Raw genomic sequence first — 224,397 nt, forward strand, 5'->3', positions numbered from 1 at the left:
GATTCCTTCGCGGCCATCACCGCGATCTGTGAGAACTCGCAGATCTGCAGCGCCGCGCCCAGGGCCTCGTCCATCAGCTTGTCCAGCGGCACGACACGGCTGACCAGGCCCGAGCGCTCGGCCTCGCTCGCGTCCATCATGCGGCCCGTCAGCGCCATGTCCATGGCCTTGGACTTGCCGACGGCGCGTGGCAGCCGCTGCGTGCCGCCAGCGCCGGGGATCACGCCCAGCTTGATTTCTGGCTGGCCGAACTTGGCGTTGTCGGCGGCGATGATGAAGTCGCACATCATGGCCAGCTCGCAGCCACCGCCGAGCGCGAAGCCACTGACTGCCGCGATCACGGGCTTGCGCACGCTGCGGATCTGCTCCCAGTTGCGCGTGATGAAGTCGCCCTTATAGACGTCGGCGAAGCTGAACTTGGCCATGGCGCTGATGTCGGCGCCGGCCGCGAAGGCCTTCTCGCTGCCGGTCAGCACGATGCAGCCGATGCTGCTGTCCTGGTCCAGCCGCTGGAGCACGGCGCCCAGCTCGTTCATGAGCTGGTCGTTCAGCGCGTTCAACTGCTTGGGGCGGTTCAGCGTGACGATGCCGACTTTGCCAGCCTCCACGCGCAATGTGATGGTCTCGTATTCCATGGCTCTCTCCGGTGTGGTCAAGGCGAATCGCCGACGACTATAACGACCGGGAGCGCGAGGTCAGGCCTTCTCGCGCCGCAACTCGCGCCGCAGGATCTTGCCCACGTTGCTCTTGGGCAGCTCGTCGCGGAACTCGATGTACTTGGGCCGCTTGTAGCCGGTCAGGCTCTGCTGGCAATGCCGCGCGACGTCTTCCTCGCTGAGCATCGGATCGCTCCTGACCACGAAGACCTTGATGGCCTCACCCTGTTTCTCGTTCGGGATGCCGATGGCTGCGCACTCGACGACGCCGGCGCACAGCGAGATGACGTTCTCCAATTCGTTCGGGAACACGTTGAAGCCGCTGACGAGGATCATGTCCTTCTTGCGGTCGACGATGCGGAAGTAGCCCTGCCTATCCATTACGCCAATGTCACCGGTGCGCATGTAGCCGTCCGGCGTGAAGGCATTCGCGCTCTCGGCCGGCAGGTTGTAGTAGCCGCGCATGACGTTGGGGCCCTGGATGCAGATCTCGCCGGGCTCGCCCTGCACCACGGTGCGGCCTTCATCGTCCTTGATCGCGATGTCGATGCCCGGCAGCGGCAGGCCGATGCTGCCGCTGAATGCAGTCGCGGTGACGGGGTTGTTGGTGCCGATGGCGACGGTCTCGCTCATGCCCCAGCCTTCGATCATGGGGCAGCCCGTGGCCTCCAGCCAGTGGCGGGCCGTGCCTTCGGAGGCTGCCATGCCGCCGGCCTGCGTCACGCTCAGGCTCGAGAAGTCCACGCTCTTGAACTGCGGATGCTGCAGCAGTGCATTGAACAAGGTGTTCACGCCCGGCAGCATGTGGAACGGCCGGCGCTTGAGCACTTCGACGAACTTGCCGATGTCGCGCGGGTTCGGGATCAGCGTCAGATGCGAGCCCAGCTTGATCGCCAGCAGGCACAGCGTCAGCGCGAAGATGTGGTACAGCGGCAGCGCCGCAATGCTGTTGACCTTGCGCAGGTCGCCCACGCGCCCCAGCGCCGGCGAGAACCAGGCCTCGGACTGCAGCACGGCGGCGATCACGTTGGCATGGGTCAGCACCGCGCCCTTGGACAGGCCTGTCGTGCCGCCGGTGTATTGCAGGAACGCGATGCTCTCGTGGGTGGCATGGCTCGGCCGCAGGCTTCGCGCGGCGCCGCGCGCCAGGGCGGTTTTGAAGGGCGTCACGGTCCGGCCCTGCGCCAGCGCCAGGCTGAACTCAGGAACCATCTTGGCCAGGTGGCGCACGGCGAAGGTCAACCAGGGGCCGTAGAACGTGCCCAGCATGTCGCCCATGGACGCGATCGCCACGTGGCGCACCTCGGTGTTGCCGATGACTTTTTCCAGCGTGCTGGCGAAATTTTCCAGGATCACGATCGCGGTTGCGCCGGAGTCCTTGAGCTGGTGCTCGAGCTCCCGCGCCGTGTAGAGCGGGTTCACGTTGACGCAGGTGTAGCCTGCGCGCAGAACGCCGGCCATGGTGACGGCGAACTGCGGGATGTTGGGCAGCATGATCGCGACACGGGCGCCTTCCTCCAGGTCCAGGCCCTGCAGCCAGGCGCCCAGGGCGGCGGAGGCCTCGTCCAGTTCGCGGTAGCTCATCCACTGGTCCATGCAGACCGAGAAGGGCCGCGTTGCATTGGTCTTGAATGACTCCTCCATCAGGTGCGACAGCGAGCGGTAGCGGCCGATGTCGATGTCGTGCGGCACGTTCGGTGGGTAGCTGTCCAGCCAGGGCTTTGTCATGCGGGCGTCTCCTTGCGGCGGGATTGTCCATGGCGCCTGCACAGTCGCCAGCGGGCTTGCCCTAGGCCGTGCACGCACGACAATCGCCGCGCCGCAACTCCACCGTCCACCATGATTGCCCGCCTGCAGCGCACGATCTGCCTGTCCCTGCTGCTGTCGGCCCTGGCCTGGGCGCTGCTGTTCTGGGCCTGGTCGCCAGCGCTGGCGCTCGCCGGCTTGGCGCTGCCGGCGCTGGCTTACGGCGGCATCCTGGCCTGTGAATTCGTATTGCTGGCGCGCGTGCGTGGCGATCCGGTCCCACGCGCCGGGACAGCGCCGTTGCTGCGCGCCTGGGCCCGTGAGCTGGGCTGTGGTCTGCAGGTGTTCGCCTGGCGCCAACCCTTCCGCGCACATGCCGAGCCCGACCAGGTGATGCCGGCGCAAGGCCGGCGTGGCGTGGTCTTCGTGCATGGGCTGATGTGCAACCGGGGGTTCTGGGCGCCGTGGATGCGCCGCGCCAAGGCCGTGGGCATGCCCTGCATGGCCGTGAACCTGGAGCCGGTATTCGGTGCCATCGACGACTACGTGCCGGCCATCGAGACAGCCGTCGCCCGCATGCTTGCCGCGACCGGTCAGCCGCCGGTGCTGATCTGCCACAGCATGGGAGGCCTGGCGGCGCGGGCCTGGTTGCGCACCGCTGGCGCGCGCGAACGCGTGGCCCATGTCGTCACCATCGCCACTCCGCACGCCGGCACCTGGATGGCGCGCTTCGGCCAAGGCCGCAACAGCCGGCAGATGCGCGTGGGCAGCGGGTGGCTGCAGGCCCTGGCACGTGGCGAGCCCGAGGAGGGCCGTGCCTCGTTCACCTGCTGGTACTCCGATTGCGACAACATCGTGTTTCCGGTGTCGACGGCCACGCTGCAGGGCGCAGACAACCGATTCGTGCCGGGCGAGCCGCATGTCGGGCTCGCATTCCATCCCGAGGTCATGTGCGCGTCGCTGGCACTGGTGCATCCGCGTGCCTGAGTCCGGTGCGACACTTGCGCACATCATTTGCAAAGACGGTGCTGTGGACACACTCGACAAGCTGGATCGCCAGATCCTCCAGGCCTTGCAGGCCGACGGCCGTGCCACCTACGAGCAGATCGCCGAGGGCGTGGGGCTGTCTGCCAGCGCCGTGCTGCGCCGGGTCAAGCGGCTGGAAGACGCCAAGGTCATCGACCGCTATGTCGCGCTGGTCCGGCCTGAGGCCGTGGGACTGGCGTTGACAGCCTACCTGAACGTGCGGCTCGAAAAGCACACCGAGACGCACAAGCGCAATCCCATGGACCTGTTCCGAGCCAGCGTGGTCACGTGGCCCGAGGTGGTGGAGTGCGCTGCGCTGACCGGCGACATGGACTATTTGCTGTGCGTGGTCGTGCGCGACATGGGGCACTACCGCAGTTTCATCATGGGCACGCTGCTCAAGCACCCCAGCGTGCAGGACTGCAAGACGAGTTTCGTGCTGGACCGCGTGAAGACGACGACGGCGCTGCCCGTCTGACCGCGCCGCGCTCAGTGGTCGGTGCGCAGCTGCACGACGTTGCGCACCATGCCGCGCGGCACGGGCCAGTCAGCTGCATCGCGCGGGTCGCCCGCGGTGGCGAGCGCATGCCGCTGCCGGTCCAGCAGGCCAGCGAACATGAAGGTGATGTCGGTCAGTCGCCTGCGCGCCAGCATCTCGCCATGCACCTCGACCAGGGCCGCCATGAGATCCTGGCGCAGCGACCACAGGGCTTCAGGGTCGTCGGCGGCGGCGATCCTGGAGGCCAGCGTCGAGCGCAGGCACTCATCGGTCACGGCCGCCAGCTGGCCCAGCATCAGGTTGCGGATCTCGGCGAACCGGCCATCGCGCCGGAACCACAGTGATCGCCACCAGCCTCGGCGCACCTGAGGACGGGTACGCGGCGGTTCGGACGGAGGTCCGATCTTCGCGCCCCGGGGCTCGGCGACGCTGGAAGACGCAAGGGACACGTTCGATCTCCTGTTGGCGGACCCATGGATCCGAAGTCTGGCCAAAGTATGTTCTCGAGTTGTTACAAAGCCATTGCAGTGCTTTGGCGATTTGTTTCGTTTGTTGCGAGGCTGCCCATTGGCCTCAGACGTTGCGGGAATCTGCCAGATAGTTCCAGCAGCAGTCAAGGGAAAACCCTAGTATGCCCCTTATGAACGATTCCATTGCTCCTCTCTCGCCGGCCGCGGGCGCCGGACGTGCGCCTGCGGGCGCACCCCAGGGGCCGTCCGAGCGCCGCGTCTCGCCCGTCGTGGTGCCGATCCGCTCGCTCGGGCCGGAGCACCGGGAGCGCATCGCACGCCACCTGCTGGCGCTGGGGCCGCACGACCGCTACCTGCGCTTCGGCTATGCCGCCAGCGACGAGCATGTGCGCCGGTACACCGACAGCCTGCAGTTCGACCGCGACGACATCTTCGGCATCTACAACCGCAAGCTCGACCTGATCGCCATGGCGCACCTGGCGTTCTCGATCAATCCGGAACTGACCTCGTGTGCCGAGTTCGGCGTATCGGTGTCCAGCCACGCGCGCGGCCGTGGCTACGGCGCCCGCTTGTTCGAGCGTGCCGCCATGCATGCGCGCAACGAGGGCGTGCAGCTGCTGTTCATCCATGCGCTCAGCGAGAACACCGCCATGCTCAAGATCGCGCGCAACGCGGGCGCCAAAGTAGAGCGCGATGGCTCCGAGTCCGAAGCCTTCCTGCGCCTGCCGGCCGCCACGCTGGACAGCCGCATGACGGCCCTGGTGCAGGAGCAGCTGGGGCTGACCGACTACCGCCTGAAGGCGCAGGCCAAGCAGTTCTGGGACCTGCTGGCCACGGTGCAGGAAGTGCGCCAGGGCGTGCGCGACGCACGCGCCAAGTCCGGCCGCTGAGCGGCCTGCCAGCGGCGCCGGCTGGCGATCCGCTATCCTTGCAGTTCATCCACAACCGCATGTCCTGCGCCCCCGTCTGTGTCAGACCCCTATCCTGCGCGTTCTTCTTCGGGCATGCCCGAGCGTGAAGACAAGCGCAGCTTCCTGCAGAAGCTGGCCGAATTCATCCACCCTGGACCGGATTCGCGGGCGGAATTGATCGAGACACTGAACGAGGCGGAGCACAACGAGATCATCGGGCCGGACTCGCGCGTCATGCTCGAAGGTGTGATCCGCATGGCCGACATGACGGCCGGCGACGTGATGGTGGCGGCCACGCGCATGGACTGCCTGAACATCGACGCGCCTTACGAAGAGCTGCTGCATGTCGTGATCGACACCGCGCACTCGCGCTTTCCGGTGTTCGAGGGCGAGAAGGAAAACATCATCGGCATCCTGCTGGCCAAGGACCTCCTGAAGCTGCAGCGTGCCCCCGAACTGAACCTGCGCGCGCTGCTGCGCCCGGCGGTGTTCGTGCCCGAGAGCAAGGGCTTGAACGACCTGCTGCGCGAGTTCCGCGGCAACCGCAACCATCTGGCTGTGGTGATCGACGAATTCGGCCGCGTGGCCGGTCTGATCACCATCGAAGACGTGCTGGAGCAGATCGTCGGCGAGATCGAGGACGAGTTCGACATCGTCGAAGACCACGGCGACATCTTCGGCCTGGCCGACCACACCTACCGGGTCAGCGGCGACACGCCGGTCGAGCGCGTCGAGGAAGCCTTCGCGGTCAAGCTGCAGGACGCCTCGGGCGACGAGGACTTCGACACCATCGGCGGCCTGATCGCGCACGCGATGGGCCATGTGCCCAAGCGCGGCGAACACCACGTGCTGGCCGGGCTGAACTTCCTCGTGCTGCACACCAAGGGCGGCGCCGTACGCTGGTTCAAGGTCTCGCCCGCGACCGAAGCCGACGACAACACCGGATGACGCGCGGACGGATGGGCGTCTGGCTGGCGGCGCTGTGCGCGCTCGTGGCCGGCGGCGGCCATGCCATGTCCATCGCGGCGCCGTGGGACGGCCAGCCGCAGTGGTGGCTGCAGTTGCTCGCGATGGCAGTGCTGGTCCGCCTGGTCGATGGCGCATCCAGCGTGCGCATGGCCGCGCTACGCGCCTTCGCCTTCGCGCTTGCATGGCTCGCGGGCATCTTCTGGTGGCTGTTCATCTCGCTGCATGTGTATGGCGGCCTGCCCGCCGTGCTGGCCGTGCTGGCGGTCGGCAGCCTGGCGGCGGCGCTGGCGCTGTACTACGCGGGTGCGGCTGCGCTGGCGCGCCATTGCCGCGTGCAGAACGCCGTGCTGCGCGCGGGCCTGTGGGCTGCGCTGTGGACGTTGGCCGAGCTGTGCCGCGGCCTGCTGTTCACCGGCTTTCCGTGGGGTGCCGCGGGCTACGCCCATGTCGACGGCCCACTGGCCGCGCTCGCGCCCTGGATCGGCGTCTACGGCATCACCGCAGTCGCTGCGTTCGTGGCGGCGCTGCTGGCCCGGCTCGCCGCCAGGGCGCCGGGTGCGGGCCGCGTGGGGGCCGGCGTCGCCTTGCTGGCCCTGGCCGGCGTGGCGGCCCTGCTGCACTGGCGCGCGCCCGTGGATGCGGCGCCTGCGATGTCGCCGCCGCTGACGGTGAGCCTGCTGCAGGGCAACATCCCGCAGGACGAGAAGTTCCAGCCCGGCACGGGCATCGAGCAGTCGCTGCTCTGGTACGGCCAGCAACTGCAGCAGTCGCGCAGCCCGCTGGTCGTCGCGCCCGAGACTGCGCTGCCGCTGCTGCCCGAGCAACTGCCGCTGGGCTATTGGCAGGCCTTGCAGGAGCGCTTTGCCACCGGCTCGCAGACCGCGCTGGTCGGTCTGCCCATGGGCAGCATGACGGACGGCTACATCAACGCCGCGGTCGGCTTCCAGCCCGGCAGGCCCGCACCGTACGAATACGCCAAGCACCACCTCGTGCCCTTCGGCGAGTTCATCCCGCCGCTGTTCCGCTGGTTCACAGAGCTCATGAACATTCCCCTGGGCGACTTCCGGCGCGGCGACGTGGGCCAGGCCTCGCTGGTGCTGGGGCCGCACCGGCTGGCGCCCAACATCTGCTATGAGGACTTGTTCGGCGAGGAGCTGGGCGCGCGCTTCATCGACCCCGCGAAGGCGCCGACCATCTTCGTGAACATGAGCAACATCGGCTGGTTCGGCGACAGCATCGCGATCGACCAGCATCTGGCGATCTCGCGCATGCGCAGCCTGGAATTCCGCCGGCCCATGCTGCGCGCGACCAACACTGGCGCGACGGCCATCATCGATGCGCAGGGCCGCGTCACGCACAGCCTGCCGCGCCTCACGCGCGGCGTGCTCACCGGCGAAGTGCGCGGCCGCAGCGACATCACGCCGTTCGCGTGGTGGGTGTCGCGCGCCGGATTGGCGCCGCTGTGGGGCAGCGCGCTGGCCGTGCTGGCATTGGCGCTGTGGGCGCGCCGACGCGCCCCGTAAAATCCGCTGTTTTTCGCGCACTCCGGCGCCCACGTCTTCTGCCGGCCGCAAGGCCTGGCCCACGCACCGATGCTGTCATTCCAACAAATCATCCTCAAGCTGCAGGCGTACTGGGCCGACCAGGGCTGCGCCCTGCTGCAGCCCTATGACATGGAGGTCGGCGCCGGCACGTCGCACACCGCCACCTTCCTGCGTGCGCTCGGCCCCGAGCCGTGGAAGGCGGCCTACGTGCAACCCAGCCGCCGCCCCAAGGACGGCCGCTACGGCGAGAACCCGAACCGCCTGCAGCACTACTACCAGTACCAGGTGGTGCTCAAGCCCGCGCCGTCCAACATCCTGGAGCTGTACCTGGGCTCACTGCAGGCGCTGGGCTTCGATCTGAAAAAGAACGACATCCGCTTCGTCGAGGACGACTGGGAAAATCCCACGCTGGGCGCCTGGGGCCTGGGCTGGGAGGTCTGGCTCAACGGCATGGAGGTCACGCAGTTCACCTACTTCCAGCAGGTCGGCGGCATCGACTGCAAGCCCATCACGGGCGAGATCACCTACGGCCTGGAGCGCCTGGCCATGTATCTGCAGGGCGTGGACAACGTCTACAACCTCAAGTGGACGGAAGGTCTCAGCTATGGCGATGTCTACAAGCAGAACGAGGTGGAGCAGTCCACCTACAACTTCGAGCACAGCGACGCCGACTTCCTGTTCACGGCCTTCACCGCGCACGAGAAGCAAGCCAAGCACCTGATGGCGCAGCAGCTCGCCTTGCCGGCCTACGAGCAGGTGCTCAAGGCCGCGCACAGCTTCAATTTGCTGGACGCGCGCGGCGCGATCAGCGTGACCGAACGCGCGGCCTACATCGGCCGCATCCGCAACCTCGCGCGCGCCGTGGCGCAGAGCTACTACGACAGCCGCGAGCGCCTGGGCTTCCCGATGGCGCCGCGCGAGTGGGTCGCGCAGATTCCGAAGAAAGACAAGGCGGCGGCCTGAACATGACTGCACAGAACCTTCTCGTTGAGCTCTTCGTCGAAGAACTGCCACCCAAGGCCCTGCGCAAGCTGGGCGATGCGTTCGGCGGCCAGTTGCTCGAGCAGCTCAAGGCCCAGGGCCTGGCCGGTGCCGATGCGATGCTGACCACCTTCGCCTCGCCGCGTCGCCTGGCCGCCCATGTCACGGCCGTGCTCGCGCGCGCCGCCGACAAGCCGCAATCGCAAAAGCTCATGCCGGTCGCCGTCGGCCTGGACGCCGCGGGTCAGCCCACGCCAGCGCTGCTTAAGCGCCTGGCTGCGCTGGGTGCCGACGCCTCCGCCGTGCCGCTGCTGCAGCGCCGCCCGGACGGCAAGGCCGAAGCCCTGTTCCACGACAGCATCGCACCTGGCGTGTCGCTGGTCGACGGGCTGCAAAAAGCCTTGCTCGACGCGATCGCCAAGCTGCCGATTCCCAAGGTCATGGGCTACCAGCTCGAATCGGGCTGCGAACTGCCGGGCTGGACGACGGTCAGCTTCGTGCGGCCGGCCCATGGCCTCGTCGCCCTGCACGGCAGCGAGGTCGTGCCGGTGCAGGCCCTGGGCCTGAACGCCGGCAACACCACGCAGGGCCACCGCTTCGAGGCCTCCCAATCGCCGGTCGTGCTGCCGGACGCCGACAGCTACGCCGACGTGCTGGCGCGCGACGGCGCCGTGATCGCCGGCTTCGATGCCCGCAAGGGCGCCATCGTGCAGCAGCTCGCCGCAGCCGCGGCCCAGGTCGGCGGCGGCGCGCGCGCCATCGAGGACGACGCACTGCTGGACGAGGTCACGGCCCTGGTCGAGCGGCCCAACGTGTTGGTCTGCAGCTTCGAGCCCGAGTTCCTCGAAGTGCCGCAGGAATGCCTGATCCTCACGATGAAGGCCAACCAGAAGTACTTCCCGCTGCTCGACGCGGCCGGCAAGCTCACGAACAAGTTCCTGGTCGTCAGCAACATCAGCCCGGCGGACGCGAGCGCCGTCATCGGCGGCAATGAGCGCGTGGTGCGCCCGCGGCTGGCCGACGCCAAGTTCTTCTTTGACCAGGACCGCAAGCGCACGCTGGCCTCGCGCGTGGACAGCCTTGGCAAGGTGGTCTACCACAACAAGCTCGGCACGCAGGGCGAGCGCGTGGAGCGTGTGCGCAGCATCGCGCGGGCCATCGCCCAGCAGCTCGGCGGCGATGCATTGGCGCAGGCGGCCGACACTGCGGCCACCTTGGCCAAAACCGATCTCGTGACCGACATGGTGGGCGAGTTCCCCGAGCTGCAGGGCACGATGGGCCGCTACTACGCGCTGCACGACGGCCTGCCGGCGGACGTGGCCGACGCCATCGAAGACCACTACAAGCCGCGCTTCGCCGGCGACAGCCTGCCGCGCAACCCGGTCGGCATCGCGGTCGCGCTGGCCGACAAGCTGGAGACGCTGGCCGGCATGTTCGGCATTGGCAACCTGCCCACCGGCGACAAGGACCCGTTTGCGCTGCGCCGCCATGCGCTGGGCGTGGCGCGCATGCTGGTCGAGAGCCGGCTTGCGCTGTCCGCCTCCGCGCTGACACGCATGGCCTTCGACGCCTTCCCCCCCGGCCTGGTGCAGGACGCCGCCGCAGCGCTGGACGACTTCATGGTCGAGCGCCTGAAGGGGTCGCTGCGCGACGGCGGTTACTCCGCCGCCGAGGTCGATGCCGCGATCCACGCCCAGCAGCTCGGCGACTGGTCCACCATCCCGAGCCGCCTGGCCGCCGTGCGCGCCTTTGCGGCCCTGCCCGAGGCGCCCGCGCTGGCCGCGGCCAACAAGCGCATCGCCAACATCCTGAAGAAGGCCGGCGAGGTCGATGCCCATGTCAGCGAAGTGCTGCTCCGCGAGCCGGCCGAGCAGGCGCTGTTTGCCGCCATGAACGCCGTCGTGCCACAGGCCGATGCGCAGTTCCAGGCCGGCGACTACACGGCCTCGCTGCAAACCCTGGCCGCGTTGCGCGCGCCGGTCGACGCGTTCTTCGACGGCGTGATGGTCAACGCGGACGAGCCCGACCTGCGGCTGAACCGCCAGGGCCTGCTCAAGTCGCTGCATGCGGCGATGAACCGCGTGGCCGACCTGTCCCGTCTGGCCAGCTAGGCACACCATGAAACTCGTGATCCTCGACCGCGACGGCACCATCAACGAGGACAGCGACGAATTCGTCAAGACCGCCGACGAGTGGATCCCGCTGCCCGGCGCGCTGGAGGCCATCGCCAAGCTGAACCATGCCGGCTGGCACGTGGTGATCGCGACCAACCAGTCCGGCCTGGGGCGTGGCTTGTTCGACGTGGTCTCGCTCAATGCCATGCACACCAAGATGCACAAGCAGCTGGCCGCGCTGGGCGGGCGTGTGGACGCGGTGTTCTATTGCCCGCACGCGCCCGACGAGGGCTGCGCCTGCCGCAAGCCCAAGCCCGGATTGTTCGAGCAGATCGGCGAGCGCCTGGGTGTGGACTTGAAGGGCGTGCCGACCACGGGCGACAGCGTGCGCGACCTGCAGGCTGGCGCCGCAGCCGGCTGCGAGCCGCACCTGGTGCTGACCGGCAAGGCCGAGCGCTTCCGTGGCGCAGACCTGCCGCCCGAGTTCCCGCCCGGCACCATCGTGCACCTGGACCTGATGGCGTTCGCCGAGTTCATCACGGCGCGCGAGATGCTGCAAAAGAAGGCGCCCAGCCCATGATTGCGTGGATCCGCTCCGTGCTGCACCTGCTCTGGATGGTGGTCACCATCATCCCCTGGGCCACCTTCGCCATCATCGCGTCGCTGTTCGTGAACAGCACGCGCATGTACTGGATCTGCGCCGGCTGGCTCAAGGTCGCCGTAAATGGCGGCCAGTGGATCCTGGGCATCCGCAACCGCATCACAGGCTACGAGAACTTGCCCATCGGCACCACGGCGCCGGCGGTGCTGCTGGTCAAGCACCAGTCGACCTGGGAGACACTGGTAATGCCGGCCATCATGCCGCACCCCCTGGCCTACGTCTTCAAGCGCGAATTGCTCTACATCCCGTTCTTCGGCTGGTCCATGGCGCGCATGGACATGATCCACATCGACCGCAAGCAGGGTCCGCGAGCGTTCGCCAAGGTCGTGCAGCAGGGCCGCCGGCTGCTCAAGCAGGGCAACTGGGTCATCATGTTCCCCGAGGGCACACGCATCCCGCGCGGCGAAGCCGGGCAGTACAAGTCCGGCGGCACGCGGCTGGCGATCGCCTGCGGCGCACCCGTGATCCCGATCGCCGTGACCTCGGCCAAGTGCTGGCCGCGCAAGGCTTTCGTCAAGCGGCCCGGCATCGTCGACATCTCCATCGGCAAGCCCATCCCCACGACCGGCCGCCACGCCGACGAGCTGATGCGCGAGGTGCAGGCCTGGATCGAGGCCGAGATGCGCCGGCTGGACCCGGACGCCTACCGGTGAGCCTGGCGTCCATGCAGCGGCTCGTGCAGCTGACGCTCGACCTGTTCGATGCGCCCACGACCGCGCCGGCGCCCCGGCCGCCGCCGGTCTCGCTGGTCCCCGCCGTGCCGGCCGTGCCGATCGCGCAGGAACTGGCGCCCGTGCAGTTCCAGCACCCACGCGCCACGCGCCAGGCCCAGTTGCCTGGCGCCGTGGTCGGCTATGAATTCAAGCGCGCCAAGCGCCGCACCATCGGCTTCGTCGTCGGTCCCGATGGCCTGGTCGTCAGCGCGCCGCGCTGGGTGCCGCTGGCCGAGGTCGACGCCGCCGTGCGCGAGAAGGGCGGCTGGATCGTCAAGAAGCTCGGCCAGGCGCGCGAACGCCAGCAGCGCATGGCGACCGCCCGCATCGAGTGGAAGGACGGCGCCGAGCTGCCCTACCTGGGCGGCACGCTGCGTCTGGCGCTGGAGCCCGCACAGCGCGGCGGCGCAGCCGTGCTCCAGGCTGAAGCAGGGCTGCTGCAGCTGGCGCTGCCGCACAGCGCCTCGCCCGACCAGATCCGCGACGCCGTGCAGGCCTGGCTCATGCGCCAGGCTAGGAGCCTGTTCATCGAGCGGCTGCAGCACTACGCGCCACAGGTCGGCGTGCAATGGACGCGGCTGCGCCTGTCCAGCGCCGGCACGCGCTGGGGCAGCGCGAGTGCCGACGGTTCGATCCGCCTGAACTGGCGGTTGATCCACTTCCGGCTGCCCGTGATCGACTACGTGGTCGTGCACGAGCTCAGCCACCTGCGTGTGATGGACCACAGCCCGCGCTTCTGGGACACGGTCGCCACCGTGGTGCCCGACTACGCCCAGCTGCGCGGGCAACTCAAGGACGAACTGATTCCGCAATGGCAATGACACGACTGCACCGGGCCGCCGCATGACCGAGCTCCTCTTTCTGCTGGCCCTGCTGGCCGTCGCTGCGTCCGTGCTGCGCTCGCGTGAGCAGCAGGCCCGCATCGCGCTGCTGGGCAGCTACCTGGGCAAGTACCAGATCGAGCGCCAGATGGAGGCGCTGACCGACGGCTACCTGCGCTGGCTGGGCGAGGAGGGCGCCGAACGCCGCGCGCAGATCCGCGGCGTGCTGGCCGGCACCGAGCAGACGCTGGCCGCGCAGTTCGAAAGCTTCGCCAAGGACGTGGCTGGCATGCCGGCGCCGCAAGCGCAGGTCAGCAAGCTGGCGTTCTGGATTCCCTACGCGCAGCAACTTCTGCCGCGCTATCGGATGTTCGACGTGCGCGAGGCCTTCGCGATCCACGCACGCGGCATTGCCGAAGTCGCCGCCAATGTGCGCGGCCTGGACGAGAAGGCCCAGGCGCACCAGATGACGGCCGAGCTGCTGCTCATGCAGCACACCTGCCACTGGTTCTGCCGCTCCAGGGCGCTAGCCGATGCACGGCTCGTCATGCGGCACCAGACGGCCCACGCCCAGGTGCTGGCCGCGGTATCGCCGCAGACGGCGCGGGCCTACGCAGCCTTGATGGCGGGCTGACCGCCCCTCAGGCCAGCCCGAAGCGGTAGACGCCGTCGCCGCTGCGCTCGCGGCGCAGCTGGCCGTCGAACCACAGCTTGTGCAGATGGGCGATGGCCTCGCCCATGGCAAACGTGGTCTGGTGCAGGTCCAGCTTGCGCGTGAAAAGCACGGGCAGGATGTCGGCCGCCGTGCGCGGCCCTTCGCTCGCGCAGGCCTGCAGCACGCGCGCCAGGTGCTCGCGATGGTGCGTGTGCAATTGCCCGATGCGCGTGTGCAGGCCACGGAAGGGCTTGCCGTGGGCCGGCAGCGTCAGCGTGTCATCGGCCAGCGGCGCGAACTTGTCGATCGAGTCTAGGAACAGCTGCAGCGAGTTCGCCTCGGGCTCGTTGTCGTAGACGCTCACATTGGTGGAGATGCGCGGCAGCATCATGTCGCCGCCGATCAGCAGCTTGTCGGCGTCGCAGGAGAGTGCGATGTGCTCGGGCGCATGGCCGTAGCCGCTGATGCAGCGCCAGGCGCGGCCTCCGATGGTCACCGTGCCGCCGTCGAGCAGCCGGACGTAGCTGCGCGGCACGTCCGGCACCATGTCGGCGTAGTAGTTCGAGCGGCCACGCACCTTGTGCAGCGCCTCCTCGTCGGCCAGGCCGTGCTGGCGGAAGAACTGCGCCGCCGCCTCGCCGCCATTGCCGCTGGTGCCCAGCGTGTTGAGCCGGGCCACGGTGTAGTCGGTCGCGCTGATCCACAGCGGCGCGTTCCAGCGCGCGCACAGCCAGTGCGCCAGGCCGATGTGGTCGGGGTGCATGTGCGTCACGATCACGCGCAGGATGGGCAGGCCTTCCAGCTCGTTCGCGAAGACCGCTTCCCACTGCGCCTTGGCTTCGTCGCGCGCAATGCAGCAGTCCACCACCGTCCAGCCGTCGCGGCCGTCGACCGCGTCCCGCAGCAGCCACAGGTTGATGTGGTCCAGCGCGAACGGCAGCGCCATGCGGATCCAGCGCACGCCCGGCGCGACTTCCATCGTCGTGCCCGGCGCGGGCAACTGGTCGCCAAAGGGGTAGTGCAGCTGGCTTTCGAGTGCGTTCATGGCGGAGGGCTACCGGGTTGGTGTTGACGTTTACGTAAACGTCATCTGTAATCGCAGCCATTGTAGAAATCCGCATCCAATTCGCCTGTCACCTCCGCAATGCCCGCCAAACCCGCTCCCCCGCCCGCCGCCGCCCCAGCGGCCAGCGCCTACAGCATCAGCGACCTGGCGCAGGAGTTCGACCTGACCACGCGCGCGATCCGCTTCTACGAGGACATGGGCCTGCTGCAACCGGAGCGCGCCGGGCCCGGCGGCCGCATCCGTGTCTACAGCGCGCGCGACCGCACCCGCCTCAAACTCACGCTGCGCGCCAAGCGGCTGGGCCTGTCGCTGAGCGAGGCGCGCGAGATCATCGACATGTACGACAGCCCGCGCGACACGGGCCCGCAACTTCAGAAGTTCCTGGCCGTGCTGGCCGCGCACCGGCAGGCGCTGGAGGAGCAGCTGGCCGAGCTGCTGGCCAATCTGGATGAGGTGAAGGCGCATGAGAGAGAGGCGCGCGGCCTGCTCGCCAAGTCGCGCGCCGCGACTTGAGGGTTCGCGCCCCTTCCCGCGGGCCACGCGCTTCGCTATGATTGACGTTTACGTAAACGTCAATCAATTTCCATGGCCCACGACTCCGATGCGATCGCGCCGTCTGCGCTGTTCCAGCGCGTGCAGACCAGCCTGGAGCGCCAGGGCATGATGCGCCACCTGGGCGCGCGGCTGCTGCGCGTGGAGCCAGGGCTGTGCGAGATCGCGCTGCCGTTCTCCGACCGCGTGACCCAGCAGCAGGGCAGCTTCCACGGTGGCGCCATGGGCGCACTGGCCGACATCGCGGGCGGCTATGCCGCGCTGACGGTGGTGCCCGCAGGCATGGAAGTCGTGACCGTGGAGTACAAGATCAACTTTCTCGCGGCCCGTCAGGGCGGCGAGCTGCGCGCCACGGGCCGCGTCGTGCGTGCCGGCCAGCGCGTCATCGTCACCACGGCCGAGGTGCTGCACCTGGCCGAAGACGGCCGCGAGACCGCCTGCGCCGTGTCGCAGCAGACCCTGGCGCCGGTGCCGATGCAGTACTGACCGTCGCTTTTGCAACACCTTCGAGGAGACAACATGAACCTGCCCGGACTCAACTTCCAACTCGGCGAAGACGTGGACGCGCTGCGCGAGGCCGTGCATGCCTTCGCGCAGGCCGAGATCGCCCCGCGCGCGGCCGAGATCGACCGCAGCGACCAGTTCCCCATGGACCTGTGGCGCAAGATGGGCGACCTGGGCGTGCTGGGCATCACGGCGCCCGAGGCCTATGGCGGCGCCAACATGGGCTACCTGGCCCACATGATCGCGATGGAGGAAATCAGCCGCGCCAGCGCTTCGGTCGGCCTGTCGTACGGCGCGCACAGCAACCTGTGCGTGAACCAGCTCAAGCGCAACGGCAACGATGCCCAGCGCCAGAAGTACCTGCCCAAGCTGATCAGCGGCGAGCATGTGGGCGCGCTGGCCATGAGCGAGCCCGGTGCCGGCAGCGACGTGATCTCCATGAAACTCAAGGCCGAGGACAAGGGCGGCTACTACCTGCTCAACGGCAGCAAGATGTGGATCACCAACGGCCCGGACGCCGACACGCTGGTCGTCTACGCCAAGACCGAGCCCGAGATGGGCGCGCGCGGCGTCACCGCCTTCATCGTCGAGAAGGGCATGCCAGGCTTTTCCATCGCGCAAAAGCTCGACAAGCTGGGCATGCGCGGCAGCCACACCGGCGAGCTCGTGTTCCAGGACGTCGAGGTGCCGGCCGAGAACGTGCTGGGTGCGTTGAACGGCGGCGCCAAGGTGCTCATGAGCGGGCTGGACTACGAGCGCGCCGTGCTGACCGGCGGGCCGCTGGGCATCATGCAGAGCGTGATGGACAACGTCGTCCCCTACATCCATGACCGCAAGCAGTTCGGCCAGAGCATCGGCGAGTTCCAGCTGATCCAGGGCAAGGTGGCCGACATGTACACCGTGCTGCAGGCCGGCCGCAGCTTCGCCTACACCGTGGCCAAGAACCTGGACCTGCTGGGCAGCGAGCACGTGCGCCAAGTGCGAAAAGACTGCGCCAGCGTGATCCTGTGGACCGCCGAGAAGGCCACCTGGATGGCCGGCGAGGGCGTGCAAATCTTCGGCGGCAACGGCTACATCAACGAATACCCGCTGGGCCGGCTCTGGCGCGATGCCAAGCTCTACGAGATCGGCGCCGGCACCTCGGAGATCCGCCGCATGCTGATCGGCCGCGAGCTCTTCGCAGAGACCATGTAGGCCGCCGGGGCCACGCCGAGCAGCGTGGCCCCGTGCGTGTGAAAATTGTTGCGCCGCAGCAGGCTTCCCCCTCCTCACCGCTGCGCCACGGAAAGAGAACGCCGATGACTTCCTCACTGCAAAACCTGCTCGACAACAACCGCGCCTGGGCTGCCCAGATGGAGAAGGACCGCCCCGGCTTCTTCACCAGCCTGCTCAAGCAGCAGACGCCGCGCTACATGTGGATCGGCTGCGCCGACAGCCGCGTGCCGGCCAACGAGATCACCGGGCTGGACCCGGGCGAGGTCTTCGTGCACCGCAACGTGGCCAACGTGGTCGTGCATTCGGACCTCAACGCGCTCTCCACCATCCAGTTCGCCGTCGAGCACCTGCGCGTGGAGCACATCATGGTCACGGGCCACTACGGCTGTGCCGGCGTGCGCGCCGCGCTGCTGGGCCAGCGCGTGGGCCTGGCCGACAACTGGCTGGCCCACATCGCCGACCTGCGCATGCGGCACCGCAAGCGCATCGACCACCTGCCGACCGAGCAGGCGCGGCACGACGTGCTGTGCGAGATCAACGTGATCGAGCAGGTCGGGAACGTGGCCCAGTCCACCGTCGTGCGCGATGCCTGGGCGCGCGGCCAGCAGCTCACCATCCACGGCTGGTGCTACGGCCTGAAGGACGGCCTGGTCAACGACCTCCAGGTCAGCATCGACCGGTCCGAGATGCTGCTCGACACCTTCCGCGCCGCCATCAAGCGCTACCCGCGCGCGGATGGCGGCCAGCCGCCGCAGCCCGAAGAAGACGACGAATAAGCCCGTTCCGACCCACCCACCTTTGAAGGAGACGACATGAGCACCGCAACCCAAGACCCCATCGTGATCCTCGGCGCCGCGCGCACGCCCATGGGCGGCTTCCAAGGCGACTTCGTCTCGCTGGCCGCGCACGACCTGGGCGGCGTGGCGATCCAGGCCGCCGTCGAGCGCGCCGGCATCTCGCCCGACGCCGTGGGGGAGGTGCTGTTCGGCAACTGCCTGATGGCCGGCCAGGGCCAGGCCCCGGCGCGCCAGGCTGCCTTCAAGGGCGGGCTGCCCAAGGGCGCGGGTGCGGTCACCTTGTCCAAGATGTGCGGCTCGGGCATGAAGGCCGCCATGCTGGCGCACGACATGCTGCTGGCCGGCACGCACGAGGTGATGGTGGCCGGCGGCATGGAGAGCATGACCAACGCGCCGCACCTGCTGATGAAGGGCCGCAGCGGCATCCGCATTGGCCACGACCGCGTGATGGACCACATGATGCTGGACGGCCTGGAGGACGCTTACGAGCCCGGCCGCTCCATGGGCACCTTCGGCGAGGATTGCGCTGCCAAGTACGGCTTCACGCGCGAGGAGCAGGACAAGTTCGCCATCGCCAGCGTGCAGCGCGCCCAGGCCGCCACGCAGTCCGGCGCGTTCGCCAAGGAGATCGCGCCAGTCACCGTCAAGGGTCGCAACGGCGAGACCATCGTCAGCGTGGACGAGGGCCCGGGCAAGATCAAGCTCGACAAGATCCCCGCGCTCAAGCCCGCGTTCAAGAAGGACGGCACCATCACCGCCGCGTCCAGCTCTTCCATCAACGACGGCGCGGCCGCGCTGGTGATGGCGCGTGAGTCCACGGCCAAGCGCCTGGGGAGCCAGCCCATCGCGCGCATCGTGGGCCACACCACGCACGCGCAGGAACCCAACTGGTTCGCCACCGCCCCGGTCGGCGCCGTGCAGAAGCTGTTGGCCAAGACCGGCTGGAGCGTGGCCGACGTCGACCTGTGGGAGGTCAACGAAGCCTTCGCCGTCGTGCCCATGGCGCTGATGACCGAGCTCGGCCTGTCGCACGACATCGTCAACGTCAACGGCGGCGCCTGCGCGCTGGGCCACCCGATCGGCGCCAGCGGCGCGCGCATCATGGTCACGCTGATCCATGCACTGCAGGCGCGCGGCAAGAAGCGCGGCATCGCCACGCTGTGCATCGGCGGGGGCGAGGCGACGGCGCTGGCACTGGAACTGGTCTGAGGCCTGCCATGGCCAGGCCGCAGCCTCAGCCGCGGTTCACCGCGGAGGAATACCTGGACTGGGAGCAGGCCCAGCCCGAGCGCCACGAGTACATCGACGGCGAGGTCTTCGGCATGGCAGGTGGCGAAGACCGCAATGCCACCGTGGCGGGCAACCTGTACATCGCCTTGCGCCAGCATCTGCGTGGCGGCCCGTGCCACGCCTACATGAGCGACGTGCGCCTGCATGTCGCCACCGCCAACGCCTACTTCTATCCCGACCTGATGGTCACCTGGGACCCGGCCGACGAAGCCAACCGCTTGTCCAAATCTGCGCCACTGCTGCTCGTCGAAGTGCTGTCCCCCAGCACCGCAGCCTACGACCGCGGCGACAAGTTCGCCCACTACCGCCGCATCGCCAGCCTGGAGGAATTCGTGCTGGTCGACATCGACCGCCGCGCCACCGACGTCTACCGCAAGGGCGCGGACGGCCTGTGGGTGCTGCACCCGTTCAGCGGCGACCAAGCCGTGGCCCTGGCGAGCGTGGCGCTGACGCTGCCCGCCGCCGACCTGTTCGCAGACCTGGAGGGCGACACGCCCAACCACAAGGAGACCCTCTGATGTCCACCATCCTCATCATCGGCGCCTCGCGCGGCATCGGCCTTGAATTCGTGCGCCAGTACCGCGAGGCCGGCGAGCGCGTGATCGCCACGGCGCGCGACGACGAGGGCCTGGCGCGTCTGAAGACGCTAGGCGCCATCCCGCTGCGCATCGACGTGGCCGACCCGGGCAGCCTGAGCGGCCTGGCCTGGCAGCTGGACGGCGAGAAGATCGACCTGGCGCTGTACGTGGCCGGCGTCTATGCCACGGCCGACGCGCGCACGCCACCCACGCAGGAAGACTTCGACCGCGTCATGCACACCAACGTGCTGGGCGCGATGCAGGTCATCCCGCAGGTCGCGCCGCTGGTCGAGCCGCAGCCGCGCGGCCGCTTCGCGTTCATCACCAGCGCCATGGGCCGCATCGATGGCGTGGAGTCCAGCTACGCCTGGGCCTACCGCGTGAGCAAGGCCGCGCTGAACATGGTGGTGGCCACGGCGCAGCACGACTACCCGCAGGCCGTCATGGTCGCCATCTCGCCGGGTTGGGTGCAAACCGACATGGGCGGGGCCGACGCCACGTTGACCCCCGAGACCAGCGTCACCGCCATGCGCGCCGCGCTGGAGGCGCTGACGCCGCAGCAGCGCGGCGCGTTCCTCGACTACGACGGCACGCCCTTCAAGACCTGGTGAGCGCCGCATGATCGAAACCCTGGCGCAGCTGCGCGGCCTGTACGCCGCCCCCGGCGAGCGGGCGCTGCGCAAGCAACTGACGCGGCTCGACCCGCATGCGCGCCGCTTCATCGCCCTGTCGCCCTTCTGCGTCGTCGCCACCGGCGGTGTGCACGGCGGCCTGCTCGACGCCTCGCCGCGCGGCGGCGCGCCCGGCTTCGTGAAGGTGGCCGACGAGCGCATGCTGCTGCTGCCCGACGCGGGTGGCAACAACCGGCTCGACACGCTGGAGAACCTGCTGGCCGACCCGCGCCTGGCGCTGATCTTCCTGATCCCGAATGTGGAAGAGACCCTGCGCGTGAACGGCCGCGCGCGCCTGCGCGACGAGCCCGCGTTCACGGAGCGCTTCGACCAGGAACGCCAGCGCCCCAAGCTCGTCATCGAGGTCGCCGTGCAGGAGGTCTACCTGCACTGCGCCAAAGCCTTCATGCGCTCGCAGCTCTGGCAGCCGTCCACCTGGCCCGCACGCGAGGTGCTGCCCAGCATGAACCAGATGATCCACGACCAGACCGATGCCGGCCCGGTGACCGAGTCCGCCCAGGCCATGCGCGCGCGCTATGAGTCGCAGTTGGCAGCCGAGCGGCTGCCTTCCGCCTGAACTACTTCCCAAAGCCACCACCACAACAACAGGAGACACCACCATGCACCGCCTCGCCCCTCTGCGCGCCGCCTTCGGGCGCGCGCTGCTCGCCGGCCTGCTGCTCGCCGCCGGCAGCCCGCACGCGCTAGCCCAGCCGCGCGACGAGGCGCTGTTCCAGGCGGCCACGGACGAGCGGCCCGCGCTCGTCAAGACGCTGGAGCAACTCGTCAACATCGAGACCGGCACCGGCGACGCCGAAGGCATGGCGGAGGCCGGGCGGTTCCTGGAGCAACAACTGCAGGCCCACGGCCTCACCGTCACGCGCCACAAGGCGGCAGGCCTGGCCATTGGCGACAACCTGGTCGCCAGCATGAAGGGCCGCGGCGGCAAGAACCTGTTGCTGATGGCGCACATGGACACCGTCTACCCGCGCGGCATGCTGGCCAAGGCGCCGTTCCGCGTCGAGGGCGACAAGGCCTTCGGCCCCGGCATCGCCGACGACAAGGGCGGCGTGGCCGTCATCCTGCACACGCTCAAGCTGCTGAAGGCGCGCAACTTCCAGGACTTCGGCACGCTCACCGTGCTGTTCAACACCGACGAAGAGAAGGGCTCGCTGGGCTCACGCGACCTGATCCAGGCCGAGGCGGCCAAGGCCGACGTCGTGCTGTCGTACGAGCCCACGGCGGCCGGCAAGGAGAGCTTTGCGCTGGGCACCTCCGGCATCGCCTACGTGATCGCCAACATCAAGGGCAAGGCCTCGCACGCCGGTGCTGCGCCCGAGCTGGGCGTGAACGCGCTGGTCGAGGCCGCCGACCTGGTGCGCCGCACGCTGGACCTGGACGACAAGGCGCGCGGCCTGCGCTTCAACTGGACCATCGCCAAGGCCGGCGCCGTCAACAACGTGATCCCCGACAGCGCCACGCTGAACGCCGACATGCGCTATGTGCGCAATGCCGACTTCGATGCCACCGTCGCCACGCTGAAGGAGCGCGCACAGCAGAAGAAGCTGCCGGCTGCCGAGGTGGACATCGTCGTCAACAGAGGCCGTCCGGCGTTCGACGCGGGCCCGGCCGGCAAGCTGCTGGTCGACAAGGCCGTGGCCATCTACAAGGAGGCCGGGGCCGACATCGGCGTGACCGAGCGCACCGGCGGCGGCACGGACGCGGCCTATGCCGCGCTGTCCGGCAAGCCCGTGATCGAGAGCATGGGCCTGCCCGGCTTCGGCTACCACAGCAACGACGCCGAGTACGTGGACATCGGCGCCGTGCCGCGCCGGCTCTACCTGTCTGTGCGCATGGTCATGGACCTGGCGCGGGGCCGCTGACGCGGTTGGGGCGGCGCTGCAGCGCGCGCCGACATCACCGGCGGTCTGACGAACGCGCCTGGCCGAACGATGGCGCATGTCTGGCAGGCCTGCAGCAACCCGCAGATACCATCAATGCACAGGCGCCACGCATGGCGCCACCCCACCGGAGACGATCCCCCATGCTGCTCACCCCCGACCACCAGGCCATCCGCGAAGCCGTGCGCGACTTTGCGCAGGCCGAGCTGTGGCCCCACGCCGCGCGCTGGGACCGCGAACACCATTTTCCCAAGGACGCCCACCAGGGCCTGGCCGCACTCGGCGCCTATGGCATCTGCGTGCCCGAGGAATATGGCGGCGCCGCCATGGACTACCTGAGCCTGGCGCTGGTGCTCGAGGAGATCGCGGCCGGCGACGGCGGCACCAGCACCGTCATCAGCGTGACCAACTGCCCCGTCAACGCCATCCTCATGCGCTACGGCAATGAGGCGCAGAAGAAGCGCTGGCTCACGCCGCTGGCGCAAGGGAAGATGCTGGGTGCGTTCTGCCTCACGGAGCCCCACGTGGGCAGCGATGCATCGGCCCTGCGCACCACGGCGCGCAGGGATGGCGATGGTTATGTGATCGACGGCGTCAAGCAGTTCATCACCAGCGGCAAGAACGGCCACGTGGCCATCGTGATCGCCGTCACCGACAAGGGGGCGGGCAAGAAGGGCATGAGCGCCTTCCTCGTGCCCACCGACACACCGGGCTACATCGTGGCGCGTCTGGAAGACAAGCTGGGCCAGCACAGCAGCGACACGGCGCAGATCAACTTCGAGAACTGCCGCATCCCGGCCGACCACCTGATCGGCGCCGAGGGCGAGGGCTACAAGATCGCGCTGGGCGCGCTGGAAGGCGGGCGCATCGGCATCGCCGCGCAAAGCGTGGGCATGGCGCGCAGCGCGTTCGATGCGGCGCTGGCCTACGCCAAAGAGCGCGAAAGCTTCGGCCAGCCGATCTTCCAGCACCAGGCCGTGGGCTTTCGGCTGGCCGACTGCGCCACGCAGATCGAGGCCGCGCGCCAGCTGGTCTGGCATGCGGCCAGCCTGCGCGACGCCGGCCTGCCGTGTTTGAAAGAGGCCGCCATGGCCAAGCTGTTCGCCAGCGAGATGGCCGAGCGCGTGTGCAGCGCGGCCATCCAGACGCTGGGCGGCTACGGCATCGTGAGCGACTTCCCGGTCGAGCGCATCTACCGCGACGTGCGCGTCTGCCAGATCTACGAGGGCACGAGCGACGTGCAGAAGATCCTGATCCAGCGCGCATTGGCATGAAGGAGGCCCCCACGCTCATCGCTTCGCGTATCGCTGCCCCCCGAGGGGGCGCGCCAGCGCCTTCGGGCGGCCGGGCGGCGCTGGCGGTTTGCGATTGCGGTCGCCTCGATGCGCGCCAGCGCCCACTGGCCTACGCGCAATGCTGCGGCCGCTACCTCGACGACTGGGCCGGCCTGCCCGCGCCCGACGCCGAGTCGCTCATGCGCTCGCGCTACACGGCCTTCGTGCGCGCGCGCGCCGACTACCTGCTGGCCACCTGGCACGTCAGCCGCCGGCCGGCCACGCTGGACTTCGACGCCGGCGTGCGCTGGCTGGGCCTGGAAGTGAAAGACCGCAAGGCGGTCGATGCCGACCATGCCGAGGTGGCCTTCGTCGCGCGCCAGCGCGACGCGGGCGGACGGGCGCACCGGCTCAGTGAACGCAGCCGCTTCGTGCGCGAAGACGGCCGCTGGTACTACCTCGACGCGATCGAGATCAACAAAGGATGAACGGATGAATTTCGAAGCGGTGCTGTTCGACTGCGACGGCGTGCTGGTCGACAGCGAGCCCCTCACCAACGGCGTGCTGCGCGACATGCTCGGCGAGCTGGGCTGGGTCATGACGGTGGAGCAGTGCATGGCCCAGTTCGTCGGCAAGGCCGTGATGGACGAAGTGGGCACCATCGAGGCCCGCACCGGCTTCAAGATGACCGAGGCATGGATGGCCACCTTCCGCCAGCGCCGCAACGACGCGCTGGTCGCGCAGCTGCAGGCCATCCCCAACATCCACGCCGCCGTCAAGGCCGTGCACGCACACTTCAGCGGCCGCATCGCCTGCGCCTCGGGTGCCGACCGGCACAAGGTCGAGCTGCAGCTGGAAAAGGTCGGCCTGATGCCGTTTTTCGAGGGCCGTGTCTTCAGCGGCCATGAGATGCCGCGCTCCAAGCCCGCACCCGATGTGTACCTGGCCGCGGCCGCCGCACTGGGTGTGGACCCGCGGCGCTGCGCCGTGGTCGAAGACACGGTCACCGGCGTCACCGCCGGCGTGGCCGCGGGCGCCACGGTGTTCGGCTACAGCCCCGGCGGGCCCGGCCACAGCACGGTGGAATCGCTGATGGCCGTGGGCGCCGCGCAGGTGTTCACCGACATGGCGCAGCTGCCCGCGCTGCTGGGCGCGCCGGCCTAGCCGCGCGCACCGGCATCCCCAGCCAGCCAAGCGGCCATGAGCACCCGCAAAAAGACGCCGGCCCCGCGTGCCGACGCCGCCGCCGCGGCCTTCAGCCGCAGCCACGGGCCGCTGTACAAACAGGTGGTCGCTGTGCTGCGCGACGAGATCGTGAAGGGCGTGCATGCCGTTGGCCAGCACCTGCCGACCGAGGTCGAGCTGTCCGAGCGCTTCCGCTTGAGCCGCCACACCGTGCGCGAGGCGCTGCGCGAGCTGCGCGCCAGCGGCCTGGTGGCCTCGCGCCAGGGCTCGGGCACTATCGTCGTCGCGCCCGAGCGCTCCACGTCCTATATCCACGAGACCGGCACGATTGCCGACCTGTCGCAGTACTCGGCCCCGCGCTGGGACATCGTCAGCAGCGAGATGGTCGCGGTCGACGCCGAACTCGCCCCGCGCCTTCACAGCAAGGTCGGCCAGCGCTGGCTGCGCATCGAGGCCTACCGCTACGGCGAGCTGGGCACGGCGCCCGTGTTCTGGACGCTCGTCTACCTGCACGAAGACGTGGCCGGCATTGGTCGCCTGGTGGGCCGGCGCGAGCGCCCGCTCTACGAAATGATCGAGGACATGTACGGCGAGCGCGTGGCCGAGGTGGAGCAGCGCGTGAATGCGCGCCAGGTGCCCGAGGGGTTGGCGGGTCGGCTGGAGCTGGCGCAGGGCAGCACGGTGATCGAGGTGGTGCGGACCTACCAGCTCACGACGGGCAAGATCGTGGAGGTGTCCTGCAATCTGTATCCGACGGCGCATTTCAGTCTGGTGCTGAAGTTGCGCCGGGCCTGAGCCCATCCGGCCTTCGGCCCCTGCATCGCACCGTCTCTCGGGCGCCGCGCGCAAGCTTGCGAGTCCATGTGTCGCAACGCGCGCCCTCGGGCTTGCAAGCCGGCTCAGTCGCCCCACGGATCCCGACCCGGTGGGGGTCTTTCGCCAGATGCTTCGAGCACTTGCGCTGTTTGACGGAACGGGTGCCCTGCGCTCGTTTCCAGCCAGGCCACGGCGCGGGCCCACAGCTTGAAGCGATGCGGCCCCAAATCAAAAACGGCGACCTGCTTGTCGTGCAAGGTCCGGCTCACGCGGACCGTCCAGCGTTTCGTGTCCATGTGTCGCTCTCCAGTCATGCACCGTCAGCAAGCGGGCGCTCGGCGCAGCGGCTCGGCAAGTGCCCATGGCGCACCGCGCACAGTCTTGCGGGTGCCGCGGCCGATGGGCACGTCAGCCTGTGGGGTCTGCGGCATGTTTGACATGCCGCAGCGCGACGGGAGCGAACATCCTCAGTTCGATGTTGTGCTGCCTGCAGTACCCGGACTGCAGCCATAGGCGCAAGGGCTTTCGGCCTTTGCTCGCCTTGCAGCCGATGCAGCACAGCACGACGTCGTCGACCGTCGGTTTTTTTCCTGCGTTGAGGCTGTCCCAGGTGGGGAAGGTGCTCCGCAGCCCGCTCGCTTCGCAAAACAGCTTGGCGCAGTAGACACAGCGCGCGTCGCGCGCCAGCACCTCCAGGGCCACGGCCCAGGGCACTTTGCAGCGAATCGCCGAACGGTGCAGTGCACGCAGCATGAGATCGTTCAGAGGCTTTGACATGGCTTTCCAAAGGATCGATTGGCGCAGACGAGGCGTCCGCGATGTCCACGTTGTCGGCTGTGTCCGAAGACGCCGCGTCGACGCCCAAGGCGTCGACGCGGGGTGCTTGCGCTTCGCTCGGACGTCCCTCACGGGCGTTGCAGCGAAGGTCAACCCGCTCGATCGGGTCGCTGGCCAGCAGCATCCAGACGGGCCTGCCCTGCGCCTTGGGGGCCAGCGTGCCTACGCTGGGCACCGGCGCAGTGCGCCCGGCTGTGCAGCGCGTCTCGCACCAGCGGCCTGCACGAGCCGGAACGCGTGGTCAGCTGACCTTGCGCCTGCGTGCCAACCCTGCCAGGCCCACCAAGCCCAAGCCCAGCAAGGCGAGGGAAGATGGCTCCGGGATCTCGATGCGGTCGCTGGTGATCGCCATCAGGAAGTTCACCTGGTTGGCCTGGCCTTCGACCGTGGTGAACCCGATGCACGGCGACGCGGATCCCGTTGCGGCACAGGCTGCCGGGCTGAGCGTTGTCAGACTGGGCGCGGCAAAGAAGCTGAAGAAGTATTGGTCCGCACCAACGGTGAACGAATTGTTCAGCGACCCGTTCAGCACCCAGATGTCGTTGCATGGCGTCGGGCTCGCCACCACGCAGGGGGCCGAATTGGCCGTCTCGGCGAAACGGATCGTGTACGTGGCCACGTACTCCGTGAACGCCGCAGCGCTACCGGTGGGCCGCAGTCCCAGGGTGGCACGAATGGTGGCGCGGGTCAGCGTCGCATAGTCGACATCCAGCACGTTGTTGGAGTGCGTGTACGTGTTGGCCGCCTTGGCGGCGCCGTTCGTTGCGATCGTGCCCGTTTGCGGACTTGCCGTGATGCCGATGCCGCTTCGCCCTGGGCCTGGACCCGCGGCCGGGCAATCGCCCCACGTGATCGATGACGAACTGACGAGCTCGCAGCCATTGGCATTTCCGGGGCCCGCTCCGTTGAACGTCGTTGCGCCCGCAGTGGTCAAGAAAACGCTGGACACGGTGTAGTCCCAGTTGACGATCGGCGCCGCGTGGCTCGCCGAAGCGGCCATGGTCCCCAGGGCCAACACGCCGGTAGCAATGATGATCTTGTTGATTTGCTTCACTTTGTCGCCTCCAAATTGCGATCCAGGCAGTTGCCCGAATCGATCGGTCGTGGACCGATGGGCGCGTCATGCACTTTGTGTGCCTGTATGCGATTAAATAATCGCGACAATAGGTTACGAATTTGGATCAAATCCAAGCGGATGCGTATGTAAGAAAACTCGTCAGTTTCACGTAAGACATGTGTATGAAGTTAACTGACAGATATGCACTCTTGGTAATACAAATCGGAAGGTCGTGGCTTATCGCACAGGGCATTGCGGCGGATTTGTTGCGTTATTTCGCGCGACAGTGCTGGTAGGGAGACGCAAAAATGCAAGCTGACGCATCCACGGATGGTTTTCGTCTGCTAAATGCGCTAATTTGCGGGGCTTTCTCTTCCGTGGATCTGCCAGCGCGTCGTGATGGTTGGTAACCGTCTTCACGATCGGTTGCACGCACGCCGTCTTGACCGATGGCGACCATGCACGCGTATACGCGTGCCCAGCGCGCGCCGCGTCGCGCTCAGCCGTCACCCCAGCATTGCCGCCTGCTGCAAGTGGAAATCCGTCCCCCGCTGCAACTCGACCCCTGCCTGCAGCAACATCGGTTCCTGCCATTGCGCAGCCTCAAGCTGGACTCCGATCGGCATCCCCAGCCCCGTGAACCCGCATGGCACCGACAGCCCGGGAATGCCGGCCAGAGCTCCCGCATAGGTATTCCGCGTCACGGCCCTGGTGGCCTCCAGCAGGTTGTTCCCGTCTTCGATCAGCGGCGCGCCGGCCGGCGTGGTGGGCGACAGCAGCATGTCCACCTGGGCGAACACGCCGCGCAATTGCAGGCGCCAGCGGTTGCGAAAGGCCATGGCTTCGGCGTACTGCACGGCCGTGAAGTCCAGGCCGTTGCGCATGCGCTCGTAGGTGGCGGCGTTGATGGCTTGCGGGTTGTGGGTCAGCTGCTGGTGGAACACGTGGCACACGTCGGCGAAGACCGCGTGCGTCTGGTGGATGTGCGCCTCGCCGGCCAGCGGCAGGTCGACATCGACCAGCACGGCGCCCGCGCGCTCCAGGTGGTGGGCGGCGGCCATCACGGCCTCGCCCACGCCGGCCTCCAGCTGCTCGAAGTAGTGCTGGCGCGGGATGCCGATGCGCCGGCCGGCGATGCCGTCGTTCAGCGTGGTCAGCACGTGCGGCACCGGCAGGTCGACGGTGGTCGGGTCGGCAGCGTCGTAGCCGGCCAACACGGCGAACAGCCGCGCCACGTCGGTCACGCGGCGCGCCAGCGGGCCGACGGAGTCGTTGTGCTCGCTGACCGGCACCACGCCGCGGATCGGGATGCGGCCGTGCGTGGGGCGCAGGCCGGCGACGCCGTTCAGGCTGGCCGGCAGCCGCACCGACCCACCCGTGTCGGTGCCCAGCGAGCCGGTGCACATGCCGGCCGCCACGCTGACGGCCGAGCCGCCGCTGCTGCCGCCGGGGATGCGTTCCGGGTTCCAGGGGTTGCGGCACTGGCCACCCACGGTGCTGAGCGAGCGCGAACCGAAGGCCAGTTCGGCCATGTTGGCGCGGCCCACGATCGTGGCGCCGGCCTTGCGCAGGCGCTCCACCACGGGTGCGTCGGCGGTGGCGATGTTGTCGGCCAGGAAGGACGCGCCGGCCGACGAGGCCTGGCCGGCGATGTCGATGTTGTCTTTCACGGATACGGTCATGCCGTGCAGCAGGCCCAGCCACTCGCCGCGCTCCTGCGCGGCGTCGGCCTGCTGGGCCGCGCCCATGGCACCGGCCTCGTCCAGGCTGATCATGGCCCGCAGCTGCGGGTTGTGGCGGCGGGCCTGCTCCAGTTGCCGGGCCGTGCGTTCGGAATACGTGGTCATGGAGCCTTCTTTCGTTGGGTGAAGCGTTGAGGGGTGGGAACAGGTGGCATCAGCGCCGTACCAGCTGCCGCGTGTGCAGCGACAGCGCGATGCCCGCCATGCACAGCAGCCACAGCACCCACAGCGCGGTGCGGCAGCCACCGATGAAGGCGGCGATGTCGGCGGGCGACGATCGCGAAAGGTGGCCGGCGTAGGCGGCCTGCTGGCTCAAGGGCGACAGCGGGGCGATGGCGATGCTCATGGCCATGGCAGCGCCCACGACCAGGCCGGTGTGCTGCAGCGTGGAGCGCACGGCGTTGGCGATGCCGCGCCGCTGCGGCTGCACGCTGGCCATGATCCCGCTGTTGTTCGACGTGAGGAACAGCCCGCTGCCCAGGCCGATCAGCAGCAGCCCGCCGCCGAGCTGCCAGCGTGCGATGCCGCCCGACAGCAGCACGGCCAGAAGCGCCAGGCCAGCGGCGGTCAGCACCAGCCCTGCGGCCGAGAGCCGCAGCGCCGAGTGGCGGCCCAGCAGGCGCCCGGCCACGGGCGCGGCCACCATCATGCCCAGCGGCACGGGCGCCACGCCCAGGCCGGCCTGGAACGCGTCCAGGCCCTGCACGCCCTGCAGGAACAGCGACATCAGCAGCAGACTGGAGGTCTGCGCCATGCAGATCAGCAGCACGCACACGTAGGCCGTGCCGCGCTCGCGATCGGCGAACAGGTCCGGGTCCACCAGCGGGTGCCGGCGCCGGTGCTGGCTCCACCAGAACGCCAGCAACGCGAGCACCGACACCAGGGCGCCGGCGATCACGTCGCGGCTGCGCCAGCCCTGCGGCCCGCCCATCGACAGCGCGTAGACCATGCTGCCCAGGCCCAGCATGGACAGCAGCGCGCCGAGCCCGTCGAAGCGCTCGACCGGCGCCGGCACGCCGGGGCGCAGCGTGCGGCGCGCCCAGTGCAGCGCCAGCAGGCCCAGCGGCAGGTTCAGCAGGAAGATGGAGCGCCAGCCCGCCGTGCTGACGATCACGCCGCCCAGCACCGGCCCCAGCCCCTGCGCGGCCGCCGAGATCGTGGCGTTCAGCCCCAGGCCGATGCCCAGCAGGCGCGTGGGAAAGGCCTCGGTCAGCAGCGCCGTGGTGTTGGTGATGACCGCGGCGGCGCCCACCGCCTGCAGGCAGCGGAACACCACCAGCATCTGCGGTGTGGTCGCCAGGCCGCACCCCACGCTGGCCAGGGTCAGCACGGCCAGCCCCGCCAGATACAGCCGGCGCTGGCCAAACAGGTCCGACAGCCGGCCGAACACGAGGATCAGCACAGTCAGCACCAGCATGTACGACAGCAGGAACCAGCTCGCCTGCGCCGGGCTGGCGCCCAGGTCGCGCGCCACTTGCGGCAGCGCGACGTTGAGCGTGCTGGCGTTGATGAAACACAGCATGACCCCCAGGGCCGTGACCGACAGCACACGCCAGCCGTAGCGGGCGCGGGCGTCGTCGTCTTCGTCGGGGTGCCAGGCAGGCGCGCCCAGACGCGCTCCCGTGCGCACGCCCGCACTCACGCGGCCAGGCGCGCCAGGGCTGCCGTCAGCATCGCGGGGCGGCGCAGGTGGTGGTCCGTCGCGGCCTGGTAGTGCGCGCCCAGCGCCAGCACGCGCGCGTCTTCCCAGCGCGGCGCCACCAGCTGCATGCCGGCCGGCAGGCCGTTCGCGGCAAAGCCCACGGGCACCGACAGCGCGGGCGTGCCGGCCAATGCCCAGGCATAGGTGAAGCGCGACAGGCCGCGCGTGGTTTCCACCATGCGCGCGGTGTCGATGGCCAGCGGCGCCGTGATGGGGCAGCTCGGTGTGACGATCACGTCGACCCGCGAGAACGCGTCGTCCACCACGCGCAGCCAGCGCTGCTTGAAGCGCAGGGCCTCGGCATAGGCGCGGCTGTCCACGGCCACGCCCTGCTGCAGGCGGCCCAGCACGTCGGCGCCGAAACTGCCGGGCGCGCTCGCCAGGCGCTCGGCGTGCACGGCCGCGGCCTCGGCATGCACCATGGGCATCAGGTGGCTCTGCGCCAGCGCGGCGCCCGGCAGCTCGATGCCGCGCACCACGGCGCCCAGTGCGCGCAGCTGGGCGATGGCGGCGCGCATGAGGCGTTCCACCTCGGGATCCAGGTCCTGCATGCACCAGGCCTCGGGCACGCCGATCCGCAGGCCTTCGATGCCCTGGGCAAAGCGGTGCGCCCAGCTGGCCACGGGCCGGTCCTCGGTCCAGTCGTCGCCCGCGTCGGGCCCGGCGATGACCTCGTAGGCCTGCGCCACCTCGGCGACCGTGCGCGCCAGCGGGCCGATGGTGTCGTAGGCGCCGCTGACCGGGAAGCAGCCGGTGTTCGGCACGCGCCCATGCGTGGGCCGCAGGCCGACCACGCCGTTCAGAGCCGCGGGGATGCGCACCGAGCCGCCCGTGTCGGTGCCCAGCGAGATGTCGCACAGCCCGGCCGCCACGCTCGATCCCGAGCCGCCGCTGGAGCCGCCCGGGATCGCGTCGGCGTTCCACGGGTTGCGGCCCAGGCCGTGGTGCGGGTTTTGCGTGGTGCCGCCGAACGCGAACTCGTGCAGGTTGGCCTTGCCGACCAGGACCGCGCCGGCGCGGCGCAGCCGCTGCACCACGGGCGCGTCGGTGGCGGGCACGTGGTCGCGGAAGAACGCGGAGCCCATCGTCGTGCGCCAGCCGGCGGTGTCGATGTTGTCCTTGATGCTGACCGTCTTGCCGGAAAGCGGGGGCAGGGCGCCCCCGGCGGCGCGGGCGGCAGCGGCGCGCGCCTCGTCCTGCGCCTGGGGGTTGAACGAGATCATGGCGCGCAGGGCCGGGTTCAGGGCCTCGCCCAGGGCGAGCTGTGTGCGCGTGCGGTCGGCGATGGAATCGGTCATGGTGCGATCAGCCGACGCTGATGGGGGTCAGGTCCTGGAACCACGACTGGGCCTGCACGAAACCCTTCACCTTGGGGCTCAGCGCGCGCGGGTTCATGTCGTGCGCGGCGAACAGGAACAGCGCGCGGTCGACCACCTGGCCGTGCACCTGGGACAGAAGCGCATCCTGCTTGGCCGCGCTGGTCTCGGTCTGGATCTGGGCGAAGATCTTGTCCAGCTCGGGGTCGCTGAACTTGCTCCAGTTCACGCCGGCGGGCGACGCCATGTTGGTCTGCAGGATGCGCGCGAACGCGCGGAACGGGTCGAACGGACCCTGCGAGATGTTCAGCGCCATGCAGCCTCGGCAATTGGGCGCGCCCGCGCCGGCCTTCCACGCCTCGATCAGCGCCTGCCACTCGAACACCTCGAACTCCACGTCGATGCCGATCTCGCCCAGGCTCTGCTGGATGAACTCGTTCATGGCCAGCGGCTGCATCTGGCCCGAGCCGCTGGAGGAGATGGCGACCTTGGTCTTGAGCCGGTTCCTGGGGCCGAAGCCGGCCTCGGCCATGAGCTTGCGCGCCGCGTCCGGGTCGTGCGTGAGCTGGAAGGTGGGCTTGCCGTACCAGGGGTGGCCCGCGGGCACGATGCCCTGGCCTTCGACCATCATGCCGCCCAGCAGGGTCTTGAGCGACGCGCGGTCGATGCCCAGGTTGGCTGCCTTGCGCACGCGCACGTCGTTCCACGGCGAGCCGGGCACCTGGGCCAGGAACCAGGTCCAGTTGTGCGGGTAGACATTCGAGATGACCTGGAAGCCCGCCGCGCGCAGCGACGGCACCGTGTCGGGGGCGGGTGCCTCGATGAAGTCGACCTGGCCCGAGCGCAGCGCCGCCACGCGCGCGTTCGCGTCGGGAATGGGCATCAGCACCAACTTGGCCGCCTTGGGGATGCGCGCCTTGTTCCAGTAGGCGTCGTTGCGCACCAGCACCGCGCGCTCGCGCTGGCTGTAGCTCTCCAGCTTCCACGGGCCCGTGCCCACGGCCTTGTTGTTGTAGGCCGACCAGTCCTTGCCGGCCGCTTCCCACGCGCCCCTGTGCACCACGCCCATCCAGGTCAGCGCATAGGGCAGCGTGCCGTCGACCGTGGCCGTCTCGACCCAGAAGCCCAGCGGCCCCTCGGCGCCCCACGCCACCACGCCCGGGATCTGCGGCAGCGCCTGGCTGTAGGCGCGCTGGTCGAACCAGGGCGCGTCGCGCTTGAACGCACGGTCGAAGCTGAACACCAGGTCGTCGGACGTCAGCACGTGGCCGTCGTGGAACTTCACGCCCTCGCGCAGCTTGAAATGCCAGCGCTTGGGGTTGGCCGCGTCGGCATTCCAGGATGTGGCCAGGCAGGGCATCAGGCTGGCGGGCTTGTCGGCGCGCGCCAGGTCCCACGCCACGAGCTGGTCGTACAGCGTGACGTTCATGAAGCGGGCGCCTTCGCCGCCCTGGTCGGGAATGCCATTGCTGGCGGGCACGGCCGCCACGGTCATGCCCACGCGCAGCACGCCGCTGGGCGTCTGCGCGTTGGCAAGGTCCAGGCCCAGCAGCGCGGGGGCCAGGGAGGCTGCGCTGCCCAGCAGCAGGTGGCGACGGCTGATCTCGTTCGACATGCGGGTTCTTTCGGTGAGAGGCGGTTCACAGGAATGCCCGGGGGGCACTGCGCACGACGGTTCGCATCCGCCTCGAAAGTTGTCCATGCAAATTGCAGGCCAGGGAAAACCCTGACGATGCAGTGGACCTAGGTGGCATGGCGGAGGAAACGAGGGATCTATTCGCTCTGATTCAGTGCGTGTGCACCTGAATTGGATGGTGGCGCAACGGGGAGCGCCGACGCTGGGATCCCCAAGTCATCCGTACAAGCGATGCGAGTGCTTCGATTGCCGCTCGGGGTGGTTGATCGCCTGGAACCCGCCATGCGTTGCAATGCAGAGCCAGTCCGGGCGATGGCCTGGCGCGATGGGGGCGTTCAGTCGGAGCGTGTGTCGCCCGTGTCCCAGGCCGGCAGCTGCCACCCGGTCGCCAGGGCCACCCCGCGCAGCAGCAAGGTGGTGCCGGCGCCGGCCAGGAGGCCGAGCCAGTCGTCCATCTGCAGCTGATGCGCCAGCACCACCACCCAGCCGCCCGCGAACGCGCAGACGGCATAGGGCTGGTGGTCGCTGAACGCGCTGGGGATCTCGTTGCACACGATGTCGCGCAGCACGCCGCCGAAGACGGCCGTCATCATGCCCATCAGCACCGCGACCACGGCCGGCATGCCGGCGGCCAGCGCGATCTGCGTGCCGCTGGCGGCGAACAGGCCCAGGCCCAGCGCGTCGGGCCACAGCATGGCGCGCTCGGTGGCCGCGAAATGGCGGCCGCGCATGAACAGCATGGCCAGAACGCCCAGGCCCAGCAGCACCCACAGCCAGCCCGCGTGCTGCACCCAGAAGAAGGGCCGGCGGTCCAGCAGCACGTCGCGCAGCGTGCCGCCGCCGAACGCGGCCAGGCCGGCCACCATGCACACGCCCACGGCGTCGAGCCGCTTGCGCGCCGCTGCCAGCAGGCCCGAGGCCGCGAACGCCACGGTGGCCGCGGCCTCGATGGCGATCTGCGCGTTGGACAGCGTCAGCACGTGGGCGAGGGGCAGGGTGGTCATGGGAGTGGGCAGACGACGAGCGGCCATGGTAAGGCGCCACACGGGGCATTGGCCTACAGAAATCGAACGGTGCCTTGCCACTATGAGGACATGACACACCCCACCATGAAACTCGTGATCGAGGAGCCGCATCCCGGCGCCTATGTCTGGGCTCTGATGGAGACCGACGACCGTGGCAAAACCGTGCGCGTGGCGCAGCGGGCCGAAGAGGCGAGCGACAGCTACGAAGCTGCGCTGGCGACCGGCACGCGCCGTCTGCACGCGGCCTTGCACGCGCAAACGCCCAGTACGGCTTGAGGCTGCTACGGCCCGTGTGTCGACGGGCCGGCAGCGTCGCGGAACTGGCCGGGTGATTGGCCGGTCCAGTTCTTGAACGCGCGCGCAAAACTCTTCTTGTTGCGAAAGCCGACGCGCGCGGCCACCTGCTTGATGGGCTGGCGGGTGCGCAACAGCAGCTCCTGCGCATGCTCGCGCCGGTGCTCGTCCTTGAGGCCCTGCAATGTGGCGCCCTCGTCGCGCAATTGCCGGTGCAGCGTGCGTGCGCTGGTCGCCAGCAGCTGCGCCAGCTCGGACGCGTTGCGCGCGTCCTCCGGCCGCTCGCGCAGCACCTGGCGCACCTGCTGCACCAGCAGCCGGTCGCGCCGCCAGGGCAGCACGATCAGCGGCAGCGCGCGCTGCAGCATCTGGCGCATGGCGCGCTCGTCGCGCCGGATCGGCAACTGCAGGTAGCGCGCGTCGAAGCGCAGCTCGGCCGCGGTGGCGCCGAAGCGCACGCCGCCCGCGGGCTGCTGGAACACCAGGTCCACCGCGGCGCGGTGCGCGGGCGCGGGGTAGGGGAAGGCCACTCCCGCCAGCGGGATGCGCGACTCCACGTACCAGCAGGCCAGCCCGTGCAGGTTGCGCAGCACGTGCAGCAGGCAGAACGCGCGGGCCTGTGCGCTGCTGTGTGCCGCGAGGTCGACCGCTTCCTCGATGCGCACGGTTGCGCTGCCTTGGGCCGTTGCGAGCTGCAGCCGGATGTCGTCTGTCAGCAGGCCATGGTGCCGGCACCAGCGGCGCAGCGCGATGCCCAGCGTGGGGGCGGTCAGCGAGGCCCGTGCCAGCATGCCGTAGCTGCCCCAGGGCAAGCGGCGGCGGAATGCGCCGAGGCCCTCGTCGTCCAGCTCCTGCATGGCGGCGGCCGACAGCGTCTCGAACTGCCGCGCGGTGATGCTGGCCGTTTCGATCTGCAAATCCTGTGGCTGGATTTGTGCGGCGACCAGCGCCGCCGCGCTCGACATGCCACGGCGTGCATAGGCCTCGGCCACGACACGCGCAAAGGCCATGGGCGTGGCGGCCATGCCGTGGGTCGGCGCGATGGTGGGCGTGCTGCGGTGCCGGCTGGCCATGGCCCGCAGTGTGGCATCGTTGGCACCATTTGCAACCGATGCCGGGTGGCGCCAGGCAGCCCTTGGGCTTATGCTGGCGCTCCCCAACAGGAGACAAGCGCGATGCAGACTGCCCCCGCCGCCCTGCGCGACAGCCAGGCCGCCGGCCCCACCGACACGCCCTTGCTGGAGCAGACCCTCGGCGACTTCTTCGACGCCATGGCTGCGCGCCAGCCCGACCACGAGGCCCTGGTCAGCGCGCACCAGCGCCGGCGCTACAGCTATGCGGCCCTGCGCGACGGCGCAAACCAGCTCGCCAGCGCGCTGCTGGGCCTGGGCCTGGCCCCGGGCGATCGCGTGGGCATCTGGTCGCACAACAACGCCGAATGGGTGCTGATGCAATTGGCCACGGCCAAGGTCGGCCTGGTGCTGGTCAACATCAACCCGGCCTACCGCGTGTCGGAGCTCGAGTACGCGCTGAACAAGGTGGGCTGCCAGGCGCTGGTCACCATGGCACGCTTCAAGACCAGCGACTACCTGGGCATGCTGCGCGAGCTGGCGCCCGAGCTGCCCAGCGCAACAGGCCCGCTGCAGGCCGCGCGGCTGCCCGCGTTGCGCCACGTGGTGTGGATCGACGCGCCCGAGGACCGGGGCGAGCAGGCCGGCATGCAGCGCTTCAGCACGCTGCTGGCCAGCGGCGACGCGGCCGACCCGCGCATCGCGGCCATCGCGGCCACGCTGCAAGCCACCGACCCGATCAACATCCAGTTCACGAGCGGCACCACGGGCTTCCCCAAGGGCGCGACGCTGACGCACCGCAACATCCTGAACAACGGCTTCTTCATCGGCGAGTGCATGCGGCTCACGCCGGCTGACCGGCTGTGCATTCCCGTGCCGCTGTACCACTGCTTCGGCATGGTGCTGGGCAACCTGGCCTGCCTCACACATGGCGCGACCATCGTCTACCCCAACGACGGCTTCGACCCGCTCACCGTGCTACAGACCGTGCAGGACGAGCGCTGCACCGGCCTGCACGGCGTGCCCACCATGTTCATCGCCGAGCTGGACCACCCGCGCTTTGCCGAGTTCGACCTGTCCAGCCTGCGCACCGGCATCATGGCCGGCTCGCCATGCCCGGTGGAGGTCATGAAGCGCGTGGTCGAGCAGATGCACCTGCGTGAGATCACGATCGCCTACGGCATGACCGAGACCAGCCCCGTGAGCTGCCAGAGCAGCACCGACACGCCGCTGCAAAAGCGCGTGTCCACGGTCGGCCAGGTGCAGCCGCACCTGGAAGTGAAGATCGTCGCGCCCGAGGGCAGTGCCGTCGTGCCCATCGGCCAGCGTGGCGAGCTGTGCACGCGCGGCTACTCGGTCATGCACGGCTACTGGGGCGACCCGGCCAAGACGGCCGAGGCCATCGATGCCGAGGGCTGGATGCACACAGGCGACCTGGCGACCATGGACACCGAGGGCTACGTGAACATCGTCGGCCGCATCAAGGACATGGTGATCCGCGGCGGCGAGAACCTGTACCCGCGTGAGATCGAGGAATTCCTGTACCGCCACCCCGGCGTGCAGGACGTGCAGGTGGTCGGCGTGCCCGATGCGAAGTACGGCGAAGAGTTGTGCGCATGGGTCATCGCCAAGCCCGGCGTGGCAGTGGACGAGCAGGCGCTGCGCGACTTCTGCAAGGGCCAGATCGCGCACTACAAGGTGCCGCGCTACATGCGCTTCGTGCAGGCGTTCCCGATGACGGTGACGGGCAAGGTGCAGAAGTTCCGCATGCGCGAACAGATGGTGTCTGAACTGGGACTGAAGGAAGAAGGTACGGCATGAGTGTTCTGCAAACCAAGCTCAACGCCCGCGCGGCGGATTTCGCTGCCAACGCCGCCGCGCTGCGTGCGGCCGTGGACGACCTGCGCGAGAAGATCGCCCAGGCCGCGGCCGGCGGTGGCGAGGCCGCGCGCGCCAAGCACACCGGCCGCGGCAAGCTGCTGCCGCGTGACCGCGTGCAGATGCTGCTGGACCCGGGCACGCCCTTCCTCGAACTGTCGCCGCTGGCGGCGCTGGCCATGTACCCAGACCGCGACGGCAGCGACAGCGCGCCCTGCGCCGGCATCATCACCGGCATCGGCCGCGTGAGCGGCGTGGACTGCCTGATCGTGTGCAACGACGCCACGGTGAAGGGCGGTACCTACTACCCGATCACCGTGAAGAAGCACGTGCGCGCGCAGGAGATCGCGGCGCAGAACAACCTGCCCTGCATCTACCTCGTGGACAGCGGCGGCGCCAACCTGCCGAACCAGGACGAGGTCTTCCCCGACCGCGACCACTTCGGCCGCATCTTCTACAACCAGGCCAACCTCAGCGCACAGGGCATCGCGCAGATCGCGGTGGTGATGGGCTCGTGCACGGCCGGCGGCGCCTACGTGCCGGCCATGAGCGACGAGTCCATCATCGTGAAGGAGCAGGGCACCATCTTCCTGGCCGGCCCGCCGCTGGTGAAGGCCGCCACTGGCGAGGTCGTCAGCGCCGAAGACCTGGGCGGCGGCGACGTGCACACGCGCCTGTCGGGCGTGGCCGACCACCTGGCGCAGAACGACGCGCATGCGCTGGCCCTGGCGCGCCAGGCCGTGGCCGGCCTGAACCGCCGCAAGGCGCCCGAGATGGCGCTGCGCGAGAGCCGCCCGCCGCGCTACGCGGCCGAAGAGCTGTACGGCGTGATCCCCGCCGACACGCGCAAGCCCTACGACGTGCGCGAGGTCATCGCGCGGATCGTGGACGACAGCGAATTCGCCGAGTTCAAGGCCCGCTTCGGCACCACGCTGGTCTGCGGCTTTGCCCACATCGAAGGCATGCCGGTGGGCATCGTCGCCAACCAGGGCGTGCTGTTCTCCGAGGCCGCGCAGAAGGGCGCGCACTTCATCGAGCTGTGCGGGCAGCGCAAGATTCCGCTGGTGTTCCTGCAGAACATCACCGGCTTCATGGTCGGCAAGCGCTACGAGAACGAAGGCATCGCGCGCCACGGCGCCAAGATGGTCACGGCCGTGGCCACGGTCAACGTGCCCAAGTTCACGGTGGTCATCGGCGGCAGCTTCGGTGCGGGCAACTACGGCATGTGCGGCCGGGCCTACTCGCCGCGCTTCCTGTGGATGTGGCCCAACGCACGCATCAGCGTGATGGGCGGCGAGCAGGCCGCCAGCGTGCTGGCCACCGTGCGGCGCGACGGCATCGAGGCCAGGGGCGGCCAGTGGAGCGCCGAGGAAGAGGAGGCCTTCCGCGCCCCCATCCGCGCGCAGTACGAGCACCAGGGCCACCCCTACTACGCCACGGCCCGGCTATGGGACGACGGCGTGATCGACCCGGCCGACACGCGCCGCGTGCTGGCGCTGGGCCTGTCGGCCTCGCTGAACGCGCCGATCCCCGAGCCGAAGTTCGGCGTGTTCCGGATGTAAGGAGATCGCCATGCTCACCACCACCATCGAGCGCCATGTCGCCACCCTCACGCTGGCACGCCCCGACGTGCGCAACGCCTTCAACGACGAGCTGATCGCGGCGCTGACCGCCGCCATCGGCGACGTGGGCGCGCGCGAGGACGTGCGCTGCGTCGTCATCGCCGGCGAGGGCAAGGCCTTCTGCGCCGGCGCCGACCTGAACTGGATGCGGCGCATGGCCGACTACACGCGCGAGGAGAACCTGGCTGACGCCGGCAAGCTGGCCGAGATGTTGCGCGCGCTCTATGCCTGCCCCAAGCCCACCATCGCGCGCGTGCAGGGCGATGCCTATGCGGGCGGCACCGGCCTGGTGGCGGCCTGCGACATCGCGGTGTCCAGCGACACGGCGGGCTATTGCCTGAGCGAGGTGAAGCTGGGCCTGATCCCGGCCACCATCAGCCCCTATGTGGTCCGCGCCATGGGCGCGCGCGCGGCGCACCGCTACTTCCTGACGGCCGAGCGCTTCGACGCGGCCGAGGCCTTGCGCATCGGCTTCGTGCACGCGGTGGTGCCCGCCGACGCGCTGGACGGCAAGGTGGCCGAGCTGGCCAACGCACTCGTCAATGCGGGCCCCGAGGCCGTGAAGGCCTGCAAGCGGCTGGTGCAGGACGTGGCCGGGCGCGCCATCGACGCGGCACTGATCCGCGCGACGGTGGAAGGCATCGCCGACATCCGCGCCAGCGCCGAGGGCAAGGAGGGCGTGCAGTCCTTCCTGAACAAGCGCGCACCGGCCTGGCTGCCGGAACGCTGAACGCGCCATGGACATCCTGACGCAGTGGTGGAACGCGCTGGCCGCCTGGCTGGGCGTGGCTGCCGGCCATGCAGGCAGCGTGGTCCAAGGCAGCAGCCTGGACCTGCCGCAGCTGCTGGCCCTGGCCGCCGTGCTGGGCTGGGCCAGCGGCATTCGGCTCTACGCCGTGCTGTTCATCACCGGCATGGCCGGCTGGCTGGGCTGGTTGCCCCTGCCGCAGGGCCTGCACCTGCTGCAGAACCCGGCCATGCTGGGGGCCAGTGGCTTCATGCTGTTCGTGGAATTCTTCGCCGACAAGATCCCGGGGCTGGATTCGCTGTGGGACCTGCTGCATTCGGTCATCCGCATCCCGGCCGGCGCGGCGCTGGCGGCCGGCGTGTTCGGCGCCGACAACGGCACCATGGCCGCCGTGGCCGCGCTGCTGGGTGGCTCGCTGGCCGCCACCTCGTTCGCGACCAAGGCCACGACGCGCGCCGCGGCCAACACCTCGCCCGAGCCGTTCTCCAACATCGGGCTGAGCCTGCTGGAGGATGGCCTCGTGGTCGGTGCGATCTGGCTGGCCACGAACCACCCGGTCGCCTTCGGCATCTGCCTCGTGATCACGCTGGTGCTCAGCGTGCTGCTGATGGTGGTGCTGTTCAAGTTCCTGCGTTTGCTGGGCCGCAAGTTGGCCGGGCTGTTTTCGGGGCAAGCTGCCTCACAAGGTACCTGACATGTTCAAGAAGATCCTGATTGCGAACAGAGGCGAGATTGCGTGCCGCGTTGCGGCCACCGCGCGCCGCATGGCCGTGCAGACCGTCGCTGTCTATTCCGACGCCGACGCCGACGCCCAGCACGTGCAGGCCTGCGACGAGGCCGTGCACATCGGTGGCAGCGCGCCCAAGGACAGCTACCTGCGCTGGGAGCGCATCCTGGACGCCGCCAAGGCCACGGGCGCCCAGGCTATCCACCCCGGCTACGGCTTCCTGAGCGAGAACGAGGAGTTCGCCAACGCCTGCGCCGCAGCCGGGCTGGTGTTCATCGGCCCGCCCGCGTCCGCCATCCTGGCCATGGGCCTGAAGGCCGAGTCCAAGCAGCTCATGGAAAAGGCCGGCGTGCCGCTGGTGCCGGGCTACCACGGCAGCGACCAGGACCCGGCGCTGCTGCAGCGCGAGGCCGACCGCATCGGCTACCCGGTGCTGATCAAGGCCAGCGCGGGCGGCGGCGGCAAGGGCATGCGCGCGGTGGACAAGGCCGAGGACTTCGCCGCGGCCCTGGCCTCGTGCCAGCGCGAGGCCATCAACAGCTTCGGCGACGACGCGGTGCTGATCGAAAAATACGTGCAGCGCCCGCGCCACATCGAGATCCAGGTGTTCGGCGATACGCAGGGCAACTACGTCTACCTGTTCGAGCGCGACTGCTCGGTGCAGCGCCGCCACCAGAAGGTGCTGGAGGAGGCGCCCGCGCCGGGCATGACGCAAGAGCTGCGCCGCGAGATGGGCGAGGCCGCCGTGGCTGCCGCGCGCGCCGTGCACTACGTGGGCGCCGGCACGGTCGAGTTCATCGTCGAGCAGCGGCCCGATGGTTCCATGAAGTTCTTCTTCATGGAGATGAACACGCGGCTGCAGGTGGAGCACCCGGTCACCGAGGCCATCACCGGGCAGGACCTCGTGGAATGGCAGCTGCGCGTGGCCTTCGGCGAAGAGTTGCCGCTCAAGCAGGAGCAACTGCGCATCACCGGCCACGCCATCGAGGCCCGCATCTGCGCCGAGAACCCCGACAACAACTTCCTGCCCGCGACCGGCACGCTGCATGTCTACGGCCTGCCCGACTGCGTGCGCTTCGAGCGTGGCCCTGTGCGCGTGGACTCGGGCGTGCGCCAGGGCGATGCGATCTCGCCGTTCTACGACTCCATGATCGCCAAGCTCATCGTGCATGGCGGCACGCGCGACGAGGCGCTGGCCCGGCTCGACCGTGCACTCGCCGCGTTGCGCGTGGTGGGCGTGCAGAGCAACGTGCAGTTCCTGCGCCGCGTGCTGGCCACGCCCTCGTTCGCCAACGCCAATCTGGACACGGCGCTGATCCCGCGCGAGCAGGCCGTGCTGTTCGACCAGGAGCCCATCGGCCTGGCGTTGGCCGTGGCCGGCGCCGTCGCCCAGACCGTGCTGGCCGAGCATGCGCAGGCCGCGCCGCAGCCCGGCACCTGGGCCGACCCCTGGGGCCAGCGCGACGACTGGCGCGCCTACACGCCGATGCAGCGGCGCTTCGACTACATCTTCCGCGGCGAAGCGGGCTCGGCGGCGCTGCGCATCCTGCACGACGGCGCGCTGCAGCTCACCGTCGCGGGGCAGACCGGCCTGCTGCGGTTCGCGGGCGCACCGGACGACGTGACGCTGCATTTCGGCGATGCCAGCCTGCGCGCCAGCCTGCTGCGCCAGGGCGAGACGGTGCACATCTTCGCGGGTCGTGGCGCCACGCAGATCGAGCTGGTCGACCTGCTGGCCCATGCCGGCGACAGCCACGGCGAGGGCGGCCGTCTCACCGCGCCCATGCCGGGCAAGGTCGTGTCGTTCGCGGTGAAGGCCGGCGACAAGGTGAGCAAGGGCCAGGCCCTGGCCGTGATGGAAGCCATGAAGATGGAGCACACCATCGCCGCGCCGGCCGACGGCACGGTGGCCGAGCTGCTGTACGCGCCGGGCGACCAGGTGGCAGAGGGCGCGGAGCTTTTGAAGCTGGCGGCCTGACTCCCTCGCCCCCCTGGGGAGAGGGTTGGGGTGAGGGGCCAGCGGCGCGGGCAGGCTGACGCGGCTTTAGCATCGGTCCCTTTGCACCTACAAGGACCCACCCCGATGCGCATCACCGTCTGCCTGACCGACAGCAAGCCCGAACCCTGGGTGCAAGGCCTGCAGGCCGCATTGCCCGAGGCCGAGGTCTCGGCCTGGGCGCCCGGCCAACAGCCTGCCGACCACGCCGTGGTCTGGGCCCCGCCGCAGGCCTTCATCGACGCGCAGCCGGGCCTGAAGACCCTGTTCAACATCGGTGCCGGCGTGGACGCACTGATGCAGCTGAGCCTGCCCCCCGGCCTGGCCGTCGTGCGCCTGGACGACGCCGGCATGTCGGTGCAAATGGCCGAGTACGCCTGCCATGCCGTGATCCGCCACTTTCGCGAGCTCGACGTGTACGAAGCCGAGGCCCGCGCCGGCCGTTGGACCTACCGCAAGCCGCGTGAGCGGGCGGATTTCCCCGTGGGCATCCTGGGCCTGGGCGTGCTGGGCGAGCGCGTGGCCAGGGCCGTGGCGCACTTCGAGTTCCCGGTCATGGGCTGGAGCCGCACGCGCAAGGAGATCGAGGGCGTGCGCACCTTCGCGGGCGAGGCACGGCTGGGCGACTTCCTCGTCAACACGCGCGTGCTGGTCAACCTGCTGCCGCTGACCGACGCCACGCGCGGCATCCTGAACAAGGCCACGCTGTCGGCGCTCAAGCCCGGCGGCTACCTGATCAACATCGCGCGCGGCGGGCACCTGGTCGAGGACGACCTGATCCCGCTGCTCGACAAGGGCCAACTGGCCGGCGCCACGCTGGACGTGTTCGAGACCGAGCCGCTGCCGGCTGCGCACCCGTTCTGGCATCACCCCAAGATCAGCATCACGCCGCATGGCTCGGCGCGCACGCTGCGCAGCGAGTCGATCGCGCAGATCGCCGGCAAGATCCGAGCGATGGCGCGTGGCGAGGCGGTGGCGGGCGTGGTGGATTTCGAGCGCGGCTACTGAGACTGTTCCGTCGCTCCGGCGCCAGGCCGCAGCCAGCGTGAACGCCTCGTGCACGGCCGACCGCACCGCGCCACCGGGCCACAAGGACGGCGCCGCCGCTGGCCACGTAGACGCGGTCACCGAGGGTGACAGCCGCCCTGGCACGATCCGATACCCGACTGGCCGATGCGGACCCCGGCGATGCGCTACGCTTGCGGCCCCGCCGCTCCCCCCGCCAGAAGAGACATCGCCATGCCCCTGCCCACCCACGCCAGACTCATCGACGTCGGCCCGCGCGACGGCCTGCAGAACGAGAAGCAGCCGGTGCCGGCCGCCACCAAGATCGGCCTGGTGCAACGCCTGCAGGACGCGGGCCTGCGCGAGATCGAGGTCACCAGCTACGTCAGCCCCAAGTGGGTGCCGCAGATGGCCGACAACGCCGAGGTCATGCATGGCATCGAACGCCGCAGCGGCGTGCGCTACTCGGTGCTGACGCCCAACCTCAAGGGCTTGGAGGCCGCCATCGCCGCGCCGCGCGACGAGTGGCCCGACGAGATCGTGGTGTTCGGCGCGGCCAGCGAGGCCTTCAGCCAGAAGAACATCAACTGCTCGATCGCCGAAAGCATCGAGCGCTTCGCCCCCGTGGTCGAGGCCGCGCGGGCCCAGGGCATCGCCGTGCGCGGCGCGATGTCGTGCACGGTGGGCTGCCCCTACGAGGGCGAGATCGCACCCGAGAAGGTGGGCTACCTGGCCGGCCTCATGAAAGGCATCGGCGTGCAGCGCGTGGACGTGGCCGACACCATCGGCGTGGGCACGCCGCGCCAGGTGCAGGCGGCGCTGGCGGCGACGCTGGCGCACTTCGATGTCGATGCGGTCTCGGGCCATTTCCACGACACCTACGGCCAGGCGCTGTCCAACACGCTGGCGGCGCTGGAGGTCGGCGTGTGGAACTTCCAGTCGTCCGTGGCCGGGCTGGGCGGCTGCCCCTATGCCAAGGGCGCGACCGGCAACGTGGCCACCGAAGACGTGGTCTACATGCTGCACGGCATGGGCATCGAGACCGGCATCGACCTGGACGCGTTGATCGATGCCGGCGTCTACATCAGCCAGGCCCTGGGCCGCGAGCCGCAGTCGCGCGTGTCCAAGGCCATCCGCACCAAGAGGGCCGGCTGACATGGAACTCAACGTCTGGCTGGCCTATTGCGTGGCGGCCTGGGTGATTGCGCTGTCGCCCGGCTCGGGCGCGGTGCTGAGCATGAGCCACGGGCTGTCGTACGGCGTGCGCAGCACCACGGCCACCATCGTCGGGCTGCAGATCGGGCTGGCTGTCACGCTGCTCGTGGCCGGTGCCGGCATCGGCGCGCTGCTGATGGCATCCAGCGTGGCTTTCACGGTGGTCAAGGTGCTGGGCGCGCTCTACCTGCTGTGGCTGGGCTGGTGCCAGTGGCGCGCGCCGGTGCAGGAGCAGGCAGCAGGCGCTGTGGTGGCCGAGGCCACGCTCTCGGTGCGCCAGCGCATGCTGCGCGGCGCGTTGACCAACATGACCAACCCCAAGGGCATCGTGTTCATGGTGGCCGTGCTGCCGCAGTTCATCGATCCGGCACGGCCGCTGTGGTTGCAGCTGCTGATCCTGCTGGCCACCACCGTGGTGGCCGACGTGGTGGTCATGCACGGCTACGCCTGGCTGGCCTCGCGCCTGCAGGGGCTGCTGCGCAGCGCGCGGGCAAGGCGCTCGCAGAACCGCGTGTTCGGCGGCGTGCTGATGGCCATGGGCGCCAGCCTGTTCCTCGTCAAGCGGGCGAGCCAGTGATGTGCGGCGCTGAATTGACGGGCCTGCCCGAGGGCGTGCAGCGCGTGGCGCGGGCCTTGCAGGAAATGAATCACGCGCATGCGCCTCAGATGCTGGACGACGCCGCGCGCACCGCGCAGCAGGCGGCCGACGCGCTGGGCATCGCGGTCGGCCAGATCGCCAAGAGCATCATCTTCAGGCGCAAGAGCGACGAGGCGGCCGTGCTGGTCATCACCTCGGGCGACCGGCGCGTGGACGAGAAAAAGGTCGATGCGCTGGTCGGCAAGACGGGCCGGGCCGATGCCGATTTCGTGAAGGCGAAGACAGGCTTTTCCATCGGTGGCGTGTCGCCGCTGGCGCATGCGACGCCGCCCGTGGTGCTGATCGACCGCGAGCTGTTCCGCTTCGGCGAGATCTGGGCCGCGGCCGGGCATCCGCATGCGGTGTTCAAGCTGCGGCCCCAGGACCTGGAACGCCTGACGGGCGCGCCGGTCGCCGACGTGGTGATCGTGTGACCACACCCGCGCGTGCCTTGCTGCGCAGCGCTCCGCGCGCGCTGGCATCCCAGGGCGACGTCGGCTCGCCCTGCGTCTCCATCTGCCGCATGGACGCCGGCGGTCTGTGCGAAGGCTGCTTGCGCAGCCTGCCCGAGATCGCGGGCTGGAGCCGCATGGACGACGCGGCGCGGCGCGTGGTCTGGGGCGCGATCCTGCAACGCGCGCAGGCGCGCGAGGTGGCTGCATGAAGCAGATCGACTTCCACCTCGACTTCCTCTCGCCCTACGCCTACCTGGCGTTCGAGAAGCTGCCCGAGACGCTGATGGGCATCAGCCACCGGGTCGTCTACCGGCCCGTGCTGCTCGGTGCCTTGTTGCGCAATCACGGCCAGCGCGGCCCGGCCGAGATCCCCGGCAAGCGCGAGTGGACCTACCGGCAGGCCATGTGGCTGGCCCAGCGCCACGGCGTGCCGCTGCAGATGCCGGCGCAGCACCCGTTCGCGCCGCTGCCGCTGCTGCGCCTGGCGCTGGCCTGCGGGCCCGCGCCGCAGCCGAACCGCCATGTGTGCGAGACGATCTTTCGCCATGTCTGGCAGGGCGGTGGCGCCGACGCCAACGACCCGGCGCGCCTGGCGGCGTTGACGGCCGCGCTGGCACCGCGCCGCGACCCGGCCGGCGATGATGTGAAGGCCGCGCTGCGCAGCCAGACCGAGGCAGCGATCGCGGCCGGCGTGTTCGGCGTGCCCACGCTGGTCGTCGACGGCCGCTTGTTCTGGGGCCTGGACGCGCTGCCCATGCTGCGCGACCACCTGGACGGCCACAGCTGGTTCGCCGGTGGCGACTGGGACGCTGCGGCGCGCCAGCAACAGGCCGGCCCGCCCGGTTGAGGCCACTGCACCGGGCACGCACAATCGCGCCCGATGCTCCACACCCCCCAGCCCACGCAGCACCCCGACCGGGCGCTGCTGCACAACGAGATCCACGCGCGCCCACCCGAGGCCTTGACGGCGCCGTTGGCGATCACCCATGTCGTGATGCTGGCCGACGCCGAGGGCCGGGCGGCCAGCCGCGCGCACCTGGCGACGCTGCTGCGCGACCACCACCTGGCGCCACCCGACGCGCAGACCACGCACCTGCGCATTGCGCTGGGCCCGTTGCGCGTGCGCTGGGAGCTGCACACCGAGTTCGTGACCTGGACCTTCATGCTGCCGATGGCCGAGCCCGACCTGGCCACCCGCACGCCGGCCGCGGCGGCCGAGTCCGTGCCGCACGGCTGGCTGGCGGCGTTGCCGGGCCAATGCCTGTGCAGCCTGAACCTGTGGGCGCTGGCCGGCCACGACGACGAGACGCACGCGCTGGCGCGCCAGCTGCTGCACGAGGACCAGCTGATCGGCTCCAGCGTGGCCGGCGGCCTGGCCGAGGTCACGACCGACTTCGCCATCCATGCCGATGGCTCCTCGCGCATGCTGCTGCACGTGGGCGGCATGTCCGCGCGACGCCTGGGCCGGCTGGTGCAGCGGCTACTGGAGATCGAGACCTACCGCATGGCCGCCATGCTGGGCCTTCCCGCCGCGCAGCAGGCCGGTGCCGTGCTGGCCAGCGCCGAGGGCGAACTGGCCGCGCTGGCCGAGGCCATCCGCAGTGCCGACCGCGACGCCGAGCCCGCGCTGCTGGACCGGCTCACGCGCCTGGCCGGCCAGGTCGAGAGCCAGCACGCGGCCACGCACTCGCGCTTCTCGGCCAGCACGGCGTATTTCGAACTCGTGGACCGGCGCATCCAGGACATCGGCGAGACACGCCTGGCGGGCCTGCAGACCATCGCCGAGTTCATGGACCGGCGCCTGACGCCGGCGCGCAAGACCTGCGAATGGGCGACGCGCCGGCAGGACGCGCTCTCACAGCGCGTCTCGCGCATCAGCAACCTGCTGCGCACGCGCGTGGAGATCGAGCAGCAGCAGAGCAGCCAGGCCCTGCTGGCCACCATGAACCGCCGAGGCGATCTGCAGCTCAAGCTGCAGTCCACGGTCGAGGGCCTGTCGGTCGCGGCCATCACCTACTACATCGTCGGCCTGGTCAGCTACCTGGCCAAGGGCGCGCAGAAACTGGGCTGGCCCTGGTCGCCGGAAAGCACTGCGGCGCTGGCGATACCGCTGGTGGCGGGCACCGTCTGGTGGTCGCTGCGGCGGCTGCACCGGCGCGTGTTCAGCCATTGACAGGCCTCACACCACATCGCAAAACGAAACGCGCGGGTTACTACTGAAGTTGTAAGTCACAGTTGGTTTCACGTCAGAGCGGGGTCAGTGCGCGCGCCAAGAATCCGCGCAGGCACCCCACCGGGGTGCCGTACAACAGGAGACAGACAATGGCAGCAACAATGCCCGCAGGGGCAGCGGAGGCGAATCGCCCCATGAGCAAGGAGGAGCGCAAGGTCATCTTTGCCTCGTCGCTCGGCACGGTGTTCGAGTGGTACGACTTCTATCTCTACGGCACGCTCGCCGTCATCATCGGCAACCAGTTCTTCTCGGCGCTCGACCCGGCCTCGCGCACCATCTTCTCGCTGCTGGCCTTCGCCGCAGGCTTCATCGTGCGGCCCTTCGGCGCGCTGGTGTTCGGCCGGCTCGGCGACATGATCGGGCGCAAGTACACCTTCCTCGTCACCATCCTGCTCATGGGCCTGTCGACCTTCATCGTCGGCATCCTGCCCAACTACGCCAGCATCGGCGTGGCCGCGCCCATCATCCTGATCGTGCTGCGCATGCTGCAGGGCCTGGCGCTCGGCGGCGAATACGGCGGCGCGGCGACCTATGTGGCCGAGCACGCGCCGCGTGGCAAGCGCGGCTTCTACACCTCCTGGATCCAGACCACGGCGACGCTGGGCCTGTTCCTGTCGCTGCTGGTGATCCTGGGCGTGCGCACCTCCATGGGCGAGGCCGCCTTTGCCGAATGGGGCTGGCGCATCCCGTTCCTGGTCTCCATCCTGCTGTTGGGCGTGTCGGTCTACATCCGGCTGTCCATGAACGAGTCGCCGGCCTTCATCAAGATGAAGGCCGAGGGCAAGGTCTCCAAGGCGCCGCTGTCCGAGTCCTTCGGCCAGTGGAAAAACCTCAAGATCGTGATCCTGGCACTCGTCGGCCTGACCGCCGGCCAGGCCGTGGTCTGGTACACGGGCCAGTTCTATTCGCTGTTCTTCCTGACCGGCGCGCTCAAGGTGGACGGCGCCACGGCCAACGTGCTGGTGGCCTGCTCGCTCATCATCGCCACGCCGTTCTTCGTGATCTTCGGTGCGCTGTCCGACAAGATCGGCCGCAAGCCCATCATCATGGCCGGCTGCCTGCTGGCCGTGCTGACCTACTTCCCGGTGTTCAACGCGCTGACCAAGGCCGCCAACCCCGACCTGGCCGCGGCCCAGGCCAAGAACAAGGTCGTCGTGACCGCCGACCCGAAGGAATGCTCGTTCCAGTTCAACCCCACGGGCACGGCCAAGTTCACCAGTTCGTGCGACGTCGCCAAGCAGGTGCTGTCGGCCAACTCGGTGAGCTACGAGAACGTCGCCGGCCCCGCCGGCGCGCCGGCCACCATCAAGATCGGCGAGCAGGTCATCACCAGCTACAACGCCACGGGCCTGGCGGCCGATGAGCTCAAGGCCAAGGACTCGGCCTTCAAGAAGCTGGTGGCCGACGACCTGAAGGCCGCGGGCTACCCGGCCAAAGCCGACCCGGCGAAGATCGACAAGGTCATGATCGTGGCCATCCTCACGTACCTGGTGCTGCTCGTGACCATGGTCTACGGCCCCATCGCTGCCATGCTGGTGGAGATGTTCCCGACCCGCATCCGGTACACCTCGATGAGCCTGCCGTACCACATCGGCAACGGCTGGTTCGGCGGCCTGCTGCCGGCCACCGCGCTGGCCATCGTGGCGCAGACCGGCAACATGTACAACGGCCTGTGGTATCCCATCGTGATCGCGGGCGCGACGCTGGTGATCGGCACGCTGTTCGTGAAGGAAACCAAGGACGTGGACATCTACGCAGACGACTGACGCCTCGGTCCCGAACCCACCAAGCCCGGCTCTGCCGGGCTTTCTTTTTGGGCGCACGCACTGCGCGCCAATCCCGTCCGTTTCGCCTGGACTACTGACCAAACATCCAGCATGCCGGCCCGTTCTCCCTAGAATTGCCCGCTTGCCAGACTTCAGGCCTTTCTCCATGCCCCAGGGAACCATCGCCATCCGTGGCGCGCGCCAGCACAACCTCAAGAACCTGGATCTCGACATCCACACCGGCGAGCTGACGGTGGTCACGGGCCCCAGCGGCTCTGGCAAGTCCAGCCTGGTGTTCGACACCTTGTATGCGGAAGGCCAGCGCCGCTACGTCGAGACCTTCTCGGCCTACGCGCGCCAGTTCCTGGACCGCATGGACAAGCCGGCCGTCGACAAGGTGCAGGGCGTGCCGCCTGCCATCGCCATCGACCAGACCAACCCGGTGCGCTCCTCGCGCTCCACGGTCGGCACGATGACCGAGCTGAACGACCACCTGAAGCTGCTGTTCGCACGCGCCGGCCAGTTGTTCGACCAGGCGACCGCGCTGCCGGTGCGCCACGATTCGCCCGAGACCATCTACGCCGAGCTGCAGCGCCGGGCCGCCGCGGCCGGCGACCCGCGCCTGGCCGTGACCTTCCCGGTCGAGCTGCCCGCCGGCACGACGGCCGAGCAGGTGGCCGAATGGCTGTCCGCCAGCGGCTTCACGCGCGTGCAGGCCGAGCGCGAGGTGGCCACGCCCACCGGCCCGCGCAAGCTGCTCGACGTGGTGGCCGACCGCTTCCGCCTGGCGAACGCCGAGAAGTCGCGCGCCGTCGAGGCCATCGAGACCGCCCTCAAGCGCGGCGCCGGGCGCATGAACGTTTATGCGGGCGGGGAGGCCGAGGGCGCGGCACCCGAGATCTGGCGCTTCTCCACCGGCCTGCACTGCCCCGAGAGCGACCTGCGCTACAGCGACCCGATCCCGTCGATGTTCTCGTTCAACTCGCCCGTGGGCGCCTGCGAGACCTGCCGTGGCTTCGGCCGCGTGATCGGCGTGGACTACGACCTCGTGATCCCGAACGACAAGATGACGCTGCGCGCCGGCGCCGTGAAACCCATGCAGACGCCTGCCTGGCAGGAGGCGCAGGACGACCTCATGCGCCACGCCGAGGCCGCCGGCATCCCGCGCGACACGCCCTACAAGCAGCTCACGGCAGAGCAGAAGCACTGGGTCATCCACGGCTCGCCGAACTGGAACGGCAAGTGGAACCAGCACTGGTTCGGCGTGAAGCGCTTCTTCGAATACCTGGAGAGCAAGGCCTACAAGATGCACATCCGCGTCTTGCTGTCCAAGTACCGCAGCTACACGCCCTGCGAGACCTGCGGCGGCGCGCGGCTCAAGACGCAAAGCCTGCTGTGGCGCCTGGGTTCCAAGGCTGATGCCGACGCCGTGCTGGCCCCCGAGAAGCGCTTCATGCCCGTGGGCGTGCAGTGGTCGCGCCCGCAGCTCGAAGCCCTGCCGGGCCTCACGCTGCACGACCTCATGCTGCTGCCCATCGACCGGCTGCGCCGCTTCTTCGACCGCATCGCCCAGGCCCAGCCGGCCGACGCCGCATCGGCCACCGACCATGGCGAGACGCAGGCCCTCAAGCTGCTGTTCGAGGAGATCACCACACGCCTGCGCTACCTGTGCGATGTGGGCATCGGCTACCTCACGCTGGACCGCCAGAGCCGCACGCTGTCGGGCGGCGAGGTGCAGCGCATCAACCTCACGACCGCGCTCGGCACCTCGCTGGTCAACACCTTGTTCGTGCTGGACGAGCCCAGCATCGGCCTGCACCCGCGCGACATGCACCGCATCATCGAGGCCATGCACCGGCTGCGCGATGCGGGCAACACGCTGGTGGTGGTGGAGCACGACCCGGCCGTCATGTTCGCGGCCGACCGCATGATCGACATGGGCCCCGGCCCCGGCGAGCGCGGCGGCAACATCGTGTTCGACGGCACCACGGCCGAACTGCGCCAGGCCCACACGCTGACCGGCGACTACCTGGGCGGGCGCAAGCAGATCGGCCTGGGCCAGCGCCGCGCGGTGGGTGACAACACGCCGCGCCTGATCCTCGAAGGCGCGCGCGAACACAACCTGCAGAACGTCTCGGTGGAGATCCCGCTGCAGCGCCTGGTCTGCGTGACCGGCGTCAGCGGCTCGGGCAAGTCCACCTTGATCCAGGACGTGCTGGCCCCGGCCCTGGTGCGCCACTTCGGCCGCGCCACCGAGTCGCCCGGCAAGCACGACCGGCTGCTGGGCGCCGACCACCTGGGCGACGTGGTCTACGTGGACCAGTCCCCCATCGGCAAGACCGCGCGCTCCAACCCGGCCAGCTACGTGGGCGCGTGGGACGCGATCCGCGCGCTGTTTGCTGACGCGCCGCTGGCGCGCCAGCGCAGCTACACCGCGTCCAAGTTCAGCTTCAACAGCGGCGACGGCCGCTGCCCCACCTGCGGCGGCTCTGGCTTCGAGCATGTGGAGATGCAGTTCCTGTCCGACGTCTACCTGCGCTGCCCCGACTGCGACGGCAAGCGCTACCGCGCCGAGATCCTGGAAGTGACCATCGAGCGGCGCGACGCCGCCAACGCGCGGCTGCGCCAGATGAACGTGGCCGACGTGCTGGAGCTCACCGTGAGCGAGGCCATCCACGTCTTCGAGCGCGACCGCGAGGTGCTGCGCGTGCTGCAGCCCATCGTGGACGTGGGCCTGGAATATGTGAAGCTGGGCCAGCCCGTGCCCACCTTGTCGGGCGGCGAATCGCAGCGCCTGAAGCTGGCCGGCTTCCTGGCCGAGGCCGCCAAGAACGCCACGGCCTCGCGCCAGAGCCTGGCGCGCAAGGGCACGCTGTTCCTGTTCGACGAGCCCACCACGGGCCTGCACTTCGACGACATCGCCAAGCTCATGCGCGCGCTGCGCAAGCTGCTGGACGCGGGCCACTCGCTGGTCATCATCGAGCACAACCTGGACGTGATCCGCGCCAGCGACTGGCTCATCGACATGGGCCCCGAGGGCGGCGACGCGGGCGGGCAACTGGTGGCCACCGGCACGCCGGAGGACCTGCGCGCGCATGCCACCTCGCACACGGGTGCCGCGCTGCGCGATTACGAGATCGCCATGGCGCAGGGCACGCACGAGGTGCGCGAGGCCCAGCCCCGTTATGCCGCCGCACCGGCCCGGCCCGACGCCATCGAGATCGTCAACGCCAAGGAGCACAACCTCAAGTCGCTCTCGGTCAACATCCCGCGCGGCAAGTTCAACGTGGTGACCGGCGTCAGCGGCTCGGGCAAGTCCACACTGGCCTTCGACATCCTGTTCAACGAAGGCCAGCGCCGCTACCTCGAATCGCTGAACGCCTACGCGCGCAGCATCGTGCAGCCCGCGGGCCGGCCCGAGGTCGATGCGGTCTACGGCATTCCGGCCACGGTGGCCATCGAGCAGCGCCTGTCGCGCGGCGGCCGCAAGTCCACCGTGGGCACGACCACCGAGGTCTGGCATTTCCTGCGCCTCCTGTACGTGAAGCTCGGCACGCAGCACTGCACCAAGGACGACGCGCCCGTGCAGCCACAGACGCCCGACAGCATCGCGGCGCAGCTGCTGCGCCAGTTTCGCGGCCAGCACGTGGGCTTGCTGGCGCCGCTGGTCATGAACCGCAAAGGCGTCTACACCGAGCTGGCCGACTGGGCGCGCCCGCGCGGCTACACGCACCTGCGCGTGGACGGCAACTTCCTGCCGACCACGGGCTTCCCGCGCATCGACCGCTTCAAGGAACACACGATCGAGCTGCCCGTGGCCAGCCTGGACGTGACGCCCGAGAACGAGGCCCGCCTGCGCGAGGCGCTGGCCACGGCGCTGGAGCATGGCAAGGGCGTGGTCCACATCCTGAGCCAGCTCGACGGCCTGCGCGCCGCCATGCAGGACGGCACGCCCACGGCCCATATCGGCGAGCTGCTGGCCTTCTCGAGCAAGCGCGCCTGCCCGGTCTGCGCCACGTCGTATGCCGAGCTGGACCCGCGCCTGTTCTCCTACAACAGCAAGCACGGCTGGTGCCCCGAGTGCGTGGGCACGGGCGTCAAGCTGACCAAGGACCAGCGCCAGGTCTACGACGACTCGGTGCAGGCGGACGACAACAAGGGCCGCGAACAGACCTTCGCCGAGCCCGAGGCCGAAGACGTGGAAGAGACCGTCTGCCCGCACTGCGCAGGCACGCGGCTGAACGCCACGGCCCGCGCCGTGCGCTTCGACGGCGTGGCCATCACCGACATCGCGCGCATGTCGGTGAGCCAGGTGCGCCAGTGGGTCGGCAACCTACAGGGCGCCAACCGCATGTCCACGCGCGAGGCCGACATCGCGCGCGACCTGCTGCCCGAGATCGGCAGCCGGCTCGAATTCCTCGAAGAGGTGGGCCTGAACTACCTCACGCTGGACCGCGGCGCGCCCACGCTGTCGGGCGGCGAAGCCCAGCGCATCCGCCTGGCCGCGCAGCTGGGCAGCAACCTGCAGGGCGTCTGCTACATCCTGGACGAGCCCACCATCGGCCTGCACGCGCGCGACAACCACATCCTGCTCAACGCGCTGCACAAGCTCGGCGACAAGGGCAACACGCTGGTCGTCGTGGAGCACGACGAAGACACCATCCGCCGCGCCGACCACATCATCGACATCGGCCCCAGCGCCGGCAAACGTGGCGGGCGGCTGGTGGCCGAGGGCAGCGTCACAGATCTGTCGAACGCCGAGGACTCGGTCACCGGCCGCTACCTGCTACACGCCATGCGCCACCCGGTGAAGCCGCGCCGCTTCGTATTGCCCCCTCTCCCGCGTGCGGGAGAGGGCAGGGGTGAGGGTCTGCCGCCTGCAGGCGATGGCGTGGAGGCATGGCTCTCCGTCCGCGGCGCCCGCCTGCACAACCTGCACGAAGTGAACGCCGCGCTGCCGCTCAAGCGCCTGGTCGTCGTGACCGGCGTCAGCGGCTCGGGCAAGTCCACGCTCGCGCGCGACGTGCTGCTCAGCAACGTGCAGGAGGTCGTCGCGCAGCGCATGACCAAGGCCGGCCGCGACCACCTCGCCAAGTTTGGCCCGGCCTGGACCGGCTGCGACAAGGTCGAAGGCCACGAGAGCATCGACCGCGTGCTCGAGGTCGACCAGACCCCCATCGGCAAGACCCCGCGAAGCTGCCCGGCCACCTACATCGGCTTCTGGGACACCATCCGCAAGCTCTTCGCCGAGACGCTGGAAGCCAAGGCCCGCGGCTACGCGCCCGGCCGCTTCTCGTTCAACACCGGCGAAGGCCGCTGCCCCACCTGCGAAGGCCAGGGCATCCGCACCATCGCGATGAGCTTCCTGCCCGACGTGAAGGTGCCTTGCGAAAGCTGCCATGGCGCGCGCTTCAACCCCGAGACGCTGGCCGTGAGCTGGCGCGGCAAGAGCATCGGCGACGTGCTGCAGATGGAGGTGGACGAAGCCGTCGACTTCTTCGCCAGCATGCCCAACATCGCGCACCCGCTGCAGCTGCTCAAAGACGTGGGCCTGGGCTACCTCACGCTGGGACAACCTTCACCGACGCTGTCGGGCGGCGAGGCCCAGCGCATCAAGCTCGTGACCGAACTCAGCAAGGTGCGCGACGACGTCACGCGCCGTGGCCAGAAGCCGCCGCACACGTTGTATGTGCTGGACGAGCCCACGGTGGGCCTGCACATGGCCGACGTGGAGAAGCTCATCCGCGTGCTGCACCGGCTGGTCGATGGGGGCCACAGCGTGGTCGTGATCGAGCACGACCTGGACCTGATCGCTGAGGCCGACTGGGTGCTGGACCTGGGCCCCGAAGGCGGCGACGGCGGCGGGCGCATCGTGGGGGCAGCGGCGCCGGAGGACCTGGTGGCGCTGGACACGGCGACCGGGCGGGCGTTGGGGCCTGTGCTGGCGCGCTGATCGGCTGGGCCATCGGAGGGACTGCGTGAAAGCGCGCCGCCCCGGTGGGGCTGGCCCGTCGTGTCACGCACCCGGCGCACAGGCTGGCTCGTCCGAAGAGCTTGTGCGCCGCCTTCGCAAAGGCAGCGCACACCTTCATCGGTTCGGGCGGGACCGAAGGCCCTGACTCGACGCAACTTCGATCCCACGGCGCGTGCCTAGGGAAAGCCCGCATGATTGACGCAAATTAATTTGCTTCCAATCGTTCAGATGTTGTGTATATTTGCGTCCAGTATTTGCGCGACGCCATGAAAGCAGTTCCTCCCCACTCCGTCGAAGACTTGCGCCGCCTGGTGGAGCAGGAGCGCAGCGCGCGTGGCCGCGACCGCATGGGGGAGCGCACGCTGGCAGTGTTGGTCGACATGCTGGCGCGGCCCGGCTCGGCGGCCGTTCAAAGCATTTCCGAACTGGCGGCCCACAACGGTGTGGACGCTTCCACGCTGACGCGGCTCGGCAAGCGGCTGGGCTTCGACGGCTTCACGCCGCTGCAGGACGTGTTTCGCCGGCATGTCTCCGATACCCAGCCGTTCTACAGCGCACACGTCAACGAATTGGTGACGCGGCAGGACAAGGGCGCCGCCGACACCCTGCAGCACCTGGCCCAGTCCGAATGCCAGAAGGTCCTGGCCGTCGCCGGCACGCTGAACCAGGAGACGCTGGACCGGGCTGTCAGCATGCTGGTCGAGGCCAGGCATGTCCATGTGCTGGCACTGCGCGGCACCTATGCGCTGAGCCATTTCTTCGGCACGTTCCTGAGCACCATGCGCGCCTCGGTCACCATCCTGGGCGGACCCGCCTTCCAGCTCGCCGAAGACCTGGCACGCATCCAGCCCGGCGACCTGCTCGTCGCCATGACGTACCGGCCCTACACCCGCGAAGTGGTGAAGGCCGTGAACCTGGCCAAGGCCGAGGGCATCCCGGTGCTGTCCTTGACCGACGCCGGCTCGGCCATCGAAGTCTCAGGCGCCGCGGGCACCACCATCGTGGTCGACCAACCTTACTACTTCGACTCGATGCTGCCGCACTACTTTGCGGCCGAGGCGCTGCTGATGGCCGTGCTGCGCAAGCTCGGGCCCAAGGCATTGCAGACCACCCGGCGTCGCGAAGCCTTTGTCAAGGCGATGGAAGTCGAGATCAAGTAAGCCCCACACGAACATGAGCACGATCGAACTCATCGGCCTTGGCAAGCGCTATGGCGACTTCACCGCGGTAGCGCCGACCGACCTGCGCATCGAGCAGGGCGAGCTCGTGACGCTGCTCGGCCCCAGTGGCTCAGGCAAGAGCACCATCCTGTCGATGATCGCGGGGCTCACGGCGCCCAGCGAGGGCGTGGTCAGGATCGGCGGGCGCGACGTGACCCACGTACCGCCCGCGCAGCGCAACCTGGGCATGGTCTTTCAAAGCTATGCGCTGTTCCCGCACATGTCGGTGTTCGACAACATCGCATTCGCGCTGAGCATCCGCGGCGTACCGAAGCGCGAGATCACCACCCGCGTCGACAAGGCACTGGCGCAAGTGCGTCTGGGAGGGCTGGCGCAGCGCCCGCCCTCCGAGCTGTCCGGAGGCCAGCAGCAGCGCGTGGCACTGGCGCGCGCGCTGGTCTTCGAGCCGGAGATCCTGTTGCTGGACGAGCCCATGGGCGCGCTGGACAAGAACCTGCGGGAGCAGGTGCAGCTCGAGCTCCGGCAGCTCCAGCGCGACCTGGGCGTGACCACCGTGCTGGTCACGCATGACCAGGAGGAGGCGCTGTCGCTTTCGACGCGCCTGGTGGTGCTGGACAAGGGCCAGGTGCAGCAGGTCGACGCGCCGATGCAGGCCTACATGCGGCCACGCAACCGCTTCGTCGCCCAGTTCATCGGGACGGCCAATCTGTTCAGCGGCGAACTGTCGCAGCGCGATGGCGTGCCCGCTCTGAGGCTTGCGGATGGCACGGAGCTGGCCTGCAGCGCTGCGGGCTGCGCCGCCGGCCCTGTCCATGTCGTCGTGCGGCCCGAGCACATCGAGTTGCTGCCCCACGAGAGCGGCCACGGTCTGCAGGCCGAGGTCGTCGAGAGCGTCTACCTCGGCCAGTCGACCAAGCTGCATTTGCGCACCGGCGATGGCGTGCAGGTCATCGCTCTGGTGCAGCAGCGCCAGGCCGAAGCGTTGCCGGGCAATCAGCTGCGCATCCACTGGCGCGCAGAGCATGCCTGGCCGATGCCCCAATAGCTGGCGCGCACGCCGTTCATCGCGATCTGCCCTCCATTCCTTTCCACCACTCCCAGGAGATTCCATGCGCAAATCACTTCGGTACCAGGCCTTGTTCGGTGCGCTGGCCGCATCGATGACGCTGTGCGTCACCGTCGGCCACGCCCAGCCGGCCTCCACGGTCAAGGAGTTCCGCATCATGGAGGCGGGCGGCCCCAGCGGTGACTCGGTGGAGCAGGCGTACATCAAGCCGTTCACTGCGCGCACCGGCATCAAGGTCACGCGCGAAAGCCCGGCCAGCGCCGGCAAGCTGCAGGCGATGGTGCAGTCGAAAAACATCACCGCCACCCTGGTGGAACTCGGCGCGACCGACACCGCTGCCATGCGCGCGCTCGGCATGCTGGAGCCGCTGGACTGGGCGGCCATCAACCCCGACCCGATCTATCCCGAGGCGCGCCAGCCCGACGCTTTCGGCTGGCAGTATTCCTCCACGCTCATGGCATGGGCCAAGGGCACCAAGCCGCCCAAGACCTGGGCCGACTTCTGGAACGTGAAGGACTTCCCTGGCAAGCGTGCACTGCCCGACTACCCCGCAGCGACCCTGGCGATCGCGTTGCTGGCCGATGGCGTGGCGCCCGACAAGTTGTTCCCGCTCGACATCGACCGTGCCTTCGCCAGCCTGCAGAAGATCAAAGGCAGCGTCGCCGTCTGGTGGAAAGCCGGAGCGCAGCCGCCCCAGTTGCTGGAAGACAAGGAAGTGAGCTATTGCGTCGCGTGGTCCGGGCGGGTGATCGGCAACCCCAAGCTCGAATACACCTACAACCAGGGCCTGCTGTCGTTGACGACCTTCGTGGTGCCCAAGGGTGCCGACCCGGCGTCCAAGGCAGCCGCCATGGGCCTGTTGCATGAAGCGTCGAAGCTGCAGAACCAGCTGGTCGCGGCCAACATCATTCCCTACACCGGCGCCAGCCCCGGCATCGAGAAGCTCGTGCCGCAGGAGCGGATCAACGACTTTCCGACCAGCGACGTGAACAAGAAGGTCCAAGTCCCCACGGATGCGACCTGGACCGCCGCAAACGCCGCACTGCTGCAAAAGCGCTGGCAAGAGTTCAAGCTCGGCCTTTGAGCCTGCGCTTGCCTGAGCCCTTCTGCCCGAGCCTGATGGAGGAGTCACCCGCATGAACAGGATGTCGCGCTCGGCGGGCGCGCCGGGCTTTGCGCTGGTGGTGCCGCTGTTGGTGGTGATGGCGGTGGGCTTCAACCTGCCGTTGCTGCTCATGCTCGGCAAGAGCGTGGTCGGCGAGTCGGGCCTCACCCTGGACCACTTCGCCGAACTCTTCCGGGTGCCGGCCTACCTGCAGGTTTTGGGCAGCACCTTCCGCACTGCGTTGATCACAGCCGTGTTCTGTGTGCTGCTGGGCTATCCACTGGCGTACTGGCTGCGCGGACTGCCCCCACGCTGGCAGATGGTGGCGCTGGCGGCGGTCGTCGTGCCGTTCTGGGTGAGCATCCTGGTGCGCACCTATGCGTGGATCGTGGTGCTGGGCAACGCAGGCATCGTCAACCGCACCTTGCAGGCGCTGGGCTGGGCCGACGAGCCGGTCGCCTTTCTCTACAACCAGTTGGGTGTCGTCATCGGCACGGTCAATGTGCTGCTGCCCTTCCTGGTGCTGCCGTTGTTCGCGGCCATGCTCAAGATCGACCCGCAGCTCATCCGTGCGGCCGAAACCCTGGGCGCCAGCCACTGGACGGCCTTTCGGCGCGTGTTCTTCCCGCTGAGCCTGCCGGCGCTGGCAGCGGGCGCGATCCTGGTCTTCATCCTCACGCTGGGCTTCTACATCACGCCCGCGATCCTGGGAGGCGGGCGCGTGCCGATGATCGCCAACATGCTCGACCTGCTGGTCAACCAGCAGCCCAACTGGGAGCTGGCCTCCACCATCTCCACCGTGCTGCTGGGGGTGACGCTGGTGCTCTTCGTGATGTACCTGCGGCTCACGGCGCAGCGGGAGTCGGCATGACGGCGGCGCTGCCAACCCGCGGACTGCCTGCGCCGGCGCGCACCAGTGCTGCCATGGCGAAGCTGCAGGACCTCATGATCTCGGGCGTGGCCATCGCCGTGCTGGTCTTCATGTGCCTGCCGGTGCTGATCGTCATCCCGATGTCGTTCTCCAGTTCGAGCTCCCTGCGCTTTCCGCCCGAGGGTTTCTCCATGCGCTGGTACCTGCAGGTGTTCGAGGACGAACGCTGGCTGCAGGCGCTGCACACCTCGCTGGGGCTGGCGGCGCTGTCCAGCACGCTGGCCCTGGTGCTGGGGGGCTTTGCCGCCTATGGCATCACGCGGGGCCGGTTCGCCGGCAAGGACGTGCTGCAGAGCAACTTCATCTCGCCGCTGATCATTCCGTCGGTCGTGGTCGCGGTCGCGCTCTATTTCGCGCTGGCCAAGATCGGCATGCTGGGCTCGTTCGCCGGCCTGCTGCTGGGCCACACGCTGCTGGGCGTGCCGTACGTGGTGCTGATCATGTCGGTCGCGATCCGCGGCTTCGACATCCGCATCGAGCAGGTCGCCTTCACGCTGGGCGCGTCGTGGTTCACCATGTTCCGCCGCGTGCTGGTGCCCAACCTGCTGCCCAGCGCCGTCGCGGCCTGGATCTTCGCGTTCGTGACCAGCTTCGACGAGGTGGTCATCACCACCTTCATCGCCGGGACCCACGAGACGGTGCCCAAGCGCATGTTCAACGAGCTGGTGCTGCAGGTGAACCCGTCCATCACCGCCATCGCCACCATGCTGATCGTCGGCAGCGTGAGCCTGATGGCGCTGGCGGCCTGGCTGGGACGCCGCAGCCGCCGCGCCCAGGCGCACATCGCCAGCCAATAGATCACAAGACAGGATGAGCCCCAGCATGTCGACATCCATTCCTGACCATCGCCGGCACGGCGGCCCGGTCCAGCTGTTCTACCAAAAGCCGGGCACAGCGCGGCGCCCCGTGGTGGACCGGGGCGAAGACATCTACCTGTGGGACACATCCGGCAAGCGCTACATCGATGCCTCGTCCGGCCCCATCGCCGCCAACATCGGGCACGGCAATGCACGCGTGATCGAGGCGGCCCGCCAGCAGATGCGCAGGGTGTCGTACGCCAGCCGGGCGTTCTTCGAGAACGAGGCCAACACGCTGCTGGCCGAGGCCGTGACCGAACTCGCCGGCCCCGGGCTGGAACGCGCGTTTTTCGTCTCGGGCGGCTCCGAGGCGACCGAGAGCGCGATCAAGCTGGCGCGCCAGTTCGCCGTGAGCCAGGGGCACAGCGCGCGCTGCAAGGTGCTTTCGCGCAACCCCAGCTACCACGGCAGTACGCTCGGCGCCATGGCGATCAGTGGCGATCCCGTGCCGGAGGCCATGTTCGGTGCGATGACACGGATCGCACCCAAGGTGCCTGCACCTTTTACCTACCGCTTGCCCGATGGCCATTCGGCCGAGTCGTACGCCCTGTGGTGTGCGGACGCTCTGGAAGAAGCAATCCTCCAGGAGGGGCCGCAGACCGTACTGGCGTTCTTCCTGGAACCGGTGGGCGGGCTGGCCACCGGGGCGCTGGTGGCGCCCGGCAGTTACTACCGCCGCGTGCGCGAGATCTGCAGCCGCCACGGCGTCCTGCTGGTGTTCGATGAAGTCATGAGTGGCGCCGGCCGCTGCGGCAGCTTTCTGGCAGCCCACCAGTGGCCTGAGGCCAGGCCCGACATCGTGACCCTCGCCAAGGGGCTCGGGGCTGGCTATACGCCGCTGGGAGCGGTGCTCGCCTCGCGCCAGGTCGTGGAGGCGGTGGCGCAGATGGGCGGTTTCATGCACGGCTACACCTATGCGTCGAACCCCCTGTCCTGTGCGATCGGCCATGCGGTGGTGCAGGAGACGGTGGAGGGCCGGCTGATGGCCAATGCCGCCGCCATGGGCGCCAGGCTGCGCGAACGCCTGCAGGAGATCCAGCGCGGCAGCCGTGTGCTGGGCGACATCCGCGGGATGGGCCTGCTGATGGCCATCGAGATCGTCTCCGATCGTGATCGCAAATCCATCTTTCCGGCGCAAGTGCGCGCCATCGAGCGCATCGTGGCGCTGGCCATGGAACGTGGCCTGTTGCTCTATTCCAGGCGCACCGCGAACGGCGTGTTCGGCGAATGGCTCATGGTGGCGCCGCCGCTGATCGCGGACGCCGATCAGATCGACACGATCGCGGGCCTGATCGGCGAGGCACTGGCCGCCTTCGAAAGAGAAGTGCCCGCACATGGTGCATGAGCTCGACCCGCGCACCCGGCTGGTTTTGTACTGACACACAAGGGTTTTTATGAACAATCCATCACCCCACCCGAACCGGGTTGGCCCCAGCTTGCCGGCCAAGGGACGGCCCTGGAGCGAGATCGCAGCGCAGTTGCAGGAGCTCAAGGCCGGCGATCCGGACTGGAAGCGCGGTCGCCTGCCGGCACTGACCTACTTTCTCGACGACGCCACGTACGAGGTGCAGGGGAAGGCCTACCAGCAGTTCATCAGCGAACCGGTGGGATTTCCCAGCAGCAGCAGCATGCTGAAGGACATCTTCTCCATGGCGCTGCCATTGTTCGACGCGCCCGAGGGAGCCGGCGCGAGCTTTACGACCGGCGGGACGGAAAGCGTGTTCCAGGCCATCAAGACCGCCCGAGCCCAGGCGCGCGACCTGAGGAAGGAACGCTACGGCCGATTCAACATCGTGGCGCCCGAGACCGCCCACCCTTGCCTCGACAAGGCGGCCGAACTCATGGACATCGAGGTGCGCCGGGTCGGCGTCGACGGCGAACGCCGTGGCCATGCCGCAGCCATCCAGGTGGCCATGGACGAGCGGACCATGATGGTCTACGCATCGGCGCCGTGCTACCCATTCGGCGTGTTCGATCGCATCGAGGAGCTGGGCGCCGTGGCGCAGTCGGCGGGGGTCTGGCTGCACATCGACGCGTGCTGGGGCGGCTTCCTGTCCCCTTTCGCCAAGAAGCTGGGGCGTTCGATCCCGTCATGGGATTTTTCGGTGCCGGGCGTCTCCAGCATTTCGGCGGACCTGCACAAGTTCGGTTACGCGCCCAAGGGCGCGAGCCTGGTGATGTACCGCGATGCGGCGGTACAGCGCTATGAGCGTTTCGAGTTCAGCAACTGGCCGCGGGGCTCGTATGTGTCTCCGTCCTTCCTGGGCACCAAACCTGCCGGCGCGGTTGCCAGTGCGTGGTCGGTGATGCAGTTCCTGGGGGAAGAGGGCTTCATGAACGCCACCGCTAAGGTGCTGGAGGCCACGGCGCGCCTGGTGGCAGGTGTCAATGCGATCGCCGGGCTGCGATGCGTCGAACCAGCAGGTGAATGTGGCATCGTGGTGTTCGAGTCCACGGACGCAGCGGTCGACATCACGGCCGTCGCCGATCGCCTGCTCGGCCGGGGCTGGGTGCGCGGCCAGATGCGGGAGCCCCGTGGGATTCACCAGGGTGTCAACCCAGCCCATCTCGAATCGATGGCGGACTATCTGGGGGAACTGGCCGCCGCGACCGAGTACGTGCGCGCCCATGCGCTCACCGGCAAGTTCAACGAACACACCTACTGAAGTTCGTCCGTGCGGCGCTTGCGGTGCCGGCTGCTGGCCGACGCCCCCTCCAGCGTGGGAATCTCATCGCGACGCTCGCCCGACCTTCAGCTTCAACGTCTCGAGATCCCGCCGCACATGCGCCACATCGGCCTCGAAGCTCTGCTGGCTCACCCCTTCCAGCCGCAGCACCACGAACGTCAGCAAGCAGCCGTCCCCGCAAGGCGTCACCCGAAAGGCGTTGTGCACCGTGGTGCCATCGGGCAGCGTGACATCGTGGTCCATCACCCCGAACGCATTGGCCGGCGCCATGGCCACCTGTACTTGGCCCATCGGCGAACTGGCAAACCAGTGACCATGGCGTTGTTCGATTCCCGCTGCGAGCCCTGAGGCCCACAGCGGCAGGTTCTCCATGCGGCTCGCGAACGCGTAGACCGCGTCCGCCGAGGCATCGATCGTCTGGCTCACCACTACCGCTTCATGCACGGTCATCACGTCCTGCCTTTCGTCATAAGGGGAGGACGCTGATTCTGGCGCCGACGGCCGACACACAAGGGCCTTTCACGCCACTGTCAAATTCCCCCGCGAACATCCATGACCGCCGCATGACCGATCCGTGTCAGCGTCGTTCTTCGTTCGACCCCTTTGCGCCCCGGGCGCCCCCCGACATGCCTTTGCTTTCGCCTGCCCGCCCGGGCCGCTGGACCGTTCTCGCCGCCGCCTGCGCCGCCACACTGATGATCGCTGCCTGCGGCGGCAGCGGCGACGATGACGAGGCCACGCCGACCACCATCGCGCTGAGCCTGCTGGGCCGCCATGAGACCGGTATCTTCGAGCAGAGCGCCGCCGAGATCCCGGCCTTTGACGCGGCCAGCCGGCGCGCTTTCGTCGTCAACGCGCACAAAGGTGCGCTCGACGTGATCGACCTCAGCGACCCGGCCAAGCCGCGCCACATCGGCGAGATCCAGACGCGCAGCCTGCGCGCCGGCGTGCAGGCCAACAGCGTGGCCGTGAAGAACGGCATCGTGGCCGTGGCCGTGCAGGCCGCGGTGAAGACCGACCCGGGCTTCATCGCGCTGTACCGTGCGTCCGACCTCGCGCTGCTGGGCCAGGCCAACGTGGGCGCGCTGCCCGACATGCTCACCTTCACGCCCGACGGCCAGACCCTGCTCGTGGCCAACGAAGGCGAGCCCAGCGACGACTACCAGGTGGACCCCGAAGGCTCGGTCAGCCTCGTCGACGTGCGCAACCCGGCCGCGCCCGTGGTGCGCACGGCCGACTTCAAGGCCTTGATCGGCCAGGAGGCCGCGCTGCGCACCCAGGGCGTGCGCATCTTCGGCCCGCGCGCGAACGCGGCGCAGGACTTCGAGCCCGAATACATCACCGTGTCGGAAGACGGCCGCACGGCCTGGGTGGCGCTGCAGGAAAACAATGCGCTGGCGAAGATCGACATCGCGAGCGCCACGGTGACGGCCATCACTGCGCTGGGCTTGAAGGACCACGGCCTGGCCGCCAATGGCCTGGACGTGACCGACACCGACGGCAAGGCCGACATCCGCCCCTGGGCCGGCCTGCGCGGGCTCTACCTGCCCGACGCCATCGCCTCGTACAGCAGCGGCGGCAAGACCTACATCGTCACCGCCAACGAAGGCGATGCACGCGCCTGGGGCGAGGGCAACGCGGCCTACTGGGCCGGCGATGCGCGCCAGGGCTTTGTCGAGGAATTCCGCGTCAAGCACCTGGTGCACAACAGCGGCTTCGACCGGCGCGCGGGCGAAGACCTGCCGCCGCAACTGCGCGCGCTGGCCGCCGGTGCGGTGCTGAACCCGGATGTGTTCGGCTACTGCGGCGCGACCTGGAACCTGGCGGCCGGCACGGCCTCGTCGGGCGCCTGCCGCGACGACAACCAGCTCGGCCGGCTCAACATCACCTGGACGCTGGGCTACCAGACCAACCCCGACGGCAGCCCGCTGCTCAAGCGCCTGAACGGCAAGGATGTGCTGGTCTACGACGCGCTGTATGCCTACGGCGGCCGCTCGTTCTCGATCCGCGACGAGAACGGCGTGCTGGTCTGGGATTCGGGCGACCAGTTCGAGAAAAAGCTGGCCGAGCTGCTGCCCGCCCACTTCAACTCCGACCACGCCGAGACCGCGTTCGACAGCCGCAGCGACAACAAGGGCCCGGAGCCCGAGGGCCTGGCCATCGGCCGCATGGGCGAGAAAACGTATGCCTTCATCGGCCTGGAGCGCATCGGCGGCGCGATGGTTTACGACGTGAGCAACCCGCAGGCGCCGGTCTATGTGAGCTACATCAACAGCCGCGATTTCTCGGTGGCCAAGCCGGGCGACACCGCCGCCAGCCTGAAGCAGGCCGGCGACCTGGGGCCGGAGGGCTTGGCCTTCGTGGCGGCCAAGGATTCGCCGAATGGCAAGCCGCTGTTGATCGTGGGCCATGAGGTGAGCGGCACGACCGCGATCTACCAACTCAACGCGACGTACTGAGAGCATCCGCCAGTTCCGCGGCGGTCGTTGGGGGCCCGCTCCGCGGCCTTCGGTTCCGAAGCAGACGCGCAGGGCGGCTGGGCGTTACGGCGTGCCGGCTCCCGGCACGTCGACCACGGTGGTCCAGATCGCCGCCTCGCGCGCTGCCTTGCGCGCGGCCTCGTGGAAGTCGGGCGCCACGCACAGGCACAGCGTGCGCCGGTCCGGCCCGGCCAGCGTGAGCGCGAAGCAGCCCATGTTGCCGGTGGAGATGCTTTGCAGGATCTCGCCGCCCGGCGCCATGCGCACGGCGCGGTGGCCCACGGCGTCGGCGAACCACACGGCGCCCTCGGCGTCGAGCACGGCCCCGTCGGGCGCGGCCTTCAGGCTGCCCAGCACGGCCGGCACGTCGCGCATCGTCGGCAGATCGCCGAACCGGGCCCAGTCGCGTCGTGGGCCCAGCGTGCCGTCCACGCGCACGTCGAAGGCCGAGATGCGGTTGCCCATGGTCTCCACCACGATCAATGTCTTGCCGTCCGGCGTGAGCATGGAGCCGTTCGGAAAGTACAGGTCCTCGGCCGCGATGAAGGCCGTGCCGTCGGGCTCCACGCGTGCGAGCCGGGCCAGCGCGGGCGCGCCGCCGCCCATGAGGTCGAAGCCGAAGTTGCCCACATAGGCACGGCCCTCGCGGTCCACCACCATGTCGTTGACATGGCCGCCGGCAATGCCCGAGAGATCGGCGTGCTGCACGAGGCGGCCGTCGGCCTCGCGCCGCATGATCTTGCGCTCGCGCATGGAGACGACGAGCAGCCGCCCGTCCGGCAGCCAGCCCAGGCCCGAGGGCTGGCCCGGCACCTCGGCGATCTGCTCGACACGGCCATCCAGACCGACGGCGATCACCTGGTGCGTGTAGAAGTCCGACAGCCAGAGCCTGCCCTCGTGCCAGCGCGGCCCCTCGAAGAAGGTGTAGCCGGCGATGAGTTCTGAGAAGCGCGGTTCGGTCATGTCGTCTCCTTGTTTACTTGGCGTAGGCTTCGAGTGGCTTGTCGTTGGGCTCGCGGAAGAGTTGCTGCAGCGTGTCGCTCATGGGCAGGTTCAGGTTGGCGTTCTTGGGCGGGATCGGCGACATGAACCACTTGGTGTAGAGCTTGGCGGCCTCGCCCGACTGCATGAACTTGCGCAGCGCATCGTCCACGGCCTTCTTGAAGGCCGGGTCGTCCTTGCGGAACAGCAGCGCGATGGGCTCGGAGGCCAGGGCTTCGCCGACGATGTGGTAACCCGTGGGGTTGCGGCCGTTGGCGATCAGGCCGGCCAACAGGTTGTCGTCCAGCACGAAGGCGTCGGCGCGGCCCGACTCCAGGATCAGCATGCTGTCGAAGTGGTCCTTGCCCAGCACCGTGGGGATGTCGATGTTCTTGTTCTTCGCATAGGTGCGCAGCAGCTGCACGGCCGTGGTGCCGGTGGAGGCGGCCACGGTGCGGCCGGCCAGCTGGTCGAACGAGGTGATGCCCGAGTCCTTCTTCACGGCCATGCGGACCTGGCTCACGTAGCTGGTCAGCGCGAAGGCCACCTGTTGCTGGCGCGTGAGGTTGTTGGTGGTGGGGCCGCAGCCGATGTCCACCGTGCCATTGCCCACCAGCGACATGGTGTTCTGCGCGGTCAGCGCCATGTACTCGCGCTTGGCAGTCGGGGCGATCTCCTTGAGCACGTGTTCGCACAGCTCGACGTGGTAGCCCACGTACTGCGCATTGGCGCCCAACGCATAGGCCATGGGCGCAGAGGCTTCGCGCACGCCCAGCACCACGGTGCCGGTGGACTTGATCTTGTCGAAGGTGCTGGTGGCGGGGTTGCCCTGGGCCGAGGCGGCGCAGGCCAGCGAGGCGAGGGCGATGGAAAGGAAGAGGCGGTTCATGTTGTCTTTCTGGGGCTCATGTCGGCTGTAGCGCAGCCGCGTGGCTGCAGCGGCCACCTTAGCAGCCGGCCCGGTGCCACTTGCCGTTGCCCGCCTGGGGCTTTCACGGATTGCTGCATGATCCGGCAACCCGCCCAATGCGCGGTTCATTGAAGTTCAGGAGTCATTGCATGTCGTTTCCCTCTGTCTCGCGGCGCTCGGCGCTAATGCTCGCGCTGGCGGCTGCCGCGCCCTTGCCAGCGCTGGCCCAGAGCAGCTTTCCCAACAAGCCCATCAAGCTGGTGATCGCCTTCCCCGCCGGCGGGCCGACCGACATCACCATGCGCCAGCTGGCCGCCAATGCCTCCAAGGTGCTGGGCCAGACCGTCATCATCGAGAACAAGCCGGGCGCGGGCGGCACGCTGCCGGCGCAGGCGCTGCAGATCTCGCCGGCCGACGGCTACACCATCGCGCAGATTCCGCTCGGCGTGTTCCGCCTGGCCTACACCACCAAGGTGGGTTGGGACCCGATCAAGGACATCAACTACGTCATCAACGTCACGGGCTACGCCTTCGGCATCGTGGTGCCGGCCGACAGCCCGTTCAAGACCTGGCAGGACTTCGTGGCCTATGCGAAGGCCAACCCCGGCAAGCTGACCTACGGCTCCACCGGCACGCTGACCAGCCCGCACCTGACGACCGAGCGCATCGCGCAGGCCGCCGGCATCGAGTTGCAGCACGTGCCTTACAAGGGCAGCGCCGACCTGATGCTGGCCGTGGTCAGCGGCCAGCTCATGGCGGCAGCCGACTCCACCGGATTCGCACCGCAGGTCGAGGCCGGCAAGCTGCGCGTGCTCAACACCTGGGGCGCCAAGCGCCTGGCCAAATTCCCCGATGCGCCCACACTGAAGGAGCTGGGCATCGACATCGTGCAGAACTCGCCCTTCGGCATCGGCGCACCCAAGGGCACGCCGCCCGAGGTCGTGAAGAAGCTGCATGACGCGTTCAAGCAGGCCATGGAAGACCCCAGCTACGTGGCCGCACTCGACAAGTACGACATGCTGCCCGACTACAAGAGCTCGGCCGAGTACACCAAGTTCGCGCAGGACACGCTGGCGCGCGAGAAGGCCATCATCGAAAAGCTGGGCCTGGCCAAGCCGCAGTGAGCATGGCGGGCCAACGCGGCATGATCGCGTGATGGCCCCACCCCCGACAGACGAATGGCAGGTCGTGCACGTGCAGCCGCGCGCGCCGGCCAAGCCGGCCGTGGGCGCGCCCTGCAACGGCTGCGGGCTGTGCTGCCTGGCCGAGCCCTGCCCGCTGGGCGTGCTGCTGTCGCGCAGGCGGCATGGCGCCTGCAGCGCGCTGCGCTGGGATGATGGGCAGCAGCGCTACCTGTGCGGCGCGCTGGACAGGCCCTGGCTCGCGCCCCTGGCCAGGCGCTGGATCGCCGCCGGCATCGGCTGCGACGCGGACATCACTCCGCTTCGATCCCTGCCGCCTTGATGATCCGGCCCCAGCGGTCCAGCTCGGCCAGCTGGAACTTGGCGAGTGCGTCCGGCCCCAAGAAGGCCGCTTCCTGACCGGTCTTCTCGATCACCTGCTGCACGTTCGGCGCGGCCAGCGCCAGGCGCACCAGATCGGACAGCCTGGCCACCACCGGCGCGGGCGTGCCGGCTGGCGCATACAGCGCGTTCCAGTAGCCGAACTCGTAGCCCGGCAGCGACTCGTTGATGGCCGGCACCTCGGGCGCCAGCGGCGAGCGCTTGGGGCTGCTCATGCCCAGTGCGCGCAGCTTGCCGGCCTTGACCTGCGGCAGGCTGGTCGTGAGGTCCACGATCATGAGGTCGATCTGGCCGCCGACCAGGTCCAGCACGGCCGGCGGGTTCGCCTTGTACGGCACGTAGTTGAACTTCGTGCCCGTGGCCTGCTGGAACAGCTCGGTGGCGATCTGCGCCGACGAGCTGCCCGAGCCGTAGTTCAGCTTGCCCGGCGAGGCCTTGGCCAGCGCCACCAGCTCGGACACGTTGTTCGCCTTGAGCTGCGGGTGCACCACCAGCGCCAGGTAGCCGCGCGCCAGCAGTGCCACCGGTGCGAAGTCCTTGATCGGGTCGTAGGCGATCTTCTTGAGCAGGTGCGGGTTCGCCGACTGCGTGGTGTTGGTCGTCATGAACAGCGTGTAGCCGTCCGGCGGGGCCTTGGCCACGTACTGCGCGGCAATGCTGCCGAAGGCGCCGGCCCGGCTCTCCACGATGACGGTCTGGCCAGAGAGCCGCGTGATCTCGGCGCCCATGGCGCGCGTCAGGCCGTCGGTGGCGCTGCCGGGCGTGGAGCCGATGACGATGGTGATGGGCCTGGCCGGCCAGGCCGGGGCCTGGGCAAAGCTGGCGGTGCAGATCGTGCAGGCGAGCGCGATCAGCGCGCGACGTGTGCGCATGGTGTGTCTCCTCGGGTGAAAGAAAAGGGGAAAGGGCGTGCGGGTCAGCGCAGAAGATTCCAGCCGTCCAGCAGCGCGCGCAGCTGTTGCTGCTGCGCGTCTGCCAGGGGCCAGGCCGACGGCGCGCGCGTGGCGCCGCAGTCGTTGCCCATGAGCTGCAGCGCGGTCTTGACCACGGTGACGTTGGTGCCGTTGTTCTCCTGCGCGCGCAGGTCCTCGAACGGCAGCATCTCGGCGATCAGGCGCTGGGCCAGCGGGTAGTCGGCGGCTTCCAGCGCGTCGTGGATGGCGACGGAGCGCTGCGGCAGCACGTTGATCAGGCCGGACGTGAAGCCGCGCGCGCCCACGGCGTACAGCGGCGGCGCCCAGACCTCGGCCAGCCCGCCGACCCAGGCCAGGTCGCGGTCGGCCGTGCGGCGCATCGCCGCAGCCAGCACCAGCGGCGTGGGCGACGCCCACTTGATGCCCACGACCTCGGGGATGCGGCACAGCGCCTCGATCGCGGCCAGGCCGATGTTCTCGTTGCGCAGGTACAGCACCACCGGCAGGCCGCCGCCCGCGTCGGCAATGGCCTGCACATAGGCCACCACGCCACGCGGCGAGACGAAGGGGTCGGGCGGCTGGTGCACCATCAGCGCGTCGGCACCGGCCGCGCGCGACACGCGGGCCAGCGCGCAGGCCTCGTGCACGCTGCGGCCCACGCCGGCCAACAGTGGCACGCGGCCGGCCACGCAGTCGGCCGCGATGTGGATGGCCTGCTCGGCCTCGGCCGCCTGCAGGCCGTAGAACTCGCTGGTGTTGCCGTTGGCCACCAGCACGTGCACGCCGGCCTGCACGGCGCGCTCGACCACCGGGCGCAGCGGCGCGGCGGCCACGCGGTCGTCCTTGTCGAACGGCGTCACCAGGATGCCGGAAATGCCGTTCAGCGCCTGGCGCAGCGCGGGGCCTTGGAAGGTGGCCATGGTTGTTCTCCTCGGGTGTGTTGATGCGGGTGCTACTCTAGAAAGCGCCGCCTGTCCCGTCCAATCCAAATCGGCGATCCCGCCATCCAAGTTCTGAATCGTGTTCCAGCTCTCCCAACTGCGCTGCTTCGTTGCCGTGGCCACCGAGCTGCATTTCGGCCGTGCCGCCACGCTGCTGCACATGACGCAGCCACCGCTCACGCGCCAGATCCAGCTGCTGGAGCACGAGGTCGGCGTGCGCCTGCTGGAGCGTGCCGGTGGCACCGTGCGGCTGACGCCGGCCGGCGCCACCTTCCTGCGCGAGGCCGAGGACATCCTGCGCCGCAGCCAGGCCGCCATGCAGGCCGCGCGCCGCGCCATGCGCAGCGATGCCGGCACGGTCACGCTGGGCTTCATCGCGGCGGCCAGCTTCGCCGTGCTGCCGCAGGTGCTGGCCGCGATCCGCGACGCGCTGCCCGACGTGCAGGTGGTGCCGCGCGAGATGCAGACCGTGGACCAGCTCGACGCGCTGGCCGCAGGCCGCATCGACCTGGGCCTGGTGCGGCCGTTCGCGCCGCGCAGCTTTGCCGACAGCGCCACGCTGCTGCGCGAGCCGCTCGTGCTGGTGGCACCGCGCGGCCACGCGCTGGCCGAGGGCGGCCCGCTGCCGCTGGCCGCGCTGGAAGGCCAGGCCTTCATCGAATACTGCCCGTCGGAGACGCGCTACATCTACGAGCTGATCGCCGGCCGCTTGCGTGCCGAGGGCGTGGCGCCCGACACCGTGCAGACGCTGAGTCACACGCACTCGATCCTGGCGCTGGTCGATGCCGGCTGGGGCGTGGCGCTGGTGCCGCATTCGGCCATGCGGCTGGGCCTGGCGAACCTGGCGTTCCGCCCGTTGCGCGACCCGGCCGGCCTGCATGCCGAGCTGCACCTGGTCTGGCGGCGCGAGAGCCGGCACGCGGTGGCCAACACCGTGCGCAGCGTGCTGCAGCAGGCGTTCGCCTGAGGAGCAGGACGGTCAGCGCGCGGCGCGCTGCGCCAGCACCAGCCGCGCGAACTCGGCGAAGCCCGCGCCACGTTCGCCGTCCGTCACATAACGCGGCAGCTGCGCGAGCTGCGGCACGAAGCGCGCGATGTTGGCCACGCCCACGCTGTGGGCGAAGGCGCCGAACATGCGCTGGTCGTTCGTCGAATCGCCCACGTAGGCCCAGCGGTCGATCTCGGCGTCCAGATCGCGCTGCCACAGCTCGCGCACGATCCAGCGCGCGCCCTGCAGCTTGTCGTGCTCACCGTACCAGCCGTTCACGTGGATGGAACTGACGGTGGCGTGCATGCCCGCGTCGCGCATAGCCTGCAGCACGGCGTCGATCTGCGCCGCGCCGAGTTGCTCGAACTCGCTGTGGTCGATGGCGATGTCGGTCTCGCGCCCCGGCGAATCCGTGGCGCGGCGCGCACCCGGAATGCTGCGCTCGATGTGGTGCAGCACCTGCTGCATGCGCGCGAAGTTCGCACTGCGCGTGGCGGCGTCCTGCTGGTGGCGCTTCTCCACGCTGCCATCGGCCCGGCGCAGCAAGGCCACCGCGCCGTTCTCGGCCACGATGGCGTCCACCGGCCAGGTCGGTGCGAACGGCAGGCTCCAGCCCACCGAGCGGCCCGTGATCGGCACGACTGCCAGGCCCGCGGCCTTCAGATCGGCCAAGGCCTGCAGCGCATCGGGCGTGATCGCGCCTTCGGTGGTCAGTGTGTCGTCGATGTCGGTAAGGACGCCGACGAGGCCGGCGCAGGCGGCGGCCGGGAAGGCAGAGAGTGCTTGCATGGTGGAGGTTGTCAGGGCGCACGCCGTGCGGACACACGGTAGAGCTGCACGGCGCCATCGGTGTGCAGGCGCTCGAACCAGTCGTCGAACGCAGGGTGGGAGACGACACCGGGCGCCCGCGCCGTGTCGATCACGAAGGCATCGAAACCTTGCGAGGCGAGCTTGCGGTGCAGGGCCTGCGGCGCGAGATGCTGGACATCCCGGTAGCGCCATGGCCCGAAGACTTCGCCCCAGACGGGCTGAGGTGCGTAGTAGAGCGAGTCTTCCAGCCCGAGCTGGTAGAGGCGGCCCACCGGGTGGGCGCGCACGTGCTCCCACATGGCGTAGCCGTTGACCTCCCTGCGCAGCAGCGACGCCCGGGCTTCGGGCGTTGCCGCGATGCGCTGGCCTTGCTTGTAGATTGCCGAGCTCGCGGCGATGCCCAGCGCGGCCAGCAGCAGCCCGGCCGTGCCACGCGCCAGCGGCAAAGGCCAGCGCGCGACCAGGCGGCGCGCCAGCGGCTGGCAGCTCGCGACCGACAGCAGGGCAAGCAGGGGATAAGCCGACATCAGGTAGCGCGGGTAGCGCGAACTCAGCAGCCAGACCAGCAGCATCCAGCCGCACAGCAGCATGGCGCCGCGCGCCGAGGCCGAGCGGCGCAGCGCGGGGACGCAGGGCGACAGCAGCGCCGGCCACAGCAGCCAGTGCGGAAGGCCCGCGTTGCGCCGCAGGTCGTCGAACTGCGCCTTGTGGTCGCCGGCGTCCCAGTCCGTGAAGCCGAACACCGGGCCGCCGATCGGATTGAACGGGTCGCCCGTCACGATGGCGTTGCGCGCATACCAGTACAGCGACGGCAGGGCGAGGCTGGCCAGCACCATGGGCCAGGTCGAGGCGCGCCGCTCGTGCCACAGCAGGGCCAGCGCGAAGAACGGCAGCAGGGCCAGCACCTGGTACTTGGAGCCCAGCGCGGTGCCGAGCAGCAAGCCGCTCACCACCCACCAGGGCCGCGCGCGGCGCGTGCGCGCCTGGTCGAGCGCGATGGCGCTGGCCAGCACGAACAGCGTGACACCCATGTCGATGTAGGCGCTGTCGAACTCGCCCTTGGTCAGCGTGAGCCAGACGATGGCGGCCGCGCACCCGGCGATGCGGCCCAGATGCAGGGCGCCGAGCCCGTAGACCAGCCAGGCCGTCAGCCAGCCGGCTGCGGCATGCAGCAGATGGGGCAGGACGTCGTTGCCGAACAGCAGCGCGGCCGCGTAGAGCAGGTCGAAGTTGTACGGGAACCAGGGGTAGCGCAGCCAGGGATTGACCTGCAGCCGGCCGCTGTCGGCCCACTGCTGCGCGTGGGGCAGGTGGTACATCAGCTCGTCCCAGGCCGTGGGCGGAGCCAGGGGCTTGAGCAGCAGCGAGGCGATGGCCAGCGCCAGGCATGCCAGCGCGATGCGATCGCCGAACGCCAGGGGCACCGCGGGGGCGGCCGGTGCGGCCCGCGCAGTGTGCCGCATCTGCCAGGCCTGGTGGCCCGCGGCCAGCAGCCCCAGCAGCACGAGGGCCGCGACCCAGTGCGGCCGCAGCAGGCCGGCGATGGCGAGCGCCTGCAGCACGCAGATGGCCATGCCCAGGCCCACGGTCGTGGCGACCGGGGTCGTGAGGCCGGGTGGCAGAGCGGCGGCCCGCAGCCGCGCCAGGGCCACGCTTCCCATGCCCCAGCAGCCCAGCAGCACCGCCACCAGGAGGGCGTACTGCGAAACGGCGAACACGGCTGCGTGCATGCGGGGCTACCGCTGGCTCGGGCAATCCTCAGTCGCTGGGCGGTGCAGCCTCATCCTGCGTTCTGCAGCGCCAGGCCCGCATGCTCGCGCAGCGGATGGAAATGGATCTTCGGAAACCGCTCCTGCGCCAGCCGCACGTCGTAGGGCGAGGTGCACAGATAGGCCAGCGTGTCGGCCGCATCACGCGCCATGCGCGCGGGATAGGCGTCGACGAACTGGCGCAGCTCGGCTGGCGTGTCGGCCGTGATCCACCGCGCGCCGGTGTACTGGCAGCCCTCCAGCCGGATGTCGGCGTCGTACTCGGCCTTCAGCCGGTGCTGCACCACTTCGAACTGCAGCTGGCCCACGGCGCCCAGCAGCATGGCGCCGCCGGCCTCGGGCTTGAAGACCTGGATCGCGCCTTCCTCGCCGAGCTGGGCCAGGCCCTGCTGCAGCTGCTTGGTGCGCAGCGGGTTGCGCAGGATCACGGTCATGAACATCTCGGGCGCGAAGAACGGCAGGCCCGTGAACTGCAGGCTGGCGCCGTCGGTGATGGTGTCGCCCAGCTGCACGCCGCCGTGCGTGGTGAAGCCGATGATGTCGCCCGCGTAGGCCTCGTCCACGGCCTCGCGGCGCTGGCTCATGAAGGTCACGACGGACGTGGGCCGCAGCTCCTTGGACGTGCGCTGCACCTTGAGCTTCATGCCCGGCGTGTACTTGCCGGACGCCATGCGCACGAAGGCGATGCGGTCGCGGTGGTTGGCGTCCATGTTGGCCTGCACCTTGAACACCACGCCGGCGAAATCCTTGTCCTCGGGCTTGATCTCCTTGACGACGGGCTGGCGGTTCACCAGCGTGCTGCTGATGCGCGGCTGCGGCGAGGGCGCCAGGTCCACCAGCGCGTCCAGCACCTCCATCACGCCGAAATTGTTCACGCCCGAGCCGAAGAACACCGGCGTCTGCTTGCCGGCTAGGAAGGCTGCGTGGTCCCAGGCCGGGGAGGCACCGGTGGCCAGCTCCATGCTGTCCATGGCGGTCTCGAACTCGTGGCCGAAGCGGGCCTTGAGCGCGGCCTGGTCGGACAGCGGCATCGCCTCGAAGTCCTGCGGCCGGCGTTCGCTGCCGGACTCGAACACCGTCATGGCCTGGGTGCGCAGGTTGACGATGCCACCAAAGCTCTTGCCCTGGCCCACGGGCCAGGTCATGGGAACGCAGGGCATGCCCAGCTCGCGCTCGATCTCGTCCAGGATGTCCAGCGGCTCGCGCACCTCGCGGTCCATCTTGTTGACGAAGGTGATGATGGGCGTGTCGCGCTGGCGGCAGACCTCGATCAGCCGGCGCGTCTGCGCCTCCACACCGTTGGCCGCGTCGATCACCATCAGCGCCGAGTCCACGGCCGTCAGCACGCGGTAGGTGTCTTCGGAGAAGTCCTTGTGGCCGGGTGTGTCCAGCAGGTTGATCACGTGGTCGCGGTAGGCCATCTGCATGACCGAGCTGGCCACCGAAATGCCGCGCTGCTTTTCGATCTCCATCCAGTCGCTGGTGGCGTGGCGGCTGGCCTTGCGCGCCTTGACGGAGCCTGCGATCTGGATCGCGCCCGAGAACAGCAGCAGCTTCTCGGTCAGCGTCGTTTTACCCGCGTCGGGGTGGGAAATGATGGCGAAGGTGCGGCGGCGCCGGGTTTCAGAGGCGAAGGACAAAGCGCAGTTCCAGGTGAGAGGGCGGCGCAAGAGGTGCGGCGCCAGGGCGAAAGGGCGCTATTTTCGGCCAAATGGCCGATCGGCTGTGCGCCGCCTACTTCTTGCAGCGCCCGTCGACGGGCGTGGAGCCGTCGCGGCACTCGGTCAGCACCGACGGGCGCGGTGCGGCGCCGGCCGCGCCTTCCTGCTGCACGTAGGCGATCTTCTTCTTGCCCATCGCGCAAGTGCCGACGATGCGGCCGGCCGTCGACTGGTCGGCCTCCAGCACGGTCACCGAGAACTGCGCCAGGCCGGCTTCGCGGATGCGCCCCTCGATCTGGGTGCGCAGCGCTTCGCAGTTGTCCTGGGCGAAGGCCGTGCCGGCCAGCAGCCCTGCGAGGGGGATGAACCAGAGTTTCATGGCTGCGAGTTTCTCACCGCGCCGGCTGCGGCACCAGGGCCCGGCGCGCGCGCAGCAGCAGGGCCGCTGCGATGGACATGTTGAGCAGGTTCCAGGCGATGCCGTTCAGAAAGGCAGCGCGGTAGCTGCCCGTGAGGTCGAACACCTTGCCCGACATCCAGCCGCCCAGCGCCATGCCCATCAGCGTGCACATCAGCACCGTGCCCACGCGCGCGCCGGCCTCGGCCGGCGGGAAATGCTCGCGCACGATGATGGCGTACGACGGCACGAGCCCGCCCTGGAACAGGCCGAACAGCGCGGACACCACGAACAGCGGCACCAGGTCGTCGAACGGCAGGAACAGCAGCAGCGCCACGCACTGCAGGGCCGAGCCCAGCAGCAGCGTGCGCAGCCCGCCGATGCGGTCGCAGATGGCGCCCGAGATCAGCCGGCTGGCGATGCCGAAGCCCAGCATCACCGACAGCATCTGCGCGCCGCGTGCCGCGCCGAAGCCCAGGTCGGTGCAATAGGCCACGATGTGCACCTGCGGCATGGCCATGGCCACGCAGCAGGCCGTGCCGGCCACGCACAGCAGGCCCTGCGCCATGCCCAGCGACAGGCCGAAGGGCCGCAGCGAGGCCATGACGGCAGGCGTTGGGTTGCCGGGCGCGGCGGCCTGCAGCGCTGGTGGCCGCGCGCGCAGCAACAGCGCCAGGGCGGCCATCGTCACACTGCAGAAAAGGGCCATGCCCCGATAGGTTTGGCGCCATCCGACGGATGCGACGAAGTGTTGCACTACCGGGGGCCAGACCGTGCCGGCCAGGTAGTTGCCGCTGGCGCAGATGGCCACGGCCAGGCCGCGGCGCTTCTCGAACCACAGCGAGGTGTCGGCCACCAGCGGCGCGAACGCGGCGCCACTGCCCAGCAGCCCGACCAGCAGGCCCTGCACGATGGCGAACACCAGGATGCTGCCGGACAGCGCCGATGCCAGGTAGCCCAGGCCCAGGCTGGCCGCGCCCAGCAGCAGCGGCCACATCACGCCGACGCGGTCGGCCATGCGGCCCATCACCACGCCGCCGACGCCGAAGCCGATCATCAGCAGCGTGTAGGGCAGCGATGCGTCGGAGCGGCTGATGCCGAACTCGGCCTGCACCGCCGGCAGCATGACCGAGACCACGTACATGCCGCTGCTGCCCACCGTCATCAGCAGCAGCGTGACGGCCAGGGCTAGCCAGGCGTGGCGCGAATCGACGGCGTGCGCGCGCGTCGTGTTGTGCATGGGGTGGTCTCCTCGCGCCGCGGCGCGCTGCAAGAATAGCCGCAGGAGGGTTCCCCATGCGGCGTGCATCGATGTTCCTGCCGGCGCTGGCCGGCCTGGCGCTGCTGGCCGGCTGCACTGCGGGCGAGCCGCCCGCGCCCGCCACGCCCTACGCCTGCGAGGCCGGCGTGCAGCTGCAGGTGCGCTTTCAGCGCCGCGAGGCGCTGGTGACGCTGCCGGACGGTGGGGTGCTGGCGCTGGCGCAGCAGGTCAGCGGCTCCGGCTTCTGGTATGGCGATGGGCGCTACACGCTGCGCGGCAAGGGGCGCGAGGCGCAGTGGACGGTGGGCGCCGCCGCACCCATCGCCTGCCTGGCCGTGGGCACCTGATCAGATCAGGTTGCGCATGGCCTGCGCCGTCTCGCGCAGCACCGGCAGCACGCGGGCCACGGCGTCTTCGCTGCTCTCGTGGCCCATGGGCATGGTGATGTTGAGCGCGCCGGCCAGCGCGCCATGGCGGTCGCGCAGCGGCACGGCGATGCCGCGCGAGTTCAGGTCCAGCTGCTGCTCCGACAGCGACCAGCCCTGGGCGCGGATGCGCGCGAACTCCAGCTTCATGCGTTCCTTGCTGACGATGGTGTGCGGCGTGAAGGCCGTCAGCGCATGCGTCTGCAGCCACTGCGCGACCTCGTCGTCGCTGCGCAATGCCAGCATCAGCGTGCCGGCGGCCGTGAGCTGGGCCGGCGCGCGCGCGCCCAGCACGTAGCCCGTGTTCATGCTGCGGTTGGGGCCGTTGCGCGCGATGTAGACCACGTCGTCGCCGTCCAGCACCGACAGGTAGGCCGTCTCGTGCGTGCCGGCAGCCACGCGCTGCAAAAAGGGCTGGACCACGCGCGGCAGCCGGGCCGATTCCAGGTAGGACTGCCCCAGCCGCAGCACGCGCGGCGTGAGCCAGAACAGCTTGCCGTCGCCCGCCACGTAGCCGACGTGCTGCAGCGTGAGCAGGTAGCGCCGCGCGGCCGTGCGCGTCATGCCGGTGCGCTGGCCCAGCTCGCTGGCCGTCATGCGCGGATGCGCGTCGTCGAAGGCTTCGATGATGCCCAGGCCGCGCTCCAGCCCGGCGATCCAGTCGCGCCGGTCCAGCCCGGCAGCAGGTGCCGCATCGCCGGCATCTTCGGTGAAATTCGGTTGCATGCCGTCAGTTTGTGGGCATTTGCGCGTTGGCGGCGTGCACGAAACCCTGGTGAAAACCCTAGGACTGTTCGATGATCGATCTCAAATGTTCGATGATCGATCAGTTGAGCCATCGCAAGCCTATTGTCTAGCGTCTTAATTCCGTAGATTCAACCCATCGGACGCATGGAGCGTGCGATTGTCGATCAAACATTGGAGACACTGATGAGCACCACCACCGTCCATGAGCCCACGGGCCGGCATCAGTCGAAGAAGGCCGCCGCCAGCGGCTGGATCGGCTCGGCCCTGGAGTACTACGACTTCTTCATCTACGCCACGGCCGCGGCGTTGATCTTTCCGCAGATTTTCTTTCCCAAGGGCGACCCCGGCATCGCCATCATCGCCTCGCTGGCCACCTACGGCGTGGGCTACGTGGCCCGCCCCATCGGCGCCTTCGTGCTGGGCCACATCGGCGACACGCACGGCCGCAAGCAGGTGCTGGTATGGTGCATGTTCCTGATGGGCTTTTCGACCATCGCCGTGGGCCTGTTGCCCACCTACGATCAGATCGGCCTGTGGGCCCCGTTCCTGCTGGTGGTCTGCCGCCTGATCCAGGGCTTCGCCGTCGCCGGCGAGATCTCCGGTGCCAGCTCCATGATCCTGGAGCATGCACCCTTCGGCCGCCGTGGCTTTTTCGCCAGCTTCACGCTGCAGGGCGTGCAGGCCGGCCAGATCCTGGCGGCTGCCGTGTTCCTGCCGCTGGCGCACTACATGCCCGAAGAATCCTTCAACACCTGGGGCTGGCGCGTTCCGTTCCTGCTCTCCTTTATCGTGATCGTGGCCGGCTACATCATCCGCCGCGAAGTGGACGAGACCCCCGCCTTCACCGACAAGAGCGTGCAGACGCAGCGCGCCCGCTCGCCGATCCTGGACGCCTTCAAGTACTCCTGGAAGGACATGCTGCGCGTCGTGCTGATGGCGCTCATGAACGTGATCCCGGTCGTGGCCACCATCTTCGGTGCCGCCTACGCCGTGCAGCCGGCCTATGGCATCGGCTTCGCCAAGGACGTGTACCTGTGGATCCCGGTGATGGGCAACATCCTGGCCGTGCTGGTGATCCCCTTCGTGGGCAACCTGTCGGACAAGGTCGGCCGCAAGCCGCCCCTGATCATCGGCGCGCTGGCCTCGGGCCTGCTGGCCTTCGGTTACCTGTACGCCATCAGCATCCACAGCGTGACGCTGGCCATCGTGATGTCGCTCCTGATGTGGGGCGTGGTCTACCAGGGCTACAACGCCGTGTTCCCCAGCTTCTACCCGGAACTGTTCCCCACCCGCACCCGCGTCTCGGCCATGGCCATCTCGCAGAACGTGGGCACGGCCGTCACCGCCATGCTGCCGGCGCTGTTCACCGTCGTCGCCCCGCCCGGTGCGCAGAACATCTGGCTGACCGTGGGCGCCATCGCCTTCGGCATCACGGTGATCGCCGCGCTGGCCGCGGCCAGCGCCCGGGAGACCTACCGCATCGCCATGAACGACCTGGGCCAGCCCGATGCCCAGCCGGTGGACCTGGCGACTTACCATCGCCTGCGTGAACAGGCCGTGGCCGAAGGCCGCGCCGCCCACTGATCCGCCCTCCACCCAACGCAGCGAGCACGCCATGATTTCCGGCAAGACCACTCTGATCGCGCACCTGGGCTTTCCCACCGAGAGCTTCAAGGCGCCGATGATCTACAACCCCTGGTTCGACCAGCAGGGCATCGACGCGGTGGTCGTGCCCATGGGCGTGCGGCCCGAGGACTACGCCGCCGCGCTGCCGCAGATCATGCGGTTTTCCAACCTGCGCGGCGCGCTGGTCACCATGCCGCACAAGGTGACGACGATGGCACTGGTCGACGAGACCACGCCCACGGCCCGCGTGGCCGGCGCCTGCAACGCCATCCTCAAGCGCCCCGACGGCACGCTGTTGGGCGACATGTTCGACGGCGCCGGCTTCGTGCGCGGCGTGCAGCGCAAGGGCCGCAGCTTCGAGGGCGCGCGCGTGCTGGTCTCCGGCGCGGGCGGCGTGGGCTCGGCGATTGCCGCGTCCATCGCGGCGGCCGGTGCGGCCGAGCTGGCGCTGTTCGATGCCTACGTGGCCTCGGCCGAGGCACTGGCCGGCCGGTTGCGCGCGCACTATCCGCAACTCGTGGTGCGCACGGGCAGGAACGACCCGGCCGGCTACGACGTCATCGTCAACGCCACGCCGTTGGGCATGAAGGAAGGCGACCCGCTGCCTTTCGATGTGGCCCGCATCGCGCCCACGACCTTCGTCGGCGAGGTCGTCATGAAGACCGAGATCACGCCGCTGCTGCGCGCGGCCATCGACAAGGGCTGCCAGGTGCAGGTGGGCACCGACATGCTGTTTGAGCAGATCCCGGCCTACCTGGAGTTCTTCGGCTTCGGCACCACGACGGCCGAGGCGCTGCGGGCCGTGGCCACGCTGCAGTATTGACCGCGGCGCCGTGAGCATCTTCGACGGCTTCCTCTCGACGCCGCAGGCGCTCACCACCTTCGGCGGCCACAACTTCGTGGCCGCCATGCTGCGTTTCGAGGCCGCCCTGGCGCGCGCGCAGGCGGCCGAGGGGCTGATCCCGGCGTCGGCGGCGCAGTCCATCGTCGGCACCTGCCAGGTCGAGCTGTTCGATGTCGACAAGATCGTGCGCGACAGCGGCCATGCCGGCAGCGTGGCGATCCCGTTGGTGCGCGCGCTCAAGGAGAACGTCGGCCTGTTCAACCCCGAGGCCGTGGCGTTCACGCATTTCGGCACCACCAGCCAGGACATGATCGACAGCGCGCTGGTGCTGGTCACGCGCGAGGCCATCGCGCTGGTCGAGGCAGACCTGCTGGTCGCCATCGAGGCGCTGCTGGCGCATGCCGAACGCCATGCCGCCACGCCCATGCTGGCGCGCACGCTGATGCAGCCCGCCTCGGTCATCAGCTTCGGCTTCAAGTGCGTGGGCTGGGCCGCGCCGCTGGTGCGCGCGCGGAACCGGCTGCGCCGCGCCGCGCACGATGCGCTGCAACTGCAGCTCGGCGGCGTGGTCGGCTCGCTGGCCCAGATGCGGGCCGCACGAGGCGATGCGACGGACGTCGCCCTGGCGCGTGCCGCTGCCGTGCGCGCGCGCATGGCAGCCGACCTGGGCCTGCGTGATGGCGGCGCGGACTGGCATAGCCAGCGCGACGAATGGGTGGCGCTGGGCTGCGAGCTGGGCCTCTTGACCGGCAGCCTGGGCAAGATCGCCACCGACATCGCGCTCTTGAACCAGCACGAGGTCGGCGAGGTCATGGAGCCCGTGGAGCAGGGCCGGGGCAGTTCCTCGGTGATGGTGCACAAGAGCAACCCGGTCGCGTCCATGGTGGCGCTGGCCGCTGCGCAGCGCGTGCCGCAGCGCGTGGCCGCCCTGCTGGCCGCCATGGCGCAGCAGCACGAGCGCGCGCTCGGCGCCTGGCAGGCCGAGCTGGCCGAGTGGCCGCAGCTGGTGATGGCCGCGCATGGCAGCCTGCGCGCCCTGGCCCGGGCCTTGCCCGGCCTGCGCGTGGACCCGGCCCGCATGCGCGCCAACATCGACAGTGTGCGTGCCGGCTTGCCGCCTGCCGCCGCCGAGGAGTGGTTCGGCCTGGGCCTGGCCGACGGCGCCGGCCTGCTGGCCCGCGAGCGCACCGCGCTGCTGCGCGCGCAGCTGGCGGCCTGACGCCGCCCTCAGGCGGTGCGCCGCTCTTCCATCCAGGCCTCGAAACGCTCGGCCGGCATGGGCGGGGCGAACAGGAAGCCCTGGGCGTAGTCGCAGCCGGCCTCGAGCAACAGGTCGCGCTGCGCAGGCGTCTCCACGCCTTCGGCGATCACCGAGATGCCCAGCTGGTGCGCCATCACGATCATGGCCTTGCACAGCACCAGGTCGTTGGAAAAGGGCGCCAGGCCGCTGACGAAGGACTTGTCGATCTTGATGTAGTCGATGTCGTACTGCTGCAGGTACGACAGCGAGGAATAGCCAGTGCCGAAGTCGTCCAGCGACACCCCGATGCCGGCCGCGCGCAGCGCCACCAGGTGGTTGGCCACGTCGGCGCTGGTGTCCAGCAGCAGGCCTTCGGTGATCTCCACGGTCAGCGCGCGGCGCGGCAGGCGCAGCATGGTCAGCGCGCGCACCCAGGTCTGGCGCTCGGCCTTGGCGCGGTGGAACTGCACGGGCGACTTGTTGACACTGATCTGGAAGCCCGGGTCGATGCGCTCGCGCCACTGCAGCACCTGGCGCGCGGACTCGCGGAACACCCACTCGCCGATGCTGATGATCAGCCCGTTGGCCTCTGCGATGGGTACGAACTCCACGGGCGGCACCAGGCCGCGCTGCGGGTGGTGCCAGCGCAGCAGGGCCTCGGCCTTGTGCACGCGCCCGGTGGCCAGCGCCACGATGGGCTGGTATTCCACCCGGAACTGCTGCGCCGCCAGCGCGCCGTGCAGGTCGTTGGCCACGCGCGCGCGCTGCTGCGCGCCCTCCTGCAGTGCCGGCGTGAAGTAGCCGAAGCGGTTGCGGCCGGCGCCCTTGGCCACGTACAAGGCCTGGTCGGCCTGGCGCAGCAGGTCGTCCACACTGCTCGTGTCGCCAGCGTAGAAGGTGATGCCGATGCTGGCCGTCACGAAGGTGCGGTCGTTGCCGAAGCGGAACTCGCTGGCCAGCTCGCGCAGGATGTCCTGCACCGTGCGCTCGACCTCGTGCGTGCCGTGCAGCTCGGGCAGCACCACCGTGAACTCGTCGCCGCCCATGCGGGCCACGGTGTCCGAGGCCCGTACGCACCGCGTCAGGCGCCGCGCGGCCTCGATCAGCAGCTGGTCGCCGCCCTCATGGCCCAGCGTGTCGTTGACCTGCTTGAAATGGTCCAGGTCGATGAACAGCAAGGCCAGCTGAAGGCGCTCGCGGTCGCAGCGCAGCATGTGCTGCGTGAGCCGGTCGCGCAGCATGCGGCGGTTCGGCAGGCCCGTCAGCGCGTCGAAGTTGGCCTGGTGCCAGATCAGCGCCTCGGCTTCCTTGCGCTGCGTGATGTCGGTGTGCGTGCCCACCATGCGCAGGGCCGCGCCATTGGCGTCGCGGCTGATCACCATGCCGCGCGTGAGCACCCATTTCCAGCTGCCGTCCTTGCACAGGATGCGGTGTTCGTTGACGTAGGTGGGGGCCAGCCCGTCCAGGTGCGCCTGGCGGTCGCGGCGCAGCAGCGCCAGGTCGTCAGGGTGGGTGCGCTTGTCCAGGTATTGCGGATCGCCCTGCATCTCCTCCAGGGTCAGGCCGTACATTTCCAGGCAGCGGCGCGACAGCACGGCCACGCCCTGGGCCAGGTTCCAGTCCCACACGCCGTCGCCGGTGCTCTCCAGGGCCAGCTTCCAGATCTCGTCGCGCTGGCGCAGCGCCGCTTCATTGCTCATGCGTTCCGTGATGTCTTCCACCGTTCCCTCGTAGAACAGGATGTTGCCTCCAGCGTCGCGCACCACGTGGGCGTTCTCGCTGACCCAGATGCGCTCGCGCGTCCTGTGCCGGTGCACCTCCGACACGAAGCCGCGCACGTAACCATCACGCTCCAGCTGTGCCTTGAACACGGCGCGGCGCTGCGGGTCGACGTACCACTCCGCGGCGATGTCGCGCACGGCCGCGACCAGTTCGGCTTCGGTGTCGTAGCCATTGAGCCGAACCTGTGCCGGATTCGCGCGCAGCTGCCGGCCGTCCGGCGACGAGCGGTACGCGCCAATCGGCAGGAAGTCGAACAGGGTGGAGAAATCCGACGACGCAAGGGCGTCGGATCCGGGGCCCAACGGTGTATCGGTTGCGTCCATGCTGGGCATATTGTGACGACGATTCGTCCGATTGCCCACGCGTATGCGTCAACTTTTGCGCGGTATACGCAGATCGATGCGCTGATTGTGTTTATGGAGTTTGCAAGTGGTGGCTCGACGCCAGCGAGGCCGCGTCCTTATAATCCACGCCTTTCCGAGGAGCGTTGCAGCGGCCCGCCGTGTTCACGGTGCAGTCGCGAGGCTCGGATTTAATTGCAACGACGCTCGCCCACGCTCTGTGCGGTGAGTTTTCTCCTTCAGAACGTGGCGTCTTCCACCTGCCCTCATGGAGCACATGATGAACGCCCCTTCCTCTTCCAAAGAACTGAACGCCGACTTCGCGATCGCCGACCTGGGCCTGGCCGCCTGGGGCCGCAAGGAAATCAGGATCGCCGAGACCGAGATGCCCGGCCTGATGGCCATCCGCGAAGAATTCGCCAAGACGCAGCCCTTGAAGGGTGCGCGCATCACCGGCAGCATCCACATGACGATCCAGACCGCCGTGTTGGTGGAGACGCTGCAGGCGCTCGGTGCCAGCGTGCGCTGGGCCTCGTGCAACATCTTCTCCACGCAGGACCACGCGGCCGCGGCGCTGGTGGCCAACGGCGCCCATGGCGGCGTCGGCACGCCCGTCTTCGCGCACAAGGGCGAGACCCTGGCCGAGTACTGGGATTTCACGCACCGCATCTTCGAGTTCGGCTCCAAGGACAGCGAGGGCGAAGGCCCCAACATGATCCTGGACGACGGAGGCGATGCCACGCTGCTGATGATCCTGGGCCAGCGCGCCGAGAAGGACATCTCGGTCGTGGCCAACCCCACGAGCGAGGAAGAGACCTGCCTGTACGCCGCGATCAAGGCCAAGCTGGCCGTGGACCCGACCTGGTACACGCGCAAGGCCGCGCAGATCATCGGCGTGACCGAAGAGACCACCACCGGCGTGCATCGCCTGAACGAGATGAGCGCCAAGGGCACGCTGCCGTTCCGCGCCATCAACGTGAACGACTCGGTGACCAAGAGCAAGTTCGACAACCTGTACGGCTGCCGTGAGTCGCTGGTCGACGGCATCAAGCGCGCCACCGACGTGATGATCGCCGGCAAGGTGGCGGTCGTGGCCGGCTACGGCGACGTCGGCAAGGGCTCGGCCCAGGCGCTGCGCGCGCTGTCGGCTCAGGTGTGGGTCACCGAGATCGACCCCATCAACGCGCTGCAGGCCGCGATGGAAGGCTACAAGGTCGTGACCATGGAGTACGCCGCCGACAAGGCCGACATCTTCGTGACCACCACCGGCAACAAGGGCATCATCCGCCACGAGCACATGCTGGCCATGAAAGACCAGGCCATCGTCTGCAACATCGGCCACTTCGACAACGAGATCGACATCGCCTCGCTCGAGAAGTACGAGTGGGACGAGATCAAGCCGCAGGTCGACCACATTACCTTCCCGGACGGCAAGAAGATCATCATGCTGGCCAAGGGCCGCCTCGTGAACCTAGGCTGCGGCACGGGCCACCCGAGCTTCGTGATGTCGTCCAGCTTCGCGAACCAGACCATCGCGCAGATCGAGCTGTTCACCAAGTCCGACAAGTACGAGCCCGGCAAAGTCTACGTGCTGCCCAAGCACCTGGACGAAAAAGTGGCTCGCCTGCACCTGAAGAAGGTCGGCGCCATGCTGACCGAGCTGACCGAAGAGCAGGCCGCCTACATCGGCGTGCCGGTGCAGGGCCCGTACAAGCCCGACACCTACAGGTACTGAGCCAACCCGGCTCGCGCGGCCCTGGGGTCGGTTCGCCAACCCCCTTGAAGAGGGCGCGCCTGCGGCCCGGCAGAGCCGGTGCCGCGGCATCTCCGGCCTTTGGCCGTGCTTATTGGAACGCCATGCGTGCTGATCAACTTCTCGTCGACCGCGGCCTGGCCGCGTCACGCTCACAGGCCCAGCGGCTGATTGCCGCGGGCCTGTCATGGCGCGTGGGCGATGCACCCTGGAAGGCCGTGGGCAAGAACAAGGACGAGCTGCCGGCCGAGGCCGAGCTGCGGCTCGAGGACGATGCCGAGGCGCGTTATGTGTCGCGCGGCGGGCTCAAGCTGGAAGGTGCGCTCAAGGCCAGCGGCCTGGACCCGACGGGGCTGACCTGTCTGGACGTGGGCCAGTCCACCGGAGGCTTCACCGATTGCCTGTTGCAGCACGGCGCGGCGCGCGTGGTCGGCGTGGACGTGGGCAGCAACCAGGTCCACCCGCACATCCAGCAGGACGCGCGCGTGCACTGCATCGAGGGTGTCAATGCGCGCGCGCTCGAAGCCGACGATCTGGGCGAGGAGCTGCCTGCGCAGGGCTTCGGCCTCATCGTGGGCGACCTGTCCTTCATCTCGCAGACGCTGGTGCTGCCGGCCATCGTGCCGCTGCTGGCCGATGACGGCCATTTGCTGATGCTGGTCAAGCCGCAGTTCGAACTGCAGCCGGGCCAGGTGGGCAAGGGCGGCATCGTGCGCGACGAGGCCATGTACCCCATCGTGCGCGCGCGCATCGCGGCCTGCTGCGCCGACCTGGGTCTGGAGATGGCGGGCTGGTGGGACAGTGTGATCAGCGGGGGCGATGGCAACCGCGAATTCTGGATGTTGGGAAAGAAGAAGACATGAGCACAAGCACCAGAGCGGACTTCCCGGTCAGCTACGAGTTCTTTCCACCGAAGACGCCCGAAGGCGTGGCCAAGCTGCGCGGCGTGCGCCAGGCGCTGTACGCGCGCCAGCCGCTGTTCTGCTCGGTGACGTATGGCGCCGGCGGCTCCACGCAGCAGGGCACCTTCGGCGCCGTGGCCGAGATCCTGGCCGAGGGCGTGGACGCGGCCTCGCACTTCTCGTGCATCGGTGCCACGCGCGAGACCGTGCGCACGCAACTGGCCGAGCTGCGCGCCATGGGCGTGAAACGCCTGGTGGCGCTGCGCGGCGACCTGCCCAGCGGCTACGGCGCAGGCGGCGAGTTCCACTACGCCAGCGACCTGGTGGCCTTCATCCGCGCCGAGACGGGCGACGCCTTCCACATCGAAGTGGCGGCCTACCCCGAGATCCACCCGCAGGCGCGTTCGCCCGAGGCCGATCTGCAGGCCTATGCGGCCAAGGTGCGGGCCGGCGCCAATGCCGCGATCACGCAGTACTTCTACAACGCCGATGCGTACTTCCGCTTCTGCGACGACACGCGGCGCATGGGGCTGGACGTGCCCGTGGTGCCGGGCGTGATGCCCATCATCAGCTCGACGCAGCTGATGCGTTTCTCGGATGCGTCGGGTGCCGAGATCCCGCGCTGGATCCGGCTGCGGCTGCAGGCCTTCGGCGACGACACGGCGTCCATCAAGGCCTTCGGGCTGGACGTTGTCGCCACGCTGTGCGAGCAGCTGCGCGCGGGCGGCGCGCCGGGGCTGCACTTCTACACGATGAACCAGTCGGTGGCCACGCTGGAGCTGTGCCGCCGGCTGGCGCTCTGAGTCCGGGCGCGCAGCGCGTTCGACGGGGCGCCCGGCAGCGCCACCCGGCGCGTCAGGCGATGCGCAGAGTGCGCGCGGCCTGCCGTGCCTGGCGCGCCAGCCGTGCGGACTCGGGCTGCAGCCGGGCCTGCTGCTGCAGCAGGTTCTGCGCCTCGACGGCCTGGCCGCCTTGGAGCAGCGCGTCGATGTAGATCTGCTGGAACAGGTCGCGCTGCGCGTGGCTGCCGCCGATCTCGCGCAAGCGGGGCAGGGCGGTGGCCAGTGCGTCGGCCGCGCGCCGGTGTTCGCCGCGTGCATGGGCCAGCAGCCCGGTGGCGGCCGGCACGGCCACGGCCTGCCAGCCCGGGGCCTGCCGCGCATGCGCAACCAGGCCGGCGTACAGCGCATCGGCCTCGGGCCGGCCCGCGCGGGCCAGGCCGTACAGGTATTGCAGGTCGAGGAAGGCCAGCACATGGTCGGCCACGCGCGGCGCCAGGTGGTCGGCCAGATCCTGCCAACGCGTGCCCACATCGACGCCGGCCAGCTCCAGCCGCGCCAGCAGCGATACAGCGTTGATCTGGTCCTGCGAATAGTCCTTGGCCACGCCCCAGACCTGCTGGTCGTACAGGCGCAGCACGGCTTCGGGCTGCTCCAGGTCCAGCGCGAACAGGGCCACGTGCCACCAGTTGTGCGTGACCATGAAGGAGTTCAGCCCGGTCCAGCTGTCGGCCACGCCGTGCAGGAAGTCCAGCCCCTCGCGCAGCCGGCCCTCGGTCAGCATCACATGGGCCAGTGCATGGTGGGCCCAGGGCTCCTTGCGGCACAGGGCGACGGCATGGCGCGCGGCGGCCTCGGCCTCGCGCAGGTAGTGGCACTGCTCCCAGCCGAAGGCCAGCATGCCGTGCAGGTAGGGCACGTCGGCCGCCGCAGGCTGCACGCCGCGCGCCAGCCGCAGCATGCCGGGCGCGTCGCCGCGGTTGAACAGGTGGTACTGGCCCAGCTTCACGGACACAAGGTCGCGCGGGAACTGCGTCGCCTGCTCCTCGTGCAGCCGGATCGCGGCGTCGATGTCGCCTGCCACCCAGGCTGCGATGGCCGCGATGAAACGCTGCTCGCGCGGCGTGGCATCCGGTGCGGCCTGCGCGCGCGCCAGGAAGGGCCGGGCGTTGGCGGGTGCCGTTGGCGTCTCGGCGAACATGTGCAGCGCGGCCGCATAGGCCTGCACGCTGGCGCCATGGTCGTGCCCGGCGACCTCCAGGATGCGCACCGCCCGCGCCTCGCAGGCGATGAAGCCTTCGACGAAATCGTCCACGCGCGCCAGGCTGCCGGCCTGCTCCAGCGTGACCGGGTTGCCCAGGCTGTCGGTCGGCATGCTGCGCGTCACGCCCAGTACAGAGCGCCCAGGTCGTTGGCGAAGATGGGCAGCGCGGTCCACAGCCCGCGCACGTTGCGCTTGGCGATGGTGGGGAACTCCGGCTGGTACAGGAAGCCGTTGGCCGCATCGGTCGCCAGCAGGCGCTGCGCCTCGCCGAGCAGCTTGTTGCGCTCGGCCGCGTTGCCCGTGGCCATGACCTTGTCGTACAGCGCGCTGAAGGCCTTGGAGTTGTAGCCCCAGTAGTACTCGGGCTTGGCGTAGTTGCCCAGGTCGAACGGCTCCACATGCGAGACGATGGACAGGTCGTAGTTGAAGCCACCGCCGTAGGTGCCGCTCAGCCACTGCGCCCATTCCACGTTCTGCGTCTTCACGGCGATGCCGATCTTGGCCAGCTGCGCCGTGATGACCTCGCCGCCCTGGCGCGCATAGGGTGGCGGCGGCAGCGTCATGGTCAGCTCCAGCGGCGTCTTGATGCCGGCCTCGGCCATGAGCTGCTTGGCCTTGTCCAGGTTGAACGGGTTGACGCCGGTGGTGTCCACGAACCCGGGCGCGCCGGGCACGTAGTGGCTGCCGATCGGCGTGCCGAAGCCGTCGGCCGCGCCGTCGACCACTGTCTTGCGGTCGATCGCCGAGAGGATGGCGCGGCGCACGCGCACGTCGTCCAGCGGTTTGCGGCGGTGGTTGATGGCCAGGATGGTCTTGGCGCGCGAGCCGGCCAGGATCACCTGGAACTGCGGGTTGGCCTTGAACTGCGCGACCACGCGCGTGGCGATGCGCGGGAACGCGTCCACGTCGCCAGCCAGCAGCGAGGCGGCCTGCGCGGCCGGGTCGGAGATGAAGCGAAAGCTGATGCGCGAGAGCTTGGCCGCGGCCGGGTTGCGGTAGGCCGGCCACTTCTTGAGCGAGAGCGATGCGCCCTTGTTGTAGGCGTCCAGCTGGTAGGGGCCGGTGCCCACGGGGCGCGCGGCGTTGGTGTCGGCGCTCTTGGGCTCCACGATGATGGCCGTGGCCTGGCCCAGCAGGAAGGGCAGGTCGGGGTCGATCTCCTTGTTCAGCAGCACGACGGTGTAGTCGTCCACGACCTGCACGCCGATGTTGGCGAAGGTGCGCTTGTCCTTGTTGGTGCTCTTCTCACCGCCCGCGCGCTCGAAGCTGAATTTGACGGCTTGCGCGTTGAACGGCTCGCCGTTGTGGAACTTGGCGTCGCGGCGCAGCTGGAAGGTGTAGGTCTTGAGGTCGGGCGAGACATCCCACTTCTCGGCCAGCAGCGGCACGACGCGGCCGTCGGGCTGGATCTTGGTCAGCGTCTCGTAGATGCTGTAGAGCGTGACCTCGGCGATCGAGGCGGCCGCGCTGGCCGTCGGGTCCAGGCCCGTGGGCTCCAGCGTCATGCCCAGCACCATGGCGTCCTTGCGGGACTGGGCGGTGGCCGGCAGCGTGGCCGCGAGGGCCGTGGCAGCGCTGGTGGCAAGGACGGTGCGGCGGTTCAACATGGTCATCGAGCTCCTCGGAACAACAAAAAAGCTGACATCAGCACAGGCGCAGACGGGCCGGACCTTACCTCATGTCCGGCGGCTCTGCGCGCGGCACGGCGGCCAGCAGCGCCTGGGTGTAGGGGTGCTGCGCATGGGCGAACAGCTGGGCCGGGTCGCCACGCTCGACGACCAGGCCGCGGTGCAGCACGCAGACCTCGTCGCACAGGTGGTGCACCACGGCCAGGTCGTGGCTGATCAGCAGGTAGCTCACGCCATGGCGCTCGCGCAGGTCCTGCATCAAGTTCAGCACCTGGGCCTGCACCGACACGTCCAGCGCGCTGACCGGCTCGTCCGCGACGATGAGCCTGGGCCGCGTGATGAGGGCGCGCGCGATGGCGATGCGCTGGCGCTGGCCGCCCGAGAACTCGTGCGGGTACTTGTCCAGGTCGCTGCTGCGCAGGCCCACCTCGGCCAAGGTTTCGGCGGCGCGCTCGCGGCGTTCCCTGGCGCTGCTGCCGGCCAGCGCGGCCAGCGGCTCGGCCACGATGGTGGCCACGGTCTGGCGCGGGTCCAGCGAGCCGTACGGGTCCTGGAACACCATCTGGAAGTCGCGCCGCGCGGTCTTGAGCGCGGCGGCGTCGGCCTGGTGCAGGTCCAGGCCCTGCAGGCGCACGCTGCCCGAGGTCGGCTTGTCCAGCGCCATCACCAGCCGTGCGATGGTGGACTTGCCCGAGCCCGATTCGCCGACGATGCCCAGGCTGCGCCCGGCCTGCAGCGTGAAGCTGACGCCGTTCAATGCCTGCACGACGGGCGCCGGGCCGAATAGCTTCTCGCGCGGCAGCGCGTAGTGGCGCACCAGGTCGCTGACTTCGAGCAGGGCTGTCATGCCGTCGCCCCGGTGATCTCGTGCAGCCGGATGCAGCGCACGGCATGCGCGTGCGGCAGCCACTCGGCGGGCGGCACTGTTGTGTGGCAGGCCGCGATGGTGTGCGTGCAGCGGCCCGCGAACGGGCAGCCGGGCGGCAGGTCGACCAGCTCGGGCACGCTGCCCGCGATGGTGGCCAGGCGCTGGCCCTTGGCCGCGCCCAGAGCCGGCCTGGCCGCGAACAGGCCTTGCGTGTAGGGGTGGGCGCGCTGCGCGAACACGGCCGCGGTGGGCCCGCTCTCGACCACGCTGCCGCCGTACATCACCAGCATGCGCGCGGCGCTGCGCGCGATCACGCCCAGGTCGTGCGAGATCAGGATCAGCGCCATGCCGCGCTCGGCGACCAGCTCGGCCAGCAGGTCGAGGATCTGCTTCTGGATCGTCACGTCCAGGGCCGTCGTGGGCTCGTCGGCGATCAAGAGGTCGGGGCCGCAGGCCAGCGCCATGGCGATGCCGATGCGCTGGCGCTGGCCGCCCGAGAACTGGTGCGGGTAGGCGTCCAGCCGCGATGCCGCATCGCGGATGCCCACGCGCTCCAGCAGCGCCAGCGCCTCGGCGCGTGCCGCGGCCTTGGACATTCCACGGTGCAGCCGCAGCGGCTCGGCCACCTGGCGTCCGATCGTGTGCACCGGATTCAGCGCCGTCATGGGCTCCTGGAAGATCATGCCGATGCGGTTGCCGCGGATCGCGCACAGCGCGCGCTCGGGCAGGCCCACGAGTTCCTGGCCGTCGAAACGGATGCTCCCGCCCACTGTGGCGTTGGCTGGCAGCAGGCCCATCAGCGACATGACGGTGATGGACTTGCCGCAGCCCGATTCGCCGACGATGCCCAGCGTCTCGCCGCGCGCCAGGCTGAACGAGATGCCGCGCACAGCCTCGGCCGGGCCGCGCTGCGTTTGCAGGCCGACGCGCAGGTCCGTCACTTCCAGCAAGGGACTGGTCATCGCGCCCTCGCCAGGCGTGGGTCGAGCAGGTCGCGCAGCCCGTCGCCCAGCAGGTTCAGGCCCAGCACCGCCAGCGCGATGGCCATGCCCGGGAACACGGCGAGCAGCGGCTGCTGGAACATCAGCGTTTGCGCCTCACTGAGCATGCGGCCCCAGGACGGCTGCGGCGGCTGCGTGCCCAGGCCCAGGTAGGACAGCGCGGCCTCGGCGAGGATGGCGACCGCGAAGCGGATCGTGATCTGCACGATCAGCGCGGCCGAGATGTTGGGCAGCACATGCTGCAAGGTGATCGCCAAGCGGCCCTTGCCGCAGGCGCGCGCGGCCGCCACGTATTCGCGCGCCCAGACCGCGTTGGCCGAGCCCCGTGCGATGCGCGCGAACATCGGGATGTTGTAGATGCCGATCGCAACGATGGCGTTCACGATGCCGGGGCCGAACACGGCGGTCAGCATGATGGCTGACAGGATGGCCGGGAAGGCCAGCGAGAAGTCGGCCACGCGCATGATGGCCTCCTCGACCCAGCCACGCCGCGCCGCCGCAAGCAGGCCCAGCGCGGTGCCGGCGACCAGGCCGATGCCCACGGCGATCACGCCGACCAGGATGGACGCGCGCGCACCGACCAGCAGCAGCGAGGCCACGTCGCGGCCGAACGCGTCGGTGCCCAGCCAGTGCGCAGCGCTGGGGCCTTGCAGCTTGTTGGCCATGTCCATCTCCAGCGGCGGCCAGGGCGTCCACAGGTAGGACATGCCGGCGGCCAGCAACAGCAGCGCCGTCAGCACGCCGCCGAGCACGAAGCTGCGGTGGCGCAGGGCGCGGTGCCAGAAGCCGGGCGCGGTGCTGCGGGGCAGGACGGCACTCATACGTCGCTGGCCTTGAGCCGCGGGTCGATCACGGCGTACAGCAGGTCCACGATGAAGTTCACGACCACCACCATGGCCGCCAGCAGCATCACGCAGTTGCGCACCACGACGAGGTCGCGGTTGGCGATGGACTGGAAGATCAGCCGGCCCAGGCCCGGCAGGTAGAACACGTTCTCGACCACGATGGTGCCGGCCATCAGCTCGGCGAACTGCATGCCCATGACCGTGATGACGGGGATCAGCGCGTTGCGCAGCACATGGCCCCACAGCACGGCGGGCTGCGCCAGGCCCTTGGCGCGGGCGGTGCGCACGAAGTCCTCGCGCATGACCTCGAGCACGGCCGAGCGCGTGATGCGCGCCAGGATCGCGGCCTGCACCACGGCCAGCGCGATGGCCGGCAGGAGCAAGGCCTTGAGGCCGGGCAGCAGGCCGTCGCCCCACCCATCGAAGCCCCCCGCCGAGAACCACTGCAGCTTCACGGAGAACAGCAGGATCAACAGGATGGCGAACCAGAAGTTCGGGATCGCAATCCCCACCTGGGCCAGGCCCATGAGGCCCACGTCGCCGAGCTTGTTGTGGCGTGCCGCGGCTGTGATGCCGACGAGCAGGGCCAGCACCGTGGTCAGCGCCATGGCCATGAAGGCCAGCGGCGCGGTCAGCGCCAGGCGTTCGAGGATCAGATCCAGCACCGGCGAGCCGTAGGCGTAGCTGTCGCCCAGGTCGCCGGTGAGCATGCCGCCGACCCAGTGCCAGTAGCGCGCCCAGGCGGGCTGGTCCAGGCCCAGCTTGGTGGCCAGCGCGGCCACGGCCTCGGGCGAGGCGTCGGCGCCCATCAGGATCTGCGCGGCGTTGCCGGGCAGGATGTCCAGCACCAGGAACACGATCACCGAGGCGCCGACCAGGGTCGCGACCAACGTGGCGAAGCGCTTGGCCAGGAACAGGCTCATGCAGCGGCGCGGGCGGGAGAGGGCGGCCTTGGGCCTGGTGCGGGGCGGGTCATCGTGCGCCGCCATTATGTGGGCGCGGGCGCGGCGGGATAATCGCGCCCATGGCCCTCACGATCACCGACGAATGCATCAACTGCGACGTGTGCGAGCCCGAGTGCCCGAACGATGCGATCTCCATGGGCGAGAGCATCTACGAGATCGAGCCCTCGCGCTGCACCGAGTGCGTGGGCCACTTCGACGAGCCGCAGTGCGTGCAGATCTGCCCCGTGGCCTGCATCCCCATTCACCCCGATTTCGTCGAGGACAACGCGTCACTGTGGGCCAAGTACCGCCGGCTGCAGGCCGAAGCCGGCAAGCCCGTCTCGGACGCCGCGCCTCAGGCCTGAGGTGCGGGCAGCTCCGGCCGCGGAGGCTTGGGCCGGGGCGGCTTGCTGGTGTGGATCTGCATCATGGCCTGCGTGAAGTCGCCCGCCACCAGCAGCGGCAGGGCGCGCACGGACCGCTCGATCGCCTCGTCGATCGCGTCCTGGTGCTCGCGTGAGGGCTTCTTGAGTACCCAGCCCAGCACCTGGTCCTTGGCGCCCGGGTGGCCGATGCCCAGGCGCAGCCGCCAGTAGTCCGCTGAACCCAGTTGCGCATGGATGTCGCGCAGGCCGTTGTGGCCGGCGTGGCTGCCGCCCTGCTTGAGCTTGGCCTGGCCGGGCACGATGTCCAGCTCGTCGTGCGCGACCAGTACCTCCGAGGGCGCGATCTTGAAGAAGCGCGCCAGTGACGCGACCGACTTGCCCGACAGGTTCATGAAGGTCTGCGGCTCCAGCAGCCAGACGGTCTGGCCCTGCACTTGCGTGCGCGCGGCCAGGCCCCAGTAGCTTTTCTCGGGCACCAGCGTCACCTTGAGCTCGCGCGCGAGCGCATCGATCCACCAGAAGCCGGCGTTGTGCCGCGTCTGTTCATAGTCCGGGCCCGGGTTGCCCAGGCCGACGAAGAGCTTGATCATGTCCGCGATTATTCCGCCTTGATCTGCGCAGCCCGGATGATGCGGCCGTTGCTTTCGTACTCGGCGGCGATGGTCTTCGCGAAGTCGGCCGCGCTGCCGCCGGTGGGCACGTTGTCGGTGGCCAGCAACTTGGCGCGCAGGTCGGGTGCGGCCAGGGCCTTGTTGATGTCGGCGTTGTATTGCGCGACCAATGCCGCCGGCGTGCCGGCCGGTGCAAACACGCCGAATTGCGACGACAGGTTGGCCGCCGCGAAGCCTAGTTCGGCCAGCGTGGGCACCTGGGGCAGGCTCTCCAGGCGCGCCGGGGCGCCCACGGCGAGCGGGCGCAGCTTGCCGGTGCGGATGTGGTTGGTCAGCGTTGGGCTGGCGTTGGTCGACAGGATCTCGAACTGCCCGCCCAGCGCGTCGTTGATCTGCTGGCCGCCGCCCTTGTAGGGGATGTGCGTGATGTCCACGCCCGAGGCAGCACGCAACTGCGCCAGCATGATGTGGCCCAGCGAGGCCTGGCCGGAAGTCGCCCAGCGCACGGCGCCGGGGCTGGCCTTGGCCTGCTCGAGCAGGGTCTTGAAATCGGCACTGCTGCTGGCCGGTGTCGCCGCCAGCAACACGGGCGAATACATCACGCTGGCGACCGGCACTACGTCCTTCAGCGGGTCGAAAGGCGACTTGCCCAGATGCGGGCTCAGCACCAGCGGGCTGATGGCCGCGAAGCCCAGCGTTACGCCATCGGGTGCGGCCTTGGCCACGGCATCCACGCCGATGCTGCCGCTGGCACCGGCCTTGTTCTCGATGATGACGCTGTTGCCCCATTGCGCCGCAAGCTTGTCGGCCAGGGCACGCGCGACCACGTCGCTGACGCCGCCTGCCGGGTAGGCCACGACGATGCGGACCGTCTTGGGGATGGCCGTGCTCTGGGCGACGGCGGCGCTAGCTGCGGTCGCCAGCAGCAGCGTAGACAGGATGCGGGAGGTGCGTGATGCCATGGGTGAATCTCGGTGACGCGAAGGAGCAAAAAAAGGCCCGCCGAGGCGGGCCGTGCTGTCGCAGGCGAAGCTTACTTCTTGCCCTTGGCAGGCTTGGCAGCGGCGGCTGCAGCAGCCGCGGCTGCCGCTGCGGCGACTTCGGCCGGATCTTCTTCGACCACTGGCGGCGTGGCGGAGGCCAGCACCAGATTGTTCTTGCCGTGGCTGACCCACTTCACGCCGCGGGGCAGCTTGATGTCCTTCAGCGTGACGGTGCCGTTGTTCTTCAGGCCGGACAGGTCGACCTCGATGAACTCGGGCAGGTCGGTCGGCAGGCAATTCAGTTCGAGCTCGGTGGTCACGTGGTTGACCAGGTTCTGATCGATCTTGACGGCGTCGGACTCTTCTTCGCCCTTGAAGTGCAGCGGCACCTTCAGGTTCATGCGAGTCTTGGCGTCCACGCGCTGGAAGTCGATGTGCAGGACCAGCTGGCGGAACGGGTGCATCTGCACGTCGCGCAGCAGAACCTTGTTGGTCTGGCCGGCCAGTTCCATCTCGAGGATGGTCGAGTGGAAGGCTTCCTTCTTCAGCGCATGCCACAGCGCGTTGTGGTCCAGCTCGATCAGCTGGGGTTCGCCTGCACCGCCATAGACGATGCCGGGGGTCTTGCCCGTGATGCGGAGACGGCGGCTCGCACCCGTGCCCTGCTTGGCGCGCTCGTAAGCGACGAATTTCATAGTGACTCCTGTGAGAGTGGGTCGCGACCAACACCACTCCGGTTGAAAAAACGCCGGCCACGGCCTCGAGGGCGTGGGGCGGCGTCTGCTGGATGCTCCCGGGCTAGAACAGGTTTTCCTGGTCCGAGAACAAACTCATCACCGACTCACCCTTGGCGATGCGCTGGATCGTTTCGGCGATTAGCGGTGCCACGGTGAGTTGGCGGATTTTCTTGCATCCCGAAGCGGCTTCGCTCAGCGGGATCGTGTTCGTGACCACGACTTCGTCCAGGGCCGAGCCCTGCGAGATGCGGTCGATGGCCGGGCCCGAGAAGATCGGGTGCGTGCAGTAGGCATACACCTTCTTGGCGCCGCGCTCCTTGAGCACCTCGGCCGCTTTGACCAGCGTGCCGGCCGTGTCGATCATGTCGTCCATGATCACGCAATTGCGGCCGTCGATCTCGCCGATCACGTGCATGACCTCGCTGACGTTGGCCTTGGGGCGGCGCTTGTCGATGATGGCCATGTCGCAGTTCAATTGCTTGGCCAGCGCGCGTGCGCGCACCACGCCGCCCACGTCGGGCGAGACGACGATCAGGTCTTCGTAGTTCTTCTGGCGCAGGTCGCCCAGCAGCACGGGCGAGGCGTAGATGTTGTCGACCGGGATGTCGAAGAAGCCCTGGATCTGGTCGGCATGCAGGTCCATGGTCAGGACCCGGTCCACGCCCACGGCCTGCAGCATGTTGGCCACCACTTTGGCGGTGATCGGCACGCGGGCCGAACGGGGCCGGCGGTCCTGCCTCGCGTAGCCGAAATAGGGGATCACGGCGCTGATCCGTTCGGCCGAGGCGCGCTTGAGCGCGTCGACCATGATCAGCAGTTCCATGATGTTTTCGTTGGTCGGAGCGCAGGTGCTCTGCACCACGAACACATCGCGTGCCCGCACGTTCTGGTTCACCTCGACCGTGACTTCACCATCGGAGAAACGACCGACGCTGGCGGCGCCGAGCGTGATGCCCAGGTGGTGGGCAATCTCTGCTGCAAGGCCAGGATTGGCATTGCCGGTGAAGATCATGAAATCGGTGTTCTGAGGCTGCATGCGCGTCCCGGCGGAGAAAGCAGCGGGCCTCAGGCCCGATGTGTTGTTTGGCAGGGGAAGAAGGATTCGAACCTTCGCATGCTGGAATCAAAATCCAGTGCCTTAACCAACTTGGCGACTCCCCTACACAGGTGAACGGCGCAAAAAGCGCCGCCTACCTCAATTCTGACTGACTGCCCACCCGGCCAAAGGATGAACATCCAGATTGCTGCAAAGCCGAACCTGCCAGCCCTCTGGCGCTGCGGGGTGTTCCGCTTGGTGCCAGGGTGCAAATACCGCACTTCCAGAGCCCGTCATTCTGCCCTTTGCTCCGGCCGCCGCAAGCCATTCGAGGGCTTTACCGACATCCGCACACAGGGTTTGTGCGACGGGCTGCAGATCATTGTGGCCAAAGCCGTATGGGTCTGCAGCAAAGCCTAAGAGTATAGCAGTATCTGTGTCGCGCTTGAGTTGCGGCGATGCAAAAATCTTTGCGGTCTCGAGCCCGGCGGGTGTTTTCACAACGAGGAAGCGCGCAGCAGGCAGCTCGATCGGCTGCATGCTCTCGCCGATGCCTTCGACCCAGGCATTGCGCCCGCCCAGGAAAAACGGCACGTCGGCGCCCAGCGACAGGCCGATGGCCGAGAGCTGGCGCAGGTCGAAGTCCAGCTTCCACAGGCGGTTCAGCGCCAGCAGGCAGCTGGCGGCATCGGACGAACCACCGCCCATGCCGGCCTCGCTGGGGATGCGTTTGAGTACGCCGATATGCGCACCCAATGCCGTGCCAGAGGCCCGCTGAAGCGCCCGCGCTGCGCGCAGCGTGAGGTCGTCAGCGGGCAGCACGGGGCCGAGGTCTTCGCGGCTCAGTTGGCCATCGTGGCGCAGCTCGACATGCAGGCTGTCGTGCCAGTCGATCAGCATGAACGCGGACTGCAGCAGGTGGTAGCCGTCGCTGCGCCGGCCGGTGATGTGCAGGAACAGGTTCAGCTTGGCCGGCGCGGCGATGTCGTAGATGGCCTTCATGGTGCGAAGACGATGCGGAGTTCCGCCGTAGGCAGGGGCATGCTGCGCCGGGCGCTGATGCGTCCGTCCGCGACACGCGACAGGTCGGCCTGCCATCCCGGCACATCGGCTGCGCGGCCGGCCAGCCAATCGAACAGTGCGGCCAGCGGCAGCGGTGTGCCCGTGGCATCGGCGGACAGGTCCTCGATCGAGGCATAGCGGCGCTCGCGGCCGTCGGCACGCAGCCAGGCGGTGCCAGGCTCCCAGCGCAATTGCGCCGCCGTCGCGCCCAGTGGGGTGAACAGGGACAGCTCACCGCGTTCAGGCGAGCCGCGCAATTCGAAGCTTGCCGAGAAGGACTGCGCCTGCTCGCCCTCGACCTGCAGCGCCAGACGGCCGCTCCACATGCCTTGATCGGCATCCTGGACGGTGCGTGGTGGCAGGGCGCATGCACTGAGGGCCAGGACGCCCGCGAGCAGCACGGCTCGCCGTGCGTGATGCAGCGGGGCCGACATGCCGACTACAGCGGCGCCCGCAGTCGCTTGAGCGTGGACTGCAGCGTCTCGTTGTCGGCGCTCATCGCCAGCCCTTCCTTCCAGATGCTCTGGGCGCGGTCGCGCTGGCCGGCGGCCCACAGCACCTCGCCCAGGTGCGCGGCGATCTCGGGGTCGGGTCGGGTCTTGTAAGCGTTGGACAGGATGCGCACGGCTTCGTCCAGGTTGCCCATGCGGAACTCGACCCAGCCCAGGCTGTCGGCGATGTAGGGGTCGTTGGGCACGAGCTCCAGCGCCTTCAGAATCAGCTGCTTGGCCTCGGGCAGACGCACGTTGCGATCCGCCAGCGAGTAGCCGAGCGCGTTGTAGGCATGGTGGTACTCGGGCTTGGCCTCAATCAGGGTGCGCAGCAAACGCTCCATCTCGTCCGGCCGGCCCAGCTTCTCGGCCATCATGGCCTGCTCGTACAGCAGGTCGGCGTCCTTGGGATCGCGTTCCAGCGCTTTTTGCAGAAGGTCGTAGGCGTCCTGGTGCTGCCTGGCATCACGCAGCAGCTGCACTTCGGCGTTGAGCTTCATGCGCGCCTCGGCCGCATTGCGCTCTGGGAGGGCGCGGATCATGGCCCGCGCCTCGGGCATCCTGCCTTGCTTGGCCAGCAGGGAGGCCCTGCGGTTTTGCGCGCTCAGCAGGTCGTCGGCGTTCTCGATCTGGTTGAGCCACTTCTCGGCGGCCGCGAAATCCTTGCGCTTCTCGGCCGTCTGCGCCAGTGCGAGATAGGCCTGCGCCAGGCCGCGCGAGCGCTGTTCGCTCTGGGGCTGCTGCTGTGCCAGCGAGATGAAGCGCTGGATTGAGGCATCGGCTTCGGCGAGGCGGTTGTCCTGGGCCTGCATGGTGCCCAGCACCAGCCAGGCTTCGGCGAAGTCCGGCTGCTCCGTCGTCAGTTGCTGCAGTTGTGCCGACGCCTCGGCATAGCGCTGCTCATCGAGTTGCGCGCGCACATAGGCCAGGCGCAGCTGCGGCGACGGCTTGCCTTGCAGATGGCGCTTGAGGATCTCTTCGGCCCGCGGCTGCCGGCGGTCCATCATTTCCAGCGCCAGCACGGCCGGGCCCTCGGCGCCGGGCTCGATGGCCTGGCCGCGGGCCGCAGCATCCAGTGCCCCCGCGGTATCGCTGTTGGCCAGGCGCAGGCGGCCGATGGTGGTCCAGGCCGATGCGCCCGTGGTCTTGTCGTCGACGAATGCGGCCAGCGCCTGTTCGACCACCTGCAGCGTCAGTTGTCGGTCCGTCGCGCGCGCGTAGGCCCGGGGAATCGCAAGGATGGCCGCGTTGCGTTCCATCGGTGGCGTGCCGGCGATTTCGGTTCGCAGCGGCTCCATGGTGTCCGCGATGCGGTTGGTGGCGATCAGGATCTGCAGCAGCGCGCGGTTGGCCTCGCGCGAGTCGGGCACGGCGTCTCGCCAAGCGCGGGCCGCGCGCTGGGCCGCGTCCAGCGATCGCGATTGCAGCGCGATCTCGACCGCGCGCTGGAACAGCAGCGGGTCCTTGGCCTTCACGGCGGAATCGAGGACCAGCGAATAGCCGACGCCCGGCTCGCCGCTCGCAACATTCATCTCGCCGATCAGCAGCTCGTAGAACAGCTCGCTGGTCAGCCCCGACTGTGCGGGCGAGGATGTGGTACTGGCTTCGTTCGAAGGGGTGGCAGCCGGGCCTTGCGCGTGCCCCGGCAGCAGGCCCAGAAGGAGAGTCAGCGAGGCAAGACCGCGGGCGGCCGGTCGTAGGAGTCGCAGCATCGGGCCATCATAATCCAGCGCTCCTAACCCCAGAGTCCATGCCAGAACTGCCCGAAGTCGAAGTCACGCGCCTGAGTTTTGCCGACCGGATCGCCGGTGCCACGGTGACGGCGGTGCGCATGGGCAAACCGCTGCGCTGGGCTCTGGGGGCTGCACCGGAAGAATTGGTAGGCCGCCAGATCCTGGGCGTGCGCCGCCGCGGCAAGTATTTGCTGCTGGACCTGGACCGCGGCCTCTTGCTGCTGCACCTGGGCATGTCGGGCAGCCTGCGTTTCGACACGCAATACCCGCCCGCCGGCCCACACGATCATTTCGATCTGGCCACCACCCTAGGCCTGCTGCGCCTGCACGACCCGCGCCGTTTCGGTGCGGTGGTCCACGTGACAAGCGCAGACGCGCCCGAGGCACTCAAGCTGCTGGGCCGGCTGGGCATGGAGCCTCTGGGCGAAGATTTCGATGCCATCGCTTTCCACGCGGGACTGCAGCGCCGCGCATCGCCGATCAAGCAGGTGCTGCTGGCAGGCGATGTCGTGGTCGGCGTCGGCAACATCTACGCCTCCGAGGCGCTGTTCAGGGCCGGCATCCGGCCGACGACGCAAGCGCGCCGCCTGAGCCTGCCGCGTGCCCGCAAGCTGCACGCCGCCGTGCGCGATGTGCTGGGGCGCGCCGTCCAGAGCGGTGGCAGCACTCTGCGCGATTTCTCCAATGCCCAGGGCGAACACGGTCTGTTCCAGCAGCAGGCCATGGTCTACGCCCGGGAGGGGCAGCCCTGCCGGGTTTGCGCGACGCCGATCCGCGCCCTGCGCCAGGGCCAACGCTCCACCTTCTTCTGCCCCCAATGCCAGAAGCCCTGAATCCGTGCGCACCGGGCTGGGCGGCGCAGCAGGTCGTGCACTGGCAGGCCGGCCATGGCCGGCACGATCTTCCTTGGCAGGGCACGCGCGACCCGTACCGGGTGTGGCTGTCCGAGATCATGCTGCAGCAGACCCAGGTGGCGGCGGTGAAGCAGTACTTCGCGCGCTTCGTCGAGCGCTTTCCCGATGTGCAAGCCCTGGCCTCGGCAAGCCAGGACGAGGTGTTCGCGTTGTGGGCGGGCCTTGGCTATTACAGCCGGGCGCGCAACCTGCATGCCTGCGCGCAGCAGGTCGTCGCCCTGCACGGTGGGCGGTTCCCGGCGTCCGCGGCGCTGCTGCAGACCCTGCCGGGCATCGGACGGTCGACGGCGTCGGCCATCGCTGCCTTCTGCTTCGCAGAGCGCGTGGCCATCCTGGACGGCAACGTCAAGCGTGTACTGACACGGCTGCTGGGCTTCGCAGGCGATCTGGCCGAGCCCCGCAATGAACGGGCGCTGTGGGCGCAGGCCACTGAGTTGCTGCCGCAGGACCATCTGGCGGACCGCATGCCGCGCTACACCCAGGGCGTCATGGACCTGGGGGCCACGGTCTGCACAGCCCGCAACCCGTCCTGCCTCATCTGCCCTTTGCGCGAACGCTGCGTAGCCCGGAGTGCGGGCCAGCCGGAGCGTTACCCGGTCAAGACGCGCAAGCTCAAGCGCAGCAGCGCCTCATGGTGGTTGCTGTGGGCCGAGGACGCGCAGGGTCGCATCTGGCTCACGCGCCGGCCGCAGACCGGTGTCTGGGCCGGCCTGCACTGCCTTCCAGTGTTCGAGAGTTCGGAGACCTTGCTGCAGGCTCTGCCAGCACCCCAACGCTCGTCGGCCACGCTTCTGACCGCGTTTACGCATGTGCTGACGCACAAGGACCTGTTGCTGCACCCGGTCCATGTGCTGCTGGGCGCGGGGCAGGCGGTGGATGCCGAGGGTTTCTGGGCAGGGGCCGCGGACCTGGACCGCCTGGGCCTGCCGGCGCCGGTCAGAAAATTGTTGAGCCCGACTTCTGGCCTGGCGACGGCCCCATGAACACGCCGCCGCGCGCGTCCAGCTCGCGGTGGCGCTTGAGCGTGACCCAGCGCTTGCTAAAGGCGTTTGCCAACTGCTCCACCAGGTAGACCGAGCGGTGCTGCCCGCCGGTGCAGCCGATCCCCACCGTGACATAGCTGCGGTGGTCCCGTGCCAGCGACTGCAGCCAATGCGTCAGGAATTTGTTGATGTGCGCGAACATCAGCCGTACCTCGGGGCTGTGCTGCAAAAAGCGCATGACCGGCTCGTCCAAGCCCGTCAGCGCGCGCAAGTCGGGGTCGTAATGTGGATTGGGCAGCATGCGGACGTCGAACACGTAGTCAGCGTCCAGCGGAATGCCGCGCTTGAACGCGAACGACTCGAACACCAGCGTGAGCTGGGTGTTGGGCGCCGAGATCAAGCCCTTGACATATCCCTGCAGTTGCGACGATCGGATGATGCTGGTGTCGATCACATGCGCCTGCTCACGCAGGTCGGCCAGCAACTCACGCTCCAGTTCGATGGCCTCGTACAGCGCGTGCTGCTGGTCCTGCAGGTCCGAGCGCGACAGCGGGTGCTTGCGCCGCGTCTCGGAATAGCGCCGCACCAGCGTGTCGGTGCCTGCGTCCAGGAAAAGAGGGCGCACGGTCACGCCCTGGGCGCGCAGGATGTCCAACTGCGCTGGCACCAGCGGCAGCGAAGTCGCACTGCGCACGTCCATGGCGATGGCCACGCGCTTGGCGCCGCGCGTCTGCTCCAGTTCGGCAAAGGTCAACAGCAGTTCGGGGGGCAGGTTGTCCACGCAGTAGTAACCGGAATCTTCCAGCGCATGCAGCGCCACCGACTTGCCGGAGCCCGACATGCCGGTGATCAGCACGATTTCCAGTTGGGTCACGCGCTGGCCCTCATCCTGCGCCCAGCATTTCCCGCGCGTGCGCCAGGGTGGTGCCCGACAGCCGCTCGCCACCGAGCATGCGCGCCACTTCCGCCACACGCTGTTCGCCCTGGACCTCGGCCACGCCGCTGACCGTGGTGGCGCCCTCGCGCTGCTTGGCCACGACCAGATGGTGGTCGGCGCAGGCCGCCACCTGGGGCAGGTGGGTGACCGCCAGCACTTGGCGGCCCGTGCCCAGTTGCTTCATGAGTCGGCCCACGGTCTCCGCCACGGCGCCGCCGACGCCGGAGTCCACCTCGTCGAAGATCAGCGTGGGCGCGCCACCGAGTTCGCTGGTCGTGACCGCAATGGCCAGCGCGATGCGCGACAGTTCGCCGCCGGAGGCCACCTTGCCGACCGGCCGCGGCGTGCTGCCAGCATGGCCTGCGACCAGGAACTGCACATCCTCCAGCCCATGGGCCGCAGGCTGCTCCAGTGGCTCCAGCGCGACGGCGAAGCGCCCGCCCTCCATGCCCAGCCCCTGCATCGCCGCCGTGATCGCCTTGCCCAGTTTGGGGGCGGCCTGGCTCCTGGCCTTGGACACGCGCCTGGCCTCGGACTGGAAGGCAGCGAAGGCCGTGCGCTCGACAGCTTCGAGCGCGGCCAGATCGGCAGCGGCGTCGAGCCGCACGAGATCCTGCTTCCACCCGGCCCACAGTGCCGGCAGCTCGTCCGGCGTGCGTTTGTAGCGCCGCGCCAGGCCCATCCACAGGCCCATGCGCTCGTCCAGCGCGGCCAGCCGGTCGGGGTCGAGCTCGGTGCGGCGCAGGCTGGTATGCAGCGAGTGCAGCGCGTCCTCGGCCTGGGCCAGGCTGGCGGCCAGCACCTCGGCCATCTCGGCGTATTCGGGTGCCACATGCTGCTGGTCGGCCAATGCCGAATGCGCGCGCGCCAGCCCGCGCAGGGCGCCATGGTCCTCATCGTCCAGCGCGTCGACGGCCAGCTGCATCGCGTCGAGCAAGGCCTGCGCATGCGACAGGCGGCCGTGGTCCGCGTTGAGCTGGTGCCACTCGTCCTCAGCCGGGCTCAGCTTGTCGACTTCGGTGATCTGCCAGGTCAGGCGTTCGCGCTCGCGCTGCAGCGAGTCCTGCGCCTGTCGCCCGTCGGCCAGGGCCTTGGTGGCCTGGCGCCAGACTGACCAATGCCGGTCCAGCGCAGCCAGGTCGATCGCGGCATAGCCGTCGAGCAGCCCGCGTACGCTGGCCGGGCGCGTGAGGCTCTGCCAGGCATGCTGGCCGTGGATGTCGAGCAGCATCTCGCCGAGCGCGCGCAACTGGGTGGCCGTCGCAGCGCTGCCGTTGATCCACGCGCGGCTTTTGCCTTGCGCGTCCACGCTGCGGCGCAGCAGCAGTGTGTCGGACGGCTCGATGCCGGCCTCCTGGAGCCAGGCGTCCAGGGCCGGTGAGCCATCGAACTCGGCGCTGACCTCGCTGCGGCTGGCGCCCTCGCGCACCACGCCCGCATCGGCACGGCTGCCCAGCGCGAGCTGCAGCGCGTCGATCAGGATGGACTTGCCGGCGCCGGTCTCGCCGGTCAGCACGGTGAAGCCGCCCGCAAGGTCGAGCTCGAGCTCGCGCACGATCACGAAGTCGCGCAATTGGATGCGTCGAAGTGCCATGGCTCAGGCGCCCCCATTCCAGTGCAGTTTGGCGCGCAAGGTATCGAAGTAGTGCCAGCCTTTGGGATGCAGAAAGCGCACGCAATGCTGCGAGCGACGCACCACGATGCGGTCGCCCTGCTGCAGCGAGGCCAGCGACTGCATGTCGAAATTGGCGCTGGCGTCGCGTTCGGACGCCAGCTCGATCACGACCTCGGCCGGATCCGCCAGCACCAGCGGGCGGTTCGACAGCGTGTGTGGCGCGATCGGCACCAGCACCCAACCAGGAATGGACGGGTGCATCAGCGGCCCCCCAGCGGACAGCGCGTAGGCCGTGGAACCGGTGGGCGTGGCAATGATCAGGCCGTCGCAGCGCTGGTTGGACACGAAGTGCCCGTCGATCTCGATGCGCAGCTCGACCATGCCCGATGTCGCGCCGCGGTTCACGACAACATCGTTCATCGCCAGCGCATCGAACACGCAGTCGCCACCGCGCTGCACGCGGGCATGCATCAGGCTGCGATGGTCTTCCTCGTATTCACCGGCCAGCATGGGCGCCAGCGTGCCCTGGTAGCCGTCCATGGGAATGTCGGTGATGAAGCCCAGCCGGCCCTGGTTGATGCCGATCAGCGGCACGCCATACGGTGCAAGTTGCCGGCCGATGCCCAGCATGGTGCCGTCGCCGCCCAGGACCACGGCCAGGTCGCAGCGCTCGCCGATGGCGGCGATGTCCAGGCCCGAGAAATCCGTGAGTGCGGCATTGGCCAGGGTCTGCTGCTCGAGGACCACGTCGCAGCCCTGCGCCGACAGGAACTGCGCGATCTCGCGCAGCGTGGAGGCCGGTGAAACCGACGATCCGCCAAAGGCCGATGCCTGGTACTTCCCAAACAACGCGACCCGGCGGAAATTCGATTTCATCGCGAAATTACATCACTAAAATGAATCGATGCTGGACGATCGAGCGAAGTTGTTGATGAAGGCGCTGGTCGAGCGCTACATCGCCGATGGCCAGCCCGTCGGCTCGCGCACGCTGTCCAAGGCGTCGGGCCTGGAATTGTCGCCAGCGACCATCCGCAACGTGATGTCCGACCTCGAAGAGCTCGGTCTCATCGCAAGCCCCCACACTTCTGCAGGTCGCATTCCGACTGCGCGCGGCTACCGCCTGTTCGTCGACACCATGCTCACGGCGCAGCGCGACCAGCTGCAGACGCCGCGCCTGGCGGCCGATCAGCCGCAGAAGGTGATCGCCAACGCGGCCAACCTGCTGTCGTCACTGTCGCAATTCGTCGGTGTGGTGCTGGCGCCGCGCCGCGCCTCCGTGTTCCACCACATCGAGTTCCTGCGCCTGTCCGAGCGCCGGGTGCTGGTCATCATCGTCTCGCCCGAAGGCGACGTGCAGAACCGCGTGCTGTTCACCGAGGTCGATTTCACGCAGTCGCAGCTGGTCGAGGCCGCCAACTATCTCAATGCGAACTATGTGGGCATGGCCTTCGATCAGGTGTCCGACAAGCTCAAGCACGAGGTCGAGACGCTGCGGGCCGAGATCGCGACCTTGATGCATGCGGCGGTCAGCGTCAGCTCCCAGGCATCGCACGAGCAGGACGAGGTGGTCATCTCGGGCGAGCGCAACCTGCTGGCCGTCAGCGACTTTTCCAGCGACATGCGCCATCTACGCCGCGCCTTCGACCTTTTCGAGCAGAAGACGCAATTGCTGCGGCTGCTCGACGTGTCCAGCCGCGCGGAGGGCGTGCGCATCTTCATCGGCGGCGAGAGCCAGGTCGTGCCGTTCGAGGAGCTGTCGGTGGTCAGCGCACCTTACGAGGTGGACGGCCAGATCGTCGGCACTTTGGGCGTGATCGGCCCCACCCGCATGCCCTACGACCGCATGATCCAGATCGTGGACATCACCTCCAAGCTGGTCAGCAACGCGCTGAGCCACCACAAGTAGGCCCCTACAATCGGCGCCGCCCGCCGCTGGCGGCGCGGGACCCTAGCTCATGTTGGTTAGAGCAGCGGACTCATAATCCGTTGGTGCCGAGTTCGACTCTCGGGGGTCCTACCAAGCATTGCGCGACACGGCCTGACACAGGAGCTGGCACGGCGCATGCTATTCTTTCTGCGGCTGCCGACGCCGTGTCCACGGTGGCAGCGCACACCACTCTCGCCGGCCTGGCCCGGCACTGTACCGAACGCACACACATGATTCTCGTCACCGGCGGCGCCGGCTACATCGGCTCTCACGTTTGTGTCGAACTGCTGGCTGCCGGTCATCCGGTCACGGTGTTCGACAACTTCTGCAATAGCAGCCCCGAAGCCCTGGCGCGCGTCGAGCGCATCACGGGCAAGGCGCCTGCTCTGGTGCGTGGCGACATCCGCGACCGCGCTGCGCTGGTGGCGGCGCTCAAGAGCAGTGGCGCCACCGCGGTCATCCATTTCGCCGGCTTGAAGGCCGTTGGTGAGTCGGTGCAAAAGCCGCTCGCCTATTACGACAACAACGTGGGCGGCACCTTGCGTCTGCTGGAAGCCATGGGCGAGTGCGGTGTGCGCACGCTGGTCTTCAGCTCCTCAGCCACGGTCTATGGCGATCCACAGCGCCTTCCGTTGACCGAAGACCACCCCTTGTCGGCCACCAATCCCTATGGCCGCAGCAAGTTGATGATCGAGGACATGCTGCGCGACCTGCAGGTGAGCGACCCGTCGTGGCGCATCGGGATCCTGCGCTACTTCAATCCGGTCGGCGCCCATGCCAGCGGGCTGATCGGCGAGGATCCGAGTGGCGTTCCGAACAACCTGATGCCCTACGTGGCCCAGGTGGCGATCGGTCGGCGCGAGCAATTGCAAGTCTGGGGCCAGGACTACCCGACCCCGGACGGCACAGGTGTACGCGACTACATCCATGTCGTGGACCTGGCCATCGGCCATCTGCGTGCACTGGAGCGCCTGCGCGCGCAGGAGGGCGGGCTCACGGTGAACCTGGGCACCGGCGTGGGCTACAGCGTTCTGGACATGGTGCGGGCCTTCGAGCAGGCCAGCGGCAAGCCCGTGCCTTACAAGATTGCGCCGCGTCGTGCCGGCGATATCGCGTCGTGCTATGCCGACCCTGCCGCCGCAGCCGAGTTGCTCGGCTGGCGCGCCGAGCGCGGGCTGACGGCCATGTGCGAAGACGCCTGGCGCTGGCAGAGCCGCAACCCCAGCGGCTATGCCGCCTGAACTCTTTCCAAACTCAATGAAGTGATCCGATGCTGATCCAACCCGTAATTCTTTCCGGCGGTTCCGGTACGCGCCTGTGGCCGCTGTCGCGCGAGAAGTATCCCAAGCAGCTGCTGCCGTTGATCGGCGCCGATTCGTTGTTGCAGGCGACGGTACGCCGCGTCGAGGGCGTGACCGGCGTGGTGGCGGCACCGCCCATGGTGGTGTCGAACGAGGAATACCGCTTCGTGATCGCCGAACAGCTGCGGCTGATGGGCAAGCCCGGCACCATCGTGCTGGAGCCGACGGGGCGCAACACCGCGCCCGCGCTGACCCTGGCGGCGCTGGCCGCCAGCCGGGACGGGGCCGACCCAGTGCTGCTGGTGATGCCGGCCGACCATGTGATCGTCGACACCCAGGCCTTCCAGGGCGCCGTCGAGCAGGGCGCGCGCCTGGCCGAGGCCGGCGCGGTTGTCACCTTCGGCATCACGCCGGACACGCCGGAGACCGGCTACGGCTACATCCAGTCCGGCGCAGCTTTCGGCGATGGCGCGGGCGGCGCACGCAGGATCGCGCGTTTCGTCGAAAAGCCCGACCGCGCGACTGCGCAGGGCTACCTGGACGCCGGCGGCTACGCGTGGAACAGCGGCCTGTTCGTGCTCAAGGCCTCGGTCTGGCTGGCGGCCATCCGCGCCTGCCGGCCCGACATCCTGCAAGCCTGCCAGTCGGCCTGGGACAAGGGCTCGGCGGATGGGGAGTTCATGCGCGTCGACAAGGCCCTGTTCGCGGCATGCCCCAGCGATTCCATCGACTACGCAGTCATGGAGCGCATTGCCTCGGGCGCTGACGGGCTGCCGGCCGGTGTCGTGCTGCCACTGTCCGCGGGCTGGTCCGACGTGGGGGCCTGGGACGCGCTGTGGCAGGTGCTGCCCAAGGACGAACAGGGCAATGTGGCGCAGGGCGACGTGCTGCTGCACGAGTGCCATGACACGCTGGCGCTGTCCGAAGGCCGGCTGATCGCCTGCGTGGGCGTGGACAACCTGGTGGTCGTGGAGACGGCCGACGCGATCCTGGTGGCGCACAAGGACAAGACCCAGGACGTCAAGAAGATCGTCGACACGCTCAAGCGCGAAAAGCGCAGCGAAGGCCAGCTGCACCGCAAGGTGTTCCGGCCCTGGGGCTGGTATGACAGCGTGGACAACGGCGCGCGCTTCCAGGTCAAGCGCATCGTGGTCAAGCCGGGCGGCCAGCTGTCGCTGCAGATGCACCACCACCGCGCCGAGCACTGGATCGTGGTGTCGGGCACGGCCAAGGTCACGCGCGACAAGGAGACCTACCTGGTGTCCGAAAACGAGTCGACCTACATCCCGCTGGGTGCCACGCACCGCCTGGAGAACCCGGGCCGCCTGCCGCTGGAGATGATCGAGGTGCAGTCCGGCAGCTACCTGGGCGAAGACGACATCGTGCGCTTCGAGGACGTCTACGGGCGCTCGGCATGAACATCGCCAGCACGTCTGCCGTGCAGTCGGCCACCGCGGGCGTCGCGGCGTCAGGCCCGACGGCGGACGCCGTGCAGATCCTGGTGCTCAAGAAGGCACTGGATGCACAGGCCGCAGCCGCGGCCACGCTGATCCAGTCGCTGCCCGCGGTGCCGCGCCTGGCCACCGATGGCAGCCTGGGCACGCGCCTGAACACCTACGCCTGAGGCGCGCCCTGCGACAGGGCCTCAGCCTGTATTCCGCAAGCCGGCGGCGATGCCGTTGATCGAGATGTGGATACCGGTCTGCACGCGCTCGTCGCCCTGGCCGGCCCGGTAGCGCCGCACCAGTTCCACCTGCAGGTGGTGCAGCGGGTCGATGTAGGGAAATCGGTGGCGGATGGAGCGCTGCAGTGCGGCATTGCCAGCCAGGCGCTGCTTCTCGCCGCTGACCAGCGTCAACACCTTGGTCGTGCGGTGCCACTCGGCCTCGATGTCGCCAAACACCTTCTTGCGCAGTCGCGCATCGCCCACCAGCTCCGCATAGCGCGACGCCAAGGCCAGGTCGCTCTTGGCCAGCACCATGTCCATGTTGGACAGCAGCGTGCGGAAGAAGGGCCACTGGCGGTACATCTTCTGCAACAGGGCCAGGCGGTCCTTGGCACCGGCAGCCTTGCGGCCCGGTGCCGAGGCCGGCAGGTCTTCACCCGCCAGATAGGCCTCGACCGCCGAGCCGAAGCCGTACCAGCCCGGCAAGGTCAGCCGGCACTGGCCCCAGCTGAAGCCCCAAGGGATCGCACGCAGGTCCTCGATTTTCTGGCTGGCTTTGCGGGAGGCCGGGCGCGAGCCGATGTTGAGCTCGGCGATCTCGCGGATCGGTGTGGAATCGAAAAAGTAGCTCGTGAAGCCCGGGGTCTCGTACACCAGCTGGCGGTAGGCGCGCATGCTGGCCGTCGACAACGCGGCTGCGGCTTCCAGGAAGGCCGGTGTCGCCGGCTTGGTCGGCTGCAGCAGGGTGGCCTCCAGCGTGGCGGCGACCAGGGTTTCCAGGTTGCGTCGGCCGATCTCGGGGTTGGCGTACTTGGAGCCGATGACCTCGCCCTGTTCCGTCAGCCGGATCTGGCCGCGCACGGTGCCGGGCGGCTGCGCCAGGATGGCCTGGTAGCTCGGGCCGCCGCCGCGGCCCACTGTGCCGCCGCGGCCATGGAACATGCGCAGTGTGATGTCGTGGCTGTTGGACAGCTGGTCGAACAGCTCCACCAGCGCGATCTCGGCGCGGTACAGCTCCCAGTTGCTCGTGAAGATGCCGCCGTCCTTGTTGCTGTCCGAGTAGCCCAGCATGATGTCCTGCTCGGCACCTGAGCGCTGCACGAGTCGCGCGATGCCGGGCAGGGCGTAAAAGTCGCGCATGATGGGCGCGGCGTTGCGCAGGTCCTCGATGGTCTCGAACAGCGGCACCACGATCAGGTCGCAGGTCGCGCCCTCGGTGCGGGGGCCGCTGCCCTTGGGCTCCTCCAACACGCCGTACATGAGCCCCACTTCCTTTTGCAGCAGCAGCACCTCCAGCAGGTCGCTGACGGTCTCCGTGTGGCTGATGATGTAGTGGCGGATCGCCATGCGTCCGTAGCGGTCCAGCACGCTGCGTGCGGTCTCGAAGATCGCCAGTTCATGGCGTGCCAGTTCGGAATACTGCGCGCCCAGCACGCGCAGCGGCCGCGCGTCGTTCAGCAGGCGCAGCAGCAACTGGCGCTTGGCGTTCTCGTCCAGAGCGGCATAACCCGGCTCGACGCGGGCCGTCGCCAGCAGTTCGGCGATGACTTCCTCGTGCTTGTCCGAGCTCTGGCGCAGGTCCAGCGTGGCCAGGTGAAAGCCAAATACATCGACCGCGCGGATCAGGGGATGCAGCCGCTGCGCCGCGAAGGCCGCGCCGTGGTGCGACTTGAGCGAGGCTTCGATCGTGCGCAGGTCGGCCAGAAAGTCTTCGGCCTTGAAATAGGGGTTCTGCGGCGCCACGGCATGGCGCGCCGCGTCGCCGCCTGTCAGCTTCTTGAGGGTGGCGGCCAGGCGGGCGTAGATGCCGGTCAGCGCGCGGCGGTAGGGTTCGTCCTTGCGGTGCTCGCTGGTGTCGGGCGAGCGCTCGGCCAGCGCATGCATGGCTGGCGGGATGTCGACCAGCCGCGCCGACAGCGAGAGCTCGGCGCCCAGGTGGTGCACTTCGGTCAGGTAGTGGCGCAGCGCGATCTCGGCCTGGCGGCGCAGGGCGTACTCCATGGTCTGCGCGCTGACGTTCGGGTTGCCGTCGCGGTCGCCGCCGATCCACTGGCCCATGCGCAAAAAGCTGGCGACGTTCTGGTTGCCCAGCTCGCGTTCCAGGTGCGCGTAGAGCTTGGGGATCTCCCGCAGGAAGGTGGCCTCGTAGTAGGACAGCGCGTTCTCGATCTCGTCGGCCACCGTGAGCTTGGAAAAGCGCAGCAGCCGCGTCTGCCACAGCTGCATGACGCGGGCGCGCAGCTGCGCCTCGTTGGCGGCCAGCTCGCGCGGCGTGAGCGCATCGCGGCCCGAAGGCGCGAGCAGGGCGCGCATGCGTACCTCGTCGCGCGCCGTCAACAGCTGCGCGATGTCGCGCTCGGCGTCCAGGATGCTCTTGCGCTGCACCTCGGTCGGGTGGGCCGTGAGCACGGGCGACACGTAGCTGTGCGCCAGCGTCATCGCGATGGCCTTGGGCGAGATGCCGGCCCAGCGCAGCCGCGACAGCGCCACGTCCACGCTGCCTTCCTGCGTCTCGCCGGCACGCTCGTGCACAGCGCGGCGGCGGATGTGGTGGCGGTCCTCGGCCAGGTTGGCCAGGTGGCTGAAGTAGGTGAAGGCGCGGATCACACTGACCGTCTGGTCGCCCGACAAACCCTTGAGCAGCTTCTTCAGCGCCTTGTCCGCCTCCTGGTCGGCATCGCGCCGGAACGCGACCGACAGCTTGCGCACCTGCTCGACCAGGTCGAATGCCGCGTCGCCCTCCTGCTCGCGGATCACGTCGCCGAGCAGCCGGCCCAGTAACCGGATGTCCTCGACCAATGGCCGCTCGTTGTCGCGTGCCGCGGACCGGCTGCGTGTGGCAGCGGGCGGGGCGGACTCTGCAGCTGAAGAAGGGGTGGAAGCGGCCGAATCTTGTGTTTTCATGGGGCTTCGGAGTGGGGTGCAGCGTCGCAATCAGGTCTTACCCCATGCTAGCATCCGGCCCCCCGCACCCGAGAACAAACTGGTTACCTGCGTGCCTGCTCCCTCCCCCAAGCCCATCGTCATCGCCACGCGTGAAAGCCGCCTTGCTTTGTGGCAGGCAGAACATGTCCAAAGCCTGTTGGAGCAACGCGGCCTGCAGGTCTCGTTGCTGGGCATGACCACGCGCGGGGACCAGATCCTGGACCGCACGCTGAGCAAGGTCGGCGGCAAGGGCCTGTTCGTGAAGGAACTGGAGAACGCGCTGGAAGACGGCCGTGCCGACATTGCCGTGCATTCGCTCAAGGACGTGCCCATGGAGCTGCCCGATGGCTTCGTGCTGGCCTGCGTGCTCGAACGCGAGGATCCGCGCGACGCTTTCGTCTCGCCGCACTTCGCCCGGCTTGCCGACCTGCCGCAGGGCGCCGTGGTCGGCACCTCCAGCCTGCGCCGCAGCGTGCTGCTGAAGGCCTTGCGTCCGGACCTGGACATCCAGCCTTTGCGCGGCAACCTGGACACGCGCCTGCGCAAGCTGGACGAAGGCCATTACGCGGCCATCGTGCTCGCCGCCGCGGGCCTGAAGCGCCTGGGCCTGCATGCGCGCGTGCGCGAAGTCTTCGAGCCCGACGCCATGCTGCCCGCCGCGGGCCAGGGTGCACTTGGCATCGAGGTGCGCGCTGGCCGGCAGGATCTGCTGGAGCTGCTGGCGCCGCTGGCCCATTCCGGCAGCTGGCTGGCCGTGACAGCAGAGCGGGCCGTCAGCCGCGCCATGGGCGGCAGTTGCTCCATGCCGCTGGCCGCGCACGCGCGCTGGCTGGGCGATACGCTGCGGCTGCAGGCCGCTTGGGGTGATGCCGAGACCTGGGCGCCGCTGGTGCAGGTAGAGACTGCCGGCCAGGTGGCGGACGCTTGCGGCGCCGAGGCCCTGGGCACGCAGGTCGCCGCGCAGTTGCGCGCCGGCGGCGCGGCCTGAGCCGCAGCGCCATGGCCATGCGCGTGCTCGTCACGCGGCCTGCGCAGGAGGCCTTGCGCTGGACGGAACAACTGGAGGCCCATGGCTACGCGGCTGTGGCCATGCCCTTGATGGCCATCGAGGCGACCGACCCCGCACCACTGCAGGCCGCCTGGCACCGCCTGGCGCAGTACCACGTGTTGATGTTCGTCAGCGCCAACGCCGTGCGTGCCTTCTTCGCCGCACGGCCTGCCGGCGCGCCCTGGGGCGCTGCGCTGCGCGCCTGGTCCACGGGCGCCGGCACGACGCGCGCCTTGCTGGAGGCCGGCGTCCAGGCCTGTGCGGTGGAGGCGCCCGGCGAGGACGCAGCGCAATTCGATTCCGAAGCGCTATGGCAACGGGTGGGCACGGGCCCTTTGGCTGGCACGCGCGTGTTGATCGTGCGCGGCGCGGATGCTTCCGGCCGCATCGCCGGGCGGCCCTGGCTTGCCGAGCGCCTGCAGGCCGCCGGCAGCCAGGTGGAAGCGCTGGCCGCCTACCGGCGCGGTCTGCCGGCCTGGACCGATGCGCAGCGGGACGAGGCGCGGGCGGCTGCCCAAGGCGCTGCGCTGTGGCTGCTCAGCAGTTCGGATGCCGTGCGCAACCTGGGGCTGCTGCTGCCGGGACAGGATTGGCACGCGGCCCGCGCGCTGGCCTCGCACGCGCGCATCGCCGAGGCCGCGACCACCCTCGGCTTCGGGCGTGTCGCCGTCTCGCGGCCGGGTCTGGCCGACATGCTTGCCTCGATAGAATCTTTCGCATGAATGCCGAGCCGTCCCACGAGTCTCAGCCTGGCGCCGCTGCCCAGGTCCGGGCGACATCTCCGACCGCACCGCGCGTGTTGGTGCTGTTCCTCAGCCTTCTGGTCGTGGTCAGCCTCGTGTCCACTGGCCTGCTGTGGCAGAAGGTCGCCAGCATGCGCGAGACCCTGGCACGCCAGAGCGCCGAGGCGCAGGCGCAGTCGGTCGAAGCCCGCGCCGCCGCACGCCAGGCGCAGGACCTGGCTCGCGAGACTGCGGCGCGTCAAGCCGTGTCCGATGCGCGTCTGTCCGAAGCCACGCTGCAGCGCACCCAACTCGACGACCTCATGCTGAGCCTGTCGCGTTCGCGCGATGAAACGCTGGTCGTGGACATCGAGTCCTCGCTGCGGCTGGCGCAGCAGCAGGCCCAGCTGACGCTCAGCGTCGAGCCTCTGCTCGCAGCGCTGAAGACGGCCGACCAGCGCGTCGAGCGCGCGGCCCATCCGCGCCTGGAGCCGGTGCGCCGCGCCATCGCACGCGACATCGAGCGCATCGGCGCTGCGCAGACCGCCGACACGCCGGGCCTCCTGGGCAAGCTGGACGATCTGGTGCGCCAGATCGACGACCTGCCGCTGCTCAACGCCGTGGTGCCGGTGGTGTCGTCTTCCGGCCGCGCGCCGACTGCGCCGCCGGCCGACGAGTGGTGGCTGCGGGCGCTGGAGGTCGTTCGGGCCGAGTCCTTCAAGCTGCTGCGCGTGTCTCGTATCGACCAACCCGAAGCCGCATTGCTGGCACCCGAGCAGTCGTACTTCCTGCGCGAGAACCTCAAGCTCAAGCTGCTGAACGTGCGCATGGGCCTGCTGGCGCGGCAGTTCGAGTCCGCGCGCTCGGACGCGGCGGCTGCAGCCTTCTCTCTGCACCGCTACTTCGACCCGGCAGCGCGGCGCACGCAGCAGGTGGCGGGCACCTTGTCTCAGGTGCAGGCGCAGCTCAAGGCCGTGGCATTGCCGCGCGTCGACGAGACGCTGTCCGCGCTGGCTACGGCGGCCGCTGGCCGATAAGCCCGGCATGCGCGCTCTCGCTTGGTTTCTGGCGCTGTTCGGCGTTGCCGTGGCGCTCGCCCTCCTGGCTGGCAACAACCAGGGAACGGTCACGCTGTACTGGTCGCCCTACCGCATCGACGTTTCGCTCAATCTGGTCCTGCTGTTGCTGTTCGGCGGTTTCGTGCTGCTGCATCTGGCGCTGCGTGGCCTGTCGGCACTGTTTTCCATGCCGCGCCAGGCGCAACGCTGGCGCCTGCAGCAGCGTGAACGCGCCATGCACGCCGCCGTGCTGGATGGGTTGACGCACATGCTGGCTGGGCGCTTCCTGCGCGCGCGCAAGGCATCGGAAGCCGCGTTGCAGCAAGAGGAAGCCCTGGCCGCGAGCCATCACGGCGTGCCGCACGCCGCCAAGCTGCGCGCGATCGCGCACCTGGTCGCAGCCGAGAGCGCCCAGGCGCTGCGCGACAAGGCCACGCGCGATGCGCATCTGCAGGCGGCCCTGCAGGACACATCCGCGCGCGAGGCGCAGGAAACGCGCGAGGGCGTGCAATTGCGCGCCGCGCGGTGGGCCCTGGCCGACCGCGATCCCCAGGCCGCTTTGCAGTGGCTGGACGACATGCCGCAGGGCGCCGCGCGCCGCACGCTGGCCCTGCGGGCGCGCCTGAAAGCGACGCGCCAGGCACAGCAGACCGTCCCGGCCCTCGAAACCGCACGCCTGCTGGCCAAGCACCGGGCGTTCTCGCCCGACGCGGCGCAGCTGATTCTGAAAGGCCTGTCGCTGGAGCTGATCCAGGCTGCCCACGATCCCTCGCAACTGCAGCGCGCCTGGTCGCAGCTGGAGCCGGCCGAGCGTCTGCTGCCCGATGTGGCGATCTGTGCCGCCCAGCGGCTGGTGCAGTTGCAAGGCGATGTGGCGCTGTCGCGGCAATGGCTGCTGCCCGTGTGGGATGCGCTGCTGCGCGAGCCGCAGGCGCTTGCCCAGGGCACGGTCCTGGTCAAGCTGATCCATGCACTGCAAGAGGGCTTCGGCGCCGAAGAGGGCAGCAGCGAGCTGCCGTGGCTGGAACGCATCGAAGCCGCCCAGCGCGCGCAGCCACGCAGCGCCGAGCTCCAGTACCTCGCCGGCATCGCCTGCCTGCGCCACCAGCTGTGGGGCAAGGCGCAGCAGTTGCTGTCCCAGGCGCTGGTGCAACTGCAGGACCCGGCCCTCAGGCGCAGCGCCTGGAGGGCACTGGGTGCTCTTGCCGAGCAGCGCGGCGATGACGCTGCGGCGCAGCAGGCGCTGCGCCAGGCTGCTTTGCTGTAGCGCTGCACACCAGGCGGCGCGCCCTGTGCGCCCCCCAAAAAAAAGACCGTCCCATGGGACGGTCTTCTTGTTGGCGCAGGGCCTGTGTCAGAACGGCAACTGCATGCTCTTCAGGTCGCGGCGCGTTTCCACGAGGACCAGAGGCTCGTCGGCGATGACCACCACCGGCGGGCGCTCGCGCGGCACATGGACCGGCTTGGGCTCCGCAGCGATGGCTGCCTGGACGGCTGCGCTCTTGGACGCATCGGTGGCAATCCACTGCAGGCCCGAGCCTTGCGCGATCTGCTCCAGCTCGGAGACCGGCAATGCGAAGGCGCCGACCTTGGGCAGGCTGCCTGCAGCTGCCGAAGGTGCCGAGGCAGCAGCCACCGGCATGGCCACAGGCGCAGGCGCAGATGCCGGTGCCGGTGCCGGTGCAACGGCCGGTGCAGCGGGCGCCGGAGCCACAGGCGCTGCGGCGCTAGGCACCGGCGTGGCTGGCGCTGCGACAGGCTCTGCGGCCGTGGGCGCCACCGACAGGTCTTGCGGTGCGGCAGGCGCAGCATCGGCAGGCGCCTCGGCGTGTGCCGTTGCAACTGCTTCCTCGGCGAGCGGCTCGGCCTGGCGCAGGGCGCGGTCCTTGCGGTCGCGGCCGTAGCGGTCACGCGAGCGCTTCTCGCGGCGCGGGGCTTCTTCACCTTCCGCGGCCTCGCCGGCTGCGCCGTTGACCGGCTCACCGGCCGGAGCGCTGGGCTCGGCGGGCTGCTCCTCGCCCAGCACCGGGACTGCGGAGAAGTACGAAGGACGATCCGTCCGTTCCGGACGTGCGGCCGGCTCGGCTGGCGCGAACGTGTCGGCTTCGCCCTGGGCTTCGGTACCCGCGACTTCGTTGCCGTTCACCGGGCGTTCTTCGCGGCGGCCACGACCGCCACGGCCACCACGCTCGCGGCCTTCGCGGCCTTCTGGGCGCTCGCCGGCCTCGCCACGCTCGCGCGGTTCACCACGTTCGCCGCCGCTCCGCGGCGCGCGCAGTGGGCGTTCGGTCATGGCCGCACCTTCTGCGGCGATGCCGCCGGCCGCTGCGATGCCATCGTCGCCGATGGCACGGGCCTCGCCGTCCTGCCGCTGGCGTCCGCCCTGGCGCTCGCCGCCGCGGCCACCACGGCCGTTGCGCGGCGTCTGCTCCTGCAGGCCATCGGCGCGCGGCTCGTCGTTACGCGGCTGGCCTTCGCGCGGTGCGCGGGGCTCGCGGCCCTCGCGGCTGTCGCGACCTTCCCGGCCCTCTCGGCCTTCACGGCCTTCGCCTTGCCGGCCGCGTCCACCGCGGCCACGGCCTGCCTGGCCCTCACCGCGGGGCGGGCGGCCTTCGCGCTTGTCCTGCGCGGCGGCCGGCGTGGGCACGGGGGCCGGCGCGGGCGCTTGCGCGACCGGGGCGGGTGCCGGCTTGGCACCGAACAAGCCCTTGATGAAACCGAGGAAGCCCTTTTCCATGGGCAGTTCCGGTGCGACGGCCGGGGCGGCCACCGGCGGCGCCACAGGCGCAACCGGCGGCTGCACGGGCTTGGCCACGGGCTGGGGCGCGGGCGCGTCCGGCAGCACACCCTTGATCACGGGCGTCTGCTTGTTGGTCGGCTCCTGCGAGCGGCGCGTGACGGAGGTCGGATCCTCGATCTCGTCAGCCATCTTGTAGCTGGCCTCCATGTGATCCAGGCGCGGATCATCGTGCTTCAGGCGCTCGAGCTTGTAGTTCGGCGTCTCCAGCGTCTTGTTGGGCACCATCAGCACGTTGATGCGCTGCTTCAACTCGATCTTGGCGATCTCGGTGCGCTTTTCATTCAGCAGGAACGAGGCCACCTCGACGGGCACCTGGCACATGACCGAAGCCGTGTTGTCCTTCTGGGCCTCTTCCTGAATGATGCGCAGAATCTGCAGCGCCGAGCTCTCGGTGTCGCGGATGTGGCCGGAGCCGCCGCAGCGCGGGCAGGGGATGGACGAACCTTCCGACAATGCCGGACGCAGGCGCTGGCGGCTCATTTCCATGAGGCCGAACTTGCTGATGGTGCCAAACTGCACGCGCGCGCGGTCCTGGCGCAGCGAGTCGCGCAGCCGGTTTTCCACGTCGCGGCGGTTGCGGCTCTCTTCCATGTCGATGAAGTCGATCACGATCAGGCCGCCCAGGTCGCGCAGGCGCATCTGGCGTGCCACTTCTTCGGCGGCTTCCAGGTTGGTGCGGGTCGCGGTTTCCTCGATGTCGCCGCCACGGATGGAGCGGGCTGAGTTCACGTCCACCGACACCAGCGCCTCGGTGTGGTCGATCACGATGGCGCCGCCGGAGGGCAGGTTCACGGTGCGGGCATAGGCCGACTCGATCTGGTGCTCGATCTGGAAGCGGCTGAACAGCGGCGCGTCGTCGCGGTAGCGCTTCACGCGGGCCGCATGCTCGGGCATCACGTGGGCCATGAACTGCTGGGCCTGCTCGTACACGTCGTCGGTGTCGATCAGGATGTCGCCGATGTCATGGTTGAAGTAGTCGCGGATCGCGCGGATGACGAGGCTGGATTCCTGGTAGATCAGGAAGGCGCCCTTGCCGCCCTTGGAAGCGCCGTCGATGGCGTTCCACAGCTTGAGCAGGTAGTTCAGGTCCCACTGCAACTCGGGTGCGCTGCGGCCGATGCCGGCTGTGCGCGCGATGATGCTCATGCCCTTGGGGTATTCGAGCTGGTCCATCGCCTCCTTGAGCTCGGCCCGGTCATCGCCCTCGATGCGGCGCGACACGCCGCCGCCGCGCGGGTTGTTGGGCATCAGCACCACGTAGCGGCCGGCCAGCGACACGAAGGTCGTCAGCGCCGCGCCCTTATTGCCACGCTCTTCTTTCTCGACCTGGACCAACAGCTCCTGGCCCTCGCGGATCACGTCGTTGATGCGCGCCTGGCTGACCGAGACACCCTCGGCGAAGTACTGTTTGGAGATTTCCTTGAACGGCAGGAAACCGTGGCGGTCTTCGCCGTAGTCGACGAAGCAAGCTTCGAGCGAGGGCTCGACGCGCGTCACGACGGCCTTGTAGATGTTGCCCTTGCGCTGTTCGCGTCCCTCGATCTCGATTTCGTAGTCGAGCAGCTTCTGCCCGTCGACGATGGCCAGGCGGCGCTCTTCGGCCTGCGTGGCATTGATCAGCATCCGTTTCATGGGTAGCGGTCCTTCATTGGGCTCTTGCGAGACCCGTATGTCTTCAAAACGTCATGGTTCCGGGGGAACCTTTGATGCCTGAACGAACGCTCTTGAAACGAAGGGAATTGCCGGAGAGCCGACACCTGCGAGCACCTAGCTCTTCAGATGGGGCATGGGCGCGTGGATGGTGCAATTTGCAGAAGGCTCCGCCAATTCGCCGATGCGAGGGGTGACGAAGATTGCGGGCATGGCGCGCGGCGTATGCCAGAGCCGGGCCACGCTGGCAAAGGCCAGCGCAGGCAGGTTCGCATCAGCAGTCTGTGCACCATGTCTTGCTTTGATCCGCCGGCCTGGCTGCAATGCAGCGCATCGCAGCCAGGCCGGCTTGGGGTATTCCGTATCAGGGTTTCAATTGCGTCGCCCGCCTCGGTCGACGGTGGCCGCCACCCTGCCCAGTGCGGAACAGGATCGACAGCCAACGCCTCGGAGTGGCATCGCCTCGCAGCGTCGGCGGGGTTGTGCTCTAAACTCGTGATTTATCAAGCACTTAGGCTGAGACGCTGGTGAAAAATATTATAGGTGCTAAGAACCAGCAGCCGGCCCCCGCCAGCAAATTGGTTCAGGTCGGGCCGGACGCCGATGGCCAGCGCCTGGACAACTTCCTCGTGCGCGAGCTCAAGGGCGTGCCCAAGAGCCATGTCTACCGCATCATCCGCAGCGGTGAAGTGCGCGTGAACAAGGGCCGTGCCGACGCCAGCACCCGCCTGGCCGAAGGCGACAGCGTGCGGCTCCCGCCGGTGCGCGTGTCCGAGCGTGTGGAGCAGAAATCGGCCGCCATGGCCCAGGCGGCACCGGCGCGCACCTTCCCCGTGCTGCACGAGGACGACAGCTTCCTGGCCATCGACAAGCCGGCCGGCGTGGCCGTGCATGGCGGCAGCGGTGTTGACTTTGGCGTGATCGAGCAGCTGCGCATGGCGCGGCCCGGTGCGCCGTTCCTCGAATTGGTGCATCGATTGGACCGCGAGACCTCGGGCGTACTGCTGATCGCCAAGAAGCGCAGCGCACTCAAGCACCTGCAGGACCAGTTCCGCGAGCGCGAGACCGGCAAGACCTATCTGGCATTGGCGCTGGGCGCCTGGCCGGCCAACCACAAGGTGCTGGACAAACCACTGGTCAAGTTCCTGCTGCCCGGCAAGCCCGGAACCGAGGGCGAGCGCCGCGTGCGCGTGGCGGCGCGCGACGACCCGGACGGCATGCGCTCCATTACGCTGGTCAAGCTGGCGCAGGCCCTGGTGGACTTCAGCCTGCTGGAGGTGACGATCAAGACCGGACGCACACACCAGATCCGCGTGCACCTGGCCAGCGAGGGCCATCCCATCGCCGGCGACGACAAATACGGCGACTTCGCGCTGAACAAGAGCCTGGCCAAGCAGGGCCTGGCGCGCATGTTCCTGCACGCCTGGCGCCTGCGACTGGTCCATCCAGCGACCGGCGAGACTGTGCAACTGGAGGCCGCCCTGCCGTCGGAGCTGGCAGGTTTTCTGGCGAGCCAGAGATAGGCCACCCGCACCAACGGGCGAGAATCAGCGCATGCAAGCCAGAAAATTTGACCTGATCGCGTTCGATTGGGACGGGACGCTGTTCGATTCCACAGCCATCATCACGCGCTGCATCCAGGCGGCCGTGCGCGACGTGGGCGGCACCGTGCCCACGGACGCCGCGGCATCGTTCGTGATCGGTATGGCGCTGACGCAGGCCCTGGCCCATGCGGCGCCGGACGTGCCCCAGGAGCGCTATCCAGAGCTGGGCGCGCGGTACCGCCACCACTACATGGCGCACCAGCACGACATCGTGCTGTTCCAGGGCGTTGTGCCGATGCTGCGGGCGCTGAAGGAGCAGCAGGTGACGCTGACGGTAGCCACTGGCAAATCGCGGCGCGGTCTGGACGAGGCGCTGCGCACGGTCGAGTTGCAAGGGCTGTTCGATGGCTCGCGCACGGCCGACGAGACCGCCGGCAAGCCGCACCCGCGCATGCTGCACGAGCTGATGCACGAATTCGGCGTGGCGCCCGAACGCACGCTCATGGTGGGCGACACCACGCACGACCTGCAGATGGCCGTGAACGCGCGCTGTGCCAGCGTGGGCGTCAGCTACGGCGCCCATCCCTTCGGCGAATTCGCCAGCCTGAACCCGCTGTTCGTCGCGCACTCGGTGGCCGAACTGCACAGCTGGTTGCTGCCGGCCTGAAGCTTGCAGGCAGCTCGCCATGGACGCCGTCGCGCTGTGCAATTCCAGGGACCTGGCCGATGGCGGCGAGGCCGTGCCCTTCGACGTGGTGTACCAGGGCCAGACCTGCCGCGCGTTCGCGGTGCGCTACCGGGGCCAGGCTCATGCGTACTTGAACCGCTGCACGCACGTTGCCATGGAGCTGGATTACCAGCCGAACCGATTCTTCGACGACAGCGGCGAATGGCTGCTCTGCGCTACACATGGCGCAGCCTACCGCCCCGATACGGGCGCGTGTGGTGGCGGGCCTTGCCGCGGCGGTCTCGTCAAGATCGCGTTGTCCGAATCCGACGGTGTGGTGCACTGGCATACTCGGCCTCAGTTGCAGCCCGTCATCTTCTAGTGCCGTACCCCGTGCCGGCCCGCCATCGCCATGAGTGATCCGCAGTTGCCCGGTGATGCCGGCCGAAATTCCCCTGACGTTCAATGGGAGCGTGCCACGCTGGAGCGCCTGGCGTTCGCGTCGCTCAAGGAACAGCGCGCGGCCCGGCGCTGGAAGACGTTCACCCGACTCTCGTGGCTGGCGTTCTTCATCGTGATCGCCTGGATCCTGCTGTTGCGTGCGGCGCCGACTACCGACAAGTCGACCGAGCACACGGCGGTGGTAGAGATCAAGGGGGAGATCGCCTCCGGGGCCGATGCCAGCGCCGAATCCATCGTGGCGGCCATGCGCAGCGCGTTCGAGGACACGGGCGCCCAGGCCGTCGTGTTGCTGATCAATTCGCCGGGCGGCAGCCCCGTGCAGGCCGGCATCATCAACGACGAGATCCTGCGGCTCAAGGCCAAGCACAACAAGCCCGTCTATGCGGTCGTGGAAGAAGCCTGTGCCTCTGCCGCCTACTACATCGCCGTCGGTGCGGACCAGATCTTCGTGGACAAGGCCAGCATCGTGGGCAGCATCGGCGTGCTGATGGACGGTTTCGGCTTCACCGGCCTGATGGACAAGGTGGGCGTGGAGCGTCGGCTGCTGACCGCCGGGGAGAACAAGGGCTTCCTGGACCCCTTCAGTCCGCAGAGCGACGCCCAGCGTGCGCTGGCGCAGACCATGCTGGACACCATCCACCAGCAGTTCATCGCCGTCGTCAAGAAAGGACGCGGCGAGCGGCTGAAGGAGACGCCCGAAACCTTCACCGGCTTGTTCTGGAGCGGCGAACAAGCCGTCAACCAGGGGCTGGCGGACCATTTCGGCAATCTGGACTATGTGGCGCGCGAGGTCGTCAAGGCCGAAGAGATCGTCGACTACACGCACCGCGAAAATGTGGCCGAGCGTCTGGCCAAGCGCTTCGGCGCTGCGTTCGGCGAGGGCGCGGTGCGCGCCCTGAAGTCCGTGCCGATGCTGCGCTGATCAGCGGCCGATCGCGAACACCGCCGGTACGTCCGGCAGCGCCGCCGCCTCGTGCGCGCGCCAGGCCTTGACGGTGCGGCTGGCGATCCTGGCATCTGCAAGTGTCAATCCGCTCGCAATGCCCAGCCGGGTGTTGTGCTGCAGGGTGTGCACCAGGGCGCGGCGCAGTACCTCGCTGCGGTACGGCGTTTCGATGAACAACTGCGTCTGGCCGGTCTTGAGGGCCAGGGATTCCAGCGTGCGGATGCGCTGCGCACGCGCATCGGCTTCCTGTGGCAAATAACCGACGAAGGCGAAGTTCTGGCCATTGAGGCCACTGGCGGCCAGGGCCAGCAACAGCGCGCTGGGGCCGACCAGCGGCACGACCTGCAGTTCCAGCGCATGGGCGGCGCGCACGACCGAGCTGCCGGGGTCGGCGATGGCCGGCATGCCGGCTTCGCTGACAAGCCCGATGTCATGGCCTTGAAGGGCCGCCGCCAGCAGCGGCGAGGCGTCGAAGCCGGGCCCATGGTCACCCTTCTTGTGGACTTCGCGCGGCAATTCAGTCAGCGTCTGCTGCTGCACGGCGCAGGCCAGTGGTACGACGGCGTCGATGCGCTTGAGATACGCGCGCGTCGTTTTTGCGTTTTCGCAGATCCAGTGCGTGAGCCTGGCCGCCGCCTGCAGCGTGCCCAGCGGGATGGCGTCCTGCAAAGGGGCCTGCGTGTCGCAGCCGAAATCCAGCGGCGCGGGGACCAAGAACAGACGACCCTTCATGGGACGGCCGGCGTCAGCAGCGGCAGGCCCGCCGCACGCAGCAGCCTGCAGGTCTCGATCAGCGGCAGGCCGATCAAGGCCGTCGGGTCGTCGCTCGTGATGGATGTGAGCAAGACGATGCCCAGGCCCTCGCTCTTCGCGCTGCCGGCGCAGTCGTAGGGCTGCTCGGCCAGCAGGTAGGCCTCGATCTCGGCATCGTCGAGCATGCGAAAGCGCACCTGGACCGTGACGAGCGCGGTCTCCTCGAAGGCGGCAGCGGCATGGACCACGCTCAGCGCGGTCTGGAACAGCACGGTCTGGCCGCGCATCTCGCGCAGCTGCGCGGTGGCCCTTGCGTGCGTTCCGGGCTTGCCCAGCGGGCGGCCGTTCAAGTCCGCCACTTGGTCGGAGCCGATGACGATGGCATCGGGTTGCAGTGCCGCGACGGCCCTGGCCTTGGCCAGGGCGAGCCGGCAGGCCAGATGGGCCGGCTTCTCGCCAGGCTGCGGCGTTTCGTCGACCTCGGGGGCGACGACCTCGAAGGGCAGGCGCAGCCGTGACAGCAGTTCGCGGCGGTAACGGGAGGTGGAGCCGAGGATCAGGGGAGGCCGTGGCGCAGTCGCGGCGGGGTGGAGCATGCGGCGATTCTCTTACACTGCCGCGCATGAAATCGGACAAGCAGTCACGTGGTCTGGACGTCAAGGCCTTCGCCCAGTCGGGCGGCGTGCGCGAACAGGAGGGGCTTCTCGCGGACTTTCCGCGTTTGTCGCAAGAAGCGGAAGGCCGCGCGCCTGACACGCCCGTGCGCTGGCGTGCGGTGGGCGAGCAGCGCGAAGGCGGCGGTGTGGCGCAGGCCTGGCTGCACCTGACGGCCGAGACGCAGTTGCCCGTCACCTGCCAGCGCTGCCTGGAGCCGGTCGCGTTGCCGTTGTCGGTGGACCGCTGGTTCCGTTTCGTGGCCGATGAGGCCACAGCCGAGCGGGAGGACGAGGAGGCCGAGGAAGATGTGCTGGTGCTGGATCCGGCTTTCGACCTACCAAGCCTGGTCGAGGACGAGTTGTTGATGGAGCTGCCCTTGGTGCCACGCCACGCGGTATGCCCGACCACGGTCGCCCTGGAGCATGCCGACCCCGATTTCGAGGAGGCAAAAGAGGCCAAGCCAAACCCCTTCGGCGTGCTGGCCGGCATGAAACTGAAGCCCGGAAAGGACGAGCACTAGTTTGCTCCGGCCCGCTGGGCTATAATCGCGGGCTTCGCGCGCCGTGGACACCGTAGACTTTTGTTGCAGGTGGTTCGTCCGGCCAGGTCTTGCCAGTGGTTTGGCGTGATCCTCGCAACCCCTCATTCGTCTAGGAGCCAAGCATGGCAGTCCAGCAGAACAAAAAGTCCCCGTCCAAGCGTGGCATGCACCGTTCGCACAACGCGTTGAACGTTCCCGGCATCGCCGTGGAGCCGACAACGGGTGAAACCCACCTGCGTCACCACATCAGCCCCAACGGCTTCTACCGTGGCCGTCAGGTCCTGAAGAACAAGTCCGAAGCCTGACCGCTTCGTCCACCGGGCCCGTGGCTACGCTTGCAGTAGCGACGGGCTTTTCTTTTGGTGCTGGTGTCGGCTTGTCCCCGCCCACCGGTGCTGCGGACGTACAGTTGCACCCATGATCACGGTAGCCGTCGACTGCATGGGGGGTGACCATGGTCCCCGCGTCACACTCCCTGCCTGCTCAGCTTTCCTGGCCGCCCATGCCGATGCACAGCTGCTGCTGGTAGGCCTGCCCGACTCGCTCGCGTCCTTCTCGCATCCGCGCGCCCGCGTGGTCGCGGCCAGCGAAGTGGTCGGAATGGACGATTCCGTGGAGGTGGCGCTGCGCAAGAAGCGCGACTCTTCGATGCGTGTGGCCTTACTACAGGTCAAGGACGGCCATGCCGACGTGACGGTATCCGCCGGCAATACCGGCGCACTGATGGCGATCGCGCGCTACCTGCTCAAGACCGTGCCAGGGATCGACCGCCCCGCCATCGCCACCCAGTTGCCGAACGCCCGGGGTGGGGCGACGACCGTGCTGGATCTGGGCGCCAACGTCGACTGCACGGCAGAACACCTGCTGCAATTTGCGGTGATGGGCTCTGCGCTGGTCTCTGTGCTCAAGAATGAAGAAGAGCCGTCGGTCGGCCTGCTCAACATCGGCGAGGAGGCCATCAAGGGCAGCGAAGTCATCAAGCGGGCCGGCGAGCTGCTGCAGGCGGCTGCCAGCGCCGGCAACCTGAACTTCCACGGCAACGTCGAAGGCAACGATATCTACAAGGGCACGACCGACATCGTGGTGTGCGATGGGTTCGTTGGCAACGTGCTGCTCAAGAGCAGTGAAGGCGTTGCGACCATGATCGGCGGCTTTCTAAAGGCCGAGTTTTCGCGCAGCGTGTTCACGAAGGCCGCTGCCGCCCTGGCCTACCCCGTGCTGCGCGCGCTGAAGCACCGTATGGACCACCGCCGTTACAACGGCGCCGCCTTGCTGGGCTTGCGTGGACTGGTGTTCAAGAGCCATGGTTCTGCCGATGCCTTCGCCTTCGAGCAGGCCTTGAACCGCGGGTATGATGCGGCGCGCAACAAGCTGCTCGACCGTGTGCAGGCGCGCATCGCCCGGGTGGCTCCGCTGCCGGCAGCCGTGGAGGCCAGTGCCGCGGTCCCTACGGAAACGGCAGTTCACTGACAAGCATCCATGCCCACCTATTCACGCATCACGGGAACCGGCAGCTATCTGCCGCCGCGTCGCCTGAGCAACGCTGAACTGGCCGCAGAGCTGGCGACACAGGGCGTCGAGACCTCCGACGATTGGATCGTCGAACGCACCGGCATCCGCGCGCGCCATTTCGCCGCGGCAGATGTGACCAGCAGCGACCTGGCCGTGCCTGCGGCCCAGGCCGCCATGGAGGCTGCCGGCGTGACGCCGGAGCAGATCGATCTGATCATCATGGCCACGTCCACGCCGGACATGGTGTTTCCCTCTTCCGCGTGCATCCTGCAGAACAAGCTGGGCATGGCCGGTTGCGCGGCGTTCGACATCCAGGCCGTGTGCAGCGGCTTTGTCTACGCGCTGACGGTCGCGGACGCGATGATCAAGTCCGGTGCTGCGACGCGCGCACTGGTGGTTGGCGCCGAAGTGTTCTCGCGCATTTTGGACTTTTCGGACCGCACGACCTGCGTGCTGTTCGGAGATGGCGCCGGTGCCGTGGTGCTGGAAGCGTCCGGGACGCCTGGCATCCTGGCCAGCGACCTGCATGCCGATGGCAAGCATGTCGGCATCTTGTGCGTTCCCGGCCATGTGTCCGGCGGCAAGGTGCTGGGTGACCCGTTGCTCAAGATGGACGGCCAAGCCGTGTTCAAGCTGGCCGTCGGCGTGCTCGAAGATGCGGCCCGTGCCACGCTGGAAAAGGCCGGCAAGACGCATGACCAGATCGACTGGCTGATCCCGCACCAGGCCAACATCCGCATCATGCAGAGCACAGCAAAGCGGCTCAAGCTGCCGCTGGACAGGCTGCTGGTCACGGTGGACCAGCATGGCAACACCTCGGCTGCTTCCATCCCTCTGGCGCTCGACAGCGGCGTGCGCAGCGGCAAGATCAAGAAGGACCAGTTGTTGATGCTCGAGGGTGTCGGCGGTGGCTTCACCTGGGGCGCGGTCCTGTTGAACCTTTGAGGCGGCATGCGAGGCCACAGCCTCGTCCGCCATCCAATCCATGACACCATTTGCATTCGTTTTTCCTGGCCAGGGTTCGCAAGCCGTTGGCATGCTGGACGCCTGGGGCGACCATCCAGTCGTGGCGCAGACGCTGGTCGAGGCCTCGGACGCCTTGGGCGAAGACCTGGGCAGCCTGATCCATAGCGGCCCCAAGGAAGCATTGGCCTTGACGACCAACACCCAGCCCGTGATGCTGGTCGCCGGTGTGGCGGCGTACCGCGCCTGGATAGCCGAGACCGGGCTGACGCCTGCCGTAGTGGCCGGTCATTCGCTGGGCGAATATGCCGCGCTCGTCGCGTCCGGCGTGCTGACGCTGGCGCAGGCCGCGCCGCTGGTGCGCTTTCGCGCGCAGGCCATGCAGGACGCTGTGCCTGTGGGCGTGGGCGCCATGGCCGCGATCCTGGGCATGGACAGCGCCCAGGTCACCGCGGGTTGCTCGGAGGTCATGGCTGGCATGGCCGGCGCGCCGAACGAAGTCGTCGAGGCCGTGAATTTCAACGATCCAGCGCAAACCGTTATCGCGGGCAGCAAGGTGGCCGTCGAAAAGGCTTGCGAGCTGCTGAAGGCCAAGGGTGCCAAGCGCGCCCTGCCGTTGCCGGTGTCGGCACCGTTTCATTCCAGCCTCATGCGTCCTGCGGCGGATCGCCTGCGCGAACGCCTGGCGGCGCTGGACTTGGCTGCACCGCGCATTCCCGTTCTCAACAACATCGATGTGGCCGTTCGCGACAGCGCCGACGACATTCGCGACGCGCTGTACCGCCAGGCCTTCGGCCCGGTCCGCTGGGTCGAGTGCGTGCGCGCCATCAAGGCTCGCGGCGTGGACACGGTGGTGGAATGCGGCCCCGGCAAGGTACTGGCTGGCCTGGTCAAGCGCATCGACGCTGAACTGACCTCGGGGGCCGTGTACGACCCGGCCTCGCTGGCGCAGACCAAGAACCAACTGGAGACAACACCGGCATGAGCAAGGACCCATCGCAAGGCCAGGTCGCACTGGTCACCGGCGCATCGCGCGGCATCGGCGCAGCCATTGCACTGGAGCTGGCGGCGCGCGGCTTCAAGGTCATCGGCACTGCAACCAGTGAAGAGGGCGCAGCCAAGATCGGGCAGGCCCTGGCGGGCCATGCAGGCGAAGGCCGGGTGTTGAATGTGAACGACGCCGGCGCCGGCGATGCGTTGGTGGACGCCATCGTGCAGCAGCATGGCGGCCTGCAGGTGCTCGTCAACAACGCCGGCATCACGCGCGACATGCTTGCCATGCGCCTGAAGGACCAGGACTGGGATGCCGTGCTCGACACCAACCTGAAGGCCGTGTTCCGCATGAGTCGGGCGGTCATGCGCGTCATGATGAAGCAGCGCTACGGTCGCATCGTCAACATCACGTCCGTGGTCGGTGCCTCCGGCAATCCGGGCCAGGCCAATTACGCCGCCGCCAAGGCCGGCGTGGCCGGCATGACGCGCGCACTGGCACGTGAGCTCGGGTCGCGCGGCATCACGGTCAATTGCATCGCGCCCGGTTTCATCGAGACCGACATGACGGGCAAGCTGTCTGCGGATCAGCACAAGGCGCTGCTGGCGCAGATCCCTTTGGGTCAGTTGGGCAAACCGTCCGACGTGGCCCATGCCGTCGCGTATCTCGCCTCGCCCGAGGCGTCATACGTGACAGGGCAGGAACTGCATGTCAATGGTGGCATGTACATGTAGCGAGGCCTCGGCCGCGCTGGCGGTTTTCCCTGCGCCGCAGGGGAGATTCCAGCGAGGTCAGCCCAGCTAAAATCACCGATTCTTTACAACCCCAAGAGGGAACCATGAGCGATATCGAAGCACGCGTCAAGAAAATCATTGCCGAGCAGTTGGGTGTGGAGGAGTCTCAGGTCACGAGCGAGAAGTCGTTCGTTGCCGATCTGGGTGCCGACTCTCTCGACACGGTCGAGCTGGTCATGGCCCTGGAGGACGAGTTCGGCATCGAGATCCCGGACGAGGACGCCGAGAAAATCACGACGGTGCAGAACGCCATCGATTACGCGAACAACCACCAAAAGGCTTGAAGCCATAGGACTCCCGCTTATGTCGCGTCGTCGTGTGGTCATCACGGGTCTGGGCTGTGTCAGTCCGGTTGGAACATCGGTGGAGTCGTCCTGGCAGGCCTTGTTGGCCGGCCAGTCCGGCATCGACCTGGTCCAGAGCTTCGACGCGAGCGGGCTGGCCTGCAAATTCGCCGGCGAGGTCAAGGGTTTCGATATCACCCAGTACATCGTCGAGAAGGAAGCGCGTCACATGGACCGCTTCATGCACCTGGGCATCGCCGCAGCGTGCCAGGCGGTGGCCGATGCCGGCCTGAAGACCGGCGACGCGCTGGGCGACGAAGAAGCGACCCGGATCGGCTGCAACATCGGCTCGGGCATCGGCGGGCTGCCCATGATCGAGCAGACCCACGCCGAGCTGGTGAACCGTGGCCCGCGCCGTGTCTCGCCGTTCTTCGTGCCGGCCTCGATCATCAACATGATCTCGGGCCACGTGTCCATCAAATTCGGGTTCAAGGGCCCCAACGTTGCCGTGGTCACGGCGTGCACGACAGGCCTGCACGCGATCGGCCTGTCTGCACGCATGATCGAGTACGGCGACTGCGACGTGATGGTCGCTGGTGGTGCGGAGTCGACCGTGTCGCCGCTGGGCATTGCGGGCTTCGCGTCTGCCCGTGCGCTGAGTACGCGCAACGACGACCCCAAGGCCGCCTCGCGTCCCTGGGACAAGGGGCGCGACGGCTTCGTGCTGGGCGAGGGCGCGGGCGTGGTGGTGCTTGAGGAATACGAGCACGCCAAGGCACGCGGTGCGCGGATCTATGCCGAGCTGCTGGGCTTTGGCATGAGCGGCGATGCTTTCCACATGACGGCACCGAACGTGGACGGCCCGCGGCGCTCCATGCAGATGGCGTTGCAAAATGCCGGCGTCAACGCCGACGAAGTGCAGCATCTCAACGCGCATGGCACGTCGACTCCTCTGGGCGACGTCAATGAGACCAATGCCGTCAAAGCGGTCTTCGGTGAGCATGCCGGCAAGATTGCGATCAACTCCACGAAGTCCATGACCGGGCACCTGCTGGGTGGGGCTGGCGGCATCGAAAGCGTGTTCACCGTTCTGGCCTTGCACCACCAAAAGGTGCCGCCCACCATCAACCTGGTGGAGCCCGACCCTGAATGCGACCTGGACTACACCGCCAATACGGCGCGCGATGTGCGCATCGATGTCGCGCTGAAGAACAACTTCGGCTTTGGTGGCACCAACGGCTCGTTGGTCTTCAAGCGCATCTGATCTCCGATTTCCTGCGTCCCCGTGCATGCACAGTGCTCCGGCGGTCCGCTATCCGGTGGCACGGTCAGCACGCGCCGGTGTATGCCTGCTCGGGGTGTGGGCTGCGGGCGCGCTGGTCTGCGGCTGGTGGGGGTGGAGAGGCGGCGCGCTCGTTTGGCAGTTGCATGCGGCGTGGGGATGTCTTGCATGCGGCGGCGCGATCGCCTGGGTGCAATGGCAGCGATCGCCAGTCGGCTGGTTGCGTTGGGACGGCCAAACATGGTGGTGGCAATCGGCCGATGACGAAGAGGTCGCCGTGAGCATCCACGTGCGATTGGATGTGCAGCGCGGGCTGCTGCTGGAGATGACCGGCCGGCGGCGTCGTGGCGCCTGGTGCGTTCTGGAGCGCACGATGCTGCCCGCCCGGTGGGCAGATCTGCGACGCGCCCTTTACGCAACTGCCTCCGCTGCCGCGCCCGAGCGCGGCACGGCCCTGCCACCGTGAGCGCGGAACCGACTTCGTCGGCCGACAGCGATCTGCTGCTGGTCGAGCGTACGGTCGCAGGCGACCAGCGCGCGTTCGAACTGCTGGTGCTCAAGTACGAGCGGCGCATCCAACGGCTGATCGCGCGCATGGTGCGCGACGTGGACTTGGTCGAGGACATCGCGCAGGAAACTTTCATCCGTGCCTACAGGGCCCTGCCAAAGTTCCGCGGCGACGCCCAGTTTTACACTTGGTTGTACCGGATCGCCGTCAACACGGCCAAGAAGACGCTGATGGACTTCAAGCGCGACCCCACGGTCGTCGAGAGCACCCTGCGCGGTTCCGACAACGACGATGAAACTTACCGCAACGAAACCGAACCAATCAGCCATGAGACGCCGGACACCGTGCTGGCGGCCAAGCAGATTTCGGCGGTCGTGAATGCGGCCATGGAGGCCTTGCCAGAAGATCTGCGGCAGGCCGTGACCCTGCGCGAGATCGAAGGCCTCAGCTATGAAGAAATTTCCGAAGTCATGAACTGCCCGATCGGGACGGTGCGCTCGCGCATCTTCCGGGCACGTGAAGCGATCTCGGCGAGAGTGAAGCCCTTGCTGGAAAACCAGTCGGGCAAACGTTGGTGACCGGTGCGGGCGGAGGTGAAAGATGCAGGTGAAGACGATGAACGAGGACAAGCTTCAGGAATTCCGTGAACGGCTGTCGGCCTTGGCCGATGGAGAACTCGGCGGCGACGAAGTCTCCCAGCTGATGGCTGTGCCTGCCGTGGACGAAGACATGCAGGGAACGTGGCACGCTTACCACCTGATCGGCGACGTGCTGCGCGGTGGCGAACAGGCCGTGCGGCCAGGGGCGTCCGGCTTCCTGTCCCGCGTGCAATCGCGCCTGCAGGCCGAAGCGCCTCTCGTGCCACTGCGGCCCATGGTGCAGGCCGAGCCCGTGGCTGCGGTGGTAGATACGGTCGCCGCTTCCGAGCCAGCCAACGATGCGAGCTTTCGGTGGAAGATGGTGGCCGGATGCGCCTCGTTCGCGGCCGTCGTTGCCATGGCCTGGACCGTGGTCGGCGGCGCGGGGCCCGATGCCGCAAACCCTCAGGTGGCTGCTGGACCTGCGCCTGCGCAGCAGAGCGTTGTATCGACCGTCGCCCAGGCTGCCCCCCAGACGATCGAGCAGCGCATCGAGCTGCCGGATGGCGGATCCCAGGTCATGATCCGCGATCCGCGGCTTGATGAATTGCTGACAGCGCACAAGCAGGCCGGCGGTGGCACGGCCTTGCAGATGCCTGCAGGCTTTCTGCGCAGCGCTACATTCTCGACGCCGGAGCGTTGATCGGTCCCCACGGCGCCACTTGTCTGATGCACAGCAGTCTCCCTATTCGATCCGCACTGCTCGGTGCCGTCCTGACCTTGTACGCGAGCGCCGGCTGGAGCCAGCCCGTGACGAGCGCCGTGAGCGATGCGCCTGCGGCGCCGCTGGCTGCTGAGCGGCGCAGCATCTCCGAATGGTTGATGCGCATGCACGAGGCCTCGCGCACGCGCAACTACGTCGGTACCTTCGTGGTGTCGTCCGAAGCCATGCTGGCCAGCGCACGCATCTGGCATGCGTGCGAAGGCGATCAGCAGATCGAGCGTGTCGACTCGTTGACCGGCCCTCCACGTTCGACCTTTCGACGCAACGAGCATGTTGTGACCTTCCTGCAGGACAGCAAGGTCGCGCGCATCGAGAAGCGTGACTCCCTGGGCATGTTCCCGAACCTGCTACAAGGCTCGGACTCCTCCATCCCGGATTTCTACACAGCGCGCCAGATTGGCAGCGACCGCGTGGCCGGCTTCGAGGCTGACATCGTGCTGCTCAAGCCCAGGGACAAGCTGCGCTATGGCTACCGCATCTGGAGCGAGAAGAAGACCGGTCTGGTCATCAAGCTGCAGACTCTGGACCATGACGGCCGCGTGCTGGAGCAGGCGGCGTTCTCCGAATTGCAGCTCGATGCGCCGGTGCGCGTGGACAAGCTGTCGCAGCTGATGGCCAAGACCGCGGGTTATCGCAAGGAAGTGGTGGAAACCGTGCAGACCGACCCTGGCGCTGAAGGCTGGTCCTTGCGCATTCCGGTCGTGGGCTTCAAGTTCCTGAGCTGCATCAAGCGCCCCACCACGGCCGGTGCCATGCAGCAGGGCACGGTGCAGTGGGTGTTCTCAGATGGCCTGGCTTCTGTGTCGCTGTTCCTGGAGCCCTACGACATGCAGCGGCATGTCAAGGAAGGGACCGTGGCCGTCGGCGCGACGCAGTCTCTGACCCAGCGGACCGAAAGCTGGTGGCTGACGGCCGTCGGCGAGGTGCCGCCGTCCACGCTGCAGGCGTTCGTGCGTGCGCTAGAGCGCAAGAAATGAAGCCGCCGCTCCCGTAGCATCCTGAAATTGTTTGATGGAAAGAGGTTGAAGATGCATGTGCTCGCAGTACGAAGGATGCGCGTTTGGGCCCTGGCCTGGGCTTTCGCGCTGACAGGCGCCACGGCCTTGATGCCGGTCGGCGACGCGCAGGCGCAAGGGCGCACGCTGCCCGACTTCACGGATCTGGTCGACCAAGTCGGCCCCTCCGTGGTCAATATCCGGACCCTGGAACGCGTCGCGGCGCGCCCTGGCCCTGGGGGAGGCAGCGGCTCCGAGGAGGAGATGTTGGAGTTCTTCCGCCGGTTCGGCATCCCATTGCCCAATGGCCCGCGCCAGGGCCCGCGGCCGCAAGCCCCGGACGGTGGCGGTGCGCAGCAACCGCGTGGCGTGGGTTCCGGCTTCATCCTGACGGCCGACGGCCTGATCATGACCAACGCCCATGTCGTCGAAGGCGCGGAGGAGGTTCTTGTTACCTTGACCGACAAGCGCGAGTTCAAGGCCAAGCTGATCGGCGCCGACAAGCGTACCGATGTGGCCGTGGTGAAGATCGAAGCGACGGGTCTGCCGGCCGTGAAGCTGGGCGACGTGGGCCGCCTGCGCGTCGGCGAATGGGTCATGGCCATCGGGTCGCCGTTCGGCCTGGAGAACACCGTCACGGCCGGTATCGTCAGCGCCAAGCAGCGCGATACGGGCGACTACCTGCCCTTCATCCAGACCGACGTCGCGATCAACCCCGGCAATTCCGGCGGTCCGCTGATCAACATGCGCGGTGAGGTCGTGGGCATCAACAGCCAGATCTACTCGCGCTCGGGTGGGTTCATGGGCATCTCCTTTGCCATCCCGATCGACGAGGCCACGCGCGTTGGCGAGCAGCTGCGCGTTTCCGGCCGCGTGTCGCGCGGGCGCATTGGCGTGCAGATTGAGCAGGTCACCAAGGACGTGGCCGAATCCATCGGCCTGGGCAAGCAGCAGGGTGCGCTGGTGCGTGGTGTAGAGACAGGCTCGCCGGCCGAGAAGGCGGGCATCGAAGCGGGGGACATCATCACGCGCTTCGACGGCAAGGTCATCGAGCGTTTCGGGGATCTGCCGCGTCTCGTGGGCAACACCAAGCCGGGCACCAAGAGCGCTGTGACCGTGTTCCGGCGCGGCAGCACGCGCGAACTGAGCGTGCTGATCGCCGAGATCGAGCCCGACAAGCCCGTGGCGGCAGCGCCCAAGGAAGAGAAGCCCCGCGCCTCGGCTGCGGGCCAGGTGCTGGGCCTCGTAGTCAGCGAGCTCAGCGATGCGCAGAAAAAGGAACTCAAAATCAAAGGGGGCGTGAAGGTCGACGCCGCAACCGAGGGCGCGGCCCAGGCCGGTCTGCGGGAGGGCGACGTGATCGTGGCCGTTGCCAACACGGAGATCGGTGGCATGAAGGACTTCGAAGCCGTGGTCGGCAAGGTGGACCGCAGCAAGCCCGTCAATGTGCTGTTCCGCCGCGGCGAGTGGGCGCAGTACGCACTGATTCGTCCCACCCGCTGAGCGTTCTTGTACGCAAAAAGCCCCAGCCCGCAGTCGGATTTGGGGCTTTTGCCGGCCCATCGGTGGCGCAAATGCCACTTCGAAGCGTCGATTTTTCCGGGATGGCGGTTATGCAGTGGACGTGAGTGGGCACTAGCTCAGCGGCCTGCTTCAAGCGGTTTGGATAGAATCCCGCTCCTGATTCTGTGTGGCTTGGTATATCGGACTCATGCCGAACCACGATACGGGATGACATCCCCACTTACGGCGACGATCCACAGGGCGCCCACAAGTTGTTCAGCCATTTGTCCCCGCAACTTGTGGATAAACTGTATATAAGTTTCTTGTTGTGACCTTGCAACGACCGTTCTGTCCGGCTTTCTCGGCTATGCAGGTAGGCCTTTTTGCCTACAATGAAGTTCCAACTATCGCAGTTGCCAAAAGATTGTTGGTTCTGGGCGCGTCGGTATCGACGCGCCCTTTTTCTTTTTGCGCGTCTTTCTAATTCAATTACTTAAAGCTTCTCGTTGATGCAGCACATCAGAAACTTTTCGATCATCGCGCACATTGACCACGGCAAATCGACGCTTGCAGACCGCTTGATCCAGCGTTGCGGAGGCCTCGCCGAACGCGAGATGGAGGCCCAGGTGCTCGACTCGATGGACATCGAAAAAGAGCGTGGGATAACTATCAAGGCGCAGACCGCAGCATTGCGCTACCAGGCCCGCGATGGCCAGGTCTACAACCTCAACCTGATCGACACACCGGGCCATGTCGACTTCTCGTACGAGGTCAGTCGTTCGCTGTCGGCGTGCGAGGGCGCACTGCTAGTGGTCGATGCATCGCAGGGCGTCGAAGCGCAGACCGTGGCGAACTGCTACACGGCACTGGACCTCGGCGTGGAAGTGCTGCCCGTGCTCAACAAGATCGATCTGCCGAATGCGGATCTGGACAACGCGCGCTCCGAGATCGAGGACGTGATCGGCATCGATGCGACCGATGCCATTCCATGCTCCGCGAAGACCGGTGTCGGCATCGATGAGATCCTCGAAGCCGTCGTCGCCCTCGTGCCCGCACCGAAGGGCAACCCCGATGCGCCGCTGCGCGCGATGATCATCGACAGTTGGTTCGATTCCTACGTCGGCGTGGTCATGCTGGTACGCGTCGTCGACGGTCGCCTGGGCAAGGGCGAACGCTTCAAGATGATGGCTTCGGGTGCCGTCTACAACGCCGACAACCTCGGCGTCTTCACGCCAGCCAACGAGCCCCGCACGTCGCTCGAGGCGGGTGAGGTGGGCTACATCATCGCGGGCATCAAGGAGTTGCAGGCCGCCAAGGTCGGCGACACCGTGACGCTGGAGAAGAAGCTGCCCAACAACCTGGGCCCTGCCACAGAGGCCTTGCCGGGCTTCAAGGAGATCCAGCCGCAGGTTTTCGCCGGGCTGTACCCGACCGAAGCCAGCGAGTACGACTCGCTGCGCGACGCGCTCGAGAAGCTCAAGCTCAATGACGCCTCGCTGCATTACGAGCCCGAAGTCAGCCAGGCGCTGGGCTTCGGCTTCCGTTGCGGCTTCCTCGGCCTGCTGCACATGGAGATCGTGCAGGAGCGGCTGGAGCGCGAGTTCGACCAGGACCTGATCACAACGGCACCCAGCGTGGTCTACCAAGTCGTCAAGAACGACAGCGAAGTCGTGATGGTGGAGAACCCGTCCAAGATGCCCGACGTGGGCAGGATGGCCGAGATCCGCGAGCCCATTGTGACGGTGCACCTGTACATGCCTCAGGAGTACGTGGGCGTGGTCATGACCCTGGCCAACCAGAAGCGCGGCGTGCAGATGAACATGGCCTACAAGGGCCGCCAGGTGGTGCTGACCTACGAGATGCCGCTCGGCGAGATCGTGCTGGACTTCTTCGACAAGCTCAAATCGGTGAGTCGCGGTTATGCGTCCATGGACTACGAATTCAAGGAGTACCGCGCCTCCGACGTCGTGAAGGTCGACATCCTGCTCAACGGCGAGAAGGTCGATGCGCTGTCCATCATCGTGCACCGCTCGCAGTCGCAGTATCGAGGCCGCGCCGTCGTGGCCAAGATGCGCGAAATCATTTCGCGCCAGATGTACGACGTGGCGATCCAGGCGGCCATCGGGGCCAACATCATCGCGCGTGAGACAATCAAAGCGCTGCGCAAAAACGTGCTTGCCAAGTGCTACGGCGGCGATATTTCGCGTAAGCGCAAGCTCCTCGAAAAACAAAAGGCTGGCAAGAAACGCATGAAGCAAATTGGCTCGGTGGAAGTTCCTCAAGAGGCCTTCCTGGCCATTTTGCAGGTGGAGGACTGATGGCAGTTCTCACCGCGGCGATCCTCGCGGCCTTCGTGGCTTACGCGGGCTCCTGGTACCTGGGTCGACTGGAAGGCAACTTCGCCTTGCTGCTCTTCATGGCCACGCTCGTGACCGGCCTGTACTGGCTGGCCGAGCGCTTGTACTTCCTGCCGCGCCGGCGCAAGGCTGTCGCCATGCTGGAGCAGCATACCGCGCAGCGGCGCACCGATCTGGCCAGCAAGGGCATCACGCAGGTCGACAACGACCTGGTCGAGACCAAGAGCCGCCTGCTGATGCAGCCCTGGTGGCTGGACTGGACGGCGGGCCTGTTCCCCGTGATCCTGATCGTGTTCCTGCTGCGCTCGTTCCTGTTCGAGCCGTTCAAGATCCCGTCGGGCTCGATGATCCCGACCTTGCTGGTCGGCGACCTGATCCTGGTCAACAAATTCCACTATGGCGTGCGCCTACCGGTCATCAACGTGAAAGTGACCGAAGGCAACAAGCCGCAGCATGGCGACGTGATGGTGTTCCGCTATCCGCCCAAGCCCAGCCTGGACTACATCAAGCGTGTGGTCGGCGTGCCCGGCGACGAGGTGGCCTATCTGAACAAGCGCTTGACTGTGAATGGTCAGCCCGTGCCGATCAGCTCAGTGCCCGAGTTCTTCGACCAGGACGCCATGCGCTACTTCAAGCAGTACGAAGAAAAGCTGGGCGACAAGACCCATCGGCTGCTGATCGACGACGACCGGCCCGCGTTCATTCCGGGTGTGGAGGACTTCGCCTTCAAGCAGAACTGCCGATACAGTGTGGAGGGCGTGACCTGCAAGGTGCCCGAGGGCCAGTACTTCATGATGGGCGACAACCGCGACAACTCGCTGGACTCGCGCTACTGGGGCTTTGTGCCGGACGCCAACATCGTCGGCAAGGCCTTCTTCATCTGGATGAATTTCGGCAACTTCAAGCGCATCGGCGCCTTCAACTGACATGGCAGGACGCACGGGATTGGGCATGCATCACCACAGGTCCGCGCAGCGCGGCCTGTCCTTCTTCGGTGTGGTCATCGTCGGCGCGGTGCTGGTCTTCGGCTTCGTGGTCGGTGCCAAGGTCGCCCCCACCGTGATCGAGTACCAGGCCATCCGCAAGGCGGTCGACAAGTCCACGGCCGGCACCACGGTGGCCGAGGTGCGCGCCATATTCGACCGGGCGGCGGCCATCGACGACATCAGCTCGATCAAGGGCTCGGACCTGACCGTGGGCAAGGAGGGCGACAAGGTCGTCGTCTCGTTCGCCTACAACAAGGAAATCGAACTGTTCCCGCCGGCGTATCTGCTGCTGAAGTACGTCGGCAAGTCCAAGTAGCGTGAACCATGAACTGACGGCTCTGCAGCAACGCCTGCAACACCGTTTTGCAGACGAGCGGCTGCTGCTGCGCGCCGTCACCCACCGCAGCTTTTCGGCCGACCACAACGAGCGGCTGGAGTTTCTGGGCGACTCCGTCCTGAACCTGTCGGTCTCCAGCTTGCTTTACAAGCGCTTGGCGGACCAGGCCGAGGGCGACCTCTCACGGGTGCGCGCCAACCTGGTCAAGCAGGAGACGCTGCACCAGATCGCGTTGACGCTGGGCGTGCCCACCGTGCTGCGCCTGGGCGAGGGCGAGGCCAAGTCCGGTGGCCACAAGCGTCCCTCCATCCTGGCCGACGCGCTGGAGGCGCTGATCGGCGCGGTCTACCTGGACGGTGGCTTCGCGGCCGGCGAGGCGCTGGTGCACCGGCTGTTCGCGTCGGTGGCCATCAATCCGCAGATGCAGGCCATCGGCAAGGACGCCAAGACCGAGTTGCAGGAATGGCTGCAGGGCCGCAAGATGAAGCTGCCCGCCTACCGCGTGGTCAGCACGCTGGGCGCGGCGCACCGCCAGACCTTCGATGTGGAATGCGCGATCGAGGAGCTGAGCCTGGTCGAGCGCGGCATCGGCGGCTCCCGCCGCGCCGGCGAGCAGGCGGCGGCTGCCGCCATGCTGGCCAAACTGAAAGCGAACAACGCATGAACCACGACACGACCCCGCCGGACCAACAGGATCCGACCTCTGACGCCCCTGAACTGCCCGAGGCGCCCGAGGCATCGGAAGATGCGGCCGGCCAGCGCTGTGGCTTGATCGCCATCGTCGGCAAGCCCAACGTGGGCAAGTCCACGCTGCTCAACGCGCTCGTGGGCCAGAAGATCAGCATCACCTCGCGCAAGGCGCAGACCACGCGCCACCGCATCACCGGCATGCGCACGCGCGAGCAGACGCAGTTCGTGTTCGTGGACACGCCGGGCTTCCAGACCCGGCACGACAACGCACTGAACCGCTCGCTGAACAAGACCGTGCTGGGCGCGGTCGGCGATGTGGACCTGGTGCTGTTCGTGGTCGAGGCCGGCAGCTTCACGCTGGCCGATGCCAAGGTGCTGTCCTTGCTCAAGCCTGGCATTCCCGTCGTGCTGCTGGCCAACAAGCTGGACAACATCCACCGCCGCGCCGAGATCGCGCCATGGCTCAAGTCCATGCAGGAGCGCCACGCCTTCGCCGAGTTCGTGCCCATGTCGGCCAAGAATGCCAAGGACATCGAGCGCCTGTTCGCCATCTGCGAGAAGTACCTGCCCGAGCAGCCCTGGTTCTATGCCGAGGACGAGCTGACCGACCGCAGCGAGAAATTTCTCGTCAGCGAAACCGTGCGCGAGAAGCTGTTCCGCCTGACTGGCGACGAGCTGCCTTACACATCCACGGTCATCATCGACCAGTACAGCGAGGAGCCCGGCCGCGGCGCCAACAAGCGCCTGGTGCGCATCGCCGCCACCATCGTCGTCGAGCGCGATGGGCACAAGGCCATGGTGATCGGCGACAAGGGCGAGCGCATCAAGCGCATCGGCACTGAGACGCGGGTCGACCTGGAGCGGCTCATGGACGCCAAGGTGTTCATCGAGCTGTGGGTCAAGGTGCGCTCGGGCTGGGCCGACGACGAAGCGCGCGTGCGCTCGTTCGGCTACGAATAAAGCCGTCGTGGCGACCAGGCGCACGCTCGACGAGCCGGCCTATGTGCTGCACCGCTACGACTGGAGCGAGTCCAGCCTGATCCTGGACGTGTTCACGCGCCGCTACGGCCGCGTGGCGTTGGTGGCCAAGGGCGCCAAGCGGCCCAGCTCCAATTTCCGCCCCGTGCTGCTGCCGTTGCAGGCGCTGCGCGTGAGCTTCGGCGGCGACGCCGAGATCCGCACGCTCAAGGGCGCGGAGTGGGGCGGCGGCCATGTGATGCCGACCGGCGATGCGCTGCTGTCGGGGTACTACCTGAACGAGCTGTTGCTGCGCCTGCTGGCGCGCGACGACGCGCATCCCGAGCTGTTCGACGCCTATGGCCAGGCCGTGGAACTGCTGGCCTCCGAGCACGGCGAGGTGCTGCAGGCCGCGTTGCGCAGCTTCGAGCTGCTGCTGCTGCGCGAGACCGGCGTGCTGCCGGTGCTGGACCTGCAGACCCAGACGCTGGCCCCGCTGGACGACGCCACACCGTACACGCTGGTGCCAGAGGGCGGCCTGCGCGAAAGCCACGATGACGACCGCGCCTGGCTGCTGGGCCGCCAGTGGGGTGCGCTGCAGGAGGCCCTGCAGGACAGCGCGCCTTTCCACGCCACGCTGCAGGCCTGCGCCCACGACGCGGCGGCGCTCAAGCCCCAGCTGCGCAGCCTGCTGCACTACCATTGCGGCGGTGCCATGCTGCACACCCGGCAGCTCATGATGGACCTGCAAGCCCTATGAACACTCCCCCTTCGCGCACGGCGCTGTCCGTCAACGTCAACAAGGTCGCGCTGGTGCGCAACACGCGCCACCTGGGCATCCCCAGCGTGCTGCGCGCCGCCGAGCTGTGCCTGGCCGCCGGCGCCCATGGCATCACCGTGCACCCCCGGCCGGACGCACGCCACATTCGCACCGACGACGTGCACGCGCTGGCGGCGCTGATGCAGGCCTGGCCCGAGCGTGAATACAACATCGAAGGCAACCCGTTCCAGAACCTGATGGACTTCGTACGCCAGGTGCGGCCCACGCAGTGCACCTTCGTGCCCGACAGCGAAGAACAGTTCACGAGCGACCACGGCTGGAACCTGGCGCAGGACGGCGAGCGCCTGCGCCCGCTGATCGCCGAAGCCCGGGCGCTGGGCGTGCGCGTGAGCCTGTTCATGGACCCGGATGCGTCCGCCATGGCCGCCGCCCGCGACCTCGGGGCTGACCGCGTGGAGCTCTACACCGAGCCCTACGCCGCCGCGTTCGGTCGGCCCCAGGGTGCCAGCGTGCTGCAGGCCTTCGCGCAGGCCTCCCGCGCCGGGGCCGCGGCCGGCCTGGGCGTGAACGCGGGCCACGACCTGAACCGCGACAACCTCACCGCCTTCCTCGCGGCCTGCCCCGACGTGCAGGAGGTCTCCATCGGCCACGCCCTGGTCGCCGACGCGCTCGAGCTGGGCTACGAGGCCACCGTCAAGGCCTACCTGGCCTGCATTGCCGACGCGGCTGGGCGCTGATGGTCTACGGGATCGGCACAGACATCTGCGACGTGCGGCGCATCCGCACCAGCGTCGAACGCCATGGCGAGCGCTTTGCCGAGAAAGTGCTGTCGGACGCCGAGCTGGCGGTCTACCGCCGCCGCGGCGAGCGCTGGCCCGACCGCGGGCTGCGTTTTCTGGCCACGCGCTTCTCGGCCAAGGAGGCCTTCAGCAAGGCCATCGGCATGGGCATGCGCATGCCCATGACCTGGCGCGCCTGCGAGATCGCCAACCTGGCGAGCGGCCAGCCCGTCATCGTGCTGCACGGCGAACTGAAAGCCTGGTTCGAAGCCAAGGGCCTGCGCGCGCACGTGACCGTGACCGACGAGACCGACTACGCCGCCAGCTTCGTGATCGTCGAAACCCTTGAACCTAGATCCGGCAGTTGACCGCTTCGTTTGATTCGAAGACCCGCATGCCTATTGGCCATTTCTCTTCCGAATGCGCTCGCCTTCCCGGTGAGCGCGCTATGCACCCGATGGCACCGCGCTCGACGCGCCATGCGGCGTTGCTCGTCCTTGCGCACAGTAGTGCGCTGCGTCCTCACGCTTTGCCTGGCACGCCGATCACGGCACCCTCGAGCGCATCCAACTGCCGGATCTAGGTTCTGACCCCATGCACCAGCACGCCCCCCTGATCATCGACATCGCCGGCCTGGAATTGACTGCCGACGACCGCCACCGCCTGCGCCACCCACTGGTCGGTGGCCTGATCCTGTTCGCCCGCAACTGGCAGGACCGTGCCCAGCTCACGGCGCTGTGCCGCGCCGTGAAGAAGCTGCGTCCCGACCTCTTGATCTGCGTGGACCACGAGGGCGGCCGCGTGCAGCGCTTCAGGACGGACGGCTTCACGCACCTGCCGACCATGCGTGCACTGGGCCGGATGTGGCTGCAGGGCCAGAGCAAGACCCCGGGCGAGGCCGCCATGCAGGCCATGGGCGCGGCCACGGCCTGCGGCTATGTGCTGGGCGCCGAACTGCGCGCCTGCGGCGTGGACTTCAGCTTCACACCCGTGCTGGACCTGGACCATGGCGAGAGCGGCGTGATCGGCGATCGCGCCTTCGCGCGCGACCCGCGCGTGGTGACGGTGCTGGCACGCTGCCTGATGCAGGGCCTGCTGCAGGCCGGCATGGGGAACTGCGGCAAGCACTTCCCCGGCCACGGCTTCGTACGCGCCGACTCGCACACCGACATGCCGGTCGACCGCCGCAGCCTCAAGGCCATCCTGGCCGACGACGCCCAACCCTACCGCTGGCTCGACACGGTGCTGACGGCCGTGATGCCGGCCCACGTGGTCTACCCCAAGGTCGACAGCCGGCCGGCCGGCTTCTCGCAACGCTGGCTGCAGGAGATCCTGCGCGGGCAGCTGGGCTTCGACGGTGCGATCTTCAGCGACGACCTGAGCATGGCCGGTGCGCGCGTGATCGACGGCCAGGCCGTGGGCTACGCCGAGGCTGCGCTCGCCGCGTTGCAGGCCGGCTGTGACCTGGCGCTGCTGTGCAACCAGTCGCTGGACGGCGGCGCTGCACTCGATGAGCTCGTCGATGGCTTGGCACAAGCGCAGATCGAGGGCCGCTGGCAGCCCCGCGAGGCATCCGAGGCGCGCCGGCAGGCCCTGCTGCCTGCCACGCCGGCATTGGAATGGGATGCGCTGATGACCGCGCCCGCCTACATGCAGGCGCTGTGGAAGCTGCCCTGAACTGAATCAGCCGCCGAAGCGCGCCTGCGCCGCATAGGCCAGCCCCGCGGCCACGCCGCCGAACAGATCGCCCTCGACCAGCGGAACGCCAGGAAAGCCGTCCCGCACCACCTGCTGGAAGGTGCGCAGCGCGGACGATCCGCCCGTCAGGTAGATGGCGTCCAGTTGCGCCGGTGCCAGGCCCGCAGCGCTGACGCAATCGCGCGCGCAGTCCAACACACGCTGCAGCGCATCGGCCAGCTCCTGCGCCAGTTGCGCAGGCGTCAGCGGGATCTGCATGGCGGGATCGACGAACGACAGATCGAGGACGCTGTCTGCGTTGCGCACCGACACATCGATCTTGCCCTGCTCCACGACCTGGGCGATGTGGTGGCCCTGGCCCTCGGCCAGCACGCGCATGAGCCGGTCGTGCAGTTGCGTGTCGCTGTAGTTCACGCGCAGGCCGCGCGCGTCGCGTTGGGCCTTGGGCGATGACAGCCAATGGATCAGGTGCCAGGACGACAGCTCGAAGAACACCTTGCTCGGCACCTCGCGGCCGTCGGGCCCCCGGTGGCGCAGGCCCAGCGCCGTCATCACGCGGGCCAGGTTCAGGCGCTGGTCGAAGTCCGTGCCGCCGATGTGCACGCCACGCGTGGCAAGCACGTCGCGCGTGCGGTCGGCGCCCACGTCGTGCCCGGGGGCGAGCCGCACGACCGTGAAGTCCGACGTGCCGCCGCCGATGTCGGCCACCAGTACCAGCGACTCTCTCGCGATGCGGCGTTCGTAGTCGAAAGCTGCGGCGATGGGCTCGAACTGGAACGCGATCTCGGTGAAGCCGGCCGTGGACGCGGCTGCACGCAGGCTGTCTTCGGCCAGTCGGTCGCGCGCCGCGTCGTCGTCGACGAAGTGCACGGGCCGGCCCAGCACCACACGGCGCGGTCGCGCGCCCAGCAGCGCTTGCGCGCGCCGGGCCACCTCGTCCAGGAAGATCGCCACGACGTCCTGGAAGCGCACGAGCTGGTCGCCGATGGCCGTGGTCTCCTGCATCAGCGTGCTGCCCAGCACGCTCTTGAGCGAGCGCATGAGCCGGCCCTCGACGCCGGCCAGGTACAGCGCCATGGCTTCGCGGCCGAAGTGCGTGCTGTGGTCTTCGGTATTGAAGAACACGGCGGTCGGCAGTGTCGTGGCGTCGCCTTCCAGCGGCAGCGCCCGTGCCAGGCCATCGGCCGCGACCCAGGCCGCCGCGGAATTGGAGGTGCCGAAATCGATGCCGAGCGCCGGCGCGGTCTGGCCCACGGCGTCAGAGCCCCAGGATCGACGGGGCTGACGCTTCCGGCGCGCGCCAGCGGCGCAGTGCCTTCTGGAAGAACAGGCTGTTGGGCACCTGCAGCAGCGCGCCCTGGTGCTCGGGCGTCACGTCTTCCAGGGTGGTGTAGACCAGCCGGATGTCGACCACCCGGCCCTTCAGGCCGGGCTTGTCGCCCGAGTCGATCAGCTCCACGACATCGTGCAGCCAGAACGGCCGCGTGCTGAAGATCAGCACCGCGCAGAACAGGTTGGACAGCACGCTCCAGCCCGCGAAGAAGGCCACGGCGGCCACCGTCACGAAGCCCGTGAAGCCGGTCCACAGCACGGTCGCCGAGACGCCCAGGCGCTCCATCACCAGCAGCAGCGCCGCGCCGTAGATGATCCAGCGCAGGCCGTTGCGCACCGGGCGCACCAGGTCCATGGGCAGCTGGTAGCGCTCGGCCGTGCGCCCCAGCACGCGGCGCACCAGCTGCAGCAGCAGCCAGGCGACGAGCACGATGCCCAGGATCTGCAGGCCGGGCACGAGGATCTCGATCCACTCGTGCGTCCAGGCGGGCAGGTAGGCGCGTAGCGTCACGCGTTCAGATCTCTCGACGCAGCGCGGGGAACAGGATCACGTCGCGGATGCTGGGCGCGTCGGTCAACAGCATCATCAGGCGGTCGACGCCGATGCCGCAGCCACCCGTGGGCGGCATGCCGTACTCGAGTGCGCGCACGAAGTCGTGGTCGTAGTACATCGCCTCGTCGTCCCCGCTGTCCTTGGCCGCCACCTGGGCCTGGAAGCGGGCGGCCTGTTCCTCCGCGTCGTTGAGTTCGGAAAAGCCGTTGCCGAACTCGCGGCCGGTGATGTAGAGCTCGAAGCGCTCGGTCACTTCGGGCCGCTCGTCGTTGGCGCGCGCCAGCGGCGAGATCTCGGTCGGGTGCTCCATGATGAACGTGGGCTGCCAGAGCTTCTCTTCGACGGTCTCCTCGAAGTACAGCACCTGCAGGCTGGCCAGGCTGCGCGTGGACAAACGGTTCTTTTCTTCCGACAGGCCCAGCTTGCGCAGCGCGGCGATCAGCCAGCCCGTGTCGTCCACATGGTCGCCGGCCTCGGTGTGGGCCAGGATGGCCTCGCGGATCGTGAGGCGCGCGAAGGGCTGCGTGAGGTCCACGGGCTTGCCGCCATACGTCAGCTGCTGGCCGCCGGCCACGGTCTGCGCGGCGTGGCGCACCAGCGCCTCGGTGAAGTCCATCAGGTCGCGGTAGTTCCAGTAGGCCGCGTAGAACTCCATCATCGTGAACTCGGGGTTGTGCCGGACCGAGATGCCTTCGTTGCGGAAGTTGCGGTTGATCTCGAACACGCGGTCGAAGCCGCCGACCACCAGGCGCTTCAAGTACAGCTCGGGCGCGATGCGCAGGAACATCTCCTGGTCCAGCGCGTTGTGGTGCGTCTTGAACGGCTTGGCGTTGGCGCCGCCGGGGATGGGGTGCAGCATCGGCGTCTCGACCTCCAGGAAGCCGTGCTCGACCATGAAGCCGCGAATCGCCGACACGCCCTGGCTGCGCGCCATGAAGCGCTGGCGCGCCTCGGCGTCGGTGATCAGGTCCACATAGCGCTGGCGGTACTTCTGCTCCTGGTCGGTCATGCCGTGGAACTTGTCGGGCAGCGGCCGCAGCGACTTGGTGAGCAGGCGCACGCTGGTGGCCTTGACCGACAGCTCGCCGGTCTTGGTGCGGAACAGGGTGCCCTCGCAGCCGACGATGTCGCCCAGGTCCCAGTGCTTGAATGAGGCCAGCACCTCGGGGCCCACGGCGTCCTGCGTGATGTAGAGCTGGATGCGGCCGCTGGCATCCTGCAGCGTGGCGAAGCAGGCCTTGCCCATCACGCGCTTGAGCATCATGCGGCCGGCCACGACGGCGCGCACGGCCCGGGTTTCCAGTTCCTCGTTGGCCACGCCCTCATGCGCGGAATGCAGCGCAGCGGCCTTGTCCTGGGGCTTGAAGTCGTTCGGGAAGGCGACGCCCTGGCCCTGGCGCTGCTGCTCGCGCAGGGCCTTGAGCTTCTCGCGCCGCTCGGCGATCAGCTGGTTGTCGTCGAGGGGAGCGGGCGAAGGGGTGGGTTCGGACATGAAGCAATGGCAATGGGCGCGCGGGCGGGCTGCCTGCGGCGAACCGCGCATTTTAGAAGGCTCAGTGCGCGACGCCCTCGCGCGCCAGCACCTTGTGCGCCGTGCGCCACAGGATGCGCAGGTCCAGCGCCAGGCTGCGGTGCTGCAGGTACCAATGGTCCAGCGCCACCTTGGCCGGGATCGGCAGCTCGTCGCGGCCGTTGACCTGGGCCCAGCCGGTCAGGCCGGGCAGCAGCGCGTCCACACCATGCTGCGTGCGCAGCGCGATCAGGTCGTCCTGGTTGAACAGGGCCGGGCGCGGGCCGACGAAGCTCATGTCGCCCTTGAGGATGCTCCACAGCTGCGGCAACTCGTCCAGGCTGCTGCGGCGCAGGAAGCTGCCGATGGGCGTCAGGTACTGCGCCGGTTGGTCCAGCAGATGCGTGGCCACGGCCGGCGTGTCGGTGCGCATGCTGCGGAACTTGGGCATGCGGAAGATCCTGTTGTGCCGGCCGACGCGGTCGGACCAGTAAAGCGCCGGGCCGGGCGAGGTCAGGCGCACCAGCGTGGCGACGGCCAGCAGCGGCATGGCCAGCAGCGCCAGCAATGCCAGCGCCAGTGTGAGGTCAAGCAGGCGCTTCATGGCGCCATGCCCTGCGCGGCGCGGCGCAGGCCTTCGTCCACGCTGACCGGGGGCTGCCAGCCCAGCAGCGTGCGGGTTTTGGTGATGTCGACCTGCAGGTTGCCGCACAGGCGTTCGGCGGCAGCGCGGCGGCCCAGCAGCGCCGCGCTGGCCTCCAGCAGCGGCACAGGCAAGGGCCATAGCCGCGCCGGCTTGCCCATGGCGCGGCCCATGCGGCGCAGCAGGTCTGGCGTGGAGAGGTCTTCGCCATCGCTGACCAGAAAGGTCTGGTTCGCCGCGGCCGGATGCTCCAGGCACAGCAGCAGCAGGTCGACCAGGTTGTCGATGCCGACCAGGCTGCGGCGGTTGTGGATGCTTCCCAGCGGCAACGGCCAGCCGCGCGCGACGGCGCGCATCAGGGCGGCGAAGTTGGCTTTGACGCCGGGGCCGTAGACCAGGGGGGGGCGGATGATGACGACCTGCATGCCGGTGGTCTCGGCGACTTCGCGCAAGCCTTGCTCAGCCTCGGCCTTGCTGGTAGCATAGTGGTCTACCGGCTGTGGCGAGATGTCCGCGGTGAAGGCTTGGCCCGGCGCGCTGGCCTCACCATGGACCTTGATCGTGCTCACAAACACGAAGCGCTGCACACCGGAGGCGGCGGCCTGCCGAGCCAACTGCAGGGCGCCGGCCGTGTTGGCCGCGCGGAACGCTGCCAGCGGCGATGCGGAGTCATCTTGCATGACATGCACACGTGCCGCCAGGTGGAGCACGGCGTCGCAGCCGCGCAGTGCGGCCGAGACATTGGCCTGCGCGTTCAGCGCCCACGCCACCTCGCGTGTGTGGGCTGGCAATGGCCGACCCCAGGGCCGGCGCAGCGCCAGGTGCATGGGTTGATGGCGCGCAGCCAGTGCCCGCACCGCGGCCTGCCCCACGAAGCCGTGGCCACCGGTGACGAAATAGCGCATCGTGGAATGGTCTGGCATGAAGGGGTGCGGCGCACAGCGCGCACAATGGTAGAGCACTGGTTTGTCGGCGCGATGGTGCGTGCGGCGCCGTGACCGCCCCGATGCCCAAACTGCTGTATTTCATCTCCGAGGACTGGTTCTTCTGCTCGCATTTTCTGGACCGCGCCAAGGCCGCTCAGCAGGCTGGCTACGAGGTCGTGGTGTTGACGCGCTTGCGCGAGCATGAGGGCCTGCTGCGCAACGCGGGATTTCGATTGATCCAGCTGCACATGGAACGCGGCGGCACGAACCCACTGCGCGAACTCGGGGTGTTGCGCCAGGTTTGGCGCGTCTACCGGGCAGAGCGGCCCGACCTGGTGCACCACATCGCGTTGAAGCCTATCCTGTACGGCAGCCTAGTGGCCCGCTGGCTCGGGTCACGTGCCGTTGTCAATGCGCCGGTTGGCATGGGCTATGTGTTCACCGCGCAGGGAAGCCGTGGCCGCTTGCTGCGTGCGCTGGTGCGGCGCGCGCTGCAGGCGCTGCTGAACCCGCCGGGTAGCAAGGTGGTGTTCGAGAACGAAGAAGACCTGGCTGCCAGCGTCCGTTCTGGCAGCGTGGGCCAGCCGGACGCGGTGCTGATTCGCGGTGCCGGCGTCGATACCGAAGTCTTCGCCCCGGTGGCACCGCCCGCTGGCACGCCCATCGTCGTGCTCGCGGCGCGCATGCTGCGTGACAAGGGCGTCGTGGAGTTCGTGGAAGCTGCCGGGTTGCTGCGAGCGCGTGGCATCGATGTGTGCTGCTGGCTGGTCGGCGCGCCCGACCCGGCGAACCCCTCGTCGTTGACGACTACGCAGTTGCAGGCCTGGCAGCGCGAGGGTGTGGTGAGGTGGTGCGGGCATCGCGATCGGATGGAGCAGGTGCTGAGCCAATGCCACATTGCATGCCTGCCGTCGTACCGGGAGGGCCTGCCCAAGTTCCTGCTGGAGGCCATGGCCTGCGGCCTGCCTGTGGTGGCCACAGACGTGACGGGCTGCCGCGAAGCGGTGGAACGCGACCGCACGGGCTTGCTGGTGCCGCCGCGCGACGCGCATTCCCTGGCCGAGGCCATCCAGACGCTGGTGCAGAGCCCATCGCTGCGCGCCAGCCTGGGTGCCGAGGCGCGCACGCGCGTGCTGGCGCGGTTTGCTCGTACGCGCATCGTGGGCGAGACGCTGGACCTGTATGCCCAAATGCTGGCAACCGGCCGCCGGGCTGCCGACGCGACGCGGGCATGCTGACGGCTGTCCAGTCGGCCTCGGCGATGCACATGGCCAGCAGCGTGCTGCAGCGGCTGAGCGCCTTGGCACTCACGGTGATGATCGGCCAGGGTCACTCGCTGGAACGCATGGGCGAGTGGTTCATCGCGCAGACGCTGGCGCTGGCGGTCCAAGGGCCCGTGGGCATGGCGCTGGCGCAGCACCTGATCGCCGACGGCAGTGCGCCAGACGCGCCGCGGCGCCGCCATTTCCTGGAGGCCGTGAAGCTCGCCACGATGGCCACCGCACTGGCGTTCGGCCTCGTGCACCTGCTGCTTGCCAGCGGGGCGCTGCCGGCGGCCTGGGTGGTGCTCGGCCCGGGGGCGCTGGCCAGCGTGTGGCTCTATGCCACGGGCGGCGCGGTCTACCTGCTGGTCTCGGCATGGTTGTTGGTCGAGGGCGATGCTGCGCGGCTGCGGCGCCTCGTGGCGGTGGGCATGGCGGCCGTCGCGCTGCCCGCGCCGTTCGTGTGCGGCCCGCATCTGTGGGCCGGGGTCGCCATCGCGGGCGCGGTGCTGGGTGCCGGGGCTATGCTGTCCGCCGGACTGTCCGGCGCCGATCTGCGAGCCGCCTGGCAAGCCCGCATGGGCGCGGTGTTCGGGCGTGTCTTGCCATTGGCGCTCGGCAATGCGATGGTGAATCCCGCCCTGTTCGTTTCGGTTTATGTAGTGGGCGTGCTCGGTGGCGCATCGGCCGCCGCCGTGTACGGCATCGGCAATCAGGTCCGCAACTTGCTCATGCTGCCGGCGTCCCTGGTTCTGCCCCTGCATCTGCGGGCCCGCGCAGGCGGGCGCCGGTCGCGGGCGGCCCCGGTCACCTTGTGGTGCGCCGCGTTGGTGCTGCTGCCCTGCATGGCGTGGCCGGGCCTCGTGTTCCGCATTTTCAGTGCGCAGGCGACCACTCCCGAGATCGACAGCGTGGTGCGCCTTGCACTGGCCTCCGTGCCCCTGGCACTGCTGGCCGCGTTTGCGGGCCAGACGCTGATCGCGAAGGGGCGCCGCTGGAGTTCGCCCCTGCTCAACGCGTGGTGGTGCGCGAGCCTGCTGCTGGCATATGTCGCATTGCCGCTGGTCGATTCGGCCGCCGTCAGAATGTCCGCGGCGCAGGTGCTCGCGTATGCCGCGCTGGCCGGCTTGGTTGCTGGCCTGCTCCGGCATGGCACGCGAACATGAACATAGCCTTCATCTGCAATGAATATCCACCCGCCCAAGGTGGCGGCATCGGGCCGGCGGTGCGCGCGCTAGCCAGGGGCCTGGTTGCGGCCGGGCATGTGGCGATCGTGGTGGGCTTATATGAGCACGAGGCGGTCGAAGAAGACGAAGGCGTGATCGTCTACCGCCTCGCCTTTCCGATGGGTGCCGCCATTCGCCGCGTCTTGTTGGCGCGGCGGTTCCTGCATGCGCGCTTGGCAGCCCTGTGCCGGCGCCATGCGATCGACGCGGTCGAGTGGCCAGACTTTCAAGGTCTGTTCCATGTGCCGACGCCCGGGGCGACCGACATCGTGAAGCTGCATGGCACCACTCTGAGCCACCGCGTGCATGGCCTGATCAAGACTCACTGGATCGCGCAGCCCAGCTGGGAACATTTCGAACGCCGGACCTTGCACCGGATTCCGTTCTGGGTCGGCGTGTCGCGCACCTTCCTGGAGGAATGGAAGGCGTACTTCCCGTGGGTGCCGCAAGTTGAAGGCGTGGTCCACAACCCTGTGGATTCGCGGTTATTCGCGCCACCGCCCGCATCGGAGGCGCGGCAGCGCCAGGTGTTCTTCAGCGGCGCCTTCCGGGAGCGCAAGGGCATTCGCACACTGGTGCAGGGTGCGCACCTGGCCATGCAGCGGGGCGTGGATTTCCGCCTCGTGCTGATGGGCTACGAGGCCGAGTACACCCAAGCCCAGCTGCGTGCCTTGGCACCAGGGGCCGGACACAGGCTGGCGTTCGTTCCGTTCGGGTCGCAGCGGGAAGTGGCCCGGTACATGCGCGCGAGCGCCGTGTTTGCCATGCCTAGCCACTACGAATCCTGCGGCAATGGCTGGCTGGAGGCGGCCATGTGTGGCACGCCTGCCATCGGATCGACGGCCGCGTGCGGGCCCGAGATCGTGCGCCACGGCGTCGACGGGCTCAACGTTGCGCCTGGCGACGCGCGGGCCACGTCGGACGCCATCGAGACGCTGCTGTGCGACGCTGGCCGTTGGCACGGCATGTCGCAGGCCGCCCAAACCGATGCGCCCCATCGGTTCGGCGTGGCAGCCTGCGTGCAGGCCAGCCTCAACTTCTATGCGCGGTGCCGGGATGCCGACCGGCAACGTGCCTGATGCAGATCTGCGACGAGGAGGCAAGAGCGTGCTGTTCACCGTTTTGATGTGCGCGCACCGCGACGATGACTTTGTGATGCCGGCCGTGCAGAGCGTGCTGCAACAGACGGACGCGAACTTCGAGTTGCTGATCGTGCTCAACGGCTGCCCCGATAGCCTGCCTGCGCGGCTGCAAGCGCTCGGCGATCCGCGCATCGTGCTGCACCGCACGGCGATTCGGCAGCTCGGCTTCAATCTGAATGTGGGGGCGCAACTGGCGCGCGGGCAGTATTTGGTGCGCTTCGACGCAGACGATCTCTGTCACCCGGAACGTCTACAGCGAACGCGGGAAATTCTCGCGCAGCACCCGGACGCCGATCTCGTGGCCGGTTCCTGCAGACGTATCTCGGTGACGGGCGAGGTCATCGGCCATCTGGACGTCGGTGGGGACTGGCGACGCGCCTTGAACTGGAAGAACCCGTTCGTGCACCCGGCGGTCGCGATCCGGCGGGATTGCCTGCTGCGCATGCGTGGGTACGCCGGCGGCCTGCACAGTGAAGACTACGAACTGTGGCTGCGCATGGCGGAGGAACCGGACATTCGTGTGGTGACCTCCTCGTTCCCGATGATCGACTACCGCACATCGCCGCAGCAGGCCAGCGGCACCGTGCGGGGCTATGCCGAAGTGGCCGGCTACATGTGGACCAGCTTCCTGGCGCGGCCCAGGCCGGGCCGGTTGCTGGGCGTCATGGTCGCCGCGGGCAAGGTGGTCCGGGCCTGGCTGCGATGAAGTCGCTATCGATAATCCACCGGCGCTCCGTCTCGAGGACCCCGGGCCGCGCACCGTACACCAGGAGAATGTTCTGGGTCAGGGCAGCGGTCTCTCCGCAGAACCCGCGAACCCTGGCACCAGCTCCTGCAGTAGCGTGAGCATCCTGGCACTCGCTCCATGCCGCGCAGCGTCCGTCAGTGCCTGCAGAGGGGCCTTCAGCGCTGGCCAGGTCAGGTGCTCTTCCCGCGCGCGCAGGATGCGCGGATGCTCGGTGGGCTCCGGGTTATCGCCAATCAGCAGTTCCTCGTACAGTTTCTCGCCAGGGCGCAGCCCGGTGATGGTGATGGCGATCTCCCCGTCCGGATGCGCCGCATCGCGCACGGTCAGGCCGGACAGATCGACCATGCGCAGCGCCAGGTCCAGGATCCTCACGGGCTGGCCCATCTCCAGCACGAACACATCACCACCACGCGCCATGGCGCCGGCCTGCAGCACCAGCTGTGCGGCCTCGGTGATGGTCATGAAGTAGCGCGTCACCTCGGCGTGTGTCACGGTGAGGGGCCCGCCTGCCGCCAGCTGCCGCCGGAACAGCGGCACCACGCTGCCGCTGGAGCCCAGCACATTGCCGAAGCGCACCATCGAGAACTGCGTGGCGTTGTCCAGTACCACGGCGCCGGCATCGGCCAGCGGGTCGAACGCGACCACGGGGCTGGCCGCCAGCGCCTGCAGGATCAGCTCGGCCACGCGCTTGCTGGCGCCCATCACGTTGGTCGGCCGCACGGCCTTGTCGGTGGAGACCAGCACGAAATGCGCGGCGCCGCTGGCCATGGCGGCACGCGCCAGGTTCAGCGTGCCCAGCACGTTGTTCATCACGCCTTCGGCCGCGTTGTCTTCCACCAGCGGCACATGCTTGTAGGCGGCGGCATGGTAGATCGTGCTGGGGCGCCAGGTGCGGCACAGCGTGGCGAGCCGCGCGTAGTGCACCACGCTGCCCAGCACGGGCACCAGCGCGACCTGCCGACCCTGCATCTGGCACAGGGCGCGCAGCTCCTCGTGGATGCTGTAGAGCGCGAATTCGCTGTGGTCCAGCAGCACCAGGGTCTGCGGCTGCTCGCGCACGATCTGTCGGCACAGCTCGCTGCCGATGCTGCCGCCCGCGCCCGTCACCAGCACCGTGCGCCCGGCCAGGTTGCGCGCCAGCAGCTCGGGCCGGGGCGGTACGGGTTCGCGGCCCAGCAGGTCTTCGATGTCCAGCTCGCGGATGTCCTGCACGCTGACGCGGCCGCTGGCCAGGTCGGACAGGCCAGGCAGGGTGCGCACGCGGGCGCCCAGGGGCTGCAGCCGCTGGATGATCTGGTTGCGCCGCTCGCGCGTGGCGCTGGGCAGGGCGAGCAGGATGTCGGTGATGCGCAGGCGTGGCACCAGGGCGGCGAGTTCGCGCGGCGCGTAGACCTTGGTGCCGTTGATGCTGCGGCCGGCCTTGCCCGGGTCGTCGTCGACGAAGCCCAGCAAGGCATAGGGCTGGCGCGCGCTGGCCAGCGCGGCGGCTGTCTGGGCACCGGCCGTGCCGGCGCCATAGATCAACAGGCGCATGTTGCTGCGGTGGCCGCGGCGCGCCAGGCCGTCGAGCCACGAGCGTGCCGTGGCGCGGCTCGTGACCACCAGCATCAGGAAGATCAGCGGCTGCAGGATGCCCAGGCTGCGCGGCACGACCGACAGGCCGGCCTTTTGCATGACGAACAGCGCCGCCAGCAGCATCAGCCCATACACCGCCGTGGCCCGGGCCGTCGTGCTCAGCGCCGCCAGGCCGGTGTAGCGAAAGATCGCGCGGTACAGGCCGAAGCGCACAAACACCGGGACCGAGAGCAGCGGCCCGATGGCGTAGATGGCCCATTGCGCGTCCTGCGGCCAGTGCAGCTGGTCCAGGCGCAGCGTGAAGGCCAGCCACATGGCGGCCAGCGACAGCAGCACGTCGATGACGACCACGACCAGGCGCTTGACGGAGCGCGGCCAGGCGAGGATGTTGGGTGTGGCGCGGGGGACGTGCATCGGCGCCGGGACTTCAGCCGGCGGTGCCGTCGATGGAGTGCTGGGCCAGCAGGTCGCCGACCAGCTCCAGCCGGACCAGCGGGTTGTCCAGCTCCATCATCTGCTGCTTGAGCGGCAGCGGCAGGGGCAGCAGCTCGCACCAGCGGTTGGCCAGCCAGCCGCAGTCGTCGCGCTGCCAGGGCTTGGCCACGGGCCATTGCGCCTCGGGCAGGCCTTGCTCGGCGAAGCCCTGCAGCAGATGCTCCAGCGCGTCGCCGACATGCTGCAGGTCCTCGGGGATCGCCACCGCCTGGTCGCCCGGCAGCAGCTCGGTGTCGGCGGTCCACAGGCCGTGCGGCAGCTGGCGGTGGTCCTGGATGCGAAAGCGTTGCGCGCCCTCGCAGGCAATGGTCAGCAGGCCGGGCTGCGTGGCCTCGTACTGCACGATGCGGGCCAGCGTGCCCACGGCGTGGAACTTCTCGACCGCCGCACCGGCCCGGCGCACCTCGCGGCCCTGCTGCAGCGCCACCACGCCGAACGGCGTGCCATTGCGGTGGCACTGGCCGATCATGTCCAGGTAGCGGACCTCGAAGATGCGCAGCGGCAGCAGGCCGCCCGGGTATAGCACGGTGGACAGTGGGAACAGCGGCAGGGGCGGGCGGGTCAAGACGTTCGATCTGGGGGGTGGGCCAGCCGCTATCATCCCATGCCCTTTCCGACCGCTCGCATGCTGTACCAAATCGTCGCTCTTTTGCTGGAAGTTGCAGCCGGTCTGCTGGGCAGCGCCTGCCTGTTGCGCCTGTACATGCAACAGCAGCGCATTCCCTTTGGCAACCCCATCGGCAACCTCGTGTTCGCACTCACGGACTGGCTGGTGTTGCCGCTGCGCAAAGTGATCCCGCCCGTCGGCCGCTGGGACCTGGCCAGCCTGGTCGGCACCTTGCTGCTGAAACTGGCGCAATACGGCATCTTGTGGCTGATGACCGGCGGCGCCCTGATCGGGGTGCCCGTCATGGCCGTGTTCGGTGTGATCGGCCTTGTGATCTACGGGCTGACGGCGCTGGTGATCGTCTACGCCATCCTGTCCTGGGTGCAGGCGCGGTCGCCGCTGGCCGATGTGCTGAACCGCCTGGTGGCGCCGGTGCTGCGGCCGCTGCGCCGCATCGTGCCCATGGTGGGCGGTATGGACCTCACGCCGCTGGTGCTGCTGGTGCTGCTGCAGATCGCCGGCATCGTGCTGCAGCACGCCTTGCGCGGCGTGCTGGGCGGCATGGTGCTCTAGCTCACTGCGTCGGCCGGCTGGCGCTGCAGCATGGCAAGCGTGCTGGCGATGGTGCGGCGCAGGTCCTTGCGGTTGCAGATCAGGTCGATCGCGCCTTTTTGCTGCAGGAACTCGGCGCGCTGGAAGCCCTCGGGCAGCGTCACGCGCACGGTGGACTCGATGACGCGCGGGCCGGCGAAGCCGATCAGCGCCTTGGGCTCGGCGATCACCACATCACCCACGAACGCGAAGCCCGCGCTCACGCCGCCCATGGTCGGGTCGGTCAGCACGCTGATGTAGGGCAGGCCCTTCTTGGCCAGGCGCGTCAGGGAGGCATTGGTCTTGGCCATCTGCATTAGGCTCAGCAGGCCTTCCTGCATGCGCGCACCGCCCGTGGCCGTGAAGCAGATGAAGGGCACCTTCTGCTCGATGGCCGCGTGCACGCCACGCACGAAGCGCTCGCCGACCACGCTGCCCATGCTGCCGCCCATGAATTCGAACTCGAAGCAGGCGACGACGACATTGAGCCCGTGCACGGCGCCGCCCATGACCACCAGTGCGTCGGTCTCGTTGGTGTTCTCCAGCGCTTCCTTGAGCCGCTCGGGGTACTTGCGGCTGTCCTTGAACTTCAGCGGGTCGACCGGGATGACTTCCTGGCCGATCTCGTAGCGGCCCTCCGGGTCCAGGAAGCCGTCGAGCCGGGCCCGCGCGCCGATGCGGTGGTGGTGGCCGCAGGTCGGGCAGACGTTCAGGTTCTTCTCGAGATCGGTCTTGTAGAGCACGGTCTCGCAGCTGGGGCATTTGATCCAGAGCCCCTCGGGCACCTGCCGGCGGTCGGCCGGGTCGCTGGGCTGGATCTTGGCGGGGAGCAGTTTTTCGAGCCAGGACATGGGTGTTGCAACTCCAAGAGGTCTGGGGGGTGGCGATTATGCGCCGAGGGCCTGGCGGATCTCCCGCAGGAAGGATGCGGCCACGGGGGCCACCTGGTCGCGTGGCTGGTCTTCGATCAGCTGGATGATCCGGCTGCCGATGACCACCGCGTCGGCGACCCGGCCCACGGCCTGGGCCGAGGCCGCGTCGCGGATGCCGAAGCCCACGCCCACGGGCAGGCTCACGTGCGCGCGGATGCGCGGCAGCATGGCCTCGACGGCGGCCGTGTCCAGCGTGCCGGCGCCGGTCACGCCCTTGAGCGACACGTAGTAGACGTAGCCGCTGGCGACCTTGGCCACCTGGCGCATGCGTTCCTCGGTGGAGGTGGGTGCCAGCAGGAAGATCAGGTCCATGCCGTTCTCGCGCAGCTTGGCCGCGAATTCCACGCATTCCTCGGGCGGGTAGTCCACGACGAGCACGCCGTCCACACCGGCCGCAGCCGCGTCGCGCACGAAGCTGTGTTCGCCATGGCGCTGGTCATAGCGCTCGACCGGGTTGGCATAGCCCATCAGCACGACCGGGGTCTGGCTGTCGCGGCTGCGGAAGGCCTTCACCATCTCCAGCACCTGGGCCGTGCCGACGCCCATGGCCAGGGCCTTGTCGCCCGCTTTCTGGATCACCGGGCCGTCAGCCATCGGGTCGGAAAAGGGCACGCCGAGCTCGATCACGTCGGCGCCGGCCTCCACCATGGCGTGCATGAGTTCTGGCGTGACGTCGGCGTAAGGGAAGCCGGCGGTCACGTATGGGATCAGCGCCTTGCGGTTCGCGGCCTTGAGCTTGTCAAAGGTGGTGGCGATGCGGTTCATGCCCGGCCCCCTTTCACGGCGTGGCCGCGCATGGATGGTCGGTCATAGAAATCCTCGCCCGACAGATCGGCCACGGTGCCGATGTCCTTGTCGCCACGGCCCGAGAGGTTCACCAGGATGCTCTGGTCCGGCCGCATGGTCGGCGCCAGCTTGCGCGCGTAAGCAAACGCGTGAGCTGATTCGAGCGCGGGGATGATGCCCTCGGTGCGGCACAGGTAGTGGAACGCATCCAGCGCCTCGGCGTCGGTGGCACCCACGTATTCGGCGCGGCCGATGTCCTTGAGGAATGCATGCTCGGGGCCGACGCCGGGGTAGTCCAGCCCGGCGCTGATGCTGTGCGTCTCCGTCACCTGGCCGTTCTCGTCCTGCAGCAGGTAGGTGCGGTTGCCATGCAGCACGCCGGCACTGCCGCGCTGCAGCGAGGCAGCGTGCTTGCCGCTCTCCAGGCCCTCGCCCGTGGCTTCCACGCCGAACAGCCGAGTGCCCGCGTGCTTGATGTAGGGGTAGAAGATGCCGATGGCATTGCTGCCGCCGCCCACGCAGGCCAGCACGGCATCGGGCTGCTCGCTCTTGCAGCCCGCCGCGGCCAGCATCTCGGGCATCTGCACCAGGCATTCGTTGCCGATCACGCTCTGGAAGTCACGCACCATCATGGGGTAGGGGTGCGGCCCGGCCACGGTGCCGATGATGTAGAAGGTGTTGTCCACGTTGGCCACCCAGTCGCGCATGGCCTCGTTCAGTGCGTCCTTCAGCGTCTTGCTGCCGCTTTCCACGGGCACCACGGTGGCGCCCAGCAGCTTCATGCGGAACACGTTGGGGCTCTGGCGCTTGACGTCCTCGCTGCCCATGTAGACCACGCATTCCAGGCCGTAGCGGGCGCAGATGGTGGCCGTGGCCACACCGTGCTGGCCGGCGCCGGTCTCCGCGATGATGCGTGGCTTGCCCATGCGCTTGGCCAACATGGCCTGGCCGATCACGTTGTTGATCTTGTGCGCGCCGGTGTGGTTGAGGTCTTCGCGCTTGAGGAAGATCTGCGCGCCGCCATGCTCCTGGCTGCTGCGCGCGGCGTGGTAGATCGGCGAGGGCCGGCCAACGAAGTGGGCCAGTTCGCTCTCGAACTCGGCGATGAACGCCGGGTCGTGCTGGTAGCGCGCGTAAGCGTGCTTCAGCTCTTCGATCGCATGGGTGAGCGTCTCGGAGACGAAGCTGCCGCCGTAGATGCCGAAATGGCCTGAAGCGTCAGGCTGCTGATAAAGGGTGGACATGTTGAATCTTTGCAAGGTGTTCGTCGGCGGCACGCACGGCCGCCACGAAGCGATTGATCTTGTCGGCGTCCTTGATCCCCTTGGAGACCTCGACGCCGGAGCTCACATCAACGGCCAGCGACAGGGCGCGCGGCCGCACTTGCAAGATGCCATCGGTCACGTTTGCAGGCGTGAGTCCACCACTCAAGACGAGGTGAGAGTCGACGTTTGGTGGAAGCAGTGACCAATTGAATGCCTTGCCGCCGCCGCCGTATCCCTCGACATGGGCGTCGAGCAGGATGGCTTGGGCTTGGGAGAAGTCGGCGGCGAATCTTACCAAGTCGAATTCGGCCGCGGGCGCGAGGGGGATGCGCGCGGCGCGCAGGAAGGGCCGGGCCGGGTGCGTCGTCGCAGCGAGGCACTGCGCGGGCGTCTCGTCGCCGTGGAACTGCACGATGGCGCCTGGCACCTGGTCGCAGGCTGCGATGACGTCTTCGGTGGTGGCATTCACGAAGAGCAGGACTGGCGTGACGAAGGGCGGCAGGCGGCGGGCCAGCGCGGCGGCGCGCTGCGGCGTCACGTAGCGCGGGCTCTTGGCGTACAGCACGAAGCCGACCGCATCGGCGCCCGCGCCTACGGCGGCGTCCAGGTCCTGCTCGCGGGTGATGCCGCAGATCTTGATGCGCGTTCGTAGAGCAGTGTTCATGGCAGCCAATCATAGGCAGCCGTGCGGTCGGGCAGGCCCCAGTGGTCTTCGTAGCGCGGCCCCAGGAAGTACAGCCCGTCGGGCGAGAAGGTCGGCGCGGCCACCTTGCGGTCGCGCGCGGCCAGCACCTCGGCCATCCAGGACGCGGGCTGATCGCCCCGCCCGACCACCAGCAGGCAACCCATGAGGTTGCGGATCATGTGGTGCAGGAAGGCATTGGCCTCGAACTCGAAGCGCCAGTAGGCGCCGCGACGGTGGATGTCCACGCGGTGCAAGGTCTTGACGGGGCTCTTGGCCTGGCATTGCGCGGCACGGAACGATGTGAAGTCGTGCTCGCCCAACACCAGCTGCGCGGCGGCCAGCATCGCCGCCTCGTCCAGCGGGCGGAACGCCCAGCCGGTGCGCCCGCGCTCCACGCTGGGCCGGACCGGCGATTCCAGCAGCACGTAGGCATAGCGCCGGGCGATGGCACTGCCGCGTGCGTGGAATTGGTCGGGAACGGGGCAGGCCCATTGCACGGCGATGTCGCCGGGCAGGTGGGCGTTCGTACCCCGCACCCAGGCTGTGGCTTCACGCGCACGCGCCGTATCGAAGTGCACGACCTGCATCAGCCCGTGGACGCCGGCGTCCGTGCGGCCGGCACAGATGGTGGACACGCGCTCCTGGGCGAGCAGGCCCAGTGCCGCTTCGAGCTTGTCCTGCACGGTCTTGCCCGAGGCCTGGCTCTGCCAGCCCTCGTACGCCTGGCCGGCATAGCTGACTCCTAGTGCCCAACGCACCTGTGCTCCTTGTGCGACGACGCGGTCCGTGGGGGCGTTCAGCCCAGCGTGTCCAGAAAGCGCTGCGCCTGGGCCCGCAACGGGCCGGTGGCCTCGGCCAGCACTTCTTCGGTCAAGGCGCGCGCCCCATCCACGTCGCCGATGGCATGGAACTCCTCGGCCAGCGCCAGCTTGGTCGCCAACGGGTCATCGCCGGACGCTTCGGCGGCCGGCGCCGCGGGTGCGTCGGCCGTGCCGTCGTCGCCGAGGTCCAGGTTCAGGGAGCCGAGATCGAAGCCCGGTGGCTCGGGCGCCGGGTTGGCCGGGGCTGCGCCCTGCGCTGCGGGCCTGGCCTGCGGGTCCAGCTCCAGGTCTAGGTCGAGTGCGTCGACGTCGACGTCGGTGCCGGCAAGATCGGCATCCAGGTCTGCGTCATCGAGGTCCGCACGCGCCTGTGGGGTGGACGGCATAGGCGTGCCGGCCACGGGCGGCTTGTCGATGTCGAAATCCAGGTTCAGGTCCAGGTCGAAGTCGGGGTCGTCCTGCGTGGTGGCTGGCGCTGCCGGGGGCTGGGGCGCTGCGTCTGCAGGCGTAGTCTGCGCGCGAGCCACCGCAGCACCTGCCAGGCCTGCGCCCACGAGGGCGGCCGTGCCGGCCGGCGACGGATCGGACGGCGCGGCCCACAGCGGGTCGCCGGGCACCAGCGCTTCGCCCAGAGTGGCGATCTGGGCCCACTGCGGACCGGCGCCGGCTGTGACGGCATGCGCCTGCGCGGCCACGGCCAGGAAGGCGGTGCTGTCGCGGCGCTTGGCATGGATCTCGGCCAGCTTCGCGTGGATGGCAACGCGCGTGGGGTCGGTGCGCAGCGCCTCGTTCAGGATCTCTTCGGCCTGCAGGTCGCGCCCATACGCCAGGTAGACGTCAGCCTCGGCGATCGGGTCCACATCGCCTGCGGCATCGAGCGGGCCAGACGCATGGGCTGCCAGCGCACTGGCCGGGGTCAGTGCGTCGGCCGTGTCGACGCGCTGGCCGCCGCTGCTGCCGAAAAACGAGTCGGGTTGCGAACGATTGGTCAGGATGGCGTCGTCGGCCTCGGCCCTGCGGCGTTGGCGTGCGCGGTACAGGCCGAGCGCCGCCAGCAGCGCGAGCAAGATTGCGGCGGCCGCCAGCACCGTGCGGTTGGCCAGCAGAGCGCCGAGCCAGGTCGCGGGTTGGTCCGCTGGACGCGGGGCATCGGTCACGACTGCATCGGCGGACGCCGGCGCGGTCGGTGCGCTGGCCGTTGCCGTGGGCGGCGGTGCGGCAGGCGCGGGGCTGCTGGCGGGCTCGGCGGCCGATGCCGTGTTCGCGGGCGGCGGGCTGGCGCCCGGCGCCGAGGCCGGCACGGCCACGCCCAGGCGGTTCAGGTCGCTGATGTTGCGCGACAGTTCGGCCACACGTTCGTCGGCCTGCGCAGTGGCCTTCTCGCGCGCGATGCGCTCCTCGGTCGCGCGGGCCTGCAGGCCACCCTTGGACAGCGTCAGCTTGTCCGGGGCGCCGGCGGCGGCGCGGTTCTCGTCCACCTGGGTCTGGACCCGTCCGCTGGCCGAGCGGTCGGCGCCCTCGGTCTGCACCGGGGGCACATTGGCGGCCAGCCGGCCGCGGAACGCATTGAAGTCACGGCTCTGTGCAGTGACCAGGCGCGAGGCCTCGGGCGCCGGCACGCTGGCCGCCTGCTCGGGCGTCGGCATGCTCAGCACGGAGCCGGAGCGCAGGCGGTTGACGTTGCCCTGGATGAAGGCGTCCGGATTGCTGCGCAGCATCGCGACCAGCATCTGGTCCAGCGAAATGCTGGGGGCTTTGTTGGCGGCGGCGATGCGGCCGGCCGTGTCGCCCGGCCGCACGGTGACCGGCCCCGTGCCAGCGGGCGCAATCGCAGTGGGGCGTGCGGGTGCTGCGGCGGGCGTGGCCGGCCGCGCCGGAGCGGGCGCAGGCGCCGCGGCGGCCGGCGGTGGCGGAGCGGACGGCTGCGCTTGCGGCGCAGCAGCGGATGGCGCAGCCGCTGCGGGTGGTGGCGACACCTGCGGCGCGGTCGCCGTGGCCGCTGGCGCCTGGCGCTGGGCTGGCGGGTCGAGCAGGATGGTGTAGTCGCGTACGACGCGGCCCGAGGCCCAGTTCACCTGCAGGATCACATCGACGAAGGGCACGTTGGCCGGCTGCTCGCTGGTGAGGCGCAGCACCGGGCGTCCGTCTGCGCGCCGCTGCTGGGTGATGCGCACGCCTTGCAGCGCGCTGTTGTATTCCAGGCCCGAGGCGCGAAAGGCCTCAGGGGCCGCGATCGATGCCTGCAGCGTGGCCGATTCCTCGGCGCTGATGTCGGGCAGATCGATCTCGGCCAGCAGCGGTTCACCCAGGGCCGACAACACCGTGATGCGCCCCAGCGACAAGGCGTGGGCCGGTGGTGCCGACGCACACAGCACGGCCATGACTGCAGCGGCTACAGCCGTGGCCCTCCAACCCTGCAAAGCCTCCTTCACCAGTAGCGCGTCGGCGGCTCGTTCAACAGGGGTTCTGGGGTTCATCATGCAGCCGGGGAAAGATCCTCAATGTGGAAAAAGGACGGTAGCAGCAATGGCTTACGCTGACAAGCTGAGGCCAGGTGTAACTCCCGCACCCCCGTGGCGGGGATGGGCTGCCAAGTCCGCTGTTGCCCTTCGGCAATGCGCGGGCCACGCCCACCAGGGCGTGCGCGGCCCGGGTCGTGCTCAGCCTTGCAGCAGCACGCGCAGCGTACGGCGCAGCGGCTCGGCCGCGCCCCACAGCAGCTGGTCGCCGATCGTGAAGGCGCCGACGTATTCCGGCCCCATGGCCAGCTTGCGGATGCGGCCCACGGGGATCTGCAGCGTGCCGGTCACGGCCACGGGCGTCAGGCCCTTGAGCGTGTCCTCGCGCGTGTTCGGCACCACGCGCACCCAGTCGTTGTCCTGCGCCAGCATGGCTTCGATGTCGGCCAGCGGCACGTTCTTCTTGAGCTTGAACGTCAGCGCCTGGCTGTGGCAGCGCATGGCGCCCACGCGCACGCAGAAACCGTCGACGGGGATGCCGGGCGCGTCGAAGCCGGGGCCCTGGCCCAGGATCTTGTTGGTCTCGGCGCCGCCCTTCCACTCTTCCTTGGACATGCCCCATTCGGCATCATCTTGCGACTTGCCCAGGCCCAGGTCCTTGTCGATCCAGGGAATCAGGCTGCCGCCCAGCGGCACGCCGAAGTTGGCGGTTTCGTCCGCGCTGAGCGCCTTCTGCTTGGCCAGCACCTTGCGGTCGATCTCCAGGATGGCGGACTTCGGGTCGTCCAGCAGCGACTTGACCTCGCCGTACACGCTTCCGAACTGCGTCAGCAGCTCGCGCATGTGCTGGGCGCCGCCGCCGGACGCGGCCTGGTAGGTCATGGTCGACATCCACTCCACGAGGCCGGCCTTGTACAGCGCGCCCACGCCCATCAGCATGCAGCTCACCGTGCAGTTGCCGCCGATCCAGTTCTTGCCGCCCTTGGCCAGGGCGCGCTGCATGACGGGCAGGTTCACCGGGTCGAGCACGATGACGGCGTCGTCCTTCATGCGCAGCGTGGAGGCGGCGTCGATCCAGTGGCCGTTCCAGCCCGCGGCACGCAACTTGGGGAAGACTTCGCTGGTGTAGTCGCCGCCTTGCGCGGTGACGATGATGTCGCAGCGCTTCAGGGCCTCGATGTCGTAGGCATCCTTCAGCGTGGTTTCGTTCCTGGCCTGCGCCGGGGCCTTGCCGCCCGCGTTGGAGGTGGAGAAGAACACCGGCTCGATGAGCTCGAAATCGCCCTCGGCCTGCATGCGATCGATCAGCACCGAGCCGACCATGCCGCGCCAGCCGACGAGGCCGACCAGATTACCTACCTTCATCACATTGCCCTTTCAACGTAAAAAACAAACAGCGCTTTGCGGACTGCTCGCCTGGCTCGTCAGAGGCCAGGAAGGGCGCACGACGAACCAGGCTGGATCAGCCCTGAATGGTGGTCGTGGTTTTGGTGGTGGCGGCGCGCGCAACCACGCCGAGCGGCGTGGTGTGTGGGAAGCGGGGGCGGGCGGCCAACATGGGGCGCGATTGTAGCCAAGCTTTTCGCGCCTCGGCGAGCGTCAGGCCAGCGCGTTCAGCACCGCATCGCCCATCTCGCGCGTGCCGACCTTGGTCGTGCCTTCGCTGTAGATGTCCGGCGTGCGCAGGCCTTGCGCCAGCACCTTCTGCACTGCGGCCTCGATGCGATCGGCGGCCTCGGCCTGGTTCAGCGAGAAGCGCAGCATCATCGCGGCCGACAGGATGGTGGCCAGCGGGTTGGCCACGCCCTTGCCCGCGATGTCGGGCGCGCTGCCGTGGCTGGGCTCGTACAGGCCCTGGTTGCTGCTGTTCAGGCTGGCCGACGGCAGCATGCCGATGGAGCCGGTCAGCATGGCGGCGGCGTCGGACAGGATGTCGCCGAACATGTTGCCGGTCACGACCACGTCGAACTTCTTGGGCGCCTTCACGAGTTGCATGGCGGCGTTGTCCACGTACATGTGGTCCAGCGCCACGTCGGGGTATTCCTTGCCGATCTCGGTGACCACGTCCTTCCAGAGCTGGAAGGTCTCCAGCACGTTGGCCTTGTCCACGCTGGTCACGCGCTTGTCGCGCTTGCGGGCCGCCTCGAAGGCCACGCGGGCGATACGCTCGATCTCCGGGCGCGTGTAGCGCATGGTGTCGAAGGCTTCCTCGGCGCCCGGGAAGTGGCCGTCGGGCGACACGCGGCGGCCACGCGGCTGGCCGAAGTAGATGTCGCCGGTCAGCTCGCGGATGATGAGGATGTCCAGGCCCGCGACCAGCTCGGGCTTGAGGCTGGAGGCACCCACGAGCTGCTCGTAGCAGATGGCGGGCCGGAAGTTGGCGAACAGGCCCAGGTTCTTGCGCAGGCCCAGGATGGCCTGCTCTGGGCGCAGCGGGCGGTCCAGCGTGTCGTACTTCCAGTCGCCGACGGCGCCGAACAGCACGGCGTCGGCGTCCTTGGCGAGCTTGAGCGTGGCCTCGGGCAGCGGGTGGCCATGGGCGTCGTAGGCGGCGCCGCCGACCAGGGCAGATTCCAGCTCGAACTTGAGGTCCAGCGCCTTCAGCACGCGCACGGCCTGCTCGACGATTTCGGTACCGATGCCGTCACCCGGCAGAACTGCGATTTTCATAAGCGTTGTAGTGGAGGGTGAAAGGGGTCAGGACGCCAGCATGGTGTTGGCCAGCCAGGGCTTTTCGGCCAGGCGCTGGGCCTCGAAGGCGCGGATCTTGTCGGCATGGCGCAGCGTGAGGCCGATGTCGTCGAAGCCGTTCAGCAGACAGTACTTGCGGAACGCCTGCACCTCGAACGGCAGCTCTTCGCCCTGTGGCTTCACGATGACCTGGCGCTCCAGGTCGACCGTCAACTGGTAGCCCGGGAAAGCTGCGCACTCGTCGAACAACTGGGCCACCTGGGCCTCGGGCAGCACGATGGGCAACAGGCCGTTCTTGAAGCTGTTGTTGAAGAAGATGTCGGCGTAACTGGGCGCGATGATGGCGCGAAAGCCGAACTGGTCCAGCGCCCAGGGCGCATGCTCGCGCGAGGAGCCGCAGCCGAAGTTCTTGCGCGCCAGCAGCACCGAGGCGCCCGCGTAGCGCGGCTGGTTCAGCACGAAGTCGGGGTTGGGCTTGCGGCTGGCCGGGTCCATGCCGGGTTCGCCATGGTCCAGGTAGCGCCACTCGTCGAACAGGTTTTCGCCGAAGCCGGTCTTCTTGATGGACTTCAAAAACTGCTTGGGGATGATGGCGTCGGTGTCGACGTTCTCGCGGTCCATGGGCGCCACGAGGCCCTGGTGCACGGTGAATTTCTGCATGGCGGTGTCCTCAGGCGAATTGGCGGATGTCGACGAAATGGCCGTGCACGGCGGCGGCGGCGGCCATGGCGGGGCTGACGAGGTGGGTGCGGCCACCGGCGCCCTGGCGGCCTTCGAAGTTGCGGTTGCTGGTGGAGGCGCAGCGCTCGCCCGGCTCCAGCCGGTCCGCGTTCATGGCCAGGCACATGGAGCAGCCCGGCTCGCGCCACTCGAAGCCGGCGGCCTTGAAGATCACGTCCAGCCCTTCGCGCTCGGCCTGGTCCTTCACGAGGCCGGAGCCCGGCACGACCATGGCCAGCTTCACGTTCTTGGCGACCTTCTGGCCCAGCTTCTTGACCACGGCCGCGGCCTCGCGCATGTCCTCGATGCGGCTGTTGGTGCACGAGCCGATGAACACCTTGTCGATGGTGATGTCGGCCAGCGGCTTTCCGGGTTGCAGGTTCATGTACGTCAGCGCGCGTTCGATGGCGCCGCGCTTGTTGGCGTCCTTTTCCTTGTCGGGGTCTGGCACGCGCGCGTCGATGCCGAGCACCATCTCGGGCGAGGTGCCCCAGGTCACCTGCGGCACGATCTGCGCGGCATCCAGCTCCACCACGCTGTCGAACTTGGCGCCCGGGTCGGACTGCAGCGTGCGCCAGTAGGCAATCGCTTGTTCCAGCGCCACGCCGGTGGGCGCCAGCGGGCGACCGCGCACGTAGTCGATGGTCTTCTCGTCCACGGCCACCAAGCCGGCACGCGCGCCGGCTTCGATCGCCATGTTGCAGACCGTCATGCGGCCTTCCATGCTCAGGCTGCGGATGGCCGAGCCCGCGAACTCGATGGTGTAGCCCGTGCCGCCGGCCGTGCCGATCTTGCCGATGATGGCCAGCACGATGTCCTTGGCCGTGATGCCGGGGGCCAGCTTGCCTTCGACCTTGACGAGCAGGTTCTTGGCCTTCTTGGCCAGCAGGGTCTGCGTGGCCATCACGTGCTCGACCTCGCTGGTGCCGATGCCGTGCGCCAGCGCGCCGAATGCGCCGTGCGTGGAGGTGTGCGAGTCGCCGCAGACCACCGTCATGCCGGGCAGCGTGGCGCCGTTTTCCGGCCCGATCACGTGCACGATGCCCTGGCGCTTGGACAGAAACGGGAAGTAGGCCGCCGCGCCGTACTGGCGCATGTTGTCGTCCAGCGTGGTGATCTGTTCCTTGCTGATCGGGTCGGCGATGCCGTCGTAGCCCTGTTCCCAATTGGTGGTGGGCGTGTTGTGGTCGGCCGTGGCCACGATGGAGCTCACGCGCCAGACCTTGCGGCCGGCCTGGCGGATGCCTTCGAAAGCCTGCGGGCTGGTGACCTCGTGCACCAGGTGGCGGTCGATGTACAGCACCGAGGTGCCGTCGTCCTCGGTGTGGACGACGTGCTCGTCCCAGATCTTGTCGTACAGGGTGCGGGCACCCGTCTGGCTGGTGGTGATGCTCATGGCTCTTCTTTCGTGGGGGCGGAAATCAGGCGGCAGCGCGCAGGGGAAGGGCTGCCAAGGGATGGGGTTCGGGTTCGGCGTCCGCGGCGCGGCCGGAGAGGTGTTCGACCAGCAAGCGCGCCGTGACGGGCAGGGTCGAGAAGTCGCGCGCCACCATGCGGATCTGCCGCTCGGCCCAGGCGTCGCTCAGGTCCACGTGCGCCAGGTCGCCCACGCCGTGCATGAGCTCGAAGGCGCGCAGCGGCATCACGCCGATGCCCAGGCCGTTGTGGATCATGCGGCACATGGCGTCCAGCCCGGTGACCTGGATGCGCAGCTTGATGGTGTGGCCCAGCGCCACGGCGGCGCTGCGCATGGCCAGGTGGATGGAGCTGTTGCTGTGCAGGCCGACATGGTCGAAGGCCAGCGACTGCTCGAACGCGATCGGGCCCTGGCCGTCCAGCGCATGGCCGCGGGGCACGATCAGCACGAGGCGGTCGCGCTGGTAGGGGCGCGTCTGCAGTGGCTGGCCATTTGTGTCGGCCGCAGCGGCGTTGCAGATGCCCAGGTCGGCCGCGCCCTCCTGCACGGCGCGCACGACCTCGCTGGACAGATGTTCTTCCAGGTCGATCTTCACGCCGCCGTGCTGCCGGATGAAGGCGCCTAGGTCTTCCGGCAGGAACTGCACGATGGCCGAGATGCTGGCGTGCACGCGCACATGGCCGCGCACGCCGTCGGTGTACTCGCTGAGTTCACCCTGCATGCGGTCCAGGCTGAACAGCACCGAGCGCGCGTGGTGCAACAGGCTCTCGCCGGCCGGCGTCAGGTCCACACCGCGCGCGTGGCGGTACAGCAGCGTGGTCTGCAAGGTGGTTTCCAAGTCCGACAGGCGCTTGCTGACGGCCGAGGCGGCAATGAACTCGCGCTCGGCCGCCTTGCCGATGCTGCCCAGTTCGCAGACGGCCACGAACAGCTGCAACGACGTGAGGTCGATGCGGCGGGCGAAGTTGCGTTCGGAGGGCTTGTTCATCGTGGGGCATCGCGGGTGGCGACGAGGGCAGCCATTTTCTCCCGTAATAGGGCGCCAAGGCATCGCGATTGGCGATGACCCTGTTGCCCGAACGCGCAAGAAAAAGCCCCGCGGGCCAGAGCCGGCGGGGCTGGGCAGATCGCCTGGTGCGGTCAGCGCTTGGCGATGGGCTGCACGTCGCGCTTGGGCGAGCCGGAGAACAGCTGGCGTGGGCGGCCGATCTTGTACTCGGGGTCGCCGATCATTTCATTGAGCTGGGCGATCCAGCCCACCGTGCGGGCCAGCGCGAAGATCGCGGTGAACAGCGGCACCGGGATGCCGATGGCGCGCTGCACGATGCCCGAGTAGAAGTCCACGTTCGGGTACAGCTTGCGCGACACGAAGTACTCGTCTTCCAGCGCGATCTTTTCCAGTTCCTTGGCGAGCTTGAACAACGGGTCCTGCTCCAGGCCCAGCTCGGTCAGCACTTCGTTGCAGGTTTCCTGCATCAGCTTGGCGCGCGGGTCGTAGTTCTTGTAGACGCGGTGACCGAAGCCCATCAGCTTGACGCTGGAGTTCTTGTCCTTCACCTTCTTGATGAACTCGCCGATCTTCTCGACGCCGCCTTCACGCTGGATGTCGTAGAGCATGTTCAGCGCCGCCTCGTTGGCGCCGCCGTGTGCCGGGCCCCACAGGCAGGCCACGCCAGCCGCGATCGCTGCGAACGGGTTGGTGCCGGAGGAGCCGCACAGGCGCACGGTAGAGGTAGAGGCGTTTTGCTCGTGGTCTGCGTGCAGGATGAAGATGCGGTCCAGCGCGCGTTCGAGCACCGGGTTGACCTTGTACTCCTCGCACGGCGTGGCGAACATCATGTGCAGGAAGTTGCCTGCATAGCTGAGGTCGTTCTTCGGGTACATGTAGGGCTGGCCCACGGTGTACTTGTAAGCCATCGCGACCAGCGTGGGCATCTTGGCAATCAAACGGATGGCTGAGATGTCGCGGTGCTGCGGATTGTTGATGTCCGTGCTGTCGTGGTAGAAGGCCGACAGAGCGCCCACCAGGCCGGTCATGATGGCCATCGGATGCGCATCACGGCGGAAGCCACGCAGGAAGAACTGCATCTGCTCGTTGACCATGGTGTGGTTGGTCACAAGCTTGGTGAACTTCTGCTTGCCCTCGGCGTTCGGCAACTCGCCGTACAGCAGCAGATGGCAGGTTTCCAGGAAGTCGCAGTTGGTCGCGAGCTGCTCGATCGGGTAGCCGCGGTACAGCAGCTCGCCCTTGTCGCCGTCGATGTAGGTGATGGCGGACTGGCAGGCCGCGGTGGACAAGAAGCCCGGGTCGTAGGTGAACATGCCAGTCTGGGCGTACAGCTTGCGGATGTCCACGACATCGGGACCTACGCTGCCCTGGTACACCGGCAGCTCCACACTGGGGCTGCCATTGCTGAACGACAGTGTGGCTTTGTTTTCGGCTAGTTTCATGTTCGCCCTTTCAGCGGTTTTCTCTCAACAAACTCAAAACTTCGCGCGTGGGCGCGTCGTCCAGATGCGGACTGACCTGGTCAAGCGTCTTTCGTGCCAGTTGCAGGTCCAACAGATCGTGGTCCCCCAAATCCATGAGGCGGTTCAAGGCCTCCGCGTGTCGAACGGTCAGCGTGGCGCCACACCGTTCGAAGAACTTTTCGAGAAACAGGTCGTTCTCGAGCAGGCCGCGGCGGCAGCGCCAGCGCAGCAGGCTCAATGCGCGATCGTCGAGAACGTCCGTGGGCGCGGTCATGGGTTCAGATGGTGCGCAGCACCATCATTTCCTTGATCTTGCCGATGGCCTTGGTCGGGTTCAGGTGCTTCGGACACACGTCCACGCAGTTCATGATGGTGTGGCAGCGGAACAGCCGGTACGGATCTTCCAGGTTGTCCAGGCGCTCTGCCGTGGCGTCGTCCCGGCTGTCGGCGATGAAGCGGTAGGCTTGCAGCAGACCGGCCGGGCCGACGAACTTGTCGGGGTTCCACCAGAAGCTGGGGCAGCTCGTCGAGCAGCTCGCGCACAGGATGCACTCGTACAGGCCGTTCAGCTCTTCGCGCTCCTCGGGCGACTGCAGGCGCTCCTTCTCCGGCGCGATGCCTTCGGTGATCAGGTAGGGCTTGATCGAGTTGTACTGCTTGAAGAACTGCGTCATGTCCACGATCAGGTCGCGGATCACGGGCAGGCCGGGCAGGGGCTTCAGGACCACCGGGTCCTTCAGCGTGTTCATGTTGGTCAGGCAGGCCAGGCCGTTCTTGCCGTTGATGTTCATCGCGTCGGAGCCGCAGACGCCTTCACGGCAGGAGCGGCGGAACGAGATGGACGGGTCCTGCTGCTTCAACTTGACCAGGGCGTCCAGCAGCATGCGTTCGCTGCCGTCGAGCTCGATCTCGACGGTCTGCATGTAGGGCTTGGCGTCCTTGTCCGGGTCGTAGCGGTAGATCTGGAATGTGCGCTTCATCGTGGTGACCTTGTTAGAACGTGCGGACCTTGGGCGGAATGGAGTCGACCGTCAGCGGCTTGAGGTTGACGGGCTTGTAGGTCAGGTTGTTGCCCTCGCTGTGCCACAGCGTGTGCTTCATCCATTCCTTGTCGTTACGGCCCAGCGGGAACTCGGCGTGGTCGGCCGGGTGCTCGTAGTCGTAAACCGTGTGGGCACCGCGGCATTCGCGGCGCGCCGCGGCCGAGGTCATCGTGGCCTGGGCCACTTCGATCAGGTTGTCCACTTCCAGCGCTTCCATGCGGGCCGTGTTCCAGACCATGGACTTGTCCTTCATCGCGACGCTGGCGACACGGTCGCGGATGGCGTTGACCTTGGCCACGCCCTCGTCCATGCTGGCCTGCGTGCGGAAGACGCCGGCATGCTGCTGCATCGTGGTGCGGATGTCGCCCGCGATGGTCTGCGCGTACTCACCGTCCCTGGATTCCTGCAGCTGGTTCAGCCGCGCCAGCGAGCGGTCGGCGCCGTCTGCCGGCAGCGGCTTGTGTTCGCCGCTGTTCTTGACGAACTCGACGACGTGCTTGCCGGCCGACTTGCCGAACACCAGCAGGTCCAGCAGCGAGTTCGTGCCCAGGCGGTTGGCGCCGTGCACCGACACGCAGGAGCATTCGCCCACGGCGTATAGCCCATTGACGATGTTGTTGCGCTGGCCGTCATGCGTGACCACTTGGCCGTGGATGTTGGTGGGGATGCCACCCATCTGGTAGTGGATGGTCGGCACCACGGGGATCGGTTCCTTGGTGATGTCGACGTTGGCGAAGTTGTGGCCGATCTCTTCCACCGAGGGCAGGCGCTTGCGGATGGTGTCGGCGCCCAGGTGGTCCAGCTTCATGAGGATGTAGTCCTTGTTGGGACCGCAGCCGCGACCTTCCTTGATTTCCTGGTCCATGGAGCGCGAGACGAAATCGCGCGGTGCCAGGTCCTTCAGCGTGGGCGCATACCGCTCCATGAAGCGCTCGCCGTTGCTGTTGAGCAGGATCGCGCCTTCGCCGCGGCAGCCTTCGGTCAGCAGCACGCCGGCACCGGCCACGCCGGTGGGGTGGAACTGCCAGAACTCCATGTCCTGCAGCGGGATGCCGGCACGCGCCGCCATGCCCAGGCCGTCGCCGGTGTTGATGAAGGCGTTGGTCGATGCCGCGAAGATGCGGCCGGCACCGCCGGTGGCCAGCAGCACGGCCTTGGCCTGCAGCGCGTACAGCTCGCCGGTCTCCAGCTCCAGCGCGGTCACGCCGACCACGTCGCCGTCGGCGTCGCGGATCAGGTCCAGCGCCATCCATTCGACGAAGAAATTGGTCTTGGACTTGACGTTCTGCTGGTACAGCGTGTGCAGCATGGCGTGGCCGGTGCGGTCGGCCGCGGCGCAGGCGCGTTGCACGGGCTTCTCGCCGTAGTTGGCGGTGTGGCCGCCGAACGGGCGCTGGTAGATCGTGCCGTCGGGGTTGCGGTCGAACGGCATGCCGAAGTGTTCGAGCTCGATCACGACCTTGGGCGCTTCACGGCACATGAACTCGATGGCGTCCTGGTCGCCCAGCCAGTCCGAGCCCTTGATGGTGTCGTAGAAGTGGTAGTGCCAGTTGTCCTCGGACATGTTGCCCAGCGAGGCCGACACGCCGCCCTGCGCCGCCACGGTGTGCGAACGGGTCGGGAAGACCTTGGACAGCGAGGCCACGTTCAGGCCTGCGCGCGACAGTTCCAGCGCCGCGCGCATGCCGGAGCCGCCGGCCCCCACGATCACGACGTCGAACTTGCGCTTGTTGATGGCTTGCTTGGTGTAGCTCATGCTCAAAGTCTCCAGAGAACTTGGATGGCCCAGCCGGCACAGCCGACCAGCCAGACGATGGTGAAAATCTGGAGCACGAGACGGAGCCAGACAACCGAGGTGACGTAATCCATCCAGACGTCGCGCATGCCGACCCAGACGTGGTAGAGCAGGGCGATGATCACGGAGAAGGTGAGCACCTTCATCCATTGGGCGGCGAAGATGCCCGCCCACAGGTCGTAGCCGATCGGGCCTTTGGCCAGCAGCAGCTGCGCCAGCACGATGACGGTGAACAAGGCCATGAGGACGCCTGTGACGCGCTGGGCCAGCCAGTCGCGCAAGCCGTAATGCGCGCCGACGACGACGCGCTTGGAACCGTAATTGACAGCCATGGGAATGCTTTCCTTCTTGTGATTCAGTACACGCCGAACAGCTTGAGGCCCAGCACGAAGGTCAGGCCCAGGCTCAGGGCCAGCGTGACTTGCGCGGAGGTCTTGCCGAACTGCTTGCTCACAGCGTCATGGCTCACGTCCATCCACAGGTGGCGCACGCCGGCGATGAAATGGTGCAGGTAGGCCCACATCAGTGCCAGAGCCACGAGCTTGAAGAACCAACCTGGTGCCCAGCCCAGGCCCGAGTTGAAAGCGGCTTTGAACTTGGCGAAGGAGATCTCGGAAGACACGGAGGTGTCGAACATCCAGATGATGAAGGGCATCAACAAAAACATCAGCACGCCGCTCACGCGGTGCAGGATGGACACCCAGCCCGCAGCCGGCAAGCGGTACGAAGGCAGGTCGGTCAGGGCATTGATGTTGCGGAACTCTGGGCGCTTGGCCCGTGCGGAAGAGGCTGTTTCTGTCATGCGGGGCGCTTTCGTGGATGTAACTGCCTTGTAATCGTTACGCGGGGGTCAACCCAAAATTCTATTGCAATGCAGCAAGCGAACTGCGACGAAGGTTTGCACCACCAGTCGCGCAAGTGATTGCCGTCAGTTCAATTCGTTCCGGTAATGGTGCGTATCCGTCCGATACAGGCCGCGCCGCAACTCCATCGGGGCGTCGTTGTAGGTGTAGGCGACCCGTTCCACGCTGAGCAACGGCGTGCCGGGCGCAATGTGCAACAGCTTGCACTGGTCGTCGTCGGGCAGCACGGCGCGGATTTTTTCTTCCGCGCGCACCATGCGCACGCCGAATTCGGTTTCGAACAGCGCATAGGTCGGCCCGCGGAAGTCGGCCATGCGCTCGGCCGTCAGGCCCTTGAACGGTGCGCCCGGCAGCCACAGGTCTTCCAGGATGGTTGGCACCAGCGCGCCGCCATCGGCCGGAAACGACAGCACACGGCGCACCTGCATCACCGCGTCGCCGGTGCGCAACGCCAGCGCGCGCGCGATCTCGGCGTTGGCACGTGAGCGCCTGCATTCCAGGAACTGGCGCTGCGCCGGGCCTTCGCGGTCCACGTCGCCGGTGTCGGGCACCAGCTTGAGGAAGCGGTAGCGCACGTGCTGCTCGGTGTGGGTGGCGACGAACGTGCCCTTGCCCTGGCGGCGCACGACCAGGTTGTCACCGGCCAGCTCGTCCACCGCCTTGCGCACCGTGCCCTGGCTCACGCGAAAGCGAGCGGCCAGTTCGATTTCGCTGGGGATGAGTTCGCCAGGCTTCCATTCGCCAGCCTGCAGGCTTTGCAGGATCAGGCCTTTGATCTGCTGGTACAGCGGACTGAAGGCGGGCGTCGCGGGGCTGGCGGTGGTGTCGGACGACGGCCCGGAGACGGTGCTGCCCGATGGCAGGCCGGGCGCGGTGCTGAGAGAGGAGGGCATCGTCGGAGGGCTCGTCATGAGGGGTGGAAATCAGGCGCTGCGTGCCCATGGTCGGCGCGCGCGCCCCGCACGTCAGGCAAGGTGGAATCTTATCTTATATAAGACATAAGACAAATTGACCTAGCGCGTCGATCGCGGGTAAACTCCTAGGCTGTCCGTCGACCTCCGACCAGCAGCCTGCCGCTTGGGCGGAGTCTTTTTCTCCTTCTCTTTCCGGAGCTTTCCTCATGAGCAAAACGCCTGTCCGCGTGGCCGTCACCGGTGCCGCTGGCCAAATCGGTTACGCCCTTCTGTTTCGCATTGCTTCGGGCGAAATGCTCGGCAAGGACCAGCCGGTCATCCTGCAACTGCTGGAGATCCCGGACGAGAAGGCCCAGAAGGCGCTCAAGGGCGTGATGATGGAACTGGACGACTGCGCATTCCCGCTGCTGGTCGGGCTGGAAGCCCACAGCGACCCGATGACCGCGTTCAAGGACACCGACTACGCGCTGCTGGTCGGCTCGCGTCCGCGCGGCCCGGGCATGGAGCGCGCCGAGCTGCTCGCCGTCAACGGCGCCATCTTCACGGCGCAAGGCAAGGCCCTGAACGCTGTCGCCAGCCGCAACGTCAAGGTGTTGGTGGTCGGCAACCCGGCCAACACCAATGCCTACATCGCGATGAAGTCCGCGCCCGACCTGCCGCGCAAGAACTTCACGGCCATGCTGCGCCTGGACCACAACCGCGCATTGAGCCAGATCGCCGCCAAGACCGGCACCAAGGTCGCCGACATCGAGAAGCTCACCGTCTGGGGCAACCACTCGCCCACGATGTATGCGGACTACCGCTTCGCCACGGTCAACGGCAAGAAGGTCAAGGACATCATCGATGACCAGGTCTGGAACGCCGACACCTTCCTGCCTACCGTGGGCAAGCGCGGCGCGGCCATCATCGAAGCGCGTGGCCTGTCGTCGGCCGCTTCGGCCGCCAATGCCGCCATCGACCACATGCGCGACTGGGCACTGGGCTCCAACGGCAAGTGGGTGACGATGGGCATCCCGTCGGACGGCCAGTACGGCATCCCCAAGGATGTGATGTTCGGCTTCCCGGTCACCACCGAAAACGGCGAATACAAGCTGGTCGAAGGCCTGGAGATCGACGCCTTCAGCCAGGAACGCATCGACAAGACGCTGGCCGAGCTGCAGGGCGAACAGGACGGCGTCAAGCACCTGCTTTAAAGCGAAAGCCCGCATGCTCGACTGGAACCCCGCGCTCTACCGTCGTTACGAGGACGAGCGCACGCGCCCCGCACAGGACCTGCTGGCGCGCGTGCCCCTGGCGCAGGCGGCCCATGTGGTCGACCTGGGCTGCGGGCCGGGCAATTCCACCGAGCTGCTAGTGCAGCGCTTTCCTGGCGCTGCCGTCACCGGGGTCGACAACTCCGAGCCCATGCTGGCCAGTGCACGGGAGCGTTTGCCGCAGGCGCGCTTCGCATGGGGTGACATCGCGACCTGGGCGCCGCGGGAGGCCGATGGCCCCGCGCCCGACCTGATTTATGCCAATGCCGCCTTGCAGTGGGTGCCGGGCCACGAGACGTTGGTCCCGCGCCTGTTCTCGGCGCTGGCGCCCGGCGGCGTGCTGGCCATCCAGATGCCCGACAACCGGCAGGAGCCCACGCACCGGCTGATGCGCGAGGTGGCGGCCCAGGCGCCCTGGGCCGAGCCCATCGGCGATGCCGACAAGCTGCGCACCGAACTGCTGGGCATCAACGGCTACTACGACCTGCTGGCCCCGGTGGCCGCGCAGGTCGATGTCTGGCACACCATCTACCAACACCCCATGGCCTCGGCTGCGGCGATCGTCGAGTGGGTGCGCAGCACCGGACTCAAGCCCTACGTGGACCGCCTGCCGCCCAAGCTGCAGGCCAGCTACCTGGCCGAGTACGAGCGCCGTGTCGCCGCTGCCTATGCGCCGCGTGCCGATGGCAAGCGGCTGCTCGCCTTCCCGCGCCTGTTCATCGTGGCGCGCAAGACCGCATGAAGACGACGACCGCCAACCATCCCGCCACTGTGCTGCTCGGAGCCCAGGCGGGGTCCGTGACGTTGCCGGTCTGCGACCACTACAGCGGTGTCGAGGCGCGCATGCGCAAGAGCCTGGCGCTGCAGTCCGAGATGGCCCAGGAATTCGGCGCCTGCGTGTTCGACGTCACGCTCGATTGCGAAGACGGCGCACCAGTGGGCGGTGAAACCGAGCACGCGGCCCTGGTCACCGAATTGGCGCTGGCCGCCGCGCCCGGCATGCGGGTCGGCGTGCGCGTGCATCCGGTCGACCATGCGGCCTTCGAAGGCGACGTGGCTTGCATCGCCGGTCGCGCCGGCGCTCGCCTGAGCCACTTGATGGTGCCCAAGGTCGAAAGCCTGGCCGATGTGGTGCGCGCGGTGCAGGCGCTCGATGCGGCCGGCGCGTCGCAGCTGCCGCTGCACGTGCTGATCGAATCACCGCTGGCGGTGCGCAACGCCTTCGACATCGCGGCGCACGCGCGCGTGCAGTCGCTGAGCTTCGGGCTCATGGACTTCGTCTCGGCCCACGCTGGCGCCATTCCGGCCGATGGCATGGGCGTGGCTGGTCAGTTCGCCCACCCGCTGGTGGTGCGCGCCAAGCTCGAGATCGCCTCGGCTGCCCATGCGTTCGGCAAGGTGCCATCGCATTGCGTCGTGACCGAGTTCAGTGATGGCGAGGCCATGCGCATGGCGGCACGCCGCGCCGCGCGCGAATTCGGCTACACGCGCATGTGGAGCATCCACCCGAGCCAGATCCGCCCCATCCTCGAAGCATTCGCGCCAGATGAGGAACAGATCCATACCGCCGCTCAGATCGTGGATGCGGCCATCGAAGCGAACTGGGCCCCTGTCAGTTTCGAAGGCACATTGCACGATCGCGCGAGCTACCGCCATTTCTGGCAGGTGCTCGTGCGCGCGCACGCCACCGGGCGTGCATTGCCCCCACAGGCGCAGGCGTGGTTCGCGTCTGCACCCCAGCCTGCCCACTGAAGCCAAACATCTCGCCAAGGAAAGCCCATCCATGAAAAAGCTCGCCCTCATCGCCGCCCTGTCGTTCGCACTGCCATTCGCGGCCTCGGCCCAGAGCAGTGCGTCCAAGGCCGCGGCCGAGCCCTCGACCAAGGCAGCAGCCAAACCTGCCGCCAAACCCGCGGCCAAGTCCACTGCGAAGGCGGAGCCGAAGAAGGCCCCCTTGCGCCGCAGCGCCGCCAAGGCCGTGGAAGAGGTCACGCCGATCTCGGACGACCCCAACGTGGTCATCGGCGATGCCGAACTGGCGGTGGCGAACAAGGTGTTCACCGGCAAGATCCAGTGCGAACTGGGTGCCGACGTGGTCGTCACCGCCGACGAGAAGAAAGCCGGCTTCTTCACGGTCTCCACCAAGGGGGCGCGCTACCGCATGCATCCGGTCGAAAGCCGGACCGGTGCGATCCGCCTGGAAGACCCCAAGGCTGGCGCCATGTGGCTGCAGCTGGGCAACAAGTCCATGCTCATGAACCAGAAGCAGGGCATCCGCCTGGCGGACGAGTGCCAGGCACCTGCCCAGCTGGCGTTCGCCGATGAAATGAAGAAGAACCCGCCCCGTTCCATCTTCGAGAGCGCCGACGCTCCCAAGAATTAACCCGCCATGTCGCCCCACGCCGACGGTGCGCTTCTTGCTTGTGCGTCTGTTGGCCCGTTCCCAGGAGAATAGAGAATGTTGCAAGCCTACCGTGAACATGTTGCCGAGCGCGCCGCGCTGGGCATCCCGCCGCTGCCGCTGTCCGCAAAACAGACGGCCGAACTCATCGAGCTGTTGAAGGCGCCTCCGGCGGACGAGGGCGAATTCCTGCTGAACCTGATCACGCACCGTGTGCCCGCCGGCGTGGACGACGCCGCCAAGGTGAAGGCCAGCTACCTGGCCGCAGTGGCCCATGGCACCGAAAAGAGCCCGCTGATCAGCCGTGCCAAGGCCACCGAGCTGCTCGGCACCATGCTGGGCGGCTACAACATCGGCGCCATGGTCGATCTGCTGAAGGACACCGAGGTCAGTGCCGTCGCCGCCGCAGGCCTGAAGAAGACGCTGCTGATGTTCGACCAGTTCCATGACGTCAAGGAACTGGCCGACGCCGGCAATGCCAACGCCAAGTCGGTGCTGCAGAGTTGGGCCGATGCCGAGTGGTTCACGAGCCGCCCCGAGGTGCCCAAGAGCATCACCTTTACGGTGTTCAAGGTGCCTGGCGAGACCAACACCGACGACCTGTCGCCCGCGCCCGACGCGACCACGCGCCCTGACATCCCGATGCATGCGCTGGCCATGCTCAAGAACAAGCGGGACGGCGCAGCCTTCACGCCCGAGGAAGACGGCAAGCGCGGCCCGGTCAAGTTCATCGAAGACCTGGTCAAGCGCGGCCTGCCCGTGGCCTATGTGGGCGACGTGGTCGGCACCGGTTCCTCGCGCAAGTCGGCCACCAACTCGGTCCTGTGGTTCACGGGCGAAGACATTCCCTTCATCCCGAACAAGAAGTTCGGCGGTGTCTGCCTGGGCACCAAGATCGCGCCCATCTTCTACAACACCATGGAAGACGCCGGCGCGTTGCCGATCGAGCTGGACGTGAGCCAGATGAACATGGGCGACACCATCGAATTGCGCCCCTACGAAGGCAAAGCCTTGAAGGACGGCCAGGTCATCGCCGAGTTCACGGTGAAGAGCGAGGTGCTGTTCGACGAAGTGCGCGCCGGTGGCCGCATTCCGCTGATCATCGGCCGCGGCCTTACGGGCAAGGCGCGTGAAGCCTTGGGCCTGCCTGCTTCCACGCTGTTCCGCCTGCCGCAAGCGCCGGCAGACAGCGGCAAGGGCTTCTCGCTGGCGCAGAAGATGGTGGGCCGCGCCTGCGGCCTGCCGGAAGGCCAGGGCGTGCGCCCCGGCACCTACTGCGAGCCCAAGATGACTTCAGTCGGCAGCCAGGACACCACTGGCCCGATGACCCGCGACGAGCTGAAGGACCTGGCCTGCCTGGGCTTCTCGGCCGATCTGGTCATGCAATCGTTCTGCCATACGGCCGCCTATCCGAAAAAGGTGGACGTGAAGATGCACCACGAGCTGCCGGACTTCATCAGCACCCGCGGCGGCATCTCGCTGCGCCCCGGTGACGGCGTGATCCACAGCTGGCTGAACCGTCTGCTGACGCCCGACACCGTGGGCACGGGTGGCGATTCGCACACGCGTTTCCCGATCGGCATCAGCTTCCCCGCAGGCTCCGGCCTGGTCGCGTTTGCGGCCGCCACGGGCGTGATGCCGCTGGACATGCCCGAGAGCGTGCTCGTCAAGTTCAAGGGCAAGAAGCAGCCCGGCGTCACGCTGCGCGACTTGGTCAACGCGATCCCGCTATACGCCATCAAGCAGGGCCTCTTGACGGTCGAGAAGAAGGGCAAGAAGAACATCTTCTCGGGCCGCATCCTGGAGATCGAAGGCCTGCCGGACCTGAAGGTCGAGCAAGCCTTCGAGCTGTCCGACGCGTCGGCCGAGCGCTCTGCCGCCGGCTGCACGGTGCACCTGAACAAGGAGCCGATCGCCGAGTACATCACCAGCAACATCACGTTGATGAAGTGGATGATCGCCGAGGGCTATGCCGACGCACGCACGCTGGCGCGCCGTATCGCCGCGCAGGAAGCCTGGCTCAAGGACCAGCAACTGCTCAAGGGCGACGCAGACGCCGAATACGCGGCCGTGATCGAGATCGACCTGGCCGACATCCACGAGCCCATCGTGGCCTGCCCGAACGACCCGGACGACGTGAAGACGCTGTCCGAAGTCGCCGGGGCCAAGATCGACGAGGTGTTCATCGGTTCGTGCATGACCAACATCGGCCACTTCCGCGCGGCGTCCAAGCTGCTCGAAGGCAAGCGTGACATCCCGGTCAAGCTGTGGATCGCGCCGCCGACCAAGATGGACGCGCAGCAGCTGACCGAGGAGGGCCACTACGGCGTGTTCGGCAATGCCGGCGCGCGCACCGAAATGCCCGGCTGCTCGCTGTGCATGGGCAACCAGGCCCAGGTGCGCGAGGGTGCGACGGTCATGTCGACCAGCACGCGCAACTTCCCGAACCGCCTGGGCAAGAACACCAATGTGTATCTGGGCTCGGCCGAGCTGGCCTCCATCTGCTCCAAGCTGGGCCGCATTCCGACCAAGGCAGAGTACCTGGCCGACATGGGCGTGCTGACGGCCGCCAGCGGCCAGATCTACCAGTACTTGAACTTCGACAAGGTGGCGGAGTATTCGGACGTGGCAGACACGGTCAAGGACGGTGTGGTCACGGCCTGAAGTGGCCAGCGGGCTGCGGCCCGCGCCGCCAAAAACGAAAGCCCGCACTGCGGGCTTTTTTTCGTCTGGCTCTCCTGAGCGCTACTCCTTGGGCCGGAAGCTGATGACCAGCAGCGGAGGCACGCGTCCGTCGGTGTCGCGCGGCAGGGTCTCGGTCTTGTCGATCGCGCGCAGCACGGCATCGTCCCAGGCCTTAATGCCGCTGGACTTGACCAGGCGCTTGCCTGTGATCGTGCCATCGGGGGCGGCGCGCACCTCGACCTCTGCACTCGGGTTGCCCGGCACGCTGTCGGGGAACACGATGTTGGGCCGCACCCGGGCCGCCACCCTGCCGCCGTAGCTGGCCGACGGGCCGCTGGACTGCATCGCGCTGCCGGTGGCCGTGGCACCGCCACTGGCGCCCGCGAAGCCCTGCATGCGGCGGATGTTCTCCTCGCGCCGCGCGTTGGCGTCGCGCTCCTGCTGCGCCTTGATGGCCTGCTGGCGTTTGGCATCGGCTGCGGCCTTTTCGGCCTTTTCGATCTTTTCTGCCTTCTCGGCGCGTTCGGCTTTCTCGGCCTTTTCGCGCTCTGCCTTTTCGGCTTTGGCTGCCCTTTCGGCTTTCTCTGCCTTCTCGGCTCTTTCTGCTTTCTCCGCCTTCTCCTGCGCATCGCGCTTGGCCTGTGCCTGTTGCTCCTGCCGCTTTTTCTCCGCAGCCTTGCGCTGCTGCTCCTCACGCTGCTCGGCCAACTCCTTGGCGGCTTCTTCGCGCTTCTTCTTCTCGCGCTCGAGCGCGATCTGCGCGTCGCGCACGCTGGTGTCGGGCGGTGGTGGCGCCGGTGCTGCCTTGGGCGGTGCGGGTGGCGGTGGTAGTGGCTCGACCTTGGGCTGCGGCCGGGGCGGCTCAGGGACCGGTTGGGGGGTTGGCGGCTCGACCGCGCGCGGCGCCGCCTGCTGGCGCACCGAGGACCAGATCTCGGCCTCGACGGCCGGGCTCTCCTGCGACTTCCAGTTGACGCCCCAGGTCAGCGCTGCGATCAGCAACACGTGGGCCAGCAGCGCCAGGCCCACGGCGCGCGGCAGGCCCGCCTGCGGTGGCGGCGCCAGGCTGGACGGGTCCATCGGGGCATGCTGCAGCGTGGCCATCGATGCGGTCAGGGGCCCAGTTGCACCGACAGGCCCACGCGCGCGATGCCGGCGCGCTGCAGCGTGTCCATGGCCTTGACGACGGTCTCGTATTTCACGTTGCGGTCGGCGCTGATGACAACGGGGGCCGCCGTGTCATCGCCCTGGGCGCGCTTGACGGCGGCTGCGAGTTCGCGCTGCGTGACGGTCTGGCTGCCGTCGGCGCCCTTGATCTCCAGCCGCTCGTCCTTGTTGATGACGACCTGGATCACCTTGTCGGGCTGGCGCCCGGCCTTGCCCACGCTGGGCAGGTCGATCAGGCTGGGCGTGACCATGGGCGCAGTGACCATGAAGATGATCAGCAGCACCAGCATCACGTCGATGAACGGCACCATGTTGATCTCGTTCATGGTGCGGCGGCCGCGGCCGCGGGATGCCATGGAGGGCATGTCAGTGCCCGGAGGGCGATTGCGTCGCCACGTTGCGCTGCAGGATGTTGCAAAACTCTTCGATGAAGGTCTCCAGCCGGATCGCCGTGCGGTCGATGTCGCGCGCGAAGCGGTTGTAGGCCACGACCGCCGGGATCGCCGCGAACAGGCCGATGGCCGTGGCCACCAGCGCCTCGGCGATGCCGGGTGCTACGGTGGCCAGCGTCACCTGCTGCATGCTGGCCAGGCCGGTGAAGGCGTGCATGATGCCCCAGACCGTGCCGAACAGGCCCACGTAAGGCGAGACCGAGCCCACCGACGCCATGAACGAGAGGTTGGTCTCGATCACGTCCATCTCGCGCTGGAAGCTGGCGCGCATGGCGCGGCGCGCGCCGTCCATCAGCGTGCCGGCGTCGTTGATGCGGCGCTCGCGCAGCTTCTGGTATTCGCGCATGCCGCTGGCGAAGATGCGTTCCATCGGGCCGGCGCTCTTGGCGTTCTGCGTGGCGGCGGCGTGCAACTCGTTGAGGTTGCTGCCGGACCAGAAGTCGCGCTCGAATTCCTCGTTCAGCGCGTGCACCTTCTTGAGAGCGAACAGCTTGCGAAAGATGGCAGCCCAGCTGGCGATGGAGACGATGATCAGCAGCAGCATCACGGCCTGCACGACGAAACTGGCGTTGAGGACCAGGTTCAGGATCGACATGTCCTGGTTCATGGCAGGCAGCTCCGCGCCACGGTCAGGCAGGTGTTCAAGGTCATTGCTCGAGGACTTCCAAAAGAGAGGGCGGGATTCTCGCAGGCCGTAGCGTGGCCGCGTCGACCCAGCCGATGCGGATCTGGCCTTCGCACAGCACGGCGCCTTCTACGCCTCCCGCCAGCACACGCTGCGCGAGTAGGAGCGAGGCCGAGCCGAAACGTTCCACGCGAACGGTGACCAGAAGTTGATCGTCCAGCCGCGCCGGCCGCAGGTAGCGCACCTGGGTGTCGCTCACGACGAACATGCCACCGACATCGTCCTTCAGCTGGCGCTGGCCGATGCCGTGCGTGCGCAGCCATTCGGTGCGCGCGCGCTCGAAGAACTTAAGGTAGTTCACATAGAACACGATGCCGCCGGCGTCCGTGTCCTCCCAGTACACGCGTACCGGGAAGGTGAACGCGTCCTGCAGGGCGGGCGCGCGCGTCACGCGAGCAGGCCCCTGAGCCGCTGCACGGCCTCTTGCAGGTGCGCCATGGAACTGGCCGTGGAAAAGCGGATGAAGTTCGCGGTCGTCGCTTGGCCGAAGTCGCGGCCCGGCGTCACGGCCACGTGGGCGCGCCGCATGACCTCGAAGGCGAAATCCCAGCTGCCCTCGATGCCCAGCCTGCGGCAGGCGTCCGAGCAGTCGGCCCAGGCGTAGAACGCGCCATCGGGCATCACCGGCACGGCCAGGCCCAGGTCGTTCAGCGCGGGCACGAAGTAGTCGCGCCGGGCGCGAAACTCGGCGCGGCGCTGCTCGTACAGCGCCAGGCTTTCGTCCTCGAAGCAGGCCAGCGCCGCATGCTGGGCGACCGTGCTGGCGCAGATGAACAGGTTCTGCGCGATGCGCTCGACCACGGGCACTAGCGCGTCGGGCACGACCAGCCAGCCCAGCCGCCAGCCCGTCATGTTGAAGTATTTGCTGAAGCTGTTGATGCTGACGATCTGGTCGTCCAGCGCCAAGGCGCTGCGGCCGAAAGCCGGGTCGTACGAAAGGCCCAGGTAGATCTCGTCGACCAGCGTGATGCCGCCACGGTGGCGCACATGGTCGTGGATGCGGCGCAGCTCCTCGGTGGCGATGGAGGTGCCCGTGGGGTTGGACGGCGAGGCCAGCAGCACGCCACGCGTATGCGTGTTCCAGGCAGCCGCGACCTTGTCGGCGCTGAGCTGGAAGCGCTCGGCCGCCGTGGTCGGCAGCAGCACGGAGCGGCCCTCGGCGGCACTCACGAAATGCCGGTTGCAGGGGTAGCTCGGGTCCGGCATCAGCATCTCGTCGCCGGCTTCGATCAGCGCCAGGCAGGCCAGCTGTAGCGCGGCCGAGGCGCCAGCCGTGATGACGATGCGGCGCGCCGGCACGTCGATGCCGAAGCGCGTGCGGTACCAGTCGCTGATGCGCTCGCGCAGTGCGGGCAGGCCGGTGGCCGGCGTGTACTGCGTGCGTCCATCGTGGATGGCGCGCTGGGCGGCCACCTGCACCAGCGGCGGCGCCGTGAAGTCGGGCTCGCCGATGTTCAGGAAGACCATGGGCCGGTCGCTGCGCTCCACCTCGCGCGCCAGTGCGGCGGCCTGCTTGGCGACTTCCATGACATAGAACGGCTCGATGGCCTGCGCGCGGCGCGAGATCCTCATGCGCGGGGCTTTCGGCTGCGGTCGGATGCGACCTCCGTGCCACGCAGCGTGGGCGCCAGGCCGTTCAGGATGCCGTTCACGTATTTGTGGCCGTCGGTGCCGCCGAATTCCTTGGCCAGCTCGATGCATTCGTTGAGCACCACGCGCCAGGGCACGTCCAGGCAGTGGCGCATCTCGTAGATGCCGATCCACAGCACGGCGCGCTCGATCGGCGAGATGCGTTCCATCGTGCGGTCCAGCAGCGGCGCCATCAGCGCGTCGAGTTCCGCAGCCTCGGCGATGCAGCCGTGCAGCAGCGCGTCGTAGTGCACGGCGTCGGCCTTGTGGAAGCCGGACAGGTCGCGCGTGAAGGCGTCGATGGCCGTGGCCTCGTTGCCGCCCACCAGGTGCTGGTACAGCGCCTGCAGCGCGAACTCGCGGGCACGGCTGCGCGGGTTTTTGGCGGCCGCCTTGCGTGCGCCGGTTGCGGTGCGGCCGGTGCGGGTCTGGTGTTCGGGCGGGGTGGGCTGCTCGCCCTGGTCTTCGGCTTCGGTCATTTGATGTGTTCCAGCAGCCGGGCCATCTCGACGGCGACGCGGGCCGCGTCGCGCCCCTTGTCGGTCTGGCGCGCGATGGCTTGTTCCATGTTTTCGGTGGTCAGGATCGCGTTGGCGATGGGGATGCGGTGGTCCAGCGCGATGCGGCTGACGCTGGCGCCGGATTCGTTGGCCACCAGTTCGAAGTGGTAGGTCTCGCCACGCACGATGCAGCCCAGCGCGATGAGCGCGTCGTAGCGGCGCGCGGCGGCCATGGCCTGCAGCGCGACCGGCACTTCGAGCGCGCCCGGCACGGTGACGTGCTGGACCTGGGCGTCCGGCACGCCCAGGGCGCGCAGTTCGTCCTTGCAGGCCGTGGCCAGCGCGTCGGTGATGTCGGCGTTGAAGCGGGCCTGCACGATGCCGATGGACAGGCTGCGCCCGTCCAGCCGCGCGTCGTCGGCGGCGAGTTCGCCCTGGTTGGCGTGTTTCATGTCGTTCCTTCGGCCGTGGGCGTGAGGTAGCCCGTGCTTTCCAATCCGTAGCCGACCATGCTGGGCATGCGGCGCGGGTTGCTCATGAGGCGCATCTTGTGGACGCCGCAGTCGCGCAGGATCTGGGCGCCGATGCCGTAGGTGCGCAGGTCCATGCGACCGCGCTCGGGCGCCTGGGCCGCGCGGGCCGTGCCCTCGAACTGGGCCAGCAGCTCGCCCGCGCTCTCGCCGCAGTTGAGCAGCACGACCACGCCCCGGCCTTCGGACGCGATGTGGCGCAGGCTGGCCGGCAGGCTCCAGGAATGCATGGTGCGGTCGCATTCCAGCAAGTCCAGCACCGACAAGGGCTCGTGCACGCGCACGGCGATGTCGTCCTCGGGCTGCCAGCTCCCTTTGACGAGCGCCAGGTGCACGCTGGCGCTGGGCTTGTCCTTGTAGGCGTGGGCCGTGAACGGGCCGAACGCGGTCTGCAACTCGCGGCTGCCCACGCGCTCGACCAGCGACTCGTGGCGGCTGCGGTGCTCGATGAGGTCGGCGATGGTGCCGATCTTCAGGCCATGCGCGGCGGCGAACAGTTGCAGGTCGGGCAGGCGCGCCATGGTGCCGTCTTCGTTCATGACCTCGCAGATCACGGACGCCGGGCTGCAGCCGGCCATGGTGGCCAGGTCGCAGCCGGCCTCGGTATGGCCGGCGCGCATCAGCACGCCGCCGTCCACGGCCTGCAGCGGGAAGATGTGGCCGGGTTGCACCAGGTCTTCGGCACGCGCGTTCGCGGCGACGGCGGCCTGCACGGTGCGCGCGCGGTCGGCGGCCGAGATGCCGGTGGTCACGCCCTCGGCGGCCTCGATAGACACCGTGAAGGCGGTCGAATGCTTGGCGCCGTTGCGCGCGACCATGGGCGGCAGGCGCAGGCGCTCGCACAGCTCGCGCGACAGGGTCAGGCAGATCAGGCCGCGCGCATGGCGGGCCATGAAGTTGATGGCCTCGGGCGTCACATGGTCGGCCGCGAGGACCAGGTCGCCCTCGTTCTCACGGTCTTCCTCGTCGACGAGGATCACCATGCGGCCGGCGCGCATGTCGGCGACGATGTCCTCGACCGGCGAGATCGGGACGGGTTGGAGCGGAGCGTTCATGCAGTGGGTAGGGTGGTGGCCTGGGGTGCCAGGCGCAGCATGCGCTCGACATAGCGCGCGATGGTGTCGATTTCCAGGTTCACGGCCGAGCCGGGGCGCAGCAGGCCCAGTGTCGTGTGTTCCACCGTGTGCGGGATCAGGTTGATGCGGATCTCGCAGCCGTCCGTGCGGTCGACGACCTCGTTGACCGTGAGGCTCACGCCCTGCACCGTGACCGAGCCCTTGTAGGCCAGGTAGCGCGCCAGCTCGGCAGGCGCCAGGATGTCGAGCGCCCAGCTTTCGCCGACCTGTTCGAAGCGCGCCACGTGGCCCACGCCGTCGACATGGCCCGACACGATGTGACCGCCCAGGCGGTCATGCGCGCGCAGGGCTTTTTCGAGGTTGACGCTGCCCGTGGCGTCCAGCCCGTCGGTGCGGGCCAGCGATTCGGCCGAGACATCGACGGTGAATTGCAGGGTGGAAGGCGTCAGCGAGGTGACGGTCATGCAGGCCCCATTGAGCGCGATGCTGTCGCCCAGGCCCACATCGTCGAGGTAACCGGCGGGCACCTCGATGCTGAGGCGCTTGCCATAGGCCAAGGAGCTGCCGAGGTCGTGGACGGCGGCGATGCGCCCCACTGCGGTGATGATTCCCGTGAACATAGCCGCGCATTTTCGCAGGCTTTGTGTTCGCGGCCGGTCGCTGTGGCTTCTGGCCTCAGAACCGGTCGCGGCCGGGGATGCGGGCAAGTATGCGCAGGTCCGGGCCGACCGGCTCCACGGCCCGGTATTCGATGGCCTGCGCGTCGGCCAGGTCGGCGAGCGGCCCCAGCCGGGCCATGCCCATGCCGGCGCCGATCAGCTTGGGCGCCAGGTAGACCAGCAGTTCATCGACCAGCCCCTCGCGCAGCAGCGAGCCGTTGAGCTGGGTGCCGGCCTCCACGTGCAGCTCGTTGACCTCGCGCGTGGCCAGGTCGGCCAGCATGTCGGCCAGGTCGACCTTGGCGGCCGTTCCGGGCGTGCGCCCGGGCAGGCGAACCACGGTGGCGCCGCGCGCGCGCAATGCGTCGGCCTTGGCCGCGTCGTCGCTGGCGGTGTAGACCAGCAGCTGGCGTTGCGGGCCGAACAGGCGCGCCGTCAGCGGCAGTTGCAGGCGGCTGTCGACCAGCGCCAGGTGCGGCTGGCGCGTAGTGGGCGCCAGCCGAACGTCCAGCAAGGGGTCGTCCTGCAGCACGGTGCCGATGCCGGTCAGGACGGCGCAGGCGCGCGCGCGCCAGGCGTGGCCGTCCGTACGCGCGGGCGCGTCGGTGATCCACTGGCTGCGGCCGTCGTCCAGTGCCGTCCGCCCGTCGAGCGAGGCGGCGATCTTCATGCGCACCCAGGGCGTCCTGCGCAGCATGCGGCTGAAGAATCCGATGTTCAGCTCGCGCGCGGCCGGCGCACCGGCGCCGATGTCGACCACGACACCGGCCGCGGCCAGGCGCGCGAAGCCCTGGCCCGCCACCTGCGGGTTCGGGTCGGTGCAGGCGGCCACGACGCGGGCGATGCCGGCCTGCGCCAGCGCCTCGCAGCATGGGCCGGTGCGGCCATGGTGGGCGCAGGGTTCCAGCGTGACCCAGGCCGTCGCACCGGCGACGCTGAGCCCCTGCGCCTGCGCGTCGCGCAAGGCCATCACCTCGGCATGCGGGCCGCCGGCCTGCTGGGTGAAGCCGCGGCCCAGCACGTGGCCGTCCGCGTTGGCGATCACGCAGCCCACACGTGGATTGGGGTTGGACAACGTCAGCGCGCGTTCGGCGAGTGCGAGCGCCTCTGACATGAAGTCCGCAGGCGGGGGGGAGGGTGCAGCAGGAGAGGATGTCACGGTGAGCGGAGCGCCAGACGCGGCGCGTGATCATGACACGGGGACGCAGCGCAGCCGGGGCGGCCTGTGCGGGCTGGCTCAGCGCGGCCAGCACTCCTGCACGGACAGCCGTGCATGGCGCACGCTTCGCTGCCCGGCCGGGGCCATCACCAAGGTGCCGCATCCGTCGGCCGCCTGCGCGGCAGTGGGCGTGGCGAACAAGGTGTAGGTCTGGCCGTTTGCGCTGCTGGCGCTCAAGGTGTAGCGGTCACCCGGCAGCGCAACAGACTGCACGCGCGTGTTGGCCGTCGGGTAGGCCCCCGTGGCCGTTGCGACGCTCTCCATCCAGCGGGCTGCCTGCGCCAGCGCCACGCGGGCATGGGCGCGGTGGCTCCGGCGGATGTAGTCGTCGTAGACCGGGATGGCGGTGGCTGCGACCAGCGAGGCCGTGGTGGCCGTGACCAGGCATCCGACCAGCGAATAGCCCCGTTGCGCAGTTGTGGCGCGGTGGCGCATGGGCTGCCTGTCGTGACGGTTAGGGGCGTTCGCGCCAGCCAGCGCGCGCACCGACGGTCTTGCTGTTGCGCAGAACCATGGCCGGGCTCGCCGGGTGGCGCAGCTGTGTCTGCTCGGGCCTGCGAAAGAGCAGCGCCGGGCCCGGCGCGGTGCTCACCATGCCGATGGCCGACGCGTCAACGCCGGCATCTGCCACTGCGAATGCGGGCTGGGCCGCAGGCTGGCCGGTCAGCAGATTCAGCACCGAGAGATACGCGGTGCCGGCGTTCCAGGGCACGGCCGGGCTCGCGGCAGCCCAAGGGGTGGGCACCACGGTGTGCACCAGGATCTTCTGGCCCTCGAAGCTGCGTGGATGCAGCAGCACACGCTGGCCTGCGAGCGGCATGTCGATCCACCAGCCGCGGTGCCGGTCAGTTCCTGTATAGGAGACGGCTACGCGGCTGGCGCCGTAGTAGGCCGTGCCGTCGACCGTGGACTGGTGCGTGTAGCGCTGTTGCACGAGGGTCGCCGGGCGCGCTGCGGTGCCCACCAGGGGCTGCCCGTCGGTGATCTGGACCGCCCCGGCCCGCACGGCCAGGGCACTGTCGTCGTGCAGGCCGTAGATGGACTGCACGTTCCGGCTGGGCCCGTCGCTGCGCTGCAGGTTGCGCCCCGTGCCGACCGCCAGCATGACGCCGCCTTGCGGGTGCGGCATCCAGTAGGGCGCTGTGGTCATGGGCTGGCGCCTGCCTTCGGCATCGCGGGCGATGAAGAAGGGCTGGCCGTCGAAGGCGACACGCCAGGCGGCGCCGCCCTCGCCGTCGTTCCTGCCGCTGAGGTCGAATTTCCAGAGGTGGCCTTGCAGGTCGCCCGCGTAGGCGAGGTCAACCATGCCGTCGCCATTGACGTCGATCAGACGGGGCGCCGACAGGCCGTTGTCGCCAGCCACCGCGCAGGACGGCGCGGCCGCGCAGGGCGAGAGCCTGTGCAACTCACGCGCGCCGTCCAGGTACTGGATGAGCAGTACCGGCCGACCGCTGGCGCTGAAGTAGCCGTTGCCCATGACCGCGGCCCAGCGGCGGTTGTTCAGTTGCACGACTTGGCGGCTGCGGTTGGGGTCGGCCTCGTCGACCACGGGTGGGGCGAAGATCTGGCCCAGATCGGGGTCGGCGCTGTCCGTCAGGTCCACGAGCACGGTGCTCGCGGCATTGGCTGCGGTGAACCGTTCAGGATCGCTGATGTCGAGCAGATAAAAGCCATTGCCGCCTGCCCCCAGTGCGCCGACGAGCACGGTCTTTTTGGCGCCGTGCTCGCCGACGGGTGCATCGCCAGCGAACACCGGGCCGTCCACGGTGGGCCGGTCGGCGGCTGCCGCTGCCGTCAGCGCTGCCAGCCGTGGCAGCACGCCCCTGGGCACGTATGCGATCTTTTCTCTGCCGTCGTCGGCATCGAAGCCATGCAGCATCCCGTCGTTGGCGCCCACGAAGACCATGGCCTTGCGCGCGCTGCCGCGTCGGCCGACGAACCAGACGTTGGCATTGACGATGGCGCCGAGCCGCGATGCGCGCGGCCGAAAGCCATGCGCGCCTTCCGCGCGGCGGTCGCCACGCAGGTAGGCCAGCCCCTGCGCATCGAGCCCTTGCATGGACAGGGTCTCGCGCAAGCCGGGCGGCAGGTCGGCCCATTGCAACGCGGTGCCGACCTGCCCTGCATCGGCTGTCAGCACCAGGCGGTCTGCGATCTCGGCTTCGCTGCGCGTGTCGAGCATGCGCGCTGCACTCCATAGCGCTGTGTCGTCATCGGCTGCGCGCTGGGCCACCACGTCGCCGGCCCGGGTCTGTGGATCGTGGCGTGCGACGAAGACGCGCGGGTGGCCCAGCAGGCTGGAGCTCTCCGCGGCGATGGCAACGCTCAGCGGCTCGGCACCCGCCGAGGAGCAGGCGACGAGCAGCGCCAGCGCGTGGAGGAAGCGTGGCGCCGTCATTGCATCTGCTCGCTCGGGTAGGGAACGAACACGCTTTTGACGACGGCGCGCGTGCCCGGCTTGAGCCCGAGCGCCACGGCCGTGATGCGGTAGACAAAGGGGCGGACGGGGTCGGGCTGCAGGTGGCCGCGGGCCTTCAGGCTGTCCGGCCCGATGTCATAGAGGAAAGCCTCGATCCAATACCACGCGCGTGCAGGCGTCGGCGCAAGCAGCGGGTTGCCCGTAACGGCGCTGGCGGCGAGGCCGCTGCGCGTGAACTGACCGTAGTGCGCACCGACGGCCTGCATGGTGTCCAGTGCGTCTTCGATGTGTTCCAGCGCCTGCAGGCTGGCGGGGAAGCAGATGCCGTCGCGGCAGGGGATGGCAGCGCCCACCTGCACCAGTGCGCGGGCCTCCTCGAACTCGTCGATGCTGCTGGGGAAATACGGCGCGCCTGGCAGTGCCTCGCCCCCGCGCATCCGGCAGCCGATCGCGCCAGGCGCCAGCGGCTGGCAGGGGCTGCCGTCTGGCAGCACGCCGAGGATGTCGATCTCGGCGTCGCGCACCAGCGCCTCTGCCGCAGCCTGGGCGCGCAATTGGTCGCTCTGGTGGCCGACCAGCATCTCGTGCAGCAGGCCAGAACGCGTGTTCGCGGCGACGGCCAGGACGCACAGCACGAGCACGACCATGACCGTCAGCAAGGCGACACCGCGTTGAAGCTTTCGCATCGGGCGCATGGCGAATTCAGAGCGGAAGGTTGCGCAGGGTGAAGGTGGCCTGCGCGACGCGGCGCAGGCGGCCATCGGCCGGGATCGTGCCGCCGTGGCAGTCGAGCAGGTTGGCAGCCGGGGTTGGCTGCAGGCTGCGCTCGCTGGCGATCTGCAGGCACACCTGGACGGCGCGGACGTCGGCCCAGCCCGTGCCCACGCTGGCGGCATCCACGAAACGGAAGCGCGGCCCCGATGTGGAGTCGGTCCGCAAGCCGTAGCGCACCTGGAAGTCCTCTACACGGTCCGCGATGGCCTGGCTGCCCGTCCCGCGGTGGGCGCCCAGGCAGCGCAGCACACCGGCGGCGACGCTGAAGCGACTGTCCACCCTAATCCCGGATTGTTCCGCGTCCGGGCGGTTGCCCAGGCAGTCCCGCGTGTCGGCTCCGTCCTGATGGCTCACGAGCAGGACGTCGGCCGCATGACCTCGGCCGTCTTCGCCGTACACGGCATGGCCGCTGCCGGCATGGCCGTCGAAGGCGCTGCTGAAGCTGACAGCTGTGCCGTTCAGCGCCGGCTGCAGTTCGACCGCGCCGGCCTGACGCAGCTGCTGGCCGATGGTCTGCATCGCGACATCGATCTTCTGCTGCAGGCGAAATGCCTCACTCTGAACGACCGTGCTGGCCTGCATGAAGGCCAGCGTGCCCAAGGCGGTCAAGGTGACCATGAGCCCGATCAGCAGGCCCGTGAGCAACTCGACGAGCATGGCGCCACGCTGGCGCCGGCGCGATTCACGGTTGCACATAGACGACGTGGCAATGCTGGCCTTCGGGGCAGTCCACGCCATGCGTGGCGGCCGTGACCGCAAACGGCGCGGTTTCCGCGTCTGTCGCCCTGCCATGGCCGCTGTGCAGCGACCAGGACACGGCAATGCCGATCTGACGCGGGTCGTCGCTGGAGCGGAACACCGAGGCATCGCCGGCCGGCAGCGCGCGCGCCAGCGCGGCACGCCAGGCGCCGAGGTCTGATTGCGCCAGCTCGCTTCCCGAGCAGCCGCTGGTGCAGTCCCGCACGGTCGGCATTTCGCCCCAGGCCAAGCGATAGCCACCGCTGGCCGCAGTGGCGTGGTTGAAGAGCATGCGATTGGACAGGTCGCCAATCAGCAAGATGGCGTTGGCCCGCGCGTTGGCATCGCGCCCGTCGACGAGCAGCCTCGCCTGCGTCCACGCAAGGCCGGCCACACCCAGGGCCAGCACGACGATGGCGACCAGAGATTCGATCAAGGACAGGCCGGTTTGGAGATACTGCCCACGCAAGGGGCGCCGGGATGTCAGCATGTCGTGGTTCCTTCGAGGGTGCGAACCCTGCCGGTGCGGTTCATGCACAGAGTTGTGGCGTGGGGCGTGTCGGCCACACCCGTGCCGTCGTCGGCCGGCAGTCCGACGATGAATTTGTGGGCCACCAGCACGGGGTAGCCCGAACGTGCGAACTGCAGCAGCGGCCCGCCACCCGGGTGCGCCAGGCGTACGCCTTGAGGCAATCCAAAGGTTTGCAGGATGTCGGCGGGATCGATGACCGAGGTCTTGGTGATGTGCTGGCCGGCAACCACGTGCCAACCGCAATGCCAGGCATCGCCGTGTGGCAGTGCAGTGGTGCAGTCCGTGCGGCGCACCAACGTGACCGTGGCGTTGCGGCGCAGTGCTTCCCAACGCGCCCACTGCAAAGCAGCGAGCAATTCCGTGCGTGTCGCTGCGATGCGCTGGCGTTCCAGCGCGGAGCGTAGAGGAATGGCCGCCAGGGAAGCGAGGATGCCGAGGATGGCGATGCAGACCAGCGCCTCGACGAGGCTGAACCCGAGCACCGTGCGCAGGTGCGGGGTAGGGGCTGATGGCGGATGCATGGATTGCCTGGCAGATCAGAATCTGCGGGGCAGTCTATGGACTCACTTGTCTACATCCTGCATAACAAGTTCACAACAAAACTTACCTGCATGCAATAAATAAAGCTTCGACTACTTTTTCACTTCGTCGACCAGTGTCTTGAATTCGTCGATGTCGGCGAAACTGCGGTAAACGCTCGCAAAGCGCACATACGCGACCTTGTCGAGCTTCTTCAGCTCACGCATGACAAGCTCGCCAATGCGATTGGATGGCACCTCGCGCACGCCGAGGTTCAGCAGCTTTTCCTCTACGCGGTCGATGGCAGCATCCATCTGCTCGGTGCTGACCGGCCGCTTGCGCAGCGCGAGCGCGAACGACGAGCGCAGCTTGGCGGTACTGAAGTCTGTGCGCCGGCCGTCTTTCTTGACGACTGCAGGGAAGCTGACTTCGGGCCGTTCGTAGGTCGTGAAGCGCTTGTCGCAGCCGCCGCATTGCCGGCGACGACGGATGAAGTCCCCGTCCTCGGCGATGCGGGTCTCCACCACCTGGGTTTCCGCATGGCCGCAGAAGGGGCACTTCATGGCAGGCGCTCGTCCTCGCGTGCTTAACGGTAGACGGGAAAGCGCGTCGTCAGCGCTGCGACCTTTTGACGCACCTCAGCCAGATTCGCTTCGTCGCGGGGCTTGTCCAGCACGTCGGCGACCAGATTCGCGGTCGCGCGTGCCTCTTCCAGACCGAAGCCGCGCGTGGTCATGGCTGGCGTGCCGATGCGGATGCCGCTGGTCACCATCGGCTTTTCCGGGTCGTTCGGAATCGCGTTCTTGTTGATCGTCATGTGGGCCGAGCCCAGCACGGCCTCCGCTTCCTTGCCGGTGATGCCCTTGGCGCGCAGGTCAACCAGCATCACGTGGCTTTGCGTGCCGCCGCTCACGATGCGCAGGCCGCGTGCTGTCAATGTCTCGGCCACCACCTTGGCGTTGTCCACGACCTGTTGCTGGTAGGCCTTGAACGCAGGCGCCATGGCTTCCTTGAACGCGATGGCCTTGGCCGCGATCACGTGCATCAGCGGGCCGCCCTGCAGACCGGGGAACACGGCGCTGTTGATGGCCTTCTCGTGCTGCGCCTTCATCAGGATGATGCCGCCGCGCGGGCCGCGCAGGCTCTTGTGCGTGGTGGAGGTCACGACATCGGCATGCGGCACCGGGTTGGGGTAGACCCCAGCGGCGACCAGGCCTGCGTAATGGGCCACGTCGACCATGAAGATCGCGCCCACGTCCTTGGCCACCTTGGCGAAGCGCGCAAAGTCGATGTGCAGGCTGTAGGCCGAGGCGCCGGCGATGATGAGCTTGGGCTTGGCCTCGTGCGCACGGCGCTCCATGGCGTCGTAGTCGATCTCTTCCTTGGCGTTCAGGCCGTAGCTCACCACATTGAACCACTTGCCGCTCATATTCAACGGCATGCCGTGCGTCAGGTGGCCGCCTTCGGCCAGGCTCATCCCCATGATGGTGTCGCCGGGCTTGAGGAAGGCCAGGAACACAGCCTGGTTGGCCGAGGCGCCGCAATGCGGCTGCACGTTGGCGGCGTCGGCACCGAAGATCTGCTTGACGCGGTCGATGGCCAACTGCTCGGCCACGTCGACGTGTTCGCAGCCACCGTAGTAGCGGCGGCCGGGGTAGCCTTCGGCGTATTTGTTGGTGAGCTGCGAGCCCTGCGCGGCCATGACGGCCGGCGAGGCGTAGTTTTCGCTGGCGATCAGCTCGATGTGGTGTTCCTGGCGTGCGTTCTCGGCCTGGATGGCAGCGAACAGCTCGGGGTCGGCTTGCTCGATCAGGATGTTGCGGTCGTACATGGCAGTCCTCAAAGGTATGGCCTTGTATCAGTACAAGGGCTGCCCAGGCGAACGGCTGAACGCGGTGGATCGGAGATCTCGCGGTGCGCTTCCCAGTGGTTGTCCAGGAGCAGAAATGTCCTGCGGGCCCACGTCAGCAAAGGGTCTGCGTCGACCTCTGCCTATCGCCAGTTGCGCACGGGCGCTAGTGTAGCCCAGGCCCCACTCAGGAGCTGGACATGGACACCAGCGTGTCTGGCGTGGGCTCCGGCGTCTCTGCCGGAGCCACGGCGGGGACGGTCTGCGGCACCGGCGGCGGCAACGCGCGACCGGTCGCCACCTGGAACAGGCGCGCATGTTCGGCCAGGACCTTCATGGCGTAGTTCTGGCCGATGTCGCTGTTGCCCGCACCCACGTAATGCTGCAGCCCACCCTCGACCGAGCCTGCGCGCGCGATGCATTCCTGCAGGATCTTCACGCCCACCTTGAGATTGGTCAGCGGGTCGAAGGCCGCCATGGCGCCGCCGAAGCTTTCGTACTTGGCAGTGTGCACGCGCGTCATGACCTGCATCAGGCCCTGGGCGCCGACCGTGCTCTGCGCGAACGGGTTGAAGCCCGATTCAATGGCCATCACGGCCAGAATCAACGTCGGATCCAGCTTGGCGAGGCGGCCGACCTCATAGGCCTCGGCGACCAGGGCACTCACAGGTTCGGGCGCCACGCGGTACTTCTTGCTGAGCCAGAACGCAACGGCTGCCTGCTGCTTGGGCAGATGGGCCGGGTCGCTGGCCGTGGCGCGTTCCACTGCGCCAGGTTCCGACGGTTGCCAGACGGGTTCCGCCACGGCGACCACATTGCGCTGCTGCAGCCAGCCCATCAGTTCGACCTCGACCGACTGGCGCAAATCGGGACGCGCGATCGCAGCCCCTGCGCACAGGACGACGGCAAGCCCTACCAATGCAAAGCCGTTGTGGGTGATCTCGAAGAATCCCTGCGCGACGTCGGAGCCGAAGGTGCGCAGGCCGCGCACAAAATTCCGTAAAACTTCCATAGCCTTCCTCATCTCAGCAGCCGGGACCCACAGCGATTTGCTGAGGCGCTCGGCTTGGCGATTGGGTGGGGTCTGTTCCGGAATCGCAGCAGTCCACTGCGCGGACGCGATTCACCTGCCAGGCGGCAGTACGGGTAAACCCCAAGTCCCCGTAAGGGGGTCGGGCGGATTGTGAAGTGGCTTTAATATCAAGTCAAGAATAACAAATAGACATGTAATTTCAAAAAGTGCTAACAAACCGCAACCCTGACGGCGTCCGCCGACGCTAGCGCGTGCCTTAGTTGTCAACACAAACACTTCAATCACAGCGCTGCGCGCGATTGAGACAAGGGCTTTGAAATGCCCGGGACGCACCGCTAAAGTGAAGGCGCTTGCACGACGCGAGCATTCACTGGAAGGAGCGATCAATGGCCTCGTTGCCAAGCGATCGCAAGCTCTGGTAACCCTCGAAGGCAATCTCTTGCCTTCACCGTATGGCAAGACATTGACCTCTTGCCTGCGAAACCGGTGGCAAACGACGATGAGTCGGCCACCCAGCCCGGTTGCAGGACTCGCTCTTGCGCCGGGCTTTCTGTTTCAGGCCGCCGCCATCCGTGCCGATCCTGCGCAGTACCATGCCGCCCATGCGCACAGGGCTTCTTCACCGCATTCCGGCCTGGCTTCGTCGCACAGGCTACGTGGTCTTGGGCCTGGCCTTCTTCTGGAGCATGGCGCTGTGGTGGCTGCCGGCACTGCTCAAGCCGCAAGCGGAGCGCGCGATCGAGCAGGCGCTCGGCCGCAGGGCCAGCATCGGCGCCGTGGAGTTCCGGCCCTGGACGCTGGAATTGACGCTGTCGGACTTCGTGCTGCACGGGCAGGACGGCCGCAGCGAGCAGGTTCGGGTGGGGCAGCTCTATGCGAACCTTGCGCTGCAGTCCGTGTTGCGTCTGGGGCCGGTGATCCAGGCGTTGCATGTCGGCCAGCCGCACGTCAATCTGACCCAGCAGTCCGCCGGCCACTACGACATCGACGATATCCTGGCCAGGCTGGCAGCACCGCAGAACACCCCGCCCGGCAAGCCTTTACCGTTCGCAATCTCCAATGTGACGCTGTCGGGTGGCGAAGTCGATGTGCACGACGCGGTGGTTGGCAAGACGCACACCGTACGCAGCCTGGAGCTCGGCATTCCATTCTTGAGCAACCTGCCAGCGTACGTCGAGACCGAGACGCAGCCGCGGCTGGCGTTCAGCTTGAATGGCAGCGCGTTCGATTCGGCTGCGCAGAGCACGCCGTTCGTCGACTCGCGTCGCACGCAGGCCAGTCTCAAGGTCGCGCGGCTGGACCTGCAGCCTTATCTTTCCTACCTGCCGTCCGGCTTGCCCATGCAGTTGCAGGCGGGCGTGGTGGACGCCGAGCTGCACCTGCGGTTCGTGCAGACGCCCAAGCCCTCCGTGGTGCTGGACGGGCATCTCGCGCTGCAGGATCTGCGAGCGGCCGACCCAGGCGGGAAAGACCTGCTGCAGATCGAGCACGTGGCGCTGGACATCGCCGAGCTGCGCCCGTTGGAACGCCTCGTGCGGCTGTCCTCGTTGGACGTCGTGGCGCCGCGCCTGCAGGTCCGGCGCGATGCGGCGGGCCGGCTGAACCTGGCACCCCGCGCCGCCGAGACCGCTCAGCCCGTACCGGCGCCAGAGGCCGCACCGGCCCCCGCCTGGACCGTGACGCTGGGCAAGGCTGGCTTGAAGGGCGGTCGGGTCGGCTGGACCGATGCCGCAGCATCGCCCTCCGGCGCCCCGGCCGAGCTGGCGTTGGACCAGCTGGAGCTCACGCTGGAAGACCTGCAATGGCCGTTCACGCGGCCGTTGCGGCTGAGCGGCTCCACACGCGTGGCGGGGGCCGGGACGGCGCAGCAAGCCGCGCCATCGCCTGCGGTGCTGACCTTCAGCGGCGGCGCCACCGACCGGTCGGCCGACGTGCAATTGACAGTGGAGCACGCCGGGCTGGATCTGGCCGCGCCGTATCTGGCGGGAGTGCTCAAGCCCGGTCTGCAGGGCGATCTGTCTGCCGAGCTCGCCCTGGCCTGGCAGGCCGACGCGGGCCTGGTCGTGGACGCCGAGCGCGTGACGCTGGGCCAGCTGGCCTTGGGCACGCCCTCGGCACGCGGCCGCAACGCCCAGGCGACGGTGGATTCCCAGGAGGCCAGCATCCGCAAGCTGGAACTGCGCAAGGCCCGCGTCGATGTCGCGCGCCAGGCCGTCGACATCGGCGTGCTGAGCGTGGACCGGCCGCGCCTGGCCGTTGCCCGTGACAGCACTGGCCGCTGGATGTTCGAGCCCTGGCTGGTGCCCGCTGCGACGCCTGCCGCGACGTCCGCACCCGCCAAACCCTGGACTGTCACGCTCGACAGCCTGGAATTGGACGACGGCGCGCTGGCCTTTGCCGACCAGGCCACTGCGCGGCCCGTGGCGCTTGGCGTGTCGGGACTGCGTGTGCGGGCGCGCGGGCTGCGCTCGGACCGGATGGCGCAGCCCTCGGCGCTGGAGTTGTCGGCTGCCGTCGCGTCGGCCCAGACAGCGCCGGGCCAGATCACATTCAAGGGCCAGCTGGCGATGCAACCCCTGGTGGCCCAGGGTGAGGTCGACACCCGGCAATTGCCCCTGCACGCGCTGGAGCCGTACTTCGGCAATGCGCTGAACCTGCAGATCGCGCGCGCCGACACCAGCTTCAAAGGCAAGGTGCGCTATGCGGCGCAGGCCGGCGGCCCGGCCTTGCAACTGGCGGGCGACCTGGGCGTGGAGGACTTCCGTTCGCAGCAGCGCGGCGGCGCCACGCCGGGCGGCGCGGGCGGCAGGCGCGACCTGCTGACCTGGAATGCGCTGCGCCTGCGCGGCCTGGCCGTCGACATGGCGCCGGGATCGGTGACTTCCGTGGCCGTCCAGCAGACCTCGCTCAGTGACTTCTATGCGCGCGTCATCGTCGACGAGAGTGGGCGCATCAATCTGCAGGACCTGGTCAAGGCCGAGGCATCGGCACCCGCCGCACCGGCAGCGCCTGCGTCGGTGGCCGCCGCCGCGCAAACCGCAGGCCCCAGCATCCGCTTCGGCCCCATCGAGGTGCAGAACGGCCGGGTGCTGTTCTCCGACCGGTTTGTGAAGCCCAACTACACGGCGAACCTCACGGAATTGCGCGGCCGGCTCAGCGCCTTCGATTCCGCCGGTGTGGCCGGCGGCAGCCCGGCGCTGGCGGACCTGGAGCTGCGCGGTCGGGCCGAGGGCACGGCCTCGCTGGAGATCACGGGCAAGCTCAACCCGCTGGCCAAGCCGCTGGCGCTGGACATCTACGCCAAGGTGCGCGACCTGGAACTGCCGCCGCTGTCACCCTATTCCGTCAAGTATGCCGGCCACGGCATCGAACGCGGCAAGCTCAGCGTCGACCTGCACTATGAAGTGCTGCCCAATGGACAACTGACGGCCAGCAACAGCCTGGTGCTGAACCAGCTCACGTTCGGCAACCCGGTTCCTGGCGCGCCGGCCAGCTTGCCGGTGCGGCTGGCGACCGCGCTGCTGGCGGACCGCAACGGCGTCATCGACCTGAATCTGCCGATCCAGGGCTCGCTGAACGACCCGCAGTTCAGCCTGGGGCCGGTCATCCTGAAGATCATCGGGAACCTGATCCTCAAGGCCGTCACCTCGCCATTCAGCCTGCTGGCCAGTGCCTTCGGCGGCGGCGGCGAGGAACTGGGCCGCGTCGAATTCAAGCCCGGCAGTGCAGCCCTGGACCAGGAAGCCGAGAAGCGCCTGGACAAGGTGGCCACCGCGCTCACCGATCGGCCGGCGTTGAAACTGTCGGTCGTCGGCAGCGCCAACCTGGACGCCGAGCGCGTCGGGATGCAGCGCGAGCGCCTGCAGCGGATGCTGCAAGCTGAAAAGCGCCGCCGCGACGTCGCCGCCGGGCAATCCATCCCGTCGGGCGCGCCAGGACAGGCCCCGGTGCCGATCGGCGACGACGAATACCCGGAGCTGCTCAAGGCGGTCTACCAGCGTGCCGAGCTGGACAAGCCGCGCAACGCGCTGGGCCTGGCCAAGGACATCCCCGGCGCCGAGATGGAGGCCCTGCTGATCGCCAGCATGCAACTGTCCGACGATGCCGCACGCAACCTGGCCGTGCAGCGCGGCGTGGCGGTGCGCGACTACCTGGCGTCCAAACAGGTACCGCTGGAACGGCTGTTCCTGGGTGCACCCAAGACCCTGCCGGCCGATGCCGCCGGGCCGCCACGCGCCGACCTGGAACTGGCAACGCCCTGACCCTGTCTACGCGCTTGCGCAAATGCGGCGAAAATACGCGGTGAACCAGCGCGCCGTCCATGGCGCATTTCCTTTTGTGCCTCCTGCAGATGCCGCGCTTGCCCGCTGCATCACATCTTTCTAGAACGCCCGTGGTGACTTCGACCTCTTCCAAATCCCAAGACCCTCATCCGCTCGACGCGCTGACCGGGGGCGCCTTTTCCGCTCCGACCTCGGGCGAGCGCGCTGCGCGCGTGCGCGACTGGCTCGCCACCAACCCGGACGCCGAGCAGATCCAGCAGGTGTTCCAGGACCTGAGCGTGCGCGACCGCGGCGCGGCCAAGCCCCTGCGCGAGAAGCTCGACGAGATCAAGCGCGCGCGTGGCCAGGAGGTCATTGCCGCCGAATGGGCCGCCAAGGCCGGCGCGCTGCTGGAGCTGCAACGCCTGAACATCGCCGACGCCATGGCCTGGCAGCGCGACGCCGCCAAGGCCGGCGCGCCGCTGTCCAAGGAGCCGCTGGCTTCGCTGAAGACGCAGCTGGCCGACCGCGTGCGCGGCATCGAGGACCTGCAGCACCGCGTGCAGGTGCAGCGCGAGGCGGCCGTGCTGCTGGCCCAGCGCATCGAAGTGCTGTCCACCAAGCCCTGGCAGGACGCGCTGGCCGTGCTGCCCGTGCTCAAGACCGACGTCGCCCACTGGCAGGAACAGGCCGAAGGCCTGGCCGGTGATGGCAATTGGGCCAGCGTGGACAGCCGCTTCCCGCCCCAGCTCGATGCCTCCAAGGCGCAGTTGCTGGTCGTCTGGGATGCGTTTCAGGCTTCGCTGGAGCAGGCGCGCGTCGCGTCCGAAGACGCAGCTGCGCCGCTGCCGCCGGTGCCGGTCTGGGCCGATGCGCTGCGCGTGGCGCGTGGCGAGACGTTGGAGCCCGTGGCCGCGCCCGCAGCGCCCAAGCCGCCGCGCCCGCCGGTCGACCCGGCCGTGCGCGAGCAGGCGCAGCAGCGCGTGAACGAGGCGCTGGCCAAGCTGCAGCAGGAACTGACCGAAGGCCATGGCAAGGCCAGCAGCGCCGCCGCGGCCGCGCTGCGCAATGCGCTCAAGGAAAACAGCCGCGCGATCGACGACAAGCTCGAAGCCGCCGCCCATGCCGCACTGGCCTCGGCCGGCGAACTGGAGGGCTGGCAACGCTGGCGCGCCGACCAACTGCGCGAAGAACTCGTCATCAAGGCCGAAGGCCTGCTCAAGCGGCCCGAAGGCCATGCGCTGGGCGGCCGCAAGATGCAGGACACGCTGCGCCAGATGCGCGAGCAGTGGAAGCAGACCGACCAGGGCGGCGTGCCCAACCATGCCCTGTGGAAGCGTTTCGACGAAGCCTGCAATGCCGCGCACAAGGTCGTCGAGGACTGGCTGGACAAGCGCAAGACCGAAGCCGCCGAACACAAGGCCCAGCGCCTGGCGCTGCTCGAAGAGCTCAAGGCCTGGGGCGCCGAACACGCCGCGTCCACCGACTGGAAGCTGCTGGGCCGCAGCCTGCACCAGTTCGAGAACCGCTGGCGCGAAGCCGGCCACCTGGGCGAGAAGGTCTTTGCCGACCTGCAGACCCAGTGGAAGGAAGCCATCCAGGCTGCGGCCGCGCCGCTGGAACAGGCCCAGCAGGCCAGCATCGACCGCCGCCGCGCGTTGATCGAAGAGGCCAAGGTGCTGGGCGCTGCGCCCATGCTGCGTATCGACGCCGTCAAGGCACTGCAGCAGCGCTGGCAGTCCGAGGCGCAGACCATTCCGCTGGAACGCAAGTTCGAACAGAAGCTGTGGGACGCGTTCCGCAAGCCCATCGACGAAGCCTTCCAGCGCAAGACCGAGGAGCGCGAGAAGGCCGCCGGCGCCATGAGCCAGGTCGATCGTGCGGTGCTCGACGCCGCGCGTGCGGTCGAGGCGGCCAATGCGAGCGGCGATGCGCAGAAGATCCGCAGCGCGCTGGCGGCGCTGGAGGCGGCAACGCGCGGCCAGGCGGCTGCCGTGGCGGCTGAAAACGCGGCGGCTGCTGCAGCCGCGGCGCCGGCCGCTGCGCCGGCCGAGGGTGCGGCTCCGGCAGATGCAGCCGCCGCCCCGTCCGAGGCGGTTGCACAGGGCGAGGCCTCCGAGGCCCCGGCGCCTGCACCCGCACCGGCGCCCGCACCCGCGCCCGTGCGCAAGCCCGTGGTGGCGATGCGCGGCGATGACCGCCCTGGCAACCAGCGCTCGCAGCCCGCGCCAGCACGCCCTGCCGGCCGCTTCGGCGACCGCGACCGCGGCGCGGCACGCCCTGGCGAGAACCGCTTCGAACCGCGCCGCGACAGCCGTGATGGTGGCCGTTTCGGCGCCCGCCCGCCGATGGCCGACCGCGGCCCGCGCCTGGGCGATGCCGCCTTCCGTGCGCAGCGCGAGGCCATGGACCACGCCCAGGCAGCGCTGCGCAAGCTGGCGGCGCAGGCCCACGGCGAGGTGCTCACGAACCTGCTGACCGCCTGGGAGAAGCGCGAGGCCGAGCAGGTGCCCAGCGCGCAGGAGCTCGGTGCCGGCGTCAATTCGACCGTGCGCGGCCAGTGGGTGCAGAGCATCTCGGCGCCGGCGAGCGACGCCAGCGCGGCCTCCGAGGCGCTGCTGCGCCTGGAGATCGCCGCCGAAGCGCCGACGCCGGCCGAGCAGATCAGCGCGCGCCGCATGTTGCAGTTGCAGCTGCTGACGCGCCGCAATGACCCGTCGCCGGCCCAGACCTGGGCGCAGGACACGGCCAAGGTTCTGGCCAGCCCCTACGACGCCGCGAACGCACGCCGCGTGCAGAACGTGCTGAAGGTCCTGCTCAAGCGCTGATCGAAAGGGTGCCCCACCCGGGGCGTTCCTGCCAAAAAGAAAAGCGCCCGAGGGCGCTTTTCTTATGGGGAAGTGTCAGCCGGGCTCAGACGCGCTTGCGGTATTCGCCCGTGCGGGTGTCGATTTCGATCTTGTCGCCTTGCGCGACGAACAGCGGCACCGGGATCTCGAAGCCGGTCGCGATCTTGGCGGGCTTGAGCACCTTGCCCGAGGTGTCACCCTTGACGGCCGGCTCGGTCCAGGTGATCTCGCGCTCCACGCTGGTCGGCAGTTCGACCGAGATGGCCTTGCCGTCGTAGAACACCACTTCGACGGGCATGCCGTCTTCCAGGTAGTTCAGCGCGTCGCCCATGTTCTCGGCTTCGACTTCGTACTGGTTGTATTCCTCGTCCATGCAGACATACATGGGGTCGGCAAAGTAGGAATAGGTGCAGTCCTTCTTGTCCAGGATGACCTGGTCCATCTTGTCGTCGGCCTTGAACACCACTTCGGTGCCGAAGTTGGCGATCAGGCTCTTGAGCTTCATGCGCACGGTGGCGGAATTGCGGCCGCCGCGGCTGTATTCGGTCTTGAGCACGACCATGGGGTCCTTGCCGTGCATGATCACGTTGCCGGCGCGGATTTCTTGAGCGATCTTCATAAGGGTTCAGTCGGAGGTTGTGAAACCCGGGGCAGCGAGGCCGCCGGGGCGCAACCCTCCACTTGAATGGGCTGCGTCAGGATGTTGCGAGAATTCGCAAAGCCCGGCATTTTAATGCTTTTCGTGTGCGAATCGGATCAGCTGGGTCGCCAGATCCGTCTGAGCCTGCAGGGTCTTGCGGGCTTTGTGCACGCAGTCCTGCCATTCGGCCAGCCGGGCCGGGCTCAGTTCCGGCAGGGTGCCGGGCGCCAATCCGTTCCAGACCGCATGGGCTTCGCGCAGCGATGGCGGGGCCTGCAGCCAGTCCAGGAAGGCCTGCAGTTTCTCCGCATGCGCCCCGTCGTCCTGGGGGTAGATCTGCCACACGAAGGGCTGGCCGGCCCACAGCGCGCGCAACAGGGAATCCTCGCCACGCACGAAATTCAGGTCGGCGGCCCACAGCATCTCGTCGAAGGCGGGCTGCGGCACGGCGGGCAGCCAGGTGACGGGCAGGGTCGGTGCCAGGGCGCGCACGGCAGCGGCGGCCCGGCCTGGCGTCACGAGCAGGTGCACGTTCGGCTGGCCCAGCAGATCGGGCAAGGCGCCGGGTTCGTAGCAGAACAACGAGACGGCCAGCGTGCCCGGCGCGACGCCGTGGCGCGCGCGCCAGGCCGCGACATCGAAACTCTGCTGCCGCTGCAGCAGGTCCGCCTCACGCAGCAGCCCGCCCGTGTCCGCCGTGAACCCGGGGTAGAAGAACCAGCGCGTGCGCCCGGCCGCAGGCCCGGCCATCACGGGCGAGGGCAGGGCATGGCAGCGCGCCACATAGCCCTCGGCCGACAGGTATTCCAGGTTGATCCAGGCCGGCGCCGGATCGGCCTGGCCGATGTCGGCCAGCACGGCCGGTGGCGGTTCGCAACCGAAGGCCTCGATGACGACCTCGCCCAGACCGCCAGGCGGCGCGATGTCCTGCCAGGGCAGCACTTCCACGCCAGCCTGGCCACCGGGCGCCATCCACGCCAGCGCGCGCACGTCGTCGCACCACAGGCGCACCTGCTCGCCGCGCCGCGCCAGCTCGCTCGCCAGCCGCCAGCACACGCCCAGGTCGCCGTGGTTGTCGATCACGCGGCAAAACAGCTCCCACTTCATGGCGCGGCCCCGGCCTGCAGGTGCTCGACCAGCAAGCGCGCCACGCCGCCGGGCGCCTCCTGCGCACGCAGGCACAGCATCAGCCGGCGAAGCGCCCAGGGCTCGTCCAGCGCCACGAGCCGGATCGCCAGAGCGCGGAAGATCAGCGCGCTCTGGCGCGGGATCAGCCCGATGCCCAACCCGGCCGCCACCATGGAACACAGCGCGTCGTAGCTCGTGACCTGCATGCGCAGCCGCAGCTCCTGCCCGGCCTCGGCCGCCGCGCGCACCAGCTGGTTGTGGATCGCGCTGCCCGGGTGCATGCCGACCACGTCGTAGGGCAGCGCGTCGGCTAACTTCACGCGCTTGCGCCGCGCCAGCGCGTGCGTGGCCGGCACGGCCAGCACGAGCTCGTCCTCGCGGTACGGCAGCAGCTGCAGCCGGTCGCCATACGCGCCTTCGTTGAGGATGCCCAGGTCGGCCGCGTTCTCGGCCACCGAGCGCGCGATCGCCGTGCTGATCTGCTCCTGCAGCCGCACCTGCACCTGCGGGTGCCGCGCCATGAAGCGCTGCAGCTCGTCCGGCAGGAACTGCGTGATCGCCGAGATGTTGGCCACCACGCGCACCTGGCCGCGCAAGCCGCTGCCGTAGTCGCGCATCTGCGCGGCGATCCCGTCCAGGTCGTTCAGCACGCCGCGCGCCATGTGCAGCAGCGCGTAGGCGGCCGGCGTGGGCTGGCTGCCGCGGTTGCTGCGCGCGAAAAGCTCCACGCCCAGCTGCTGCTCCAGCTCGGCCAGCCGCCGGCTTGCAGCCGAGGGGGCGATGTGTTCGCGCGCGGCGGCGCGTGCGATGGCGTTCTCCTCCATCACGGCCACGAACAATCGCAGGGAGACAGGATCGAGTTTCACGGCGCCGAGTCTGCCATGCCGGATTGCGATGGCGGCGTCGCGCATCAGCGTTTTGCGCCCACGCGGGCCTGCCGCATGATCCGGCCCCACGCAAGGAGACGAAGACGATGCAGACGCGCGATGCACAACCCACCCCGCTGGCCCTGGCCGGTGTGCGCGTGGTCGAGATGGGGCAGCTGATCGCCGGCCCGTTCTGCGGCAAGACGCTTGCCGAGTTCGGCGCCGACGTGGTCAAGATCGAGCCCCCCGGTAGCGGCGATCCGCTGCGCAACTGGCGCATGATCCAGAACGGCACCTCGGTCTGGTGGCAGGTGCAGTCGCGCAACAAGCGCTCGCTGGCGCTGGACCTGCGCCAGCGCGAAGGCCAGGACATCGCCCGCAAGCTCATCGCCGAGGCCGATGTGCTGATCGAGAACTTCCGCCCCGGCACCCTGGAAGGCTGGGGCATGTCGCCCGAGGAACTGCACGCGCTGAACCCCGGCCTGGTGATGCTGCGCATCTCGGGCTACGGCCAGACCGGCCCGTACCGCGACATGCCCGGCTTCGGAGTGGTCGGCGAGGCCATGGGCGGGCTGCGCCAGCTGACCGGCGAGCCCGGCCGCGTGCCGGTGCGCTGCGGCATCTCCATTGGCGACACGCTGGCCGCGCTGCACGGTGCCATCGGCGTGCTGACCGCCCTGTACCACCGCAAGGTCAACGGCGGCCAGGGCCAGGTCATCGACGTGGCGCTGCACGAGGCGGTCTTCAACTGCATGGAGAGCCTGATCCCCGAGTACAGCGCCTTCGGCGCCGTGCGCGAGGCGGCTGGCAGCGCCTTGCCCGGCATTGCGCCCAGCAACGCCTATGCCTGCACCGACGGCTGGGTGCTGGTGGCCGGCAACGGCGATAGCATTTTCAAACGGCTCATGGCCACCATCGCCCGCGACGACCTGGCCAACGCGCCCGACCTGGCCGACAACGCCGGCCGCGTGGCCCGCGTGGCCGAGATCGACGCGGCCATCGGCGCATGGACCGCCGGCCGCACCGTCCAGCAGGTGCTGGACCTGCTGGGCGCGGCCCGCGTGCCGGCCGGCAAGGTCTACACCGCGCGCGACATCGCGGAAGACCCGCACTACCGCGCGCGCGGCATGCTGCTGCAGCAGACCACGCGCGACGGCGACACCGTCACCGTGCCGGGCGTGGTGCCCAAGCTGTCGGCCACGCCGGGGCGCATCCGCAGCAGCGCGCCGAAGCTGGGCGACGACACCGATGCCGTGCTCGCCGAGGCTGGTTTGACCAACGAACAAATTGCGCTGTTGCGCAGCAAGGGAGTCATCGCATGAACATCGACAACATCTGGAACGGCGCAGGCCGCCGCCTCTTCATGCAGGAGGTCGGCATGCGCGACGGCCTGCAGATGGAGCAGGCCTTCGTGCCCACCGAGGACAAGATCGCGCTGGTCAACGCCCTGTCCGCGGCCGGCCTGTCCAAGATCGAGGTCACCTCCTTCGTCTCGCCCAGCGCCATCCCCGCGCTGCGCGATGCCGAGATCGTCATGCGCGAGATCGCGCGCCGGCCCGGTGTGGTCTACACCGCCCTGGTGCCCAACGTGCGCGGCGCCGAGCGCGCCATCGAGGCCCGCACCGACGAGCTGAACCTCGTCATGTCCTGCAGCGCCACGCACAACCTGGCCAACCTGCGCATGACGCAAGAGCAGTCCTTCGCTGGCCTGGCCCAGGTCATCGCCACGGCACAGGCGGCCCAGGTGCCGGTCAACGTGTCGCTGTCCTGTGTGTTCGGCTGCCCGATGGAGGGCGATGTCGCGCCCGAGGCGGTGTTCGGCTGGGTGCAGCGCTTCGTCGACCTGGGCGTGGCCGGCATCACGCTGTGCGACACCACCGGCATGGCCTTCCCCACGCAGGTGCGCCAGCTGGCGGAGCAGGCGCGCCAGCGCTGGCCTGGCGTGCTGTTCACGCTGCACTTCCACAACACGCGCGGCATGGGCCTGGCCAACGTGCTGGCGGGCATCGCGGCCGGCGTGGACTGCTACGACACTTCGCTCGGCGGCCTGGGCGGCTGCCCCTATGCGCCGGGCGCCTCGGGCAATGTCTGCAGCGAGGAGATCGTGCACGCGCTGCAGCTCATGGGCTACGACACCGGCGTGGACCTGGGGCTGCTGATCGCCGCCGCAGAACGCCTGCCGGCCTTGATCGGCCACGAGCTGCCGGGCCAGATCGTCAAGGCCGGACGCCGTTTGGACCTGCACCCGGTGCCCTCCGACTTCGAGGCCACGCGCGCCCGCGCCCTGGCCCGCGCCTGATCCCATTTCAACAACGTAGGAGACAAGCATGATCGTCCGCCGCACGCTGCTGCTGGCCCTGGCCGCCGGCGCCTTCGCCGTCCAGGCCCAGGACTACCCGAACAAACCCATCACCCTCGTCGTGCCCCAGGCGGCCGGCGGCGCCAACGACGCGATCGCGCGCGTGCTGGCCCAGCGCCTGTCCGAGCAGCTGGGCCAGAGCGTGGTCGTCGACAACAAGCCCGGCGCGGGTGGCACGCTGGCCACGGCCAACACCGCGCGCGCCAAGCCCGACGGCTACACGCTGCTCGTCACGGCCGACAGCGCGCATGTGATCGGCCCGGCGCTGTACAAGAACCCGGGCTTCGACCCGGTCAAGGACTTCACGCCCATCGCGCCCATTGCCACGGCCGGCTACACGCTGGTGGCCAACCCGTCCTTCCCGGCCAACAACGTCGCCGAACTCGTGGCCCTGGCCAAGGCCGCGCCCGGCAAGTACACCTATGCCTCGGCCGGCAACGGCACGCTGAACCATTTGATCGGCGAGATGCTGCAAAAGGCCGCCGGCATCCAGCTGCAGCACGTGCCCTACAAGGGTTCGGCCCAGGCCGCGGCCGATGTGGCGGGCGGCCAGGTGCCGCTGTCGGTGCAAAGCCTGCCCTCGGTCATCGGCCTGGTGAAGAGCGGCAAGCTCAAGGTGCTGGGCGTGGTGAACGAGAAGCGCGTGGCCGCGCTGCCCGACGTACCCACGATTGGCGAGACGCTCAAGGGCTTCGGCCAGGCACCCTGGTACGCCATGTTCGCGCCGGCAGGCACGCCCGCGCCCATCGTCGCGCGGCTGCAGGCCGCCGTGGCGACCGCGCTGGACCAGAAAGAGACGGCCGACAAGCTGGCCGTCGTGGGCTGCGAGCCGTTCAAGGGCTCGGCGGCGCAACTCGCCACGCTGGTGCAGTCCGATCTGCCGAAATGGGCGCGCGTGGTCAAGGAGACCGGCGCCCAGGTCGATTAGTTTTATCAAAAGGAGACTTCGTTCATGCATCTCGCCCGCAGGCATTTCATTGCCCTCGCCGCTGCCGCGGCCATCGCCACACCGGCGCTGGCACAGGACTACCCGAACAAGCCCGTCACCCTGGTCGTGCCCACGGCCGCCGGCGGCACCACCGACCTGTCGGCCCGCATGCTGGCCCAGGCCATGGGCCCGCTGCTGAACCAGTCCATGGTGGTAGACAACAAGGGCGGCGGCAACGGCGCCATCGCGGCGAGCATCGTCAAGCGCGCCGTTCCGGACGGCTACACGCTGCTGCTGCAGTATTCGGGCTACCACGTGATCTCGCCCTTGCTGACCAAGGCGCACCAGTGGGAGCAGGGCGACTTCCAGCCCGTGGCCAATGTGATCTCGGCGCCGCAGATCATCGTGGTGCGCGAGGGCCTGCCCGTAAAGACCCTGGCCGAACTCATCGCCTACGCCAAGGCCAACCCGGGCAAGCTGAACTACGCCTCGTCGGGCAACGGCTCGCTGCAGCACGTGACGGGCGCCATGCTGGAGCAGCAGGGCGGCATCAAGATGGTCCATGTGCCGTACAAGGGCACGGGCCCGGCGCTGCAGGACCTGCTGGGCGGGCAGGTCGACCTGACCTTCGGCACGGCCCCGCCGTTCATGCCGCACATCCAGGGTGGCAAGCTGCGCGTGCTGGCCGTCACCGGCAAGGAGCGCCTGCCCAGCCTGCCCGAAGTGCCGACCACGGCCGAGGCCGGTTATCCCGGCGTGAACGCCACCTCCTGGTTCGCGCTGTTCGCGCCGGCCGGCGTGCCCAAGGCCATCGTCGACAAGCTGACAGCCGATGCGCGCAGCGTGGTGCAGAGCGCTGCGTTCAAGAAGAAGGCCGAGGAGCAGGGCGCCACGGCCGACTACCAGACGCCCGCGCAGCTCGGCGAGCGCGTCAAGGCCGACCTGGCGAACTGGGCCACGGTGGTCAAGAGCGCGAAGATCGAAGCCGAGTAGGCCCACGGCGGCAGGCACCAAAGGGGCACGGCCACAATACGGCCCATGTCCCGAGTGCATTCCGACGAACTCCTGGCCCAGGTGGCAGCGTTGCCTGGCATGCCGGGCGTGTACCGCTATTTCGACGCCGCCGGCGCGCTGCTGTATGTGGGCAAGGCGCGCGACCTCAAGAAGCGCGTGTCCAGCTATTTCCAGAAGACCCATGGCGGCACGCGCATTGGCCACATGGTGGGCAGCATTGCGCGCATGGAGACCACCGTGGTGCGCTCCGAGGCCGAGGCGCTGCTGCTGGAAAACAACCTCATCAAGACGCTCGCCCCCAAGTACAACATCCTGTTCCGGGACGACAAGAGCTACCCCTACCTGAAGATCACGGCTGCCGGGCCGACCGAGCTGTCGACGTCCCGACAGACCGCGCCATCGGACTTCCCGCGCGTGGCCTACTACCGCGGCGCGGTGGACAAGAAGCACCGCTACTTCGGCCCCTTCCCCAGCGCCTGGGCGGTCAAGGAATCCATCCTCTTGCTGCAAAAGGTGTTCCGCCTGCGGACCTGCGAAGACACGGTGTTCGCCAACCGCACGCGGCCCTGCCTGCTGTACCAGATCAAGCGCTGCTCCGGGCCCTGCGTGCACTACATCGCACCGGCCGACTACGCGCAGGACGTGCGCAACGCCGAGCGCTTCCTCGATGGCGAGACGCAGGAGGTGCTCAAGGCCCTGGAGCAGCGCATGATGGCGCACGCGGAGAAGCTGGAGTTCGAGCAGGCGGCCGAGCTGCGCAACCAGATGGGCGCGCTGTCGCGCGTGCTGCACCAGCAGTCCATGGACACCGGTTCCGACAAGGACGTGGACATTCTGGCCGTCAAGGTGCAGGGCGGGCGCGCCTGCGTGAATCTGGCCATGGTGCGCGGCGGGCGGCACCTGGGAGATCGGCCTTACTTTCCGAGCCACGTGGACGATGCGGTGGCGCTGCAGGCAGCCGACGGTGAGGGCGTCGCCCAGCCGGTCGAGGTGCAGGTGCTGGAAGCCTTCATCGCGCAGCACTACATCGACGTGCCCGTGCCGTCGGCGCTGATCACGAGCGAGCCGGTGTCCAAGGAGCTGATGGACGCGCTCTCGGCCCAGGCCGGCCAGCGCCTGACGGCGGTGCACAACCCGCGCGAGCAGCGCCGGCAATGGCTTGAGATGGCCGAGAAGAACGCCGCGCTGCAGTTGGCCCGCCTGCTCGCCGAAGAGGGCTCGCAGCAGGCCCGCACGCGCGCGCTGGTCGATGCGCTGGACCTGGCGCCGGACGACCTGGAGCAGTTCCGCATCGAGTGCTTCGACATCTCGCACACGGCCGGTGAGTCGACCCAGGCGTCCTGTGTCGTGTTCCACCACCACAAGATGCAGAGCTCGGAATACCGGCGCTTCAAGATCGAGGGCATCACGCCGGGCGACGACTATGCCGCCATGCGCCAGGTGTTGACGCGGCGCTACGCCAAGTTCGCGCCGGTGCAGGCCGAGGCGCATGACGTGTCTGCGGTGGAAGACCTCGCGCCGGAGCCCGATGCAGCCGCACCAGTCGAGGATCCGCCGGCTGGCGCCGAGCTGCCCGCCGAAGCGGCAGCACCCAAGGCCGCTGCGGCCACCGCACGGCTGCCCGACCTGGTGCTCGTCGATGGCGGCAAGGGCCAGGTCAGCATGGCGCGCGAGGTGTTCACGGCGCTGGGCCTGGACCTGGGCCTGATCGTCGGCGTGGAAAAGGGCGAGGGCCGCAAGGTCGGACTCGAAGAGCTGGTGTTCGCCGATGGCCGCCACAAGGCCACGCTGGCGCGTGACTCGGCCGCACTGATGCTGGTCGCGCAGATCCGCGACGAGGCGCACCGCTTCGCCATCACCGGCATGCGCGCCGCGCGTGCCAAGGTGCGCGTGGGGGGTAGCAAGATCGAGGAGATTCCCGGCATCGGCCCCAAGCGCCGCGCGCGTTTGCTGCAGCGCTTCGGCGGCGTGCGCGGCGTGGCCGCGGCCAGTGTGGAGGACATCGCCACCGTCGAAGGCGTCTCGCGCGAGCTGGCCGACCGCATCTACCGCGCCCTGCACTGACACGGTGCCCGTGGCCTGGAAGGGCCATGGGCACATGACACAATCGCCGCCATGTTCTGGACCATCCCAACCATCATGACGTGGACGCGCATCGTGGCGATCCCGTTGATCATCGGGGTGTTCTACCTGCCGATCGCGCCCGAGATGGCCAACCTCGTGGCCACCGTGATGTTCGTCGTGTTCGCCGCGACCGACTGGCTCGACGGCTTCCTCGCGCGCCGGCTCAACCAGACCTCGGCCTTCGGCGCCTTCCTCGATCCTGTCGCCGACAAGTTCCTCGTGTGTGCGAGCCTGCTCGTGCTGGTGCACCTGAACCGGGCCGACGTGTTCGTCGCGCTGATCATCATCGGCCGCGAGATCGCCATTTCGGCGCTGCGCGAATGGATGGCGCAGATCGGCGCCTCGCGCAGCGTGGCCGTGCACATGATCGGCAAGCTCAAGACCGTCATGCAGATGGTGGCCATCCCGTTCCTGCTGTACGACGGGGTGGTGTTCGGCCAGATCCACACCGGGCGTTGGGGCTTCTGGTTGATCTGGATCGCCGCTGTGCTCACGGTCTGGTCCATGGTCTATTACCTGCAAAAGGCCATCCCGGAGATTCGGGCCCGCGCCAAATGAGCGCGACCAGCGGCTGGGTGCGTTCCATGCCGGTGGTGTTCGTGCTGATCTGGAGCACCGGTTTCATCGTGGCGCGCTACGGCATGCCGCAGGCGCCCCCGCTCAAGTTCTTGGCCATGCGTTTCGCGCTGGCCGTGCTGTGCTTCGGCGCCTGGGCGCAGCTGGCGCGGGCGGCTTGGCCGCGCGGTGGCCGGCAATGGTGGCATCTGATGGTCACCGGCGTTTTCATGCACGCGGGCTACCTCGGTGGTGTGTGGGCCGCCGTCAAGCTGGGCATGGGCGCCGGGCTGGTGGCGCTGCTGGTCGGGTTGCAGCCGGTGCTGACGGCCATCTGGGTCGCCTCGCGCGGCGGCCAGGTGGCAGTGCGGCAATGGCTGGGCCTGGCGCTGGGCTTCGGCGGGCTGGCGCTGGTGGTCTGGCAGAAGCTGGGCCATGGCGAGGTCGATGCCGCGAACTTCATGCTGGCGCTGCTGGCGCTCGCCAGCATCACCATCGGCACGCTGTACCAGAAGCATTACCTGCAGCCCTGTGCCGTTCCCACCGCCAACTTCGTGCAGAACATAGCGGCGCTCGTCGTCGTGCTGCCGCTGGCACTGCTGCTCGAGACTGAGGCCATCCGTTACAACGCCGATTTCTTCGGCGCCATGGTCTGGTCGGTGCTGGTGCTGACGCTGGGCGGCAGCTCGTTGCTCTATATCCTGATCCAGCGTGGTGCGGCCACCTCGGTCACGAGCCTGCTGTACCTGGTGCCGCCGACCACGGCCCTCATGGCCTGGGCGCTGTTCGCCGAACCCATCACCGTTTTCACCCTGGCCGGCACCGCGCTGACGGCCTTCGGCGTCGCGCTGGTCGTGCGCGCGCCCACCAACCCAAGGAGTACACCATGAGCAAGCAACGCATCGCCGTGATCGCCGGTGACGGCATCGGCAAGGAGACCATGCCCGAAGGCATCCGCGTCATGGAGGCCGCGGCCAGCCGGTTCGGCATGGACCTGCAGTTCGACCACTTCGACTTCTCCAGCTGGGACTACTGCGAGAAGCACGGCAAGATGCTGCCCGACGACTGGAAGGACCAGATCGGCGGACACGACGCGATCTACTTCGGCGCCGTCGGCTGGCCCGAGAAGATCGCCGACCATGTGTCGCTGTGGGGCTCGCTGCTGCTGTTTCGCCGCGAGTTCGACCAGTACATCAACCTGCGCCCCGCGCGGCTCATGCCCGGCATCGTGGCACCGGTCGTGCGGCGCGATGGCAGCGCGCGTGCGCCCGGCGAGATCGACATGTACATCGTGCGCGAGAACACCGAGGGTGAGTACTCCAGCATCGGCGGGCGCATGTACGAGGGCACGCCGCGCGAGATCGTGATGCAGGAGACGGTGATGTCGCGCATCGGCGTGGACCGCGTGCTGAAGTTCGCTTTCGAGTTGGCCCAGTCGCGTCCCAAGAAGCACTTGACCAGCGCCACCAAGTCCAATGGCATCGCCATCACCATGCCGTACTGGGACGAACGCGTGGCCGCGATGGCCAAGGCGTATCCGGACATCCGGCTCGACAAGTTCCACATCGACATCCTGACCGCGCACTTCGTGCAGCGGCCCGACTTCTTCGACGTGGTCGTGGCCTCCAACTTGTTCGGCGACATCCTGTCCGACTTGGGCCCCGCCTGCACCGGCACCATCGGCATCGCGCCCAGCGCCAACCTCAATCCCGAGCGCACCACGCCCTCGCTGTTCGAGCCCGTGCACGGTTCGGCGCCGGACATCGCAGGCCAGGGGATCGCCAACCCGATCGGCCAGATCTGGTGCGGCGCGATGATGCTGGAGTTTCTCGGACGCAAGGATGCGCACGATGCTGTGCTGAAAGCCATCGAGGCCGTGCTGGAGCCCGGCAGCGGCGCGCCGCGCACACCGGACATCGGCGGCAAGGCCTCGACCAGCGACCTGGGCAAGGCCATCGCCGCGGCACTTTGATACCGGGCGCAACACGGGAAACAGCGCGGGCCACAGGGGGGAAATGCCCTGGCCGCCCTCTGGATTGCGTCTAGAATCCGCCTCCGCGCCGCCCGAACGCCCCCTGGCCCGCGAGACACCCACGGTGCTCGCAATGCCTTGCAGACGGTGCCGCACCCATACGTTTTCGCCCACCTTGCCTTTTGCGCGCCGCTGATTCGCGAGCCGCGGAAACACTCCTTGTCAAGATGACAGCACAACCCATGCGAGGGACCCTTCGTGAACAAGTCTGAACTGATCGAACACATCGCCAACAACGCCGACATCTCCAAGGCCGCTGCCACGCGTGCTCTGGAGTCCACCATCGAGGCGGTGAAGAAGACCTTGAAAAAGGGCGGGACTGTGTCGCTGGTCGGGTTCGGCACGTTCGCCGTCGGCAAGCGCGCGGCCCGCACCGGCCGCAATCCGCGCACGGGGGCTGCGATTAAAATCAAGGCTGCCAAGGTTCCCAAGTTCCGTCCAGGCAAGGCATTGAAAGATGCGTTGAACTGACACCGATGCAGGCGGGGTGCTTAGCTCAGTTGGTAGAGCGGCGCCTTTACACGGCGTAGGTCGGCGGTTCGAGACCGTCAGCACCCACCACCCCCATCCAGGTCGAGGCGAACAGTTTGTTCGCCTTTTCTCTTTTGCGAGAGCGCTCCATGTTCGATTTCGTCCGCCAGCACACCAAGCTCATGATGGGCTTGCTGTTCCTGCTCATCATTCCCTCGTTCGTGCTGTTCGGACTGGAGGGCTACACCAATTCCATGAAGGAAGGCGGTGCCGTGGTGGCGAAGGTGGCCGGCACCGAGATCAAGCAGGCCGAGTGGGACTTCGCGCACCGCAACGAGGTGCAGCGCATCATGGCGTCCACGCCTGGCATCGATCCCAAGCTGCTCGACTCGCCCCAGGCGAAGTACGCGACGCTGGAGCGGCTGGTGCGTGACCGCGTCATGGCCGTGGCGGCCGACAAGGAACGCCTGGTGACCACGGACGCACGCCTGGCCCGCACGCTGCAGGAAGACCCGAACATCGCGGCATTGCGCAAGGCCGACGGCACGCTGGACGTGGAGCGTTACCGCATGCTCGTGGGCGCGCAGGGCATGACGCCCGAGATGTTCGAGTCCAACGTGCGCCAGCAGTTGTCCACGCGCCAGGTCATGTCTGCCCTGGGTGAATCGGCGATCAGCGCGGCCGTGCCGGCGGAGACGACCTTCGGCGCCTTCCTGCAGCGGCGCGAAGTGCGCGTCGCGCGTTTCCCGGCGACCGACTTCGCCGCTGGCCTCAAGCCCACCGATGCCGAGCTGCAGGCTTGGTACAAGGAGCACGTGGCGCAGTTCCGCGCGCCCGAGCAGGCAAAGATCGAGTACGTGGTGCTCGACCTGGATGCCGTCAAGAAGGGCATGTCGGTCAACGAGCAGGACCTCAAGACCTACTACGAGCAGAACATGGCGCAGCAGGCCGGCAAGGAAGAGCGCCGCGCCAGCCACATCCTGGTCAATGCGCCCAAGTCCGCCTCGGCCGAGGAGCGCAGCAAGGCCAAGGCGCGTGCCGAGGAGTTGCTGGCCGAGGTACGCAAGGCGCCGGCCAGCTTCGCGGACATCGCGCGCAAGAGCTCGCAGGACACGGGCTCGGCGCCAGGCGGTGGAGACCTGGACTTCTTCGCGCGCGGCGCGATGGTCAAGCCCTTCGAGGATGCGGCCTATGCGATGAAGAAGGGCGACATTAGCGATGTGGTCGAGTCCGACTTCGGCTACCACATCATCCAGCTCACCGACATCCGCAAGCCCAAGCAGGCCAGCTTCGAAGAGATGCGTCCGCAGCTGGAAGCCGAACTCAAGGCGCAACAGGCACAGCGCAGCTATGCCGAGACGGCCGAGACGTTCACGAACACCGTGTACGAGCAGTCCGACAGCCTCAAGCCCGTGGCCGACAAGCTCAAGCTGGACATCCGCACGGCGACCGTGGCGCCCGTTCCGGCACCCGGTGCGACGGGCGTACTGGTCAACGACAAGCTGCTGACCGCCATCTTCTCGTCCGATGCGACGGAGAAGAAGCGCAACACCGAGGCCATTGAGACCGGCACCAACCAGCTCGTGTCCGCCCGCGTGGTCGAGCATTCGCCGGCCCGCACACTGGGCTTGGACGAGGTGCGCGACCGTGTGCAGGCCGGCTGGATTGCCCAGCGCGCTGGCGAATTGGCCAAGAAGCAGGGCGAAGCGCGCGTGGCCGAGTGGAAGGATGCCTCCAAGACGCCGACGATGCCCGCGGCCATCGTCGTGTCGCGCGAGGACACGCACCAGTTGCCACCCAAGGTCGTGGACGCCGCCCTGCGCGCCGACCCTGCGAACTTGCCCGCCGTCGTTGGCGTGGACCTGGCCGAGCAGGGATATGCCGTGGTGCGCGTCGACAAGATCGAGCCAGCCAAGCCCATGGATCCGGCTGTCGTGCAACAGGTGCGCCAGCAATACGGGCAGGCCTGGTCCACGGCCGAGAGCCTGGCGTACTACAACTTGCTGAAGGAGCGGTTCAAGGTTCGCATCGACGTGCCGGCCCCGGCGACGGCAACGGATTTGCAGGCCAGGCCCTAGCGCCTTGGCTCTCTTGGGCTATACTCTGCGGCTTCGCGGTGGCTGTAGCTCAGTTGGTAGAGTCCAGGATTGTGATTCCTGTTGTCGTGGGTTCGAGCCCCATCAGCCACCCCAAAACATGAAAACCCCTGTGCCGGCAACGGCCCAGGGGTTTTTTCATGCCCGGCGTCAGCCCAGTCGCAACAGCGCGGCCGATGCCGCGCAGACCAGCAGGAACGGGATGCTGATGCGGTGGAACGCGCGCATGCCGTCCGGCAGCTTGGCCAGCCGCAGCGCGATCAGGTTGGCCAGCGAACCCAGTACGCAGCCGAAGCCGCCGACGCTTACGCCGGCCGCCAGCGCCGGCAGGTCGCGCACGGTGCCGTCCAGCAGGATGGTCGCTGGCACATTGCTGATGAACTGCGACGCCACGATGGCGGCCAGGTAGGCGCGCCAGCCTTCGGCGATCGGCCAGCGCTGCAGCAAGGCGGCCACGACAGGCAGCTCGGCGAGCTGGCGCAGATCCACGAACATCAGCGCGATGATAGCCAGCAGCGCCCAGTCGATGCCGCGCAGTACACGTGGCGCGAACAGCAAGAAGGCGCCGAACACCAGGCCCAGGCCGGCCACCAGCCAGTGGCGGTCCAGCGCCACCACGAAGGCCACGAACAATACGCCCGCCAGCGCGAGCAGCCGAGGCTGCACCGGCGCAGCCTCGGCTGCGGGCTTCAGCGCGATCGGCGTGCGCGGCATCAGCAGCCATACCGCCGCGAACAGCCAGAACAGCATGACCCCGACGGTGGGCGCCATCATGCCCATGAAGCCGAAGAAGCTCTCGCCCGAGCGATGCCACAGGTACAAGTTCTGCGGATTTCCGATCGGCGTCAGTGCCGAGCCGGCATTGACGGCCAGCGCCTCCAGCACGACCAGGCGCGCCAGCGGCAGATGCGCCTGCGTGGCCAGCACGCGCGTGAGCGGCACCAGCAGGAACAGGCTCACGTCGTTGGTCACCAGGGCAGAGAGCAGGGCCGCCGCTGCGGTCAGCAGCATGGCCAGGCCGCGCAGCGTGGTGGTGCGGGCCAGCAGGCGTTGCGCGGTGGTCTGCAGCATGCCGCTGCGCTCCACGCCCTGCGTGATGGCCAGCAAGCCCGCCAGCGCGCCGACGGTCTGCCAGTCCACCAGTTGCAAATACTCGCGCGGCGCGCGCGGCTGCCAGATGGCCAGGCCGATGGCCACGGCCAGGAGCACCCACAGCAGGGTGTTGCCGCCTCCTGCCTGTGGCGCATCGTCGGGCAGGTTCGAGGGATGGGAGACGGCGGTGGGCATGGGCGCAACTGCGGGACGTTGGGACGGGGGGCGCATGCCGGGCTGTTTGCCTGGGACACGAGAGGGAGGGCAGGATTCTCTCCTGCGCCGCGCGGGCGGTGCGGATGTGCTACGGTCCGTCGTTCCGCTGCGTGCCTGGCGAGCGAATCGAGCGAGCCATTCGCGCGGCGGCAGCATCAGGAGATTGCGTGGCCAGCAGCACCGTGGATTCATCGTCAGCCACCGCCAGCGTAGGCGGCACCGTCGTGGGCGATGACTTCCATCTGGACGAGAACGCTGCGGACTTGCCAGACCGCCGCACGGACATGCCGGCCGATCTGATCGCGGTGTTCGACAGTCTGCCCGTCCTGGTGTGTTGCATCGACATCGGTGCGGCTGCGCCGCTGCTGTACTGGAACCGCGAGTGCGAGCGCTGCTCGGGCTACAGCGCTTCGGAGATCGTCGGCAATTCCGGCGCGATGCAACTGCTGTACCCCGAGCCGCTGTACCTGGCGCGCAAGACGGCGGACTACCTGGAGCGGGGGCCGAATTTCCGCGACCTGGAGTGGACGCTGCACAGCAAGTCGTCCGGCAAGCGCCGCATCGCCTGGTCGTCCATCGATGCGCTGGGCAGCCCGACCGGCCCACGCTGGTGCATCGGACTGGACATCACGGCCCACTCCGAATCGCACCGCCTCCTGCGCGACCGCGACAAGTTGCTTGGCTCGGTGTTCCGGCATCTGCCGGACATGGTCTACCTGAAGGATGGCGAGGGACGCTGGCTGCTTGCCAATCCGACGGCGCGTGCCGTGCTGGGACTGTCGGAGCAGGACGCTCACGGCCAGACCAATCTAGATGTGGCGGACTCGGGCCATGCCGCTAGCGTCGACCTGCGCCATAGCGCATTGACCGAGGAGGCCACCTGGCAGTCCGGCCGCATTTCGCATGCGCAGGAGACCAGCGACGACGGGCACGGAAACTTGCGCTTCTACGATGTGATCCGGGTGCCGACCTTCGGCCGGCGCGGGCAGCGCCTGCACTTGCTGGTGGTCCGGCGCGATGTGACCGACCAGCGCATCGCGGCCACCAAGCTGGAGCTGGCCGGCCGCGTGCTGGAGCAGAGCACCGACGGCATCATCATCACCGAGGCCGACAACCGCATCATCATGGTGAACGCAGCCTTCACCGAGATCACGGGCTACCAGGCCGACGAGGCGCTGGGCCTGGACCCGAAGTTCCTGGCTTCGGGCCAGCACGACCGCGCCTTCTACGCGCAGAT

210 protein-coding genes, 4 tRNA genes and 2 riboswitches (2 of these 216 running past the window's edge) are annotated in these 224,397 nt (G+C 68.4%); of the genes, 120 read left to right on the plus strand and 94 right to left on the minus strand.

Annotated features, from left to right (window positions below; genetic code table 11):
- Together ASF43_RS20875 and ASF43_RS20880 are read right to left on the minus strand one after the other, a co-directional pair.
- On the minus strand, positions 1-635 hold the 5' portion of the coding sequence (locus ASF43_RS20875) for an enoyl-CoA hydratase (RefSeq protein ID WP_056185054.1). It extends 145 nt beyond the left edge of the window; 635 of the gene's 780 nt are visible here — the first part of the coding sequence; it begins with the start codon at positions 633-635; its stop codon lies off the left edge, out of view.
- A 60-nt stretch (positions 636-695) separates the two neighbouring features.
- Positions 696-2,384 (minus strand): AMP-binding protein, encoded by a 1,689-nt coding sequence (locus tag ASF43_RS20880; protein ID WP_056185057.1) that lies wholly within the window; start codon positions 2,382-2,384, stop codon positions 696-698.
- A 111-nt stretch (positions 2,385-2,495) separates the two neighbouring features.
- On the opposite strand from ASF43_RS20880, the gene ASF43_RS20885 reads away from it, so the two are divergent.
- Positions 2,496-3,389: a triacylglycerol lipase gene (locus tag ASF43_RS20885; RefSeq protein WP_056185059.1), complete on the plus strand. Its 894-nt coding sequence runs from the start codon at positions 2,496-2,498 to the stop codon at positions 3,387-3,389.
- Positions 3,390-3,432: 43 nt separating this feature from the next.
- Positions 3,433-3,906, plus strand: coding sequence for an Lrp/AsnC family transcriptional regulator (locus tag ASF43_RS20890; protein WP_056185061.1), 474 nt, complete (start codon positions 3,433-3,435; stop codon positions 3,904-3,906).
- Positions 3,907-3,917: 11 nt separating this feature from the next.
- Here ASF43_RS20890 and ASF43_RS20895 read toward each other — a convergent pair whose 3' ends face one another.
- Entirely contained in the window at positions 3,918-4,376 is a 459-nt protein-coding gene (locus ASF43_RS20895) for a hypothetical protein (RefSeq protein ID WP_156373450.1), read from the minus strand.
- Between the two features lie 191 nt (positions 4,377-4,567).
- On the opposite strand from ASF43_RS20895, the gene ASF43_RS20900 reads away from it, so the two are divergent.
- The 9 genes from ASF43_RS20900 to ASF43_RS20940 all read left to right on the plus strand — a co-directional run bounded on the left by ASF43_RS20900 (position 4,568) and on the right by ASF43_RS20940 (position 13,745).
- Positions 4,568-5,287, plus strand: coding sequence for a GNAT family N-acetyltransferase (locus tag ASF43_RS20900; protein ID WP_056185067.1), 720 nt, complete (start codon positions 4,568-4,570; stop codon positions 5,285-5,287).
- Between the two features lie 78 nt (positions 5,288-5,365).
- Complete coding sequence (locus ASF43_RS20905) at positions 5,366-6,256, plus strand: HlyC/CorC family transporter (RefSeq protein WP_056185069.1); 891 nt, start codon at positions 5,366-5,368, stop codon at positions 6,254-6,256.
- Positions 6,253-7,800 carry an apolipoprotein N-acyltransferase gene (gene lnt, locus ASF43_RS20910; RefSeq protein WP_056185072.1) on the plus strand — a complete coding sequence of 516 codons (1,548 nt, stop codon included), beginning with the start codon at positions 6,253-6,255 and terminating at the stop codon, positions 7,798-7,800. Before ASF43_RS20905 ends, lnt begins: the two co-directional genes overlap by 4 nt.
- A 69-nt stretch (positions 7,801-7,869) precedes the next feature.
- Complete coding sequence (gene glyQ, locus ASF43_RS20915) at positions 7,870-8,784, plus strand: glycine--tRNA ligase subunit alpha (protein ID WP_056185075.1); 915 nt, start codon at positions 7,870-7,872, stop codon at positions 8,782-8,784.
- Positions 8,785-8,786: 2 nt separating this feature from the next.
- Entirely contained in the window at positions 8,787-10,913 is a 2,127-nt protein-coding gene (gene glyS / locus ASF43_RS20920; protein ID WP_056185078.1) for a glycine--tRNA ligase subunit beta, read from the plus strand.
- Positions 10,914-10,920: 7 nt separating this feature from the next.
- Positions 10,921-11,496, plus strand: a complete 576-nt coding sequence (gmhB, locus tag ASF43_RS20925; RefSeq protein ID WP_056185081.1) for a D-glycero-beta-D-manno-heptose 1,7-bisphosphate 7-phosphatase — start codon at positions 10,921-10,923, stop codon at positions 11,494-11,496.
- Positions 11,496-12,230 carry a 1-acyl-sn-glycerol-3-phosphate acyltransferase gene (locus ASF43_RS20930; RefSeq protein WP_056185731.1) on the plus strand — a complete coding sequence of 245 codons (735 nt, stop codon included), beginning with the start codon at positions 11,496-11,498 and terminating at the stop codon, positions 12,228-12,230. The genes gmhB and ASF43_RS20930 overlap by 1 nt, the downstream gene beginning before the upstream one ends.
- Before the next feature lie 11 nt (positions 12,231-12,241).
- Positions 12,242-13,111, plus strand: a complete 870-nt coding sequence (locus ASF43_RS20935; RefSeq protein ID WP_056185733.1) for a M48 family metallopeptidase — start codon at positions 12,242-12,244, stop codon at positions 13,109-13,111.
- Positions 13,112-13,133: 22 nt separating this feature from the next.
- The gene (locus ASF43_RS20940; RefSeq protein ID WP_056185084.1) at positions 13,134-13,745 is read left to right on the plus strand and encodes a hypothetical protein; all 612 of its coding nucleotides are present in this window, start codon (positions 13,134-13,136) and stop codon (positions 13,743-13,745) included.
- A 7-nt stretch (positions 13,746-13,752) separates the two neighbouring features.
- On the opposite strand, the gene ASF43_RS20945 is transcribed toward ASF43_RS20940, so the two are convergent.
- Positions 13,753-14,811 carry an MBL fold metallo-hydrolase gene (locus ASF43_RS20945; RefSeq protein ID WP_056185087.1) on the minus strand — a complete coding sequence of 353 codons (1,059 nt, stop codon included), beginning with the start codon at positions 14,809-14,811 and terminating at the stop codon, positions 13,753-13,755.
- 99 nt (positions 14,812-14,910) lie between these two features.
- Between ASF43_RS20945 and ASF43_RS20950 the strand changes: the two genes are divergently transcribed.
- From ASF43_RS20950 to ASF43_RS21010, 13 genes are all read left to right on the plus strand, one after another.
- A complete protein-coding gene (locus tag ASF43_RS20950) occupies positions 14,911-15,345 on the plus strand; it encodes a MerR family DNA-binding transcriptional regulator (RefSeq protein WP_056185089.1) in 435 nt (144 codons plus the stop codon).
- A gap of 72 nt (positions 15,346-15,417) precedes the next feature.
- Positions 15,418-15,870 (plus strand): PaaI family thioesterase, encoded by a 453-nt coding sequence (locus ASF43_RS20955; RefSeq protein WP_056185092.1) that lies wholly within the window; start codon positions 15,418-15,420, stop codon positions 15,868-15,870.
- A gap of 33 nt (positions 15,871-15,903) precedes the next feature.
- A complete protein-coding gene (locus ASF43_RS20960; RefSeq protein ID WP_056185096.1) occupies positions 15,904-17,082 on the plus strand; it encodes an isovaleryl-CoA dehydrogenase in 1,179 nt (392 codons plus the stop codon).
- Positions 17,083-17,186: 104 nt separating this feature from the next.
- Positions 17,187-17,879, plus strand: a complete 693-nt coding sequence (gene can / locus ASF43_RS20965; protein WP_056185100.1) for a carbonate dehydratase — start codon at positions 17,187-17,189, stop codon at positions 17,877-17,879.
- Between the two features lie 36 nt (positions 17,880-17,915).
- Positions 17,916-19,109: an acetyl-CoA C-acyltransferase gene (locus ASF43_RS20970; RefSeq protein ID WP_056185103.1), complete on the plus strand. Its 1,194-nt coding sequence runs from the start codon at positions 17,916-17,918 to the stop codon at positions 19,107-19,109.
- Positions 19,110-19,117: 8 nt separating this feature from the next.
- Entirely contained in the window at positions 19,118-19,708 is a 591-nt protein-coding gene (locus tag ASF43_RS20975) for a Uma2 family endonuclease (RefSeq protein ID WP_056185106.1), read from the plus strand.
- Positions 19,708-20,379, plus strand: coding sequence for an SDR family oxidoreductase (locus ASF43_RS20980; RefSeq protein WP_056185108.1), 672 nt, complete (start codon positions 19,708-19,710; stop codon positions 20,377-20,379). The genes ASF43_RS20975 and ASF43_RS20980 overlap by 1 nt, the downstream gene beginning before the upstream one ends.
- Before the next feature lie 7 nt (positions 20,380-20,386).
- On the plus strand, positions 20,387-21,016 hold the full coding sequence (locus ASF43_RS20985) for a pyridoxamine 5'-phosphate oxidase family protein (RefSeq protein ID WP_056185111.1): 630 nt from the start codon (positions 20,387-20,389) through the stop codon (positions 21,014-21,016).
- A gap of 43 nt (positions 21,017-21,059) precedes the next feature.
- Entirely contained in the window at positions 21,060-22,322 is a 1,263-nt protein-coding gene (locus ASF43_RS20990; protein ID WP_156373451.1) for a glutamate carboxypeptidase, read from the plus strand.
- Between the two features lie 161 nt (positions 22,323-22,483).
- Entirely contained in the window at positions 22,484-23,614 is a 1,131-nt protein-coding gene (locus ASF43_RS20995; RefSeq protein ID WP_056185112.1) for an acyl-CoA dehydrogenase family protein, read from the plus strand.
- Positions 23,611-24,102, plus strand: coding sequence for a YchJ family protein (locus ASF43_RS21000; protein ID WP_162241838.1), 492 nt, complete (start codon positions 23,611-23,613; stop codon positions 24,100-24,102). The genes ASF43_RS20995 and ASF43_RS21000 overlap by 4 nt, the downstream gene beginning before the upstream one ends.
- 4 nt (positions 24,103-24,106) lie before the next feature.
- Positions 24,107-24,778 carry an HAD family phosphatase gene (locus ASF43_RS21005; RefSeq protein ID WP_056185113.1) on the plus strand — a complete coding sequence of 224 codons (672 nt, stop codon included), beginning with the start codon at positions 24,107-24,109 and terminating at the stop codon, positions 24,776-24,778.
- 36 nt (positions 24,779-24,814) lie between these two features.
- Positions 24,815-25,594: a GntR family transcriptional regulator gene (locus tag ASF43_RS21010; RefSeq protein ID WP_056185118.1), complete on the plus strand. Its 780-nt coding sequence runs from the start codon at positions 24,815-24,817 to the stop codon at positions 25,592-25,594.
- Between the two features lie 104 nt (positions 25,595-25,698).
- Here the strand turns inward: ASF43_RS21010 and ASF43_RS30915 are convergent, their stop codons facing one another.
- From ASF43_RS30915 to ASF43_RS21045, 8 genes are all read right to left on the minus strand, one after another.
- Complete coding sequence (locus ASF43_RS30915) at positions 25,699-25,911, minus strand: hypothetical protein (RefSeq protein WP_156373452.1); 213 nt, start codon at positions 25,909-25,911, stop codon at positions 25,699-25,701.
- A 112-nt stretch (positions 25,912-26,023) separates the two neighbouring features.
- Positions 26,024-26,392 carry an HNH endonuclease gene (locus tag ASF43_RS21015; RefSeq protein ID WP_156373453.1) on the minus strand — a complete coding sequence of 123 codons (369 nt, stop codon included), beginning with the start codon at positions 26,390-26,392 and terminating at the stop codon, positions 26,024-26,026.
- 301 nt (positions 26,393-26,693) lie between these two features.
- Positions 26,694-27,506 carry a THxN family PEP-CTERM protein gene (locus ASF43_RS21020; RefSeq protein ID WP_056185122.1) on the minus strand — a complete coding sequence of 271 codons (813 nt, stop codon included), beginning with the start codon at positions 27,504-27,506 and terminating at the stop codon, positions 26,694-26,696.
- 509 nt (positions 27,507-28,015) lie between these two features.
- The gene (locus ASF43_RS21025) at positions 28,016-29,356 is read right to left on the minus strand and encodes an amidase (RefSeq protein WP_056185124.1); all 1,341 of its coding nucleotides are present in this window, start codon (positions 29,354-29,356) and stop codon (positions 28,016-28,018) included.
- Between the two features lie 49 nt (positions 29,357-29,405).
- The gene (locus ASF43_RS21030; RefSeq protein WP_235578323.1) at positions 29,406-30,881 is read right to left on the minus strand and encodes a DHA2 family efflux MFS transporter permease subunit; all 1,476 of its coding nucleotides are present in this window, start codon (positions 30,879-30,881) and stop codon (positions 29,406-29,408) included.
- A gap of 8 nt (positions 30,882-30,889) precedes the next feature.
- Positions 30,890-32,251: an amidase gene (locus ASF43_RS21035; protein ID WP_056185130.1), complete on the minus strand. Its 1,362-nt coding sequence runs from the start codon at positions 32,249-32,251 to the stop codon at positions 30,890-30,892.
- A 7-nt stretch (positions 32,252-32,258) separates the two neighbouring features.
- The gene (locus ASF43_RS21040) at positions 32,259-33,884 is read right to left on the minus strand and encodes an ABC transporter substrate-binding protein (RefSeq protein WP_056185133.1); all 1,626 of its coding nucleotides are present in this window, start codon (positions 33,882-33,884) and stop codon (positions 32,259-32,261) included.
- A gap of 356 nt (positions 33,885-34,240) precedes the next feature.
- Entirely contained in the window at positions 34,241-34,909 is a 669-nt protein-coding gene (locus tag ASF43_RS21045; protein WP_056185136.1) for a trimeric intracellular cation channel family protein, read from the minus strand.
- Between the two features lie 90 nt (positions 34,910-34,999).
- On the opposite strand from ASF43_RS21045, the gene ASF43_RS21050 reads away from it, so the two are divergent.
- Complete coding sequence (locus ASF43_RS21050) at positions 35,000-35,206, plus strand: hypothetical protein (RefSeq protein ID WP_056185139.1); 207 nt, start codon at positions 35,000-35,002, stop codon at positions 35,204-35,206.
- A gap of 5 nt (positions 35,207-35,211) precedes the next feature.
- Here ASF43_RS21050 and ASF43_RS21055 read toward each other — a convergent pair whose 3' ends face one another.
- Positions 35,212-36,297: an AraC family transcriptional regulator gene (locus tag ASF43_RS21055; RefSeq protein ID WP_056185142.1), complete on the minus strand. Its 1,086-nt coding sequence runs from the start codon at positions 36,295-36,297 to the stop codon at positions 35,212-35,214.
- 102 nt (positions 36,298-36,399) lie between these two features.
- Here ASF43_RS21055 and ASF43_RS21060 point away from each other — a divergent pair, with 102 nt between their 5' ends.
- The 21 genes from ASF43_RS21060 (at position 36,400) to ASF43_RS21160 (ending at position 64,356) form a co-directional block, all read left to right on the plus strand.
- Entirely contained in the window at positions 36,400-38,115 is a 1,716-nt protein-coding gene (locus ASF43_RS21060; RefSeq protein WP_056185144.1) for an AMP-binding protein, read from the plus strand.
- Positions 38,112-39,734, plus strand: coding sequence for a carboxyl transferase domain-containing protein (locus ASF43_RS21065; RefSeq protein ID WP_056185147.1), 1,623 nt, complete (start codon positions 38,112-38,114; stop codon positions 39,732-39,734). The genes ASF43_RS21060 and ASF43_RS21065 overlap by 4 nt, the downstream gene beginning before the upstream one ends.
- Before the next feature lie 10 nt (positions 39,735-39,744).
- Positions 39,745-40,524, plus strand: coding sequence for an enoyl-CoA hydratase/isomerase family protein (locus tag ASF43_RS21070; RefSeq protein WP_082498042.1), 780 nt, complete (start codon positions 39,745-39,747; stop codon positions 40,522-40,524).
- A 7-nt stretch (positions 40,525-40,531) separates the two neighbouring features.
- Complete coding sequence (locus tag ASF43_RS21075) at positions 40,532-41,236, plus strand: DUF4126 domain-containing protein (protein ID WP_056185153.1); 705 nt, start codon at positions 40,532-40,534, stop codon at positions 41,234-41,236.
- Between the two features lies 1 nt (position 41,237).
- Positions 41,238-43,247 carry an acetyl/propionyl/methylcrotonyl-CoA carboxylase subunit alpha gene (locus tag ASF43_RS21080; RefSeq protein WP_056185156.1) on the plus strand — a complete coding sequence of 670 codons (2,010 nt, stop codon included), beginning with the start codon at positions 41,238-41,240 and terminating at the stop codon, positions 43,245-43,247.
- Between the two features lie 105 nt (positions 43,248-43,352).
- The gene (locus tag ASF43_RS21085) at positions 43,353-44,273 is read left to right on the plus strand and encodes a glyoxylate/hydroxypyruvate reductase A (protein ID WP_056185159.1); all 921 of its coding nucleotides are present in this window, start codon (positions 43,353-43,355) and stop codon (positions 44,271-44,273) included.
- Between the two features lie 231 nt (positions 44,274-44,504).
- Positions 44,505-45,425: a hydroxymethylglutaryl-CoA lyase gene (locus ASF43_RS21090; RefSeq protein WP_056185163.1), complete on the plus strand. Its 921-nt coding sequence runs from the start codon at positions 44,505-44,507 to the stop codon at positions 45,423-45,425.
- Position 45,426: 1 nt separating this feature from the next.
- On the plus strand, positions 45,427-46,062 hold the full coding sequence (gene rhtB / locus ASF43_RS21095) for a homoserine/homoserine lactone efflux protein (RefSeq protein WP_056185166.1): 636 nt from the start codon (positions 45,427-45,429) through the stop codon (positions 46,060-46,062).
- Positions 46,062-46,556: a YbaK/EbsC family protein gene (locus tag ASF43_RS21100; protein WP_056185169.1), complete on the plus strand. Its 495-nt coding sequence runs from the start codon at positions 46,062-46,064 to the stop codon at positions 46,554-46,556. Before rhtB ends, ASF43_RS21100 begins: the two co-directional genes overlap by 1 nt.
- A complete protein-coding gene (locus tag ASF43_RS30920; protein WP_082498043.1) occupies positions 46,553-46,786 on the plus strand; it encodes a DUF1289 domain-containing protein in 234 nt (77 codons plus the stop codon). Before ASF43_RS21100 ends, ASF43_RS30920 begins: the two co-directional genes overlap by 4 nt.
- Positions 46,783-47,424 (plus strand): 2-hydroxychromene-2-carboxylate isomerase, encoded by a 642-nt coding sequence (locus ASF43_RS21110; protein ID WP_056185171.1) that lies wholly within the window; start codon positions 46,783-46,785, stop codon positions 47,422-47,424. The genes ASF43_RS30920 and ASF43_RS21110 overlap by 4 nt, the downstream gene beginning before the upstream one ends.
- Before the next feature lie 33 nt (positions 47,425-47,457).
- The gene (locus ASF43_RS21115) at positions 47,458-48,750 is read left to right on the plus strand and encodes a DUF3422 family protein (protein WP_056185173.1); all 1,293 of its coding nucleotides are present in this window, start codon (positions 47,458-47,460) and stop codon (positions 48,748-48,750) included.
- A gap of 194 nt (positions 48,751-48,944) precedes the next feature.
- Complete coding sequence (locus tag ASF43_RS21120) at positions 48,945-50,576, plus strand: MFS transporter (protein WP_200932582.1); 1,632 nt, start codon at positions 48,945-48,947, stop codon at positions 50,574-50,576.
- A 166-nt stretch (positions 50,577-50,742) separates the two neighbouring features.
- Entirely contained in the window at positions 50,743-56,529 is a 5,787-nt protein-coding gene (gene uvrA / locus ASF43_RS21125) for an excinuclease ABC subunit UvrA (RefSeq protein WP_056185179.1), read from the plus strand.
- A 287-nt stretch (positions 56,530-56,816) separates the two neighbouring features.
- A complete protein-coding gene (locus tag ASF43_RS21130) occupies positions 56,817-57,710 on the plus strand; it encodes a MurR/RpiR family transcriptional regulator (protein WP_156373454.1) in 894 nt (297 codons plus the stop codon).
- A gap of 13 nt (positions 57,711-57,723) precedes the next feature.
- On the plus strand, positions 57,724-58,776 hold the full coding sequence (locus tag ASF43_RS21135; protein ID WP_056185184.1) for an ABC transporter ATP-binding protein: 1,053 nt from the start codon (positions 57,724-57,726) through the stop codon (positions 58,774-58,776).
- A 64-nt stretch (positions 58,777-58,840) separates the two neighbouring features.
- On the plus strand, positions 58,841-59,881 hold the full coding sequence (locus ASF43_RS21140; protein ID WP_162241839.1) for an extracellular solute-binding protein: 1,041 nt from the start codon (positions 58,841-58,843) through the stop codon (positions 59,879-59,881).
- Positions 59,882-59,933: 52 nt separating this feature from the next.
- Positions 59,934-60,773, plus strand: coding sequence for an ABC transporter permease (locus ASF43_RS21145; protein WP_082498047.1), 840 nt, complete (start codon positions 59,934-59,936; stop codon positions 60,771-60,773).
- Between the two features lie 53 nt (positions 60,774-60,826).
- The gene (locus ASF43_RS21150) at positions 60,827-61,630 is read left to right on the plus strand and encodes an ABC transporter permease (RefSeq protein WP_162241840.1); all 804 of its coding nucleotides are present in this window, start codon (positions 60,827-60,829) and stop codon (positions 61,628-61,630) included.
- 25 nt (positions 61,631-61,655) lie between these two features.
- Positions 61,656-63,035 (plus strand): aspartate aminotransferase family protein, encoded by a 1,380-nt coding sequence (locus ASF43_RS21155; protein WP_056185745.1) that lies wholly within the window; start codon positions 61,656-61,658, stop codon positions 63,033-63,035.
- A gap of 49 nt (positions 63,036-63,084) precedes the next feature.
- Positions 63,085-64,356 carry an aminotransferase class V-fold PLP-dependent enzyme gene (locus ASF43_RS21160; RefSeq protein WP_082498049.1) on the plus strand — a complete coding sequence of 424 codons (1,272 nt, stop codon included), beginning with the start codon at positions 63,085-63,087 and terminating at the stop codon, positions 64,354-64,356.
- Positions 64,357-64,419: 63 nt separating this feature from the next.
- Here the strand turns inward: ASF43_RS21160 and ASF43_RS21165 are convergent, their stop codons facing one another.
- Positions 64,420-64,827, minus strand: coding sequence for an SRPBCC family protein (locus ASF43_RS21165; RefSeq protein WP_056185198.1), 408 nt, complete (start codon positions 64,825-64,827; stop codon positions 64,420-64,422).
- Between the two features lie 176 nt (positions 64,828-65,003).
- On the opposite strand from ASF43_RS21165, the gene ASF43_RS21170 reads away from it, so the two are divergent.
- The gene (locus ASF43_RS21170; protein WP_200932583.1) at positions 65,004-66,836 is read left to right on the plus strand and encodes a choice-of-anchor I family protein; all 1,833 of its coding nucleotides are present in this window, start codon (positions 65,004-65,006) and stop codon (positions 66,834-66,836) included.
- An 84-nt stretch (positions 66,837-66,920) separates the two neighbouring features.
- Here ASF43_RS21170 and ASF43_RS21175 read toward each other — a convergent pair whose 3' ends face one another.
- Both ASF43_RS21175 and ASF43_RS21180 read right to left on the minus strand, forming a co-directional pair.
- A complete protein-coding gene (locus tag ASF43_RS21175; protein WP_056185204.1) occupies positions 66,921-67,820 on the minus strand; it encodes an SMP-30/gluconolactonase/LRE family protein in 900 nt (299 codons plus the stop codon).
- Positions 67,821-67,833: 13 nt separating this feature from the next.
- Positions 67,834-68,727, minus strand: coding sequence for a transporter substrate-binding domain-containing protein (locus tag ASF43_RS21180; RefSeq protein ID WP_056185206.1), 894 nt, complete (start codon positions 68,725-68,727; stop codon positions 67,834-67,836).
- Positions 68,728-68,897: 170 nt separating this feature from the next.
- Between ASF43_RS21180 and ASF43_RS21185 the strand changes: the two genes are divergently transcribed.
- Positions 68,898-69,872 carry a tripartite tricarboxylate transporter substrate binding protein gene (locus tag ASF43_RS21185; protein ID WP_056185208.1) on the plus strand — a complete coding sequence of 325 codons (975 nt, stop codon included), beginning with the start codon at positions 68,898-68,900 and terminating at the stop codon, positions 69,870-69,872.
- A 31-nt stretch (positions 69,873-69,903) separates the two neighbouring features.
- Complete coding sequence (locus ASF43_RS21190) at positions 69,904-70,212, plus strand: hypothetical protein (protein WP_056185212.1); 309 nt, start codon at positions 69,904-69,906, stop codon at positions 70,210-70,212.
- Here the strand turns inward: ASF43_RS21190 and ASF43_RS21195 are convergent.
- The gene (locus tag ASF43_RS21195) at positions 70,184-71,143 is read right to left on the minus strand and encodes a tripartite tricarboxylate transporter substrate binding protein (protein ID WP_056185215.1); all 960 of its coding nucleotides are present in this window, start codon (positions 71,141-71,143) and stop codon (positions 70,184-70,186) included. The genes ASF43_RS21190 and ASF43_RS21195 overlap by 29 nt on opposite strands.
- A 44-nt stretch (positions 71,144-71,187) precedes the next feature.
- The gene (locus ASF43_RS21200; RefSeq protein WP_056185218.1) at positions 71,188-72,105 is read right to left on the minus strand and encodes a dihydrodipicolinate synthase family protein; all 918 of its coding nucleotides are present in this window, start codon (positions 72,103-72,105) and stop codon (positions 71,188-71,190) included.
- A gap of 100 nt (positions 72,106-72,205) precedes the next feature.
- On the opposite strand from ASF43_RS21200, the gene ASF43_RS21205 reads away from it, so the two are divergent.
- The gene (locus tag ASF43_RS21205; protein ID WP_056185224.1) at positions 72,206-73,093 is read left to right on the plus strand and encodes a LysR family transcriptional regulator; all 888 of its coding nucleotides are present in this window, start codon (positions 72,206-72,208) and stop codon (positions 73,091-73,093) included.
- 12 nt (positions 73,094-73,105) lie between these two features.
- On the opposite strand, the gene ASF43_RS21210 is transcribed toward ASF43_RS21205, so the two are convergent.
- The 5 genes from ASF43_RS21210 to ASF43_RS21230 form a co-directional block, all read right to left on the minus strand.
- Positions 73,106-73,903 (minus strand): HAD-IIB family hydrolase, encoded by a 798-nt coding sequence (locus ASF43_RS21210; protein ID WP_056185227.1) that lies wholly within the window; start codon positions 73,901-73,903, stop codon positions 73,106-73,108.
- An 11-nt stretch (positions 73,904-73,914) separates the two neighbouring features.
- Complete coding sequence (locus ASF43_RS21215) at positions 73,915-75,654, minus strand: glycosyltransferase family 39 protein (RefSeq protein ID WP_156373455.1); 1,740 nt, start codon at positions 75,652-75,654, stop codon at positions 73,915-73,917.
- A gap of 50 nt (positions 75,655-75,704) precedes the next feature.
- Positions 75,705-77,333, minus strand: coding sequence for a peptide chain release factor 3 (locus ASF43_RS21220; protein WP_056185241.1), 1,629 nt, complete (start codon positions 77,331-77,333; stop codon positions 75,705-75,707).
- Positions 77,334-77,427: 94 nt separating this feature from the next.
- On the minus strand, positions 77,428-77,733 hold the full coding sequence (locus ASF43_RS21225) for a DUF1161 domain-containing protein (RefSeq protein ID WP_056185244.1): 306 nt from the start codon (positions 77,731-77,733) through the stop codon (positions 77,428-77,430).
- Positions 77,734-77,746: 13 nt separating this feature from the next.
- Complete coding sequence (locus ASF43_RS21230; protein ID WP_056185247.1) at positions 77,747-78,991, minus strand: MFS transporter; 1,245 nt, start codon at positions 78,989-78,991, stop codon at positions 77,747-77,749.
- A gap of 56 nt (positions 78,992-79,047) precedes the next feature.
- On the opposite strand from ASF43_RS21230, the gene ASF43_RS21235 reads away from it, so the two are divergent.
- Positions 79,048-79,359, plus strand: coding sequence for an MliC family protein (locus tag ASF43_RS21235; protein ID WP_056185250.1), 312 nt, complete (start codon positions 79,048-79,050; stop codon positions 79,357-79,359).
- On the opposite strand, the gene ASF43_RS21240 is transcribed toward ASF43_RS21235, so the two are convergent.
- Positions 79,360-80,163, minus strand: coding sequence for an IclR family transcriptional regulator C-terminal domain-containing protein (locus ASF43_RS21240; protein WP_056185258.1), 804 nt, complete (start codon positions 80,161-80,163; stop codon positions 79,360-79,362).
- Positions 80,164-80,367: 204 nt separating this feature from the next.
- Between ASF43_RS21240 and ASF43_RS21245 the strand changes: the two genes are divergently transcribed.
- The 3 genes from ASF43_RS21245 to ASF43_RS21255 are packed head-to-tail and all read left to right on the plus strand — an operon-like array spanning position 80,368 to position 83,873.
- Positions 80,368-81,768, plus strand: coding sequence for an MFS transporter (locus ASF43_RS21245; protein WP_056185263.1), 1,401 nt, complete (start codon positions 80,368-80,370; stop codon positions 81,766-81,768).
- A 31-nt stretch (positions 81,769-81,799) separates the two neighbouring features.
- Positions 81,800-82,633, plus strand: a complete 834-nt coding sequence (locus tag ASF43_RS21250; protein ID WP_056185265.1) for a shikimate dehydrogenase — start codon at positions 81,800-81,802, stop codon at positions 82,631-82,633.
- A 10-nt stretch (positions 82,634-82,643) separates the two neighbouring features.
- Positions 82,644-83,873, plus strand: coding sequence for a lyase family protein (locus ASF43_RS21255; RefSeq protein WP_056185269.1), 1,230 nt, complete (start codon positions 82,644-82,646; stop codon positions 83,871-83,873).
- 8 nt (positions 83,874-83,881) lie between these two features.
- On the opposite strand, the gene ASF43_RS21260 is transcribed toward ASF43_RS21255, so the two are convergent.
- Positions 83,882-85,999 (minus strand): bifunctional diguanylate cyclase/phosphodiesterase, encoded by a 2,118-nt coding sequence (locus ASF43_RS21260; RefSeq protein WP_162241841.1) that lies wholly within the window; start codon positions 85,997-85,999, stop codon positions 83,882-83,884.
- Between the two features lie 150 nt (positions 86,000-86,149).
- Positions 86,150-86,233: riboswitch (S-adenosyl-L-homocysteine riboswitch) on the plus strand.
- Between the two features lie 64 nt (positions 86,234-86,297).
- Here ASF43_RS21260 and ahcY point away from each other — a divergent pair.
- The 3 genes from ahcY (at position 86,298) to metF (ending at position 89,475) form a co-directional block, all read left to right on the plus strand.
- Positions 86,298-87,752 (plus strand): adenosylhomocysteinase, encoded by a 1,455-nt coding sequence (gene ahcY, locus ASF43_RS21265; RefSeq protein WP_056185748.1) that lies wholly within the window; start codon positions 86,298-86,300, stop codon positions 87,750-87,752.
- Between the two features lie 122 nt (positions 87,753-87,874).
- The gene (locus ASF43_RS21270) at positions 87,875-88,633 is read left to right on the plus strand and encodes a TlyA family RNA methyltransferase (RefSeq protein WP_056185273.1); all 759 of its coding nucleotides are present in this window, start codon (positions 87,875-87,877) and stop codon (positions 88,631-88,633) included.
- Entirely contained in the window at positions 88,630-89,475 is an 846-nt protein-coding gene (metF, locus tag ASF43_RS21275; RefSeq protein ID WP_056185277.1) for a methylenetetrahydrofolate reductase [NAD(P)H], read from the plus strand. Before ASF43_RS21270 ends, metF begins: the two co-directional genes overlap by 4 nt.
- 52 nt (positions 89,476-89,527) lie before the next feature.
- Here the strand turns inward: metF and ASF43_RS21280 are convergent, their stop codons facing one another.
- From ASF43_RS21280 to ASF43_RS21305, 6 genes are all read right to left on the minus strand, one after another.
- A complete protein-coding gene (locus tag ASF43_RS21280; RefSeq protein ID WP_056185751.1) occupies positions 89,528-90,826 on the minus strand; it encodes a tetratricopeptide repeat protein in 1,299 nt (432 codons plus the stop codon).
- An 8-nt stretch (positions 90,827-90,834) separates the two neighbouring features.
- Positions 90,835-92,322 (minus strand): ABC transporter substrate-binding protein, encoded by a 1,488-nt coding sequence (locus tag ASF43_RS21285; RefSeq protein ID WP_056185279.1) that lies wholly within the window; start codon positions 92,320-92,322, stop codon positions 90,835-90,837.
- A gap of 64 nt (positions 92,323-92,386) precedes the next feature.
- Positions 92,387-93,190, minus strand: a complete 804-nt coding sequence (locus ASF43_RS21290) for an ATP-binding cassette domain-containing protein (RefSeq protein ID WP_082498051.1) — start codon at positions 93,188-93,190, stop codon at positions 92,387-92,389.
- On the minus strand, positions 93,187-94,173 hold the full coding sequence (locus ASF43_RS21295) for an ABC transporter ATP-binding protein (protein WP_056185287.1): 987 nt from the start codon (positions 94,171-94,173) through the stop codon (positions 93,187-93,189). The genes ASF43_RS21290 and ASF43_RS21295 overlap by 4 nt, the downstream gene beginning before the upstream one ends.
- A complete protein-coding gene (locus ASF43_RS21300; protein WP_056185289.1) occupies positions 94,170-95,033 on the minus strand; it encodes an ABC transporter permease in 864 nt (287 codons plus the stop codon). The genes ASF43_RS21295 and ASF43_RS21300 overlap by 4 nt, the downstream gene beginning before the upstream one ends.
- A complete protein-coding gene (locus tag ASF43_RS21305; protein ID WP_056185291.1) occupies positions 95,030-95,980 on the minus strand; it encodes an ABC transporter permease in 951 nt (316 codons plus the stop codon). Before ASF43_RS21305 ends, ASF43_RS21300 begins: the two co-directional genes overlap by 4 nt.
- Positions 95,981-96,081: 101 nt before the next feature.
- On the opposite strand from ASF43_RS21305, the gene ASF43_RS21310 reads away from it, so the two are divergent.
- Positions 96,082-96,366, plus strand: a complete 285-nt coding sequence (locus ASF43_RS21310) for a YfhL family 4Fe-4S dicluster ferredoxin (RefSeq protein WP_056185294.1) — start codon at positions 96,082-96,084, stop codon at positions 96,364-96,366.
- Here the strand turns inward: ASF43_RS21310 and pth are convergent.
- The 8 genes from pth to ASF43_RS21350 all read right to left on the minus strand — a co-directional run bounded on the left by pth (position 96,357) and on the right by ASF43_RS21350 (position 103,019).
- Positions 96,357-96,977, minus strand: a complete 621-nt coding sequence (gene pth, locus ASF43_RS21315) for an aminoacyl-tRNA hydrolase (protein WP_056185298.1) — start codon at positions 96,975-96,977, stop codon at positions 96,357-96,359. The genes ASF43_RS21310 and pth overlap by 10 nt on opposite strands.
- Before the next feature lie 8 nt (positions 96,978-96,985).
- Complete coding sequence (locus tag ASF43_RS21320) at positions 96,986-97,960, minus strand: tripartite tricarboxylate transporter substrate binding protein (RefSeq protein WP_056185301.1); 975 nt, start codon at positions 97,958-97,960, stop codon at positions 96,986-96,988.
- A 71-nt stretch (positions 97,961-98,031) separates the two neighbouring features.
- Positions 98,032-98,676 carry a 50S ribosomal protein L25/general stress protein Ctc gene (locus ASF43_RS21325; protein WP_056185304.1) on the minus strand — a complete coding sequence of 215 codons (645 nt, stop codon included), beginning with the start codon at positions 98,674-98,676 and terminating at the stop codon, positions 98,032-98,034.
- A gap of 103 nt (positions 98,677-98,779) precedes the next feature.
- Positions 98,780-99,754 carry a ribose-phosphate pyrophosphokinase gene (locus tag ASF43_RS21330; RefSeq protein WP_056185307.1) on the minus strand — a complete coding sequence of 325 codons (975 nt, stop codon included), beginning with the start codon at positions 99,752-99,754 and terminating at the stop codon, positions 98,780-98,782.
- Between the two features lie 48 nt (positions 99,755-99,802).
- Positions 99,803-99,879, minus strand: a tRNA-Gln gene (locus ASF43_RS21335).
- Positions 99,880-99,913: 34 nt separating this feature from the next.
- Complete coding sequence (ispE, locus tag ASF43_RS21340) at positions 99,914-100,756, minus strand: 4-(cytidine 5'-diphospho)-2-C-methyl-D-erythritol kinase (RefSeq protein WP_056185310.1); 843 nt, start codon at positions 100,754-100,756, stop codon at positions 99,914-99,916.
- Positions 100,753-101,250 carry an outer membrane lipoprotein LolB gene (locus tag ASF43_RS21345; protein WP_056185313.1) on the minus strand — a complete coding sequence of 166 codons (498 nt, stop codon included), beginning with the start codon at positions 101,248-101,250 and terminating at the stop codon, positions 100,753-100,755. Before ASF43_RS21345 ends, ispE begins: the two co-directional genes overlap by 4 nt.
- A 5-nt stretch (positions 101,251-101,255) precedes the next feature.
- Positions 101,256-103,019 (minus strand): tetratricopeptide repeat protein, encoded by a 1,764-nt coding sequence (locus ASF43_RS21350; RefSeq protein ID WP_200932584.1) that lies wholly within the window; start codon positions 103,017-103,019, stop codon positions 101,256-101,258.
- 38 nt (positions 103,020-103,057) lie between these two features.
- On the opposite strand from ASF43_RS21350, the gene mutM reads away from it, so the two are divergent.
- Positions 103,058-103,873 carry a bifunctional DNA-formamidopyrimidine glycosylase/DNA-(apurinic or apyrimidinic site) lyase gene (mutM, locus tag ASF43_RS21355; RefSeq protein WP_056185319.1) on the plus strand — a complete coding sequence of 272 codons (816 nt, stop codon included), beginning with the start codon at positions 103,058-103,060 and terminating at the stop codon, positions 103,871-103,873.
- A complete protein-coding gene (gene mutY, locus ASF43_RS21360) occupies positions 103,858-104,937 on the plus strand; it encodes an A/G-specific adenine glycosylase (RefSeq protein ID WP_056185322.1) in 1,080 nt (359 codons plus the stop codon). Before mutM ends, mutY begins: the two co-directional genes overlap by 16 nt.
- On the opposite strand, the gene rapZ is transcribed toward mutY, so the two are convergent.
- The 3 genes from rapZ to ASF43_RS21375 are packed head-to-tail and all read right to left on the minus strand — an operon-like array spanning position 104,891 to position 108,365.
- Positions 104,891-105,802 carry an RNase adapter RapZ gene (gene rapZ / locus ASF43_RS21365; RefSeq protein WP_255358155.1) on the minus strand — a complete coding sequence of 304 codons (912 nt, stop codon included), beginning with the start codon at positions 105,800-105,802 and terminating at the stop codon, positions 104,891-104,893. The genes mutY and rapZ overlap by 47 nt on opposite strands.
- A gap of 19 nt (positions 105,803-105,821) precedes the next feature.
- Positions 105,822-107,468 carry a DNA repair protein RecN gene (recN, locus tag ASF43_RS21370; RefSeq protein WP_056185325.1) on the minus strand — a complete coding sequence of 549 codons (1,647 nt, stop codon included), beginning with the start codon at positions 107,466-107,468 and terminating at the stop codon, positions 105,822-105,824.
- Positions 107,469-107,471: 3 nt separating this feature from the next.
- Entirely contained in the window at positions 107,472-108,365 is an 894-nt protein-coding gene (locus tag ASF43_RS21375; protein ID WP_056185329.1) for an NAD kinase, read from the minus strand.
- Positions 108,366-108,393: 28 nt separating this feature from the next.
- Here ASF43_RS21375 and hrcA point away from each other — a divergent pair, with 28 nt between their 5' ends.
- The 5 genes from hrcA to ASF43_RS21400 all read left to right on the plus strand — a co-directional run bounded on the left by hrcA (position 108,394) and on the right by ASF43_RS21400 (position 112,341).
- Entirely contained in the window at positions 108,394-109,395 is a 1,002-nt protein-coding gene (gene hrcA / locus ASF43_RS21380; protein WP_056185332.1) for a heat-inducible transcriptional repressor HrcA, read from the plus strand.
- A gap of 36 nt (positions 109,396-109,431) precedes the next feature.
- Positions 109,432-109,509: transfer RNA gene (locus ASF43_RS21385), tRNA-Ile, on the plus strand.
- A 137-nt stretch (positions 109,510-109,646) separates the two neighbouring features.
- A complete protein-coding gene (galE, locus tag ASF43_RS21390) occupies positions 109,647-110,657 on the plus strand; it encodes a UDP-glucose 4-epimerase GalE (protein ID WP_056185335.1) in 1,011 nt (336 codons plus the stop codon).
- A 29-nt stretch (positions 110,658-110,686) separates the two neighbouring features.
- Positions 110,687-112,135 (plus strand): mannose-1-phosphate guanylyltransferase/mannose-6-phosphate isomerase, encoded by a 1,449-nt coding sequence (locus tag ASF43_RS21395; RefSeq protein ID WP_056185339.1) that lies wholly within the window; start codon positions 110,687-110,689, stop codon positions 112,133-112,135.
- Positions 112,132-112,341, plus strand: a complete 210-nt coding sequence (locus ASF43_RS21400) for a putative motility protein (RefSeq protein WP_056185343.1) — start codon at positions 112,132-112,134, stop codon at positions 112,339-112,341. The genes ASF43_RS21395 and ASF43_RS21400 overlap by 4 nt, the downstream gene beginning before the upstream one ends.
- A 21-nt stretch (positions 112,342-112,362) precedes the next feature.
- Here the strand turns inward: ASF43_RS21400 and ppc are convergent, their stop codons facing one another.
- Positions 112,363-115,287, minus strand: coding sequence for a phosphoenolpyruvate carboxylase (ppc, locus tag ASF43_RS21405; RefSeq protein ID WP_056185347.1), 2,925 nt, complete (start codon positions 115,285-115,287; stop codon positions 112,363-112,365).
- On the opposite strand from ppc, the gene hemC reads away from it, so the two are divergent.
- From hemC to ASF43_RS21425, 4 genes are read left to right on the plus strand one after another with little or no spacing between them, the layout of a single operon-like run.
- Positions 115,286-116,296, plus strand: coding sequence for a hydroxymethylbilane synthase (gene hemC, locus ASF43_RS21410; protein WP_082498052.1), 1,011 nt, complete (start codon positions 115,286-115,288; stop codon positions 116,294-116,296). The genes ppc and hemC overlap by 2 nt on opposite strands.
- An 11-nt stretch (positions 116,297-116,307) precedes the next feature.
- Positions 116,308-117,078 carry a uroporphyrinogen-III synthase gene (locus tag ASF43_RS21415; protein ID WP_056185353.1) on the plus strand — a complete coding sequence of 257 codons (771 nt, stop codon included), beginning with the start codon at positions 116,308-116,310 and terminating at the stop codon, positions 117,076-117,078.
- Positions 117,075-118,115: a uroporphyrinogen-III C-methyltransferase gene (locus ASF43_RS21420; protein ID WP_056185355.1), complete on the plus strand. Its 1,041-nt coding sequence runs from the start codon at positions 117,075-117,077 to the stop codon at positions 118,113-118,115. The genes ASF43_RS21415 and ASF43_RS21420 overlap by 4 nt, the downstream gene beginning before the upstream one ends.
- Positions 118,116-118,122: 7 nt before the next feature.
- Positions 118,123-119,403, plus strand: coding sequence for a heme biosynthesis protein HemY (locus tag ASF43_RS21425; RefSeq protein ID WP_056185358.1), 1,281 nt, complete (start codon positions 118,123-118,125; stop codon positions 119,401-119,403).
- A gap of 87 nt (positions 119,404-119,490) precedes the next feature.
- On the opposite strand, the gene ASF43_RS21430 is transcribed toward ASF43_RS21425, so the two are convergent.
- Entirely contained in the window at positions 119,491-122,568 is a 3,078-nt protein-coding gene (locus ASF43_RS21430; RefSeq protein ID WP_056185361.1) for an Rne/Rng family ribonuclease, read from the minus strand.
- Positions 122,569-123,113: 545 nt separating this feature from the next.
- On the opposite strand from ASF43_RS21430, the gene ASF43_RS21435 reads away from it, so the two are divergent.
- The 4 genes from ASF43_RS21435 to ASF43_RS21450 are packed head-to-tail and all read left to right on the plus strand — an operon-like array spanning position 123,114 to position 126,181.
- Positions 123,114-124,109 (plus strand): RluA family pseudouridine synthase, encoded by a 996-nt coding sequence (locus tag ASF43_RS21435; RefSeq protein WP_056185364.1) that lies wholly within the window; start codon positions 123,114-123,116, stop codon positions 124,107-124,109.
- A 31-nt stretch (positions 124,110-124,140) separates the two neighbouring features.
- A complete protein-coding gene (locus tag ASF43_RS21440) occupies positions 124,141-124,797 on the plus strand; it encodes an HAD family hydrolase (protein ID WP_056185366.1) in 657 nt (218 codons plus the stop codon).
- 19 nt (positions 124,798-124,816) lie between these two features.
- Complete coding sequence (locus ASF43_RS21445; protein ID WP_056185369.1) at positions 124,817-125,179, plus strand: Rieske 2Fe-2S domain-containing protein; 363 nt, start codon at positions 124,817-124,819, stop codon at positions 125,177-125,179.
- A gap of 30 nt (positions 125,180-125,209) precedes the next feature.
- On the plus strand, positions 125,210-126,181 hold the full coding sequence (locus ASF43_RS21450; protein ID WP_056185373.1) for a S49 family peptidase: 972 nt from the start codon (positions 125,210-125,212) through the stop codon (positions 126,179-126,181).
- On the opposite strand, the gene ASF43_RS21455 is transcribed toward ASF43_RS21450, so the two are convergent.
- Entirely contained in the window at positions 126,182-126,937 is a 756-nt protein-coding gene (locus tag ASF43_RS21455) for an SAM-dependent methyltransferase (protein ID WP_056185377.1), read from the minus strand.
- Positions 126,934-127,554 carry a Maf family nucleotide pyrophosphatase gene (locus ASF43_RS21460; protein ID WP_056185380.1) on the minus strand — a complete coding sequence of 207 codons (621 nt, stop codon included), beginning with the start codon at positions 127,552-127,554 and terminating at the stop codon, positions 126,934-126,936. The genes ASF43_RS21455 and ASF43_RS21460 overlap by 4 nt, the downstream gene beginning before the upstream one ends.
- 26 nt (positions 127,555-127,580) lie before the next feature.
- Here ASF43_RS21460 and ASF43_RS21465 point away from each other — a divergent pair, with 26 nt between their 5' ends.
- The 22 genes from ASF43_RS21465 to nagZ all read left to right on the plus strand — a co-directional run bounded on the left by ASF43_RS21465 (position 127,581) and on the right by nagZ (position 146,914).
- On the plus strand, positions 127,581-128,135 hold the full coding sequence (locus ASF43_RS21465; protein ID WP_056185382.1) for a DUF177 domain-containing protein: 555 nt from the start codon (positions 127,581-127,583) through the stop codon (positions 128,133-128,135).
- A gap of 143 nt (positions 128,136-128,278) precedes the next feature.
- Positions 128,279-128,461, plus strand: a complete 183-nt coding sequence (gene rpmF, locus ASF43_RS21470; protein ID WP_005794249.1) for a 50S ribosomal protein L32 — start codon at positions 128,279-128,281, stop codon at positions 128,459-128,461.
- Between the two features lie 112 nt (positions 128,462-128,573).
- Positions 128,574-129,626, plus strand: coding sequence for a phosphate acyltransferase PlsX (plsX, locus tag ASF43_RS21475; protein ID WP_056185384.1), 1,053 nt, complete (start codon positions 128,574-128,576; stop codon positions 129,624-129,626).
- Between the two features lie 9 nt (positions 129,627-129,635).
- Entirely contained in the window at positions 129,636-130,613 is a 978-nt protein-coding gene (locus ASF43_RS21480; protein ID WP_056185387.1) for a beta-ketoacyl-ACP synthase III, read from the plus strand.
- A gap of 40 nt (positions 130,614-130,653) precedes the next feature.
- Positions 130,654-131,616 carry an ACP S-malonyltransferase gene (gene fabD / locus ASF43_RS21485; RefSeq protein ID WP_056185391.1) on the plus strand — a complete coding sequence of 321 codons (963 nt, stop codon included), beginning with the start codon at positions 130,654-130,656 and terminating at the stop codon, positions 131,614-131,616.
- A complete protein-coding gene (gene fabG, locus ASF43_RS21490) occupies positions 131,613-132,356 on the plus strand; it encodes a 3-oxoacyl-ACP reductase FabG (protein WP_056185395.1) in 744 nt (247 codons plus the stop codon). The genes fabD and fabG overlap by 4 nt, the downstream gene beginning before the upstream one ends.
- Positions 132,357-132,460: 104 nt before the next feature.
- Positions 132,461-132,700, plus strand: a complete 240-nt coding sequence (acpP, locus tag ASF43_RS21495; protein WP_056185396.1) for an acyl carrier protein — start codon at positions 132,461-132,463, stop codon at positions 132,698-132,700.
- 19 nt (positions 132,701-132,719) lie between these two features.
- A complete protein-coding gene (gene fabF, locus ASF43_RS21500) occupies positions 132,720-133,964 on the plus strand; it encodes a beta-ketoacyl-ACP synthase II (protein ID WP_056185399.1) in 1,245 nt (414 codons plus the stop codon).
- A 295-nt stretch (positions 133,965-134,259) separates the two neighbouring features.
- Positions 134,260-134,448, plus strand: a complete 189-nt coding sequence (locus ASF43_RS30925) for a hypothetical protein (protein ID WP_156373456.1) — start codon at positions 134,260-134,262, stop codon at positions 134,446-134,448.
- Positions 134,445-135,068 carry an RNA polymerase sigma factor RpoE gene (gene rpoE, locus ASF43_RS21505; RefSeq protein ID WP_056185401.1) on the plus strand — a complete coding sequence of 208 codons (624 nt, stop codon included), beginning with the start codon at positions 134,445-134,447 and terminating at the stop codon, positions 135,066-135,068. The genes ASF43_RS30925 and rpoE overlap by 4 nt, the downstream gene beginning before the upstream one ends.
- Positions 135,069-135,090: 22 nt before the next feature.
- Entirely contained in the window at positions 135,091-135,771 is a 681-nt protein-coding gene (locus ASF43_RS21510) for a sigma-E factor negative regulatory protein (protein WP_235578324.1), read from the plus strand.
- Between the two features lie 26 nt (positions 135,772-135,797).
- Positions 135,798-136,829, plus strand: a complete 1,032-nt coding sequence (locus ASF43_RS21515) for a MucB/RseB C-terminal domain-containing protein (protein WP_082498053.1) — start codon at positions 135,798-135,800, stop codon at positions 136,827-136,829.
- A 75-nt stretch (positions 136,830-136,904) separates the two neighbouring features.
- The gene (locus ASF43_RS21520; RefSeq protein WP_235578325.1) at positions 136,905-138,350 is read left to right on the plus strand and encodes a DegQ family serine endoprotease; all 1,446 of its coding nucleotides are present in this window, start codon (positions 136,905-136,907) and stop codon (positions 138,348-138,350) included.
- Between the two features lie 509 nt (positions 138,351-138,859).
- Entirely contained in the window at positions 138,860-140,668 is a 1,809-nt protein-coding gene (lepA, locus tag ASF43_RS21525) for a translation elongation factor 4 (protein ID WP_056185407.1), read from the plus strand.
- The gene (gene lepB / locus ASF43_RS21530) at positions 140,668-141,633 is read left to right on the plus strand and encodes a signal peptidase I (RefSeq protein ID WP_056185410.1); all 966 of its coding nucleotides are present in this window, start codon (positions 140,668-140,670) and stop codon (positions 141,631-141,633) included. Before lepA ends, lepB begins: the two co-directional genes overlap by 1 nt.
- Before the next feature lie 25 nt (positions 141,634-141,658).
- Positions 141,659-142,009, plus strand: coding sequence for a DUF4845 domain-containing protein (locus tag ASF43_RS21535; RefSeq protein ID WP_056185765.1), 351 nt, complete (start codon positions 141,659-141,661; stop codon positions 142,007-142,009).
- A gap of 1 nt (position 142,010) precedes the next feature.
- Positions 142,011-142,694 (plus strand): ribonuclease III, encoded by a 684-nt coding sequence (gene rnc, locus ASF43_RS21540; protein ID WP_056185412.1) that lies wholly within the window; start codon positions 142,011-142,013, stop codon positions 142,692-142,694.
- Positions 142,691-143,680 carry a GTPase Era gene (gene era, locus ASF43_RS21545; protein ID WP_082498054.1) on the plus strand — a complete coding sequence of 330 codons (990 nt, stop codon included), beginning with the start codon at positions 142,691-142,693 and terminating at the stop codon, positions 143,678-143,680. Before rnc ends, era begins: the two co-directional genes overlap by 4 nt.
- 7 nt (positions 143,681-143,687) lie before the next feature.
- The gene (recO, locus tag ASF43_RS21550; protein WP_056185415.1) at positions 143,688-144,437 is read left to right on the plus strand and encodes a DNA repair protein RecO; all 750 of its coding nucleotides are present in this window, start codon (positions 143,688-143,690) and stop codon (positions 144,435-144,437) included.
- Positions 144,434-145,195, plus strand: a complete 762-nt coding sequence (locus tag ASF43_RS21555) for a pyridoxine 5'-phosphate synthase (protein WP_056185418.1) — start codon at positions 144,434-144,436, stop codon at positions 145,193-145,195. The genes recO and ASF43_RS21555 overlap by 4 nt, the downstream gene beginning before the upstream one ends.
- Entirely contained in the window at positions 145,195-145,605 is a 411-nt protein-coding gene (acpS, locus tag ASF43_RS21560; protein WP_056185420.1) for a holo-ACP synthase, read from the plus strand. Before ASF43_RS21555 ends, acpS begins: the two co-directional genes overlap by 1 nt.
- 226 nt (positions 145,606-145,831) lie before the next feature.
- Complete coding sequence (nagZ, locus tag ASF43_RS21565) at positions 145,832-146,914, plus strand: beta-N-acetylhexosaminidase (protein ID WP_056185423.1); 1,083 nt, start codon at positions 145,832-145,834, stop codon at positions 146,912-146,914.
- Positions 146,915-146,920: 6 nt separating this feature from the next.
- On the opposite strand, the gene ASF43_RS21570 is transcribed toward nagZ, so the two are convergent.
- From ASF43_RS21570 to ASF43_RS21590, 5 genes are all read right to left on the minus strand, one after another.
- Positions 146,921-148,189 carry an Hsp70 family protein gene (locus ASF43_RS21570; RefSeq protein ID WP_056185426.1) on the minus strand — a complete coding sequence of 423 codons (1,269 nt, stop codon included), beginning with the start codon at positions 148,187-148,189 and terminating at the stop codon, positions 146,921-146,923.
- Positions 148,190-148,193: 4 nt separating this feature from the next.
- Positions 148,194-148,778: a mechanosensitive ion channel family protein gene (locus ASF43_RS21575; protein WP_056185429.1), complete on the minus strand. Its 585-nt coding sequence runs from the start codon at positions 148,776-148,778 to the stop codon at positions 148,194-148,196.
- 4 nt (positions 148,779-148,782) lie between these two features.
- Positions 148,783-150,312, minus strand: a complete 1,530-nt coding sequence (gene lysS / locus ASF43_RS21580; protein ID WP_056185433.1) for a lysine--tRNA ligase — start codon at positions 150,310-150,312, stop codon at positions 148,783-148,785.
- A 61-nt stretch (positions 150,313-150,373) separates the two neighbouring features.
- Entirely contained in the window at positions 150,374-150,934 is a 561-nt protein-coding gene (locus ASF43_RS21585; protein ID WP_056185434.1) for a sugar transferase, read from the minus strand.
- Positions 150,931-151,896 carry an NAD-dependent epimerase/dehydratase family protein gene (locus tag ASF43_RS21590; protein ID WP_235578326.1) on the minus strand — a complete coding sequence of 322 codons (966 nt, stop codon included), beginning with the start codon at positions 151,894-151,896 and terminating at the stop codon, positions 150,931-150,933. The genes ASF43_RS21585 and ASF43_RS21590 overlap by 4 nt, the downstream gene beginning before the upstream one ends.
- An 83-nt stretch (positions 151,897-151,979) precedes the next feature.
- Between ASF43_RS21590 and ASF43_RS21595 the strand changes: the two genes are divergently transcribed.
- Genes ASF43_RS21595 through ASF43_RS21610 form a run of 4 tightly spaced genes read left to right on the plus strand, consistent with a single transcriptional unit; the run spans position 151,980 to position 156,235 of the window.
- Positions 151,980-153,137 carry a glycosyltransferase family 4 protein gene (locus ASF43_RS21595; protein WP_056185440.1) on the plus strand — a complete coding sequence of 386 codons (1,158 nt, stop codon included), beginning with the start codon at positions 151,980-151,982 and terminating at the stop codon, positions 153,135-153,137.
- Positions 153,131-154,327 carry a hypothetical protein gene (locus tag ASF43_RS21600; protein WP_056185445.1) on the plus strand — a complete coding sequence of 399 codons (1,197 nt, stop codon included), beginning with the start codon at positions 153,131-153,133 and terminating at the stop codon, positions 154,325-154,327. Before ASF43_RS21595 ends, ASF43_RS21600 begins: the two co-directional genes overlap by 7 nt.
- Entirely contained in the window at positions 154,324-155,466 is a 1,143-nt protein-coding gene (locus ASF43_RS31275) for a glycosyltransferase family 4 protein (protein ID WP_056185447.1), read from the plus strand. The genes ASF43_RS21600 and ASF43_RS31275 overlap by 4 nt, the downstream gene beginning before the upstream one ends.
- Positions 155,467-155,494: 28 nt before the next feature.
- Positions 155,495-156,235, plus strand: a complete 741-nt coding sequence (locus ASF43_RS21610; RefSeq protein ID WP_056185450.1) for a glycosyltransferase family A protein — start codon at positions 155,495-155,497, stop codon at positions 156,233-156,235.
- A gap of 78 nt (positions 156,236-156,313) precedes the next feature.
- Here the strand turns inward: ASF43_RS21610 and ASF43_RS21615 are convergent, their stop codons facing one another.
- Positions 156,314-158,266: a nucleoside-diphosphate sugar epimerase/dehydratase gene (locus tag ASF43_RS21615; protein ID WP_056185454.1), complete on the minus strand. Its 1,953-nt coding sequence runs from the start codon at positions 158,264-158,266 to the stop codon at positions 156,314-156,316.
- A gap of 13 nt (positions 158,267-158,279) precedes the next feature.
- Complete coding sequence (locus ASF43_RS21620) at positions 158,280-158,948, minus strand: LON peptidase substrate-binding domain-containing protein (RefSeq protein WP_056185456.1); 669 nt, start codon at positions 158,946-158,948, stop codon at positions 158,280-158,282.
- A gap of 24 nt (positions 158,949-158,972) precedes the next feature.
- Here ASF43_RS21620 and ASF43_RS21625 point away from each other — a divergent pair, with 24 nt between their 5' ends.
- The gene (locus ASF43_RS21625; RefSeq protein ID WP_056185460.1) at positions 158,973-159,527 is read left to right on the plus strand and encodes a YggT family protein; all 555 of its coding nucleotides are present in this window, start codon (positions 158,973-158,975) and stop codon (positions 159,525-159,527) included.
- Here ASF43_RS21625 and accD read toward each other — a convergent pair.
- From accD to ASF43_RS21715, 18 genes are all read right to left on the minus strand, one after another.
- On the minus strand, positions 159,524-160,396 hold the full coding sequence (gene accD / locus ASF43_RS21630; RefSeq protein ID WP_056185461.1) for an acetyl-CoA carboxylase, carboxyltransferase subunit beta: 873 nt from the start codon (positions 160,394-160,396) through the stop codon (positions 159,524-159,526). The two genes, ASF43_RS21625 and accD, sit on opposite strands and share 4 nt — an antisense overlap.
- Before the next feature lie 36 nt (positions 160,397-160,432).
- Positions 160,433-161,242, minus strand: coding sequence for a tryptophan synthase subunit alpha (gene trpA, locus ASF43_RS21635; protein ID WP_056185464.1), 810 nt, complete (start codon positions 161,240-161,242; stop codon positions 160,433-160,435).
- On the minus strand, positions 161,239-162,507 hold the full coding sequence (gene trpB / locus ASF43_RS21640; RefSeq protein WP_056185466.1) for a tryptophan synthase subunit beta: 1,269 nt from the start codon (positions 162,505-162,507) through the stop codon (positions 161,239-161,241). The genes trpA and trpB overlap by 4 nt, the downstream gene beginning before the upstream one ends.
- Positions 162,482-163,192 (minus strand): phosphoribosylanthranilate isomerase, encoded by a 711-nt coding sequence (locus tag ASF43_RS21645; RefSeq protein WP_056185468.1) that lies wholly within the window; start codon positions 163,190-163,192, stop codon positions 162,482-162,484. Before ASF43_RS21645 ends, trpB begins: the two co-directional genes overlap by 26 nt.
- Complete coding sequence (gene truA, locus ASF43_RS21650) at positions 163,189-163,971, minus strand: tRNA pseudouridine(38-40) synthase TruA (protein ID WP_056185472.1); 783 nt, start codon at positions 163,969-163,971, stop codon at positions 163,189-163,191. Before truA ends, ASF43_RS21645 begins: the two co-directional genes overlap by 4 nt.
- A gap of 38 nt (positions 163,972-164,009) precedes the next feature.
- Positions 164,010-166,415 (minus strand): FimV/HubP family polar landmark protein, encoded by a 2,406-nt coding sequence (locus ASF43_RS21655; protein ID WP_235578328.1) that lies wholly within the window; start codon positions 166,413-166,415, stop codon positions 164,010-164,012.
- 279 nt (positions 166,416-166,694) lie between these two features.
- Positions 166,695-167,858: an aspartate-semialdehyde dehydrogenase gene (gene asd, locus ASF43_RS21660; protein ID WP_056185478.1), complete on the minus strand. Its 1,164-nt coding sequence runs from the start codon at positions 167,856-167,858 to the stop codon at positions 166,695-166,697.
- A 234-nt stretch (positions 167,859-168,092) separates the two neighbouring features.
- Complete coding sequence (gene leuB / locus ASF43_RS21665) at positions 168,093-169,163, minus strand: 3-isopropylmalate dehydrogenase (RefSeq protein ID WP_056185480.1); 1,071 nt, start codon at positions 169,161-169,163, stop codon at positions 168,093-168,095.
- A gap of 27 nt (positions 169,164-169,190) precedes the next feature.
- Entirely contained in the window at positions 169,191-169,844 is a 654-nt protein-coding gene (gene leuD, locus ASF43_RS21670) for a 3-isopropylmalate dehydratase small subunit (RefSeq protein ID WP_056185483.1), read from the minus strand.
- Positions 169,845-169,854: 10 nt separating this feature from the next.
- Positions 169,855-171,300, minus strand: a complete 1,446-nt coding sequence (gene leuC / locus ASF43_RS21675) for a 3-isopropylmalate dehydratase large subunit (RefSeq protein WP_056185485.1) — start codon at positions 171,298-171,300, stop codon at positions 169,855-169,857.
- Positions 171,301-171,325: 25 nt separating this feature from the next.
- Complete coding sequence (locus tag ASF43_RS21680; protein ID WP_056185488.1) at positions 171,326-172,309, minus strand: LysR substrate-binding domain-containing protein; 984 nt, start codon at positions 172,307-172,309, stop codon at positions 171,326-171,328.
- A gap of 152 nt (positions 172,310-172,461) precedes the next feature.
- Positions 172,462-173,772 (minus strand): citrate synthase, encoded by a 1,311-nt coding sequence (locus ASF43_RS21685; protein WP_056185491.1) that lies wholly within the window; start codon positions 173,770-173,772, stop codon positions 172,462-172,464.
- A gap of 10 nt (positions 173,773-173,782) precedes the next feature.
- Entirely contained in the window at positions 173,783-174,067 is a 285-nt protein-coding gene (locus ASF43_RS21690; protein WP_056185495.1) for a succinate dehydrogenase assembly factor 2, read from the minus strand.
- A 4-nt stretch (positions 174,068-174,071) separates the two neighbouring features.
- The gene (locus tag ASF43_RS21695) at positions 174,072-174,773 is read right to left on the minus strand and encodes a succinate dehydrogenase iron-sulfur subunit (protein WP_056185498.1); all 702 of its coding nucleotides are present in this window, start codon (positions 174,771-174,773) and stop codon (positions 174,072-174,074) included.
- Between the two features lie 13 nt (positions 174,774-174,786).
- Entirely contained in the window at positions 174,787-176,592 is a 1,806-nt protein-coding gene (gene sdhA / locus ASF43_RS21700; protein WP_056185501.1) for a succinate dehydrogenase flavoprotein subunit, read from the minus strand.
- Between the two features lie 2 nt (positions 176,593-176,594).
- Positions 176,595-176,963, minus strand: coding sequence for a succinate dehydrogenase, hydrophobic membrane anchor protein (gene sdhD / locus ASF43_RS21705; RefSeq protein WP_056185504.1), 369 nt, complete (start codon positions 176,961-176,963; stop codon positions 176,595-176,597).
- Positions 176,964-176,986: 23 nt separating this feature from the next.
- Positions 176,987-177,433, minus strand: coding sequence for a succinate dehydrogenase, cytochrome b556 subunit (gene sdhC / locus ASF43_RS21710; protein ID WP_056185507.1), 447 nt, complete (start codon positions 177,431-177,433; stop codon positions 176,987-176,989).
- Between the two features lie 126 nt (positions 177,434-177,559).
- Complete coding sequence (locus tag ASF43_RS21715) at positions 177,560-178,387, minus strand: GntR family transcriptional regulator (protein WP_082498058.1); 828 nt, start codon at positions 178,385-178,387, stop codon at positions 177,560-177,562.
- A gap of 227 nt (positions 178,388-178,614) precedes the next feature.
- Between ASF43_RS21715 and ASF43_RS21720 the strand changes: the two genes are divergently transcribed.
- The 5 genes from ASF43_RS21720 (at position 178,615) to acnB (ending at position 184,726) form a co-directional block, all read left to right on the plus strand.
- A complete protein-coding gene (locus tag ASF43_RS21720) occupies positions 178,615-179,601 on the plus strand; it encodes a malate dehydrogenase (RefSeq protein WP_056185509.1) in 987 nt (328 codons plus the stop codon).
- Between the two features lie 13 nt (positions 179,602-179,614).
- Positions 179,615-180,403 carry a trans-aconitate 2-methyltransferase gene (gene tam / locus ASF43_RS21725; RefSeq protein WP_056185512.1) on the plus strand — a complete coding sequence of 263 codons (789 nt, stop codon included), beginning with the start codon at positions 179,615-179,617 and terminating at the stop codon, positions 180,401-180,403.
- Positions 180,400-181,413, plus strand: a complete 1,014-nt coding sequence (locus ASF43_RS21730) for a CoA ester lyase (protein WP_056185514.1) — start codon at positions 180,400-180,402, stop codon at positions 181,411-181,413. The genes tam and ASF43_RS21730 overlap by 4 nt, the downstream gene beginning before the upstream one ends.
- Positions 181,414-181,444: 31 nt before the next feature.
- Complete coding sequence (locus ASF43_RS21735; protein WP_056185517.1) at positions 181,445-182,044, plus strand: hypothetical protein; 600 nt, start codon at positions 181,445-181,447, stop codon at positions 182,042-182,044.
- A gap of 75 nt (positions 182,045-182,119) precedes the next feature.
- Positions 182,120-184,726, plus strand: coding sequence for a bifunctional aconitate hydratase 2/2-methylisocitrate dehydratase (gene acnB, locus ASF43_RS21740; RefSeq protein ID WP_056185520.1), 2,607 nt, complete (start codon positions 182,120-182,122; stop codon positions 184,724-184,726).
- Between the two features lie 81 nt (positions 184,727-184,807).
- On the opposite strand, the gene tolA is transcribed toward acnB, so the two are convergent.
- From tolA to ASF43_RS21835, 19 genes are all read right to left on the minus strand, one after another.
- Positions 184,808-185,851 carry a cell envelope integrity protein TolA gene (tolA, locus tag ASF43_RS21745; protein WP_369803310.1) on the minus strand — a complete coding sequence of 348 codons (1,044 nt, stop codon included), beginning with the start codon at positions 185,849-185,851 and terminating at the stop codon, positions 184,808-184,810.
- Between the two features lie 8 nt (positions 185,852-185,859).
- The gene (tolR, locus tag ASF43_RS21750; protein WP_056185524.1) at positions 185,860-186,279 is read right to left on the minus strand and encodes a protein TolR; all 420 of its coding nucleotides are present in this window, start codon (positions 186,277-186,279) and stop codon (positions 185,860-185,862) included.
- 1 nt (position 186,280) lies between these two features.
- Positions 186,281-186,973, minus strand: coding sequence for a protein TolQ (gene tolQ / locus ASF43_RS21755; protein ID WP_056185527.1), 693 nt, complete (start codon positions 186,971-186,973; stop codon positions 186,281-186,283).
- A gap of 40 nt (positions 186,974-187,013) precedes the next feature.
- Positions 187,014-187,442 carry a tol-pal system-associated acyl-CoA thioesterase gene (ybgC, locus tag ASF43_RS21760; RefSeq protein WP_235578329.1) on the minus strand — a complete coding sequence of 143 codons (429 nt, stop codon included), beginning with the start codon at positions 187,440-187,442 and terminating at the stop codon, positions 187,014-187,016.
- Entirely contained in the window at positions 187,439-188,623 is a 1,185-nt protein-coding gene (locus tag ASF43_RS21765; protein ID WP_056185531.1) for a pyridoxal phosphate-dependent aminotransferase, read from the minus strand. The genes ybgC and ASF43_RS21765 overlap by 4 nt, the downstream gene beginning before the upstream one ends.
- The gene (gene nusB, locus ASF43_RS21770; protein WP_056185534.1) at positions 188,620-189,159 is read right to left on the minus strand and encodes a transcription antitermination factor NusB; all 540 of its coding nucleotides are present in this window, start codon (positions 189,157-189,159) and stop codon (positions 188,620-188,622) included. The genes ASF43_RS21765 and nusB overlap by 4 nt, the downstream gene beginning before the upstream one ends.
- Positions 189,156-189,632, minus strand: coding sequence for a 6,7-dimethyl-8-ribityllumazine synthase (gene ribH, locus ASF43_RS21775; protein WP_056185537.1), 477 nt, complete (start codon positions 189,630-189,632; stop codon positions 189,156-189,158). Before ribH ends, nusB begins: the two co-directional genes overlap by 4 nt.
- Complete coding sequence (gene ribBA, locus ASF43_RS21780; RefSeq protein ID WP_056185541.1) at positions 189,629-190,765, minus strand: bifunctional 3,4-dihydroxy-2-butanone-4-phosphate synthase/GTP cyclohydrolase II; 1,137 nt, start codon at positions 190,763-190,765, stop codon at positions 189,629-189,631. Before ribBA ends, ribH begins: the two co-directional genes overlap by 4 nt.
- Positions 190,762-191,406 (minus strand): riboflavin synthase, encoded by a 645-nt coding sequence (locus ASF43_RS21785; RefSeq protein ID WP_056185543.1) that lies wholly within the window; start codon positions 191,404-191,406, stop codon positions 190,762-190,764. Before ASF43_RS21785 ends, ribBA begins: the two co-directional genes overlap by 4 nt.
- Before the next feature lie 55 nt (positions 191,407-191,461).
- Positions 191,462-192,559 (minus strand): bifunctional diaminohydroxyphosphoribosylaminopyrimidine deaminase/5-amino-6-(5-phosphoribosylamino)uracil reductase RibD, encoded by a 1,098-nt coding sequence (gene ribD, locus ASF43_RS21790; RefSeq protein WP_056185546.1) that lies wholly within the window; start codon positions 192,557-192,559, stop codon positions 191,462-191,464.
- Positions 192,560-192,682: 123 nt separating this feature from the next.
- Positions 192,683-193,099, minus strand: a complete 417-nt coding sequence (locus tag ASF43_RS21795) for a type IV pilin protein (RefSeq protein WP_056185549.1) — start codon at positions 193,097-193,099, stop codon at positions 192,683-192,685.
- A 19-nt stretch (positions 193,100-193,118) separates the two neighbouring features.
- Entirely contained in the window at positions 193,119-195,062 is a 1,944-nt protein-coding gene (locus ASF43_RS21800) for a pilus assembly protein (protein WP_056185553.1), read from the minus strand.
- A complete protein-coding gene (locus tag ASF43_RS21805; protein WP_162241842.1) occupies positions 195,059-195,769 on the minus strand; it encodes a pilus assembly protein in 711 nt (236 codons plus the stop codon). The genes ASF43_RS21800 and ASF43_RS21805 overlap by 4 nt, the downstream gene beginning before the upstream one ends.
- A 16-nt stretch (positions 195,770-195,785) precedes the next feature.
- Positions 195,786-196,502 (minus strand): PilW family protein, encoded by a 717-nt coding sequence (locus ASF43_RS21810; RefSeq protein ID WP_162241843.1) that lies wholly within the window; start codon positions 196,500-196,502, stop codon positions 195,786-195,788.
- Between the two features lie 37 nt (positions 196,503-196,539).
- On the minus strand, positions 196,540-197,085 hold the full coding sequence (gene pilV, locus ASF43_RS31280; protein ID WP_056185561.1) for a type IV pilus modification protein PilV: 546 nt from the start codon (positions 197,083-197,085) through the stop codon (positions 196,540-196,542).
- Positions 197,079-197,648: a GspH/FimT family pseudopilin gene (locus ASF43_RS21820; RefSeq protein ID WP_082498060.1), complete on the minus strand. Its 570-nt coding sequence runs from the start codon at positions 197,646-197,648 to the stop codon at positions 197,079-197,081. The genes pilV and ASF43_RS21820 overlap by 7 nt, the downstream gene beginning before the upstream one ends.
- 111 nt (positions 197,649-197,759) lie before the next feature.
- Positions 197,760-198,209: a transcriptional regulator NrdR gene (gene nrdR, locus ASF43_RS21825; protein WP_056185568.1), complete on the minus strand. Its 450-nt coding sequence runs from the start codon at positions 198,207-198,209 to the stop codon at positions 197,760-197,762.
- 23 nt (positions 198,210-198,232) lie between these two features.
- Positions 198,233-199,477: a serine hydroxymethyltransferase gene (glyA, locus tag ASF43_RS21830; RefSeq protein ID WP_056185570.1), complete on the minus strand. Its 1,245-nt coding sequence runs from the start codon at positions 199,475-199,477 to the stop codon at positions 198,233-198,235.
- Between the two features lie 34 nt (positions 199,478-199,511).
- A riboswitch (ZMP/ZTP riboswitch) is annotated at positions 199,512-199,662 on the minus strand.
- A 20-nt stretch (positions 199,663-199,682) separates the two neighbouring features.
- Positions 199,683-200,507: a lytic transglycosylase domain-containing protein gene (locus ASF43_RS21835; protein ID WP_056185573.1), complete on the minus strand. Its 825-nt coding sequence runs from the start codon at positions 200,505-200,507 to the stop codon at positions 199,683-199,685.
- Between the two features lie 623 nt (positions 200,508-201,130).
- Here ASF43_RS21835 and ASF43_RS21840 point away from each other — a divergent pair.
- Complete coding sequence (locus tag ASF43_RS21840; protein WP_235578330.1) at positions 201,131-204,790, plus strand: DUF748 domain-containing protein; 3,660 nt, start codon at positions 201,131-201,133, stop codon at positions 204,788-204,790.
- Positions 204,791-204,879: 89 nt separating this feature from the next.
- On the plus strand, positions 204,880-207,618 hold the full coding sequence (locus tag ASF43_RS21845) for a DUF349 domain-containing protein (RefSeq protein ID WP_056185779.1): 2,739 nt from the start codon (positions 204,880-204,882) through the stop codon (positions 207,616-207,618).
- 85 nt (positions 207,619-207,703) lie between these two features.
- Here ASF43_RS21845 and efp read toward each other — a convergent pair whose 3' ends face one another.
- The 3 genes from efp to ASF43_RS21860 form a co-directional block, all read right to left on the minus strand.
- Positions 207,704-208,258 (minus strand): elongation factor P, encoded by a 555-nt coding sequence (gene efp, locus ASF43_RS21850; RefSeq protein ID WP_056185577.1) that lies wholly within the window; start codon positions 208,256-208,258, stop codon positions 207,704-207,706.
- Between the two features lie 111 nt (positions 208,259-208,369).
- Positions 208,370-209,386 carry an elongation factor P maturation arginine rhamnosyltransferase EarP gene (gene earP / locus ASF43_RS21855; protein WP_056185578.1) on the minus strand — a complete coding sequence of 339 codons (1,017 nt, stop codon included), beginning with the start codon at positions 209,384-209,386 and terminating at the stop codon, positions 208,370-208,372.
- Entirely contained in the window at positions 209,383-210,273 is an 891-nt protein-coding gene (locus tag ASF43_RS21860) for a LysR family transcriptional regulator (RefSeq protein ID WP_056185782.1), read from the minus strand. Before ASF43_RS21860 ends, earP begins: the two co-directional genes overlap by 4 nt.
- A 107-nt stretch (positions 210,274-210,380) precedes the next feature.
- Between ASF43_RS21860 and ASF43_RS21865 the strand changes: the two genes are divergently transcribed.
- From ASF43_RS21865 to ASF43_RS21920, 12 genes are all read left to right on the plus strand, one after another.
- Positions 210,381-211,595 (plus strand): CaiB/BaiF CoA-transferase family protein, encoded by a 1,215-nt coding sequence (locus ASF43_RS21865; protein WP_056185581.1) that lies wholly within the window; start codon positions 210,381-210,383, stop codon positions 211,593-211,595.
- Positions 211,592-212,572 carry a hydroxymethylglutaryl-CoA lyase gene (locus tag ASF43_RS21870; protein WP_200932585.1) on the plus strand — a complete coding sequence of 327 codons (981 nt, stop codon included), beginning with the start codon at positions 211,592-211,594 and terminating at the stop codon, positions 212,570-212,572. The genes ASF43_RS21865 and ASF43_RS21870 overlap by 4 nt, the downstream gene beginning before the upstream one ends.
- Positions 212,573-212,600: 28 nt before the next feature.
- A complete protein-coding gene (locus ASF43_RS21875; RefSeq protein ID WP_056185584.1) occupies positions 212,601-213,560 on the plus strand; it encodes a tripartite tricarboxylate transporter substrate binding protein in 960 nt (319 codons plus the stop codon).
- Positions 213,561-213,584: 24 nt separating this feature from the next.
- Positions 213,585-214,553 carry a tripartite tricarboxylate transporter substrate binding protein gene (locus ASF43_RS21880; RefSeq protein ID WP_056185587.1) on the plus strand — a complete coding sequence of 323 codons (969 nt, stop codon included), beginning with the start codon at positions 213,585-213,587 and terminating at the stop codon, positions 214,551-214,553.
- A 45-nt stretch (positions 214,554-214,598) separates the two neighbouring features.
- Positions 214,599-216,638 carry an excinuclease ABC subunit UvrC gene (uvrC, locus tag ASF43_RS21885; protein WP_056185590.1) on the plus strand — a complete coding sequence of 680 codons (2,040 nt, stop codon included), beginning with the start codon at positions 214,599-214,601 and terminating at the stop codon, positions 216,636-216,638.
- A 51-nt stretch (positions 216,639-216,689) separates the two neighbouring features.
- Positions 216,690-217,256 carry a CDP-diacylglycerol--glycerol-3-phosphate 3-phosphatidyltransferase gene (gene pgsA, locus ASF43_RS21890; protein ID WP_056185594.1) on the plus strand — a complete coding sequence of 189 codons (567 nt, stop codon included), beginning with the start codon at positions 216,690-216,692 and terminating at the stop codon, positions 217,254-217,256.
- The gene (locus ASF43_RS21895; RefSeq protein ID WP_056185596.1) at positions 217,253-218,143 is read left to right on the plus strand and encodes a DMT family transporter; all 891 of its coding nucleotides are present in this window, start codon (positions 217,253-217,255) and stop codon (positions 218,141-218,143) included. Before pgsA ends, ASF43_RS21895 begins: the two co-directional genes overlap by 4 nt.
- Positions 218,140-219,225 (plus strand): tartrate dehydrogenase, encoded by a 1,086-nt coding sequence (locus ASF43_RS21900; RefSeq protein ID WP_056185598.1) that lies wholly within the window; start codon positions 218,140-218,142, stop codon positions 219,223-219,225. Before ASF43_RS21895 ends, ASF43_RS21900 begins: the two co-directional genes overlap by 4 nt.
- Before the next feature lie 258 nt (positions 219,226-219,483).
- Entirely contained in the window at positions 219,484-219,756 is a 273-nt protein-coding gene (locus tag ASF43_RS21905) for an HU family DNA-binding protein (protein WP_056185602.1), read from the plus strand.
- A gap of 14 nt (positions 219,757-219,770) precedes the next feature.
- Positions 219,771-219,846 (plus strand) — tRNA-Val (locus ASF43_RS21910).
- Positions 219,847-219,905: 59 nt separating this feature from the next.
- Positions 219,906-221,834, plus strand: a complete 1,929-nt coding sequence (locus tag ASF43_RS21915; protein WP_056185788.1) for a SurA N-terminal domain-containing protein — start codon at positions 219,906-219,908, stop codon at positions 221,832-221,834.
- Positions 221,835-221,872: 38 nt separating this feature from the next.
- Positions 221,873-221,948, plus strand: a tRNA-His gene (locus tag ASF43_RS21920).
- A gap of 54 nt (positions 221,949-222,002) precedes the next feature.
- On the opposite strand, the gene ASF43_RS21925 is transcribed toward ASF43_RS21920, so the two are convergent.
- Positions 222,003-223,139: an SLC13 family permease gene (locus ASF43_RS21925; protein WP_056185605.1), complete on the minus strand. Its 1,137-nt coding sequence runs from the start codon at positions 223,137-223,139 to the stop codon at positions 222,003-222,005.
- A gap of 188 nt (positions 223,140-223,327) precedes the next feature.
- On the opposite strand from ASF43_RS21925, the gene ASF43_RS21930 reads away from it, so the two are divergent.
- Positions 223,328-224,397, plus strand: partial view of a bifunctional diguanylate cyclase/phosphodiesterase gene (locus tag ASF43_RS21930; protein ID WP_056185609.1) — the 5' portion only. The gene runs 1,474 nt beyond the window's last position; only the first 1,070 of its 2,544 coding nucleotides appear in the window; the start codon lies at positions 223,328-223,330; its stop codon lies beyond the right edge, outside the window.

The organism is Pseudorhodoferax sp. Leaf267 (assembly GCF_001422405.1).
Lineage (GTDB): Bacteria > Pseudomonadota > Gammaproteobacteria > Burkholderiales > Burkholderiaceae_C > Pseudorhodoferax.

What these genes read in the sequence shown, in the direction of transcription:
- tolA (WP_369803310.1), bottom strand. Translation starts at nt 185,851, where the DNA reads ATGGCCACGCTGCAGCATGCCCCGATGGACCCGTCCAGCCTGGCGCCG.
- ribBA (WP_056185541.1), bottom strand. Translation starts at nt 190,765, where the DNA reads ATGAACGCTCCGCTCCAACCCGTCCCGATCTCGCCGGTCGAGGACATC.
- leuB (WP_056185480.1), bottom strand. Translation starts at nt 169,163, where the DNA reads ATGAAAATCGCAGTTCTGCCGGGTGACGGCATCGGTACCGAAATCGTC.
- ASF43_RS21245 (WP_056185263.1), top strand. Translation starts at nt 80,368, where the DNA reads ATGAGCACCACCACCGTCCATGAGCCCACGGGCCGGCATCAGTCGAAG.
- hrcA (WP_056185332.1), top strand. Translation starts at nt 108,394, where the DNA reads ATGCTGGACGATCGAGCGAAGTTGTTGATGAAGGCGCTGGTCGAGCGC.
- ASF43_RS21210 (WP_056185227.1), bottom strand. Translation starts at nt 73,903, where the DNA reads ATGCAAGCACTCTCTGCCTTCCCGGCCGCCGCCTGCGCCGGCCTCGTC.
- lepA (WP_056185407.1), top strand. Translation starts at nt 138,860, where the DNA reads ATGCAGCACATCAGAAACTTTTCGATCATCGCGCACATTGACCACGGC.
- ASF43_RS21150 (WP_162241840.1), top strand. Translation starts at nt 60,827, where the DNA reads ATGGCGAAGCTGCAGGACCTCATGATCTCGGGCGTGGCCATCGCCGTG.
- ASF43_RS21300 (WP_056185289.1), bottom strand. Translation starts at nt 95,033, where the DNA reads ATGAGTGCCGTCCTGCCCCGCAGCACCGCGCCCGGCTTCTGGCACCGC.
- ASF43_RS21730 (WP_056185514.1), top strand. Translation starts at nt 180,400, where the DNA reads ATGAAGACGACGACCGCCAACCATCCCGCCACTGTGCTGCTCGGAGCC.
- asd (WP_056185478.1), bottom strand. Translation starts at nt 167,858, where the DNA reads ATGAAGGTAGGTAATCTGGTCGGCCTCGTCGGCTGGCGCGGCATGGTC.
- ASF43_RS21460 (WP_056185380.1), bottom strand. Translation starts at nt 127,554, where the DNA reads ATGCTCCACCCCGCCGCGACTGCGCCACGGCCTCCCCTGATCCTCGGC.
- ASF43_RS21440 (WP_056185366.1), top strand. Translation starts at nt 124,141, where the DNA reads ATGCAAGCCAGAAAATTTGACCTGATCGCGTTCGATTGGGACGGGACG.
- recN (WP_056185325.1), bottom strand. Translation starts at nt 107,468, where the DNA reads ATGGCACTTCGACGCATCCAATTGCGCGACTTCGTGATCGTGCGCGAG.
- ASF43_RS21325 (WP_056185304.1), bottom strand. Translation starts at nt 98,676, where the DNA reads ATGAAATTCGTCGCTTACGAGCGCGCCAAGCAGGGCACGGGTGCGAGC.
- ASF43_RS21865 (WP_056185581.1), top strand. Translation starts at nt 210,381, where the DNA reads ATGCAGACGCGCGATGCACAACCCACCCCGCTGGCCCTGGCCGGTGTG.
- pth (WP_056185298.1), bottom strand. Translation starts at nt 96,977, where the DNA reads ATGATCAAGCTCTTCGTCGGCCTGGGCAACCCGGGCCCGGACTATGAA.
- ASF43_RS21015 (WP_156373453.1), bottom strand. Translation starts at nt 26,392, where the DNA reads ATGTCAAAGCCTCTGAACGATCTCATGCTGCGTGCACTGCACCGTTCG.
- ASF43_RS21425 (WP_056185358.1), top strand. Translation starts at nt 118,123, where the DNA reads ATGCGCGCTCTCGCTTGGTTTCTGGCGCTGTTCGGCGTTGCCGTGGCG.
- ASF43_RS21320 (WP_056185301.1), bottom strand. Translation starts at nt 97,960, where the DNA reads ATGGCATCACGCACCTCCCGCATCCTGTCTACGCTGCTGCTGGCGACC.
- ASF43_RS21515 (WP_082498053.1), top strand. Translation starts at nt 135,798, where the DNA reads ATGCACAGCAGTCTCCCTATTCGATCCGCACTGCTCGGTGCCGTCCTG.
- ASF43_RS31275 (WP_056185447.1), top strand. Translation starts at nt 154,324, where the DNA reads ATGAACATAGCCTTCATCTGCAATGAATATCCACCCGCCCAAGGTGGC.
- ASF43_RS21025 (WP_056185124.1), bottom strand. Translation starts at nt 29,356, where the DNA reads ATGACCACGTATTCCGAACGCACGGCCCGGCAACTGGAGCAGGCCCGC.
- ASF43_RS21595 (WP_056185440.1), top strand. Translation starts at nt 151,980, where the DNA reads ATGCCCAAACTGCTGTATTTCATCTCCGAGGACTGGTTCTTCTGCTCG.
- ASF43_RS21295 (WP_056185287.1), bottom strand. Translation starts at nt 94,173, where the DNA reads ATGACCAGTCCCTTGCTGGAAGTGACGGACCTGCGCGTCGGCCTGCAA.
- ASF43_RS20975 (WP_056185106.1), top strand. Translation starts at nt 19,118, where the DNA reads ATGGCCAGGCCGCAGCCTCAGCCGCGGTTCACCGCGGAGGAATACCTG.
- ASF43_RS21895 (WP_056185596.1), top strand. Translation starts at nt 217,253, where the DNA reads ATGAGCGCGACCAGCGGCTGGGTGCGTTCCATGCCGGTGGTGTTCGTG.
- ASF43_RS21225 (WP_056185244.1), bottom strand. Translation starts at nt 77,733, where the DNA reads ATGAAACTCTGGTTCATCCCCCTCGCAGGGCTGCTGGCCGGCACGGCC.
- ASF43_RS21055 (WP_056185142.1), bottom strand. Translation starts at nt 36,297, where the DNA reads ATGGCCAGCCGGCACCGCAGCACGCCCACCATCGCGCCGACCCACGGC.
- acnB (WP_056185520.1), top strand. Translation starts at nt 182,120, where the DNA reads ATGTTGCAAGCCTACCGTGAACATGTTGCCGAGCGCGCCGCGCTGGGC.
- ASF43_RS21720 (WP_056185509.1), top strand. Translation starts at nt 178,615, where the DNA reads ATGAGCAAAACGCCTGTCCGCGTGGCCGTCACCGGTGCCGCTGGCCAA.
- ASF43_RS21400 (WP_056185343.1), top strand. Translation starts at nt 112,132, where the DNA reads ATGAACATCGCCAGCACGTCTGCCGTGCAGTCGGCCACCGCGGGCGTC.
- ASF43_RS21375 (WP_056185329.1), bottom strand. Translation starts at nt 108,365, where the DNA reads ATGAAATCGAATTTCCGCCGGGTCGCGTTGTTTGGGAAGTACCAGGCA.
- glyQ (WP_056185075.1), top strand. Translation starts at nt 7,870, where the DNA reads ATGCTGTCATTCCAACAAATCATCCTCAAGCTGCAGGCGTACTGGGCC.
- pgsA (WP_056185594.1), top strand. Translation starts at nt 216,690, where the DNA reads ATGTTCTGGACCATCCCAACCATCATGACGTGGACGCGCATCGTGGCG.
- tolQ (WP_056185527.1), bottom strand. Translation starts at nt 186,973, where the DNA reads ATGAACCAGGACATGTCGATCCTGAACCTGGTCCTCAACGCCAGTTTC.
- lepB (WP_056185410.1), top strand. Translation starts at nt 140,668, where the DNA reads ATGGCAGTTCTCACCGCGGCGATCCTCGCGGCCTTCGTGGCTTACGCG.
- lnt (WP_056185072.1), top strand. Translation starts at nt 6,253, where the DNA reads ATGACGCGCGGACGGATGGGCGTCTGGCTGGCGGCGCTGTGCGCGCTC.
- ASF43_RS20980 (WP_056185108.1), top strand. Translation starts at nt 19,708, where the DNA reads ATGTCCACCATCCTCATCATCGGCGCCTCGCGCGGCATCGGCCTTGAA.
- ASF43_RS21115 (WP_056185173.1), top strand. Translation starts at nt 47,458, where the DNA reads ATGCTCCACACCCCCCAGCCCACGCAGCACCCCGACCGGGCGCTGCTG.
- accD (WP_056185461.1), bottom strand. Translation starts at nt 160,396, where the DNA reads ATGTCCTGGCTCGAAAAACTGCTCCCCGCCAAGATCCAGCCCAGCGAC.
- earP (WP_056185578.1), bottom strand. Translation starts at nt 209,386, where the DNA reads ATGAAGTGGGAGCTGTTTTGCCGCGTGATCGACAACCACGGCGACCTG.
- ASF43_RS21260 (WP_162241841.1), bottom strand. Translation starts at nt 85,999, where the DNA reads ATGGACGCAACCGATACACCGTTGGGCCCCGGATCCGACGCCCTTGCG.
- ASF43_RS21200 (WP_056185218.1), bottom strand. Translation starts at nt 72,105, where the DNA reads ATGGCCACCTTCCAAGGCCCCGCGCTGCGCCAGGCGCTGAACGGCATT.
- ASF43_RS21415 (WP_056185353.1), top strand. Translation starts at nt 116,308, where the DNA reads ATGGCCATGCGCGTGCTCGTCACGCGGCCTGCGCAGGAGGCCTTGCGC.
- ASF43_RS21765 (WP_056185531.1), bottom strand. Translation starts at nt 188,623, where the DNA reads ATGAGGATCTCGCGCCGCGCGCAGGCCATCGAGCCGTTCTATGTCATG.
- ASF43_RS21280 (WP_056185751.1), bottom strand. Translation starts at nt 90,826, where the DNA reads ATGCCGACCGACAGCCTGGGCAACCCGGTCACGCTGGAGCAGGCCGGC.
- nagZ (WP_056185423.1), top strand. Translation starts at nt 145,832, where the DNA reads ATGCACCAGCACGCCCCCCTGATCATCGACATCGCCGGCCTGGAATTG.
- ASF43_RS21005 (WP_056185113.1), top strand. Translation starts at nt 24,107, where the DNA reads ATGAATTTCGAAGCGGTGCTGTTCGACTGCGACGGCGTGCTGGTCGAC.
- ASF43_RS21065 (WP_056185147.1), top strand. Translation starts at nt 38,112, where the DNA reads ATGAGTGTTCTGCAAACCAAGCTCAACGCCCGCGCGGCGGATTTCGCT.
- ASF43_RS20990 (WP_156373451.1), top strand. Translation starts at nt 21,060, where the DNA reads ATGCACCGCCTCGCCCCTCTGCGCGCCGCCTTCGGGCGCGCGCTGCTC.
- ASF43_RS21695 (WP_056185498.1), bottom strand. Translation starts at nt 174,773, where the DNA reads ATGAAGCGCACATTCCAGATCTACCGCTACGACCCGGACAAGGACGCC.
- mutM (WP_056185319.1), top strand. Translation starts at nt 103,058, where the DNA reads ATGCCAGAACTGCCCGAAGTCGAAGTCACGCGCCTGAGTTTTGCCGAC.
- ASF43_RS21655 (WP_235578328.1), bottom strand. Translation starts at nt 166,415, where the DNA reads ATGGCCGTGCTGTGTGCGTCGGCACCACCGGCCCACGCCTTGTCGCTG.
- acpS (WP_056185420.1), top strand. Translation starts at nt 145,195, where the DNA reads ATGGTCTACGGGATCGGCACAGACATCTGCGACGTGCGGCGCATCCGC.
- ASF43_RS21840 (WP_235578330.1), top strand. Translation starts at nt 201,131, where the DNA reads ATGCGCACAGGGCTTCTTCACCGCATTCCGGCCTGGCTTCGTCGCACA.
- era (WP_082498054.1), top strand. Translation starts at nt 142,691, where the DNA reads ATGAACCACGACACGACCCCGCCGGACCAACAGGATCCGACCTCTGAC.
- ASF43_RS21285 (WP_056185279.1), bottom strand. Translation starts at nt 92,322, where the DNA reads ATGTTGAACCGCCGCACCGTCCTTGCCACCAGCGCTGCCACGGCCCTC.
- ASF43_RS21535 (WP_056185765.1), top strand. Translation starts at nt 141,659, where the DNA reads ATGCATCACCACAGGTCCGCGCAGCGCGGCCTGTCCTTCTTCGGTGTG.
- ASF43_RS21615 (WP_056185454.1), bottom strand. Translation starts at nt 158,266, where the DNA reads ATGCACGTCCCCCGCGCCACACCCAACATCCTCGCCTGGCCGCGCTCC.
- fabG (WP_056185395.1), top strand. Translation starts at nt 131,613, where the DNA reads ATGAGCAAGGACCCATCGCAAGGCCAGGTCGCACTGGTCACCGGCGCA.
- mutY (WP_056185322.1), top strand. Translation starts at nt 103,858, where the DNA reads ATGCCAGAAGCCCTGAATCCGTGCGCACCGGGCTGGGCGGCGCAGCAG.
- ASF43_RS21330 (WP_056185307.1), bottom strand. Translation starts at nt 99,754, where the DNA reads ATGCAGCCTCAGAACACCGATTTCATGATCTTCACCGGCAATGCCAAT.
- ASF43_RS20935 (WP_056185733.1), top strand. Translation starts at nt 12,242, where the DNA reads ATGCAGCGGCTCGTGCAGCTGACGCTCGACCTGTTCGATGCGCCCACG.
- ASF43_RS21875 (WP_056185584.1), top strand. Translation starts at nt 212,601, where the DNA reads ATGATCGTCCGCCGCACGCTGCTGCTGGCCCTGGCCGCCGGCGCCTTC.
- uvrC (WP_056185590.1), top strand. Translation starts at nt 214,599, where the DNA reads ATGTCCCGAGTGCATTCCGACGAACTCCTGGCCCAGGTGGCAGCGTTG.
- leuC (WP_056185485.1), bottom strand. Translation starts at nt 171,300, where the DNA reads ATGAGCATCACCACCAGCCAGACGGGTGCCCGCACCCTGTACGACAAG.
- ASF43_RS21445 (WP_056185369.1), top strand. Translation starts at nt 124,817, where the DNA reads ATGGACGCCGTCGCGCTGTGCAATTCCAGGGACCTGGCCGATGGCGGC.
- nusB (WP_056185534.1), bottom strand. Translation starts at nt 189,159, where the DNA reads ATGACCGAAGCCGAAGACCAGGGCGAGCAGCCCACCCCGCCCGAACAC.
- ASF43_RS21925 (WP_056185605.1), bottom strand. Translation starts at nt 223,139, where the DNA reads ATGCCCACCGCCGTCTCCCATCCCTCGAACCTGCCCGACGATGCGCCA.
- ASF43_RS21050 (WP_056185139.1), top strand. Translation starts at nt 35,000, where the DNA reads ATGACACACCCCACCATGAAACTCGTGATCGAGGAGCCGCATCCCGGC.
- ASF43_RS21520 (WP_235578325.1), top strand. Translation starts at nt 136,905, where the DNA reads ATGCGCGTTTGGGCCCTGGCCTGGGCTTTCGCGCTGACAGGCGCCACG.
- ASF43_RS30915 (WP_156373452.1), bottom strand. Translation starts at nt 25,911, where the DNA reads ATGGACACGAAACGCTGGACGGTCCGCGTGAGCCGGACCTTGCACGAC.
- ASF43_RS21075 (WP_056185153.1), top strand. Translation starts at nt 40,532, where the DNA reads ATGGACATCCTGACGCAGTGGTGGAACGCGCTGGCCGCCTGGCTGGGC.
- ASF43_RS21310 (WP_056185294.1), top strand. Translation starts at nt 96,082, where the DNA reads ATGGCCCTCACGATCACCGACGAATGCATCAACTGCGACGTGTGCGAG.
- ASF43_RS20955 (WP_056185092.1), top strand. Translation starts at nt 15,418, where the DNA reads ATGGCCCACGACTCCGATGCGATCGCGCCGTCTGCGCTGTTCCAGCGC.
- ASF43_RS21145 (WP_082498047.1), top strand. Translation starts at nt 59,934, where the DNA reads ATGAACAGGATGTCGCGCTCGGCGGGCGCGCCGGGCTTTGCGCTGGTG.
- ASF43_RS21820 (WP_082498060.1), bottom strand. Translation starts at nt 197,648, where the DNA reads ATGCATCCGCCATCAGCCCCTACCCCGCACCTGCGCACGGTGCTCGGG.
- gmhB (WP_056185081.1), top strand. Translation starts at nt 10,921, where the DNA reads ATGAAACTCGTGATCCTCGACCGCGACGGCACCATCAACGAGGACAGC.
- ASF43_RS20940 (WP_056185084.1), top strand. Translation starts at nt 13,134, where the DNA reads ATGACCGAGCTCCTCTTTCTGCTGGCCCTGCTGGCCGTCGCTGCGTCC.
- ASF43_RS21010 (WP_056185118.1), top strand. Translation starts at nt 24,815, where the DNA reads ATGAGCACCCGCAAAAAGACGCCGGCCCCGCGTGCCGACGCCGCCGCC.
- ribH (WP_056185537.1), bottom strand. Translation starts at nt 189,632, where the DNA reads ATGAAACACGCCAACCAGGGCGAACTCGCCGCCGACGACGCGCGGCTG.
- ASF43_RS21900 (WP_056185598.1), top strand. Translation starts at nt 218,140, where the DNA reads ATGAGCAAGCAACGCATCGCCGTGATCGCCGGTGACGGCATCGGCAAG.
- ASF43_RS21870 (WP_200932585.1), top strand. Translation starts at nt 211,592, where the DNA reads ATGAACATCGACAACATCTGGAACGGCGCAGGCCGCCGCCTCTTCATG.
- glyA (WP_056185570.1), bottom strand. Translation starts at nt 199,477, where the DNA reads ATGTACGACCGCAACATCCTGATCGAGCAAGCCGACCCCGAGCTGTTC.
- ASF43_RS20970 (WP_056185103.1), top strand. Translation starts at nt 17,916, where the DNA reads ATGAGCACCGCAACCCAAGACCCCATCGTGATCCTCGGCGCCGCGCGC.
- ASF43_RS21195 (WP_056185215.1), bottom strand. Translation starts at nt 71,143, where the DNA reads ATGCGCACACGTCGCGCGCTGATCGCGCTCGCCTGCACGATCTGCACC.
- ASF43_RS21160 (WP_082498049.1), top strand. Translation starts at nt 63,085, where the DNA reads ATGAACAATCCATCACCCCACCCGAACCGGGTTGGCCCCAGCTTGCCG.
- ASF43_RS21465 (WP_056185382.1), top strand. Translation starts at nt 127,581, where the DNA reads ATGAAATCGGACAAGCAGTCACGTGGTCTGGACGTCAAGGCCTTCGCC.
- ASF43_RS21290 (WP_082498051.1), bottom strand. Translation starts at nt 93,190, where the DNA reads ATGACAGCCCTGCTCGAAGTCAGCGACCTGGTGCGCCACTACGCGCTG.
- ASF43_RS21620 (WP_056185456.1), bottom strand. Translation starts at nt 158,948, where the DNA reads ATGATAGCGGCTGGCCCACCCCCCAGATCGAACGTCTTGACCCGCCCG.
- ASF43_RS21915 (WP_056185788.1), top strand. Translation starts at nt 219,906, where the DNA reads ATGTTCGATTTCGTCCGCCAGCACACCAAGCTCATGATGGGCTTGCTG.
- ASF43_RS21480 (WP_056185387.1), top strand. Translation starts at nt 129,636, where the DNA reads ATGCCCACCTATTCACGCATCACGGGAACCGGCAGCTATCTGCCGCCG.
- ASF43_RS21090 (WP_056185163.1), top strand. Translation starts at nt 44,505, where the DNA reads ATGCCCCTGCCCACCCACGCCAGACTCATCGACGTCGGCCCGCGCGAC.
- ASF43_RS21180 (WP_056185206.1), bottom strand. Translation starts at nt 68,727, where the DNA reads ATGAACCGCCTCTTCCTTTCCATCGCCCTCGCCTCGCTGGCCTGCGCC.
- ASF43_RS21685 (WP_056185491.1), bottom strand. Translation starts at nt 173,772, where the DNA reads ATGAAACTAGCCGAAAACAAAGCCACACTGTCGTTCAGCAATGGCAGC.
- ASF43_RS21305 (WP_056185291.1), bottom strand. Translation starts at nt 95,980, where the DNA reads ATGAGCCTGTTCCTGGCCAAGCGCTTCGCCACGTTGGTCGCGACCCTG.
- glyS (WP_056185078.1), top strand. Translation starts at nt 8,787, where the DNA reads ATGACTGCACAGAACCTTCTCGTTGAGCTCTTCGTCGAAGAACTGCCA.
- ASF43_RS21555 (WP_056185418.1), top strand. Translation starts at nt 144,434, where the DNA reads ATGAACACTCCCCCTTCGCGCACGGCGCTGTCCGTCAACGTCAACAAG.
- fabD (WP_056185391.1), top strand. Translation starts at nt 130,654, where the DNA reads ATGACACCATTTGCATTCGTTTTTCCTGGCCAGGGTTCGCAAGCCGTT.
- ASF43_RS21100 (WP_056185169.1), top strand. Translation starts at nt 46,062, where the DNA reads ATGTGCGGCGCTGAATTGACGGGCCTGCCCGAGGGCGTGCAGCGCGTG.
- ASF43_RS21800 (WP_056185553.1), bottom strand. Translation starts at nt 195,062, where the DNA reads ATGACGGCGCCACGCTTCCTCCACGCGCTGGCGCTGCTCGTCGCCTGC.
- can (WP_056185100.1), top strand. Translation starts at nt 17,187, where the DNA reads ATGACTTCCTCACTGCAAAACCTGCTCGACAACAACCGCGCCTGGGCT.
- ASF43_RS21645 (WP_056185468.1), bottom strand. Translation starts at nt 163,192, where the DNA reads ATGAACACTGCTCTACGAACGCGCATCAAGATCTGCGGCATCACCCGC.
- ASF43_RS21735 (WP_056185517.1), top strand. Translation starts at nt 181,445, where the DNA reads ATGAAAAAGCTCGCCCTCATCGCCGCCCTGTCGTTCGCACTGCCATTC.
- ASF43_RS21060 (WP_056185144.1), top strand. Translation starts at nt 36,400, where the DNA reads ATGCAGACTGCCCCCGCCGCCCTGCGCGACAGCCAGGCCGCCGGCCCC.
- ASF43_RS21625 (WP_056185460.1), top strand. Translation starts at nt 158,973, where the DNA reads ATGCTGTACCAAATCGTCGCTCTTTTGCTGGAAGTTGCAGCCGGTCTG.
- ASF43_RS20880 (WP_056185057.1), bottom strand. Translation starts at nt 2,384, where the DNA reads ATGACAAAGCCCTGGCTGGACAGCTACCCACCGAACGTGCCGCACGAC.
- ASF43_RS21140 (WP_162241839.1), top strand. Translation starts at nt 58,841, where the DNA reads ATGCGCAAATCACTTCGGTACCAGGCCTTGTTCGGTGCGCTGGCCGCA.
- ASF43_RS21450 (WP_056185373.1), top strand. Translation starts at nt 125,210, where the DNA reads ATGAGTGATCCGCAGTTGCCCGGTGATGCCGGCCGAAATTCCCCTGAC.
- ASF43_RS21085 (WP_056185159.1), top strand. Translation starts at nt 43,353, where the DNA reads ATGCGCATCACCGTCTGCCTGACCGACAGCAAGCCCGAACCCTGGGTG.
- nrdR (WP_056185568.1), bottom strand. Translation starts at nt 198,209, where the DNA reads ATGAAGTGCCCCTTCTGCGGCCATGCGGAAACCCAGGTGGTGGAGACC.
- acpP (WP_056185396.1), top strand. Translation starts at nt 132,461, where the DNA reads ATGAGCGATATCGAAGCACGCGTCAAGAAAATCATTGCCGAGCAGTTG.
- ASF43_RS21110 (WP_056185171.1), top strand. Translation starts at nt 46,783, where the DNA reads ATGAAGCAGATCGACTTCCACCTCGACTTCCTCTCGCCCTACGCCTAC.
- ASF43_RS21510 (WP_235578324.1), top strand. Translation starts at nt 135,091, where the DNA reads ATGCAGGTGAAGACGATGAACGAGGACAAGCTTCAGGAATTCCGTGAA.
- ASF43_RS21240 (WP_056185258.1), bottom strand. Translation starts at nt 80,163, where the DNA reads ATGCAACCGAATTTCACCGAAGATGCCGGCGATGCGGCACCTGCTGCC.
- metF (WP_056185277.1), top strand. Translation starts at nt 88,630, where the DNA reads ATGAGCACAAGCACCAGAGCGGACTTCCCGGTCAGCTACGAGTTCTTT.
- ASF43_RS21715 (WP_082498058.1), bottom strand. Translation starts at nt 178,387, where the DNA reads ATGCCCTCCTCTCTCAGCACCGCGCCCGGCCTGCCATCGGGCAGCACC.
- ASF43_RS21430 (WP_056185361.1), bottom strand. Translation starts at nt 122,568, where the DNA reads ATGAAACGGATGCTGATCAATGCCACGCAGGCCGAAGAGCGCCGCCTG.
- ASF43_RS20945 (WP_056185087.1), bottom strand. Translation starts at nt 14,811, where the DNA reads ATGAACGCACTCGAAAGCCAGCTGCACTACCCCTTTGGCGACCAGTTG.
- ASF43_RS21690 (WP_056185495.1), bottom strand. Translation starts at nt 174,067, where the DNA reads ATGACCGCGCCCACGGACGTTCTCGACGATCGCGCATTGAGCCTGCTG.
- ASF43_RS21880 (WP_056185587.1), top strand. Translation starts at nt 213,585, where the DNA reads ATGCATCTCGCCCGCAGGCATTTCATTGCCCTCGCCGCTGCCGCGGCC.
- hemC (WP_082498052.1), top strand. Translation starts at nt 115,286, where the DNA reads ATGGGGCTTCGGAGTGGGGTGCAGCGTCGCAATCAGGTCTTACCCCAT.
- ASF43_RS21845 (WP_056185779.1), top strand. Translation starts at nt 204,880, where the DNA reads ATGCCGCGCTTGCCCGCTGCATCACATCTTTCTAGAACGCCCGTGGTG.
- ASF43_RS21175 (WP_056185204.1), bottom strand. Translation starts at nt 67,820, where the DNA reads ATGACCGAACCGCGCTTCTCAGAACTCATCGCCGGCTACACCTTCTTC.
- ASF43_RS21600 (WP_056185445.1), top strand. Translation starts at nt 153,131, where the DNA reads ATGCTGACGGCTGTCCAGTCGGCCTCGGCGATGCACATGGCCAGCAGC.
- ASF43_RS20995 (WP_056185112.1), top strand. Translation starts at nt 22,484, where the DNA reads ATGCTGCTCACCCCCGACCACCAGGCCATCCGCGAAGCCGTGCGCGAC.
- ASF43_RS21835 (WP_056185573.1), bottom strand. Translation starts at nt 200,507, where the DNA reads ATGGAAGTTTTACGGAATTTTGTGCGCGGCCTGCGCACCTTCGGCTCC.
- plsX (WP_056185384.1), top strand. Translation starts at nt 128,574, where the DNA reads ATGATCACGGTAGCCGTCGACTGCATGGGGGGTGACCATGGTCCCCGC.
- leuD (WP_056185483.1), bottom strand. Translation starts at nt 169,844, where the DNA reads ATGCAGAAATTCACCGTGCACCAGGGCCTCGTGGCGCCCATGGACCGC.
- ASF43_RS21350 (WP_200932584.1), bottom strand. Translation starts at nt 103,019, where the DNA reads ATGCTGCGACTCCTACGACCGGCCGCCCGCGGTCTTGCCTCGCTGACT.
- ASF43_RS21120 (WP_200932582.1), top strand. Translation starts at nt 48,945, where the DNA reads ATGAGCAAGGAGGAGCGCAAGGTCATCTTTGCCTCGTCGCTCGGCACG.
- ASF43_RS21585 (WP_056185434.1), bottom strand. Translation starts at nt 150,934, where the DNA reads ATGAAGCGCCTGCTTGACCTCACACTGGCGCTGGCATTGCTGGCGCTG.
- ASF43_RS21795 (WP_056185549.1), bottom strand. Translation starts at nt 193,099, where the DNA reads ATGCGCCACCGCGCCACAACTGCGCAACGGGGCTATTCGCTGGTCGGA.
- ASF43_RS21590 (WP_235578326.1), bottom strand. Translation starts at nt 151,896, where the DNA reads ATGCCAGACCATTCCACGATGCGCTATTTCGTCACCGGTGGCCACGGC.
- ASF43_RS21155 (WP_056185745.1), top strand. Translation starts at nt 61,656, where the DNA reads ATGTCGACATCCATTCCTGACCATCGCCGGCACGGCGGCCCGGTCCAG.
- pilV (WP_056185561.1), bottom strand. Translation starts at nt 197,085, where the DNA reads ATGCTGACATCCCGGCGCCCCTTGCGTGGGCAGTATCTCCAAACCGGC.
- ASF43_RS21130 (WP_156373454.1), top strand. Translation starts at nt 56,817, where the DNA reads ATGAAAGCAGTTCCTCCCCACTCCGTCGAAGACTTGCGCCGCCTGGTG.
- fabF (WP_056185399.1), top strand. Translation starts at nt 132,720, where the DNA reads ATGTCGCGTCGTCGTGTGGTCATCACGGGTCTGGGCTGTGTCAGTCCG.
- ispE (WP_056185310.1), bottom strand. Translation starts at nt 100,756, where the DNA reads ATGAAGGCCATCTACGACATCGCCGCGCCGGCCAAGCTGAACCTGTTC.
- ASF43_RS20950 (WP_056185089.1), top strand. Translation starts at nt 14,911, where the DNA reads ATGCCCGCCAAACCCGCTCCCCCGCCCGCCGCCGCCCCAGCGGCCAGC.
- ASF43_RS21135 (WP_056185184.1), top strand. Translation starts at nt 57,724, where the DNA reads ATGAGCACGATCGAACTCATCGGCCTTGGCAAGCGCTATGGCGACTTC.
- ASF43_RS20985 (WP_056185111.1), top strand. Translation starts at nt 20,387, where the DNA reads ATGATCGAAACCCTGGCGCAGCTGCGCGGCCTGTACGCCGCCCCCGGC.
- ASF43_RS21190 (WP_056185212.1), top strand. Translation starts at nt 69,904, where the DNA reads ATGGCCCCACCCCCGACAGACGAATGGCAGGTCGTGCACGTGCAGCCG.
- tolR (WP_056185524.1), bottom strand. Translation starts at nt 186,279, where the DNA reads ATGCCCTCCATGGCATCCCGCGGCCGCGGCCGCCGCACCATGAACGAG.
- rpmF (WP_005794249.1), top strand. Translation starts at nt 128,279, where the DNA reads ATGGCAGTCCAGCAGAACAAAAAGTCCCCGTCCAAGCGTGGCATGCAC.
- ASF43_RS21345 (WP_056185313.1), bottom strand. Translation starts at nt 101,250, where the DNA reads ATGTCGGCCCCGCTGCATCACGCACGGCGAGCCGTGCTGCTCGCGGGC.
- ASF43_RS21235 (WP_056185250.1), top strand. Translation starts at nt 79,048, where the DNA reads ATGCGGCGTGCATCGATGTTCCTGCCGGCGCTGGCCGGCCTGGCGCTG.
- ppc (WP_056185347.1), bottom strand. Translation starts at nt 115,287, where the DNA reads ATGAAAACACAAGATTCGGCCGCTTCCACCCCTTCTTCAGCTGCAGAG.
- sdhA (WP_056185501.1), bottom strand. Translation starts at nt 176,592, where the DNA reads ATGAGCTACACCAAGCAAGCCATCAACAAGCGCAAGTTCGACGTCGTG.
- ASF43_RS21250 (WP_056185265.1), top strand. Translation starts at nt 81,800, where the DNA reads ATGATTTCCGGCAAGACCACTCTGATCGCGCACCTGGGCTTTCCCACC.
- ASF43_RS21230 (WP_056185247.1), bottom strand. Translation starts at nt 78,991, where the DNA reads ATGCACAACACGACGCGCGCGCACGCCGTCGATTCGCGCCACGCCTGG.
- ASF43_RS21165 (WP_056185198.1), bottom strand. Translation starts at nt 64,827, where the DNA reads ATGACCGTGCATGAAGCGGTAGTGGTGAGCCAGACGATCGATGCCTCG.
- galE (WP_056185335.1), top strand. Translation starts at nt 109,647, where the DNA reads ATGATTCTCGTCACCGGCGGCGCCGGCTACATCGGCTCTCACGTTTGT.
- sdhC (WP_056185507.1), bottom strand. Translation starts at nt 177,433, where the DNA reads ATGACAGAAACAGCCTCTTCCGCACGGGCCAAGCGCCCAGAGTTCCGC.
- ASF43_RS20960 (WP_056185096.1), top strand. Translation starts at nt 15,904, where the DNA reads ATGAACCTGCCCGGACTCAACTTCCAACTCGGCGAAGACGTGGACGCG.
- ASF43_RS21785 (WP_056185543.1), bottom strand. Translation starts at nt 191,406, where the DNA reads ATGTTCACGGGAATCATCACCGCAGTGGGGCGCATCGCCGCCGTCCAC.
- ASF43_RS21395 (WP_056185339.1), top strand. Translation starts at nt 110,687, where the DNA reads ATGCTGATCCAACCCGTAATTCTTTCCGGCGGTTCCGGTACGCGCCTG.
- ASF43_RS21080 (WP_056185156.1), top strand. Translation starts at nt 41,238, where the DNA reads ATGTTCAAGAAGATCCTGATTGCGAACAGAGGCGAGATTGCGTGCCGC.
- ASF43_RS21805 (WP_162241842.1), bottom strand. Translation starts at nt 195,769, where the DNA reads ATGCGAAAGCTTCAACGCGGTGTCGCCTTGCTGACGGTCATGGTCGTG.
- ASF43_RS21270 (WP_056185273.1), top strand. Translation starts at nt 87,875, where the DNA reads ATGCGTGCTGATCAACTTCTCGTCGACCGCGGCCTGGCCGCGTCACGC.
- lysS (WP_056185433.1), bottom strand. Translation starts at nt 150,312, where the DNA reads ATGTCCGAACCCACCCCTTCGCCCGCTCCCCTCGACGACAACCAGCTG.
- ahcY (WP_056185748.1), top strand. Translation starts at nt 86,298, where the DNA reads ATGAACGCCCCTTCCTCTTCCAAAGAACTGAACGCCGACTTCGCGATC.
- ASF43_RS21185 (WP_056185208.1), top strand. Translation starts at nt 68,898, where the DNA reads ATGTCGTTTCCCTCTGTCTCGCGGCGCTCGGCGCTAATGCTCGCGCTG.
- ASF43_RS20900 (WP_056185067.1), top strand. Translation starts at nt 4,568, where the DNA reads ATGAACGATTCCATTGCTCCTCTCTCGCCGGCCGCGGGCGCCGGACGT.
- ASF43_RS20885 (WP_056185059.1), top strand. Translation starts at nt 2,496, where the DNA reads ATGATTGCCCGCCTGCAGCGCACGATCTGCCTGTCCCTGCTGCTGTCG.
- trpB (WP_056185466.1), bottom strand. Translation starts at nt 162,507, where the DNA reads ATGTCCACCCTTTATCAGCAGCCTGACGCTTCAGGCCATTTCGGCATC.
- ribD (WP_056185546.1), bottom strand. Translation starts at nt 192,559, where the DNA reads ATGTCAGAGGCGCTCGCACTCGCCGAACGCGCGCTGACGTTGTCCAAC.
- ASF43_RS21040 (WP_056185133.1), bottom strand. Translation starts at nt 33,884, where the DNA reads ATGTCGAACGAGATCAGCCGTCGCCACCTGCTGCTGGGCAGCGCAGCC.
- trpA (WP_056185464.1), bottom strand. Translation starts at nt 161,242, where the DNA reads ATGAACCGCATCGCCACCACCTTTGACAAGCTCAAGGCCGCGAACCGC.
- ASF43_RS21680 (WP_056185488.1), bottom strand. Translation starts at nt 172,309, where the DNA reads ATGAACAAGCCCTCCGAACGCAACTTCGCCCGCCGCATCGACCTCACG.
- tam (WP_056185512.1), top strand. Translation starts at nt 179,615, where the DNA reads ATGCTCGACTGGAACCCCGCGCTCTACCGTCGTTACGAGGACGAGCGC.
- rhtB (WP_056185166.1), top strand. Translation starts at nt 45,427, where the DNA reads ATGGAACTCAACGTCTGGCTGGCCTATTGCGTGGCGGCCTGGGTGATT.
- ASF43_RS21455 (WP_056185377.1), bottom strand. Translation starts at nt 126,937, where the DNA reads ATGAAGGGTCGTCTGTTCTTGGTCCCCGCGCCGCTGGATTTCGGCTGC.
- ASF43_RS21170 (WP_200932583.1), top strand. Translation starts at nt 65,004, where the DNA reads ATGCCTTTGCTTTCGCCTGCCCGCCCGGGCCGCTGGACCGTTCTCGCC.
- ASF43_RS21045 (WP_056185136.1), bottom strand. Translation starts at nt 34,909, where the DNA reads ATGACCACCCTGCCCCTCGCCCACGTGCTGACGCTGTCCAACGCGCAG.
- sdhD (WP_056185504.1), bottom strand. Translation starts at nt 176,963, where the DNA reads ATGGCTGTCAATTACGGTTCCAAGCGCGTCGTCGTCGGCGCGCATTAC.
- ASF43_RS21035 (WP_056185130.1), bottom strand. Translation starts at nt 32,251, where the DNA reads ATGACCGATTCCATCGCCGACCGCACGCGCACACAGCTCGCCCTGGGC.
- ASF43_RS21215 (WP_156373455.1), bottom strand. Translation starts at nt 75,654, where the DNA reads ATGCACGCAGCCGTGTTCGCCGTTTCGCAGTACGCCCTCCTGGTGGCG.
- uvrA (WP_056185179.1), top strand. Translation starts at nt 50,743, where the DNA reads ATGCCCCAGGGAACCATCGCCATCCGTGGCGCGCGCCAGCACAACCTC.
- efp (WP_056185577.1), bottom strand. Translation starts at nt 208,258, where the DNA reads ATGAAGATCGCTCAAGAAATCCGCGCCGGCAACGTGATCATGCACGGC.
- ASF43_RS21070 (WP_082498042.1), top strand. Translation starts at nt 39,745, where the DNA reads ATGCTCACCACCACCATCGAGCGCCATGTCGCCACCCTCACGCTGGCA.
- ASF43_RS21420 (WP_056185355.1), top strand. Translation starts at nt 117,075, where the DNA reads ATGAATGCCGAGCCGTCCCACGAGTCTCAGCCTGGCGCCGCTGCCCAG.
- ASF43_RS21000 (WP_162241838.1), top strand. Translation starts at nt 23,611, where the DNA reads ATGAAGGAGGCCCCCACGCTCATCGCTTCGCGTATCGCTGCCCCCCGA.